The sequence below is a fragment of the uncultured Microbacterium sp. genome, assembly GCF_947489255.1.
Lineage (GTDB): Bacteria > Actinomycetota > Actinomycetes > Actinomycetales > Microbacteriaceae > Microbacterium > Microbacterium phycohabitans.
Genome location: NZ_CANLCY010000005.1, coordinates 1 through 230686, shown reverse-complemented (window position 1 = coordinate 230686; position 230686 = coordinate 1). Strand labels below are relative to the sequence as shown.

Genomic DNA, 230686 nt, shown 5'->3' with positions numbered 1-230686 from the left:
TGACCGATCTCGACTCGCCACCGACCGCCGTCTACCGTGTCGTGGCGGAGTCCGCGCAGGGCGACTCCACCGCCTCGGAGGCCGTGAGTGCCGCGGGCGCGACGGTGACCGTCGACCCCCTGTCGGACTGGCGGCTCACGGCAGGCCACGGCGGTGCCGACCTGATCGCCCCCGAGGGGGCCCGGGCGACCGACGCGACCGCGACGGCGACCTGGCGTGCCGCGGGTGTGCGCACGGCCGTCTTCCGGCTCAGCGAGGCGGACGGGGCCGAGGTCGGTGTGAGTCTCGACGGGTCGACCTGGACCCCGGTGACGACCACGACGCGCCCCGTCGACGGAGCGACCGAGGTCGTGGCATCCGATCTGTCGGGCGAGTACGTCCGCGTCTCGTGGGCGCGGGAAGCGGTGCTGGAACGGGCGACCGTGACGAACGAGACCCCGCGGGTCGCCCTGTTCGATCCGCTGGACGACTTCAGCCGCACGACCGCGCACAGCGGCAGCCTGTCGTTCGACACCGGCAATCCGGGCGCGTTCTCCGGTGACTCGTCCCGGCTGAAGCGCGATGCGGCCGACGGCGACGAATCGGTGACCTGGGCCTACGACGACATCTCGGGCGTCGACCTCGTCGCCTACTACTGGCCCGACCAGCCGGTGATCCCCCTCACCCTGTCGGGTTCGGCCGACGGCCGGCAATGGCGCACGCTTGAGCCGACCGTCGACGGTGGTGACGGCAACTGGAAGCGCTACGTCTACCGGCTGCGCGACCTCCGGGGCGTGAACCAGCTCCGCGTCTCGTGGGACGGTGCGACCGGAGAGGTGTGGACGCCGCAGCTGTCGGAGGTGTCGCTCTTCTCGTCGAACGCCCCCGAGCTCGGTGCGCCGGGTGCCGTCACCGCGCAGGCACCCGTCGACGGGGCCACCGACGTGCGCGCGACGCCCACGTTCCAGTGGGTGCCGGCACAGGATGCCGCCTACTATCGCTTCACCCTCGCGACCGACCCCGACCTGAAGGCCGTCGTCGCTGCGGAGACCGGGCTGAGGGGCTCGTCGTGGCGTCCCGCGATCGATCTGGATGCCGAGACGACCTACTACTGGCGCGTCGAGGCGGTCAACGGTCTGGGCATGTCGTCCTCGCCGACCTGGAGCTTCACCTCGGCGGCGCGCCCGACGAGCGATCTCGTCGTCGACGACTTCGAGTCCTACGCCGATGACACGGCGTTGTCGACGGCATGGGTGCGCAACACCGGTGGCGGAGAGGTCGTCCCCTCGCTCGTCGCGGAGGACGGCGACCACGCGGGACGGTTCACCTACGACCTGGGCTCCCCGGGTTACGCGGGAGTCGTGCGGACCCTGCCGGAGCCGGTCAGCTGGTTCGGCTACGCGGGAGTGGGGCTCACCCTCGACGCCCCCGCCGGGACGACGACGACCGTGCAGTTCGTCGCGGCCGGGGGCTACTGGGAGGCGCAGGTGCCGGTCGAAGAGGCCGGAGCCCACCGGGTCGAACTGCCCTTCGATCGCTTCGCACCGCCGGCGTGGGCGGGGGAGTCCCGTCTCGACCTGTCGTCGGTCACCCAGTTCGCCCTCTACGTCGCGGGAACCGCGCAGGGTGAATTGACCGTCGACGACATCGTCGCCCTCGCCCCCGCCGCCGTGCCCGAGCCCACCCCGGAGCCCGAACCGACGTCCGGCCCGGACCCGTCTCCCAGCGCCACCGCCGCCCCGGAGCCGACGCCGGCCCCCGCCGTCTCGCCGACCCCCGGCATCCCGGTCGCCCCGGGCGCCTCCGGACCGCTCGCGACAACGGGCGCGGCCGCCCCCGTCGGCGCGGCGTTGCTCGGCGGTCTGCTCCTGCTCGCCGGTGTCGTCGGTGTCATCCATCGCCGTCGGCGCACCCGTTCCTGAGTCACACACCCCCGGTGCGGCGGCGATGCCGCCGCCGCACCACCCCGAAGGAGAACCCATGAAAAGGCATGTCATCACCGTCGCGGGCCTGGCCACCGTGGCCGCCCTCGCCCTGTCCGGCTGCTCCGGCGGCGGCGGATCGACCAGCAGCGACGAGAACCCGTCCGGCGAGATCACCGTGCTCACCAACCGCACGGACATCGTCGACACCGTCCTGAAGGACTACGTCACCGAATTCCAGAAGACCTACCCCGATGTGCAGGTCAAATTCGAAGCGCTCACCGATTACGAGGGCGATGTCCGCATCCGCCTCAACTCGCGCGACTACGGCGACGTGCTGCTCATCCCCACCTCGAACGTCACGCGGGACCAGTACCCGCAGTTCTTCGAGCCGCTCGGCGACGAGCAGGAGCTGTCGCAGACGTACCGCTTCACCAACGACGGCGCCTACGACGGCACGGTCTACGGTCTGTCGACGTTCGGCTCCGCCATGGGCTACGTCTTCAACCGCGACGTGTGGACCGCGGCCGGCATCACGACCCCGCCGGCGACGGCGGAGGAATACCTCGCCGACCTGCAGAAGATCAAGGACACGGGCGTCACCCCGTACTACACCAACTACAAGGACGGCTGGCCCCTGTCGTCTCTCGCCGGCAACATCGGCGGCGTCACGGGCGCGTCCGCGCTGAACGACATGACCACCGACGACGCGCCGTGGACCTCGGGGACGGACATCGCCGAGATCGACGGGCTCCTCTACGACACCGTCGCCGCCGGGCTGAGCGAGGCCGACCCGACGACCACGAACTGGGAGGAGTCGAAGACCCTCCTGGCGAACGGGCAGATTGGCTCCATGATCCTCGGGTCGTGGGCGGTGTCGCAGATGCAGGATGCCGCGGAGGCCGCCGGGAAGTCGCGCGACACCATCGGCTTCTGGCCCATGCCGTGGCAGACCGACGGTCAGTTCACCTCGGTCACGGCGACCGACAAGCTGCTCGCCGTGAGCAAGTTCTCGGAGAACAAGCCCGCAGCCAAAGCCTGGGTCGACTGGTTCGAGAACGAGTCCGGCTTCGCCGAGAGCCAGGGCGCGATCAGCCCGCTGAAGGCCGACGACGCTCCCGCGACGCTCTCCGACTTCACCGACCTGGGCGTGCAGTACATCGAGCTCGACCCGCGCCCGCAGGGGAAGGAGAGCCTGATCACCGACATCGCGAACGCGGCGGAGATCACTCTCTTCGGAGAGAAGTACCGGCAGGAGCTCATCGACACCGCCCGCGGCGCACGCGACGGCGACGAGCAGTCGTTCTTCGCCGATCTCAACTCGCGCTGGGGCCAGGCGGTCGCCGACACCCAGTGACGCTCCTGATGCGGGGCGGACGCCCGAGTCCGCCCCGCATCACCCCCTGATGGAAAGGAGCGCGCGATGGCGCTCGCCGAAGGCACCCCCCTCGAAACCGTTCCCGCCCGCCGACGCCTTCGTCGCGCGGGCCCCCGTCGATCCGCTGCGCGCGGCTGGCGGCTCACCCCCTGGCTGTTCCTGATCGTCCCCCTGGGCTTCCTGGTCCTATTCACCTACGTGCCCGTCGCGAACTCCTTCTGGTACAGCGTCACCGACTGGGACGGGCTCGACCCGCAGCAGAACTTCGTCGGCCTCGACAACTACGTGCAGATCTTCACGCGTCCCGAGTACTTCCAGGTGTTCGCGGTGAGCCTGTTCTATCTGGTCGGCGCGATCGCCCAGCTCGGACTGGCGCTGCTGTTCGCCGTGCTGCTCAGTTTCCGCACGCGCTTCAAGAACTTCTTCAAGGGCGTCATCTTCTTCCCGTACCTCATCAACGGGGTCGCGATCGGTCTGATGTTCCTGTTCTTCTTCCGACCCGGCGGGACGCTCGACAGCGTCCTCGCGGCGTTCGGCGTCGTCGACCCGCCGCAGTGGCTCGGCGACCCCTCGATCGTCAACGTGTCGCTCGCGGCGACGTCGGTGTGGCGCTACATGGGATTGAACTTCGTGCTCTTCCTCGGCGCGATCCAGTCGGTGCCCGCGGAGCAGTACGAGGCGGCCGATCTCGACGGCGCGAACTCGTGGCAGAAGTTCCGCTTCATCATCCTCCCCAGCATCCGTCGCATCCTGGGCCTCTCGCTCATCCTCGCGGTGTCGGGCGCCCTCTCGGCCTTCGAGATGCCGTACATCATGACCGGCGGCGCCAACGGCTCCGAGACCTTCGTCATCCAGACCGTCGACACCGCGTTCCGCTACGCGCAGGTGGGTCTGGCCTCGGCGATGGCGGTCGTCCTGCTGGCGATCGTGCTGCTCATCACCGCGGTGCAGCGACGGTTCTTCCCCGACGAGAAAGCGAGCGTGCAATGACCGGCACCCTCACCCCCGCACCCACGCCGACGCGGCCCCCGACGGCCCCCCCGGCGCGACCCCACCGGCGCCGCGCCGATCTCGGATGGATCGCGACGGTGCTGAAATACGCCGCGCTCGTGATCGCGTGCCTGTTCGCGCTGCTGCCGATCGTCACGATCTTCGCGCTGGCGTTCAAGACACCGGAGGAGTACCGCACGACGGGTCCGCTCGATCCGCCGTCGAACTGGTTCAACCTCGACAACTTCGTCATCGCCTTCACGCAGGGCGGGATGCTGACCGGGTTCGTGAACACCGCGATCATCCTCGTGGTCTCGATCACGGGCACGATCCTCATCGGCACGATGACGGCCTACGCGGTGGACCGGTTCCGTTTCCGCGGGCGGGCGCTCGTGACCGGTGTGTTCCTGCTCGCCACCCTCGTGCCCTCGATCACGACCCAGGTCGCGACCTTCCAGGTGATCAGCGCTCTCGACCTGTTCAACACCCGGTGGGCGGCGATCGTGCTCTTCACCGGCACCGACATCATCGCGATCTACATCTTCCTGCAGTTCATGCAGAACATCCCCGTCGCCCTCGACGAGGCCGCGATGATCGACGGAGCCAATCGCTTCACCGTGTACTGGCGCATCATCCTGCCGCTGCTGAAGCCCGCCATCGCGACGGTGGTGATCATCAAGGGCATCGCGGTCTACAACGAGTTCTACATCCCGTTCCTCTATATGCCGTCGAGGGACCTCGGGGTGATCTCGACGTCGCTGTTCCGCTTCATGGGGCCCTTCGGCTCGCAGTGGGAGGTCATCGCCGCCGGCACCATCCTCGTCATCGTCCCCACCCTCCTCGCCTTCCTCTTCCTGCAGCGATTCATCTACAACGGACTGACCTCTGGAGCCACCAAATGACCGACGTCACCACCGCTCGCCCCGCCGCCGCCCGCACCACGGCCCTTCCCGAGGTGTGGAGCCTGCGGGCCCTCGACGGTCCGGTCCCCGCCGCAATCGCCGGGCAGACGGTTCCCGCGGCCGTTCCCGGACTCGTGCACGTCGCTCTCCTCGACGCGGGCCTGATCCTCGACCCCTACCTCGACCGCAACGAGACCACGGTGACGTGGATCGGCCAGAGCGCCTGGGAGTACGCGACCCGCTTCGACTACGCCCCCGATGGCCACGACCGTCACGACCTCGTGTTCGATGGCCTCGACACCTTCGCCGAGGTGGTGCTGAACGGGCGCAGCCTCGGGCGCACGCGCAACCAGCACCGCACGTACCGGTTCTCGGTCGACGACGCCCTCCGCGATGGCGAGAACGAGCTCGTGGTGACGTTCGCGTCGCCTGTTGCCGAGGCCGACCGAGCGAGCCTCGAGATCGGCTACCGCCCGCACACCTACTTCCACCCGTTCAACGCCATCCGCAAGGCCGCCTGCAACTTCGGCTGGGACTGGGGATTGGATGCCGCGTCGTCGGGCATCTGGAAGCCCGCGCGCCTCGAGGCCTGGTCGGGGGCACGGATCGCGGCGACGCGACCGGTCGTCAGCGTCGACGGCTCGGACGGCGTCGTCGCGGTCCACGTCGACATCGAGCGCGCCGACGACGCGGACTACTCCGTCTCGATCTCCCTCGCCGACGGGAGCGAGGCGCGGATCGAGTTCGCGGCGGGGGCGTCCACGGGCGTCGCCGAGCTGCGTGTCGCCGACGTCGCCCTCTGGTGGCCGCGCGGGTTCGGCGAGCAGCCGCTCTACGACCTCGCCGTTTCCCTGGAGCGCGATGGCGACGTCCTGGCGGAGCGTACGCATCGGATCGGCTTCCGCACGATCGACGTCCAGCTCGATCGAGACGAGGAAGGGACCTCCTTCCGCTTCGTCGTCAACGGCGAGCCGGTGTGGATCCGCGGGGCCAACTGGATCCCCGACGACGCTTTCGTCACGCGTGTGACCCGCGAGCGACTCTCGCACCGTCTCGACCAGGCGGAGTTCGCGAACATGAACCTGCTGCGCATCTGGGGCGGCGGCTACTACGAGTCGGATGACTTCTACGACCTCTGCGACGAACGCGGCATCCTCGTCTGGCAGGACTTCCTCTTCGCATGCGCCAGCTACGCCGAGGAGGAGCCGCTGTGGTCGGAGGTGGAGGCCGAGGCCCGTGACAACATCACGCGCATCATGCCGCACCCGAGTCTGGCGCTGTGGAACGGCAACAACGAGAACGTCTGGGGCTACGAGGAGTGGGGCTGGGCGAAGCGTCTGCAGGGGCGGACCTGGGGGCTCGGCTACTACCTCGACCTTCTCCCGCGCCTCGTCGCCGAGCTCGACCCTTCGCGGTCGTACACGCCGGCGAGCCCCTGGTCGGGTGATGCGGACATCTTCGCGAACGATCCCGAGCACGGGTCCGTCCACCTCTGGGAGCACTGGAACCGCGTCGACTACCCGACCTATCGCGACGTTCACGCGCGTTTCGTCGCCGAATTCGGATGGCAGGGGCCGGCGACGTGGTCGACGATCACCCGGGCGATCTCGGATTCTCCGCTCACGCCCGAGTCTCCGGGCATGTTCCACCACCAGAAGGCGATGGACGGCAACGACAAGCTCACCGACGGTCTCGTCGCTCACCTCCCTCTCCCCGACGACACCGAGGACTGGCATTGGGCCATGTCGCTGAACCAGGCGCTGGCGGTGACGGTGGGCATCGAGCACATGCGCTCCGAGTCGCCGCGCTGCATGGGATCGGTCGTGTGGCAGCTCAACGACTGCTGGCCGGTGACCTCGTGGGCAGCCGTCGACGGCTACGGACACGCCAAGCCGCTGCTCTACGCGCTCAAGCACGTCTACGCCGACCGGCTGCTCACGATCCAGCCCCGCGGGGGCGGACTCGCCGCTATCGCGGTCAACGACGCCCCCGCGGGGTGGACGGGACCGCTCCTCGCACGCCGCCTGTCCTTCGACGGGACGGTGCTGGCCGAGGCGCTGCTCGCGACCGACATCGATGCCCGCGGTGCGCGCACGTTCGCGCTCCCCGAGGCGGTGGCCACGCCCGCCGATGCGGCGAGCGAGCTGATCGTGGTGGAGTCGGAGGGCGTACGCGGCTTCTGGTTCTTCGCCGAGCATCGCGACTCCGCGCTCGCCCGCGCAGAGCTCACCACGAGCGCTCGTCGGGTGGCAACCGGGTACGAGGTGACGGTCGAGGCCGGGAATCTCGTGCGCGACCTCGCGCTGCTGGTCGACAAGGTCGATCCGGATGCCGTCGTCGACGACATGCTCGTCACCCTGCTGCCGGGCGAGTCGGTGACCTTCCGGGTGCGGAGTGAGCAGGACGCGAACCCGGAGCGCTTCTGCGCCCCCGACGTCCTCCGCACATCGAACCAGCTCGTCGCCGACTGGAACTGATCGCCGATGGGGAGGGGACCGCCCCTCCCCATCGCCCGAGGGAAGACTCATGCACGCACCCTTCGTCCTCGCCGTCGACATCGGCGGCACCAAACTCGAGACGGCGATCGTCGACGCGGCGGGTCGCATCGTCGTGGGCTCCCGCTCGCGGCGGGCGACCGGCCGCAGCCGTGACCGCGACGAGGTCGTGGCCGCGCTTCGCGACAGCGTCGCCCAGACCCTCCGAGCAGCGCCGGAGGGCGTGGTTGCGGCGGGCATCGGTTCGGCCGGTCCTGTGGACCTGTCGACCGGGACCGTGAGCCCGCACAATCTGCCACTGCTGCGTGGACTGCCTGTCCGCGAGATCGTCGAGGATGCCGCGGGCGTTCTCACGGTGCTCCGGCTCGACGGCACGTGCATCGCAGTGGCGGAGGAGTGGCTGGGCGCGACCCGCGGGAGCCGCGTGTCGATGAGCATGGTCGTGTCGACGGGCGTCGGCGGTGGGGTCATCGCCGACGGCGCGCCTCTCGCGGGGGCATCGGGCAACGCCGGCCATGTCGGACAGATCCACGTGCACACCGGGGAGTCGCGCTGCGCCGTCGAGGACAGCACGCTCGAGGCCGTGGCATCCGGTCCTGCCGCAGTCCGCTGGGCGAGGGAACGCGGGTGGAACGGCACGAGTGGGGAGGACCTCGCGCGCGACGTGCTGCGCGGCGATCCCGTCGCCGAGCGGGCGACACGGCGCTCGGCCCATCTCGTGGGTCAGGCCGTCGCGAGTGTCGCCACGTTGCTCGACCTCGAGGCGGTCGCGATCGGCGGGGGATTCTCCCGTGTGCGCGAGGACTACGTCGACCTCGTGCGACGCTCGGTCGCGGAGAACGTCCTCTTCTCCTACGCCGCGCGCGTGCGCGTCGCCCGATCGGGCCTGGGCGACGAAGGGCCTCTGCTCGGGGCGGCCGCCCTGGCTCTGCGCGTCGGTGACGCGGAGCGCACGTCTGCAGCGCCGTGACCGCTGCTCGCTCGCTTCGCCCGTTCCTCCGACCGCACCGCCCGCGCATCGCGATCGCGGCCCTGGCCTTCATCGTCAAGGACAGTCCGCTGTGGGTCCTGCCCATCGTGACGGCGGAGGTCATCGACGCCCTCATCGCGGACGCCGCGCCGACGGCGCTCCTGCCATGGGCGCTCCTGGCCGCGACGGTCGTCGTCGTCAACGTGACCGCCAATGCCGTCTACGTCCGGGCGTACTTCGCCGCCGTCCGCGGACTCGGCGCAGACCTTCGTCGGAGCCTGACCCAGCGACTGCAGATCCTGTCGCTCAGCTACCACTCGCGCTCAGCGAGCGCGCTCGCGCAGACCAAGCTGGTGCGTGACGTCGAGAACGTCGAGCTCATGCTCCAGCAGAGTTTCGGGCCGGTTCTCACGGCGGTCACGGTCCTCGTCGGCGCCAGCGTGACGATGGGCGTGCGTGCCCCCGCGTTCCTGGTGTTCTTCGCCGTCGCCGTGCCCCTCGCCGTGATGCTCATCCGCTGGCTGCGTTCGCGGACGTCGGCGGCCAACGAACGCTTCCGCCGCGAGGTCGAGCGCTTCTCCACACGCATCAGCGAGATGGGGTCGCTGCTCTCCGTGACGCGGGCCCACGGGCTCGAGGCCGTCGCCGTGGAGCGCGTCACCTCGAGCGCCGAGCACGTGCGGGCGGCGGGCTTCGACCTCGACCGCATCAACGGGCGCTTCGGCGCGATGTCCTGGGCGAGCTTCCAGATCCTCAGCCTCGCGTGTCTGTTCGGGGCGGTACTCGGTGCTCTCACCGGGATCGTCGCGGTGTCGGCGGGCGATGTCATCCTGTTGAGCAGCTACTTCGGGCTGCTCACCGCGACCACCGTCGCCGTCTTCCAGCTCGCTCCTCTGCTCACGCGGGGGCGGGAGTCCATCTCATCGATGCAGGAGCTGCTCACGGCCGACGAGGTCGAGCAGAACGAGGGCAAGCCGGCCCTGTCGAGGGTGTCCGGCGAGATCCGCTTCGACGAGGTGACCTTCGCATACGCCCGGGAGCCCGTCCTCCGCGACGTCGATCTCACGGTCACGGCGGGGGAGACGGTGGCGTTCATCGGCCCGTCGGGGTCGGGCAAGTCGACGCTCCTGCACCTCTCCCTCGGACTCATCAGCCCTGATCGGGGGCGGGTGTCGATCGACGGGCACGATCTCGGCGACATCGACCGGCGGACGTATCGAAGATTCGTGTCCGTCGTACCGCAGGAGCCCGTGCTCTTCGACGCGTCGATCCGCGAGAACGTCGCCTACGGCCTGCCCGATCTCGACGACGACGCGGTCTGGAGTGCACTCGCGGGGGCGAATGCGCAGTCCTTCGTGCGTCAGCTCCCCGAGGGGTTGGACTCCGTCGTCGGCGAGCGCGGGGCGAGCCTTTCCGGCGGGCAGCGGCAGCGGCTCGCCATCGCCCGTGCGCTCGCACGCGATCCTCGCGTTCTGTTGCTCGACGAGGCGACGGCTGCCCTCGACGGCGAGTCCGAGGCGGCCGTGAACGATGCGCTCGCGACCCTCCGCGCCGGTCGGACGACGCTCATCGTCGCCCACCGCCTGTCGACCATCCGGGCCGCCGACCGCATCGTCGTCCTCGACGCCGGCCGCATCATCCAGCAGGGCGATCACGAGGCGCTCGCCGCGACCGAGGGCTACTATCGCACGATGCTGCAGCGCGCGGTGGCGACCTGAGCGTCGACGGCGCCGAGGCCCCCGTGCGCGTGGTCCACGGCATCCGATACGCCCGCGCACAGCGCTTCGGGCCTCCCGTTCCGGAGCCCCTCGGGCCGGACCGGCTCGGCGCCCGAGCGCCTCAGCCCGGCATCGAGGGCTCGGAGGACTGCCTGCATCTCACGGTCTGGGCACCGCTCGGCGCGACGGCCGCACCCGTCCTGGTCTGGATCCACGGCGGCGCCCATGTGAGTGGTGGCGTCGACGACCCCGTCACGGACGGCTCCCGTCTGGCTGCGACGCAGGGGCTGGTCGTCGTGGCGGTGCAGTACCGGCTCGGCGCCCTCGGACACCTCCTCGGTGACGGGACGGAGGAGAGACAGGATGCCGCGAACGCCGCGCTGCACGATCAACTCGCGGCCCTGCGCTGGGTGCAGGCTCACATCGCGGAGTTCGGCGGCGACGCGTCGGCGGTGACCCTCATGGGCCAGTCCGCGGGTGGCGTCGACGTGCTCGCGCACCTCAGCACCTCGGCCGGCGAGGGGCTGTTCCACCGCGCCATCGCGCACAGCTGCACGGCGGAGCGGGCGATGTCCCTCCCGCAGGCGGCACGCATCCGCGACGCGTTCCTCGCCGCCGCCGGCGTCGAGTCGATCCGCGAGGCGGCGGACCTGCCCGTCGCAGCGATCGTCCGGGCGCAGACGCGGGTCATCGATCGGTTCTCGGCGACGGCTCCGATCGACGCGCTGCCCTTCCGGCCCGTCATCGACGGGCGCCTTCTGCACGAGCGCCCACTGGAGGCCCTCGCCGCGGGCGCCGGTGCCGGTCTCCCGCTGTTGATCGGATCCGCGCGTCGTGAGGCCCTTCCGTGGATGTCAGGGGGCGTCGCGGAGGGCGCCGCCCTCGCCGCCCTGCTGGAGAGGATCGCGCCGTCGGCATCGATCGACGAGCTCGCGGCCGCGTACCGCGTCGACCGGGGTCGGCGCCCCGAGCTGCGGGAGCTGCGGGAGGCGGTGCTCTCCGAGGTGATGTACAGGTCGCCCGTCGACAGGGTCGTCGAGGCGCGCAGGGCGGCGCGCGGCACTGCCGAGACCTTCGTCTACGACTTCGACCCCGCCGGGCTCACCGGCGTCGATGCGGGGCACTCCGGCGATCTGCCGATGGTCTTCGGCACGTCGACGGCGTCGACCTCGGCGGGGCTTTCGTCGCGCATGGCCGCGGCGTGGGGCTCGTTCGCACGGGGCGGACGACCGTCGAGCGAGCCGAGCTGGGGCGATGCGGCTGAGGGGGTCTTCCGCTGGGGCGCCCGCCCGCGGATGATCTCCGCAAGTGATCCGGCCTTGCGCGCCGTCCTCACCGCGGCCGGCGCTGCGTGCGACCGGCTCTGACCGCCCGCCGCGTCGTCAGCGGCGGCGCGGGCGGACGCGAGCGGGGACGGGCCCACCGCGCTCGGGAATGCGCACGGCTCAGAACACGTACTCGAAGCACAGCGAGCGCGGCATCGTCTCCACGTACGGCTCGTACACGGGGATCGGCGTGAAGCCCGAGGCGGCGTACATGCGCAGGGACTCGGGTTGCATCCTGCCGCTCTGCAGGATCACGCGGGCCGCGCCTCCGCGATGCGCGAGGTCGACGACCTCGGCGGTGAGCGCGCGTCCCACGCCGCGGCGGCGCGCGGCCTCGACCACGATGAGGCGCTTGAGCTCCCATTCGTCGCCGAGACGTCGCAGCATCACATGCCCGAGCGGGGAGCCGTCGGCATCCACGGCGATCAGGGTCGCCACGATCTGCTCGGGGTGCACGGCCAACGCGGCGGCGCGCTTCGCGGCGACCTCGGGGGTGTCGTCGGCGTCGGCCTCGCGGTACCGCTCGCCGAGATCCTCGTCGAGGATGCCGCGCAGTTCGACGGCACGGGGGTCGTCGACGTCGACGGACTCGAGGTGGAAGGCGCGAACGTGCACCCGTCGAGCCTAGTTCGACCGTGCCACCGCGCCGCCGCTCCGCCATCACCGAGCCGCGCCGCGGCTCCGCCATCACCGAGCCGCGCCGCCGCCCCGCCGCACCGGCCCGCGCCGTCGACCACTCCTCCGCGCACGACCACGCCTTCGCACCCCGACCGCGCCGAGTCCGCCCCGACCGCGCCGGCGCAAGTCCGCGCTGGACCGCCCGCACGGCCCGGCGCAACCCCACGGCGCGTCGCGGCGGGCTCCGGTGCGGCGGGGCAGAATGAGCATGGGGGAGGTGTCGTGCCATGGAGCTCGCGCTGGGGTTGGTGGCGGTGAGTGCCGCCGTTGCGGCGGTCGTGCTCTTCGTCGCGATGCCGCGCATCGGCACCCCCGGTCGGACCACGCTCTTCCTGCGCTTCGCCGCCGTCGCCGGAATCTGCGCCGTCGGATCGAGCGCGATGTACTTCATCTACACGGCAGGCGGTGGCATCCTGAGCCTCGTCCTGGGGGATGTGGCGATGGTCCTCGCTCCCTCGCTCCTGCTCGTCGCGGTGAGCGTTCTCGACGGCCGCAGCGCTCGTCGCACCTCGGTGGCGATCGTGGCCCTGATCCTCGTCGTGGCGATCGTCACCGCGACCGTCCCGCTGCCGGGCTCGCTCGTCGTCAAAGCGCTCGCGCTCGCACTCGCCTGCGGGGCGTGCGCCGTCGCAGCGGTGCGCGCCGACATCGACCCCGTCTCGCCGGTACGGCTGATCGCCCTGACGAATGCCGTGTTCGCGGTCTACTGCGTCGCGCGCGTGGTCGTCGGAGCCGTCGCGGGATGGGACTCCGCGCTGTATCTCGTGGGGTTCTCGTACGCGCCCGCGACGGTTCTCGGCGCGGTCGCGGTCCTCCTGTGCGGGGTCGCCGTCATCCGCCTGCGTTTCGGTCGACACGCGCGGGTCGACGAGGCGGCCTGTCCGAACGGGGCCGTCGTCGTCGTCGGCGATTGGGAACTGGCCGTCGCCGCCTACGGCGCGGATCGCGTGCACGAGCTCGTGGCGCAACTCCGGCAGGCGGCTCGCGACCTCGATCCCCGCGCCGTCGAGGTGCCGCGCGGTTCCGAGCTGAGCATCCCGGATCCGCTACCGGCGGTGGAGGAGTGCCTGCGCAGCGATTACGGCTGGGCGGCGGAAGACGTGATCCTCCTCGTCGACGGCGCCTCCACGGCGGCGATCCGCACGCAGACCGGTCCCGTCCGCCCCCGGCGGTGGTGGGACCTCAGGCGGTCCTGAGTCTCGGCTAGGGTGGGACCGGGTTTCAGCTTTCGAAGGAGAACGCATGGACATCGAAGGAGCCTCCGCCCTCGTCACCGGCGGTGCCTCGGGCCTGGGACTGGCCACCGCGCGACGCCTCGCGGCGGCCGGCGCCCACGTCACCATCGTCGATCTGCCGACGTCGCCGGGCGCGCAGATCGCCGACGAACTGGGCGGCGCGTTCGCCGCCGCCGACGTCACCGACGCGGAACAGATCGCCGCGGCAGCCGCCCGCGCCGCCGATGCCGGCCCCCTGAGGGTGGTCGTGAACTGCGCCGGCATCGCGCCTCCCGCCAAGGTGCTCGACCGCGACGGGTCTCCGTCGTCGCTCGCCGACTTCGAGCGCGTCATCCGCGTCAACCTCATCGGCACGTACAACGTCATCGCCCAGACGTCCGCGGTCATGGCCACGACCGATCCGACCGACGGCGGCGACCGCGGCGTCATCGTCAACACCGCGAGCGTCGCGGCCTTCGACGGGCAGATCGGGCAGCCGGCCTACTCCGCGAGCAAGGGCGGCGTGCACGCGATGACGCTGCCGATCGCGCGAGAGCTCGCGCGCCACGGCATCCGGGTGTGCACCATCGCCCCGGGGATCATGGAGACGCCCATGCTGAAGGGCCTGCCCCAGGCCGCGCAGGATTCGCTCGGCCAGCAGGTGCCCTACCCCTCGCGCCTCGGCGCCCCCGACGAGTACGCGCGTCTCGTGCTCGCGATCGTCGACAACGGCTACCTGAACGGCGAGACGATCCGTCTCGACGGCGCGATCCGGATGGCACCGAAATGACCGACGGCATCCTGCTCCACGTCGAGGGCGGTCTCGCCCGCGTCACCTTCGACCGGCCCGCGTCGCTCAACGCGATGGACTTCCCCATGGCCCGCCGCTGGCGCGAGGTCGCGCACGAGGTCACCGCCGACTCCTCGGTCGCGGCGGTGATCCTGGATGCCAACGGCCCCGCGTTCTGCGCCGGGGGCGACGTGGTCGCGATGTCGACGAGCGGATCCTCCGGCGCGGACGTGACCGCGACCGCCGAGGCGATCCACGACGGCATCCGGACCTTCGCCGAGGCGCCGCTGCCGATGGTCGCCGCCGTCCAAGGGGCGGTCGCGGGAGGCGGGCTCGGCCTCATGCTCACGGCCGACTACGTCGTGGCGAGCGAGAACGCGCGCTTCGTCAGCCGCTACGCCAACATCGGCCTGACCCCCGACCTCGGCGTCTCGACGCTGCTGCCCGCGGCCATCGGCCAGCGTCGTGCCCTCCAGCTCCTGCTGCAGGATCGGATGCTGGATGCCGCGGAGGCCCTCGAGTGGGGCCTCGTCGCCGAGGTCGTGGCATCCACCGACCTGGCGGCGCGGGTCGACGAGATCGCCCGGTTCTGGCTCGACGGCGCGTCCGCGGCGTTCGCCCAGGCCACGCGTCTCGTGCGCGTCGGGGCAGGGCGCACGTTCGCCGAGAACCTCGCCGACGAGGCCGCCACCATCGGCGCGGCCTTCGACACCCCCGAGGCGCGGGCGCGCGTCGCCGCCTTCGCCGCCGCCTCCGCGAAAGGACGCTCATGATCCCCACCACCCCTCCAGCCGCCGCCGGCGCGGCGCCCGGAGCCTCGGGGGGCGCGGGCCCACTCTCCGGCAAGACCATCCTGATGTCGGGCGGGAGCCGCGGGATCGGCCTCGCGATCGCCCTGCGGGCGGCCCGTGACGGGGCGAACATCGCGATGCTCGCCAAGACCGACACCCCGCACCCGAAGCTCGAGGGCACGGTGCACACCGCCGCCGAGGCGATCCGCGAGGCGGGAGGTCGCGCGCTGCCGATCGTCGGCGACGTGCGCGACGAGGCGTCGATCACCGAGGCCGTCCTTCGGACCGTGGGCGAGTTCGGCGGCATCGACATCGTGGTCAACAACGCCAGCGTCATCGACCTCTCGGGCTCGCTCGAGCTCGCGACGAAGAAATACGACCTCATGCAGGACGTCAACGTGCGCGGGACGTTCCTTCTCTCGCGCGCCGCCCTTCCGCAGCTGAAGGATGCCGAGAACCCGCACATCCTCTCGCTCTCGCCGCCGTTGAACGTCACGCCGAAGTGGCTCGGCGCGCACACGGGGTACAGCCTCGCGAAGTTCGGCATGACGATGGCCACGCTGGGGCTGGCGTCGGAGTTCGCGAGCGACGGGATCGCGGCCAACACGCTGTGGCCGCGCACGACGATCGCGACCGCCGCGGTGCAGAACGTCATCGGCGGCGACCGGCTCATGGCGGTCTCGCGCAGGCCCGAGATCTACGCGGATGCGGCCTACGAGGTGCTGACGTCGCCCTCGCGCGAGCTCACGGGCCGGACGCTCATCGTCGAAGACGTGCTGGAAGCCGCGGGTGTGACGGACTTCTCCGGCTACGCCGCGGTGCCCGGAACCCCGGATGCCGCGATGTACCCGGACATCTTCCTGGACTGACGCGGGAGCCGCGCGGCCGTGACGCGCGCCTCGCGCCGGCACCGGGGTGCCTGAGTAGGGGTGCCGGGGCAGGGTTGCCGGGTTGTGGCCGGCGGTGACGCCCCTCGTGCCTCGATAAACGCCGACTCTGTCGAAACACGCCATGCAGCCGCGTGTCTCGGCAGGATCAGCGTTTATCAGCGCCGGGCGCCGGGCGCCGGGGCAGGGGCTCAGATCAAGCCCAGCTCCGCGAAGGCGTTGTGCACGCCGTCGTCGAGGACGGCGGTCGTCACGCGCCCGGCGAGGCGCTGCAGCTCGGGGACGGCATTGCCCATCGCGACCGGCGTCCCGACGACCTCGAACATCTCGACGTCGTTCCAGCTGTCGCCGATGCCGATGGCATCCGCCGCCGACAGCCCGAGCACGGACAGGACCTCGGTGATCGCGGAGCCCTTGGTGACCCCGGCCTGACCGATCTCGCCGTTCGACCCGCCGGGCAGCGGGATGGATCCCGGGATGACGTGGAACCCGTCGCCCAGGGCAGCGGCGGCATGCGCGACGGTGTCGGTCGAGGGGCTGACGAACACGGCCTTCGCGACCGCGTCGCGATCGACCTCCGACACCGGTCGCGGTTCGCGCCACAGCGGCTGCTCGGGCGGCAGCCCCTGCGCCTCGAGCTCGGCCGCGCGCTGCGCGTGGCGCTCGCGCCGGTACTCGGTCATCACCGGCCCCATGCCGTCGCTGGCATACACCCCGCCGTGGGTCTGGAGGAAGTAGTGGATGCCGTGGGCCTCGAAGTAGCGCTCGAGCTCCTCGACGTCTTCTCGCGGCATCGGGCGTTCCACGACCAGCTCGTCGCCGCGCATGGCGTAGGCGCCGCCGTTGGTGATCGCCCCGTCGAAGCCGATCGCGAGCACATCGGGGTGGATGTCGCCGGCGGACCGCCCGGTCGAGAGCCACACGAGGTGCCCGTTCTCGCGCGCGCGGCGGATCGCCGGCCCGGTCGAGTCGGCGATCACCGATCCGTGCTCGAGGATCGTGCCGTCGACGTCGAGGAAGGCGATGCGGGTCATGTGCACTCCAGAGGAGGATCGGCGCGGGCCACGGGGACCCGGGGCGACCCGGTCGGGGGAAGAGATGCGTCGTGGGGCGCGCCGCCGCGGGGGACGCCGCCCTCGTCACCGTATCGCGTTCCCCGGGGGCGGAGCGCCGGGCGGTTCGGCATCCGACGATCGTCGTGTACAGTCTGCGGTGGACATGTGACTGGTCATGCAGGCAGGATCCGAACGCAGCGCGAGAGCGCCGCCTTCGGGTCCTTTTTTGTTGCCCGGGCGGCGTCGGAGTCGACGTCGCGGCACGTGTCCTTCGAACCGAGGAAGGATTTCGATGACCACCCAGGACAGCGCCCGCGCGATCCTCGAGCACGTCGGCGGAGCGGCCAACGTGGCCTCGCTCCACCACTGCTCGACCCGCCTCCGCTTCACGCTCGCCGACGACTCGCAGGCCGATGAGGCCGCCCTCAAGGCCACGCCCGGTGTCATCGGCGTGGTACCGGGAGCGCAGACCCAGGTGATCGTGGGCTCGGGCGTCAACGACTACTTCCGCGAGATCGAGAAGATCCGCACCGGGAGCGGCACCCGTGCCGAGGTGCGCGTCGACGTCGCGAAGCCCAAGCTGACGGTGAAGCGCGCCGGGTCGGTGTTCATGGACTTCGTCGTCGGCGTCTTCACCCCGATCATCCCCGCCGTCGCCGGCGCCGGAATCTTCAAGTCGTTCCTCATCCTCGCCGTCGCGCTCGGCTGGCTGCAGACGACCGACCAGACCTACCAGGTTCTCACCGCGATCCCCGACGCGGTCTTCTTCTTCCTGCCGCTGCTGGTGACCTACACCGCCGCGAAGAAGCTCGACGTCAACATCCCGCTCGCGCTCGGCATCGTCGGCCTGCTGGTGTTCCCGACCTTCGCGGGTCTGCTGACGCAGGAGGGCGGCATCGCCCTGTTCGGTCTGACCGTGCCCGCGATCGCCTACAACGCGCAGGTCTTCCCCCCGATCCTCGCCGTGCTGCTGCTCGCCGTCGTCGAGCGCTTCGCCCGTCGCATCAGCCCCAGCGTGATCAGCACCTTCCTCGTGCCGCTGATCTGCTTCGTCGTCGTGGCGCCCGCGACGATCTTCCTGCTCGGTCCGCTCGGCTTCTTCCTCGGCACCCTGCTGACCGGAGCGATGCTGTGGCTGTACGGCACCCTCGGTTGGATCGCCGTCGCCCTGATGGCCGCCGCACTGCCGTTCATCGTCTCGGTCGGCATGCACAAGGCCTTCATCCCGCCCACTGTGGCCACCATGGCATCCGCCGGTCGGGAGAGCTTCTACCTCGTCGCCTCGCTCGCCCACAACCTCGCCGAGGCGGGCTCGAGCCTCGCCATCGCCGTGCGCACCAAGAACAAGACCCTCCGCGGGACCGCGATCTCGTCGGGCATCTCGGCCTTCTTCGGCATTACCGAGCCGGCGCTGTACGGCGTGACCCTGCAGAACCGTCGCGCGATCGTGTCGGTGGTCATCGGCTCGTTCGTCGGCGGCGCCTACCTCGGCATCGCGGCGATCTCGGCCTTCGCGCTCGTCAGCCCCGGAGCGGCATCCATCTCGATGTTCATCGACATGGCGAATCCGTGGAATCTGCTGCACGCCGTCATCGGCGCGCTCGTCGCCATGGTCGTCTCCTTCGTCGTCTCGCTCGTGATCTGGAAGGATTCCGACTCCGCGACCGTGCGTCTGCTCGATCAGCAGTCGGGTGCGGCGGCTCCGGTCGAGACCGCCGCCGGTGGGGTCCTGGCTCCGATGACCGGTGAGGTCATCTCCCTCGACGCGGTCGACGACCCGGTGTTCTCGGGCCGCATCCTCGGGCCCGGTGTTGCCATTCGTCCCACGGACGGCGAGGTGCGCGCCCCCATCAGCGGCATCGTGTCGAGCCTCCTCCCCTCGCGTCACGCCCTCGGCATCCTGGGCGACGACGGTCTCGAGGTGCTCGTGCACGTGGGCCTGGACACCGTCCGCCTTGAGGGTGCCCCGTTCACCGCGCACGTGACCCAGGGCGACCGGGTCGAGGCGGGCCAGCGCGTGCTGACCGCCGACCTCGCCGCGATCGAAGCGGCGGGTCTCGACATCACGACGCCCGTCGTCGTGCTCAACGGCGACGCGTACGACGTCGCACCCCTCGCCACGGGACGCATCGCCGCCGGCGACGCCCTGCTGGCCACCGACGCGAAGGAGACCGCGAATGGGATTGCCTGACGGATTCCTCTGGGGCGGCGCCCTCGCCGCCAACCAGGCCGAGGGTGCCTGGAACGAAGGGGGCCGCGGCCCCGCCGTCTCGGACGTGGCGAAATACCGTCCGAACGTCGACCCGCGCGAGTATGCGGTACATCACCGGCACACGCTCGAGAGCATCGCCGCGGCCATGGCCGACGACGACATCTCGCTCTACCCGAAGCGTCGCGGCATCGACTTCTACCACCGCTACCGCGAAGACCTCGCGCTGTTCGCGGAGATGGGCTTCACGGTGCTGCGCGTCTCGATCGCCTGGTCGCGCCTCTATCCCACCGGCGAGGAGCTCGACCCCAACGAGGAGGGGGTGGCCTTCTACCTCGACCTCTTCACGGAGATGCGCCGTCTCGGCATCCGTCCGCTGGTGACGCTGTCGCACTACGACCCGCCGCTGGCCCTCGCGCTGAAGAACAACGCGTGGGTCGACCGGGGGACGATCGCCCTGTTCGAGCGGTTCTCGCGCACCTGCTTCGAGCGGTTCGGCCACCTCGTCGACCTGTGGCTGTCGTTCAACGAGATCGACGGGATCATCCGCCACCCCTTCACCTCGGGCGGCATCATCGATGAGACCGTCGAGGGCTCGCTGGAGCAGGCCTGCTACACGGCGCTGCACCACCAGTTCGTGGCCTCGGCGTCGGTGACGAAGATGCTGCACGAGCTGTGGCCCGCCTCGGAGATGGGGTGCATGCTCACCATGCTCACCACGTACCCGAACACCTGTCACCCCGATGACGTCGCGGCCACCCAGGCCAAGGAGCGGATGCTGTACCTCTGCACCGACGTGCAGGCCGGCGGCGCCTACCCCCGGTTGGCGCTGAACGCCCTAGAGGCGAGGGGCGTCGTCATCCCGTTCGAGGATGGCGATGTCGAGCTGCTGCGCGACCACCCCGTCGACTACATCTCGTTCTCCTATTACATGACCCTCACCGAGTCGGTGAGACCGGATGCCGAGCGCACCCCGGGCAACACGGTGCTGGGGGTCAAGAACCCGTTCCTGGCGTCGAGCGAGTGGGGCTGGCAGATCGACCCCGTGGGCCTGCGCATCTCCCTCATCGACCTCTACGACCGGTACGGCAAACCGCTGTTCATCGTCGAGAACGGTCTCGGCATGCGCGACGAGCTCACCGACGAGGGCCGGATCCACGACCCGTACCGCATCGACTACTTCCGGTCGCACTTCGCGGAGATGATCCGCGCCGTGGACGAGGGTGTCGACCTGCGCGGGTACGCGAGCTGGGCGCCGATCGACATCATCAGCGCTTCGTCGTCGCAGATCTCGAAGAGGTACGGTTTCATCCACGTCGACCAGGACGACCTCGGCAACGGCACCGGTGAGCGACGTCGCAAGGACTCGTTCTTCTGGTACCGGAAGGTCATCGCCTCGAACGGGGCCGACCTGGCGTGATCGCCGCCTCGGCGCATCCCCCGGGGTCGACGGAGACACCCATGCAGATCATCAAGAAGGTGCTGAACTCCAGCGTCGTGCTCGTCGAGGACGAGCGCGGCGTGGAGCGCGTCCTGCTCGGCAAGGGCATCGGTTTCGGTGCCAAGCCGGGCGCCACCGTCGCGCCCGAGGACACCGACCGGGTGTTCGTCGCGCTCGACGACGCCGACCAGCGCAACCTCGTGGAGCTGCTCGCGCAGATCCCGGCGGAGTTCGTCGAGTTGACGAGGGCGATCGTGATGGATGCCGAGGGCAGCGGCATCCAGCTCGATCCGCACATCTACCTGACGCTCACCGATCACCTGCACTTCGCGGTGGAACGGTTGCGTCGGGGGCTGCGGGTGACGAATCGCCTCGCCTGGGAGGTGCGCACGGTCTACCCGACGGAGCACGAGGTGGGGCTGCGCGCCCTCGCGCTGCTGCGCGAGCGCACGGGGGCGGCGCTCCCCGACGAGGAGGCGGCGAACATCGCCTTCCATCTCGTCAACTCCGAGGTGGGGAGACCCGCCGTCGACTCGATGCGGGTCGTCGGACTCATCTCCGACATCAGCACCATCGTCACGCACTCCGGGGGAGTGGCCCTGGATGCCGACGACCTGCACACCCGCCGATTCCTCACGCACCTGCAGTTCTTCGCCGAGCGCCTGTTCTCCGACCGGCTCGCGGCGCAGGACGACGACCTGCTGTTCGCGACCATGACGGCCAAGCACCCGCGCGCGGTCGCCACGGCCGAGCGCATCCGCGCGTTCGTGCTCCGCGAGCACCGGGTCGCGATCTCCGACGAGGAGGTCGGCTACCTCGCCCTCCACATCGCTCGCGCTCAATCGAGCTGAACCCCGAAAGGTCCCCCCATGGCACAGCGCACCGCCGTCTTCGGCTCCTCCTCCGGCCTGCACTCCCGTCCCGCCGCCACCCTCGCCAAGGCGGCGACCGCGTCGAAGCACGCGGTCACCCTCGCCGCGGGCGGCACGTCCGTCGACGCCCGTAGCATCCTCGCGCTGCTGCAGCTGGGTGTGAAGACGGGCGACGAGGTGTCGCTGGAGGTGGACGGCCCGGAGGCCGACCGTGTCGCCGACGAACTCCAGGCACTGCTCGAGCAGGATCTCGACGCACCCTGACTCCGACGGCGCGAGGGATCGGTCCGGCGTCTCCCCCCGGCTCCGATCGGTCCCTCGCGCTCCTCTCTCCGCGTCTGCACGAAAGGTCCGCAGCATCATCCGAGCGGCCGGTCCGGCATCCGCACGGGCCGACGCGCCCAGCCGCGTCGCAGCCGCGCGCCGGTACCCTGGAAACCATGACCGATCAGCCCCCCGTGCGCACCACCACGCCCCGGCAGGCGCGCCCCGCGGGGGCGCCTGCCGACACCGCCGTCCGCGAGACGAAGCCGAAAGACGCCGGCGTCCGCCAGGTGCGCCCGAAGACCGAGGGCTGGCAGCAGGCGAAAGACGAGACCGGTCGTCCGCTGCTGCAGTTCGCGAGCCCCAAGCGCGGCAAGCCCCCCGTGCACCTCGCCGACCTCACCCACGACGAGCGCATCGCGAAGCTGAAGGAGCTCGGCCTCCCCGGCTTCCGCGCGAAGCAGCTCGAGAAGCACTACTTCACGCACTACACCTCCGACCCGGCCGCGATGACCGATCTGCCGGCATCCGGTCGCGAGGAACTCGTCGCGGGGATGCTGCCCCCGCTTCTCACCGAGGTGCGCCGGCTCGAGACGGATCGCGGCGACACGATCAAGTTCCTCTGGAAGCTGCACGACGGTGCGCTGGTCGAGTCGGTGCTCATGCGCTACCCCGGCCGCATCACGCTGTGCGTGTCGAGTCAGGCCGGCTGCGGCATGAACTGCCCGTTCTGCGCCACCGGCCAGGCGGGCCTGACCCGCAACATGTCGGCGGCCGAGATCATCGAGCAGATCGTGCGCGCCAACGCCCTCATCGCCGCCGGCGGCCTCGGCGGCAAGAAGAGCTCCGACCACTCGCTGGATCGCGTGTCGAACATCGTCTTCATGGGCATGGGCGAGCCGCTGGCCAACTACGCGCGCGTCATGCAGGCCGTGCGCGTCATGGTCGACAAGGACCACGGCCTCGGAATGAGCGCGCGCGGCATCACCGTGTCGACGGTCGGCCTGGTGCCGGCGATCAAGAAGCTCGCCGACGAGGACATCCCGGTGACCTTCGCCCTCTCGCTGCACGCGCCCGACGACGGACTGCGCGACGAGCTCATCCCGGTGAACTCGAAGTGGAAGGTCGACGAGGCACTGGATGCCGCCCGCTCCTACTTCGACAAGACCGGGCGCCGCGTGTCGATCGAATACGCCCTGATCAAGGACATGAACGACCACGCCTGGCGTGCCGATCTGCTCGCCGACAAGCTCAACGCCCGCGGTCGCGGCTGGGTGCACGTGAACCCCATCCCGCTGAACCCGACCCCGGGCTCGATCTGGACGGCATCCGAGGTGCCCGTGCAGAACGAGTTCGTGCGCCGTCTCAACGACGCCGGCATCCCCACGACCCTCCGCGACACCCGCGGCAAGGAGATCGACGGGGCGTGCGGTCAGCTCGTCGCGACGGAAGAAGACGAGGCGGCCGCCGAGGCGACGCCGGTCGGCTGATCCCGCGCGCGTCGGCGCACGGTCGTCAGCGCGCGACCGCCGTGACCACCAGGTTGTCGACGTAGTGGCCGCTGGCCGGGTCCCATGCCCCGGCGCACGTGACGAGCCGCAACTGCGGCGTCGGAGTGGGAGCGTAGATCGACTCGGTCGGGAAGCTGTCCTTCTCCACCGTCTGCAGCCCCGTGACGACGAAGTTCGCCGTCGAGCCGTCGGCGCGCTCGATCGCCACGGTGTCCCCCGGGGTGAGCCGGGGGAGGTCGATGAACACCGCGGGGCCGGTCGGGGAGTCGACATGGCCCGCGATCACCGCCGGGCCCACCTCGCCCGGCAGTACGCCCTTCTCGTACCAGCCGACGGCGTCGTAATCCTCGGGCGCCTGGATCCACCCGTCCGCTCCCCGGTCGAGGCCGACGAGGTCGGTGTCGACCCCGATGGCCGGGATGGAGATGTGCACCGGCGGCGCCGTGTTCGCCGACGCCGGAGCGACGGGGTCCTGGAACCCCGCCGCGGCACCGATGCCCGGTGCGGTCGTCCCCTGCCCCGCCGCGCCGTCGGCGCCGTCGGCGAGAGCCGGGCAACCGCCCAGCACGTCGCCCGACAACATGGCCGCGGTCAGGGCATTCCACGCCGACCCGTAGTAGGTGGGAGTGGATGCCGCGGTCTCGGCCATGCGTCGGAGGTCGGCGCGGGCGTCATCCGATCGTCCGTCCGCCGCCGACGCCGCGGCACGGGCGGCGTACGCGACGGGGTGCTGGTCGGTGGTGCGAGGTCCCGCCCCGGAATCCAGCTCCGCGGCGAGCACCTCGTCCTTCGGCAGCGCGGAGGAGATGCGTGCGGCCAGAGCCCGGTCGTCGGGGTCGCACGATTCGGCGTAGCGGATCGCCGTGCGCGCTGCGTCGTAGCCGTATCCCGGTTCGCCCCCGCCTCCGGCGGATCCGGCGATCGCCGCCGAGCCGTCCGCGCCGATGGTGGCCCAGTCGGTGGGGAGCGCGTTGGCGTCCAGCAGGGCGGCGGTCGCGGCGCGACTGCCCTCGGCGACCTCCGCCCACCGGGGATCACCCGACGCCCGCTCGAGCACGTCGTACGCGGCCGGTGACGCGTACGACGGGTTGTAGGCGTGGGGGGATGCCGTGGCCCACGGGCCCGGTAGGAGGATGCGCCCGAGCGAGGTCTCGGCCGTCATCTCGTCGAGCACCGCCGTGCCCAGCGCCACGCCCTGCTCGCGCAGGTCGTCGCGGTCGAAGGCGTCTCCGGCCAGCACGAGCGCCCGTGCGGCGTCCAGATCGGCGTCCGAGGCGGGTTGCTCGTCGACGACGCCGCCGTCCTTCCACTGCCACGAGAGGAGCAGGTCGTCGCGCTGGAGATTCGCGGTGGTCCAGTCCCAGATGCTGTCGAACCGCGACGGATCGTCGGCGGCCCCGGCCAGGAGCATGCCGTACGCCTGGCCTTCGCTCACGGTGTCGCCACCCTGGTCGGTGCGCACGACCCGCCCGTCTTCCACGTAGGCGTCGAGGAACGCCGTCGCCGACGCGACCGTGGACTGCTCCTGCGTCGAGGTGTCGGGGTCGACCGACGCGCTGCACGCCGCCACCGTCACGACGACGGCGGCCGACAGTGCGGCCCCGGCGAGGGCGCGGCGCGCGAGGCTCACGCGCCCGCCCGAGCCCGACGACGGATCAGGATGCCGGCCAGCGCGACGAGACCGAGCACGCCTGCGACGCCCGCCGCCGTGCCCGCCGCCGTGCCCGCCGCCGTGACCGAGGCGGCGGCGGTGCCGCCACCGCCGGTGTGGATGCCGCCCACCGGCATGTCGGCGAGCGTCGCGGAGTCGGTGATCGCCTGGGCCGTCAGCGCCCCCTTCGCGTCGTCGAGCACGAACACCGTCGAGACGGACCCCGCGGGCAGGTCGACGGCCGAGGTGGCGACCTCGTCGGCACCGGTCAGCGAGAGGTCCCACGAGCCCGCGGGGACCGCGGCGTAGTCGGTCGCGGAGCCGGCCGGCACGTCGCGGGCGATGACGCGTCCCTCGGTGGTGTCGACGTCGACGCTCGACTCCACCGTGGAGGCCTGCACCACGCGGACGCGCGCCTCGCCCTCCGCGGGGGCGGAGAGGTCGTCCTCGAAGACGGTGGTCGTGAGATCGGCATTGCGGCCGTACGCGGCCACGGTGAGCGGCTCGCCCTCGGCGATGTCGATCGACTGCTGCACGACCGGCTGCGTGCCGTCGGCCGCATCCGAGGGCACCATCGACACGACGTACGTGCCGTCGGCGAGGGGGATGTACGGACTCACAGCGCCGTAGGCGACGTCGTCGAGTTCGTACACGACGGCGCCGCCGGCGAGGGCGGTCAGCTGCACGTCGACGGATTTCGTGTCGGGCGAGAGGTGGGCCACACGGGCCCATCCACCCGGTGCGGCGTCGGCCGCGTGGGCGGCGGGGGCCACCGTCGCGGCGAGGCCGCAGGCGACGAGGGCGGCGGTCGCTCCCGCGGCGATCCGCGTGACGCGGCGGCGGGGGGAGGTCGTGGAGGCGAAGCGGAACATGACGGTCCTTTCGTGGGGGGAGGAGGGGATCACTCGGCGGGGCGCGGGAGCAGGTCGACGGGCTCGTCCGGCGAGAAGGTGATGACGACGCCCGCGTCACCGCGTTCGACCGACACAGGGCGCAGGGGCCCGGTCAGCGATTCGTAGAAGCTCAGCAGGGCGTCGGCTCCGGCGGCATCCGCCCGGGCGTCCTGTCCGGCGTAGGAGCTGACGATGAGCTGCCGGTGCACGCCGGAGGGGTCGCCCTCGAGCTGCGTGATGTCGGCCACATCGATGCGCCCCGAGGCCGAGAGCTGGCCGAGGGTCAGCAGGATGCGTCCGTCGACGACACCCGAGGTCAGCAGATCCTGCTCCTCGGCGGGGACGCCGACGTCGGGGTTCTTCAGCACCTGCTGGCCGGCGACCGATCGCGCGGCGTACAGGCCGTCGTCGGCCGCCTGTGCAAGAGCGGCCTGGTCGGTGTCGACCAGACGCACCTCGACCTTCTGGGCTCCGTCGCCGAACGAGGCGACGACCGCGCTGTTCTCGATCGCCTGACGCACGGTCGGAAATTCGGTGGGGAAGGTGCGCATCGAGTCGGTCGTGATGACGTAGTCGTAGTCGCGCCACCCGTCGGGGGCGAGCTCCTGCACGTCGGAGTCGGTGTCGGCTTTGTAGTACCAGACGACGTTCTCCCGCTCGAAGCCCGCGCGCACGAGGTCGACCCACATCGCGTCGTCGACGAGCATGCGCGAATCGGCGGGGGCGTTCTGCGTAATCCAGGACTCCGCGTCCCGCAGCGGCCGGTCGAGATCGGCGAGCAGGAAGCCGCGCAACTGCGCGGCCCACAGGGGACCCGCGGCGATGACGGCGACGACCAGGCCGGATGCCACGGCGACACCTCCGAGGCGTCGGAGGACGCCGTGCCCGCGCAGCGCTTCGACCGCGACCTGTCCCATCCCGGCCACGACGATCGCGGCGAACGGCAGCAGCATGATCACGTACGGGACGGGGAGGTACCCGCCGCGGAACATGAACGCCGTCAGCGCCAGCAGAGCGATGGCCCACGGGCGCAGACGACGCACGAACAGGCCGGCGACCGCGGCGGCGAGAGCCGTCACGATGAGCACGGCATCCAACTGCCACCACAGACCCACGGTGCGCGACATGAGGCTGTCGGGATCGAACAGCGAGCCGCTCCCCTCGCGCGACGCGAGCTGGAACGCCAGGCCGTCCCAGAGGCTCACGCGACCGGCCGCGGGCATGACCTCGCCCTTGACCGCGGCGAGGGCGACGTAGGTCAAGCCGATCAGCCCCAGGACGGCGGCGGCGACCGACACGGTGTACCGCCGGGTCGTGCGGTCCGCCCCACGCCACATGAACCAGGCGACGAGGGGGAGAGCGAGGAGGTAGGTCTCCTTGGTCAGCACGGCGACGCCGAACGCGGCGGCCGCGCCGATGTAGCCGGCGAGCTGGGCGCGCCGGCTCAGGGCCAGCAGAAGGGCGGCGAGCAGCCACGCGGTGGCGATGTTGTCGAGGTACACCTGGCGGTGGAACTGCACCGCGAGCGGCGACAGCAGGAAGAGGGCGACCGACAGGGATGCCGTGAGGCGTGCGAAGCCGATGCGACGCACCAGGAACCACAGCAGCACCGCGGCGACCGCGCTGGCGACGAGCATCGCCTCGCGAGCGGCGATGACGGCCACGTCGTAGCGGTCCCACGCGTCGGTGAGGCCGGCCCACGCCGCGATCTGGATCCAGCCGAGCGGGGGGTGGTCGTACCAATAGGTGTAGTGCGTGAGTTCGCCGAGGTTGCCGATGCTCCACGCCTGCGCGGCGTAGGTCCCCTCGTCGTCGATGCGCTGGGGCGAGCCGCCGAGGTTCGCGGCGTTGACGAGCAGTCCGAGCAGCAGGGGCGGCAGCAGCCAGAGGGCGTCGCCGAGGCGCGCCCGCCAGGCCGAGGCCCGTCGGCGCGCGTCCGAGGCGGTCCGGTCGTCGCGCGGGGGCGCCGCCGGGGAGCGGTCGAGTGTCGAGGTCATCGGGTCGCCTCCGTCGCGGCGGCGACGAGCACGCGCTCGTCGGTTTCGGGGGTGGTGGCGCCTTCGCGGTGGGCGCCGGTGTGCTCGGTCTTCTCCCAGCTGCCGTCGCCGCGCAGTTGGCGGACCACGGAACGCACGGCGGCCGCGGCGAGGAACACCTGGTAGGGCACGAGTCCGAGGACCAGGCGCACGTAGTCGCGCACGCGAACCTTCTTGCCGTACACGCGACCGAACTCGGTGAGTCCGGCGGCCTCCGCCACCAGGGTGATGACGGTGGGCACCAACGGCAGGAAGGTGATGAGTGCCACCGGTGTGGGCACCTTCACCAGCAGGATGAACGCGAGCGAGATGGGGATGAGCAGGCCGGTCGCCGCCTGCAGGAACGGCATGTTCAGCAGGTACCGGGCGTACATGCGCTGCCGCAGCGTCGGCAGCGCCTTCCACTCGCCCTTGCCGAGCACCTGCAGGAAGCCCTGGTTCCACCGCGTGCGCTGCTTGTACAGCGACTTCAGCGTCGGCGGGGTCTCTTCTCGAGTGACGTACTCGGGGTTGTAGGCGACGACGACCTTCGCGCCGTCGCTGGACAGGCGCACGCCGAGCTCGCAATCCTCGGCCAGGCACTGGTCGTCCCACCCGCGCGACCACTCGAGTCGCTCACGGGTGACGAACACGGTGTTGCCGCCGAGCGGGATGAATTTCGAGCGCGCGTGGAAGTGCAGCCGGGAGCGGAACCAGAAGTAGTACTCGAGCACGTTGCGCAGCGACCACCAGCTCGTCTCGAAGTTCATCAACTGCACGCCGCCCTGCACGACGTCGGCGCCGGTCTCCTGGAACTTCGAGTCGACGACGGTGAGGAGCCCCGGGTGCACCTCGTCTTCGGCGTCGAACACGCCCACGACGTCGCCGGTGGCGACCTGCAGGGCGCGGTTGAGCGCCTTGGGCTTGTTCTTGGGCACGCTGTCGTCGACGACGACTCTGATGAGCTCCGGATGCCGCGCGGCCGCCTGTCGCACGACCAGCTCCGTACCGGGGTCGTCGTGGCCGACGATCGCGATGATCTCGAAGTCGGGGTGGTCCTGCTGCGCCAGACGGTCGAGCGTCTGACCCATGACCTCCTCCTCGTGGCGACCGGGCACCAGCAGGGTGAACCGGTGCCGCGCGGGGAGCGGCGTCGAGCTGAACTGGGTGGCGCGCAGGTCATCGGCGGAACGCCACGCGTGCAGCATCCACCACAGCGTCGTCGTCGCGACGATCGTCAGGGCGAGCGCGAGGACGATGATCCCGCTGTAGCCGAGCCATTCGCCGACCGACCAGTCGGGCAGGAATCCCCCCGTCACGCTGGTTCCGGGCTGGGCGGGGAGGGGGATGTCGGTGGTGCCCGTCGATCCCTGGCCGGGGGCGGGCGCGACGGGCGTGAGGAGCGGCTCGGGAGTGGGATCGGGTGCGGCGGCGATCAGGGCGGCGTGCGGGAACGACAAAAGTCAACCTCCAGCGTCCACGTGGACGGTTCGAGGGCGGTAAGGGGACGTGCGGCGACCGGGGGCGAATCTCCCCGCACGAGTGGTCATCCGGGGCGGGGAGGGGGGATGGTTTGGAGGAATCAGGCTTCTCCCAGCCTGCTCTGCGTTGTTTCCCCGCCATGCCGACGGGGTGCGACGGGGCGTCCGGGGCGCTGCGACCGCCAGACTGGGCGCATGAGCGAGAACGTCGTCGAGGTCGAGAACCTGCGCAAGACCTACCGCGGCGGCGTCGAGGCGCTGCGCGGGGTCTCCTTCGACATCCGCCGCGGAGAGACGTTCGCGGTGCTCGGGCCGAACGGCGCCGGCAAGAGCACCGTCATCGAGATCCTCGAGGGCTACCGCGACCGCACGAGCGGCGAGGTGCGCGTGCTCGGCGTCGATCCGCACCGCGGCGGACTCGACTGGAAGGCGCGGCTCGGCATCGTGCTGCAGAACACCGGCGAGGCGCCCACCGCCACCGTGCGGGAGCTGCTCGCCCACTTCGCCTCGTTCTACCCGCGGCCCCGCGACGTCGACGAGGTCATCGCGTCGGTGGGGCTGACCGAGAAGGCCAAGGTGAGTGTGCGGAAGCTGTCGGGCGGGCAGCGTCGTCGCGTCGACGTGGCACTCGGCATCATCGGTCGCCCTGAGCTGCTGTTCCTCGACGAGCCGACGACGGGCTTCGACCCCGAGGTGCGGCGGCAGTTCTGGGACCTCATCCGCCGTCTGCAGAGCGAGGGCACCTCGATCCTGCTGACCACCCACTACCTCGACGAGGCCTCCGAGCTCGCGGAACGCGCGGCGATCATCGTCGCCGGGGAGGTGGCATCCGTCGGCCGGATCGATGACCTGGGCGGTCCCGGGGCGCGCGTGCCGATCGTGCGGTGGCGCGAGGGCGGCGAGGTGCGCGAGGAGCGCACCCACGAACCCGGGGCGGTGGTGGCAGAGCTCGTCGCGCGCGGAGGCGAGCCCGAGCGTCTCGAGATCGTGCGCCCGAGCCTCGAAGACGTCTACCTGTCGTTCCTCGGCGACGAGGCGCGCCGCACGACCGCGGCCGGGGGCGCGGCATGAGCCGCATCCTGCGTCTGGGCGCCTCGCGCATCGCGTTCGAGGTGCGCTCGTACTTCCGCCAGGGCGACTCGGTGTTCTTCACGTTCCTGTTCCCCGTGATGATCCTGCTCATCTTCGCCGTCGCTTTCGACGCGCAGACCTTCGGTCCTCCGGGCGATGAGGTGGATGCCGCGCAGTTCTACCTCCCCGCGATGCTCGCCGCCGGCGTGCTGCTCTCGGGTCTGCAGAACATGTCGATCGACATCGCGATGGAGCGCAGCGACGGCACCCTCAAGCGCCTCGGCGGAACGCCGCTGAGCCCGGTGTCGTACTTCATCGGCAAGCTCGGCCAGGTGCTGGTGACGGGCTTTCTGCAGTCGGCGCTGCTGATCGTGGTCGCGGCGGTGTTCTTCGGGGTGCCGCTGCCGACCGATCCCGAGCGCTGGCTGACGTTCGCGTGGGTGTTCCTGCTGGGCGTGACGACCTGCGCGATCCTCGGCATCGGCCTGTCTGCGCTGCCGCGCACCGGCCGCAGCGCCACGGGCGTCGTCATCCCGATCGTGCTGCTGCTGCAGTTCATCTCGGGCGTCTACATCAACTTCGCCGCCCTGCCGGAGTGGCTGCAGAACGTCGCGAGCGTCTTCCCGCTCAAGTGGCTCGCGCAGGGGTTCCGCTCGGTGTTCCTGCCCGAGGGCTTCGCCGCCGCCGAACCGTCGGGCTCGTGGGACCACCCGCTCATCCTGCTCGTGACGGGGTTGTGGCTGGTGGTGGGTCTCGCCGTCGTCCGGGTGACGTTCCGGTGGATCCGCAAGGACGCGTGAGGCCGCCTCGCGGGAACCACCCCCCCGGATCGATAAACGCTCTCCGTGTGGAGAAACGCCTTCCCTCCGCGTTTCTCGTCACGGGTGGCGTTTATCGGGGGAGGGGGCGGATGCCGCGGCCCCGATGTCGCAGGCCCGGTCTAGCGTGGATACATGGTCGCTTATCGCTATCTCGGTAACAGTGGATTCAAGATCTCGGAGATCACCCTGGGCAACTGGGTGACCCACGGGTCGCAGGTCGGTGACGACGCCGCGATCAAGACCGTGCACGCCGCCCTCGACGCGGGGATCACGACGTTCGACACCGCCGACACCTACGCCAACACCGCCGCGGAGACCGTGCTCGGCACGGCCCTCGAGGGGCAGCGGCGCGAGTCGCTCGAGATCTTCACCAAGGTCTATTTCCCCACCGGCCCCGGGGGCCCCAACGACACCGGCCTGAGCCGCAAGCACATCATGGACTCGATCAACGGGTCGCTGAAGCGCCTCGGCACCGACTACGTCGATCTCTATCAGGCCCACCGCTTCGACTACGAGACGCCGCTCGAAGAGACCTTCCAGGCCTTCGCCGACGTCGTGCGCCAGGGCAAGGCGCTGTACATCGGCGTCTCGGAGTGGACCGCGGAGCAGCTGCGCGAGGGTCATGCGCTCGCGAAGCAGCTCGGCATCCAGCTCATCTCCAACCAGCCGCAGTACTCGATGCTGTGGCGCGTCATCGAGGGCAAGGTCGTGCCGACGAGCGAGGAGCTCGGCATCTCGCAGATCGTCTGGTCGCCCATGGCGCAGGGCGTGCTGAGCGGCAAGTACCTGCCCGGTCAGCCCGTGCCCGAGGGCTCGCGCGCGACGGACGAGAAGAGCGGCGCGAACTTCATCAAGAGGTTCTTGAACGACGACACCCTCGAGGCCGTCCAGCGTCTGAAGCCCATCGCCGACGAGGCCGGGCTCACGATGCCCCAGCTCGCGATCGCGTGGGTGCTACAGAACCCCAACATCGCCGCGGCCCTGGTCGGCGCGTCGCGACCGGAGCAGCTGCAGGACACCGTCAAGGCGTCGGGGGTGACCCTGGATGCCGATGCCCTCGCGGCCATCGATGAGGCCCTGGGCGACGCGGTGTTCTCCGACCCCGAGAACACCTACGAGGTGTCGCCGAAGCAGCGCCTGGTCTGATCCCCTCCTGTGCGGGGCCCGAGCGAAGCCTCAGGCCCCGCACAGGAGAGAGCAGGGTCGGCGTCGTACTCTCTCCGAATGTCCTTTTCCGCTCACCGGCCTGGCCGTTTCGGCTCCGATGGCCGCATCGAGTTCACGACGGACGAGGAACGCGAGCAGTATCTCGACGACATCCTCGCCGCACAGAACGCGGCGAACCCCGACGCCGACGCGCACGACCACACCTCCGAGCCGTGGGGTGCGCCGCCCGCCGACGACGAGCCGCGCGACCCCTTCGTTGACGACGAGACCCTCCCGATCGACCGCGACGCCACTTCTCCCAACGACGACGCCCCCGTCGAAGACGCCCCCCTCGCCGACGAGCACGACACCGTCGTGATCGACCGCGAGAACCGCACGGATGCCGATGCCCACGCCGAGGCGCACGACGCCCCGGAGCAGGTGCTCGCGGCCCCCGCCGTGGCATCCATCCCGGTGACCGCCGAGCCGCGGCCCCCGCGCCTGCGCCGCTCCGACCCGCGCCGCCCCAAGCTCTCGCTGATCCGGCGCATGGCCGTGCTCGGCGGCGCCGACAACGACGTGCTCGACGAGGTGCCCGAAGAGGTTCCGCGCTTCGTGCAGATGTTCCTCGTTCTCGGGGGCACCGCGCTCGTCTCGGCGCTGTCGATGATGTTCGCCCTGCTCACCGGTGTGCGCGTCAGCATCCTGCTCGCGATCCCCCTCGCGATCGTGTGGGGCCTCATCATCTTCAACCTCGACCGCTTCCTCACCTCGACGATGCGCTCGACCAAGAACGTCTTCCGCCTGCTCGGTCTCGCCTTCCCGCGCGTGATCATGGCGGCGCTCATCGGGATCGTCGTGGCCGAGCCGCTCGTGCTGCAGGTGTTCCAGAACGACATCGCCCGCGAGGTGAACGCGACCAACGTCACCCAGGCGCTGACCGATCAGGATGCCGTGACCAGCGGCCCCGAGAAGCAGGCCCTCGACGCCGCGTCCGCCCAGGTCTCGGCGCTCGAAAACCAGGCCGCGACAGGCATCGTCACGGGCACCTCCTCGACCTCGGCCGAATCCGCCGCCGCCCAGCAGACCGTCGATCAGCTGACGCAGCAGCTCGCCGCCCAGCAGACCGTGATCGACCAGGCGCGCGCGGTGTACCAGTGCGAGCTGACCGGCCAGGGTGCCGGCACCGTGCCCGGCTGCACCGGAGTGGCCGGCGACGGGGCCAGCAGCGACGCGGCGCAGGCGCAGCTCGCCCAGGCGCAGTCGGCCTACGACGCGCTGTCGACGCAGTTGCAGCAGGCGCAGTCCACCCTCGCCGCCGCCAACACCGCCGGCGCCGAGGCCGCGGCATCCTCCGCCGACCAGAACAAGCAGCAGGCCGAAGACCAGCTCCCCGCCGCGCGACAGCAGTACGAGGCGGCCCTCGCCGCCTACAACGCCCGCGCGTCGTCGGTGGCCGACGGCAATGCGGGAGCGGTGGGTCTGCTCAGCCAGATCACGGCCCTCGAGCGCCTGTCGGATCGCGAGCCGGTGCTGCGCTGGGCGCACTATCTCATCGCGGCGCTGTTCTTCATGATCGAGCTGCTCCCGGTGATCGTGAAGGTGCTGACGAGCTTCGGCGGCCCCTCGCTGTACGAGAAGGCCGAGAAGATGCGCGGTCAGATCGCCCTCGACCGGGTCTCGGCGCGCACCTTCCGCAAGCGCGCCGACATCATCGCCGACGAGGCGAACCGGGTACCGGCCACGGTGGCCTGATGGTCGTCCGCAGCGCCGGGCTCCTGCTGTACCGGCTGGAGCCTTCGCCGCAGGTGCTCATCGCGCACATGGGCGGGCCGTTCTGGGCGAAGAAGGACGCCGGGGCGTGGTCGATCCCGAAGGGCGAGTACGACCCAGACACCGAGGACGCCCTGGGTGCCGCTCACCGCGAGTTCCGCGAGGAGCTCGGCGTCGAGCCGCCCGAGACGGAGTGGGCCGAGCTCGGCACCTTCGCGTACAGCAGCGGCAAGAAGATCGTCGTCTTCTGCGGCGACGGCGCCGGGTTCACGGCATTCGCCTTCACGTTCGGCACCTTCGAGATGGAGTGGCCGCCCCGCTCGGGGCGCACGGCGTCGTTCCCCGAGGTCGACCGCGCGGAGTGGATGGACCTGGATGCCGCGCGCGAGGCGCTCGTGAAGGGCCAGCGTCCCGTGATCGACGCGCTCGAGAGGGCGCTGCCGAGCGCCTGACGCCCGCCGGGCGCTCATGCCCATGGTCGAGTGTCCAGGACATGCCGCGTCCGGGTCGTCCCACACGGCGTGTCGTGGACACTCGACCGGAGTCGAGTCGGTGAGGGCCAGGACGCACCGTCCGCGAGACGGGAGGGGGCGGTACGTCCTGGACGACTCCGGGAGGGGTCAGGCCCCGCGGCGCGACGCCGTCACGGGCGCAGCAGCACCTTGCCGACGCGGGGCGAGTCGCTCGCGCGCGCGGCCTCGCGGGCGTCCTCGAGGGCGAAGGTCGCCGCGACGGGGAGGGTCAGGGTGCCGTCGGCGAGGTAGCGCGACAGTTCGCCGAACAGGGCGCCGCGGGTCTCGGCATCCATCGTCTTGCTGACGACGCTGCCCCAGAAGCCCTTGACGGTGGCCTGGCGGAAGATGATGTCGCCGGCCGAGAGCTCGAGCTGGCCCGCGCCCATCGAGCCGAAGATCACGAGCGTGCCGTTCTCGCTCAGCAGCGACAGCACGTCGTTGCTCGCCGAGCCTCCGACCGAGTCGACGCCGGCGACGATGCGTGCGCCGTCGGCGAGGGCGAGAGCGGCGTCGCGCCAGCCTTCGGCGTCGGTCGAGACGACGTTGTCGATGCCCTGCTCGGCGAGTTCGGCGACGGCGCTCCGGCGGCGCACGAGGCCGATCACGTGGATGCCGCGGGCCTTGGCGATCTGCGCGACCATGCGGCCGACGGCGCCGTTGGCGGTGTTCTGCACGATCCAGTCGCCCGGCTGCAGGTCGAGGGAGTGCAGAAGGCTGATGGCACTGAAGGGCATCGACACGAGCTGCGAGGCGACCTCGTCGCTCAGGCCGTCGGCGACGGGGATGAGGCCCGCGGCCTTGGTGACGACCTGTTCGGCCCAGACGCCGAAGGTTCCGCCGGTGGCCACGCGCTGGCCGACGGTGAGGCCCTCGACGCCCTCGCCGAGCTCCTCGACGATGCCGACCGCTTCGGTGCCGGCCCGCGCGGGCAGGTCGGGCTTGAAGCCGTAGGTGCCGCGGATGGTCCATAGGTCGTGGTTGTGGATGGGCGACAGCAGCACGCGCAGACGCACCTCGCCGGGGCCGGGGGTCGGGGTCTCGACCTCTTCGACGCCGAGGACGTCGGCGGGCTCGCCGAACTCGTGGTGGATGACTGCGCGCATGGAATGCCTCCTGTGGTTATTTTGTAACGACCGGTCTAATATAGACCTCGAGCCCGAGGATGCAACCGGGAAGGCCCCGTGTCCGTCGAGGGGTCGGGTGGCTTCGACAGGCTCAGCCACCTCCGGTCTGAGGTGGGGGACGGGGCTTCGACAGGCTCAGCCACCTCCGTTCCGCGACGGAGGACGGTGGCTTCGACGGGCTCAGCCACCTGTCACGGAGGACCCTGAGCCTGTCGAAGGGTCCGGGCGCCACCACGACCAGGAGAGGAAGAGATCATGGGCAGGATGCCGAGCTTCGATCGCTCCGTCGTCGTCGACGCCGCGCGCGACGTCTTCTGGCGCCGCGGATACGCCGAGGCGGGCATCGTCGAGCTCGAGGAGGCGACGGGCCTCACGCGCTCGAGCCTGTACAACGCCTTCGGCAGCAAACGGGGCCTCTTCGATGCCGTGCTCGCCGCATACCTCGACGACGTCGTGCGCACACGGCTGCGCCCCCTGGGCGGCGGCGACCCCGGTGCCCTCGAGGCGTACGTCGACGACATGCGCGCGGCCATCGCGGCCGACGCCCCGCGCGCCCGCCTCGGGTGCCTGCTGCTGAACGCGGGGTCGTCTCCGCTCGCGAGCGACGATGCCGAGGTGCGCACGCTCGTCTCCGACTACGCGGCCGAGATGCGCGCGGCGATCCGCGCGGCCGTCGCCGACCGGCGCCCCGACCTGACCCCGGAGGCCGTCGACGCGCTCGCCGCGGTCTGCGCCTCGCTCGTAGTGGCCGGCCTCACCCTCGCGCGCGCCGATCGCGATGCGGCGCTGGGGACGCTGGCATCCATCCCGGCGACGCTGGAGTCGTGGGGGCGGGGCTGATCGCGCGAGTCGCCGAAAATCGTCGCCGCCGGGCCTCTCGAAGCGACAGATCGTGGCGAGTCGCGCGGAGAGGGTGCGGGCTCAGCCCAGCTTGACCGCGGTGCCGTAGGCGACGACCTCCTGGAAGTTCTGCGCCACCTCGCTCGTGTCGAATCGCATCGCGACGACGGCATCCGCCCCCACCGCCTGAGCGGCCTCGATCAGGCGCTGCTTGGCTTCGTCGCGACTCTCCTGAAGTTGCTGGGTGAGGCCCTGCAGCTCGCCGCCGAAGAGGGACTTGAGACCGGCGCCGAACTGCACGCCGATGTTGCGGGCGCGCACGGTCAGTCCGGTCACTTCGCCGTAGACCTCGACGATCTGACGGCCGGGGACCTCGTTCATGGTGGTCACGAGCATGCGCCCAGTGTGGCAGGGGGTTGCTGTCCGCGCGAGGGGTGATTTCTGCCGCTCTGTGTATACGCAAGAGGCCCAGCGTGCGCAACGTGAGCCATTTTCACGCGCGACTGCATACAATGAGAGGCGACGTGAGGGAGGTGCGACATGCGGGCGAGCGAACGCGCGTACGCGACCCTCCTCGACGAGATCCAGACCGGCGCCCTGGCGCCCGGAACGGTGCTGGGCGAGGTGGAGCAGTCCACGCGCCTGGGTGTCAGCCGCACGCCGCTGCGCGAGGCTCTGCGGCGGCTGGCCTCCGACGGACTCGTCATCCAGGCCTCGCCGCGGGTCACCGTCGTCGCCGGTATCGACGCCGACGACATCCGCGCCCTGTTCGACCTTCGTCGCGCGCTCGAGACGGAGGCCGCCCGCCTGGCCGCGCAGCGCGGCGACCGACGGGTGTTCCTCGCGCTGGCCGCGGAGTTCGAGCGTGTCGACACCGCGGATGCCGACGACTACTACGCACTCATCGCCCGCTTCGATGCCGCGATCGACGCAGCGGTCGACAACTCCTACCTCTCGGCGGCCCTGCGCAGCGTCCGCACGCACCTCGTGCGGGTGCGACGCATGGCGCGCGACAACCCCCTACGGCTCTCGGCCTCGGCGCGAGAGCATGAACTGATCGCGCGAGCGATCGGCAGCGGTGACCCCGAACTCGCCGCCCACGCCACCCACGTGCACCTGCACAACGCCTTCACCACCATCCTCGAAGCCCTCACGGAGGACCCCTCATGACGATCACCCATCACGTGCGCGTGCACCGCAGCGACGAGAACCTCGCCCGCGAGGGGCAACTCGCCTGGGCGCTCGCGCGCGTCGCGGTCGACCCGGTCGCCGTCGACGACGACGTGGTCGACATGATCGTCAACCGCCTCATCGACAACGCCGCTGTCGCCGCGGCATCCCTCACCCGTCAGCCGGTGAGCGCCGCGCGCCAGCAGGCGCTCGACCACGCCGTGTCGATCGGCGGATCCGGAGCCACCGTGTTCGGGTGCGCGCTCGAGCGCCGCTCGAGCCCCGAATGGGCGGCCTGGGCCAACGGCGTCGCCGTGCGCGAGCTCGACTACCACGACACGTTCCTCGCGGCCGACTACTCGCACCCCGGCGACAACATCCCGCCCGTGCTCGCGGTCGCCCAGCACACCGGACGCGACGGCGCCGCCCTCGTGCGCGCGCTCGCGACGGCGTACGAGATCCAGATCGACCTCGTGCGCGCGATCTCGCTGCACAAGCACAAGATCGACCACGTCGCCCACCTCGGCCCGGCCGCGGCCGCCGGCATCGGCACGCTGCTCGACCTCGACCAGGAGACGATCTACCAGGCGATCGGCCAGGCGCTTCACGTCACCACCGCCACGCGCCAGTCGCGCAAGGGCGAGATCTCGACGTGGAAGGCCCACGCCCCCGCCTTCGCCGGGAAGATGGCCATCGAGGCCGTCGACCGCGCGATGCGCGGCGAGACGAGCCCCTCGCCGATCTACGAGGGCGAGGACGGCGTGATCGCCTGGATGCTCGACGGCCCCGACGCCTCCTACGACGTGCCGCTTCCCGGCGAGGGCGAGAGCAAGCGCGGCATCCTCGATTCGTACACGAAGGAGCACTCGGCCGAGTACCAGGCGCAGGCGTGGATCGACCTCGCCCGCCGCCTCGGCACCGAGCGCCCCGACCTGCGCGACCCCGCCAACGTGGCATCCATCGTCCTGCACACGAGCCACCACACGCACTACGTGATCGGGTCGGGGGCGAACGACCCGCAGAAGTACGACCCGACCGCCTCGCGCGAGACGCTCGACCACTCGATCCCGTACATCTTCGCGGTCGCCCTGCAGGACGGCGCGTGGCACCACGTCGACTCCTACACGCCCGGGCGGGCCGGCCGCGAAGACACCGTCGCCCTGTGGCACAAGGTGACGACGGCCGAGGATGCCGAATGGACGCGCCGCTACCACTCCGAGGATCCGAATGAGAAGGCCTTCGGCGGTCGGGTGGTCATCACCCTCACCGACGGCACCGTCGTCGAGGACGAGATCGCCGTCGCCGACGCCCACCCCCTCGGCGCCCGGCCCTTCGCGCGCGAGGACTACATCCGCAAGTTCCGCGTGCTCGCCGAGCCCGTGCTGCTGCCCGAGGAGATCGAGCGTTTCCTCGCGCTCGTGCAGCGCCTGCCCGAGCTGACCCCCGCCGAGGTCATGCAGCTCACGATCGTCGCGAAGCCCGGCGTGCTGGCGCTCGCCCCGGCGCCGAAGGGGCTGTTCTGATGCTGCTCGCGCGCACAACGGCGGGGTGCTCCGCCGACACGCCGGTCCCGGATGCCGCGCGGCGGCGTGTCGCGCGCCCGGCCCGCCGTTGCGCACACGTCGGCGGCGGCGGCACGCCCGACAACCTCGTGCCGCCGGTGCGCGTGTGGCGCCGGTCCAGCCGGGCCCTGTGCACAACTCCGGATTTCCGGAGTCGGCGGGTGCCGGCCAACGCGAGATCCCGCGGGGGCTCGGCCCCGGCCCGGACGATTCGCCGGAGTTGTGCACGCCCGACGGGAGGGAACTGATGCTGTACGCCCAGACCACCCCGCAGCAGAAGCGGCGCGCCCTGCGCGAGAAGCTGGCATCCGGAGAGCTCGTCCGGATGCCGGGGGCCTTCAATCCGCTGTCGGCCCGGCTCATCGAGCGCAAGGGCTTCGACGGCGTCTACATCTCGGGCGCCGTGATCTCGGCCGACCTCGGGCTGCCCGACATCGGGCTGACGACCCTCACCGAGGTCGCGGGCCGGGGCCAGCAGATCGCGCGCATGACGGAGCTGCCCGCGATCATCGACGCCGACACCGGGTTCGGCGAGCCGATGAACGTCGCGCGCACGATCCAGACGTTGGAGGACGCGGGCCTCGCCGGCACCCACATCGAGGACCAGGTCAACCCGAAGCGCTGCGGTCATCTCGACGGCAAGAGCGTCGTGGATGCCGACACGGCGATCAAGCGCATCCGCGCCGCCGTCGACGCCCGGCGCGATCCGGACTTCCTCATCATGGCGCGCACCGACGTGCGCGCCGTCGAGGGGCTGGATGCCGCGATCGACCGCGCCAAAGCCCTGGTCGACGCGGGCGCCGACGCGATCTTCCCCGAGGCGATGCGCGACCTCGGCGAGTTCGAGGCGATGCGCACCGCGCTGGACGTGCCGATCCTGGCGAACATGACCGAGTTCGGGAAGTCGGAGTTGTTCTCGACGCGGCAGCTGAAGGATGCCGGGGTGAACCTCGTCATCTGGCCGGTGTCGCTCCTGCGCCTCGCGATGGGAGCGGCGGGCCGGGGCCTGGACGCCCTGTCATCCGAGGGTCATCTGCGCGACCAGCTCGGCGAGATGCAGCACCGCGCCGACCTGTACGACCTGATCGACTACGAGGGCTACACCCGCTTCGACGCCTCGGTGTTCGACTTCACCGTCGAGCGCTGAGGCGCGAACCGGCTGCCGGCCGCCCACCATGTCCCACTTATGGCGGAGCATGTCCCCCTTACGTCGGTCCTTGTCCCACTTATCGCCAGTGTGGGGGCGCCAAACCGGCCATAAGTGGGACAAGGTCCGCCTCGCGGCCGCCGCCGCCGCACCACCGCCGCCACCGAATCCGGCAGCATGAAGACCGAGCACGACTCAAGGGAGAGACGATGACCGACATCAAGAAGGGTCTCGCCGGCGTCACCGTCGACGAGACCGCCGTCAGCAAGGTGAACCCCGAGACGAACAGCCTGCTCTACCGCGGATACCCCGTGCAGGAGCTCGCCGCGACCCAGCCTTTCGAGGCGGTGGCGTACCTGCTGTGGAACGGGGAGCTTCCGGATGCCGCACAGCTCGCCGCCCTGCGCCGCACCGAGCGCGGGCACCGGGCTCTGAGCGACGACGTCCGCGCCGCGATCGACCTGCTGCCCACGCGCGCCCACCCGATGGACGAGGTGCGTACCGCCGTGAGCGTGATCGGCGCGCGCGAGACGGCGGGCATCTCGAACGTGATGGATGCCGTGGGCACCCCCGAAGAGAATCTCGAGCGGTCCGTCCGCCTGTGGGCGCAACTGCCCGCCGTCGTCGCCTACGGCCAGCGCCGCCGTCGGGGGCAGGAGCTGATCGACCCCCGCGACGACCTCGACTACGCGGCGAACTTCCTGTGGATGACGTTCGGCGAGGAGATCTGCACTCCGGCGGAGGGGGCTGAGCCTGTCGAAGCCGCCGGGGGTGCGGGGGGTCCGGACCCTTCGACAAGCTCAGGGTCCTCGGTTGCGAGCTCAGGGTCCTCGGCCGTTCCCGACCCCGTCGTCGTCGACGCGTTCAACCGGTCGATGATCCTGTACGCGGAGCACTCCTTCAACGCCTCGACCTTCACCGCGCGCGTCATCGCCTCGACCCTCAGCGACCTGTACTCCGCCGTCACGGGCGCGATCGGCGCCCTCAAGGGACCGCTGCACGGCGGGGCGAACGAGGCCGTGCTGCACGTGTTCACCGAGATCGGTTCGGCCGAGAACGTCGGCCCGTGGCTCGACGCGGCGCTCGCCGAGAAGCGCAAGATCATGGGCTTCGGACATCGCGTGTACAAGCGCGGCGACTCCCGCGTGCCCACGATGAAGGCCGCCCTCGACACCCTCGTGGCGCACTACGACCGCCCCGACGTCGCCGCTCTCTACGACGCCCTCGAGTCTCAGTTCGTCGAGCGCAAGGGCATCTACCCCAACCTCGACTACCCCTCCGGCCCGGCGTACGACCTCATGGGCTTCGACACCCTCACCTTCACGCCCCTGTTCGTGGCCGCGCGCGTGACCGGCTGGACGGCGCACGTGCGCGAGCAGCAGGCCTCCAACGCGCTGATCCGTCCGCTGTCCGCCTACGTCGGTCCCGACGAGCGACACGTCGAGGGATACGTGCCGGATGCCGCCGACGTCGAGGCGCAGGAGCGTCCCGAGGAGGCGGCGGGCTGATGTCCGAGCCGCGGATCGTCCTCGTCTCGGGTGCCCGCACGCCCATCGGCTCGTTCGGGGGCGCGCTCGCGGGCGTCGACGCGTACGAGCTCGGCGCCGTCGCCGTGACCGAGGCCCTGGCCCGGGCCGGGGTCGAGAAGGATGCCGTCGACGAGGTCGTCGTGGGATGCATCGCCCAGAACGGTCCCGACGCCTACAACGCCCGCCGCGTCGCGCTCGCCGCGGGGCTTCCCACGCGCGTGCCCGCGTTCACCGTCAACCGTCTGTGCGGCTCGGGCCTGCAGGCGATCTGGTCGGCAGCTCAAGAACTGCGCTGGGGTGGCATCGACGTCGCGGTCGCCGGTGGCGACGAGAGCATGTCGCGCACGCCCTTCCTCGAGTACGGCGCCCGCGGCAACGGCCGCCTCGGCGACCGCACACTCCTCGACGGCACCCTCGCGATCCTCACCGACCCCTTCAGCGGCCGGCACATGGGCACGACGGCCGAGGTGGTGGCATCCCGGTACTCCGTCTCGCGCGAGGAGCAGGACGCCTTCGCCGTCGAGAGCCAGCGTCGGGCCGCGACGGATGCCGCTCGCGCGGCGTTCGCGGAGGAGATCGTGGCCGTGACCACCGGCGGACGGAGGCCCATCGAGGTGTCGGTCGACGAGCACCCGCGCCCCGGAACCACGATGGAGGCGCTGGCGGGCTTGCGGCCGGCCTTCGAGAAGGACGGGTCGGTCACGGCCGGCAACTCCTCGGGCATCAACGACGGTGCCGCCGCGACCGTGCTCATGCGCGAAGACGACGTGCGCGAACGCGGGTTGTCGGGCCTCGCGACCCTGGAGGCCGTGACGACGGCCGGCGTCGACCCCGAGATCATGGGCTACGCCCCGGTCATCGCCCTGCAGCGCCTGTGGGAGCAGACGGGTCTCACCCCCGCCGACGTCGACGTCATCGAGCTGAACGAGGCGTTCGCCGCCCAGGCCGTCGCCGTGATCCGCGACGCGGGTCTCGACCCCGAGAAGGTCAACCCGTACGGCGGCGCGATCGCCCTCGGCCATCCCGTCGGCGCGACCGGGGCGATCCTCACCGTCCGCGCGGCCCTCGACCTGCATCGCCGCGACCTCGAGTACGCGGTCGTGACGATGTGCATCGGCGGCGGTCAGGCCCTCGCGGCGCTGCTGCGGCGGTACTGACCCGGGGCGCGCCCGACCGGTCGCGCCGCCGCGCCGGAGCGTGCCGTCGTGCGGATGTCGGTGGTGACACGCCGTGAGCAAGGGCTGCGGGGCGGTGTGCCGGGTTCGGGGTCCGCGGGACGGTCGAGCCTCGGCGCGCGTCAGGGGTCGAGGGATAGGAAGACGTCGACCTCGTCCTCGGAGTCCAGGGCGAAGCCGACGCGCTCGTAGAGGCGGCGCGCGGGGCTGCCCCGCAGCACGTTCAAGCGCGTCGGGCCGTCGTGCTCTTCGGCGAGGACCTGCGCCAGAACCCCGCCGCCGACGCCGCGACCCTGCAGAGCGGATGCCAGATAGAAGTGCTCGATCCAGCGGGTGGCCCCGTCGGGCCGGACGGTGATCGAACCGGCATCCGCCCCGTCGACGACGATGATGCGCGTCCACTCCGGACGGAAGCCGTCGCGCATCCGCTGCCGCACACGGTGCGCGTCGAAGCGGCCGAGGCGTTCGAGGTCGGCGCGCAGCACCTCGGCGCGCAGCTCGACGAGCCACTCGATGTCGGCGGCGACGGCCGGGCGCAGACGGTACTCCATCCCTCGACCCTAGATCCGCGCGAGTCGCCACGAAGTGTCGCCTCCGAATGTCCCGTGGTGGCAGGACCTGGCGACTCACGCGAAGGCGGGCGCCCGGGATACTGGGCGCATGAGTGTGTTCCTTCTCGGCGGCGGCCGCGATGCCGCCGTCTGCGGACCGTTGCTGGAGACCTTCGTGAGCGAGGCGCGGGAGCGGGCGAACGCGCGTCCCGTGATCGCCCTGCTGCTCGTGCTCGAGGCCGACGACGACGCCTCGGTCGATCGCTTCCGCGGCGTCCTCGAGGCCGCCGGAGCAGCATCCGACGAGATTCGCGTGCACGCGATCGTCGAGGGGGAGAACTTCACGGAGGCCGCGATCGAGGCCGACGGCGTGTTCGTCGGGGGCGGCCTGACCCCGGCGTATCACGCGGCCTTCCGCGTGGTCCGGGAGGCGCTGCGCGAACGGGTGGCCGGGGGGATGCCGTACGCCGGTTTCTCGGCGGGAGCGGCGATCGCGGCCGAGCGTGCGCTCGTGGGGGGCTGGCTGCGCGGTGGCGTCGAGGTCTGCTCCGAGGACGCGAGCGAAGAGCTCGGCGAGCTCGAGGTGCGCCCGGGCCTCGGACTCCTCGACTTCGCCGTCGACGTGCACGCCGCGCAGTGGGGGACGCTCTCGCGCCTGATCGCCGCGGTCGACGCGGGCCTCGTCACCGACGGCGTGGCGATCGATGAGCACACGGCTCTGGTGATCTCGGCGCAGGCGGCCCCGGCGGTGCGGGGCAGCGGGCAGGTGTGGCGCGTGGAGTCCGCGGCATCCGGGGTCCGCGTTCAGGTGCTGCGGGCCTGAGGCTCCGCGTCCCACGCGATCTGCGCGAACGGGAACGGCCCCCACCCGCGAGGGTGAGGGCCGTTCCGGTGTCCGGCGTCAGACCGTGCGGCGGCGCCGCAGGGCGAACGCGAGGCCGCCCGCGACCACGAGGAACCCGCCCGCGAGGGCGAGGCCCCACGGCGCCTCGGCGCCGGTCGTGGCGAGGGACCCGCCGGGCTGCGCACCGGGCTGACCGGGCTGCGTGCCGGGCTGGCCCGGCGCGGGGACCGGCGTCGGCTCGGCGCTGGGCTGACCCGGCTCCGGAGTAACGTCCGACGCGATGACCGCGCGGCCGAGCGGTGCGGGGTCGACCACGCCGGTCGCCTCGAAGTACGAAAGCGTTGCGTCGAGGTCGATCTGCCCGGTGTCGGTGCGAGCGGTCCCCGCCGCGAAGGTCGGGAACCCGTCGCCGCCGTTTGCGAGGAACGAATTCGTCACCACGGTCAACGTGTCGGTGTCGGCGATCGCGCGGCCCTGGTAGGCCATCGACACGACCGAACCGACGCGGGGGTTCGCGGCGTCCTGCGTGTAGGTGTAGGTGAAGCCGTCGGACACGCCCAGCTGCAGCTTCGGTCGGTCGCCCGTGGCCTTCCACTGCTCGTTCAGGATGCCGCGGATCTGCTCACCCGTCAGCGTCACCGTCACCAGGGTGTTGGCGAACGGCTGCACGAGCGCCGCCTCCTTGTAGGTCACCACGCCGTCATCGCCCTTCAGCAGGTCGGCGCGCAGGCCGCCCGGGTTCATCAGCGCGATCTGCGCCTTCGTCCCGGCGTAGGCGGGGTTCTTCGACGTCGCCCAGAGGTACACGTCGGCGACCCAGTTGCCCATCGACGACTCGACGCCGCGGTCGGCTCCCGACGGCGTGCCACCGCGCAGGATGTCGCCGCTGATCTCCCCGACCGGCTTCGCGCCGATGACGTCCGCCTGCGCGACGTACTCCGCGACCTTCGCCGCGATGTCGGCGTCCGGGGCCGCCGCGCCCGCGAGCGGGAACGTGGTCCCCGAGATGGATGCCAGCGAGTCGGTGCGCGTGTCCCAGCTGAGCGACAGCTGACCCATCGCCTTGCCGTACTCCGACGCCTGGATCACGGGGCGGGTGCGGTCGGTGCCGGCCACGGGCAGATCGCACGCGTACGTCTGGTGCGTGTGGGCCGACACGATCGCGTCGATCTCGGGGGAGGCGTTCACCGCGAGGGCGCCGAACCCGGCCTGGTCGGCCGCGATGGCCGCGCAGTCGTTCGACGTCGAGGCTCCCGAGTGGGTCAGCAGCACGATGACGTCGGCGAGGTCACCGGCGGTGATCTCGTCGGCCACGCGGTTCGCGGCCTCGAGCTGGTCGCCGAAGTCCAGGCCCGCGATGCCGGACGGGTCGACCATGGTCGCGGTGTCGGGGGTCACGGTGCCGATGAAGGCCACGCGGACGCCGTCGACGTCCTCGACCGCGTACTCCTGCAGCGCGGGCACCTTCGTGCCCTTCTTGTAGACATTGGCGCCGAGTCCGAACGCGCCCCCGCCGTACTCGGGGAGCACACGGTCGGTCAGGTCGGTGAAGCCGCGGTCGAACTCGTGGTTGCCCACCGCCGAGACGTCCAGACCCGAGGCCGTCAGCGTGTCGATCGTGGGGGAGTCGTCCTGGATGAGCGAGGTGAAGGTCGAGGCGCCGATGTTGTCGCCGGCCGAGACGAACAGCGTATTCGGGTTCTGCGCCTCCTTCGCCTTCACCGCGCCCGCGAGCACCGCGGCGCCGGCCTCGCCCTGCGACCCGGCCTCGAGGCGACCGTGGAAGTCGTTGATGGTGAGGATGTCGATGTTCTTCACGGTCGGGTTCTCCACCGCGAACACGGTGGTCGTTCCCGAGACCTCGTTGCCGACGGCCACGAGCGGGCGACCGGTCGGAGAGTTCGCCGCCGAGATGAACTCCACGCCCTCGGGTCCGAGGTCGCCGGCCTTCGCGAGCAGTTCTCGGTCGGCGGTCTCGTCGCCCGTGAGCTGGGTCTCGACCGAGACCGAGAAGTCGCGGTTGTCGACGTACCCGGCGTAGGTCGCGTTCTTCGGGTCGGTGATGTCGTAGGTCATCACTCCACCCACGCGCTCGAGGCCGATGAAGGCGTAGGTGCGCCCGCCGACCTCGCCGATCGCGAGGTTCTCGGGCTCCGGGCCCTTGTCGTCGCTGCGGCCCTCGAGGTTCGACTCCGAGTGGTTCGAGTTGAAGAAGTCGGGGTTCGCGTCGTGCGTGATGCGCTCGAAGTCGGAGCCCGAATCGAAGACCTGCTCGCCCGCGGTGTTCCACACCGAGAAGCCGCGGCCGCCGAAGGTGTACAGCTCGGCGTAGCAGGAGCCGTCGGCCTCGAGGCCCATGTCGGTCGCGACGTTGAGGCGGCCGAGGTCGGCGTCGCCGAGGGAGCCCGCGAGCGGACTGTCGGCGCACACCGGCGCGAGGCCGCCGGAGCCGAGGTCCTTCACCCGGGCGGTGTCGGTGAAGTCGCCCCACTCGCGGCCGTCGCCCTCGTTGGCGGTGACGAGGTAGGTCTCACCGTTCGCTTCATAGGCCTGTATGCCGTCGGGCATGTACATGCCGAACAGGCCGGGGTAGCTCTTCTCGTTGTAGGTCGGGGCGTCCTTCGGGTCGCGGTCGCTCGCGTCGAGCGTCTCGACGCCGTAGTCCTTGAACCCGAGCGAGCGGATGCCGGTCACTTCCGCCGACGCGAGGTCGACGGTCGCGACGGCGTTCGCCTCCTGCAGGGCGACGTACGCCGTGGAGCCCGCGATCGCGACGTACTCGGGCTCGAGGTTGCGGCTCACACGGTTCGCGGAGAGCGGCGTCGCCCCCTGATCGGGCGCGGCGACGTCGGGGCCGAACACGCGGACGGCGGCGTCGAGCGGCTTGGACCCGCCCTGCTCGAAGGCTCCGAAGCCGGCCGTACGCACGGCATCCTGGGTCGGGGCGGTCTTGGTGCCCGGCAGCGCCACGACACCCACCGAGCCCTCGGGGTCGGTCGTGAAGTCGTCGGCGGGCTCGCCCTCGTTCGCGACGACGGCGAAGGACCCGTCGTCGCTGATGGCCACCATGTCGGGCAGAGCGCCGACCGTGACCTCTCCGAGGATCGTGGGCTGGGCGGCATCCGCGTCGAAGAAGACCAGGCGGCCGGGCGCGGTCTTGTCGGTGCTCTCGAGCGCGATCACGCCGAGGCCGTCGGCGCGCACGGCGAGCGAGTTGGCGACGCCGGTGCCGGAGATCGCGTACAGCTTCGCGGGGGCGGCGGGGTTGCGATTGTCGAGCACGTCGACGGCGCCGGCCTGCGCGTTCACGACGAACAGGCGGCTCTTGTAGGCGTGCACGATCTCGGCGGCGGACTGGTCGAAGACCCCGGTCTCGTAGGTGCCGAGCGGGCGCAGCGACACCGCGCTGTCGGCGGCGATGTCGCGTACGGGGTCGGAGACGAGAGCGGCGGATGCCGCGGTGGCGCTCGACAGAGCGAGAGCGCAGACCGCCGCGGTGGTCGCGGTGAATGCGACGGCGCGGCGGAGGAAGGGCGAAGGCATGGCTGTGTCCTCGGATGCAGGGGGCGCGTGCGTCGCGGGGCGGGCACGGGGATGCCGCGGGGGCGGCGATCGGGCCGAGTCTGCCCGCGGGCGGTATCGCGGCGGTGAACAGAGCACGAACGACCGCGCGCGGTTCTCCTCGGAGGACGAGCAGAGGGCTCCGAGAACACGTCGGAGCCCTCTGCCGGGCCGTGTCAGATCGTTTGCGGCACGGGGCGCGGGAGCGGAAGAGACACTCGGTGGGTCCCTGATTCGATGTCGAGCTCACGATCGTCAGGGAGCCGGATCACCCCGGTCGCACCGGTCGGGACCGTCACGTCGACGGTCAGGACATCGTCCACGACCTTCCACTCGATCGCTGCGCGGCCGTAGGGTGTCTCGTGGGCCGTGCGCGCGAACGTGAGGCCGCCCCCCGGTCGGGGCGCGAAGATGATTCGGCGGTATCCCGCATCGGCGGGAGCGAGGCCGCCGACGGTGCGGTGGATCCAGTCCGCGACCGCGCCCAGCGCGAAGTGATTGAAGGATGTCATCCCGCCCGGGTTCACCGTGCCATCGGGAAGCAGACTGTCCCAGCGCTCCCACGTCGTCGTTCCCCCCGACAGCACGGTGTACATCCACGAGGGGCATTCACGCTCCAGCAGCAGGTCGAATGCCACGTCCACGTGTCCCGAGTTCGTCAGCGCGTCGGTGATGAGGGGCGTGCCGGCGAAACCGGTCGCGATGCGGTTCCCGCCCGCGCGCACGAGCTCGGCCAGGCGTGCCCCCCACCGTCGTCGCTCATCCTCGTCGGCGGCCAGATCGAATTCGATCGCCAACGCATACGCGGTCTGAGCGTCGCTGGTGAGGAGACCGGATGCCGCCACGTACTCGGCGCGGAATGCGGCCTTCACCTCGGCGGCCAGCGTGCTGTAGGCGATCTCGTCCTCCACCTTGCCCAGGACGGCGGCCGTCTTCGACAGGTGCAGGCTCGACCAGGCGAAGTACGCCGTGGCGACGAGGTAGCGATCGGTCGTGGCGTCCGCGGGGTCGTGCGGGGGCGCCGCGGGGTCCAGCCAGTCGCCCAGCTGGAAGCCGGAATTCCACAGACGCGAAGGGCCCGCGAGCCGAGCGATCAGATCCACCCATCGGCGTGCGGAGTCGTACTGGTCGCGGAGGATCTGCTCGTCGCCGAACTGCCGATACAGGGTCCACGGCGTCAGCACCGCGACATCGCCCCACGCCGCTCCGGGCCGGATGGGGGTCCATTCATCTCCCCCCGGAATGACCGGCACGTACCAGGGGACCGTGCCGTTGGGCAGCTGTTCGACCGCCACGTCGCGCAGCCATGAGCGCAGCATGCCGGAGCAGTCGTAGAGATAGGACGCAGCGGGCGCGAAGACCTGGAGATCCCCGGTCCAGCCGAGCCGTTCGTCGCGCTGAGGGCAATCGGTGGGGATGTCGACGAAGTTGTCACGCATCGACCACCGCACGTTCTCGTGCAGGCGGTTCAGCAGAGGATCCGAGGACTCGAACCACCCCGTTCGGGTCATATCGGTGTGGTACACCCGTGCCACGACCGATCCCGGCGCGATGTCACCAGGCCACCCGGTGATCTCCGCGTACCGGAAACCGTGGATGGTGAATCGAGGCTCCCAGGTGAGGGCGGTGCCGTCGGTCACCAGGACATCGGTCGCGGCGGCTCCTCGCAGAGGCCGCGTGTACAACTCCCCGTCCTGGAGCACCTCGGCGTGCCGGAGGGTGATGACACGTCCCGACTCCGCTGCCACCTCGACGCGCAGCCGTCCCGAGATGTTCTGGCCGAAGTCCAGGATCCAGGCTCCGGACGCGGACCGCGTGACCGATCTGGGCTCGAGCTCCTCCGTGCAACGCACCGGCGGGCCCTCGGGAGCGACGAGCGTCGCGTGCTCGACCGGTGTCACGATCACGGGGCTCCACACGGGATCGTGCGCTGCCGCCCACTCCGCGGCATCCGCGCGGGCATCGTAGTACTCGCCTTCGTAGAGGCCGGTGCTGAGGATCGGGCTGGGAGCCGCCTCCCAGGAGTCATCCGTGGCGATGACCGTGCGGCTTCCGTCAACGTGCTCGATCTCGAGCTGCGCGATCAGACCGATGTCGCTGCCGTAGAGGTTGGGGTATCCGCCGTGGAATCCCAGGCGCCCGCGGTACCAGCCGTCGGACAGCCACGCCGCGATCGTGTTCGACCCCTCGGCCAGATGAGCGGTGACATCGTAGGTGTAGTACCGGAGGCGTTCACCGTAGACCGTCCACCCGGGCGAGAGTGCATCGTCGCCCACTCGACGCCCGTTGATCTCGACCTCGTACAGCCCGTGCGCGGTGACGTAGAGCCGAGCGCGGGCGATGGCTCCCCCGATGTCGAGCGACCGGCGCACGCGCGGCGGCCGGCGCAGCGACGCCGCGTCCTCCTCCCACGCCGGGCCGACAGCCGACGCCGTCCAATCGGAGGGATGGAGAAGGCCCGCCTCGACCTCGGCGGGAGGCGACCACTCGGATGCCGAGCCGTCCATTCCGTGGACGCGTACGCGGACCGTCGCCCGGTCGCGCGATCCGAGAGCGGTGAAGGGCCATGACACGAGCACCGATTCCGCTCCGTCGATTCGCCCTGTCTTCTCCCTCCGTAGGTCGGAGCGGAACTCGAGTTCGTACGAGCTCTGACGCCAGCCCGCGGGTGCCGTGGTCTTCCACGACAGTCTCGGCTCGGGGACGCCGATGCCGAGTGCTCCGGGCAGATGTTCGAAGGTGAGGGGGGATACGTCGATGGTCATGCGGGGGTCGTCTCATCCTGCTTCGGGTGGATCATCGGTTTGAGGGTGGAGCGGTCGCGCCCCGGGAGCTGGAGCGCGAGATGTACGTCGGTCAGCGGGTGCGTGCTCGTCACCAGGCGACGCAGGTCGACCCGTCCGCTCGCGGCCAGTGCGATCGCATCCACGTACTGATTCGCGTATCGAAACGTGCCGGTGAGGACGAGTTCGCGCGACTGGATCACATCGAGTGGGAGCGTGACCGTGCCGTCCGGCGCCATGCCCACCAGCACGGCTCGCCCCGCGGGGGCCAGTGCGGTGACCCCCGCGGCGACCGCCGCAGGCGACCCGGAGCATTCCACGAGAGCGGTGAAATCGCCGGGAAGATCCTCGGAGGAGACGTTCACCGTGAGCCCCGCGCCGAGTTCTCGCGCGACGGCGAGGCGTTCGGATGAGACGTCACTGACGACGACGGTCGCTCCCGCGGCCCGCGCGACCTGCAGAGCGAGGAGCCCCACGGGTCCGGCGCCGCTGATCAGCACGCGATCGCCGAGTCCGACCGCCGATTTGCGAACGGCCCACAGAGCCACGGCGAGCGGTTCGATGAGCGCCGCTTCGTCGTCGTCGACGTTCTCCGGCACGTCGTGCGCGAAGTCCGAGGCGATGATCACGTGAGAGGCGAACGCCCCGTCGACGGGGGGTGTCGCGAAGAACCGCACGTCCGGGCAGAGGTTGTACCGTCCACGCCGGCACTGTTCGCACCGGCCGCAGGGCACTCCGGGTTCGATGGCGACCCGCGCACCGACCCGCGCCTCCGGCACGTCGCTCCCGACGGCGACAATCACGCCCGATGCTTCGTGCCCGAGGACGAGGGGGTCCGTGATCCAGGTGGAGCCGATGCGTCCGTCGCGGTACCAATGCACGTCCGACCCGCAGACGCCCACGGAACGCACCTCGACGAGCACCTCGAGGGGGCCGGGCGTCGGCATCGCGCGTCGCTCGACGGTGGTGGCATCGACGCCGGTCATGACGGCCGCACGGAGATGGGTCGGCGCGCTCACCCCTTGACAGCCCCGCTGGCCAGCCCCGCCATGATCCGCTGGTTCAGGACGAGATAGATGGCGAGAATCCCGAAGACGTTGATGCAGATGGCCGCGAACAGCGGGCCGTACTGCGTCGCGCCGAACTGACCGGTGAAGTTCAGCAAGCCCACCTGGACGGTCCGGAGCTGCGACGAGTTGGTGAACGTGAGCGCGATGAGCAGGTCGTTCCAGAAAAAGAAGAACTGCACCAGGCCCACCGTGACGATGGAGTTCCGCGCCATCGGCAGCGCCACGGAGAAGAAGGACCGGAAGATCGACGCGCCGTCGAGCGTCGAGGCCTCGAAGACCTCTCGCGGAATGGCGCGGAAGTACGTTGCCATCATGAACACCGTCAGTGGCAGGCCGGTCGCCGTGTAGGTGATGATGAGCGGCCAGAGCGAGCCGGTCAGCCCGGCTTGGAAATACACGGAGAACAGAGGCAGCAGGATCATCTGCCCGGGCACCATGATTCCGGCGAGGAAGAGGAGGAGGATTCCCGCCCGCCCCTTGAACACCATGACCTCGAGCACGAATCCCGCGGCGACGCCGAGGAAGAGCATCAGGAAGAGCGCGGGGAAGACCGCTGCGACGCTGTTGCCCAGGTATTGACCGATGTTGCCGGTCACCCACGCGTCGGCGTAGTTCTGGAAGTTCAGCGCCCGAGGCAGGGCCCAGGTGGGGGCGTTGAGGAATTCATCCTGGCTCTTGAACGAGTTCATCAGAAGCCAGAGGAGCGGGAGCACCTCGATCGCGACCAGCAGGGCGATGAGGACCGAGCCGGGCAGACACGAAGAGCCGATCGGCGCACCGGCGGGCGTCGACGGGGTCGCGACTCGAGCTCGGGGGTCTTCGGGAGCGTAGCGGTGGACATGGGGATCAGCCCTTCGTGACGTCGCGGCGAGACGACCGGAAGATGAAGACGGTCACGATCAGGCACAGGATGGTCAACAGCAGGGCGATCGATGCGCCGTAGCCGTATTCGCCGTAGCTGAAGGACGTCTGGAACATGTAGAGGGTCAGCGGCGTCGTCGCCGTGCCCGGACCGCCGTTCGTGAGCGCCACGATCGAGTCGAAGACCTTCAGCGTCCCGTTGATGGAGAAGATGATCGATGACAACAGCACCGGCAACGACAGCGGAAGGACGATGCTGCGCACCATCCGCCACCCGGATGCCCCGTCGAGTCGGGCCGACTCCATGATGTCGTCGGGGATGTCCAGCAGCCCGGTGTACAGGAGCACGGCGTAGAACCCCATCGATCGCCAGAGGTCCATGATGACCAGCACGACGATCGCGCTGACGGGGCTGCCGAACCAGTCGATCGAGGGGATGCCGAAGAGGTTCAGCATCGCGTTGACCGGGCCGGTCTGCGGCGCGACTTCGAAGAGCTTCTGGAACATCAGCGCGACCGCCACCGTCGGGATGATGACGGGGAAGAACACGAGAGTCCTCACCACGCTTCCCCGGTTGCGTAGGACGAAGACGTAGAAGAGCGCCAGCAGGTAGCCCAGCAGCACCTGACCCGCGGTGATGATGACGGCATAGAGGAGGGTGAAGCGCAGGGCCTCACCGACACGGGCGTCACTGAAAAGCCGAGTGAGGTTGTCGACGCCCACGAAGGTGAATCCGGAGATCGCGTTCCCTTCGAAGAGGGTGTAGCCGAGCGACCAGACAACCGGGATCAGCATCACCAGGCTGTAGACGAGCAGCGCGGGGCCGAGCAGGAGGGCGATGGCCCGCTTGTCGCCGAGGACGTTGTTCATGGATGTTCCTTCGGGGTGAGACGACGGACGGGGGTCGCCGGAGCGACCCCCGTCCGTGGAGGGTGTCAGCCCAGGTCGTTCTGGACCAGATTCATGAAGTCCTGCGCCGAGATGGCGCCGGTCACCAGCTGAGCCGCGTTCTTCTGGCTCGTCTCCGTGGCCTTGGCGTTGAAGAGCGCCTCGAACCACAGCACGGACTCCTGCGTGGAGGCGATCCTGTCCTGGACGAGCGCGGTCAGATCGTCGACCTGCACATCTCCGTTGACCTTGAAGCCCGAGATGGTGTCCGCCTCGGAGAGCGACTCCGCTCCATAGTTGTTGGCGATGCAGGTCAGCCACTTGCCCGTGTTGTCGTTGTACGCCTTCTGCGACAACGCCATCGGCAGGCCGACGTTCGCCGGCGTCTGGCTCGAGTCGCCCGCACCGCCCGTCACGTCGGGGAACGGCATGAAGCCGATGTTCTCGGAGCCGATCTGATTCGCCGCGGGGTCGGCGAAGTTCGCCAGAGCCCAGCTGCCCATGTAGAAGAAAGCGGCCTTCCCGGTCAGGAACGTGTTGAACGCCGTGTCGTAGTCGATCGATCCGACACCCTGGCCGAACGAGCCCGCCGCGCCGAGGTCGGCGACCGCCTGGGCCGCGGCCACGTACTCGGGGTCGGTGAGCTTGGCCTTGCCGTCGGCGACCTTCTGCAGGGCGTCCGGTCCGAGGTCGCGGAAGAGATAGCCGCTGATGAGGCGCGTGAGGGGCCACCCCTGCTCACCCGAGGCGGAGAAGGGCTGGACACCCGCGCTCTGGAGCTTCGCAGCATCCGCCGTCAGCTCCGTCCACGTGGTGGGCACGTCGATGTCGTTGTCGGCGAGGATCTGCTTGTTGTACCAGATCCCCTCGATGTTGTACTGGTACGGCAGCACGTTGAAGCCGCCGTACAGCTGTTCGATCGTCGAGATGGCTGCCGGCTCGATCTGATCGATGACGCCGAGGTCGGTGAGGGTCTTCTGCAGATCGAGAACCTGGCCGCCCTGCGCGAGTTCTTTGGTGAGCGCGGGTGCGTTGCCCGCAGCGTACTGGGTGGGCAGTGCACTCTGTCCGGCGAGCAGCTGCAGCTTCTGGTCGAGCTGAGTCTGCGGGACGGTCTCGACCTGCAGAGGCTGAGCGTCGTTCTCGGCCTTGCACTGGTCTTCGCTCAGGCTCGTCAGCAGTTCGGGGATCGTGGTGTTCTCCTGATTCACCAGGAATGAGAACGAGGAGCCACCGGCAGAGCCGCCGCCTCCAGCACAGGCCGTCAATGCGAGCAGGCCGGCTGCGCCGGTCGCGATGGCGGCGACAGCGCGCCGCGAGCGCGTGGATGCTGTGGACACTTTTCCTCCTCGAAAATGCGCCTCTCTCATTGAAGCGCTTCAAGAGGATTATGCAGGGCTGCTCGGAGGGCGTCAAGGAAAATTTTGAAACGCTTCAGACCGAGGCGGCGGATATCGCGGAGCGACCCACCGTGCTCTCGCGCACGACGAGCTCCGGGCGGAGGATCGTCGTCACGTGCTCGTGCGTGGCCGGGTCCTCGTCGAGCTCGGCGAGCAGGAGGCGGACACCTTCGCGCCCCATGTCGATCCCCTGCATCTGCACCGACGTCAGGGGGATCATCCCGCCCCAGGCGGCGGAGTTGTGATCGCACCCCATCACCGCGACATCGCCCGGCACCGCGATCCCCTCGGCGCCGAACACCTGGATGAGCGCCATCGCCAAGAGGTCGGTCACCGCGATCACCCCGTCGAGGCGTCCGTCCCGCACCTGTGGCGCGAGTTCCTCGCCCGCCCGGAGGCCGCCGGGGGGGTCCAGGTTCTCGGTCGGAATCTCCTGCAGTGAGACACGGCCGTTCTCCTCGGCGACGGCACGGCGCACACCCCGCCGACGCAGCGCCACGGGTTGGAGATAGTCCCGACCCCCGACGAACGCCAGTCTCGTCCGGCCGATGTCGATGAGGTGCCGGGCTGCGAGGTACCCGACCTCTTCATTGTCGACGAGCACCTGGCAGCAGTCGTGCCGGCCGGTGTCGTAGTTCAGCATAATCGTGGGGCGGCCGTGCGTGCGGATGCGGGCGACGTCGTCGCCGGCGTCTTCCATCGGGGCCAGCAGGATGCCGCCCACGCGGGCGCCGTCGAAGAAGTCGAGATCGGCCCGCTGTTGATCGATGCGATTGTCGCTGTTGGCGACGAGGACGTTCATCGACAGCTCGGTGGCGTAGCGCTGCGCGCCTCGCGCGATGTCGACGAAGAGCGAGTTGCTGATGTCGATCACCACGAGGCCGATACTGCGGGAGCGGCCCGCGGCGAGTTGCTGCGCATTGGTGTTGCGCACGAAGCCGAGCTGGGCGATCGCACCCTGGACGCGCTCCAGCGTGGCCGGCGCGACTTTGTCGGGATGGTTCAGGACGTTGGAGACGGTCCCGATGGCCACGCCCGCTGCGCGGGCGACGTCGGTCATGCTGGGGGTTCGCCTCTGCTGCACCGCGCCCCCTTCGGCTGCCCTCGTCCTGGTTGGATGCTAGCGGATCAGCGGGAAGGGTTGATGCGCTTCAATCCTCCGTCAGCGTGTCTCGACCGTTCGTGGCTGCAGACTCGGGCGGCCTTTCGGGAGGAGGCCCGTCTCGCGAGAAAGGCGGAATCCGGGCGGGGTCGTCGTGGCGGGGGAGCGGGTCTGTCGAGGGGCGTGGGCGTGTCGGCGGCCGGCGCTACCCTTTCGCCATGACCACTGCGAACGGCGCCCACCCCGACGAACCGCACCGCCAGGGCTTGTCGCAGCGCCTGAACTGGCTCCGTGCCGGGGTCCTCGGCGCGAACGACGGCATCGTCTCGACGGCCGCGGTCGTGGTCGGCGTCGCGGGAGCCACGAGCGACACCGGTCCCGTGCTCATCGCGGGCCTGGCGGCCCTCGTCGGAGGGGCGATCTCGATGGCACTGGGGGAGTACGTCTCGGTGTCGAGTCAGCGCGACAGCGAGCACGCGCTCATCCAGAAGGAACGTCGAGAGCTCGCCGACGATCCCGAGGCCGAGCTCGCCGAGTTGGTGGGGCTCTACGAGGCGCAGGGCCTCTCGCGCGAGACCGCGACCCGCGTGGCCGCCGAGCTCACGGCATCCGATGCTCTGAAGGCGCACCTCTCGGTCGAGCTCAACATCGACGCCGACGACGTGGTGAGCCCGTGGGCCGCGGCGTTCGCCTCGGCGGTGGCGTTCACGGTGGGCGCCCTGCTGCCGCTCGCGACGATCCTGCTGGCGCCGGTGGAGATCCGGGTCGCGCTGACGTTCGTCGCCGTGCTCCTCGCGCTCGCCGTCACCGGTTACGTCGCGGCGTACATCGGCGGGGCGCGGCGAGGCCGGGCGGTGTTGCGCACCGTCATCGGCGGGGCGCTCGCGCTCGCGGCGACCTACGCCGTCGGCGCGCTCTTCGGGGTGTCGGCCGGGTAAAGGCCGCGGCTCCCTGCGTGCGAGTGCTGCTCCGCGCGGGTGAACGCTGCTCGTCACGGGTGAACGCTGCTCCTCGGGGACCGGCGGTGCCACGCGCGGCGTGAGCGCCGCCGATAAACGCCGTTCCGGGCGAGAAACGCTGTGCTGCCGCGTTTCCCGAGAGGAATGGCGTTTATCGCGGTGTGGTACTCGTGAGGCCTATCAATTAGTAGGACGTCCAGGTAATCTGGCGAGAGCGACGACGCCGTCGCCTCACGAAGGAGAGCCGCATGGACACCACCCCTGCTCCCGCGCTCGACGCCTCGTCGACCGGCACCCTGAGTTCCGACGAGCGCGCCGCGATCCTCGACGCCGTCCGCGACTTCGCGGCAACCGAGTTCGCCCCGCACACCCTCGAATGGGATGCCGAGAAGCATTTCCCCCGCGACGTGCTGCGCCGCGCGGGGGAGCTGGGTCTCGGCGGCGTCTACGTCAACGACGACGTGGGCGGCGCCGGGCTGTCTCGGGCCGACGCGGTGGCGATCTTCGAGGAGCTCGCCTACGGCGACCCCACCGTCACGGCCTACATCACGATCCACAACATGGTCGCCTGGATGATCGACACCTACGGCACCGCCGCCCAGCGGGAGCGCTGGCTGCCGTCCCTGGTCGCCATGGATGACCTCGGCGCCTACTGCCTCACCGAACCGGGGGCGGGGTCGGATGCCGCCGCCATCGCCACCTCGGCGATCCGCCACGGCGACACGTACGTGCTGACGGGCGTCAAGCAGTTCATCTCGGGCGCGGGAGAGGCGTCGGTCTACGTCGTCATGGCGCGCACGGGCGAGCCGGGTGCGCGTGGCATCAGCGCGTTCCTCGTCCCCGCGGACTCCGCCGGCCTGTCGTTCGGGCCGAACGAGAAGAAGATGGGGTGGAACGCCCAACCCACCCGTCCGGTGATCCTCGACGAGGTGCGCGTGCCGGCCGAGAACCTACTCGGCGGCGAGGGGCGCGGGTTCTCCATCGCGATGACCGCCCTCAACGGCGGGCGCCTGAACATCGCCACGTGCTCCCTCGGGGGCGCGCGGTGGGCGCTGGACCGGGCGATCGCGTACGTGCACGAGCGCTTCACCTTCGGCGAGGCCCTGAGCGAGAAGCAGTCCGTCATCTTCTCCGTGGCCGACATGGCCACCGAGCTCGACGCCGCGCGTCTGCTCGTGCGCGATGCCGCCCAGGCCCTCGATGCCAAGGATCCCGACGCCGCCACCCGCTGCGCGATGGCCAAGCGCTTCGCGACCGACGTCGGCTTCCGCGTCGCCAACGAGGCGCTCCAACTGCACGGCGGTTACGGCTACCTCCAGGACTACGGCATTGAGAAGGTCGTGCGCGATCTGCGCGTGCACCAGATCCTCGAGGGGACGAACGAGATCATGCGGCTCATCGTCGGACGCAACGTCCTCGCGGCCTGACGTGCGGTCTTCTCGGTTCGGGGCGGATTCCGCCGCTTGGGGCGTGAGATTGCCGCCCCGAACGACGACATCCGCCCCGAACCCGCCTGGGGGCGTCGCGCGAAGCGGGCACGCCGACGCGGCATGGCAGGGCTGTCGGCCGACGTCGGGGGTCCGTGCGAGCATTCGAGGGCGGGACCGACCGCTCCGCCCATCACTCGAGACCCCGGGAGGCGCCATGACCGATCAGGATGCCGCGTACGAGACGATCCGCGTCGAGCAGCGGGGCCGTGTCGGGTCGATCACCCTCGACCGCCCCGAGGCGCTCAACGCCCTCAACACGCAGACCATGCGCGACGTCGTCGCCGCGGCCGAGGCGTTCGACGCCGACGAAGGCGTGGGGGCGATCGTGGTCACGGGCAGCGAGAAGGCGTTCGCGGCCGGGGCCGACATCAAGGAGATGGAGCAGAAGTCGGGGCTCGACATGATGCTCACCGATCATTTCGGAGCCTGGGCGCGGTTCGCCGCGGTGCGCACGCCCGTGATCGCCGCGGTGTCGGGCTACGCGCTGGGCGGTGGATGCGAGCTCGCCCTCATGTGCGACGTGATCCTGGCATCCGACCGGGCGAAGTTCGGTCAGCCCGAGGTTCAGCTGGGCGTGATCCCGGGGATGGGCGGGACGCAGCGACTCGTCCGCGCGCTCGGGTACTACAAGGCCGCGGAGCTGGTGCTCACGGGGCGCATGATCGACGCCGCCGAGGCGGAGCGCGCGGGCCTCGTGTCCCGCGTGGTGCCGGCGGCGGAGCTGCTCGACGCGGCCGAGAGCACCGCCCGCACGATCGCCGAGAAGCCGCTGCCGGCGCTCTACGCCGCCAAGGCGGCCCTCGATGTCGCCCTCGAGTCCACGCTCGCCGAGGGCGTGCGCTTCGAGCGGCAGGCGTTCGCCTCGCTGTTCGACACCGCCGACCAGAAGGAGGGGATGGCGGCGTTCCGCGAGAAGCGGTCGCCGTCGTTCACGCACCGATGACCCGCCTCCGCCCGGCCCGTGCAGGCGACGACGTCGCCGGGGTCGTCGGCGTGCCCGCGGGAGACCGTCGGCCGCGCGCGGGCACCGCGTCGCCCCTCGGGGCTCAGAGCGGGTCGGGCACCGGAGCGGGGTCGGCGAAATCGCCGGCGCCCTTGCGGAAGCGCGCGATGATCCGCACGAGCGCCGTCGCGTCGTCGTCGTCGAGCCCGAGGTCGGCGAACACGGCGTTGAGCGCGTCGGTGGCCTCGTCGACCCGCCGTCGTCCCGCGTCGGTGAGCGCGAGCAGTGCGGCGCGCCCGTCGGTGGGGTGCGGCTCGCGCGTCACGTACCCGTCGCGCGCGAGGCGCTCGACCGTGTTGGTGACGCTCGTCGGATGCACCTGCAGGCGCGCGATGGCGCTGGCCATCGGCATCCGTCCCTCCCGCGTGAAGGCGAGCAGCCGCAGCATCTCGAAGCGCGAGAACGACAGGTCGAAGGGCTTCAGCGCCCGGTCGATGGATGCCATGAGCAACTGGTGCGCGCGGATCACCGAGGTGACGACCGTCATGCCGTCGGCCGCGTCGTCCCACCCGTGCGCCAGCCACTGGCGCTTGGCTTCGGCGATCGGGTCGACCGGCAGTCGTCGGGTCATGGGTCCTCCTCGCTTGTCACGGTACCGCTCACGCGGCGCGGCGGCCCCCTCGCCCCGGAGTGACCGGGGGCCCTCACGCGGCGCGGCGGCCCCCTCGCCCCGGGGTGACCGGGGGCTGAGCCTGTCGAAGCCGTCGCGGGTTCCGGTCCCTTCGCCGAACTCGGAGACCTCTGTCTCGGCGCGCCATCGGACGACCTCGTCGAGGCCCGCGTTCCCCCGCCGCGAGGTCGCGGCATCCGACCCCCGAACGAAGGAGCCGCGTCGATGAAGATCGTGGTGCTCATCAAAGAAGTCCCCGACACGTGGGGCGAGCGTCGTCTCGACCTCGAGACGGGGCTCACCGACCGTGCCGCGTCGGCCCCGGTGCTCGACGAGATCGACGAGCGCGCGGTCGAGGCGGCGCTCGCGCACGCCGACGCGCACCCCGGCACCGAGGTCGTGGTCCTCACCATGGCTCCGGCATCGGCCACGGCGACGGTGCGCAAGGCCCTCGCGATGGGCGCGACCTCGGCCGTGCACGTCGTCGACGACGCCCTGCGGGGCGCCGACCTGCTGCTGACCGCCGATGTGCTCGCCGCGGCGATCCGCCGCACGGGCTTCGACCTCGTGATCGCGGGCAACCTCTCCACCGACGGCGGTGGGGGAGTCGTTCCCGCGATGGTGGCCGAGCTCCTCGGCGTGCCGCAGCTCACGGCGCTGTCGAGCCTCGACATCGCCGACGACACGGTGTCGGGCGAGCGCGTGAGCGATGCCGGGACGATGCGGGTGTCGGCATCCCTGCCCGCGGTGGTCTCGGTCACCGAGGCGCTTCCCGAGGGGCGCTTCACGACCTTCAAAGGCATCATGGCCGCGAAGAAAAAGCCCTTCGACACCGTGGATGCCGCCGACCTCGGCGTCGTGGCCGAAGACCCGGCGCAGGCGCGGTACATCATGCTGTCGGTCGCCGAGAGGCCGCCGCGCGCGGCCGGGACGAAGATCGTCGACGAGGGCGACGCCGGCGAGAAGCTTGCGGCCTTCCTCCTCGCCGAGGGGGTGGCGTGATGAGCGTCGCCCTGGTCCTGCTCGAGGTGCTGCCGTCCGGAGCGCTCGCCGCCTCGGCCGCCGGGCTGCTGACGGCGGGGGCCGCGGTGGGGGAGCCGGTGGCGGTGCTCGCCGCTCCGGCTGCGCTGCTCGACGACGCCGCCGCGGAGGCCGCGGAGCTCGGAGCGGTGCGCGTGCTGACCGCCGCGGTCGACCCCGACCTGCTGACGGGCCCCGTCGTCGATGCGCTCGCCGCGGCGGTGGCGGCCGAGAGTCCCGATCTCGTGCTGGTCTCGAACGCGATCGAGTCGCGGGATGCCGCGGCGCGCCTCGCAGTGCGGTTGCGCCTCCCCCTCGCGACCGACATCGTCGGCGTCGGGCGCGACGAGCTCGGCGTCGTGGCCCATCACGCCGCGTTCGGCGGAGCTTTCACGGTCGAGGGAGCACCCACGTTCGGCCCCCTCGTCGCGACCCTGCGCCCCGGGGCGGTCGACGCGCGCCTCGACGCGCGACCGCTCGAGGTGCACGGCCTGCAGGTGACGGCATCCGCGATCCCGTCCGCGCGGGTCGAGGACTTCTCCGAGACCAGGGCCCCCTCGACGCGGCCCGAGCTGCGCGGAGCGGCCGCGGTCGTCGCCGGCGGTCGGGGAGTGGGATCGAAGGAGGACTTCGCCCTCGTCGAGCAGCTCGCCGACGTGCTCGGCGCGGCCGTCGGCGCCTCGCGCGCGGCCGTCGACGCGGGGTACGCCCCGGCGAGCACGCAGGTGGGACAGACCGGGGTCTCGGTGTCGCCGCGGCTGTACGTGGCGCTCGGGATCTCGGGGGCGATCCAGCACCGGGCGGGCATGCAGACGGCGGGCGTGATCGTAGCGGTCGACAAGAACCCCGACGCACCCATCTTCGACATCGCCGACTTCGGTATCGTCGGAGATCTGTTCACCGTCGTCCCGCAACTCATCAGCGCGCTAGAGGCCCACAAGAAGTAGATGGCGTCCACACCCCGCACTCCGCGTCGCGGGCTGCCGCGCGTCCCCGGTGGGGAGCCCTGGCCGCCCGCGGGTTCCGACGCGTCCGGCGACGCGTCCCCTCCGGACGCCGGGGGGAGTTCGCAGAGCGGCGCGCACCTCGCGGATTCCGCCCCGCGGGAAACGAACAACGCGACGAACCCCGAGCTGTCGCCGACGGATGCCGAGGGCTCCCGCCCCGAGCCGGGGTCCGGGGCCACCGTGCGCCGAGGGCTTCCGCGCGAGCCGGGCGGGGAGCCCTGGCCTCCGGCATCCCTCGCTCCGTCCGACGCGGGTGCGACGCCCGTCCCCGCATCGGATCGGGGCGATGCGATCGGATCGGAGGTGCCGTCGCGTGCGGTTCCGGTCCGCGACCCCGCCTCCGACGAGCCCGCGGGCAGCGGCACCGCCTCGCGCCCGGCCGCCGCGCCTGCGGAGACGGATGCCGTGGCCGGCGATGTGCGTCGAGGGCTCCCGCGCGAGCCGGGCGGGGAGCCCTGGCCCCCGGCATCCGGTGCGGGTTCGCGGGCGGCAGCGGAATCGCAGCGGCGTGACGGAGTCGGGGCGGGGGCGCCCACGCCTCCGACGTCGGTGCCCGTTTCCGACCGGGGGTCGGAACAGGACGCTGGCGGCGGGATGCCCCCGCGCCCGCTTACGTCGTCGCGCCCCTCGCGGGGAGTGGCCGGACCGCCCGTTGCGGCGGGAGTGACCGCAGCGTCAGCTGCACCGGGAGCGACCGGCGGGCCCGCTGCGCCCGGAGTGCCGAAAGCCCCGGAGGTGCCCGCAGCCCTCGCGGACGCCGCCCCGCGCCCTCCCCTCACGGTTCGCCGGACCGTCTGGCCCGGGGCCGCAGCGCGACGCGCGCGGGCCGGCGCGACGCCCGGCGCCGGCTCCGCCGCGAAACCCCGACCGGCCGCGGCGAAAACCGCTCCCGCCGCTCTGCGCGACTACTCGCCCGTCCAGCTGCTCGGATCGACGGCCGTTCTCGGCGTCTTCGCGCTCGCCCTGGTCGGCATCGCCGTGCTGCTCGCGCGTTTCGTGCTCGCGATCGGACCCGGGCGCGACTTCCTCGCCGCCTTCCCCGGCGAATACCCCCTTCCCGCGTCCGCGCCCGTCGGATTGCCCGCGTGGCTCAACTGGTCGCACTTCCTCAACAGCTTCTTCCTGCTGCTGATCATCCGCACCGGCTGGCAGGTGCGCCGCGAGAAGAGGCCCTCCGCCTTCTGGTCTCCGCGCACCGACAAGAGGAGGCGCATCAGTCTCACCCTGTGGTTCCACCAGGCGCTCGACATCCTGTGGATCGCGAACGGCGCCGTGTTCGTCGTGCTGCTGTTCGTCACCGGACAGTGGATGCGGATCGTGCCGACGTCGTGGGAGGTCTTCCCGAACGCCCTCTCGGCGGCGCTCCAGTACGCCTCCCTCGACTGGCCCACCGAAAACGGGTGGGTGAACTACAACAGCCTGCAGCAGCTGTCGTACTTCGCCATCACCTTCGTCGCCGCTCCTCTCGCGATCGTCAGCGGTGTGCGCCTGTCGGGGATCTGGCCGAAGGATGCCGAGAAGCTCAACCGGCTGTATCCGGCGGAGTGGGCGCGCAAGGTCCACTTCCCGACGATGCTCTTCTTCGTGGCGTTCATCGTCGTGCACGTGGCCCTCGTGCTCGCCACCGGTGCCCTTCGCAACCTGAACCACATGTACGCCGCCCGCGGGTCGGTCGACCCCGAGGCGTACACGAGCGATCCGACCGGTCTGTTGATCTTCGCGGCATCCCTCGTGGTGATGGCCGCGGCGTGGATCGCCGCGCGGCCCGCGGTGCTCGTGCCGATCGCCCGCCTGTTCGGCGAGGTCAAGCAGCGCTGAACCGCGCGCGGGTCCGGCGGGAGCGCGGAGACCGCCCCCGGTCGCCGAGGAGGCACGCGACCGCGGCCGACCGCATGCGGCCTCGGCGGGAGCCCGCGATCCGGCGACGGCCGCTGCCCTCGGCGGCGGCCTGCGGGGTCGGCGACGACCCGCGGCCTCGCAGACGACCCGCGGTCGAGCGGGCCTCAGGTGCGCGCGCGGAGACCGGCGACGATGAGGTCGAGGCCGAAGGCGAAGTCGCCGCTCGTCGCGTCGGCAGCGGCGAGGTCGGCGCCCGCGCCCCCGGCGGACTCCGGCCGCGCCCCCGCACTGTCGTACTGCAGGCGCTGCTGCTCGTGCCAGACGAAACCGAGCACATAGTGCAGCACGGTCGTGGCGACCCGGCGGGCGGTGGCGGCGTCGGAGCCGGGGGCGGTGACGGCGGCAGACAGGCGTTCGAGCGCGACCGACGAGCCCAGGCCCATCGCGAGCGTGCTCGAGACCACCTCGGCGCCGTCGCGATAGGCGAGCAGTGCGTCGCGCAGGGCATTCGCCTCGCGGGACAGGTCGACGGCGGCGCCGGTTGCCATGCGGCTCACGATCCGATCCGACAGCTCCGCGAGAAGCGACTGCTTGTTCGGGAAATGCCAGTAGAGGGCGCTCGGCTGCACCTCGAGCGCCGTCGCGAGGCGGCGCATCGTGAGGTCGGGGAGGCCGTGATCGTCGAGGATGCGCAGGGCCGCGCGCGCGACGTCGTCGGCGGAATGTCCTCGCGGTGCCATGGGGATGAGTATAGTGAACGCCGTTCAAGTGAACACCGTTCAGGAAGGCCTCCCCATGACCCGTCGCCTCGACGCCACCGACCTCGCCCGCGTCGCCGTCTTCGCCGCTCTCATCGCGGTCCTCGGCCTGCCCGGGAGCTTCCCGGTCTTCGGCGGTGTGCCCATCACCGCCCAGACGCTCGGCGTCATGCTCGCCGGCGCCGTCCTCGGCCCCTGGCTCGGCGCGCTGTCGGTGACGGTGCTGCTCGCCCTGGTCGCGGTGGGTCTCCCCCTGCTCGCCGGGGGACGGGGCGGGTTCGGCGTCTTCCTCGGCCCGACCGCCGGATACGCGCTCGGATGGATCCTCGGCGCGATCGTCATCGGCCTCATCGTCCACGCGGGCGGTCGGCGCCCGGTCGTCTGGCGCACCGTCCTCGCGATGCTCCTTGGAGGCGTCGTGGCGATCTACGCCCTCGGCATCCCGGTGCAGAGCCTGGTCACCCGCCTCCCGCTTGGTGAGACCATCCTCTCCAGCTTCGTCTTCGTGCCCGGCGACCTGCTCAAGGCGGCGGTGGCGACGGTGGTGGTGACCGCCCTCGTGCGGGCCTATCCCCGCGGATTCCGCCGCGAGTGGAACGCGCAGGCCCCCGCGCGGGTCGAGGCCGGAACCACCGCGTGAGCACGATCCGCTGCGACGGGCTGTCGGCCCGCCTCGGCGGTCGCGACGTGCTGCGCGAGGTCACCCTCGACCTCGCCGCCCGAACGATCGCCGTCATCGGTGACAACGGTTCGGGCAAGTCGACCTTCGCGCGGCTCGTCGCGGGCCTCGTGACACGTTCGGCGGGAGACCTGAGCGTGCGGGGCCTCGACCCCGACCGGGATGCCGTCGAGCTTCGCCGCCGCGTCGCCCTGGTGCTCAGCAATCCCGATGCGCAGATCGTCATGCCGGTGGTCGCGGACGACGTCGGTTTCTCGCTACGCTCCGAGCGTCTGCCGAAGGCCGAGCGCGCGGAGCGGGTGGCCCGGGCCCTCTCGCGTTTCGGTCTCGCCGATCTCGCCGATCGACCGGCGCACGATCTGTCCGGAGGGCAGAAGCAGCTGCTGGCGCTGTGCGGGGCCTTCGTGCGCGCTCCCGACCTCGTCGTCGCCGACGAACCCACGGCCTACCTCGACGCCCGCAATGCGCGGCTCGTGGCCGATCACCTCCTGGCCGACACCGGTCACGCCCTCGTCCTCGTGACCCACGACCTCGACCTCGCGCGACGCTGCGACGCCGCCGTGCTGTTCGCCGAGGGTTCCGTGGTCGCCGCGGGTACAGCATCCGGAGTCGTCGACGCCTACGAACGGACGCTCGCGTGCTGAGCCTCTACCGACCCGGCGACGGCTTCCTGCACCGGATGCCGGCGGGCCCCACGATGCTCCTGCTCGCGGTCGTCGCGCTCGGCCTGGCATCGCTGCCGAGCGCCGCGTGGGCGGCCGCCGTCTGCGCCGCAGCGGTCGTCGTCGCCTACGCCGCGTCGGGCCTGGGGATGCGCGAACTGGGCCGGCAGGTCGGGGGTCTGCGCTGGATCCTCGCGATCACCGCGATCGGCCAGCTCGTCTTCCTCGGCCCCGAGCCCGCGCTGGCCAACACCGCCCGCGTCGCGGCCGCGCTGCTCATCGCGGCCCTGCTGCCGCTGACCACCCGCGTCGACGACATGCTCGACGCGCTCGAGCGCGGTCTCCGCCCGCTGCGGAGGATCGGGATGGATGCCGAGCGCGCGGCGCTCCTGCTCGCCGTGACCATCACGACCGTCCCCGTCCTCGCGCGGCTGGCCGCCGAGGTGCGCGAGGCGCAGCGCGCCCGCGGGGTGCGGCCGTCGCTGCGAGCGGGCATCCTTCCCTTCGTCGTGCTCTCGCTGCGGCACGCCGACCAGCTCGGCGAGGCCCTCGCCGCCCGCGGCGTTCGCTGAACGCGGGTCCGTTGCGCTCGCGTGGGTGTTCGGCTGCGCCTCGTCGAGCGGGTCGCTCGCCCTCTTCGCCGCCTCGGCCACACGACTCTTGTGTCGTCTCGGCCGCACAACCTCGGCAGGGGTGACCTTGTCCCACTTATGGCCGGTCGTGGGCCTTGCAAGTGGCCATAAGTGGGACGGGCACCGCAATAAGTGGGACACATGCACGACCGGAGGGGAGGGGGTGACGAAGGGCGGCGGCCGCTGGCGGCGGGGTGCGGGTTCAGGTATCGCCGGGGTCTCGGGGCGGGGTAGCGGTGACCTTGTCCCACTTATGACCGGTCGTGGGCCTTGCAAGTGGCCATAAGTGGGACAAGCACCGCCACAAGTGGGACAAGCACCGCCACAAGTGGGACGAGGGATGAACGACGGGACGTGCTACGCGCCGGCCGCCCGCCCAGCGGCGAAGCCCTCGGCGTACGCCTCATCGGCGCCCTGGCGGAACATGTCGCGGGCGGGATCGCGCACGATCGAGCGCGCGCCGGGCAGGTCGAGGTCGCCCACGAGGTCGGCGCGTCCGCGCACGATCGCGACGGGACGGCGCGAGGCCTTGCCCTTCACCAGATCGGTGGCGGCGGCGATCTCGTCGGCCACGCACGGCAGGGTCACCACGAGGGGGCGGCCCTCGGCATCCACCGTTCCGCGGAGGTCCTCGAACACGTGGATGCCGCCGGCCCCGATCGCGTGATCGGTCTGGCCTTCGCGCCAGGCCCGGCCGAGCGTGTCGGTGATGATCACGCCCACGTGCGCTCCGGTCGCCGTGCGCAGGCCGGTCGCGAGGGCGCGCGCCGAGGCGTCGGGGTCGACGGGGAGCAGCAGCACGGTGCCCTCGGGGGTGTTGCTCGCGTCCACGCCGGCGGCGGCGGAGACGATGCCGAGCGGGTTCTCCACGATGCGCGTCACGTGCCCGGTGGGGGAGGTGCGGGAGGCCACGAGCCGCACGGTTTCGCGCGTGATCGCGTCCTCGCGATCGGCGGCCTCGATGATGCGCCCCTCCGCCTTCGACACGATCTTGCTCGTGACGACGACGATGTCGCCGTCGGCGAGGGGCTGGGCGAGGGCATCCAGGATCACCCCGACGAGGTCGTCTCCCGGGGTGATCTCACGGATGCCGTCGAGGGCCCAGATCTGCAGCACGGTCAGCGGACGAAGCGCACCTCGGTGAGCTCCTCGCCGAGGAAGGGCTCGGTGTGCGACGCGCCGTCGAGCGCGAAGCCGTTGCGCGCGTAGAAGCGGTGCGCGCGCGGGTTGTCGTCGGCGACCCAGAGGTACAGGCCCTCGCCCTCTTCGACGGCGGCGTCGAAGAGCTGCTGGCCGATGCCCGTGCCGTGGTGGGCGTCGAGCAGGTAGATGAAGTACAGCTCGCGCTCGCGCGGGGCGTCGTCGTCGCGCGCGGGGCCCGAGCCTACGAAGCCGACGATCTCGCCGTTCACGAGGGCGGCGTGCATGCGGTATCCGTCGCCCTGGGCGGCCCAGTGGGTCCAGAGCTCCGCCATGCGACGCGGCGAGACGGCCTCGAGGGCCGCCTTGCTGATGAGGTGGTCGTAGGTCTCGTGCCAGCAGGTGGCGTGCACGCGGCCCAGGGCCTCGGCATCCACATCGCGCACCGGACGGACGACGATGTCGGTTCGGGTTTCCGCAGTCATGGCGTGACTCTACGCGCGGCCCGGGCGCAGGTGAAATCGACGGTGAGGGGCGGCCGGATGCGCTAATGGAGGGTTCGTTCGGAGGCGTGTGGCACGATGCCGCCGTGCCGCAACGTCAGCCGCTCACCTCCGTCGAGGCGCGTATCGACGCGGTCGCCCACCGCCTGCTCGCGGGAGCGCCCACGAGGGGTGCGCGGGCGCGCGCGGTCGAGTTCGGTGTGTTCGTGCTCAAGCAGGCGTGGGCGTGCGTGTTCGGCGCCGCGTTCCTGGTCGTGGTGCTCGCGGCGAAGCTCTGGTATCCCGACGACGCCGCGCTCGCGCGCAACGACGCCCTGACGATCGCCGCCGTGCTGATCCAGGTCGCCATGGTGGCGGGGCGCCTCGAGACCCTGCGGGAGCTGCGCGTCGTCGTGCTCTTCCACATCGTCGGCACCGTGATGGAGCTGTTCAAGACCGACGTCGGGTCGTGGATGTACGCCGCCGACGGCATCCTGCGCCTCGGCGGTGTGCCGCTGTACAGCGGCTTCATGTACGCCGCGGTCGGCAGCTACATGGTGCGCGTGTACCGGCTGTTCGACCTCCGCTTCTCGCGCTACCCCCGCCGGTGGCTCACCGCGGTGGTCGCCGCGCTGATCTACGTCAACTTCTTCTCGCATCACTGGATCGTCGATCTGCGCTGGATCCTCCTCCTCGCCGTCGTCGTGCTGTGGGCCCGCACGACGATGCACTTCCGCTTCTTCCGCGGCACGTTCCGGATGCCGCTGCTGCTGGCCTTCTCGGGAGTGGCGCTGTTCATCTGGCTCGCCGAGAACATCGCCACCTACGCGGGGGCGTGGCTGTACCCCTCGCAGGTGGGCGGGTGGCATCCGGTCGATGCGTCGAAGCTGTCGTCGTGGTTCCTGCTCATGATCGTGTCGGTCGTGCTGGTGACGTGGGTGTATCCGCCGCGGGGACCGGATGCCGAGGAGCCCGCGGCGACGGGGTGAGACGGCGTTCTGTGGAGAACCGACAACGAGATCGCCGATCCGTCGTGGACTCGCTACGCTCGCCCCTCGTGAACGTCCTCTGGCGCACGCTTCTCGTGCTCTTCCGTGCCCGCCGTCGCCTCCGCCGCGAGGGACCCATCGACCCCAACACGGTCGCGCGCCTGGGCATCCGCGTGCTGCCGACCGACATCGACCTGCTGCGGCACCTGAACAACGGCCGCTACCTCTCGCTGTTCGATCTGGGCCGGTGGGACCTGCTGACGCGCACCGGTCTGCTCGCGGCGATGACGCGCCAGGGGTGGTACGCCGTGGTCGCGGCCGAGACCATCACCTTCCGCCGCTCGCTCGAGCTGGGGCAGCGGTTCGAGCTCGAGACGCGCCTGATCGGACACGACGACCGGGCTGTCTACCTCGAGCACCGCGCGCTGGTGAAGGGCGAGATCTACGCCCGCGCCATGATCCGGGCCCGCATCCTGCGCCGCACCGGCGGAACCGTTCCGCACGACGAGCTCTTCGCCGCGGTCGGTCGCCCCGAGGGGCTGCCCGACATCGAGTCGTGGGTGCACGACTGGGCCGCGGGTTCCGCGCTGCCCTCGACGAAGCGCCCGGCGCCCAGCGTCTGGAGCTGAGCGCGGGGCGCGACGGAACCCCGGCCCCGCGGCATCCGCCGAAAGGAACGGGGAGTGGATGCCGTGCGCCGCGGCCCGCGCCCCCTCACCCGATCCCGCGCGCAGCGCCGAGGAGCGGGTGGGCGCCGGCTCAGCGACCGAAGCGGGCGTCGAGCCAGGCCACCTGCTTCATGAAGTGGCGATAGCCGCCGCCCTCGTGGCCGTTGTAGCGGTACACCTCGATCTCGGCGTCGGCGGAGGCCAGCGCGTGGAACGACGCGAAGACGCCCGAGGGCAGTACGACATCGTCCATGAGCCCGACCGAGAAGAGTGCGGGGGCGGTGATGCGGCGGGCGAGAACGGCTCCGTCGACGTAGGAGAGGGTGCGCAGCACCGCGTCTTCGGCATCCCTGTGGGTGGAGAGGAATCGCGTGATCTCGGTGAACGGGGCGAGGGGGGTGCGCACGATCGCGTTCGGGAAATCGGCGAGGAACGGCACGTCGGGCAGGAGCGCGGCCACCGCATCCCCTGCCAGGGCCGCGGCGGCGATCGCGAGTCCGCCGCCCTGGCTGCCGCCGGTGACGGCGATGCGCGACGCGTCGACGCCGTCCAGCCGCGAGACCTCGTCGACCAGCCGCACCGCGTCGGTGTAGAGGCGGCGGTAGTAGTAGTCGCGGGGGTCGAGGATGCCCCGGGTCATCACACCCGGGAAGGCGGCGGCCGATCCGTGCGGATCGGGGGTGTCGCCGACGCTCCACGTCGATCCCTGCCCGCGGGTGTCCATGATGACGTGGACGTAGCCCGCCGTCGCCCAGGCGGTCTTCTCGCCGGGCAGTCCCCGGCCGCCGCCGTAACCGATGAACTCGACGACCGCCGGCAGGTCGTCGTCGCCGTGCGGGCGCACGACCCAGCCGCGGATCTCGTCGCCGCCGAAGCCCGTGAACGTCAGGTCCTGCACGCGCAGGGCCCGCACCGGCGAGGCGACATCCGCGAGCCGGAGCGGGCGGGCCGCCGCCCGCGCCTCGGCGAGCGTCTCGTCCCAGAACGCGTCCAGATCGTCGGGCGCGGTGAGCGCCGGACGGTACTCCCGCAGGAGCTCGAGGGGAAGGTCGGTGAAAGTCTGGGCCATGCGGATCTCCGTCGATGTGGGGGCTGCACCGACAGTAGCGAACAGCGCGGCGGTGCCCTCGCGTCTGCGACGCCCCGCGCGGAGCGGATCGGGTGACGGCAGCGTGACCCCGCGCGCACGGCAGTGCCCCGGCCGCACACGACGGCCGGGGCACCGGGGTACCCGGAGGGATCAGCTGGTGAGCAGGCGCAGGCCGTAGGTCTGCAGGATCTCGTTCACCGGCTGGAAGTACGTCGTGCCGCCCGACGTGCAGTCGCCGGAGCCGCCCGAGGTCACGCCCTGGGCCTGGTTGCCGGCGAGCAGCGACCCGCCCGAATCGCCGGGCTCCGCGCACACGGTCGTGCGGATCAGCCCTGAGACCGACCCCTCGGCGTACCGCACGGTGGAGGTGAAGCCCTGGATCTGGCCGCAGTGCCATCCGGTCGTCGACCCCGATCGGCAGACCGTGGCGCCCACGGCGGCCTGGGTCGATCCCTTGACCGCGACCGCGCCGCCGGCGTAGTCCATGACCTGCCCCACGGGCGTGTGCGACGGGGTCGCGACCCAGGCGTAGTCGTTACCCGGGAACGACGAGCCCTGGAACGTGCCGTAGGTCGTGCTGTCGCCGGTCTCACCACAGTGACCGGCGGTGACGAAACCGCCCTGCACGGCGAAACCGACCGAGCAGCGGCTCTGGTTGTTGATGTTGTAGGCCATGCCGCCGCGGATGGTGGCGAAGGTCTGCGGTGCGGCGGCCCCCGTCTCGAGGCGCACGGCGTCGGCCGGAGCGCCCAGGCCGGCGGCGAAGTCGGCGGCGGCCTGCTCGCCTCCCGCCACGACGTCGAGCACGACATCGTTGGCCTCGACATCGATCCACCACGAGGGGATGACGTCGGGAACCGGTGCGGTCTCCAGTCGCGCGGTGATCGCTTCGAGGTCGTCGAGGGAGTGCGCGACCTCGACCGGCACGGCGCCGGCATCGACCGCGGCGGTCGACGCGGCATCCGTCGTCACCGCCGCGTAGACCGTGCGGGTGGTCTCGTCGAGCCAGGCGCCGGCGTACGCGTCACCCGTCGCCGACGCGACGTCATCCGTGGTCTCGGCCGCGTCGGCCTGGAAACGCAGGACATCGGCCGCGCCCTCGACGTCGGTGCCGAGATCGGCGGCCATCGCCTGCAGGAGCTGCGCGTCGACGCCGTCGACGGCGGCATCCGTCGGGGGGACGGGGGTCTGCGCCAGCGCGGGAGCGGTGGCGACGGTGGTCAGGAAGAGGCCGAGGGCGGCAGCGCCGACGACCGTTTTCGATATGCGGTTCACGTGGAGTGACCTTCCATCCAGGGGGGATAAATGGTGGGTACCCACGGCCATGAAAACACGGCGAGGACGAAATGCGAAGGATTTTCCTCGCGTTGCTGTCCTCGGTGCAACAACGCCGATCCGCTCGATCCGCCTCTTGCGCGGCGGGCCGCCGGGATGCAACGCGCGCGATGCCTAGGCTGACGCTCATGAGCACCAACGACCCTCGCGCCACCGGTCCTGCGCTCTCCTCCGACGTCGCCGAGCGTGCCGCGACGCGCATCACCGCCTTCTCGACGCGCCGCGCCTCACCGGCCCGCGGCGATGTCGCCGCCGACGCCGCAGCCGCGGATTTCACCGCCGCCGCCGTCGACGGCGTGCTCCGGCCCGAGAGCCTCACGGCCTCGGCCGCGGCCCTGCACCGCCTGGCCGAGGTCGCGCCCTCGTCGCTCCCGTGGTTCGTGCGCGGTGCCCTCCAGCTGGGCGGCGCGGTCGCGCCCGTGATGCCGACGCCCGCCGTCCCCCTCGCCAAGCGCACCCTGCGCGAGCTGACGGCCGCGCTCGTCGTCGACGCGCGTCCCGAGCGCCTCGCCGCCGGTCTCGCGTCACTCGCGGCGGACGGCGAGAGCCTCGACCTGCGCCTGGTCGGACCCGCCGTGCTCGGCGACACGTCCGCGCGGCGCCGGCTCGACGGCATCCGGGCCCTCGTCGCGCGCGACGACGTCGACCGTGTCTCGTTCCCACTCGCCGACGCGGTGGCGGGTCGCTCGGCCTGGGCCTTCGACGCCGAGGTCGAGCATGCGGCCGAGCGGGTTCTGCCGCTGTTCCTCGACGCGCTCGCGGCCGGGACGCATCTCACCCTCGTCGTGCGCGACCGCGCCGAGCTCGACGCGAGCGTCGCGGTGCTCACGCGCGTGCTCGAGGAACCGCGTCTGGCCGGTGCGCGCGCGGGCATCGCCCTTCCCGTGGGCGTCGCCGAGACCGTCGACGCCGTCCGCGAGCTCGCGGCGTGGGCGCGGCAGCGCGTGCAGGACGGCGGCGAGCGTCTCACCCTGCGCCTGGACGACGCGCCGATCCCGACCACGGATGCCGTGACCTCCGCCCGCCACGGCTGGCCCGCGCCCGCCGTCACGACGCGCGACGACGTCGATGCCGCGCTCGTTCGCGCACTGCGCGAGGCGCTGAGCCCGCGCGCCCTCGACGGTGTGCGCGTCGAGGTCGCCACGGCCGACCCGGAGCGCGCGGCCCTCGCCCTCGCGCTCGGCGACGACGTCGCACTCGTCCTGCCGCGTGGCACCGCGTGGGTCCCCGACATCGCTCCGGTGCGCACGGTGGCTGTCGTGCATCCCGACGACCTCGACGCGGTCGCCGCGGCCCCGGCCGCGCTGTTCGCCGCGACCGTCGCCACGGCGCCCGCCCTCCCCCCGGCGGCGCCGGTGCTCGCGGGCGACACGCCCTCCGACGCCGCCCCGGACCGCGCGGGCGATCCCGACACCGCGGCGCTCGAGACCGCCGCCGTCGCCGCTCGCGCGCGGCGGGCGCTCTCCGCCGCCGACGCGCCCCCGCCCGCGATGCGCACGCCGCAGCGCGACCTCGCGCAGGAGCCCGCGATCCTGCGCGACCCCGCCGACGCCGACGCCGACGACCCGGGGCTCACCCAGGCCGTGCTGGGCATCGCGCGCGAGGCCGCGGCATCCGAGGACACCTCCGCCCTGGGTCCCGACGTGCAGCAGATGCTCTTCGGCGGGCAGGCGTTCGTCGACACCGCGGTGTTCTCGGCGCGCGAGAGTGCGGAGCTCGCCGGGGGAGCCGCGGGCTTCCGGAACACCGCCGACACCGATCCGACCGTCGCCGCCGACCGCGCCTGGGGCCTCGCCGTGCTCGACCGCGTGGGCGGCTCGATCGTGGGCGACGCGACGGCCGCCGCGGGGCGCATCGACGACGAGGCCGGCCTCGACGAGGTCGTGGCGCGCGTGCGCACGGGAGCCGAGGCGTGGGGCGCGTTGGCCGCCGCCGATCGCGCGGGCGTGCTGCTTGCGGCGTCGCGGACTCTCGCGGACCGTCGCGCCGACCTGATCGAGGTGCTCGCATCCGAGGGGGGCGCGCTGCTGTCCGAGGCCGACGCGGAGGTGAGCCAGGCGGTCGACGCCGCCGCGTACTACGCCGCCACCGCCAAGGAGCTCGACCGGGTACCGGGGGCCGTGTTCGTCCCCGATCGCCTCACGGTCGTCGCGCCCCGATGGAACGCGTCGGTGGGACTGTGCGCGGCCGAGACGCTCGCCGCTCTCGTCGCGGGATCGGGCGTTCTGCTCACGCCCTCGCCGCGGGCACGCCGTGCCGGAGCGGTCGTCGCCGAAGCGCTGTGGGCGGCGGGCGTGCCGCGCGATGTGCTCGCGTACGTCGACCTGAACGAAGACGCCTCCGGCCGGGCGCTCATCGCCCACCCGGGCGTCGACCGCGTCCTGCTCGCGGGGGCCCGGACCACCGCCGAGCGTTTCGCCGGGTGGCGCCCCGCGCTGCGCCTGCAGGCGCTGACCGCCGGACGCAACGCCGTGATCGTGGCCCCGTCCGCCGACCTCGACGAGGCCGTGGCCGACATCGTGGCCGGGGCGTTCGCGCGCGCCGGCCAGGCGGCCACCGCGGTGTCGCTCGTCATCCTCGTCGGTGCGGTCGCGCGCTCCGCGCGGTTCACCGAGCAGCTGAAGGATGCCGTGACCTCGCTGCGCGTGGGCCCGGCCGACGACCCGCTGTCCGACGTCGGGCCGCTGGTCGAGGAGCCGACGGGCGAGGTCCGGCGCGCCCTGACCGTGCTCGGCGACGGCGAGCGGTGGCTCATCGAGCCGCGCGAGCTCGACCTCGGCCCCGAGACGGCCGGTCGCTTCTGGTCGCCCGGCGTGCGCACGGGCGTCACCGCCGGGTCGCACCTGACCCGGGCCGCGGTGGCGGCGCCGGTGCTCGGCATCCTGCACGCCCCCACCGTGACGCGGGCGATCGAGCTGCAGAACGCGATCGGCTCGGGCTTCGTCGCCGGGTTGCACACGCGCGACACGGCCGACCTCGACCTGTGGCTCGACACCGTCGAGGCCGCGGTGCTGCGGGTGAACCGACCCTCGACGGGGGCCGTGGTGCAGCGCGAGCCGATCGGCGGGTGGGGCGAGGCGACGGTCGGCGACGGAGCGATGTCGGGCGGACCCAACCGGCTCGTGACGCTCGGTTCGTGGCGTCCTTCGACGGGTGGGGCGTCGTCGTCGACGCTGCACCTCAGGGGGCTCGACAGCCGCATCACGGCGCTCATCGAGGCCGCGCAGCCGACCCTGTCGTACGAGGCGTTCGACTGGCTCCGCCGCGGAGCGCTGTCGGACGCCGTGGCGTGGGACCGGGAGTACGGCCGCGTGCGCGACGTCTCGCGCCTCGGCGTCGAGCGGAACCTCCGCCGCTACCGCCCGGCCGACGTGGCCGTGCGCGCGACGGCCGACGCCCCCTGGCAGGCGGTGCTGCGGGTGCTCGTCGCCGCGGTGCGCTCGGGATCGACCTTCTCGCTCAGCACCCCGGTGGGCCTTCCCGCCGCGGTGCGCCACCTGCTCGGCGAGAGCGAGATCGCGGTCTCGGTCGAGAGCGACGAGGAGTGGCTGCAGCGCCTGGCGGGTGGCATCCCGGATGCCGAGACCCTCGGCGCCGACGCCCCGGTCGTCGCTCCCCGGCCGGGGCGCGTGCGCCTGGTCGGCCCTGCGGCCACGGTCGCAGCGGTGCGCACGGCGGTCGCCCAGACGGTCGGCGCCGACGTGTCGCTGACCCTCTACACCGACGAGGTCACCACCGCGGGGCGGCTCGAGCTGCTGCCGTTCCTGCGCGAGCAGGCGGTGTCGATCGGCGCGTTCCGCTTCGGTCGGGTCGACGGCTGGAGCGCCGAGGTGATCTGAGGCCCGCGGTCCCTCGCCGGGCGAGGTCGCCTGATCGTGACGACGGCACCGGCTGTGGTGCGGTGGGGACGCATGCGCTCGCGCGGACCGTGCGATCTCGGTGGAGCGCCGCGGAGCGCGGGCCACCGGGTTTCGAAAACGTTTAGCGGCAACGCCTCCGGGCGGTAACGTCGGAGGCCGAACGCGAGGAGCACCGATGACCGCTGCCCGACTCACTCTCGACCCCCGATTCCCGATCGGGGCCGTCCGTCGCCGTCTGTTCGGCGGGTTCGTCGAACACCTTGGCCGTCACGTCTACGACGGCATCTACGAACCCGGCCACCCGGAGGCGGATGAGCAGGGCTTCCGCCGTGACGTGCTCGACCTCGTGCGCGAGCTGGGCGTCTCGATGATCAGATACCCCGGCGGCAATTTCGTCTCGGGCTTCCGGTGGGAGGACAGCGTCGGCCCACGCGCGCAGCGCCCGCGCCGCCTCGACCTCGCGTGGCACTCGACCGAGACGAACGAGATCGGCCTCCACGAGTTCGCCGACTGGCTCGACAAGGCCGGCAGCGACCTCATGCTCGCCGTCAACCTCGGCACCCGGGGCGTGCTCGAGGCCCTCGACCTGCTCGAGTACAGCAACGTGCCCGGGGGCACGACCCTGTCGCAGCAGCGCATCGACAACGGCCGCACGGACCCGTTCGGCGTGCAGGTGTGGTGCCTCGGCAACGAGATGGACGGGCCCTGGCAGCTCGGCCACCGCTCGGCCGACGACTACGGCAAGATCGCCTCGCAGACCGCGAAGGGGATGCGTCAGCTCGACCCGTCGATCGAGCTCGTCGTGTGCGGGTCGTCGGGAGCGCAGATGCCGACGTTCGGCGAGTGGGAGCGCGTCGTTCTGGAGCACACCTACGACGACGTCGACATGATCTCGTGTCACGCGTACTACCAGGAGCACGACGGCGACATCGACTCGTTCCTCGCCTCCTCCGTCGACACCGACCGCTTCATCGAGGCCGTCATCGCGACCGCCGACCACGTCGGTGCGGTGCGCGGCAGCGACAAGAGGATCGACATCTCGTTCGACGAGTGGAACGTCTGGTACATGGACCGCGTCGACTCCGTGAAGCCGGCGGCGATCGACGACTGGCCCGTCGCCCCGCGCCTGCTCGAGGACGTCTACTCGGCTCTGGATGCCGTGGTCTTCGGCAGCCTCATGATCTCGCTCCTCAAGCACGCCGACCGCGTGGCATCCGCCTCGCTCGCCCAGCTCGTCAACGTCATCGCGCCGATCATGACCGAGCCCGGTGGACCGTCGTGGCGCCAGACGACGTTCTTCCCCTTCGCGATCACCTCGCGCCTCGCGCAGGGCGACGCCGTGCGTCTGCAGGTCGAGTCGCCGGTGATCGAGACGGAGAAGTTCGGCGCGGTCCCGGCGGTGGACGCCGTCGCCACCCACGATCCCGAGACCGGGGCGACGGCGATCTTCCTCGTGCACCGCGGCCGTGCGGAAGCGATCGAGCTGCGGATCGACGTCGCGGGTCTCGGGGACGTCGAGGTCGCCGAGGCGCACCTGCTCCACGACGACGACCCCTACGCCCGCAACACGCTCGAAAACCCCGATCGCGTGCAGCCGGGGGCACTCGAGACCCGTGTCGTCGACGGCATCCTGTACGTCACGCTGCCGCCCATCGCGTGGGCGGCGGTCTCGCTCGCGCGCGTGACGCGGTCGGGGTGACGGTTCGGGGCGCGATTCCGCCTTCGGGGTAGAAGAATCACGCCCCGAACAGAGAATCGCGCCCCGAATCAGCTGACGCGGTGCCAGGCCGGCTGCGCGCCGCTCTGATGCTCCGACCGCCTGCCGGGGTCACAGGCCGGCGGCAGAGCGCAGAAACGCACGTTCCTCGCGGAACCCATCGAGAGTCCTGCGAGGCACGCGCGTTTCTGCGAGATTCGGCTGGGCCCGGGGCTGGGCGTCAGGCCAGCTGCGCGCGACGCTCGGCGAGCTGGTCGAACGTCGCGAACGACTCGGCGATCGGGCTGCCGGTGAAGTGGCCGACCCAGCCGTCGTCATCGTGGAAGAAGCGCACGCTGACGTAGTGGGGAGCGGTGCCCATGTCGAACCAGTGCGTCGTGTTGGCCGGGACCGAGATGAGGTCTCCCGCCTCGCAGTACACCGCGTGCACCTTGTCGTTCGCGTGCAGGTAGAAGACCCCGGCGCCCTTGGCGAAGTAGCGGTCCTCGTCGTCGTCGTGCTGGTGCTCCGAGAGGAACTTCTGGCGCGAGGGGGTCTTGACCTCGTCGTAGTTCTCCTGCGCGGGGTCGAGGGCGACGACGTCGACGAGCGTGTACCCCTCGCGCTGCTTGACCTCGTCGATCTCGTCGGCGTACAGCGCGAGCACCTCGTCCTGCGACGCCCCGGAGGGCACGTCGCGGATCTCCCAGCGCGAGAAGCGGGCACCCAGCTCGGCCAGCGCCTCGCGGATCTCCGCTTCGTCGGTGGTCTCGAGCACGGGCGTGCTCGGGTCGGTCTCTTTCCAGACGGTCAGGAGCGTCACGGCTCCTCCTCTCGGCGCGATATGAGCGGAATGATCCGATTCTGTCGTCGATCCGGCCCGAGTGCCCACTTGCCGGGCAGGATCAGGGGTTGCGGTGTAACAAAGTGCAACCTCGAATAACCGGACCGTCTCGGGTGCTGCTTGACTTCTCGACGGCCGACCGGCACAGCATCCGGGCGGTTCCTCGCACCCCACTCCTCGACGAAGGGGACCCCGTGTCCGTTCGATCCCACCGCTGGGCGGCGCTCGTCGCGACCGCCGGCATCGCCGCCCTCGCCCTCACCGGCTGCGCGCAGCAGAACACCGCCGCTCCGGCGGCCTCGGCGGCCCCCGTGCAGAAGGTCGAGAACCTTCCCTCGCCGTTCGACGGCGAACCCGTCAAGGTCGCCCTCGTGCAGCAGTCCGGCGCCGGCGACTTCTTCACCGCGTGGACCGCGGGCGCGAAGGCCCAGGCCGCCGCGATCAACATCGACCTCACCGTCTACGACGCCCGCAACGACAACGCGAAGCAGGCGTCCGACCTCGAGCAGGCGATCGCGGCCAAGCCCGACGCGATCATCGTCGACCACGGTCAGACCGACACGATCGAGTCGCACGTGCACGACGCGGTGGATGCCGGCATCCCGGTCATCGTGTACGACCTCGCCCTGAAGGACTCCACCGGGGTCATCGTCACCTCGCAGTCCGACGCGTCGATGGCGCAGGGCGTGCTCGACCAGCTCGTCGCCGACGTGGGCGACGGTGCCAAGGTGGGCCTGGCCAGCACCGACGGCTTCGCGCCCCTCGAGCGCCGCAAGAAGGTGTGGGACGAGGTCGTCGCCGAGCACGGTCTCGACCAGCTGTTCTTCACCGGCAAGGTCACCGAGTCGACCGCGACCGACAACATCCCGCTCATCGATGCAGCCCTCAAGGCGAACCCCGGGATCCAGGCGATCTTCGCCCCCTACGACGAGATCACCAAGGGCGTCGTGCAGGCCGTGCAGCAGAACAACCTGCAGGACAAGGTCAAGGTCTACGGCATCGACATCTCCAACGCCGACATCGAGGTCATGACCGCCGACGGCAGTCCCTGGGTGGCCACGAGCGCGACCGACCCCTCCGCGGTCGGGGCCGGCGTCGTGCGCGCCCTCGCCCTCTCGCTCGCCGGGCAGCTCGACGAGACGAGCGTGCAGTTCCCCGCGATCACGATCACGCGCGACTTCCTGCTCGAGAAGGGCATCACCAATGTCGCCCAGCTCCGCGAGGCCGAGCCCTCGCTGCTGCTGAGCGACACGGTGGTGGCCGACTGGCTCCCCGCGATCTCGGGATGACCTCACCTCTGCACGCCGACGCCGCTCCGGCCGACGACACCTCCGTCGTCCGCCTGAGCGGCGTCGGCGTCCGCTTCGGCAGCAACCAGGTGCTGCGCGACGTGTCGCTCTCGCTCGAACCGGGCAGCATCACGGCGCTGCTGGGCACCAACGGCGCGGGCAAGTCGACGTTGATCGGCGCCGTCTCGGGAGCCAACGCCGCCTACACGGGCGACATCGCCGTGGCAGGTTCCGTGCGGCGCCTCACCACTCCCGCCCGCGCCCGACGGGCCGGCATCGAGACGGTGCACCAGCGCATCGCCGACGGGATCGTGCCCGGGCTCAGCGTCGCCGACAACCTCGCGCTCACCGATCTCGCGACCGGCGGGCACCGGCTCGTCCGGCGGGCGGAGGCGGAACGCATCGCGCGCGCGGCCCTGGGTCGCCTCGGCCTGGAGTGGAGCGACGAGGTGCTGCGCGCGGACGCCGACCGCCTGGGCACGTCCGACGCGCAGCTGCTCGTGCTCGCGCGCGCCCTGCGCTCGACTCCGCGCCTGCTGATCCTCGACGAGCCGACGTCGGCGCTCACCGCCGCCGAGGCGGACCGCCTCTTCGCCGTGCTGCGCGTCCTGCGTGACGAGGGGCTGTCGATCCTGTTCGTCAGTCACCGCTTCGGCGAGATCGAACGTCTCGCCGACCGCATCGTGGTCCTGCGCGACGGCCGCCTCGAGCTCGATGCCCGGCGGCCGTTCGACTGGCACGCGGCGCTCGAGGCCATGCTGGGCGTGCCCACCGAACTCCAGCAGCACATCACCGACCCGCTCCCGGCCGGGCGCGAGGTCCTCGCCATCGACGACGCCGTGCTGCTGCCCGGCGCAGAGGCTCTTACCCTGCGCGTCTCGGGCGGCCAGGTGACCGGCATCCTGGGTCTGCTCGGGGCGGGCAAGACCGAGCTCGCCGAGATCGTCGCCGGGGTGCGCGCGACGGGCGACGCCCGCCTCTCGCTCGACGGCGAGCCCTATCACCCCACCTCTCCCGCCGCTGCGATCGCCGCCGGGGTCGTGCTCGTCCCCGAGGACCGTCAACGCCAGGGCATCCAGCCCGGGTGGTCGATCGCGCGCACCGTGGGGCTCCCCGTCCTGCGCGCCCTCTCCCGCGCCGGCGTCATGGCGACCCGGCGCGAGCACGCCGCCGCCGACGAGGTGATCGACGCGTACGGCGTCGTCGCCCCGTCGTCCGACGCCCGCGTCGACGACCTCTCCGGCGGCAACCAGCAGAAGGTCGTCGTCGGGCGATGGTTGCGCACCGACCCCCGCCTCGCGGTGCTCGACGAACCGTTCCGCGGCGTCGACATCGGGGCTCGGCGCCGCATCGGCGACGCCGTCCGTGCGCGCGCGGCCGCGGGTGCCGCCGTCGTGGTGCTCTCGAGCGACGTCGACGAGGTGCTCGAGGTCGCCGACCGCATCGTCGTCCTCGTCTCGGGCCGCATCGCCTTGGACACCCCCGCCGGCGCGCTCGATCGCGCGCGCATCGTCGCCGCTCTCCTCGACGACTCCGGCCACCGGAAGGAAACCGCATGACCACCGTCTCCTCCCGCAGCTCGGCCCTCGCGCAGCCGCGCGCGGGCCTCGGCTCGCGCGCCGTCGACGCCGTCGCGAAGTGGGGCTTCGTCGCGGTGACGGTGCTCCTCATCGTCTTCTTCGCGCTCACCGAGCCCGCGTTCGCGACGGCCGACAACGTGTTCGGGATGCTGAAGTACATCGCCCCGATCGGCATCGCCGGTCTGGGCGTGACGCTGGCCATGACGGTCGGCGGTCTCGACCTGTCGGTCGGCGCCAACGCCGGCTTCGCCGTGTCGATCGCGGCGTGGACGATGGTGATCGGCAACCAGGTCGGCGGGATCGCCGTCGGTGTCGTGCTGATCTCGGGCGCCCTGATCGGCGCGGTCAACGCGGCCCTGATCGTGTTCGCGCGCATCCCCGACCTGCTGGCGACGCTGGCCACGATGTTCACCGTCGTGGGGCTGAAGCTCATCATCGTCGACGGCAAGTCGATCTCGTCGCAGATGACCCTCGACGACGGCACCACCGCCCCCGGGCGCTTCACCCCCGACTTCCTGTGGTTCGACCGCGGGTCGATCGGCCCGGTGTCGGTGCCCGTCCTGCTGTTCCTCGGACTCACCGTGCTGCTGTGGTTCGTCCTCGATCGCACGCGCTGGGGTCGCGCTCTCGCCGCCGTGGGCTCCAACCCGGAGGCTGCGCGTCTCGCCGGCATCCGCGTGCGCGCCTACCGCGCCGCCGCGTACATCGGCTGCGGCATCCTGGCATCCATCGCCGGTCTCGTCCTGGCCGCCCGTATCGGTCAGGGCGACGTCTCGGCCGGCAACAGCCTGCTGCTGGATGCCGTGGCCGTCTCGCTCGTCGGGGTGTCGGTCCTGGGCATCGGGCGTCCGAACGCGTGGGGAACGGCGCTCGGAGCCGTGCTCATCGCCGTCATGGTCACGGGCTTCTCGATGATGGGCCTGCCGTACTACATCCAGGACTTCGGAAAGGGCGTCGTCCTGCTGGTGGCGCTGCTGTTCAGCTTCACCTTCCGCCGCCGCAAGACCACCATCGTCGCCGGGAGCACGACCGCATCATGACCGACACCCTCCTCACCGATCAGCTGACCGTCGAGACGGTTCCCGCGTACCTCGCTGCGCGCCCGCGGCTGGCGGGCCCGGTGGATCCGGCATCCATCGTGTCGGTCGACGAGGTCGGCGACGGCAACCTCAACCTCGTCTTCATCGTGAAGGATGCCGCCGGCAACGGCGTGGTCGTGAAGCAGTCGCTGCCGCACGTGCGCGTCGATCCCTCGTGGCCGCTCACCCGCGAGCGGGCGGCGCGCGAGGCGGTCGTGCTCGGTGTGCACGAGCGGATCGATCCCGCGCACGTTCCGGCGTTCCACGGCTTCGACGCCGAGAACCTCGCCCTGTCGATCGAAGACCTCAGCGATCACGCCGTGTGGCGCGGCGAGCTGATCGCCGGGCGGCTGCACCCGTACGCGGCGGCGCAGCTCGGGGAGTACGTCGGCGCGGTGGGCTTCGCCACGAGCGTCTTCGGCATCCCGGGGCCCGAGCGCCGTCGCCGCATAGCCGAGGCCACCAACCCCGAGTTGAGCGAGATCACCGAAGACCTCGTCTTCACCGAGCCGTACGTCGACCACGAGCACAACGGCTGGCTCGACGCCAACGCCGACGACGTGCGCGATCTCCGCGCCGACCGGGTCTTCGTTCGCGAGATGGGCCTGGCCAAGCAGCGGTTCCAGGAGAGCACGCAGAGCCTCATGCACGGCGACCTGCACACCGGGTCGGTGTTCGTGCGCGCCGAGGGCGAGTCGGTGCGGGCGTTCGACTCGGAGTTCGGCACCTACGGCCCCACCGGCTTCGATCTCGGCGCCGTGTGGGCGAACCTCGTCATCGCCGCGGCACGGGCGCAGGTGCTCGGGCGTTCCGCCGATGCTGAGACGCTCCTGCGGCTCCCGGTCGAGCTCGTCGACGCGTTCGAGCTCGAGTTCCGTCGCCGCTGGCCCGACCGCGTCGACCCGCGCGTGTACGGCGACGAGGTGCTCGAGCACACGCTCGCGCAGGTGCGTTCGGATGCCGCGGTCTACGCCGCGGCCAAGGCGGTGCGCCGCATCGTCGGGTACTCCAAGGTCGCCGACATCCTGACGTTGCCCGAGCCGGAGCAGGCCGCGGCCGCGCGGCTCGTCCTGCGCGTCGCGTGCACCCTGGGCACCGCGCGTCTCGACGACGCCGACCCGCGCGTGCTCACCGCGCGGACGGTGGAGGTGCGGGGCTGACGCATCGGGCGAGGCGCGGTGTGCGGGTGCACTGCCGCGCTGCTCGCGCGACGGGGCGCGGCGTGCCGGTGCCCTGCCGCGCTGCTCGCGCGACGGCGGTCGCGGCATCCGGCGGTTCCTCGCGATAAACGCTGCCTGTGCCGGGAAACGCGCTGGGTGAGCGTTTCTCAGCACAGCGAGCGTTTATCGGGCCGCTCGGGCAGCACGCCGGGATGGATGCCCGACAGCGCGCCAGGACGAAAGCCCGACAGCACGCCGGGGCGGATGCCGACGCGTCAGCGCGTCGCGACGGCGAAGCGCAGCAGCCACTCGGTGATCTCGAGGTGGCGGCGGGCCGCGGCGACGTCGGCGCCCCACGCGTACATGCCGTGGTTCGCGACGATGAGCGCGGGCACCTCGGGCACCTCGGCGGTGGCCGCGACGTAGACCTCGTCGAAGCGGGCGGCCTCGACGCGCATGTCCTGGTCGTTGGCGATGACCGGGATCGTCACGGTCTCGTCGTGCGCGCGGTGGCCGATGCCCTTCAGCATCTCCATGTCGCGGATCTCGACGCCGCCCGGCCACCGGTGCCCGGCGACGACCGCGTCGAACGCGTGCACGTGGAACACCGCGCCCGCGCCGGTGCGCGCGGCGATGTGGGCGTGCAGCCCCGCTTCCGCAGACGGCGGACGCGGGTCGTCGGAGTCGAGCGCCTCGCCGTCGGCGTCGATCAGCACGACGTCGCGATCGGTGAGCTCCGACTTGTCGAGGCCCGACGCGGTCACGGCCAGCACCAGGGGGTCGCGGTCGAGCACGATCGAGAGGTTGCCGGAGGTGCCGCGCATCCAGCCGTAGCCCGAGAAACGCGAGGCCTCGGCGGCGAGGGCGGCGCCGGCCTCCTGCACCCGGGCGGCGAGGGGGAGCTTCATCGGGCGATCTCGATCTCGTCGAAGGATGCCACGGCATCCGCTCCGAAGTCGGACCCGGCCCACGGCTCCCCGGCGCGGTCCAGCGCGACGACCTGCCAGCCCGCCGCGCGGGCGGCGGCGACCTCGTCGGGGTGGTCGGTGAGGAACAGCGCCCGGTCGGGCGCGACGCCGAGGGCGGAGGCGATGCGGTCGTACGACGCCGCTTCCTTCTTCGGGCCGGCGCTGACGGTGTCGAAGAAGTCCTCGACGAGCACGGTCAGATCACCCTGCGGCGCGTGACGGAACCACGGCACCTGCGACGCGATCGACCCCGAGGAGTACACCGCGAGGCGGATGCCGTCAGCCTGCCAGGCACGCAGGCGCGGCGGGACGTCGTCGAAGAACTGCGAGTGGATCTCGCCCGCGGCGAAGCCCTCGGCCCAGATGATGCCCTGCAGGGTCTTCAGTGGCGTCGACTTGACGTCGGATGCCATGAGCCCGCGCAGCGCTTCGGCGATCTCGGCGTCGGTGGCGTCGGCATCCAGGCCGGTCTCGGCGATCGCGTCGGCGCGGGCACCGCGGACGGTGTCGTCGTCGCGTCCGAGCACCTCGTCGAGGCGCGGTCGGGCGTAGTCGTAGAGGTCGCCGAGGATGAAGCCTTCGGCGCTCGTGGTGCCCTCGATGTCGAGCACGACGACGTCGGCGGAGATGCGGGTCATTGGGGGTCCTCATCGGGGGTGGGGGACACGGGACGGAACGCGATCGTGTCGGGCTGCACGGTGGCGGCCACGGGGGCCGGCTGCTCGGGGGAGCGGCGTCGGACGACGGGGGATGCCGGAACCGGGGCGTCGGCGTCGGCGGCGAAGTGCTCGCCCACTCGCGCGGGCTCGAACGTGCCCCGACTGGTCGCGATGCGCGTCACCAGGCGCGGCGGGGTGACGTCGAAGGCGGGGTACCACGCGTCGGTGACGAGCGGGCTCGCGGTGCGCTGCCCCAGCACCTCGAGCACCTCGCGCGGATCGCGGTCTTCGATGACGATGTCGTCGCCGGTCGGCGCTCCCGGATCGGGGGCCTCGACCATCGCGATGTACGGGATGCCGAAGGCCGCCGCCGCGGCCGCGTGGGCCAGGGTGCCGACCTTGTTGACGACCGAACCGTCGAGGGCGACCCGGTCGGCCGCGGTCACGACCGCGTCGATCGGGCCCGATCCGACCCCGCGCGGAGAGGCGAGGGCGGCGGCGGCCATGCCGTCGGTGATGAGCGTGACCTTCTGGTCGAGTTCGCGCAGCGAGTGGGCGGTCAGGCGCGCACCCTGCAGGTAGGGGCGCGTCTCGGTCGCGATCCACTCGATCTCGCGGCCGGCCTCGCGGGCGGCGGCGACGAGACCGAACAGGTAGGCGTCGGCCCAGCAGTGGGTGAGGATGCGCGGCGACTCGGGCAGCAGCGACAGCGTGGCGCGGCCCAGGCGCAGACTCGCCTCGCGGTAGTCGCGGTCGACGGCGGCGGCGGTCTGCAGTGTGACGTCCACGAGCGCCCCGGTGTCGTCGGCGTCGCGACCGGCGGCGAGGATGCGGGCGACGGCGTCGCGCGGATGCGCGTTCGTGGGCCGCGCGGTGGCGAGCGCCCGGCCGGCGCGGCCCAGGGCGGTGCGCGCCTCGGCGAGGGGGAGCCCCCGCGCCTGCAGAGCGGCCAGTGCCATGCCGGCCGTCGCGGCGTAGAGCGGACCCGAGCTTTGCGTCACCATGTCGCGGATGGCCGTCGCGACCTCGTCGGGGGTCGTGGCATCCACCCATTCGATCCGAGCGGGGAAGATGCGGCGGTCGAGGATGCGGACGACGCCTGCGGCCTCGTCGAGGACGACGGAATTCTCGAGCGTGGCAGACATCGCCGCCATCCTCCCATGTCGCCGGTGTCGCGGTGGTGCGCATGACGTCGTGCGACGGCGGCGGCGACCCGATGCCTCAGGGGAGGACGGGCGAGACGGCCGTGCCCGCAATCCCGGACGCGGTTCCCTCCCCGTCGCCGAGCCGGTATCCGTCGCGTTCGGGAATCAGGGCGCTTACGCGCAGGCGCTCCCGGGGCACGTCGTTGGGCTGATGGAACGCCAGCGACAGTCCCTCTCCTCCGTCGAAGACCATCGCGTGCCCGCCGTCCGAGTCGACGAGGGGGTGACGCTGGTGGGCCCAGGGGCCGAGGATGCGCCCCGACGCGCTTCGGGCGAGACCGACCGAGTACCCGCCGTCGCCGCCGCTGGACCACACCATCGCCAGCCCGTGCTCGTCGCGGAACAGGTAGGGGCCGTCGGTGATGTACGCGCTCGTCTCGTACCCGGTGTCGGTGTTGCGGAACGGGCGCGCCCAGGGGGCGTCGGAGGCGGCGAAGAGCAGGTGCGGCTCGCCCTCGCTCGCGGTGAGGTCCGCCGTCAACCGCTGTGCGTAGATCAGGCCGTCGCCCGCCTGCAGCCACTCGTGGCAGAAGACGAGCCAGGGGTCCCCCACGTCATCGACGTGGAGAGTGCCGTCGAGGCACATCCAGCCGCGCGGTGTGACCGGCCCCTCCGACCACGGCCGGAACGCGCCGTCGGGGCTGTCGGCCGTCAGCACCTGGGTGCCGCGGCCGCCGTCGCCGTCGGCGAAGGTGGCGAACATCCACCAGCGGCCGCGGTACAGATGCACCTCGGGGGCCCAGAACTGCGTGCGCCCCCAGAAGTCCGTCGGCGGGCGGAAGGCCGCGAACGGACCGTCCCAGTGCTCCCCGTCGGTGCTCTCGTAGCGGTCGAAGCCCGAACCGGGGCCGTCCCACGGGTTGGCATCCGTGGTCCCGAAGAGGAGGAGCCTCCCCTCGAAGCGGAGGATGAACGGATCGCGGATGCGGAGCTCGGCGAGGTGCGGCATGTGGAGCGTGCTTTCTTCGGGCGGGGGAGGGGGACCGTCGGTCCCCCTCCCGAGAGGTCAACCCAGACGGGTCAGGCGGATGTCGTCGCACGCACCCGTGGAGGAGCCGCTGTTCTTGTAGCAGTAGACGGTCGCGCTCGTGACGGTGGTGCCGGTGGTGAACGTCACGGTCGCCGGCCCGTAGAGGGCACCGCCGACGCGTTGGAACGTTTCGGCCGCGCCCGTTCCCTTCACCCCGAGGGCGATCTCCTCACCCGAGGCCGCGCGGAGCGAGGCGGTGAGGACGTAGGACGTCCCCGGCGCCAGGCCCGTGATGGTCTGCTGCGCACCCGAGTTCGCGGCTCCGGTCTGCAGTCCGTACGAGCCGGTCGCGGCGGCCGCGGTCGTGACGGTCGCGGCGGTCCCCGATCCCGACGCCGACCACGAGCCGAGCGACCCCTGTTCGAAGCCCGGGTTGGCGATCGGGTTCGCGGGCGAGGTCACCGGCTGGAGGCTGAACGCATCGCAGGACCCCGTGCCGGACCCGCTGTTCTTGTAGCAGTAGATCGTGGCGGATGTCGAGGACGCTCCGGTCGTGAACAGGACGGTGGCGGGGGCCCATGTGGTGGCGGTGGAACGGCTGAAGGTCTCGGTGCCGCCGAAGCCCTTCGCGCCCAGGGCGATCTGCTCTCCGGCGGTGGCGACCTTGGTCGACGCGGTCAGCAGGTAGGTCGTCGACGGCGTGAGTCCCGAGACCGTCTGCTGCACGCCGCTGTTGGCGGCGCCCGTCTTCACCGACGCGGTTCCGTTGACGAAGTCCGACGTGTTCGCCGTCGACGCGGTGCCGCTCCCGCTGATCGTCCACCCCGCGAGGCTGCCGGTGTCGAAGCCGGGGTTGGTGACGAGGTTGTCGACGGGCTGCTCGTAGGCGCCGATGGAGGGGACCGTTCCGATCGCGGTGCCCGCGAAGTCACGGCCGCCGTTGCTCGCGATCGCCACACCGCGAGCCAGCGCAGGAGACGACGGACGGATGCGGAACGACGACGCGCCCGTGGAGGTCTGCGACGCCGTGGGGAGCGGCCCCGTGAGCTGCGGATCCAGCGTGATCGTGCCGGTCGTCGGGGCGGTGGAGTGCGGGTTGCCGTAGAGGAGGTTGTTCGCGTAGACCGACCCGGTGGTCTGCACGTACCCGCCCGTGCCGAAGTTGACGACGAGGTTATTGCGGAACTTGTAGGAACCACTGGCGCTCACGCCGCTGCGGCTTCCGGTGACGTAGGTCGTGCGTCCGGACGGGATGAAGATCGTGTTGTTGTAGATGTCCGGCTGCGCGGTGGCGGAGTTCGTACGGTTCGGGATGCCGCCGGCGAAGTGGATGACGTCCTTGGGCCCTTGCGACGCGGGCTGGAGCGGGCAGGGACCGGTGTTCGTGTCGTCCTCGCTGACGTTGTACCGGATGATCGTGCCGTCGCTCGGAACGGTCGATGTGGGCTCGCCCGGGACGTTGATCGGCGGCATCACGAGGATGAATCCGCCGCGGTTGTTGCGCGAGTAGTTGTACTGGAACGTCGTGTTGTGGTTGCCCCAGTCCACGTCGTAGCCCTGCCCGTCGGCCTCGTTGACGAAGCAGACCGCGGAGTTGTTCTGCACGACGGTGTCGTTGCTGCCCGACATCCAGATGGACGCGGAGGCCCCGTTGCAGTACTGGCCGCTCGGGGGGCACTGCGTGAGCGACTTCGCGCCGCCGTAGGCGGTGTCGTTGCCGTCGATGAGAGCGCCCTGGCCCTTCACGACCAGGATGTCGTCGCCGCCGGAGTAGCGCATCGTGTTCGACTGGATGCGCACGTTCGTGCTCAGGCCGGTGCCCTGACCGTCGCGGTCGGGGGTGACGGCCACGGGGATGCGGTCGACATGGTCGAACGTGTTGTTCGAGATGGTGATGTCGTCCCAGGTGGAGACGGTCGAGGTGTGGTTCGTCTGCACGCCCACGCCCGCGTTCGTGGCGTACCAGCCGCCGGAGTACCCGCTGATGTTGCGGATCGTCATCCCGGTGACTTCGAGGTGGGTCAGAACTCCTCCGGAGGAGTTCTCGGCGAGGATGCCGGACCGGTACGCGGGGGTCGTCGCCGCGTTTCGCAGCTCGAGGTTCGAGATCTCCCACTGCTGCTGATTGACCAGGTGGATCACCGGGCCCACCGCGCCGCCGGCGTCGATGATCGGCTTCGCCCCGGTGCCGTAGGCGCTCATCTGGATCGGGGATGCCGAGCTGCCCGAGCCGGTGGGGGAGAGCTGGCCGGTGCAGGTGGTGTCCGACTTGAACAGCACGCTGTCGCCGGGGCCGAGGACGAGGGCGTTGACGGACGCGACCGCGTTGAAGGGCGACGCCGACGACCCCGTTCCGTTGGTGGAGGCCGAGCAGTCGACGTAGTAGGCGGTCGAGGCGGCCGAGGCGGGGGCGGCGATGACGGGGGCTATCGAGAGGGTGAGGGCTCCGAGCATCGCCAGGGCGATCGCTCGGGGGCGGAGCGGGAGGGAGGACGTCATTGTCTTCTTGCCTTTCTTGTCAGGAGGGGGGTCAGGACTTCACGGCGCCCATGGTCAGGCCCGCGACGACCTGCCGTTGGAGGATCACGAAGACGACGAGCAGGGGTGCGACGCCCAGGAGCGCCGCCGGGAACAGCAGCGAGGGATCGAGGGAGTAGCTGCCGATCAGCGAGTACGCGTTCACCATCACGGTCTTCAGTGCGGGGTTCTGGACGAACACGAGCGGCACGACCAGGTCGTTCCAGACGGTGATCGTGAGGAAGGTCGCGAGGGTGGCGGTGATCGGACGCAGCAGCGGGAAGAGCACGACGAAGAACGTGCGGATCGCGCTCGCGCCGTCGAGGGCCGCCGCCTCTTCGAGCTCGAGGGGGATCTGCCGGAAGAACGACGTGTAGAAGAAGATCGCCACCGGGAGGTTGATCGCCGCGTACGTCAGGATCAGTCCCTGGTAGCTGTTGAGCAGTCCCAGATCGCGCAGCAGCAGGTAGAGCGGCGCGATGAGGACGAAGATCGGCACGGTCGATCCCGCGATGAACAGGCGGTACGTCCACGTCGTCCAGCGGCGGGTGATGCGGGCCAGAGGGTAGGCGGCGAGCGCCCCGAGCAGGATCGTGACCAGGAGCGAGCCGAGCAGGACGACGGTGGAACTCACGACGCCCTGGGCGTAGTTCATCTTCGCGAAGGCGTTGGCGAAGTTCTCGAGCGTGATCCGGGTGGGCAGGCCCAGCGGGTCCGCGATGATGTCTGCGGCGGGTCGCAGCGAGGCGATCACCGTGTAGACGAACGGCGCGACGATGAGGGCGATCGTGATCACGAGGGCCACGTCGCCGATGAGCGCCGAGACGGGTCGCCGGGTCGTTCGACGACGGGCGGAGGAGATGCCGCGGGCGGCGGGGGAGACAGTCATGGTGTTCGGGCCGTTTCCGTGTCAGATGCGATCTTCGCGGCGGCGAAGCAGGGCCTGGGTCGTGCTGGCGATTACGACGACGACCACGAGGAGGAGGGTGGCGATGGTCGCGCCGTAGGCGAAGCTGCCCTGGCCGCCGAAGATCTTGAAGAAGATGAGCATCGTCAGGGTGGTGGTCGATCCGGCCGGACCGCCGTTGGTCATCACGAGGGGCAGCTCGAAGACCTTGAGCGAGCCGATGAGCGACAGCGTGATGTTCACCGTGAGCGCGGGCGCCAGCAGGGGCCACTCCACGGCGGTGAAGCGCTGCCATCCGGAGGCCCCGTCCACGCGCGCCGCGTCGAGCAGATCGGCCGGCAGGTTCATGTAGCCCGCGAGGAAGATGGATGCCGAGTACCCCGCGAACATCCAGATGTTGACCAGCGCGATCGCCCAGAGGGCGGTGTCCGGGTCGCCGAGCCAGACCCGCGTGAGGGAATCGAGTCCGATGGCGCGGAGGAGGCTGTTGATCGACCCGTCGGGCGAGAGCAGCGAGTTCCAGATGAACGCCGCCATCACGGCCGACATGAGCGTGGGGATCAGGATGAGGGTGTTGCCCACGCGGCGCACGCGGGGTCGGTTGTACAGGGCGCGCGCGAGGAGCAGTCCGATGCCGTTCTGGAACACCACGACCACCGCGGCGTAGGCGACCGTGATCGCCAGCGCCCGCAGCACGTCGCCGTCGGAGGCGAGCTTGGCGTAGTTGGCGGCGCCGATGAAGTGGCCCGCGTTGCCGACCTTGCTGTCGGTGAGGCTCAGCGCGATCCCCTGCACGAGGGGATAGGCCACGATCACGAGGTAGACCGCGAGGGCGGGGGCGAGGAAGAGGGCAGCGGTCAGAGGTTTGCGGTGGATCATCGTCGTCTCCGTGGGGGTCGGCAGGACCGGGTGGTTCGGGTTTCACCCGGTCCTGCCGAGGATCGTCAGCCGGTGGGCGCGAGCTTCTTGTCGAGGTTCTGCAGCGTCTGATCGATGTCCTGCTGGCCGAGCCAGAGGGCCTGGACCTCCTGCTGCATGGCCTTCTCGCCGGCGGCGCTGAACCAGGTGTTCGAGGGCAGGATGCGGTAGTCGCCCTTGTCCACGGCATCCACGAAGGCCTTCGTCGCGTCGGTGGACGGGCTCGTCCCCTCGCTGAAGGGCGACACGGCGTTCTCCGCCTCGAGGAACGGGGAGGCGTTGGCGCTGTCTGCCCAGAAGTCGACGTACTTCTCGGCGGCGTCCTTCACCTTCGACGCGGCGTTGATGCTCCACATGGTGCCGACGAACAGGTTGGCGTTGGAGTCGCCCGACGCCTCGGCCGGCCACGGGATGAACGAGTCGTTCAGGCCCGCCTTCTCGAACGCGGACTGGTTCCAGGCGCCCTGCACGTAGAACGCGCTCTTACCCGCCTCGAAGTCGGAGATGCCGGTGCTCCACTCGTCGATGCCGAGCTCGCTGGCGAAGTCGACGTAGCCCTTGGACTGGAGGTCTATCAGCTGCTGAGCCGAGCTCTTCCAGGACGCGAACGAGGCCTTCCCGTCGAGGAACTGCTGATCGAAATCGGGGTTCTGCTTGTAGACGAGCGAGGCGGCGATCGCGTTCAGTGCGGAGGCGCCCGTCCAGCCGCCCTTGTTCGGCAGAGAGAGCGGCGTGATGCCGGCATCCTTCGCCTTCTGCAGGGCTGCGTCGAACTCCGGCCAGGTGGTGGGGATCGCGTCGACGCCGGCCTTCTTCAGCAGGTCGTTGTTGGCGTAGAGGGAGATGCCGATGACCTCCATCGGCAGGGCGTAGGTCGTTCCCTCGTTCTGGATGAAGGGCGTCACCTCCGGGCGGACCCCGGAGGTCCACTCATCCGAGGAGAGGTCTTCGAGGTATCCCGACGATCCCCAGTCCTGGACCTTGGCGGAGTCGGTCATGATGACGTCGGCGGCATTGCCCGCCAGCAGTTCCGGCTGCACGCGCTGCGTGTACTTGTCGTTGGCGGGGACGAACTCGAACTGCAGGTCGATGTCGGGGTTGGCCTTCTCGAACGCGTCGTTGATCTCGCTGATGTTGGCGGGCTCCGCGTCGCCGCCCTTCCATCCGTAGACCTTCAGGACGGTCTTGCCGCCCTCGCCGGTGGCGGTACCGGACGCCGTGCTGCATCCCGCGGTGGTCAGCAGGAGGGTCGCGCCGAGGACGACCGCCACGACGGTCTTGCCGCGACGGAAGGCGGAGGAGGGGTGGATGCCGGAACGAACGGCTCGGGTGTGCTGGTGCATCGCGTGCTCTCCATTGAGAAATGTGACGAGGGTTTGGAGCGCTCCAAACTGGAACGACACTGATCATCACGCCTCCGGCGGTGGGTGTCAAGCGCCGTTACGCCGAGGTGGAGGCGCGAGGGATGAGGCGGTAGGGGACGCTGAGCTGCTCGGGTTGCGCGTCGGCGTTCTGGATCTGCTTCGTGATCAGCCGAATCGCTTCACGCGCCATCCACGTCTTGTCGATGAAGACGGTGGAGAGAGCGGGCGCGGCGTACCGCGAATCCTCGATGTCGTCGACGCCGATGACGGCGACGTCCTCCGGGACCCGGAGGCCGTGTCGGTGCAGGGCGGACAGTGCACCGAGCGCCAGCAGATCGTTCGCGCAGAAGAGCGCGTCGAAGGCGTGACCGGAGGCGACGAGGGCGTCGACGGCGTCGGAACCGTCTCGGCGCGTCCAATCGTCGACGGCGCCGATCGGGCTGGCCTCGCTCAATCCGGCCTCGGCGAGGGCGCGGTGGAAGCCCTCTTCGCGCTCGGACACGACGAACTGGTCGCCCGAGGTCTTCTCGCCGATCATGACGATGCGCGTGCGACCCTGCGCGATCAGATGCCCGGTGGCTATCTCGGCGATGCGCACGGAGTCGATGCCGACGCGGTCCACCGTGGTGAGCCGGGAGCGCTCGCCGAGGAGGACCAGCGGCATGCCCGCACGTCGGCTCTCGATCTCGTCGTCCGAGATGACGGACGGGCTGAAGATCAAGCCGTCGGCGGCGCCGAGGTTCCAGGCGTCCGCCGCCTCCCGTTCCTTGGCGAGGAGGTTGTCCGTCTGCTGAACGAGCAGGCGCATGCCGAGCTCATCGGCGGCGGCCACCGCGGCTCGGGCGATCTCGGCGAAGTACGGCTGCGCGAAATTGGGGATGGCCAGGGCCACCAGTCCCGTACGCCCCGAAACGAGGTTCTGACCGATCGCCTGCGGTCGGTAACCGAGCTTCTCGATCGCGGCATTCACCCGCGTCTTCACTTCTTCGCGGACGTGCGGATGGTTGCGGATGACGTTCGAGACGCTGCTCTTGGACACCCCGGCCTCGGCCGCGACGTGCTCCAGCGTCACGCGTCGCCGCGCGCCCGTCATCCCTTCCCGCCCGCTCGTGTGCACATCTTTGGAGCGTACCAATCGCCTCGCCGTACGCCAGGGGATGACGGGTGCGGGCGGGTGTGCTCCGACGGCCTCGGCGTGCGCCGCTGCCGCGCGTTCTCCCGCCTTCGCGCGCCCCCATGAGACAATGGCCACGGCGTGCTCGGACCGACCTTTCCCCGCACGGCATCCCCGGATGCCGCCGGGTTCGAAGGGCCACCGAGCCCCAGGACAGCGTCCGCCGCACCTTTCCTCCGAGGAGCAGAGATGTCCGCTACCCCCACCGCCGCGCCCACGTCGAACGCGGCCCCCGCGACGGGCGCCGAGCGCGTCCAGCAGCACCGCCGGTACCTCATGTGCCGGCCCGAGCACTTCACGGTGAGCTACAGCATCAATCCGTGGATGGAGCCCTCGCGCCCCACCGACACCGCGCTCGCCGTGCGGCAGTGGCAGGCGCTCCACGACACGTACGTGGCGCTCGGGCACGAGATCGAGCTCATCGACCCGCTCGAGGGCCTGCCCGACATGGTCTACACCGCCAACGGCGGCTTCGTGATCGACGGCATCGCCTACGGCCCGAAGTTCCGTTTCCGCGAGCGGGCCGCCGAGGCCCCCGCGTTCATCGACTGGTTCGCGGCCAACGGCTTCGAGGTCGCCGAGCCGGTCGAGGTCAACGAGGGCGAGGGCGATTTCCTGCTCGTCGGCGACACCATCCTCGCGGGCACCGGTTTCCGCTCGACGGGCGACAGCCACCGCGAGGTCGGCGAGGTGTTCTCGCGCGAGGTCGTGTCGCTGACGCTGACCGACCCGCGGTTCTACCACCTCGACACCGCGATCTCGGTGCTCGACCCGGTCGAGGGCCCGGGTGGTGTCGACAAGGCCAACATCGCCTACCTGCCCACCGCGTTCGACGAGCGCAGCCAGGCGATCCTCCGCGAGCGCTACCCCGATGCCATCCGGGTCTCGGATGCCGACGGCGCGGTGTTCGGACTCAACTCCGCCAGCGATGGCAAGAACGTCATCATCTCGCCGCGCGCGGTGGGGTTCGAGGCGCAGCTGCGCGAGCGCGGCTACACCCCCGTCATGGTCGACCTGTCCGAGCTGCTGCTCGGCGGCGGCGGCATCAAGTGCTGCACGCTCGAACTGCGCGGGAGCGCCCGATGAGCACCGCCGTCGATGACCTCGGCGCGCAGCTGATCGCCGCCGAGGCAGCGCACGTCGCGCACAACTACCACCCGCTGCCGGTCGTCGCCGCGCGCGCTGAGGGCGTGTGGGTCACCGACGTCGAGGGCAAGCGCTACCTCGACCTGCTGTCGGCCTACTCGGCACTGAACTTCGGGCACGGCCACCCCGCGATCCTCGCCGCCGCCCGCGAGCAGCTCGAGCGGCTGACGCTCACCAGCCGCGCGTTCCACAACGACCGGCTGGGGCCCTTCGCCACCGCGCTCGCGCAGCTGTGCGGCAAAGACCTCGTGCTGCCGATGAACACCGGCGCCGAGGCGGTCGAGACCGGCATCAAGGTCGCCCGAGCCTGGGGCTACCGCACGAAGGGCATCGCCCCCGACGCCGCGACCATCATCGTCGCCAACGGCAACTTCCACGGCCGCACCACGACGATCGTCGGTTTCAGCGACGACCCCACCGCGCACGACGACTTCGGTCCCTACGCGCCCGGCTTCGTGCACGTGCCCTACGGAGACGCGGATGCCATCGCCGCGGCGATCGACGAGAACACCGCCGCGGTACTCCTCGAGCCCATCCAGGGTGAGGCGGGCGTCGTCATCCCGCCCGACGGGTTCCTCCGCCGTGTGCGCGAGATCTGCACCGAGAACGACGTGCTGTTCATCGCCGACGAGATCCAGTCGGGTCTCGGTCGCGTGGGCGAGACGTTCGCGTGCGACCGCGAGGGCGTCGTCCCCGACCTGTACCTGCTCGGCAAGGCGCTGGGCGGCGGCATCTTGCCCCTGTCGGCGGTCGTCGCGAACGAGGACGTGCTCGGCGTCATCCGCGCGGGCGAGCACGGGTCGACCTTCGGCGGCAACCCGCTCGCGTGCGCCGTCGGTCTGCGGGTCGTCGAGATGCTGGCATCCGGGGAATTCCAGACCCGCGCGAAGGCGCTGGGCGCGCACCTCGAGCAGAACCTGCAGACGGTGATCGGCCACGGCGTGACCGCGGTGCGCATCGCGGGGCTGTGGGCCGGGGTCGACATCGACCCCGCCGTCGGCACGGGCCGCGAGATCGCCGAGAAGCTCCTCGCGCGCGGAGTGCTCGTCAAAGACACGCACGGTCAGACCATCCGCATCGCCCCGCCCCTCACCATCCGGGCGACCGAGCTGGACTGGGCCGTCGAGCAGCTGAAGCACGTGCTCGCGGCCTGAGAGCCCTCGCCATCGCGGGAGGTGCCGGGAATCGTCGCTTCGGAGTCGGCTCCGGCGACAGATTCTGGCACCTCACGCGTGGGGGTCAGGCGACCGAGACCGTCGTCTCGTCCCAGCCCGTCGCGCCGTCGGGGGCCGGCGGGGCGGTGTCGGAGGTCTGCGTGCTGCCGTCGGCCGAGATCGCGCGGCAGCGCACGGTGTGCGAGCCGGTCGTGGCATCCCACGGGAGACTCCACTGCACCCACGTGTCGGCCGAGATGGCGCTCGCGAGCGTCGCCGGCTGCCAGGGGCCGTCATCGATCTGCACCTCGACGCCGGCGACGCCGACGTGGTTGTGCCACGCGACGCCCGCGATGACCGCGTCGCCCGCGGCCACCTGCGCACCCGCGCGCGGGACGTCGATGCGCGACTGCAGCTTGACCGGTCCGCGCTCCGACCATCCGCGCGGGGTCCAGTACCCCTCGGCGCGGTCGAAGCGCGTGACCTCGAGCTCGCTCACCCACTTGGTCGCCGATACGTAGCCGTAGAGCCCCGGCACGACCATGCGCACGGGGAAGCCGTGCTCGAGGGGGAGCGGTTCGCCGTTCATCCCGATCGCGAGCAGGGCGTCGCGGTCGTCGGTGAGAGCCTCCAGGGGACTGGATGCCGTGAACCCGTCGACCGAGCGCGAGAGCACCATGTCGGCCTCGGCGGTCGGCTTCGCGCGCGCAAGGATGTCGCGGATCGGCACTCCGAGCCACCGAGCGGTGCCGATGAGCGAGCCGCCGACCTCGTTCGACACGCACACCAGTGTGGCGACCGTCTCCTTCTGCGGCAGGGCGACCAGGTCGTCCCAGCGCAGCACCACTTCCTGCTCGACGAGGCCGTGCACACGCAGCGTCCACGTCGCCGGGTCGACCTGGGGCACGACGAGGGCGGTGTCGATGCGGTAGAAGTCCGCCGAGGGCGTGATGACGGGGGAGAGGCCGTCGATGCCGAGGTCGGCGGCATCCGGAACCGTCGTCGTGGTCGCGGGACTCGGCAGGCGCAGGGCGGAGCGGACGGCGCTGATCGCTCGGGCACCGCCACTCAGCGCGACCGACCCGAAGGCGGCGAGGGCCCCGGCCATGACGGCGACGCCCGACAGCGCGAGCACGCCGCGGCGGGTGACGCCTTCGTCCGAGGGGGCGCCGTCGGCGACCGATCGCCGGGGCGGACGCCGCAGGCGCGCGATGAGCAGGGCGCCCACGACCGCTGCTCCCGCCCCCGCGATCAGCGACGGCACCGGCGAGAGCAGCCCCGCATCGGCTCGCGTCATCGACACGACGGCGCCGAGTGCGCCCAGGCCCGCGAGCACCAGGCGGCCCCAAGGCGGACGACGGTTCTCCAGCGCTCCGGCCACCCCGGCGACCACCAGCAGCAGCACCGCGATCCCCACGAGCAGCGCGGCCTTGTCGCCGGTGCCGAAGAGGTCGATGGCGAGATCTTTCGCCCACGCCGGGGCGAGGTCGATCATCGCGCCCCCGATCACGGCGAAGGGGCTCGCCGCGGGGGCCACGAGCGCGGCGGCCAGTTCGCCGAGGCCGGCCCCGAGCACGGTCGCGGCGATCCCCGCGACGACGGCCGGGAGATCGCGGAGGCGCGAAGGAGCGGGAGTCACGTTCGGAGCCTAGAGAGCGTCCGGCCCCGGGGCGCCGCGCGGGGCGGAACTCACAGCCAACCGGCATCCGTCGCTGCGAGAACGTCACGGGTTGCGCCGGGGGGAGCAGGGAACCCGGATGCCGCCGGGCCCGACCGCGGCGACCACCGGTAGCGTTCACCCATGCGCGAGAGCCTGCGGTCCCTCCGGCGCCCGGCCGCGGACGGTGCGCCCGCCTTCGACCTGGCCTACGTGCGGTCCGGGCCGCGCGGGGCGACGCCCGTGGTCGTGATCCCCGGGGGCCCGGGGCTGGCGTCGGTGCTGCCGTACCGGGGCCTGCGGCGGCGAGCGGCCCGCGGGGGGCTCGACCTGATCATGATCGAGCACCGCGGCATCGGGCGCTCCCGCCGAGACCTCCGCGGCCGTCCGCTCCCGCCCGCGGCGATGCGCATCGCCGCCGTGCTCGACGACGTGGCCGCCGTGCTCGACGCGGAGGGCATCGACCGCGCGGTGATCGTCGGCTCGTCGTACGGCAGCTATCTCGCGATGGCGTTCGGGGCCCGGCATCCGGAACGGGTCGCGTCGATGCTGCTCGACTCGGCCCTGCAGTCGGCCCACGATCTCGACATCGAGCGCGCCGCGGTGCGGGGGTTGTTCTGGGATGCCGACGACGACATGGCGCGCGGGGTCCGGCGTCTCGTGGCCGCGGGGGTGTCGGAGCGGATCGTGCTCGACGTCGTCCGCGCCGCCTACGAGCTCGGCGGGACCGACCTCGTCCACCCGCTCGTGCGCCACGAGCCCGGTCTCGCGTGGCGGGCGCTGACCGCCTACGCCACGCGCGATGCCGAGATCGCCGACATCCCGCGCATCTACGAGTTCGACCTCGTGGGCACGATCGCCTTCCGCGAGCTGGGGTACGGCGGCACCCCCGACGGGCACCCGCTCGACCCGGTGCGCACCTACCTGCCCCTCGCCTCGCGCTACCCGCCCTTCGCGGGAGAGCCCTACGACCTGCTCGCCGCCGTGCGCGGTTTCGACTGGCCGCTCGTCGTGCTCTCGGGCGACCGCGACCTGCGCACCCCGCCGGAGATCGCCGAGCGGGTGGTCGCGTCGGCCCCGGATGCCACGCTCGTGCGCCTCCGAAACGGACACAGCGCCCTCGACACCCACCCGATGGCGCTGCTGAACGCCATCCGGCGGCTCGTCCGCGGACAGCAGGCCGCGTTGCCCGGCGACGAGCCGGCGCTCGACCGGCTGCCGTGCACCGGTCTCTCTGCGTCGTTCCCGGCTCTCCTCGTGCAGGTCGCCCGCCTCGACGCCCTGCTGCGCGCCCGCGTGCTGCGTCGTCGCTGATCCGCGGGCGCCGGGAAACGGCGCACCGGTGCGAGATCGCGGCGCGCGGGCCGTGTCAAGGATCTGTCCCGATCGGGTTTCGGCGCACACCGTGGCCGAGTGACCGACGGCGACCATCCCCGCTTCCCCCTCCTCCTCCCTCCCGGTGCGGCCGATCTCGATGACGTTGACGCGGCCCTCGAAGCGGCGGATGCCGTGGCCGGGCTCGGCACCGATGTCGCCGGCACGCTCGCCTGGGCGACGGGCCTGCCCCGGCCGCGATCGCTCGCGGCGACCTGGGAGCTGCTTGCCGCGGTCGCCGCTCGCGACGTCGCCGCGGCGCGTATCCTGGAGCCCCATCTCGACGCTCTCGCGATCCTCGACGAGGCCCGCGAGGCGGGCATCGCCCCCGGCGTCGAGACGAGCGGCTCTTGGGGCGTCTTCGCGGCCGAGGGGCCGGGCGTGCGCCTGGAGGCGCGTCGGGATGCCGACATCTGGACACTCCACGGGACCAAACCCTGGTGCTCGCTCGCCGGCGACCTCGATCACGCGCTCGTCACCGCCTGGGTCGACGACGACCACCGGCGGCTCTTCGCGCTCGATCTGCGCGACCCGGCCGTGTCGGCGCGGTCGGGACCGTGGCACGCGCGCGGCTTGGACCGGGTCGTGAGCGCTCCGATGGACGTCGACGGCGCGGTCGCCGAGCCCGTCGGGGAGCCCGGCTGGTACCTGCGTCGCCCCGGCTTCGCGCACGGCGGTGTCGGAGTCGCGGCGTGCTGGTGGGGCGGGGCGCTGCCCCTGCGCGACGCGCTCGCCGCGGCGGCGGGGTCGGCCGGCGCCGATCAGCTCTCCCGGCTGCACCTGGGCAGGGCCGACACGGCACTGTGGGCCGCGCGGGCCGTGCTCGTCGAGACGGCGGGGGTGTTCGGCGCGGCATCCCCCGACCACCGTGCCGCGCGTCTGCGCGCCGCCCGCGCGCGCAGCGTCGTGGCGGACGCCGTCGAGACGACCCTCGCGGAGGCCGCCCACGCTCTCGGTCCCTCCCCCCTCGCCGCCGACGACGCGCACGCCCAGAGGGTGGCCGACCTGCAGCTGTACGTGCGTCAACATCACGCCGATCGCGCCGTCGCGGAGATCGGCGCGCAGATCCAGCAGGGAGGCGGAGCGTGGTGAGCTTCGACCACCGCGATCCGGGGACCGACGAGGACGTGTGGGCCGCCGTGCTCCGACGCGATCTGCCGGCCCTCGAGCTCGACGTCGACCGCATCGTCGTCGTGGCCGCGCACCCCGACGACGAGACGCTCGGGGCGGCGGGTCTTCTCGCCACGGCCACCGCTCGTGGCATCCCGATCGATCTCGTCGTCGTGACCGACGGCGAGCGGTCGCACCCCGACTCGCCCACGCACAGCCCCGCGACCCTCGGCCTGGTCCGCCGCCGGGAACTGCGCGAGGCGATGTCGATCGTGGGCGTCGAGAACGAGTCGCTGTTCCTCGGACTCCCCGACGGCGGTACCGACGACCACCGCGACGCCATCGCCCGCGCGCTGCAGCGGGCGATCGACCGGGCGCCCGCGGATCGCGTCCTCGTCCTCTCGCCCTGGCGCGGCGACGGGCACCGCGACCACCGCGTCGTCGGCGAGGTCGTCGAGCAGGTCTGCGCGCAGCGCGGCATCCGCTGCCGATCCTTCCCGATCTGGCTCTGGCACTGGGGCGGTCCGGATGACGTGCCCTGGCCGCATGCGGAACGCCTGCGCCTGAACGCCGCGGCCCGGGACGCCAAGGCCCGCGCCCTCGAGGCGCACGTCAGCCAGCTCCTGCCCCTGTCGGCCGCGCCGGGCGACGAGCCCACGGTCCACGCGCGGATGCGCTCGCACTTCGCGCGCGATTCCGAGGTGTTCTTCGCCCCTCGGCCCGCGCCCGGCCCGGTGCCCGGCGTCGTCGCGCCGACGCCGGACTCGGCCTCGGGAACGGATGCCGCGACCGCACCGTCGGGGGAAGAGCCGCCGGCAGCGCCCACCGTGGGGCCGGAGTACTTCGACGACATGTACGCGCGCCACGACGACCCCTGGGGCTTCGACTCGCGCTGGTACGAGGAGCGCAAGCGCGCCGTGCTGCTGGCGGCCCTGCCCCGGAGCCGCTACTGCGCCGCCTTCGAGGCCGGCTGTTCGACGGGGGCGCTGACCGCGCACCTCGCCGAGCGGTGCGACCGGGTGCTCGCCGTCGACCTCGCCCTGGCCGCCCTCGACCGCGCGCGCCGTCGTCTGCGGGGTCGCGAACACGTCGAGCTGCGCCGTGCGATGCTCCCCGACGACTGGCCGGAGGAGACGTTCGACCTCGTGGTGCTGTCGGAGGTCGCGTACTACTGGGGCGCCGGCGACCTCGATCGCGGGCTCACGGCGGCCGTCGCCTCGCTGCGCGCCGACGGGCACCTCGTGGCCTGCCATTGGCGGCATCCCGTCGCCGAGTACCCGCGCGACGGTGACAGCGTCGGTGCAGCCCTCGCCGCCCGGTCCGACCTCGTGCGCCTCGTCCGGCACGAGGAGGAGGACTTCGCGCTCGAGGTGTACGGCCTCTCGGGGGCGCGCTCCGTGGCGGCCGAGGCGGGACTCGTCCCGTGAGGGCGGTCGCGGTGGCCATCCCCGCCCACGACGAGGAGGCGCTGATCGGTCGATGCCTCGCCTCGGTGATGCAGGCCGTGACGCGAGCCCGCGAGCGCGATCCCGCCCTCGCGATCGTGGTCGTCGTCGTGCTCGACGCGTGTCGCGACAGCACCGCTGCGCAGGTGCGGAGGTGGCCCGTGCACGCGGTCGACATCGACGCCCGCCGCGTGGGGACCGCCCGCCGCGTGGGGATCGCGCAAGCGCTGTCGAGCCTGGCGACCCCCGATGACGACACCTGGATCGCGATGACGGATGCCGACACGGTGGTGCCCGGCGACTGGCTCACGCACCAGCTCGATCTGGCGGATGCCGGGATCGACCTCGTGGTCGGCACGGTCCGTCCCGACTTCGCCGACCTCAGCGCGCGGCACGCGGCCTACTGGCGCGCGACGCACCACCGCGGCCGGCCACCCGGCAACGTGCACGGAGCGAACCTCGGCGTGCGCGCGAGCACGTACACCGAGGCGGGCGGCATCCCGGATCTCGCCGCGCACGAGGACGTCGCCCTCGTCGGAGCGATCCGCGCCCTCGGGGCACGCGAGCAGGCCAGCGACGTGCACGAGGTCGAGACTTCCGGTCGCTTCACGGGCCGGACCCCCGCGGGATACGCCGCGTTCCTGCGCCGCGTGCACGCGTGGATCGACGCCCCTCCGCTCGCCGGGTCCGGCGTGTGACCGACGATCCGCGGTTCGTCAACCACCTCGGCTTCGCTCGGATGGCACCGCAGACTGACCGTCCCCCGGATCGAGAGGCACCACCATGAAGGCACTGACCTGGCAAGGCAAGCGCACCGTGAGCGTCGAGGAGGTGCCCGACCCGCAGATCCTCGAGCCCACCGACGCGATCGTGAAGATCACCTCGACCGCGATCTGCGGCTCCGACCTGCACCTGTACGAACTCTTCGGACCGTTCATCGACAAGGGCGACGTGCTCGGGCACGAGCCGATGGGCGTCGTCGTCGAGGTGGGATCGGCCGTGACGAACCTCGCCGTCGGCGACCGCATCGTCGTCCCGTTCAACATCTCGTGCGGCCACTGCTTCATGTGCCGCCGGGGTCTGCAGTCGCAGTGCGAGACGACGCAGGTGCGGGAGTACGGCAGCGGCGCGGCGCTCTTCGGATACACGAAGCTCTACGGGCAGGTCCCTGGTGGTCAGGCCGAATACCTGCGCGTGCCGCTGGCCGACTACAACCACATCCGCGTCGGCGACGACCTGCCCGACGACCGCTACCTCTTCCTCAGCGACATCGTCCCCACCGCCTGGCAGGGCGTGAAGTACGCGAACGTCCCCGAAGGGGGAACCCTGGCGGTGATGGGGTTGGGGCCGGTCGGACAGTTCGCCGCCCGCATCGGCGTGCACCTGGGGTATCGCGTCCTCGCGATCGAGCCCGAGGCCGAGCGCCGAGCGATGGCCGAGCGTCACGGCGTCCTGACCTACGACCTCACCGACAGCGTGGTCGACGAACTCGTCGACCTCACCGAGGGTCGCGGGGCCGACGGAGTCGTGGATGCCGTCGGCATGGAGGCCCACGGCAACGGCGGCGTCAAGCTGGCGCAGAGCGCGGTGGGGCTCCTGCCCGACGCCCTCGCGCAGAAGGTGATGGACAAGGCCGGTCTCGATCGCCTCGCGGCCGTCTACGCCTCGATCGATCTGGTGCGCCGCGGCGGGACCGTTTCGCTCAGCGGGGTGTACGCCGGCGAGGCCGACGTGCTGCCGATGAAGACCATGTTCGACAAGCAGATCGCCTTCCGCATGGGCCAGTGCAACGTCAAGCGCTGGATCGACGACCTTCTTCCTCTGGTCGAAGACGCCGCCGACCCGCTCGGCGTGATGGACCTGGTCACCCACCACGCGCCCCTCGACGACGCGCCGGGCCTCTACGAGACGTTCCAGAAGAAGGAGGACGGCTGCATCAAGGTCGTGCTGCGCCCCGGCACCTGAGGTTCCGACACCGCGCCGGGTGCGGCGCGGTGTCCCCTCGTGCGGAATCGGCAGGCGCCACCCCGTGTGGATGCCGTCGGCACCGGCGTGTCGGCTGCGGACTCCGCACGCCGGCACGCCGCCGCGAGCCGGGTGCCCCGGCTCCGAGGCGTCAGACGCGACCGGCGTGCACGGCCTCGAGGGCCTCGGCATCCGCTTCGCTCATGCCCTCGATCGGCTCGCCGTTCCAGACGATGTCGTCGCCGAGGGCGGCGAGGATCTCTTTGCGGTCGCCGTGCGAGATCTTCGCGCCGTGCACGATCGTCGCGGGGCTCCAGAGCATCGCGGCACCGTCCCACCAGCCCGCGCCCACGTCGCGCACGTGCAGCAGATCGTGCAGCGTCTTCGGCAGGTGCTGGAGCGGTTCGGCGAAGGCGTCGGCGAGCACGGCGAGCGTGATCTGGCGCTCCGTGCCCGGCACGGCGACGACGGGCTCGGCGAGTCGTCCCTCGATCGCGTGGGAGACGTCGTCGGCCTCGAGCAGGATGACGCCGTTCGTGGGCCGCGGGTTGCACTCGATGATCTTGTAGTCGGGGGCGGCGTCGGTGCCGTGGTCGACGAAGTCGAACGAGATCTGGCCGGTGAAGCCCGGGTCGAGGGTGTCGACGAGCTGCTGCGTGTACCGGAGGGTGTCGGTGCTGTCGACGGCGATGAAGGCGATCGCGGTCGAGTGCGCCCACTGCTCGGCGGCCTTGTACGTGGTGTGCGCCTGCACCCGGCCGTCGACGACGACGCTGTACGTGCAGACCATGGGCCCGTCGACGAAGGGCTGCACGAGCCACGGCTGCTCGGGAGTGGGCACGCACTCCTCGACGGGGATCTTGCCCGCGAGCGGACCGGTGTTGGTCAGCAGGCCCACGCCGCCGCGCGAGAACGCCGCGCGGGCGAAGTAGCGCGGGAACGAGGCGATCGCCTCGCGCAGCTCCTCGGGCGAGGTCACCACCACCGTCTCGGGGATGGGCACCCCGGCATCCTGGGCGAGACGCTGGAAGCTCGCCTTGTCGTGCAGGCGCGCGAGGTCGGCGAAGCTGCCGGCGTACAGGCGCACGCGCGCGGGCAGGTCGGCCACGCGGGCGGCGAGGTAGAAGACCTCCTCGAACGTGGGGATGATCACGTCGATGTCGTGCTTCTCGACGTAGTCGCTCACGGCCGCGATGAAGGCGTCGGTCTCGAACCGCGGCGACGGGGTGGCGAGGTGGCCGGCGAGGAAGCGCGAGTGGTTGCCCACCGCGCCGTCGTAGGTGTCGCTCGCGAACACGGTGTGTCCGACGCTGCCGAGCTTGCGGATGAGGTCGAGAGCGAACGTGTTGCGGGAACTGGTGACGAGCACGCGCATGGAGGCACCCCTGGTCGTTGCGGCGGACGTTGGCGTCACTCTATCCACGGGCCGCGACCGGCGTGGGGGAAACCTTCCCGCAACACGGCGCTGAGTAGAGTCGTCGCATGGGTGACCTGTTCGACGGTTACGGCTCCACGCTGGCGCCGCGCAAGACCGCATCCGGCATCCCGGCGTACGACGAGATGTTCGGCATCCCGGCTTCGGCCGGAGACGCCGCCCCCTCTCGTGAGGCGTACCGGGAGCTGTACCAGACGCTCGCGCAGATGACCCAGGAGGAGCTGCGGGGTCGCACCGAGTCGCTGGCGAGTTCGTACCTGGCCCAGGGCGTCACCTTCGACTTCGCGGGCGAGGAGCGCCCCTTCCCCCTGGATGCCGTGCCCCGCGTCATCGCGTATGACGAGTGGTCGCGCATCGAGGCCGGGGTGAAGCAGCGCGTCCGCGCGCTGGAGGCCTTCCTCGACGACGCCTACGGCAACCAGCACTGCGTGCGCGACGGCATCCTTCCCGCGGGTCTCATCTCGTCGTCGCAGTACTTCTACCGTCAGGCCGCCGGCATCCGCAGCGCCAACGGCGTGCGCATCCAGGTGTCGGGCATCGACCTGATCCGCGACGAGCACGGCGAGATGCGCGTGCTCGAAGACAACGTGCGCGTGCCCTCGGGCGTCTCGTACGTCATCTCGAACCGCCGGGTCATGGCGCAGACGCTGCCCGAGCTGTTCGTCTCGATGCGCGTGCGCCCCGTCGGCGACTACCCGAACAAGCTGCTCGCCGCCCTGCGGGCCTCGGCCCCGCCCGGGATCGACGACCCGAACATCGTCGTGCTCACCCCGGGTGTCTACAACTCGGCGTACTTCGAGCACACGCTGCTCGCGCGCCTCATGGGCGTCGAGCTCGTCGAGGGGCGCGACCTGCTGTGCGTGGGCGGCAAGGTCTTCATGCGCACCACGCGCGGACCGCAGCGCGTCGACGTCATCTACCGCCGCGTCGACGACGACTTCCTCGACCCGCTGCAATTCCGCGCCGACTCGATGCTCGGTGCCCCGGGGCTCATGCTCGCCGCGCGCCTGGGCAACGTCACGATCGCCAACGCCGTGGGCAACGGCGTCGCCGACGACAAGCTGCTCTACACGTACGTCCCCGACCTGATCCGGTACTACCTCGCCGAGGAGCCGATCCTGAAGAACGTCGACACCTGGCGGCTCGAAGACCCGGGCGCCCTCGAAGAGGTGCTCGACCGTCTCCCCGAGCTCGTCGTCAAGCCGGTCGACGGCTCCGGCGGCAAGGGGCTCGTCGTGGGTCCCGACGCCTCGCCCGCGGAGCTCGACGCCCTCCGCAAGCGCCTTCTCGCCGACCCGCGCGGCTGGATCGCGCAGCCGGTGGTCATGCTCTCGACCATCCCGACCCTCGTCGAAGACGGGATGCGCCCGCGGCACGCCGACCTGCGTCCCTTCGCGGTCAACGACGGCGACGACATCTGGGTGCTCCCGGGAGGTCTGACCCGTGTGGCGCTTCCCGAGGGACAGCTCGTGGTCAACTCCAGCCAGGGCGGCGGGTCGAAGGACACCTGGATCGTCGGCGGCTCCGCCCCCTCGCACGTCGAGTACGGCCAGGGCAACGGCGTCTCGGGACTCGTCGCCGATCAGGCGGCGGTGACCGAGGCCATTCCGATCATCTACGACGGCCAGCCCGCTCCGGCCACCGCGCCGCGCGACCATCGCCCCGACCGCGACCAGCAGGAACAGCAGCAGCAGGATGCCGGGGTGCAGCACGGCCCGCAGGCGGAGCAGCAGCAGCAGACGCTCGAGCGGGGCCAGTACCCTTCGACGGGCTCAGGGCCCTCGGCCGCAGCGGGAACGGGAGTCGCATCGTGCTGAGCCGCATCGCTGACCCTTCGACGGGCTCAGGGCCCTTCGACAAGCTCAGGGACCGTAGGGAGTGCTCATGCTGAGCCGCATCGCGGAGAGCCTGTTCTGGATCGGGCGCTACATCGAGCGCAGCGACGGCACCGCGCGCATCCTCGACGTGCACCTGCAGCTGCTGCTCGAGGACCCCTGGATCGACGAGGACACCGCGTGCCGGTCGCTGCTGAGCGTCATGGGCTCGGCCTGGCCCGAGAACGTCGACACCGTCCGCCGCGACGACGTGCTGGCCCGCCTGGCGGTCGATCGCATGAACCCGTCGAGCATCGCCTACTCGCTCACCGCCGCCCGCGAGAACGCCCGCCGCGCGCGCGAGATCGTCTCGACCGAACTGTGGGAGATCCTCAACACCACGAACTCGCGGATGCCACGGCGTCTGCAGACCGACAAGGTGCACGAGTTCTTCCAGTGGGTGCGCGAGCGCGCGGCCCTCGCGATCGGCATCGTCGACTCCTCGACCAACCGCGACGAGGCATGGCAGTTCTTCACCCTCGGGCGCAGCATCGAGCGCACCGACATGACCGCGCGCCTGCTCGCGACCCGCTCGCTGACCGAGGTGTCGGGACCGTCGTGGACGACGATCCTGCGCTCGTGCGGCGCTTACGAGGCCTACCTGCGCACGTATCGCGGCATGCCGAGCGCCCGTAACGCGGCGGAGTTCCTCCTGCTCGACCGCCTGTTCCCGCGCTCGATCATCTACTCGATCCAGCGGGCGGAGGACTGCATGAGCGCGATCGACCCGCGCGCCGACCGCGTCGGGCACTCCAACACGGTGCTGCGCGCCCTCGGTCAGATCCGCAACGACCTCGAGTACCGGCCGGTCAGCGAAATCCTCTCGGAGCTGCCCGAGCACATGCAGCGCGTGCAGACGGTCACGCGCGAGGCGTCGGAGGCGATCCGTTCGCGCTTCTTCCCCACGCAGGCGGAGCCGGCCTGGATCGGAGAGATCTCATGACGGATGCCATCACCGCGGCGATCGCGATGACCTCGGGGGGTCGGCGATGAAGCGCCTGCGCATCGAGCACCAGACCGGCTTCGTGTACCCCGGCGACGTCGTCGCCTCCTACAACGAGGCGCGGATGCTGCCGCACTCCACCGACAGTCAGTTCGTGCTGAGCTCCTCGCTCGACATCGAGCCCTCGACCTCGGTCAACCAGTACGTCGACTACTTCGGCACGCGGGTCGCGGCGTTCGACGTCCTGTCTCCGCATGCCGCGCTCACCATCACGGCGCGTTCTCTCGTCGAGGTGCGTCCTCGGCCGATCGAGCACGCCGACATCACGTGGGAGCAGCTCGCCGCCGAGGCCGAGCGCTCGATCTCGACCGTCGAGCAGCTGACGCAGACCCGTCGAACGATGCCGCACCCCGAGGTGGCCGAGCTGGCCCGATCCATCGCCGCGCAGCACGACCGCCCCGGTCCGGCCGCGCACGCCATCGCCGAGGCGATCGGCAACGCCATCGAGTACATGCAGGGCGTCACGGGCGTGACCTCCACGGCGATCGACGCGTGGGAGGCCCGGAAGGGCGTCTGCCAGGACATCGCGCACGTCGCGATCGGGGCATTGCGCGAGGTCGGCATCCCCGCCCGGTACGTCTCGGGCTACCTGCACCCGAAGCCCTCGGCCGAGGTCGGCGAGGCGGTCACGGGCGAGTCGCACGCGTGGGTGGAGTGGTTCGCCGGCGACTGGCAGGGCTTCGACCCCACGAACAACATCGAGATCGGCGACCGTCACGTACTCGTGGGCCGCGGCCGCGACTACAACGACGTCCCCCCGCTGCGGGGCGTCTACGCCGGACCCGGCAAGAGCAACCTCAAGGTGAAGGTGACGATCACGCGCGAGACGTGACTCGGGTCCCGCGTCGCATGCGTGACCCCGTCGAGTGTCCAGGACACGCCGTTCAGGGCGAGTCGCACGCGGCGTTTCTTGGACGCTCGACAGAAGATCGAGCCCGCGCGACGGCGGTTACCCGCTCGACGCCCGCACGACGAGCTCGGGCCGGAAGCGCACCTGGCGCTCGGACGGGTCGAGCTCGCCGTCGAGCTGGCGCAGCAGCAGGTCGACGGCGGTCGACCCGAGTGCCTCGGCGGGCTGCCGCACCGACGTGAGGGGGACGACGGTCGCCGCGGCGAAGTCGATGTCGTCGTAGCCGACGAGCGCGATGTCGTCGGGCACGCGGATGCCGCCGAGCATCGTCAGGGCCTGCAGCAGGCCCACCGCGAGCAGGTCGTTCGCGGCGAACACCGCGTCGGGGCGGTCGGTGCGTTCGCGCAGGCGTTCGCCCGCGGCGCGGCCGGCGAGGACGGTCATGGCATCCGTCTCGATGATCTCGAGCGTGGCGCCCTCGACCTCGGCGACGGCCCGGCGCGCTCCGGCGAGGCGATCGGCCACCTGGCGGGTCGCGAGGGGCCCGGCGACGAACCCGATCCGGCGTCGACCCTGGGCGAGCAGATGGGCGACGGCGAGATGACCGCCCTCGACATCGTCGACCGACACCGTGCACACCTCGGCGTCGGCGGTGTGCTCGTCGACGAGCACGACGGGGATGCCGGCCTGCGCCAGACGCTCGACCACGTCGCCGCCGGCGTCGGCCGGGGTGAGGAGGACCCCGGCGACGCGCTGCTCGCGGAACTGGTCGAGGTAGAGGCGCTCGTGATCGCCGTCGGCGCCGCTGGAACCGAGCAGGACGACGTAGCCGTCGTCGGCCGCGCGAGCCTCGGCGCCGCGGGCGACCGCCGCGAAGAAGGGGTTGCCGACGTCGAGCACGATCAGGGCGATCGAGCGGCTGCGACCGGCGCGCAGCTGGCGGGCGGCGTCGTTGCGCACGTAGCCGAGGCTCTCGATGGCCGCGCGCACCCGCTCGACCGCGGCGGGGGAGACCGTCTCGCGGCCGTTGAGGACGTTCGACACGGTCCCCACCGAGACACCCGCGTGAGCCGCGACGTCTTTGATCTTGACCGCCATGATCCGTTGACGATATCGCACCGTTCGACGCGCTGTGGTATCGTGTGATGAAACGATTCATTCTCGAGGGAGAGAAGACCCCGCCCATGTCCGCACAGACCACGCGCGTCTGCTTCGAACTCCGCGTCCGCCCAGAGATGGTCGAGGAGTATGTCGCGCGGCACACTCCGGTGCGCGCCGAGATGCTCGAAGAGATCCGCGCCGCCGGACGCCGCAACTACTCGTTGTTCCTGGGTGAGGGCGGGCGCCTCATCGGCTACTACGAGACCGACGACGACGCGGCCGCGCAGGCCTACCTCGCCGCCTCTTCCGTCGCCGCCGCGTGGGAGGCCGAGATGGCCCCGTACTTCCTCGGGCTCGAGGGTCGCCCCGACCAGGCCGCGACCGCCCTTACCGAGGTGTTCCACCTCGCCGACCAGCTCGCCGCGGCCCCGTCCCCGGCACCCACCCCCTCCGACCAGTCCGTGGAGGCCGGGACCCCGGCATCCGCCCCGAACGAAAGCACCCGTTCATGACGACGTTGTCCCCCGAGATCCTGTCGACCCTCGAAAAACAGGCGATCGAGCTGCCCTCGTGGGCGTTCGGCAACTCCGGCACGCGCTTCCGCGTGTTCCCCACCGCCGGCACCCCGCGCGACCCCTTCGAGAAGATCGCGGATGCCGCCGAGGTCAACCGTCTCACGGCCCTCGCCCCCACCGTGGCCCTGCACATCCCGTGGGACCTCGTCGACGACTACACGGCCCTCCGCCGCCACGCCGAAGACCTCGGCGTGAAGCTCGGCACGGTGAACTCCAACACCTTCCAGGACGAGGACTACAAGTTCGGAGCCCTCACTCACCACGACGAGCGCATCCGCCGCAAGGCGATCGACCACCACCTCGCGTGCATCGACGTGATGGATGCCACGGGTTCGCGCGACCTCAAGATCTGGCTCGCCGAGGGCTCGAACTACCCCGGGCAGAACGACATGCGCGGCCGCCAGGACCGCCTGCAGGACTCGCTGCAGCAGATCTACGCGCGACTCGGCGACGAGCAGCGTCTGGTGCTGGAGTACAAGTTCTTCGAGCCGTCGTTCTACCACACCGACGTTCCCGACTGGGGGACGTCCTACGCCCAGGTGGCCGCTCTCGGCGACAAGGCGATGGTGTGCCTCGACACCGGCCACCACGCCCCCGGCACGAACATCGAGTTCATCGTCATGCAGCTGCTGCGCCTCGGCAAGCTCGGCTCGTTCGACTTCAACTCGCGCTTCTACGCCGACGACGACCTCATCGTGGGTGCGGCCGACCCGTTCCAGCTGTTCCGCATCCTCGCCGAGGTCGTGCGCGGCGGGGGCCTGAACAACCCCGACGTGGCCTTCATGCTCGACCAGTGCCACAACATCGAGGACAAGATCCCCGGCCAGATCCGCTCGGTGCTGAACGTGCAGGAGATGACGGCGCGTGCGCTCCTCGTCGACCGTCAGGCTCTGGATGCCGCGCAGCGGGCGAACGACGTGCTCGCCGCCAACGCGGTGCTGATGGACGCCTTCTACACCGACGTCCGCCCCGCGCTCGCCGAGTGGCGCGAGTCGCGAGGCCTCCCCGCCGACCCGATGGCCGCGTTCGCGGCATCCGGCTACCTGCCCCGCATTGCCGAGGAGCGCGTCGGCGGCACCCAGGCCGGCTGGGGCGCCTGAGGGCCAGGTTCACCCGTCGAGTGTCCAGAACATGCCGCAAGAGGCCGCCCCGATGCGGCGTGTCTTGGACACTCGGCGAACAGCATCGCGCCGACCTCGAAACCCGACGACTGAGATGAACGGAAGACCATGACCAGCTCCACCGCCGCCGACCTCGTCGCGCGCAGCAATCGCCTCGGTTCCGACCCCAAGGTCACGAACTACGCCGGCGGCAACACCTCTGCCAAGGGCACCGACATCGATCCCGTCACCGGCGAGCCGGTGGAACTGCTGTGGGTCAAGGGATCCGGGGGCGACCTGGGCACCCTGACCGAGAAGGGGCTCGCGGTGCTGCGGCTGGACCGCATGCGCGCCCTCGTCGACGTCTACCCGGGCATCGAGCGGGAGGACGAGATGGTCGCCGCGTTCGACTACTGCCTGCACGGCAAGGGCGGGGCTGCCCCCTCGATCGACACCGCGATGCACGGACTCGTGGATGCCGCGCACGTCGACCACCTGCACCCCGATGCCGGGATCGCGATCGCCACCGCCGCCGACGGCGAGGAGCTGACGGCGAAGATCTTCGGCGACAAGGTGGTGTGGGTGCCGTGGCGTCGTCCCGGGTTCCAGCTGGGTCTGGACATCGCGGCGATCAAGGCGGCGAACCCGCAGGCGATCGGCACGATCCTCGGCGGTCACGGCATCACCGCGTGGGGTGACACGTCGGAGGAGGCTGAGCAGAACAGCCTGTGGATGATCGACACGGCACAGGCGTACATCGACGAGCGCGGTGCGGCCGAGCCGTTCGGCGGGGTCCGCGACGGGTTCGCGGCGCTGCCCGAGGCGGAACGCCGGGCCAAGGCCGCGGCCCTCGCCCCGACGATCCGCGGTCTCGCCTCGACCGACAAGCCGATGGTCGGTCACTTCACCGACGCCGACGTGGTGCTGGACTTCCTGGCATCCGAGAAGGCGCCCGCCCTCGCCGCGCTCGGCACGAGCTGCCCCGACCACTTCCTGCGCACCAAGGTCAAGCCGCTGATCCTCGACCTGCCCGCCGACGCCGCGGTCGAGGCCGCGATCGCGCGCCTGCAGGAGCTGCACGCGGAGTACCGCGCCGATTACCAGGCCTATTACGACGCTCACGCCGACGCCGACAGCCCCGCGATCCGCGGAGCCGACCCGCTCATCGTGCTCGTGCCCGGGGTGGGCATGTTCTCGTACGGCGCGAACAAGCAGACCGCCCGGGTGGCGGGGGAGTTCTACGTCAACGCCATCAACGTCATGCGCGGCGCCGAGGCCCTCTCCACCTACGCCCCGATCTCGGATGCCGAGAAGTTCCGCATCGAGTACTGGGCACTGGAGGAGGCGAAGCTCCAGCGGATGCCGAAGCCCAAGACGCACCAGGGACGCATCGCGTTCGTCACGGGTGCGGCATCCGGAATCGGCAAGGCCATCGCGACCCGCCTCGCCGCGGAAGGTGCGTGCGTCGTCGTCGCCGACCTCGACCTCGCCAAGGCGCAGGCCGTCGCCGCCGAGCTCGGCTCCACCGACGTCGCGATCGGCGTCGCCGCCAACGTCGCGGAGGCTGCGGGCGTGCAGGCCGCGATCGACGCCACCGTCCTCGCCTTCGGCGGCATCGACCTCGTCGTCAACAACGCCGGACTCTCGCTGTCGAAGCCGCTGCTGGAGACCACCGAGAAGGACTGGGACCTGCAGCACGACGTCATGGCCAAGGGGTCGTTCCTCGTCTCGAAGGCCGCGGCCAAGGCTCTCATCGAGCAGAAGATGGGCGGAGACGTCATCTACATCTCGTCGAAGAACTCCGTGTTCGCCGGTCCCAACAACATCGCCTACTCCGCGACGAAGGCCGACCAGGCGCACCAGGTGCGCCTCCTCGCCGTCGAGCTGGGCGAGCACGGCGTGCGGGTCAACGGCATCAACCCCGACGGCGTCGTGCGCGGCTCGGGCATCTTCGCCGCCGGCTGGGGCGCGAACCGCGCCGCGACCTACGGTGTCGACGAGAAGGACCTCGGCCAGTTTTACGCCAACCGCACGATCCTCAAGCGCGAGGTCGTGCCCGAGAACGTCGCCGACGCGGTCTACGTGCTCACCGGGCCCGAGCTCTCGCGCACGACGGGTCTGCATGTGCCCGTCGACTCGGGCGTCGCGGCGGCGTTCCTGCGATGAGTGCCGGCGAGCCGGTCGGGGCGGTGCCGGGCACCGTCCGGGCCGTCGCCGCCGTCGACCTCGGCGCGACGAGCGGTCGCGTGATGATCGGGCGGGTCGGTGACGGCGTGCTCGAGCTCGAGCAGGTCGCGCGCTTCCCGAACGGTCCGGTGCAGCGCGCCGACGGGTGGCACTGGGACATCGAGGCCCTCTGGGGCCACGTGCGCGACGGGCTCGCCGAGGCCCGACGGCGGGAACCGGCGATCGAGAGCGTGGGCATCGATTCGTGGGCGGTGGACTACGGTCTGCTCGGCCCCGACGGCCTGCTCGCCGAGCCCTTCCACTACCGCGACGAGCGGACCGCCCGCGGGGTGGATGCCGTGCATGCGGTCGTTCCGTTCGACGAGCTGCACCGGCGCAACGGTCTGCAATTCCTCCCGTTCAACACGCTCTACCAGTACGCCGCCGATCCGCGTGTCGTCGAGGCCGAGGCGAGCCTGCTGATCCCCGACCTCCTCGCCGAGCGGCTCACCGGCCGTCGCGTCGCCGAGCGCACGAACGCGTCGACGACGGGTCTGCTCGACGTGCGCACGAGGGAGTGGGATCACTCCCTCGCCGAGGCGCTCGGCATCCCCTCGCGCGTTCTCCCGACGCTGGTGGATCCGGGCGAGACGATCGGGCGCGTCGCCGACGAGCACGGCGACCTGCCCGTGATCGCGGTCGGATCGCACGACACGGCGTCGGCCGTCGTCGCGGTGCCGCTGTCGACGCCGAACGCCGCCTACATCTCGTGCGGGACGTGGGGGCTCGTCGGTCTGGAACTCCCCGCCCCGATCGTGACGGATGCCGCCCGCGCGGCGAACTTCACGAACGAGGGCGGGGTCGACGGGCGCGTGCGATTCCTGCACAACGTCACCGGACTGTGGTTGTTGAGCGAGACGGTGCGGGCGTGGTCCGAGGGCGATGGCGAGGCGGTCGACCTGCCGTCGCTCCTCGCCGCGGCGGCCGAGGAGCCGGCGCCCGCGCGTCTGTTCGACGCCGACGACGGCGCTCTCGCCAGCCCCGGCGACATGCCCGCCCGCATCGCCGCCCTGCTCGGGATGCCGTCGCCCGGCGCCGCCGATCGCGCGCGCTTCGCCCGGATCATCGTCGAGAGCATCGCCGACGCCTTCGCCCGCACCGTCCGCACCGCCGGTGACCTGGCCGATCGGGAGATCGACGTCATCCATCTCGTCGGCGGTGGTGCGCTCAACGCCCTGCTGTGTCAGGCGACCGCCGACCGGAGCGGATTGCCGGTGCTGGCCGGGCCCATCGAGGCGACCGCGCTGGGCAACGTGCTCGTCCAGGCACGTGCGCTCGGGTGCTTCGGCGACGGCGTCTCGCTCGAAGACCTGCGTCGGCGCGTCGCCGAGGCCTTTCCCCCGCGGCGGTTCGACCCCCGCACCTGAGCCCCCTTCTCGCTCGTGAGGGCGGGGCGTACTATGTGGTCAGACCACACGAAAGAGAGATCTCTATGGTTCAGCGTCAGCTGCCCAAGGTCGGCGAGCTCCTCGAGCTCATGCAGTTCAAGAAGCCCGAGCTCGACGCGCGCAAGCGTCGCCTCGACGCCGCGCTGACCATCGCCGACCTCCGCACGATCGCGAAGCGCCGCACCCCGAAGGCGGCGTTCGACTACACCGACGGCGCCGCCGAGGGCGAGCTGTCGCTCGACCGTGCCCGTCGCGCGTTCGAAGACGTGGAGTTCCACCCCGACATCCTGCGGCCCGCGGCGAACGTCGACACCTCGTGCGAGATCCTCGGCGGCCCCTCCGCCCTGCCCTTCGGCATCGCGCCCACCGGCTTCACGCGTCTCATGCAGACCGAGGGCGAGACCGCGGGGGCCTCCGCGGCGGCGGCCGCCGGCATCCCGTTCACGCTGTCGACTCTCGGCACCACCTCCATCGAGGGTGTCAAGGCGGCAAACCCCGTGGGGCGCAACTGGTTCCAGCTGTACGTCATGAAGGACCGCAGCATCTCGTACGGCCTGGTCGAGCGCGCGGCCAAGGCCGGGTTCGACACCCTGCAGTTCACCGTCGACACTCCCATCGCCGGCGCCCGCCTGCGCGACAAGCGCAACGGCTTCTCGATCCCGCCGCAGCTGACGGTCGGAACGATCGTCAACGCGATCCCGCGCCCGTGGTGGTGGATCGACTTCCTCACCACCCCCAAGCTCGAGTTCGCCTCGCTCAGCACCACCGGCGGCACCGTCGGCGAGCTGCTGAACGCCGCGATGGACCCGACCATCAGCTACGACGACCTCGACGTCATCCGCGGCATGTGGCCGGGCAAGATCGTCGTCAAGGGCGTGCAGAACGTCGCCGACGCCGCACGCCTGGTCGACCTCGGGGTCGACGGCATCGTGCTCTCCAACCACGGCGGCCGCCAGCTCGACCGTGCACCCATCCCGTTCCATCTGCTGCCGAAGGTCGTGCGCGAGGTCGGCAAGGACGCCACCGTCATGGTCGACACCGGCATCATGAACGGCGCCGACATCGTGGCATCCATCGCCCTCGGCGCGAAGTTCACCCTCATCGGCCGCGCCTACCTCTACGGCCTCATGGCCGGTGGACGTCAGGGCGTCGACCGCACCATCGCGATCCTGCGCAGCGAGATCGAGCGCACCATGACCCTGCTCGGCGTCTCGTCGCTCGACGAGCTCGAGCCCCGCCACGTCACCCAGCTCACTCGGTTGGTGCCGGTGGCCGACCAGGCGGTCGACGCGCGGGTGTGACTCTCGATGCGCCGTCGCCCCGGATGCGCCCGTGCGCTGGGGTGGCGGCCTCGTGGACGACGGTCGCGCTAGGTGGAAAGTACTTGCCAAAATGGAAAGTACGTGGGATGGTCGAAGAGTCGAAAGGATCCATCCCATGGACGTTCCCCCCACTGTCACCGCGGCGGACGCGCGCTCGCTGCTCCACCGCGCCGAGCGTCTCAGTCGGTCCGCGCACGACGCGACGCGCTGGCCGTACATCACCTTCATCGTGGCCCTCGGCGTCGCCACGTCGATGGGCACCTTCGCCATGGCCCTCGCGACCGGCGACGCCTTCGGGCTCGCCTACGTCGGAACCCTGGCCGTGATGTTCGCGCTGATCCTCTTCTTCGTCATCAGCATCCAGGGGCGCTCCGCGTTCGCCCGCAGTCGCCGGTGGACCGTCTACATCGCGAGCTGGTTCGCCTCGTATGCGGTGGCGTTGTCGGTCGTCATCTGGGCTCACGGATCGGTGGTGCTGGCGGGCGCGGCATCGGGTCTCGTCCTGGTCGTCGCGTTCTTCTGCGCGGCGCGTGAGGCGCGATCGTGACCACCGCCGCCCCGCACCCGCGCCACCGCCTCGACGATCTGCTGCAGAACTCCGTGCGATTCTCGATCCTGGCGGCGCTGGACCGCGCGACGACCTTGAGCTTCAAAGAAGTGCGGGATGCCGTCGAGATCACGGACTCGGCGCTGAGCAAGCAGGTCTCGGCCCTCGAGGCGGCGGGATACCTGTCGGTGGGGAAGTCGTTCGCGGGCAAGATGCCGCGCACCTCCTTGACCATGACGAAGGAGGGGCGCGCGGCGTGGCGACGTCACCTCGCGACCCTGCGCGAGATCGCCGGCATCCCGGAGTGACGGCGGGCGCCCGCGCCCGGCTCGCCACGGCTCGCCGTCGGCGGAGGGGACTTCGCGGGATCCGTCAGGCCCGCGCGTCGACGCTCTCCTCCGGCTCTTCGCGGCGCTGCGCGCCCGAACCGAGAGTCGCCGTCGAGGCGAGTCCGAGCACGAGGAAGCCCGCCGCGGTGAACGCGGCCGCGCGGGTGCCGTCGCTGAACGCGGCCCGCGCGTTGATCGCGAGGTCCTGCGTCTCGGGCGAGGCGGCCAGGCCCGCAATCGCCGCCCCCGCGCTGTCGACCACCTGCGACACGACCTGGTCGCGCTGGGCGGCCGGGATGCCGCGATCGTCGAGGGTGGATGCCAGCACCCCCGCCGTGGTCGAGAACAGCACGGTGCCGAGCACCGCGACGCCGAGGGCCGCGCCGAGCTGCCGCGAGGTCGACTGCGTGCCCGACGCCTGCCCGCTGGCGGACGGCGGCACCTCCGCGAGGACGACGCCCGTCAGCTGCGCGGTGGCGAGTCCGACGCCGACCCCGTAGACGAAGAGGAAGGGGACGAGCGGTCCCCACGCGGCATCCGGTCCGATCGTGAACGCCACTCCCGCGACGCCGATGATCTCCGCCAGCAGGCCGCCGCGGACGATCCAGACGGGGGCGACGCGGCCGCTCAGCGCACCGGCGATGCCGCTGGCCACGAACGAGCCGACGGCGAGCGAGAGCAGCAGCAGGCCCGTCTGCAGGGCGTCGAACCCGACGACGAACTGCAGCCAGAGCGGCAGGGCGAGGATGATGCCGAACTCGCCGAGCGAGACGACCGCGGCCGCGATGTTGCCGTTGCGGAACGAGGCGATGCGGAACAGGCCGAAGGCGAGCAGGGTCGACTCCCCGCGACGCTGGCGGCGCACGCCCCACGCGATGAAGGCGACCAGGGCGACGAGGGCCACGGCGAACGCCAGGGGGACCGGAGACAGTCCGAACGACCAGGTCCAGTCGCCGATCGTCGGAGCGGTGTCGAGCGTCCACCAGCCGTAGGTGCGCCCCTCGATGAGCCCGAAGACGAGCGGGGCCATGGTCAGCACCGACAGCAGCGCGCCGACGCCGTCGATGCGTTCGACGCGGTCGCTGCGCGACTCGGCGACGGTGAACAGCACGCCGACGACGATGACGAGCCCGAGCGGGATGTTGATGCCGAACGCCCACCGCCACGAGAATGCCGTCGTGAGCCATCCGCCCAGCAGCGGACCGACGGCCGCCATGCCGCCGATCGTGGAGCCCCACACGGCGAACGCGATGCCCCGTTCGCGGCCGCGGAAGGTGGCGTTGATGATCGACAGCGTCGTGGGCAGGATCATCGCCCCGCCCACGCCCTGGACGAGCCGGGCCAGGATCAGCAGGCCACCGGTCGGCGCGAGGGCGGCCGCGATCGAGGCGGCGCCGAAGATGACGACGCCCAGGAGCATCAGTCGGCGCCGCCCGAAGCGGTCGGCGAGACTGCCGAAGACCAGCAGCAGTGAGGCGAAGACGAGGGTGTAGGCCTCCTGGACCCACTGCACCTCGGTCGAGGAGATCTTCAGCTCCTCCACGATCGAGGGCACGGCGACGTTGACGATCGTCGAGTCGACGATGATCAGCGAGACGGCGATGCTGATGAAGACGAGGCCCGCCCAGCGGCGCCCAGCCATGTTTCCGGTCATGTAGCTAGATTATCTAGCTAGATTATCGAGGGAAAGGGCTTGCGAGCATCCGCCGACTCGCTCTCGCGAAGACCTCCGGCATCCCGTCGGTCGCGCGCCGTCGTACGGTGGGGCTGATCGAACGTCAGGCGCCGTGCCGCGGCCGCGAGGCGATCCGCGCGGGGCGCTCGCTGGACGGGAGCGCGATGGGCGTCGTCCCCGCGATCTCGTCGCTGAAGTCCTCCGGCTCGGGCGCCACGGTCGTGATCGGCCGTGTCTCGTCGATGGTGAGCCGGAACCGCTTCGTCTCGTGGCGGTGAACGCGCCCCGAGGCGAGGGTCCAGGTGATCCCGATGGCGCACGCGATGAGGGCGACGGCGGCGGCGAGGGCGATCGCCACGCGGGGTCCGAACTCGGCGGCCACGGCACCGACGATGGGGGCGCCGACGGGGGTGCCGCCGAGCAGGATCGCCATGTAGAGCGCGAGCACGCGTCCGCGCAGGGCGGGATCGGTGGTGGTCTGCACGTAGCCGTTGGCCGTGGTGAGGGTGGTCACGACGCAGAACCCGGTGAGGACGAGGGTCGCCGCGTAGGTCTCGTACGAGGGGGCGAGCACCGAGAGGAGGGATGCCACGGCGAAGCCGCCCGCGCCGAGGATCACCACGCGCATGCGGGCGCGCTCCCGGCGTGCCGCCAGCAGTGCCCCGGAGAGCGAGCCGATTGCGACGAACGAACTGAGCAGGCCGAAGCCGTCGGCGCCCCGGCCGAATTCCAGAGCCATCGTCGAGGCGAAGATCGGGAAGTTCATGCCGAACGCCCCGAGCAGGAAGACCATGACGAAGATCACCACGAGATCGGGACGGCCGGCGACGTAGCGGAACCCGTCGGCGAGGCGAGCGGGTCCGCCGCGTCGGTGGTGCGTCACGAGCTCGTGCGGGCGCATAATCAGCAGGGCCGAGATCATCGCGAGGAACGTGAACGCGTTGACCAGGAACACCCAGCCGGTGCCGATCGCGACGATCATCACCCCCGCGACGGCGGGACCGATCAGTCGTGCCGTATTGAACGACGCGGCGTTCAGCGCGACGGCGTTCGAGGCGTTCTCCTGCGCGACGACGTCGGAGACGAACGCCTGGCGAGCCGGGTTGTCGAAGGCGGTGACGATGCCGAGCGCGAGCGCGAACGCGAACATCAGCGGGAGCGTCATGACCCCGGTCAGCAACAGGATGCCGAGGGTGACGGCGAGCAGCAGCAGTGCCGTCTGCGTGCACATGATGAGCTTGCGGCGGTCGAACCGGTCGGCCACCCATCCCGTCACCCCCACCAGCAGCAGGGGCGGGGCGAACTGCAGCGCCATGGTGACGCCCATGGCGGCGGCATCGTTGTCGGTGAGCTGCGTGAGCACGACCCAGTTCTGGGCCGTCGCCTGCATCCAGGCTCCGATGTTGGAGACGAGGGCACCGATGAACCAGACGCGGTAGTTGAAGATCGACAGCGACCGGAACATCGACGAGCTCACCTGTCGGCCACCTTCCTCATGATCACCGCGGCACGGGCCAGCGTGTCGCGTTCCTCGGCGGAGAGCTCGGCGAGGGCCTCCTCCACGAAGGCGTCACGGCGTCGGACGGTCTCGTCGACGATCGTGCGCCCGAAGTCGGTGAGGTCGATCGTCACGCGGCGACGATCGACCTCGTCGGGGATGCGGCTGATGTAGCCCGCCTCCTCGAGTAACGACACCGTCCGATTCATCGACGGGGCGGTGACGCGCTCGCGGTCGGCCAGCTGGCCGAGCGTGTGCGCACCATGCACCGTGAGGGCGGCGAGGACGGCGAACTGCCCGTCGCTCATGGTGTCGACGGCCCGCTGCGCCCGGAGGCGACGGGCCAGACGGAACGTGGCCATGCGCAGCTCGGAGGCCGCGGCGCTGAAGTCATGACTCAGGTCGGGAAGGGGGGATTCGTCGACGCGATCATTCATGTTCCTGACCATCAGCGTAGCTCATTAGGCTTGCTAACGGAATGGATGCCGCGCTTCGCGGCCCGAACCCTGCCGGTGCCGGCCGCGCGGCCCGCGCCGCCCCCTACACTCGCCCCATGCCCGAGTTCGTCGATGCCCACGGCATCTCCATCGTCTACGACGTTCATGAAGCGAGCGAGCCGCGGGCCGTCGTGCAGCTGCTGCACGGGGTCGGCGAGCACGCCGGTCGCTACGGTGCGCTCATCGACGCCCTGGTCGCCGACGGGTACACGGTCTACGCCGACGATCACCGCGGCCACGGGCGCACCGGTCTGCGGCAGTGGGGCGGCGATCATCGCCGTCTCGGCCGGCTCGGACCGGGAGGTCACGGGGCCGCTCTCGACGCGGTCTGGACCTTCACGCAGCTCATCCGCGAGGAGCACCCCGATCTGCCGCTGGTGCTGCTCGGCCATTCGTGGGGCTCCTTCCTCGCGCAGATGCTGCTGGATCGGCATCCCGACGCCTATGACGCCGTCGTGCTGAGCGGCTCCGCCCTCCGCTGGCCGGGGGCGTTGAACGCCGGCGACCTCAATGCTCCGTGGAAGCACCAGCGCGGATCGGGGATGGAGTGGCTCTCGAGCGACGAGCAGGTGGGGCGCGACTTCGTCGCCGATCCCCTCACCACCTCGGAGCCCCTCATGAAGCTCTTCGGGCCGATCGAGGCGGCCAAGCTCTTCGGCCGCCCGCGCCGCGATCTCGGCCGCGATGTGCCGATCCTCCTCATGGTCGGTCGCGACGACACGGTGGGGGGTCCGCGCAGCGTCCACCGGCTGGCGGACGCCTACCGCGAGCGATCGGGGCTCACCGACGTGACGACGCTCGTCTATCCGGGTGCCCGGCACGAGATCTTCGCGGAGGCGCAGCAGGCCGAGGTGCGGGCCGATCTGCTCGCATGGCTCGATCACCGGATGCCGACCCGCGCCTGACCCTCGCACGCAGGACCCTGAGCCTGTCGAAGGGTCCGGGCCACGCGGCGTCCGGTGGCTTCGACGAGCTCAGCCACCTGGCTACTCGAGGACCCTGAGCCTGTCGAAGGGGCCGGTCTCTCCGCAGCCGTCCCTCAGCCCGCGGCATCCGTCGCCCGCGCCGCCACCGTCCGCAGCGACCGCAGCACGCGCCGGACCGCCGCGTAGGCGAGGGCGTCGGGGCGGGCGAGGGCGTCGACGTGGCGCACGAGGGGCAGGTCGACGAGCGGGCGCAGAACCAGCCCCGCCCCGGCGAGCGGCAGGGTCGTCGTCCGGGGGAGGACCGCGATCGCCGCTCCCGCGCGCACGACCTCGGCGGTGACCGAGAACTCGTTGATGCGGTGGGCGATGTCGAGCGGTCTGCCGACGTGCGCCGCGAGGTGATCGAGGACGCCCGCCAGGGGGAAGCCGGGATGCACCGACACCCACCGCTCGTGCGCGACATCGATCGCGCGCAGCCTCTCCCGCCGGGCCAGCGGGTGGGTCGCGGGCAGGGCGATGTCGAGCGCCTCGGTCAGCAGTGGTGTCGCCACCACCCGATCGACGGGCCAGGGGGCGTCGTGAGCGAGGCGGTGCGCGATCACGAGGTCGTGGTCGGCGGTGAGCCCCGGGAAGTCGCGATGCGCCACGTCGGCGTCGGCGAGATGGAGGGGAGGGATGCCGTCCAGCTCGCGCAGCAGCGGACCGAACAGCGCGAGCCCCGCACTGTGGAAGGCCGATACCCGCACCGGTCGCTCATCGCTCTCGAGGAAGGCGCCGACCGCCTCACGCGCGGAGGTGAGCGCCTCATCGACGCGTGTTCCGGCGGCGGCGAGCGCCTCTCCCGCCGCGGTGAGGACCAGGGTCCGCCCGCGGCGTACGGTCAGCGGCACGGGAACCCGGGCCTGGAGATGCGCGAGCTGCTGCGACACCGCCGATGCCGAGACGTGCTGCGCCGCGGCGACGGCGGCCACGCTGCCGCGGTCGCCGAGCTCGCGCAGCAGACGGAGGTGAGCGGCATCCATAAGTACGAACTTACGGGATTGTGAAGCAGGAGGTCGTTGTTCTTCCGGGTGCCACCGTCGAGGCTGGGCGCATGACCCGCCGCCCGCCCGAGATCGTCGTCGACGTGCTCCTCATCGCCGTGGCGGCGGTGTGGGGCGCGAGCTTCCTCGCCGCGAAGGAGCTCGCCGCCGAGGTCGGCGTCGCCCCGGCCGTCGCCCTCCGCTTCCTCGTCGCGGCCGCAGCCCTGGGGGTGGTCTGCGTCGCGCGACGGGAACGGATGCCGCGCGGCCGCGGCCTCGCGATCGCCGCGGTGCTGGGCTGCTCGCAGGCGGCGGTGATCGGCCTCGAGACCTGGGGGGTGCACCTCACCTCCGCGACCAATGCGGGTCTGCTCATCAGCCTCGCCCTCGTGTTCACCCCGGTGCTCGAGAGCCTCGCGGCGCGGTCATGGCTCCCTCGGTCGTACTTCGTCGCCGCCGTGGCGGCCGTGGTCGGAGTGGCCCTGCTCGTCTCCGGCGGAGGACTCCGTATGCCGACCCTCGGCGATGCCCTCGTCATCGCGGCCGCCGTGGTGCGCGCCGTCCACGTCACCGCGAGCGCCCGGCTCACGCGCGGACGGGGCGACAGCACCCTCGCGGTCGTGCTCGTGCAGCTGACGGTGTGCGCGATGGCCTCGTCGGCGGTGGCCGGGGCCGACCTCCCCCGCGCGGTGGGCCGGCTCACGGTATCCGGGTGGGGAAGCGTGCTGTTCCTGGGGCTTTTGTGCTCCGTGTTCGCGTTCGTCGTGCAGTTGTGGGCCGTACGCCGCACCTCGGCGACGCGGGCGAGCATCCTGATGGGCACCGAACCGGTGTGGGCGCTCGCCGTGGGCGTGGTCGTCGGCGGGGAAGCGGTGGGGGTCCCCGGGCTCGCCGGAGCCGCGCTCATCGTCGCCGCGTCGTACGCGGGCCAGGCCATCGAGCGGCGTCACCGTCGCGCGCGCGCCGCGGCGCTCGCGCCCCACGCCTCGGTCGCCGAAACCGCACGGCGCTGACATCTCGCCTCGGTGAGCCGTGCGCCGCCGCAGCGCCCGCACTGCCGCACCGCCCGCGCTGTCGCCCCGTCGCGCCGCGCCGCCGCGCACCTGACCTCGGGACCCGCCCCGTCCCGGCCGCGGCGCCGCCGCCGTAGGCTGGAACCATGCACGGCGAGTACAAGGTCCCGGGGGGCAAGCTGGTCGTCGTCGACCTCGAGGAGCGCGAGGGTCGCATCCACGGCTTCCACCTCGCGGGCGACTTCTTCCTCGAGCCCGACGACGCCCTCGACGACATCGACGCGGCCGTCAACGGCCTGCCGGTGGAGTCCGACGTCCCCACGATCGCCGCGGCGATCCGCGCCGCCCTGCCCGAGGGGGCGCAGCTGCTCGGTTTCACGCCCGAGTCCGTCGCGACCGCGATCCGTCGCGCGCTCGTGACCGCCCCCGGCTGGGCCGACTTCGAGTGGGAGGTCGTGCACGACCTCCCGGTCTCGCCGCGCATGAACCTCGCGCTCGACGAGGTGCTCACCGCCCGCGTGGGCGCGGGGCTGCGCAAGCCCACGCTGCGCCTGTGGGAGTGGAACGAGAACGCCGTCGTCATCGGCTCGTTCCAGTCGCTGCGCAACGAGGTCGACCCCGAGGGCGCCGAGAAGCACGGCTTCGACGTCGTGCGCCGCATCTCGGGCGGCGGCGCGATGCTCATGGCCGCGAACTCGATCGTCACCTATTCGCTCTACGTCCCGGCATCCCTCGTCGCGGGCATGACCTTCGCCGACTCCTACGCCTTCCTCGACGACTGGGTGCTGCAGGCGCTGCGCTCGCTCGGCATTGACGCGGTGTACCAGCCGCTCAACGACATCGCCGGCCCCCACGGCAAGATCGGCGGAGCAGCCCAGAAGCGCCTCGCCAACGGCGGGGTCCTCCACCACGCCACCCTCAGCTACGACATGGACGGTCAGGTGCTCACCGAGGTGCTGCGCATCGGCCGCGAAAAGCTCAGCGACAAGGGCACGGTCTCCGCCGCCAAGCGCGTCGATCCGCTGCGCAGCCAGACGGGCCTCGCGCGCGACCAGGTCATCGACCGCTTCATCCAGACCTTCACCACCCTGTACGGGGCGACCGAGGGGCACATCTCCGACGAGGAGTACGCCGAGGCCGAGGCCCTGGTCGAGACGAAGTTCGCCACCGACGCGTGGCTGCAGCGCGTCCCGTGAGTGTCGAGGTCCCGCCCGACGCCCCCGCCCCCGGCCGCGTCGAGATCCACCACGCCGACAACCTCTCCGTGACCCCGCGCTACCCCGACGGGTCGTTCGCCCTCGTCTACCTCGACCCTCCGTTCAACACCGGGCGCACCCGGTCGAAAGCGGTCGAGTCGGCGACGTGGACGCCGGCCGCCGATGAGCCCGAGGATGCCGAGACCCCGGATGCCGCCGGGCCCTCGGCCGCGGCATCCGTCGACGATCCGAACATGCTGACGTTCCCCGAAGAGGAGCCGCCGCCGCCCCCGGTGGTGCAGCGCGGTTTCCACGGTCGCGAATACGCGCGCCTTCGTGGCGACCTGCGCACCTACGACGACCGCTTCGACGATTACTGGGGCTTCCTCGAGCCGCGGCTGATCGAGGCCTGGCGCCTGCTCGCCGACGACGGCACGCTTTACCTGCACCTCGACTATCGCGAAGTGCACTACGCCAAGGTCATGTGCGACGCGCTCTTCGGCCGCGACCACTTCTTGAACGAGCTCATCTGGGCCTACGACTACGGCGCGAAGACCAAGCGCCGCTGGCCCACGAAGCACGAGACGATCCTCGTGTACGTGAAGAATCCGGCGCGGTACTTCTTCGACTCGGATGCCGTCGATCGCGAGCCCTATATGGCCCCGGGCCTGGTGACCGCCGAGAAGGCCGCGCGCGGAAAGATGCCCACCGACGTCTGGTGGCACACGATCGTGCCGACCACGGGGCGCGAGAAGACGGGCTACCCGACGCAGAAGCCCGAGGGCGTGCTGCGGCGGATGGTGCAGGCCTCGAGCCGTCCGGGCGACCGGGTGCTCGACATGTTCGCCGGCAGCGGCACGCTCGGCGCGGTCGCCGCGCCGCTGGGCCGCGACGCGGTGCTCATCGACGACAACGCCGATGCGGTCGCGGTGATGCACAAGCGGCTGGAGCCGTTCGCGGGCTGAGGCGACGCCGGGTTCGCCGATCGGTGGGGCGGGGTGCCGTCGTGCGGAGTCGGGGGCGGACACGCCGTGCGTGACGGGGGTGGCGCGGCGTGTCGCCGGTCGACTCCGCATGACGGTACCTCGACGCACCCTGTCCGGGGGCGGTTGGACCCGTCCATCCTCGATCGGCCTGACCCGGCGCGGCGGGTTCGGGCGCGACCGCCCCGGGTGTCGCCGCCTGCGCCTAGGGTGAAGCCCATGGAATTCGGCATCTTCGTCCCGCAGGGCTGGCGTTTCGACCTCGTGGGGATCGACCCCGCCGAGCACTGGCGGGTGATGAACGCCCTCGCCCAGAGCGCCGACGAGGGCCCGTGGTCCTCGCTCTGGGTCTACGACCACTTCCACACCACCCCGGTGCCCAGCGTCGAAGCCACGCACGAGGCGTGGACGCTGATGGCCGCGTTCGCCGCCGTCACCGACCGCGTGCGCCTGGGCCAGATGTGCACGTGCATGGGCTACCGCAATCCGGCGTACCTCGCCAAGGTCGCCGCGACCGTCGACGCGATCTCCGGCGGTCGCGCCGAGATGGGGATCGGCGGCGGCTGGTACGAGCACGAGTGGAAGGCCTACGGCTACGGCTTCCCGCCCATCGCCGAGCGTCTCGGACGCCTGCGCGAGGGCGTCGAGATCATGCACCAGGCGTGGACCACCGGCGAGGCCACCCTGTCGGGGAAGTACTACGAGGTCGACGGCGCGATCGTGCAGCCGAAGCCGCTGCAGCCCGGTGGCATCCCCCTGTGGATCGCCGGCGGCGGCGAGAAGGTCACGCTCAAGATCGCGGCCAAGTACGCCTCGTACACGAACTTCGGCGGATCGCTCGAGGAGTTCGACCACAAGTCCGAGGTGCTGCGCGGACACTGCGAGGCCCTCGGTCGCGACGCGGGCGAGATCACCCGCTCGACGAACTTCAACACGATCGTGGCCGAGACCGAGGCGGAGGCCGACGAGCGGCTGGCCGCGGTCGTCGCGCGCCTCCGCCCGCACGTGGGTGATGAGCGGGCGGATGCCATCGAGGCCGACTACCGCTCGTCCGACGCCTTCGGCACGCCCGAGCAGATCGTCGAGCGCCTGCGTGAGCGCGCCGCCCACGGTCTCGGCTACGCGATCCACTACTTCCCCGAGGCCGCGTACGACACCTCGGGCATCTCGCTCTTCGAGCGCGAGGTGGTCCGGCACCTCTGACGTCGGCCGCATGGCGCGCGTCGTCAGGATCCGTCGCCTCATCCGCCCGGGAGGCGACGATTCCCGGCGACTCACGCATCCCTCGGCGGGCGGGCCGACAGCACCGCGAAAAACGCCCGCTGCGCCGGGAAACGCTCGTGGGGAGCGTGTCTCGGCGCAGCGAGCGTTTATCGAGGGGGCGGGACGCGTCACGCGTCGCGGCGCGCGCCCTCCGACGGGGTTACCGTGAACACGTTCGGGGTGCGGAAGCTGGATGCCGCGAACGCGGCCAGCACCGCATCGCTCGCCGCCGGGATGAGCCCGACGGGGATCAACGCGATCGCCGCCCCGCCGAAGCCGCCGCCGGTCATGCGCGCGCCGAGCGCACCCGACGCCAGCGTGGTCTCGACTGCGAGGTCGAGTTCGGGAACCGAGATCTCGAAGTCGTCGCGCATCGACGCGTGCGAGGCGACGAGCAGGTCGCCGATCGCTGCGGGACCGTCGGCGTCGAGGGCGGCGACGGTGTCGAGCACGCGCTGATTCTCGGTCACGACGTGGCGGACGCGGCGGAAGGTCACGTCGTCGAGGATCTCGGCGGCGCGCGGCAGGTCGTCGACGGTGAGGTCGCGCAGCGACGGGACGTCGAACGCCGCGGCCCCGCGCTCGCACGCCTCGCGGCGCTCGCGGTAGCCCCCGGTGGAGTGCGCGTGCTCGACGAGCGTGTCGACGACGAGGATCGCGAGCCCCGCGTCGGCGAAGCCGAGGGGTACGGCGCGGGTGTCGAGCGTGCGGCAGTCGAGGAACGTCGCCGCGTCCGCGACCCCGAGCATCGAGGCCATCTGGTCCATGATCCCGGTCGGGGCGCCGACGGCGTCGTTCTCGGCGATGCGGCCGACGCGGGCGAGCGCGACCTTGTCGAGGCCGGCGTTCCAGACGTCGTTGAGGGCGGATGCCACAGCCCCCTCGATCGCGGCCGACGACGACAGCCCGGCGCCCACCGGCACCTCCGAGGCCAGGGCGATGTCGACGCCGCGGGGGGTGGCATCCGGAGCTTCCCGCAGCAGCGCCCACGCCACACCCAGCGGGTAGCCGGCCCAGTCGAGGCCGCCCGCGGCGATGCGGTCGTCGAGGTCGGCGAGGGAGACCTCGACGGCGTCGGGCGCGAAGGTCGAGCGCACGCGGATCACGTCGTCGGAGCGCAGGGCGACGGCCGCGGCGGTGCGCTGCGCGATCGCGAAGGGGAAGACGAAGCCCTCGTTGTAGTCGGTGTGCTCGCCGATGAGGTTGGCGCGGCCGGGTGCCGACCACACCCCCACGGGCTCGGTGGCGAGAAGGGTGCGGGCGTCGTCGACGGCGGTCATGCCGTCACCTCCGGAACGGTGTCGAGGGCGGCGCGCAGGCGCTCGGCCTGCGACTCGGGGGTCACGTCGCCGATCCAGGCGCCCATGGCGGCCTCGGATCCGGCGAGGTACTTCAGCTTGTCGGCGGCGCGACGGGGCGAGGTGATCTGCAGGTTGAGGCGCACGGCATCCCGGCCCCGTCCGACCGGCGCCTGGTGCCACGCGGCGATGTAGGGGGTGGGGGTGTCGTACAGCGCGTCGATGCCGCGCAGCAGTCGCAGGTAGAAGGGCGCGAGCTCGTCGCGCTCGGCGTCGGTCGTCTCGGCGAGGTCGGCCACGTGGCGGTGCGGCAGCACGTGCACCTCGATGGGCCAGCGGGCGGCGAACGGAACGAACGCCGTCCAGTGCTCACCGCGCAGCACGACGCGCTCGCCGGCCTGCTCGAAGTCGAGGATGCGGGCGAACAGATCGGCGGAGGTGCGCGAGATCGTGTCGAGCAGGCGGTGCGTGCGGGGGGTGACGTACGGGTAGGCGTAGATCTGGCCGTGCGGGTGGGGGAGGGTGACGCCGATCTCCTGCCCGCGGTTCTCGAACGGGAACACCTGACGGATGCCGGGCAGCGCCGACAGTGCCGCGGTCCGGTCGGCCCACGCCTCGATGACGGTGCGGGCGCGGGTGCGCGAGAGGGATCCGAACGAGCCCTCGTGCTCGGGGCTGAAGCACACGACCTCGCAGCGGCCGACCGAGGTGCGGGTGCGGCCGAGGCCGAGGTGCTCGAGGTCGTCGTCGCCGCGCGGCGGGTCGACGGCGGCCGGCACGTCGGCGGTCGCCGTGTCGAGGGCGGGGCCGAACGACGGCGACTTGTTCTCGAACACCGCGACGTCGTAGAGCGAGGGGATCTCCGACGGGTTCGTCGGCGTCTGCGGCGACAGCGGATCGAGGTGCGCGGGGGGCAGGAACGCGCGGTTCTGACGATTGGATGCCACGGTGATCCAGTCGCCGGTCAGGATGTCCTGGCGCATGGTCGCCGTCGTGGGGCGCGGGTCGAGCGTGCGGGCGTCGACCGCGCGCTCAGCGCCGAGCGTCGTGTCGGGGTCGTCGAAGTAGATGAGTTCGCGGCCGTCGGCGAGGCGGGTGGGTCGCTTGACGACTCCGGCCCCGAGGGGCACCGCGGTGAGGCTGTCCGTGTTCACGATAACACGCTACATCCGGGGCGTGATATCGTCAACACGGAGGGGGAGCGATGCGCGTATCGATGGCCGACGTGGCCGAGAGGGCCGGAGTTTCGGCGCAGACCGTGTCGCGCGTGGCCAACGGCAGCCCCCGCGTCGATCCCGCCACCCGGGTCCGGGTCGAGAAGGCCATGGCCGACCTCGGGTACCGCATGCATCGCGCTGCACGCGCGTTGCGCACCGGTCAGACCTCCACCATCGGCCTCGTCGTGTCGACCCTCGCCTCCGTCGGCAACTCCCGCATGCTGCAGGCCATCTCCGAAGCCGCCGCAGCCCGTGACTACGCGCTCGCCGTGGTGACGGTGGGGGAGCGCGGCATCTACGACGCCTTCGCCCGATTGCGCTCGCAGGGCGTCGACGGAGCCGTCGTGCTGAACGAGGCGACCGAGCTCGCGCGCGACACCCAGCCGCCCGCCGATCTGCACCTCGTCGTGGTCGACTCCCCGCCCGACGAGCGCTTCTCGATCGTGCAGACCGATCACGCCGGCGGGGCGCGCGCCGCGACGCGATACCTGCTCGAGCTCGGTCACTCCACGGTGCACCACCTCGCCGGGCCCGCGCGCTCGTTCGCCGCCGCGGAGCGCGAGCGCGGCTGGCGCGAGGCGCTCGCCGATGCGGGGGTCGTCGCGCCCGAGCCGGTCCGCGGCGACTGGACTTCGGCATCCGGTCATCTCTCGGTCTCGGAGCTGCTCGAGGCCACGGCGATCTTCGTCGCCAACGACCAGATGGCCCTCGGTGCCCTCCGCGCCCTTGCCGACGCGGGCCGGCGCGTTCCCGACGACGTCTGCGTCGTCGGGTTCGACGACGTCGCGGATGCCGCGGAGTTCCGCCCGCCCCTGACCACGGTGCGCCAGGATTTCGACGCCCTCGGTCGGCGCGCCGTCGCAGCGCTCGTCGGCGCGATCGAGGGCGGGGCGCCGGTCGCCGAGACGGTGCCCGCCACGGTGATCGTGCGCCGGAGCACCGTGGAGGTCTGATGCGCGGCGGGCCGGGTTCTCGGCCGAGTCGCCCCGGGGCGTGGAGTGCGCCTCGGCCAATGCGAACGGCGGCTCTTCGAAGGGCGTGAGCCTCTGTCGTGGAGCCTGTGTTCCGCCGGGCCGGAGTCCCGGGCGCGCGCCGTCAGCGCGGCTCGCGCCACCCGCGCTCGAAGATCCGGAAGCCCGCCTCGATGGTCGCGGCGGCGTCGTCGTGCTCGAAGGCGAGGATCTGCAGCTGCAGCGCCATCCGCGCGTAGACGCGGGTCTCGGCATCCGGCTCGCTCTGGCCGGTCGTCTCGGCGATGGCCGCGGCGAGGGCATCCTCGTGGCGCAGCCACATGCGCGAGGCGTAGTCGCGCAGCGCGGGGGTGTCGGTGATGAGCTGCATGAACTGCCGACGGTGCGCGCCCGTGGGATCGAAGGCGAGGCCGATGAGCTCGCGCCGGTAGAGGTCGCGCAGCGCGTCAGACACCGACGTGCCTTCCGGGCGGTCGCGCACGGCCGCGACGAGCATGTCGCGCTGGGCGTCGTCCTCGTCGAAGACGAGCGCCTCCTTCTGCGGGAAGTGCGCGAAGACGGTCGTGGGTGACACGTCGGCGGCGTCGGCGACCTCGCGGATGCTGACCTCGTCGAAGCCGCGCTCGACGAAGAGCTGCGTCGCGGCGTCGGAGATGGCCTTCCGCGTCGCGGCCTTCTTGCGTTCGCGGCGTCCGAGATCTGCGCTCATGGACACACTCTACCGGCGTCGCTCCATAACTGTATTGACACCAAACCTGGTACGAGTACAGTTACGGCGTGACTACGACTTCCTCCCCCACCTCCCTCCCCGTCCGCGACGGCCGTCGCGCGTGGACCATGCTCATCGTCCTCACGACCCTCACCACCGCGGGCATGACCGTCGTGCTCCCGGTGCTGCCCTTCGTGGTGCTCCGTTACGTCTCGAACCCGACCGACCTCGCCGTCTGGGTCGGCATCCTCGAGACCGTCAACGCCCTCTGCGCGTTCCTCGTCGCCCCGTTCCTCGGTCGCATCTCCGACCGCTTCGGCCGTCGGCCCGTCATCATCGTCGCCGGGTTCGGCGCCGCCCTCGGCTTCCTGCTCTTCGGCATCGGGGGCGCCCTCTGGGTGCTGCTGCTCGGGCGCATCGTGCAGGGGGTGACCGCGGGCGACCTCCCTGCGCTCTTCGCCTACCTCGCCGACATCACCCCGCCCGAGAAACGTGCGCGCCGCTTCGGCGTCCTCGGGGCGACGGCCGGCATCGGCACGATGGTCGGCCCCGCTCTCGGCGGCACGCTCGCCGCGATCGACGTCGACCTGCCGGTGTTCGTCACCGCGGGCCTCGCGCTGACGGTGGCCATCCTGAGCATCTTCCTGCTGCCCGAGAGCCTCGCCCCCGACAAGCGGATCGCCGCCCTCGATCTGCGCGCGGTGCATCCGTTCGCGGTGTTCCGCGGCGTCTTCCGCCGGCCGGAGTTGCGGGGGCTCATGGTCGGCCTGATCCTCGTGGGCCTGCCGTTCGGCTTCTTCGTGAACAACTTCAGCGTGCTCGCCCTCGACGCCATCTCGTGGAGTCCCACCGCGATCGGCCTGCTCACCGCGTGCGTCGGCGTCATCGACATCGCGATCCAGGGCGTCCTGCTCGGGTTCCTCCTGCCGCGCATCGGCGAACGGGGCGTGGTGGTCAGCGGCATCGTGACCCAGGCGATCGGTCTGGTCGCGCTCGCGGGGGTCGCGTCGATCCTCGCGCAACCGTGGCTGTTCGTCGTGGGTGCGCTGACGCTCGCCGCGGGCCAGGGGGCCGCGCAGGCCACCATGGACGGGTTGCTCTCCAACGCCGTCGGCGACGACGAGCAGGGCTGGATCGCGGGAGCCGCGCAGTCGCTCAACGCCGCGGTCGGGACGGTCGCGCCTCTGCTGGCGGGTCTGCTCTACGCCCACGTCGCCCACGCGGCGCCCTACGTCCTGGGCGCGGGGCTCATGGTCGCCGCGGCCGTGGTCATCTCCCGGGCGCGCCTGTCGAGCCCGTCACTGAAGACGAAGGCGGATGCCCTGACGTCGCTGCCGGCCGCGGGGTGAGGCGCCGCGCCGCGTGCCACCCTCCCCGGGTTCGGGGCGCATTCCCCCGTCCGGGGCGCGAGGATGACGCCCCAGGGGAAGGATCGCGCCCCGAACGCGCGAAAGCGCCCGGAAATGCCGAACGCCCGCGGATGCCGGAGCATCCGCGGGCGTCGCCGGGGGAGAAGGCGTTACTTCTTCACGGGGATGGACTGCGACTCCAGGGCGCCGATGGTGGCATCCTGGCCCTTCTGCAGGGCGTCGGCGAGGGTGCCGCTGCCGCTGACCGCGGCCTTGAAGCCGTCGGAGACGTCGGCGTAGGTCTTGGTCATCGTCGGGCCCCACACGAAGTCGGGGGTGACCTCGGTCGCGGCCTTGGCGAAGACGTCGTAGATTTTCTGACCGCCGTAGAACTCCACGCCCTGCGTGAGCGAGGGGAGCTTCAGACCCTCGGTCGTGGCGGGGTAGATGTTGGCCTCTTCGTTCAGCGCGGTCAGCGCCTCCTCCGAGGTGTTCAGCCACAGGGCGAACTTCGTCGCCTCGTAGGGGTGCTCGCTGCCCTTGAGCACGGCGATCGACGATCCGCCCCAGTTGCCCGAGACCGCGTCGCCCGCGTTCCACTGCGGCAGATCGGCCACGGCCCAGCCGCCGGCGGTGTCGGGAGCGCCGCTCGAGATCGAGTTCGCGCCCCAGACGGCGGAGTTCCAGGTCCAGACCTGGCTGGAGTTGTAGGCGTTGTTCCACTCGTCGGTCCACGCGGGGTAGGTCGAGACGAGGTCCTGGTCGATGAGCGACTGCCAGTAGTCGGCGACCTTCTCCGACGCCGGGTCGGTGAGCGAGACGGTCCAGCCGTCCGCGTCGTTGCCGAACCACTGTCCACCGGCCTGCCACACGAAACCGGCGAACTGGTTGATGTCGGACTGCGAGAAGTTCGTGATGTAGCCGCCGAGCGCGCGGATCTTCTTGGCGGCCTCGGTGTACTCGTCCCACGTGGTGGGGATCGCGATGCCGTTCTTTTCGAAGAGATCCTTGCGGTAGAACAGCGCCATCGGGCCGATGTCCTGCGGGATGCCGTAGACGGCCCCGTCTTCGCCGAGGGCGACCTGGTTCCAGGCCCAGCCGACGAACTGGTCCTTCGCGGCGACCACGTCGGAGCAGCCGGCGATGTTCTCGACGCCGTCCTGCACGAGGAAGTTCGGGAGGGCGTCGTACTCGATCTGGCCGAGGTCGGGGGCGTTGCCCGCCGCGATCTGGTTGAAGAAGTTCTGGTAGGTGCCGTTGTTGCCGTTTGGGCCGGTCTGCACCTTGACCTGGATGTCGGGGTTCTCCGTGTTCCACATCTCGACGACCTTCTCGATCCCGGGGATCCACGAGGTGAACTCGAGCGTGACGGGGCCGTCGGCGGGGGCGCAGTCGGCCGCGGCGGCGGCGTCGTCGCCGCTCCCGCTTCCGGCGCAACCGGCGAGGAGCAGAGCCGACAGGGCGACGCCGGATGTCGCCGCGAGGATTCTGTGCTTCATGGGAATGCCTTTCTCTGGGTGCCCGGACGCGCCGTTTGCGTCCGGGGTGGAGGCGGCCGGGGCCGCCGACGGGATCACTTCAGCGCGCCGGTCCCGAGACCGTTGCGCCAGAAGCGCTGGAGGAGCAGGAAGATGACGATGAGGGGGATGACCGACAGCAGTGCGCCGATGAGCACGAGGCCGCGCAGCTCGGGGATCTGGTTGAGCTGGTTGTTCCAGCCGTAGAGGCCGAACACCACGGGGAACAGCTCTTCGCTGCGCAGCATGATGAGCGGCAGGAAGAAGTTGTTCCAGATCGCGACGAACTGGAAGAGGAACATCGTGACCAGCGCGGGGCTCATCAGTCGCAGGCTCACCGTGAAGAACGTGCGGATCTCGCCGGCGCCGTCGAGGCGGCTCGCCTCGAGCAGCTCGTCGGGGACGGAGGATGCCGCGAAGATGCGGGCGAGGTACACCCCGAACGGGCTGACCAGCGAGGGCAGGAACACCGCCCAGAAGGTGTTGGTGAGCTGCACCTGGCTGAAGATGAGGAACAGCGGCAGGGCGAGGGCGGTCGCCGGCACCAGCACGCCGCCGAGTACCACGTCGAATACGAGCTCGCGGCCCGGGAAGCGGTACTTGGCCAGCGCGTAGCCGGCCATGGCGGCCAGCAGCGTGGCCACCGCTCCGCCGAGGCCCGCGTACAGCAGCGAGTTGCCGAGCCAGCGCAGGAAGATCCCGTCGCGGTAGGCGAAGAGGTCGCCGATGTTCGAGAACAGGCGCATGTCGGCGAACCAGAGCGGGTTCGTGGTGAGGATGTCGCCGGTGCTCTTGCTCGAGGCCACGAGCAGCCACCACAGCGGCAGCAGGAAGTACACCGTGAACACGGCCATGACGAGCATCGCCGAGGTGCGTGAGACGAGGGGTTCGCGGATCGCGCCCGAGCGCGGGGCGCCCGCGCGGGTGCCGAGGGGGCGACGGGAGGTGGTGACGGCGCTCATGCGTTGCCCTTCTTCTGCATCCACTTCATGAAGCCGAACGACAGCACGAAGGTGGTCACGGCCAGCACCACGGAGAACGCCGCGGCGAGGTTGGCGTTGGGGATGGATGCCGTGGCGTAGACGGTCATGTTGGGGGTGAACGTGCTCGTCACGGCAGAGCTGAACGAGCGGAACACCTGGGGCTCGGCGAGCAGCTGCAGCGTGCCGATGATCGAGAAGATCGCCGTCATCACGATCGCCGGGCGCACGAGCGGGATCTTGATCGACCACGCGATGCGGAACTGGCCCGCGCCGTCGAGGCGTGCCGCCTCGTAGATCTCGCTGGGGATCGACAACAGCGACGAGTAGATGATCAGCATGTTGTAGCCGACGTAGACCCAGGTGACGACGTTGGCGATCGACCAGAGCACGAGGTCGGCGCCGAGGAAGTCGACGTTCTTGGTCAGGGCCGTGAAGGGCGACAGGTTGGGCGAGAACAGCGAGCCCCACATGATCGCCGCGATGACGCCCGGCACCGCGTAGGGCACGAAGAACGCGAGACGGAAGAAGCGCTTGCCCTTCAGCAGGGGGGAATCCAGCAGCAGCGCGAAGATGAGCGCGAGGCCCAGCATGACGGGCACCTGCACCACGCCGAAGGCGAGCATGCGCAGCATCGACGCCCAGAACGCCTCGTTCTGGAACACCAGGGCGTACTGCGCGAGGCCGCCGAAGACGAGCTCGGCCTTGCCGAAGGTGCCCTCGCGGCGCACCACCAGCAGCGACTGCCCGATCGCGAACACGATCGGCAGCACGTAGAACAGCGCGAACAGCACCGCGAACGGAGCCAGGAGGATGACGATCGCGCTCTTGAACGGCACGCGCGCGCGGCGTGGCCGCGGTGCGTCCGAGCGGTCGGCCCGCGCGGGGGCGGGAGCGGTGGTGGTCACGAGGCCTCCTCGATGATGCGGACGGCACCACCGGCGACCGTGACGGGGCCGTCGACGCTCTCGCCGGTGAGGGCGTCGCGCCCGTGCGCCGCGATCTCGACCGACTCGGTGGTGTGGTTGATGACGAAGGTGAACGCCCGGTCCTCGCCGGCGCGGCGGACGACCTCGACTCCGGGGAGGGCGTCCACGGTACGGATGCCGGCGTCCCGGGCGATCCGCGAGAGCAGGTCGCGGTACGTCTCGGCGGCGGGCAGGGTGGCGAGGTACCAGGCGGACCCCGCCCCCACCGTGCGGCGGGTGCGGGCGGGCAGGCCTGCGGCGGGGCCGTCGACGAAGCGGGCGTCGACCTCCGCGTCGACGGAGCGCAGACGCTCCGACCACACCGAACCGATCGAGCCGTCGTCGAGGGCGACGACCTGGCCGGGGCCGAGCGGCGCGAACTCCTCGGAGACGATCCCGAGCAGGTCGCGGAACGCGCCCGGGTAGCCGCCGAGACGCACGCGGTCGCGCTCGTCGACGATGCCGCTGGCGAAGGTGATCACGGCCGTGCCGCCGTTCTCGACGAAGCGGGCGATCGCCTCGGCGTCGGCGTCGCGCACGAGGTGCAAGGCCGACACGACGACCAGGCGATAGGCCGACAGGTCCGCGGAGGCCGAGACGACGTCGGTCGAGATGCCGGCCGCGGACAGCGCCGCGTGCGCCGCGTGCACCTGGTCGAGGTAACGCAGGTCTTCGCTCGGGCGACCCTCGTTCTCGATCGACCACCAGCTCTCCCAGTCGAAGAGCACGGCGGCGTCCGAGGCCACGCGCGTTCCCGCGATCGGCTGGAGCCGGCGCAGGGTGCGGCCCACCTCGAGGACGCTGCGCCACTGCGCGGTGTCGGTGCCGGCGTGGGGGAGGAGGGCGGAGTGGAACTTCTCGGCACCCTGGGCCGAGGCGCGCCACTGGAAGAAGCAGATGCCGTCGGCGCCGCGGGCGACGTGCGACACGACGTTGCGCAGGAGCTCGCCCTCGCCCTTGGCGAGGTTGTGCGGCTGCCAGTTGACCGCTCCGGTCGAGGTCTCCATCAGCAGCCACGGCGTGCCCGCGGCGATGCCGCGCGTCAGGTCGGCCGCGAACGACAGTTCCGCGAGAGGGTCGGGGAGTCGACGGTCGAGGTAGTGGTCGTTGGAGATGACGTCCATGTCGCCCGCCCACGAGAAGTAGTCGAGCGCGCGGATGTGCGCGGTGACCATGAAGTTCGTCGTGACCGGGGCGGTGCTGCGCGCGCGGATGATCGCGGCCTCGGCGCGGTACAGCTCGAGCTGCTGGTCGGACGAGAAGCGCTGGAAATCGAGCAGCTGGCCGGGGTTGCGCAGCGAGAGGGCGGCCATCGGCGGCAGGATCTGGGCCCAGTCGCTGTAGCGCTGGCTCCAGAACGACGTCCCCCACGCCGCGTTGAGTGCGGCGACCGTGCCGTAGCGCGCGCGCAGCCACTCGCGGAAGGCGGCGGCACTGGCGTCGCAGTAGCACAGGGCGTTGTGGCATCCGAGTTCGTTCGACACGTGCCACATCGCCAGGGCCGGGTGGTCGGCGTAGCGCTCGACGACGCGACGGCTGAGCTCGGCGGCGTGGGCGCGGAAGACCGGCGAGCTCGGGCAGTAGGCCTGGCGCCCGCCGGGGAAGCGGCGCGTGCCGTCCTCGGCCACCGGCAGGATCTCGGGATGCCGCGTGGTCACCCACGGTGCCGGCGACGCCGTCGCGGTGCCGAGGTTCACCCGGATGCCGTGGGCGTGCGCGAGGTCCATGACCTCGTCGAGCTCGTCGAAGCTCCAGACCCCGTGGTCGGGGTTGATCCACGACCAGCCGAAGATGTTGACGGCCACGAGGTCCACGCCCGCTTCGCGCATGAGGCGCATGTCGTCGTCCCATACGGCGCGGTCCCACTGCTCGGGGTTGTAGTCGCAGCCGAACACGAGACCCTCGCGGGTCAGGGCGTCCAGAGCGGAGCCCTCGCGGATCGAGTCGGTCGCTCGATCGCTCTCGCGATCCAGCGGGGCCAGATGGTCGACGGCAAGCATCCGGTGGGCGCTCCTTTGCGGGGTTCTGTGAACGTGCACACACTCGCGATCGTGAAAGACGGGTCGGAATGTGTGAACGTGCACATACTGACACGGCGCTGCGCGGTCGTCAACTCCCCGCTGCCGATAGGCTGACCCTCATGACGCCTCCTCCGCCCGGGCGCCGGCGCAGCACGGTGCATGACGTGGCGAAGGCCGCGGGGGTGTCGCGGGGCACGGTGAGCCGCGTCCTCAACGGCGGCTACGTCTCCGATCACGCGCGCGAGGCCATCCAGTCGGCCATCCGCGAGGTCGGCTACGTCCCCAACAACGCCGCTCGCACGCTCGTGCGTCAGCGCACGCAGGCGGTCGGGTTCATCGTGCACGAGCCGCACTCGCTGTTCCTCGAAGACCCCAACATCGGCGGCATCATGCTCGGGGCGAACACCGCCCTGTCGCAGGCCGACTACCAGATGGTGTGCGTCGTCGTCGACACGGATCGCGACACCGACCGCGTCGCGCGCTACCTCAGCGGCGGCTTCGTCGACGGGGCGGTCATCGTCTCGGCTCGTCATCACGACCCCATCACCGACGTCGTCGAGCGTCTCGGGCTCCCGGTCGCCTACGTCGGCCACCCGCCGGGGATCTCGCGGCCCTGGGTGGGCATCGACAACCTCGGCGCGGCACGGGCGATCACCCGCAAGTTGCGCGAGACCGGCCGTCGCCGCATCGGGATGATCGCCGCCGCCCTCGACCGCGACTCCGGCAGCGACCGTCTCGCCGGGTTCCGCGAGGCCCTCGGCCCCGACTTCGACGAGAGCCTCGTCGAACCCGTGCCGCTATACGCCTTCGCCGACGGCGAGGCGGGAATGCGGCGTCTGCTCGAGCGCGCCCCCGACCTCGACGCCGTCTTCGGAGCGTCGGATGCCGTGGCCGCCGGCGCCGTTCAGGCCCTGCGCGCGGCCGGCCGGCGCGTGCCCGACGACGTCGGCGTCGTGGGCTTCGACGACAGCGCCTGGGCGCTGCGCACGGATCCGCCGCTCAGCACCGTCGACCAGCCCGCGGAGGGGCTGGGTGCGGCCGCCGCCGAGGCCGTGCTGCTTCAGCTGTCGGGCGGGGTCGCCGATGCCGGCGGCATCCTGCTGGACGCTCCGGTGGTCTGGCGCGCCTCGGCGTAGGCCTCTCTCAGACCCGTTCCCCGCTGTGCAAGCGGGCCCCCACGCACCTCGCCGTCACCGCACGCTCAGCTGCCAGGTCGCCGCGCATCCGCCGGGAACGTGCCGCCTCATCGCGCGTCGAGGCGGACGTCAGGGGTGGCGCCCCGACCCGGGGGTGCGCTCAGCCGACCGACCACGGCATGGGCCGGTCGGCGTCACGGGCGCTGTCGTCGGGGATGTGCGGCAGGGCCTCCCCTCCCGCGCGGATGCAGAGCCACCGCAACTCGCCGGGGCTCTCGGGGAGGGCGCGCCACACGCGCCACACCCCCTGGCCGACGCGGACGACGCTGCCGGGACCGACGTCGACCACGTCGTCGTCGAGACCCATCTGCCCGCGCCCCTCGAGGAAGACGTAGAGCTCCTCGACCCGGCCGTGCGTGTGCCAGTAGCCGGCATCCTCACCGGGCAGGAGGGCGTTCGCGGTCATGCCGATGAACTGCATCGCCAGCTCGTGATCGACCACGCGTCGTCCGTCGCGCGAGCGCTCCGGCACGAACCCGCCGAAGTGCTCGCGCCAGGCGTCCATCGCTCCGATGTCGGTGATCTCGTAGTCGCTCATCGTGTCCCTTTCAGTCGCCGGACGGAGACCCGCGCGAGGTGCCAAGAATCGTCGCTTCGAGAACTCCCTAGGCGACGAATTCTGGCACCTCACGCGGGGCTACTCCTCGAGCTGACCGAGCGACGGCGCCGCGACGAAGCGCGCCACGGCCTCGATCGCATGCTCGAGCTCGAGCACGACGATCTCGTTCACGCCGGCGCGGGTCGCCGGTCCCGGCACGTAGAGCGTGTTCTGCGGGACGTTGTTCCAGTAGCGGCCGAGGAAGAAGCCGTTGACGAACGCGAAGCCCTTGCCCCACGACGTCGTGTCGAGGAACAGATCCGCGGGCGCCTCGAGGTCGAACGCCCCGCGCAGGAACGCCCGACCGGCCTTCCCCGTGCCGGAGCCCTCGACGGTGTCGAGGTCGATCGGCGTGGCGGTCCATCCGGTCAGCGGGGCGCCGTTCACCGTCGCCGCGCCGATGAGCCCCTTCGCCTCGCCGAGCCGGTCGGCGTAGTTCACGCGTCCCTGATCCTCGACCAGCACCGTCAGTCGGGCGCCGGCGGGGATCATCAGCGAACGCTCGCGCAGTGCGCGCGAGAGGCGTCCCACGGCGACGCCGTCGACGTGCACCCAGGCGAGGTCGCGCACCTCGTCGAACACCAGTGCCGCGACCCCGGTGAACGACGGCAGGTCGACGTCGTACCGCACGAGGGGGCCGAGGTGGCCCAGTTGCTCGAAGGTGGCGGGGGAATCGGTGGGGGCCGCATCGGCGGGTGCCGGCATCCACTCGCCCTCGCCCGAGAGGGCGACCTCGAACACGGGCGCCTCGGGCCGGGGCGCGGGCACCAGGTCGGGCACGGGCGCGTACTTCGCGATGACCTCGCGGAACGCGTGGAACTTCGCCGTCGGGTGGCCCGACTCGTCGATCGGCGCGTCGTAGTCGTACGAGGTGACGATCGGGTCGAAGCGGCCCTTGTCGTTGGCGCCGTTGGTGGTGCCGAAGTTCGTGCCGCCGTGCACCATGTAGATGTTCACCGAGGCGCCGGCCGCGAGCAGCACGTCGAGATCGTGAGCGGATGCCGCGGGGTCGGTCGTGTGGTGGATGCTGCCCCACCAGTCGAACCAGCCGTCCCAGAACTCGCTGCACATCAGCGGCCCCGTGGTCTGGTGCTCGCGCAGGGTCGCCAGGCGCTCCTCCGAGCGCGATCCGAACGAGCCGGTGAGGTGCAGCTCGGGCAGGCTCCCCGCCTCGAGCATCCAGGGCATGGGCTGGTCGACGGTGGTCAGCGGCACGGTGATGCCGGCCTCCTTGGTCACCCGCACGAGTTCGTGCAGGTACTCCTTGTCGGAGCCGTACGCGCCGTACTCGTTCTCGATCTGCACCAGCACGACGTTGCCGCCGCGGTCGATCTGGCGGGGAGCGACGATCTCGTACACGCGGCGCAGGTACTGCGTCACCGCCTCCACGAACTGCGGCTCCGAGCGACGGATGCCGATCCCGGGCGTCGAGGTGAGCCACACCGGCAGCCCGCCGTTGTGCCATTCCGCGCAGATGTACGGTCCCGGGCGCACGATGGCGTGCAGCCCCTCCGCGGCGATCAGGTCGAGGAATCGACCCAGGTCGTTCCACCCCGTGGCATCCCATTCGCCCTTCACCGGCTCGTGCGCGTTCCACGCGACGTAGGTCTCGATGGTGTTCAGGCCCATCGCCTTGGCCGTGCGGATGCGGTCGGCCCAGTGCTCGGGGTGGATGCGGAAGTAGTGCAGCGTGCCCGAGATGACCTGGTGCGGTCGCCCGTCGAGCAGGAAGTCGGTCTCGCCGATGGTGAAGGTCGTCACGGTGTCTTTCGGGGTCAGTCGGTGAGGCGCGCGGTCAGGCGCACCCAGGCGAGGGCGGGGAGGGTGAAGCGCAGAATGCCGTCCGCACCGGCCTCGATGGCGAGCGGCGCGGGGGCGACGGGCTCGGCGCCCGCGGAGTTGGTGGTGTGGCGGTCGCCGCCCTCGGGGATCGTGACCACGACCGCCTCGACCTCGGCGACCGGCCCCAGGTCGAGCTCGACCGGGGTGGAGGCGTCCAGGTCGCGGTGGGCGAGGAAGACCGAGACGGCGTCACCGTCGACGGTCGCGACGGCGTCGACCGCGTCGACCTCGCCGTGGCGGGCCGTGTCGATGACGGCGCCCTCGATGCGGGGGAGGACGACCCGACCGGATGCCGCCTTCGCGGTGAGGGCGAACGGGTGGAAGGTGCTCTGGCGCCAGGCCGCACCGCCGCCCGGTTCGGTGCGGATCGGGGCGATGACGTTCACGAGCTGCGCGAGGTTTGCCATCGAGACCCGGTCCGACCGGCGGATGAGCGTGATGAGCAGGGAGCCGACGACGACCGCGTCGGTCACGGTGTAGTCGTCCTCGATGAGACGCGGGGCCACGGGCCAGTCGCCGGTGAAGACGCGGGGCTTGTCGACCTCGTTCCAGCGGGTCTGGTTCCAGACGTTCCACTCGTCGACGCTGATGCCGATCGTCCCGCCGTCGGGGGTCGTGGCGCCGACCTCGTCGATGATGTCGACGACGTCGGAGATGTAGCGGTCGAGGGCGGCGGAGCTGGCGAGGAAGCTCGCCGGGTCGGCGGGGTCCTCCTCGTAGTAGGCGTGCACCGAGATGTGGTCGACGAGGCCGGCGGTGTGGCGGAGAACGGTGCGCTCCCACTCGCCGAACGTGGGCATCTCGTGGTTCGAGCTGCCGGCGGCGACGAGCTCCACGTTCGGATCGATGAAGCGCATCATGCGCGCGGTCTCCGCGGCGAGGCGTCCGTACTCGTCGGCGGTCTTGTGGCCGATCTGCCAGGGCCCGTCCATCTCGTTGCCGAGGCACCAGAGGCGGATGCCGAACGGCTCGTCGCGTCCGTTCGCGCGGCGCCGGTCGCTCAGCGCCGTGCCGGAGGGGTGGTTCGTGTACTCGAGCAGGTCGGCGGCCTCGGCGACGCCGCGCGTGCCCAGGTTCACCGCTTCCATGACCTCGAGGCCCGCGGCATCCGCCCACTCGGCGAACTCGTGCAGACCCACCTGGTTCGTCTCGGTGCTGTGCCACGCGGCGTCCAGTCGCACGGGGCGCTCGTCGCGGGGCCCCACGCCGTCTTCCCACCGGTAGCCCGACACGAAGTTCCCGCCCGGATAGCGCACGACCGTGGCGCCGAGCTCGCGCACGAGCTCGAGCACATCGGCGCGGAAGCCCGCGGCGTCGGCGCTGTCGTGCCCGGGGGCGTGGATGCCGTCGTACACGCAACGGCCCATGTGCTCGACGAACGAGCCGAACAGGCGGCGGGGAACCTCGGCTCCGGCCGTGCGGCGGTCGACGGCGATGCGGGTGGGGGAGGTCATTCGGGTTTCTCCTGGTGGGAAGGGGAAGGGGCGGGCCGCATACGACAGATGCGACCCGCCCCGACGAAGGTGTTACTTGTTGACCGAGAAGCCCTGGTCGTTGCCGTACTGCACGAGCTGGTCCTGCCAGGTCGTCAGACCGGCGTTCAGGTCGCTCTTGTTGGCGTAGGCCTGGCCGACGGTGTCGCTGTAGATGCTGTTGGCGTAGACCTGGAAGGGCAGGTAGCTGAAGCCCTTCACCACGTCGCTCGACGCCTGGGTGAGCACCTGGTTGATCTGCTGTCCGCCGAAGTAGTCCGACGCCTTGTCGACGAAGGCGGGGTCGCTCAGCTGCGCGGTCGTGGAGGGGAAGCCACCCGACTCGGCGAAGATCTGCAGGCTCTCCTCGTCGTTGTTCAGCCACTTCAGGAAGCCGGCCGCGAGAGCGGGGTTCTTGCTCTGCTTGGTCACGGCCTGACCGCCGCCGCCGTTCTCAGCGGTCGCGGGCTGTCCGTCGTAGGTCGGGATGGGGGCCACGGCCCACTTGCCCGCGCCGTCTTCGACGGAGCTCTCGAGCACGCCGGGCATCCAGGCGCCGATCACGAGCGACGCGATCGAGCCGTCGCCGAGGCCCTTGAACCACTCGTCGCTCCAGCTGGGGGTGTCGGAGAGCAGGCCGCCCTCGATGAGACGGTTCCAGTTGTCGGCGAACTTCTTCGATCCGTCGTCCTGCAGGTCGATGGTGACGTCGGTGCCGTCGGCCGAGAAGGGCGTGCCGCCGGCCTGCCAGATCATGCTGGTGGTGAAGCCCGAGTCGCCGGTGTCGGCGGTGATGTACTTGGTCGGGTCGGCCGCGTGCAGCTTCTGCGCCGCGGCGTAGTACTCGTCCCACGTGGTGGGCACGGAGATGCCGTACTGGTCGAAGACGCTCTTGTTGTAGAACAGGGCCATGGGGCCCGAGTCCTGCGGGAGGCCGTAGATCTTGCCGTCGAAGTCGACCGAGCCCCACGGGCCCGACGCGTAGTCGCCCTCGAGGTCGCCGAAGCCGTAGGACGACAGGTCGAGCAGCGAGTCGGAGAGCGCGAACTGCGGGAAGGCGTAGTACTCGATCTGCACGACGTCGGGGGCGCCCGAGCCGGCCTTGATGGCGTTCTGGAGCTTGGTGTACTCCTCGGTGTTGGTGCCCGCGTTGACGTAGTTCACCTTGACGTTGGGGTACTTCTTCTCGAACGCGGCGACCTGCGCCTCGGCCGAGGGGGTCCACGACCAGTACGTGATCTCGCCGCCGGCCTCGAGGGCCTTCTCGATGTCGTCGGCCGAGCCGGCGGCTGCGCCGCCGGCGTTGCCGCCGGAGCACGCGGTGAGCGCGCCGACCGACAGAGCGGTGGCGGCTACGGCGAAGACGGTCCGCCGCACGGCGGAGCCCTTGCGCATGAATGTCATCGGATTCCTCTACTTCGTTGTTGTGGATGTGTTGCGGTTGCAGGTGCGACGTCCCGTGACCGGGACGAGGCGGTGTGGGGGGTCAGCGGATCACTGCTTGACGCTGCCCGCGCTCAGGCCCGATTGCCAGAAGCGCTGCAGCACGAGGAACGCGGCGACGATCGGGATGATCGACAGCAGCGCCCCGGTGATCACGAGGTTGTAGATGGGCTGGGCGCCCACGCCGATGGCCTGCGCGTTCCACTGGTTGAGCCCCACGGTGAGCGGGTACCAGGTGGGGTCGCTGAGCATGATCAACGGCAGGAAGTAGTTGTTCCAGGTCGCCACGACCGCGAACAGCAGCACGGTGACGATGCCCGGCGTGAGCAGGCGGATCGAGATGGTGAAGAACGTGCGGAACTCGCCCGCGCCGTCCATGCGCGCGGCTTCGAGCAGCTCGGTGGGGATCGCGTCGGTCGCGTACACCCAGATCAGGTACAGCCCGAAGGGGCTGATGAGCGAGGGGATGATGATCGCCCAGGGGGTGTTGGTGATGCCGAGCTGGCTGAACAGCAGGAAGGTCGGCACCGCGAGCGCCGTTCCGGGCACGGCGATCGCGCCGAGGACGACGGCGAACACCGCCTTGCGGCCGCGGAAGTTGTACTTGGCCAGACCGTACCCGGCGAGGGTCGCGAGCAGCGTCGCCCCGCCCGCTCCGACGACGACGTAGAGCAGGGTGTTGCCGAGCCAGCGGACGAAGATGCCGTCGCGGTAGGTCAGCGTCTGGGCGATGTTGTCGAACAGGGCGAAGCTGTTGCCGGGGCCGAGGCCGAACGTGGTGAAGAGGTCGGGCTGGGTCTTGGTGGCGTTGATGACGAGCCAGAACAGCGGCACGAGCGTGTACAGCAGGTACAGGCCCATGACGATGCTCAGCACGATCGACTTCTTGCTGTGCGTCGGCGAGGTGCGGGCGAAGCGCGCGCGGCTGCGGCCGGAACGGGGCGTGGTCACGGCGACGGTGTCGGTGCGGGGTGCGGTCGCGGTGGTCATCGCGCCTCCTGACGTGAGCCGCGCAGCTGCACGACGTAGGCGATCACCGCGGTGATGACGCCCATGATGATGGCGATCGTGGCGGCGTAGTTGTACTGCTGGCCGGCGAACGAGAGGTTGTAGGCGTACATGTTCGGCGTGAAGAACGTCGAGATCGTGTTCGGCGCCAGCGGCTTGAGGATGTTGGGCTCGTTGAACAGCTGGAAGCTGCCGATGATCGAGAAGATCGTGGCGATGACGATGGCGCCGCGCACCGCGGGGATCTTGATCGAGAAGATCGTGCGCCACGCGCCCGCCCCGTCGATGGATGCCGCTTCGTAGAGCTCGTTCGGAATGGTCTTCAGCGATGAGTAGAAGATCAGCATGTTGTAGCCCACGAACTGCCAGGTGACGATGTTGCCGATCGACAGCAGCATCCACTCGGGCAGGAAGGGCTGCACGAACTGTCCGCCGAGCAGGTCGTTGAGGTTGCGGGTCAGGCCGAACTGGTCGCCGTAGATGTAGCCCCACATGAGCACGGCGACGACGGCCGGCACGGCGTAGGGGAGGAAGATGACGATGCGGTAGAAGCCCGCGGCGTGCAGGCGGGCGCTGTCGATCGCGAGGGCCGCGGCCAGCGCCAGCAGCAGCATGACCGGCACCTGCACCACGAGGAACACCGCCACACGGCCGAAGCCGTCCCAGAACTTGGGGTCGCCGAAGGCGGTGACGTAGTTCTCGAAGCCCACGAAGGCGTTGCCGCCGATGAGCTGGTCGCGGAAGAGGCTCAGGTACACGCTGTACGCCAGCGGAGCCAGGAACACGAGCGCGAAGACGAGGGCGAAGGGGGCGACGAACAGCCAGCCTCTATCGTCGATTCGTGCGCGCCGCTTGCGCCGCGGGGTGCGCAGGGCGGGCGGGGGTGCCGCGGTGGTCGTCATCGTCCAGTGCCTCTTCGTTGGTGCGCATCCCGGCCGGGTCGTCGGGATGTTGACGTAAACATAACCCCCGCGCGCTAAGGTGTCAACGTCAACATCCCGAGGGGGCAGGCATGAGCGAAACGACGACGACGTCGGCCGCGATCCCGACGCGCGAGCGTCGTCGGGAGGTGTCGATGGCCGACGTGGCCGCGGCGGCGGGGGTGTCCGGTCAGACCGTCTCGCGCGTGGCCAACGAACGCGCCAACGTCGACCCCGAGACGCGGCAGCGCGTGCTCGACGCCATGTCGGCGCTGGGCTATCGCCCCAACAGCGCGGCGCGCGCTCTGCGCTCGGGGCGCTTCCGCAGCATCGGCGTGATCATGTTCTCGCTCAGCTCCTACGGCAACACGCGCACCCTCGACGCCCTCGCGTCGATGGCGGCGGCATCCGGATACTCGATCACCCTCATCACCGTGCAGTCGGCCTCGCAGTCCGACGTGTCCGGTGCCTTCCTCCGCCTGCGCGAGCACGCCGTCGACGGCATCGTCATCCTGATCGAGACGCATCGCCTCGGTGAGAACGAGCTGTCGATCCCGTCGGGGCTGCCCGTCGTGGTCGTCGACTCCAGCGCGGACTATCCCTACGCGGTGGTCGACAACGATCAGGCTCAGGGGGCGAGGCTCGCGACGGAGCACCTGCTCGACCTCGGCCACGAGACGGTGTGGCACGTGTCGGGGCCCCCGGAGTCGTTCGCCGCCGAACGTCGTCGCGACGCCTGGCGCACCGCCCTCGAGCAGCGGGGATGCCGGGTGCCCGACGTGCAGATCGGCGACTGGACGGCCGAGTCGGGGCACCGCATCGGCCTCGCGCTGGCGGCGATGCCCGACGTGACGGCCGTCTTCGCGGCCAATGACCAGATGGCGCTCGGCGTCATCCGCGCCCTGCACGAGACGGGGCGCGCCGTGCCCGGTCACGTCAGTGTCGTCGGCTTCGACGACATGCCCGAGTCGGCGAACTTCTGGCCCCCGCTCACGACCGTCCGCCAGCGCTTCGAGCGCGTGGGCGAGGAGGCGATGACCGCCCTCATCGCCGACATCGAGGGCAGTGGCGGCGAGCACGCGCGCACCCTCGTGCCGACCTCGCTGGTCGTGCGGGCGAGCTCCGGCCCTCGTCGCTGAGGGCACCCTCGGGGCGTTGTGCCCGTCGGGGTCGTCCGCTAGGTTGAGTGTTGACGTCAACATGTTGACGTCAACATCACCACCTGCGAGGCCGCACTGTGGCGGCCGGATCGGAATGACGATGAAGTCAGCTCGACTGTTGTCGATGACCTGCGCTGTCGCCCTGGCTGCCGGCGGGGTCGCGGCAACGACCGTCGCTCCCGCGGCGCCCGCTGCGGGGGCCACCACATCCACCGTGCGCATCACCCCCAACCCCGCCTCGGCGGCGGATCCCTTCGAGGGCTGGGGGACGAGCCTGGTGTGGTTCGCCAACGCGACCGGGAACTACCCGGCCGATGTGCGTCAGAAGCTCTTCGACGCCGTGTTCGGCGAAGAGGGCCTGAACCTCAACATCGCGCGCTACAACATCGGCGGCGGCAACGCCTCCGACGTTCCGGCGTACCTGCGACCCGGCGGCGCGGTTCCCGGATTCTGGAACCCCGGCCTGCAGGCGAGCGACGCCCAGGGCGCTATCACGTCGGACTACGCCGACCGCGATCGGTACAAGGCCGCGTGGAACCCCGACGACCCGAACGCCTACGACTTCGACGCCGACTCCGCCCAGCGGTGGTGGATCGATGCGCTCAAGGGCAAGGTCACCCACTGGGAGGCGTTCAGCAACTCGCCTCCGTACTTCCTCACCCAGAGCGGCTACGTCTCGGGCGGGATCAACAACGCCACGAGCGAGCAGCTCGCTCCGGCCGACATGGACAAATTCGCCGGGTACCTCGTGAACGTCGTCGACGAGCTCGAGAAGGCCCACGGCATCCAGTTCGACACGATCGACCCGTTCAACGAGCCGAACACGAACTACTGGCAGACCCAGATCCCCAACGGGGCGACGTGGCCCACTGGCGGACGCCAGGAGGGGGCGCACATCGGTCCGCAGGCCCAGGACGCGATGGTGAAGGCGCTCGCCGCTCGCCTCGCCCAGCCGAGCACCACCACCGACGCCGTCATCTCGGCGATGGACGAGACCAACCCCGGGATCTTCGCGTCGAACTGGAACACCTGGTCGGCGCAGTCGAAGAGCCTCGTCGACCAGCTCAACGTGCACACCTACGGCACCAGCGGTCGCCAGGTCGTGCGCGACATCGCCAAGGCCGCCGACAAGCCGCTGTGGATGAGCGAGGTCGAGGGCAACTGGACCGCCGGCGGCTTCACGACCAACGACATCAACAACGGCATCGGAATGGCCGAGCACATCGTGGGCGACCTCCGCGAGCTCGAGCCGAGCGCGTGGGTGTTCTGGCAGCCGGTCGAAGACCTCTACAACATGCAGAAGGTCGAGAACCTCAACTGGGGCAGCGTCTACATCGACTTCGACTGCAACGCCGAGGGGAAGTCGCTCCGCCGCATCGCCGACGGCGAGGCGGACCCGTCGTGCAAGGTGCTGACGAACGAGAAGTACAACACCGTCCGCAACTTCACGCACTACATCCACCCGGGCGACCGTCTGATGTCGACCGACAACGCGCAGTCGACCGCGGCGGTCGACGCCGACGGTCAGGGTGCGACGATCGTGCACGTCAACTCCGATGCCTCCGAGAAGACCGTGCAGATCGACCTGAGCGACTTCGGGACGATCGCCCCCGGCGCCACGGTCACCCCCGTCGTGACCACCCAGTCGACGGTCGACGAGCCCACCGTCAATGCGCTCAAGGAGGGCGCAAAGGTGGCCGTCGATCCGACGACCCGCACGGCGATCCTCACCGTGCCGGCGAAGTCGGTCACGACGTTCGTCATCGACGGGGTCTCCGGTGTCTCGGCCGATGCTGCGGCGTTCCGCGACGGCCAGACGGTGCAGTTCTCGGGCTTGCAGAGCGGCCTGGCCCTGGATGCGTCCTCGGGCCTCGCGATCCGTGCCGCCGCGACGACGCCCGAGGCTGCGCAGGCGCAGTCGTGGACCGTGCGCACCATCGACGGGGAAGGCACGAACCGCCACCGTTTCACCCTCCAGAACGGAACCGGGAAGTTCCTGGCATCCCGCAACGGAGGCACGGCTCTCGTGGATGCCGACCCGGCCGCGGCCGCGGGCGATCCCGCGACGCAGTGGATGGCGTCGACGACCGACGGCGAGTACTTCTCGTTGTTGAACGTCGCGAGCGAGCGCGTGCTCGACGTCAACCAGGCCAGCACCACCCCCGGCGCGACCGTGGGCCTGTGGACGTCGAACGGCGGCGGAAACCAGCAGTGGAAGATCGCCGGCACCACCGTCGTCGGCACCGACCCGGTGTCCGCGGCCACGGCCGTGAACGTGGCGCCGACCCTTCCCTCGACCGTGACGGTCCGGTACGCCGGTGGCGTCCAGCGCAGCGCCGCGGTGACCTGGCAGCTCGACGGCGTCGACGTCTCGCGTCCGGGGACGGTCACGGTCCGGGGAACGGGCACCGACCTGTTCGGCGGCGCCTTCGAGGCGACGGCGACGGTCGAGGTCGGTCCCTACACCGCAACGCGTCCCGCCTCGATCACCGTCGCCGCCGGGAGCGCCCTGGACGCAGTCCAGAGTCAGGCCGACACCACGGTGCAGGCCGAGCTCTCCCCGTCGGGTGCGGGCTTCTCCCTCCCCGTGGAATGGAACTGGGACGGTGTGGCGGACTCCGCCTTCGCGCAGCCCGGGACCGTCTCGGTGCCCGGTGTCGCAACCGGCCCCGCCGGTGAGCGTCTCGACGCGAAGCTGACCGTCATCGTCACGGAGGCGGGCGAGAACAACGTCGCCCCGCAGAGCGCACCCTCGGCGACCTACACCGAGTCGGGCTACCCCGTCGGCAACACCATCAACGGCATCACCACCGACAAGGGCTGGTCGAACTGGCGCGGCGGTGCGAAGAACACGCAGGACACCCTGAGCTACGTCCTCGCGAAGCGCGAGACCCTCAGCCACGTGTCGGTGCAGTTCTTCAAGGACGGTGGTTCGCTCAGCTGGCCCACGACCCTGCGCGTCGACCGCCGCGTGAGCGGGGGCGACTGGGTGCAGGGCGACGAGGTCGCCGTTCCGACGCCCGCGAACGGTGCGCCGAAGGTCGACGTCCCCGTCACGGGTGCGGCCGACGAGGTGCGGGTGATCCTGAACGCCCGCCCGCAGACGCACATGATCGTCTCGGAGGTCGAGATCTACGCGGCCACGGCCTCGCCCGCCGGCGTCGCCGACCTCGCTCGCCTCACCGTCGGCGACGAGCCCCTGGCGGGCTTCGACCCGAAGGTGTTCGAGTACACCGTCGCCTCGACGGGTTCGGCGTGGCCGCAGCTGCACGCTCTCGCCGTCGATCAGGATGCCGCGGTCGAGATCACCCAGCCCGGTGACGCAGCCGAGACGGCGCGAGCCGCCGGCGGTGTCGGGTCGGTGCGGGTGACGGCGCCCGACGGCACGGAGCAGACCTACACGGTCACGGTCTCGCGCACGGTCGGCGTCGACACGCCCACCCTCGCGGGCGAGCCGCGGGTCGGCTCGACGGTCCGGGCGACCGCCGCGACCGATCCGGCGGATGCCACGCTGTCGTTCGCGTGGTTGCGCGACGGCACGGCGATCGACGGCGCCACGGCGGACTCCTACGCGCTGACCGCCGCAGACGAGGGCCGCGACATCTCGGTCGAGGTCACGGCATCCGCTCCGGGGTACACCGCTGCGTCGGCTCGCTCGGCGGCGATCGTGCCCGAGGCGGCTCCGGTGGATCCGGGCACGGGTACGGGCACCGACCCGGGTACGGGTACGGGCACCGACCCGGGCGCGGGCGCGGGTACCGGCGGCGGGTCGAACGCGGGGGGCGGATCGAACGCGGGGAGCGGGTCGAACGCGGGCTCCGGCTCGTCCGCGGGCTCGGGTACCACGGCGGGCGGCTCGTCCGCGGGCCTCGCGAACACGGGCATGCACGCCGAGGGCCTCGCCGTGACGGGTGCGGGAGCGGTGCTCCTGCTCCTGCTCGGCGGGCTGGTGCTGTGGCGCCGCCGTCGCGGAGCCGGCTCCATCGAGAACTGACCCCCCCCGAACACGCGGCCGCGTCGTTCGCCTCGGAGCGAGCGGCGCGGCCGCGTCATCCGTGCGGGGTCGCACCGCCTTTCGCCGGCGGGGACCGACGTGGTCAGCGCGGAGCGGGCTCCGGGCGGTGCACGCCCCGCGGGCGGTAGTCCAGCGCGTCCGAGCACTCGAGCAGATCAGCGAGGTACCAGACGATCGCGAGCCACATCTCGGTGCCCTGCAGGCTGGGCTCCGCGGCATCCAGACGGAAGGAGAGGCCCGCGTGCGCGTGCCAGCCGGTGAGCGCGTGTCGCAGCAGATCGTCGGCGAGGGTGCGCACCTCGTCGCGGCGGTATCCGGTGGCGCGCGTCAGCCACAGCGGATGCGCGATGTCGAGCACGGTGCAGGCGTCGCGACGGTCGGGGCGCATCCACCGGTCGTCGCGGGCGTGCCGGAGCACCGTGTCGACGACGGCCTCGGGATGCGAGACGTCGAGGCCGACCTGCGCGACGGTGCCGCGCGCGGCGCGGTAGAACCCGTTGACGAGCAGCCGGAGGTCGCCGTCGACGACGGGGCGACCCCACATGCCCGTGCCCGGATCGGCGCGGAGGGCGAGCCACCCGAACAGCGCCTCGGCGAACCCCGGGGGGATGGCATCCCGCCGCCGACCGCTCCAGTGCAGGGCCGTGCCGATCGCGTCGACGTGGTGTCCGGCGCGCCAGGGGTCGGTGTCCCACGGCAGGGAGTCGAGTCGCGCGACCAGGCCCGCGGCATCCGCCTCGACGACGTCGGCGAGCGGGTGGGCGAAGCGGCCGCCCAGGAGGTCGAGGGCGTACCCGGCGCTGAGCACGCCGTACGCCGCGTCGGGGTCGTCCCAGAGCGTGGCCGCGTCGGTCGTGAGGCCCGTGGCCGGGCGCTGGTGCGCCGCGATCAGGTCGATCCATCCGGCGCGATCGTCGCCGCGGGGAGGGGCGTCGTGCAGCAGCGCGGAGAGCTCGACCGCGTCGCACAGTGCGCGCAGCGACGAGGTCGCCCCCGGGTGATCGCGAAAGCCTCCTTCGGCGCCGGCGCGATCGAGGATCGCCGGCAGCTCGTCGCGGGCGCGGTCGGCGAAGCGGGCGAGCTCGGTGCGGAGCGGATCGGCCTCCCGCGCGGGAGGGACGCGCCACCGCAGCATGCGGGCCGGGTTGCCGGCCACGATCGCGCCGGGGGCGACGTCCTTGGTCACCACGGCGCCGGCCGCCAGCACCGCGTGGTCGCCGACCGTGACGCCGTCGAGCACGACGACGTGCGAGCCGATCCACACATCCGACCCGATGCGCACGCCGCGCGAGGTCAGGGGCTGGCGGAACACCTCGGTGCCCGGCTCGAAGGAGTGGTTGAAGCCGATGATCGAGGTGTGTGCGCCGACGCGGACCGCGTCGCCGAGACGCACGTCACCGCGCACGACGGCGTAGGGATTGATCGAGCAGTCCGAGCCGACGCTCACCCTGCCGGTGAGGTAGGCGCCGGTGGCGACGTACGAGCGATCGCCGATCGCGAAGGCCTCGGGATCGATGCCGGCGTGCTCCGAGAGGAAGACGTCGTCGCCGATGCGCCACCCGGGATGCGCGCCCGTGAGCGCGGCCAGGTGCGCACGGGCGCGCTCCCGCTCCTCGGGTGGGGCCTCGGCGGCGAACGTCCACGGCGAGAAGTCGCGCGCCGAGGGCGTGCTCATGATCGCGGGGCCGCCGTCGAGGCGCGCACGTTCAACCGCGGGCTCAGCTGCACGCGATGCACGGGACGGTCCGGCTCGGCGATGCGCCGGGCGAGGAGTTCCACGGCGGCCTCGCCGACGCTCGCCCGGGGCGGGCTCACGGCCGTGAGGGCCGGGGTGAACAGCTGGGCGACCTCGTCGTCGTACGCGATGATCGACAGGTCGTCGGGCACCGAGATCCCGCGGGTCAAGGCGAGGTCGACGAAGGCCATCGCCTCGGGGTCGGAGTGCACGAGCAGGGCGGTGACGCCGGTGGCGAGCGCCGAGTCGAGGGTCGCGTTGACCACGTCGGAGAAGTCGGGGCTCGTGCGATCGGGCAGGGTCTGCTCGAAGTGGTCGGCGGGGGTGAGGGCGAGCTCCTCGCACGCGGTCTGCCATCCCGCCGCGATCTTGCGCGACGTGGGGGAGTGGCGCGAGAGGATCAGCCCCACCTTGCGGTGGCCCAGGGTCGCGAGGTGCCGCGCCGCGAGCAGCGCTCCGAGCGCGTGATCGGTCGTCACCGATTCCATCGGGATGCCGCCCGCCCCGCGCACGGCGTCGCGCTCGACGAGGACGCTCGGCACCGGGCAGTCGGTCAGCCAGCTCATGACGTCGCCCGCGTGGGCGGTGTCGGTGTTGGGAGCGACGATCAGACCGCGCACGTCGCCGTTCGCGACGAGGCGATCGAGCACGGGCCGCTCGTCCTGCAGCTCGTAGGAGGCTCCGCGCAGCAGCATCTTGTAGCCGAGGCGTTGCGCGGCCGTCTCCATGCCGCGCACGACCCCGGGCCAGTAGTACGCGAGGGAGGGGACCAGGACCGCGATCGACCCGGCCTGCGTCTCGTCGGCGGAGGGGTGGGCGCGCGTCGGGGTGCTCTCCCCGGCCACGGCGCCGCCGTGCACTCGCCGCAGGACCCCCTCCTTCTCGAGTTGGGCGAGGTCGCGGCGCAGCGTCACGGTGGCGACCCCGAGGTCTTCGGTGAGCTGCGAGATCCGCACGGCGCCGTCGCTGTGCAGAGCGCTCAGGATGTGGGCGCGGCGTTCCGCGGCCAGGGGCTGATGCCCGGTGGTGTCGGTCATGGGAGGTCCTCGATCGGTGTGTCCAGTTCTACCGTGAGCCGGAGCTGAGTGCGGGATGCGAGGGGCAGGGCGAGGCGCGTGAGTCGTTCGCCCCACACCTCGGCGAGCATCGGATCGTCGAGGTCGCGCGCCCGCGCGGTCGCCGCGACGTCGCTCGGCCAGCGCAGACGCACCGGGCGGGCTCCGTCGATCGGCCAGACCCGCGCGCCGTCGGGCTCGAGGTGCACGGTGCCGGCGACGATCAGGTGCAGCACGGTGTCGGAGTCGGTGGAGGCGCCGCCGGCGAAGCTCCACGTGTCGAGGATCTCGACGAGGCTCTCTCCCCGGTCGAGCGTCGCGCGCCGCCGCCACGAGGCCAGCCCCGCTCCGGGGTATGCGCCCGCGAGGTCGACGGAGAACGACCTGCGCTCCTCGGCGATCTCGGCCGCGGCGCCGCGCGCGGCGGCATCCCTCCCCGCCGGTTGCGTGCGCCCGCGCACGACGGGCAGGTTGTGCCATGCGCTCTGCATGGTCCAGATGTCGTAGCGGTCCGGGCCGAAGGTGGCCGCGGTGTAGGTGGGACGACCGGCGTCGACGATCACCGGCACGCCGTCGACGGCGACAAGGAACGAGCCGACGTCGTTGTGGTTGTGGTGCTCGGCGTTGTGGCCGCCCTTCGCGACCAGCGCGAGGCCGACGGCGGATCCCTCCTCGCCGCGCGCCAGCAGCACCTCGGTCGAGGGCAGCCACACGTCGCGCGGGAGGGGAGGGGAGGCGGGGGATGCCGTCACCCAGGCGGGATCGGTGAGACCGCGCAGCAGGCGGCCCAGGCCCTCGCGCTCGGTCGCGGCCGGTGATCCCGGATGCCGGTGGCTCGCGGCCAGGGCGGCGGCGTGGTCGTCGCCGTAGCGCCGGGCGGCGCGGTGCAGGGCGTGCCAGGGCTGATCGGCGGGCGGGCGGGCCTGGCCGTCGGCGTGGTTGACGAACCAGTCGCCGCCCAGGTGCGAGCGGTGGGGGAAGGCCACGGTCTCGCGCAGCGAGGCGATGCCCGTCGCATCGACGGCTCCGGCGGTCGCGTGGGCGAGCACGTCGAGCGCCTCGAGCGCCCGGCACGCGCCGTTCCACCAGTACGCGTAGCCCTCGTCGATCGCGCCGTCGGCGGGCAGGGCTGCGACGTACCGATCGAGCCCTTCGACCGCGAGGCCCACGACCCGGTCGCGCTCCTCGGCGTCGGCGGGGGCGTCGAGCAGGCGCAGGGCCGCGACGATGACGTTGCCGTGGATCCAGGGGTTCCAGTTGTGCACGTCGCCGTCGAGACCGATCCAGTGCCAATCGCGTCGCCGCTGGAAGGGGTCGAAGACGCGCACGCGCGCCTCGTGACGGATCCGGGCGCGGACGCCGGGGGCGCGGGAGTCGAGGGCGGACCCGAGCAGGTGGTCGATCCAGGCGAGCTGGGCCACCGCCTCGCCCGCGCCGAGGTCGACGAACGGGTCGGTCACGGTCGCGAGCACCGCCCCGTGCACGCGTCGGGTGTCGTCGTGAGCGGGCCAGCACCACGAGCTCTGTTCGCACAGCAGCACCACTCCGTCGACGACCTCGTCGACCCACCCCTCGTCGAGGGTGGCGGCGGCGGCGACGGCGGCGCGGCTGAGACGCCGCTGTCGTTCGAAGGCGGCGGCCTCCCACGCTGTGCGATCGCCGTCGCGGTGCACGCGGGCGGCGTCGGTGGCTCGGGGCTGAGGCCAGGGGATGGTCCGTTCGGTCGTCGCGCGGGCGAGGATCTCGTCGATACCGACCCCGTCGGCCGTTCCGCCGGCGCGGTCCCACACCGAGCGATCGGACGCCGGGGCGACCGGGAGCGCTCGATCCGGTGGGCGCACCTCAGCGCCGTCGACGATCGCGGCGAGGGGGCCGCGGAACGCGGGGGTGGGGAACGGCATCGGTCTCCTTCGGGCGGGGTGCGTCGCTGAAACGATCATAAACGATCATTAGAGTTCAGAAAGGATGTTGTGGTGTTGTTTTCTGATTGATACGCTCGCCAACGTTCACCTCGTGACCCCGGTGGACGGACGGCCTTCGAAGGAGAACCCGTGGCGACTTCCGCTCTTCCCCGCCTCGCCGGTGGGCAGCGCAGCGACTGGCTCGCCGTCGCCGATGCGCTGCTGGACGCGGCGATGCGGCAGGCGAGCGACGGTCACGGGCGCATCGTCTTCCCGGGCGCCGCGGGCGGGTACGGCGCCGCCGTCGACGGTCTCGAGGGCTTCGCCCGGGTCTTCCTCCTCGCCGGTTTCCGCATCGCCGGAGCGCGCGGGCAGGGTGTCGACGAGCTGATCGCCTTCTTCGCCGAAGGAGTGCGGACGGGGGTCGACCCCGATGCGGCCGACCGCTGGGTGCGGATCGACGAGCACGCTCAGGCCAAGGTCGAGGCGGCATCCCTCGCCCTCGCCCTGGATCTGACGCGGGAGTGGATCTGGGACGCCCTCGACGCACGCACGCGGGATCGGGTCATCGCCTACCTCGCCCCCGTCGTGGGCGACGACACCTACCCGCAGACGAACTGGGTGTGGTTCCGCATCGTCGTGCAGACGTTCCTGCGCTCGGTCGGCGGCCCGTGGTCGGCGGCCGACATCACCGCCGATCTCGCCCGCCACGATTCCTTCGTGCGCGAGGACGGCTGGCTGTCGGACGGCGACGAGCGCGCCTTCGACCACTACGTCGGCTGGGCCCTGCACGTCTACCCCGTGCTCTGGCCCCGCATGACGGGGGCGGCCGAGCTGGCCGACGAGCGTCGCGCCGTCGACGTCGCGCGGCTGGACCGCTTCCTCCTCGACGCCGTGCACCTCGTCGGCGGTGACGGCTCGCCCCTCCTGCAGGGGCGCAGCCTCATCTACCGCTTCGCCGCCGCGGCGCCCTTTTGGGCCGGTGCCATCGCCGGTGTCCCCTCGACCGGTGCGGGACGCCTGCGTCACGCGGCCGGCGCGATCGTCGATCACTTCGTCACCCGGGGCGCGCCCGACGGCGACCGCGTGCTCACGCTCGGATGGCACCACGAGTGGCCGGCCCTCGCTCAGTCGTACTCGGGTCCCGGCTCGCCCTACTGGGCGGTCAAAGGCCTCATGGGCATCCTGCTGCCCGCCGACCACGACGTCTGGGCCGCCCCCGACGAGCCCCTGCCGATCACGGAGGCCGACGACCTGCGCGCCGTCGCCGCGGCCGGCTGGATCGTGTCGGGAACGCGCGCCGACGGCATCGTGCGCGTCGTGAACCACGGCACCGACAAGGCCCGTCCCGGCGCCCGGACGGCCGACTCCCCGCTGTACGCCCGCATCGGCTACTCCACCGCGACGGCGCCGCTGCTCGACGACCTCGCCTGGAGCGATCCGCTCGAGCAGGCCGTCGCCCTGGTCGACGCCGCGGGCCGTGCCACGCACCGCACGGCGCTCGAGCCGCTCGGCGCGATCGTGCGCGAGGGCGTCGGCATCGCCGCATCGGCATCCGACGTGCACCTCGTCGACATCGCCCCCACCACGCACCGGCACGGTGCCGGCCTCGCGGGCGCGGCGCAGTCCCTCGGACGGATGACGGTGACCTCCCTCGTCCGCGGCGCCTGGGAGGTGCGCATCGCGCGGCTCGACCACGTCGCCCCGGGCGTCGACCTCGACGCGCTGCGCGTGCGGATGGGAGGGTGGCCGCTCGCGGGAGCCGAGCCCGCGCACGCCACCTCGACGGGTTCGGCCGAAGCACGGGTGGACGGCCGGGTGTCCGGCATCCGGGCCCTCACTCCCGAGGCCACCTCGCGCGTGACGATCCGCCGCGGGGCCAGCCCCCTCGGCGACATGGCCGCCATCCCCGTCCTGACCTGGGATGCCGTGGTCGGCGTGCCCTTCGCCGCGCTCGTCACCCTGACGGGTGACGCGACCGCCGAAGCGGGGGAGCCGCTGTTCGCGGTCGAGGGCGCGGGCGAGGACACCGTCGTCGAGGTGACCTGGCCCGACGGCCGGCGCACGCGCACCCCTCTCACAGACTCCGGAGCCCCGCGCGGGGCGCACCGGCACTCTCGGGCCCGAAGCGGTGCCCGGCACGCAATCGCAAAGGAGCAGCACGCATGAAGCGCAAGATCGTCGTCGCGACCGGGGTGGGCATCGTCGCCGCCCTGTCGCTGACCGCCTGCAGCGGCGGATCGTCGGAGGCCCCCGCCCAGAGCGGCCCCGTCACGCTGTCGATGTCGGGGTGGAGCCTCAGCACCACGCCGGAGTTCCAGGCCCTCGCCGACAAGTTCCACGAGGAGAACCCCGACATCACCGTCGAGGTCAAGGAGTACGACTCCGCCAACTACGACACCCTGATGACGGCCGACCTCGCCGCCGGTTCGGGCCCCGACATCATCACGCAGAAGAACCTCAAGACCTTCATCACCTACCAGGCCGGCGGTCAGCTCGCCGACGTCTCCGACGTCGAGCTGCCCGGCGACATCGGCGGCGCTCAGGCGTTCGAGGTCGACGGCGCCACGTGGGCCGTGCCCTACCGCCAGGACTCGTGGGTGCTGTTCTACAACAAGGACCTCTTCACCCAGGCGGGCGTCGCCGAACCCGACGGGTCGTGGACGTGGGACGACTACGAGAAGGCCGCCGAGCAGCTGACCTCGAAGCTCGGCGCCGCCGGTTCCGCGGCCCTGGGCACCTACCAGCACAGCTGGCAGTCGACGGTGCAGGGCTTCGCGAACGCGCAGTCGCCCGACGTCGACATCCTGGCCGGCGACTACGGGTACCTGAAGCCGTACTACGAGCGATCCCTGGCCCTGCAGTCCGGCGGAGACCAGGTGGAGTACAACACCGTCACCGCCAACAAGCTCACCTACCAGGCCGAGTTCGGCAAGCAGCAGGCCGCGATGATGCCCATGGGCACCTGGTACGTCGCGACCCTCATCGCCCAGCAGGCCAAGGGCGAAGCCGACGCCTTCTCGTGGGGCTTCGCGCCCATTCCGCAGTACGACTCCTCGACCACGGGCGAGTCGAACACCCCCGTCACCTTCGGCGACCCCACGGGCTTCGCGATCAACAAGGCGGCGGATGCCACGAAGCTCGCCGCCGCGAAGAAGTTCCTGGCCTTCGCCGCCGGCGAAGACGGTGCGCAGGTGCTCGCGGGCCTCGGGATCACCCCGGCGCTGACGAGCTCCGCCGTCGCCGACACCTACTTCGCGGTCGCGGGTGCGCCCACCGACGAGCTGTCGACCTTCGCCTGGTCGACGCACGAGACGAAGCCGGAGAACCCCACCTCGGCGAAGACCGCCGCCGTGCAGAACATCCTGCTCGACCTGCACACGGCCGTGATGTCGGGATCGACTTCGATCGACGACGCCATCGCCACCGCGGAGAACCGCGTCAAGAGCGAGGTCGGCGTCGGCTGACCCCGTAGGTCGGTGACCGGCCCGGGTCCTACCGGGCCGGTCGCCCCTCACGATCTGGAGACAGACACCATGGCGACCATCGCCGACACGCGCCCCCGGGCGTCGAAGACGGACCCCCGCCCGCCGCGGCGTCGCTCCCGTCTGACGCTGCGCAGCACCCTCATCGGGTGGAGCTTCATCCTCCCCAACTTCCTCGGCTTCGCGGCCTTGACGCTCGTCCCCGTCGTCGTGCTGTTCTACATGTCGATGACGAACTGGAACGTCTTCGGCTCGTCGGCGTTCGTGGGCATCGCGAACTTCCAGCGCCTCATCGGCGACGGCAGCTTCCGCATCGCCCTGCTGAACACGCTCTACTACGCGGCGCTGCACATCCCGCTGACCATGATCGTGGCCCTCGGGCTCGCGCTGCTGCTGAACAACAAGCTGCGCGGGGTGGCCTTCTTCCGCACCGCCGCATTCTTCCCCTACATCACCTCGATCGTTGCGATCGCAGTGGTGTGGAACCTCCTGTTCAGCCCGGAGTACGGGCCGATCAACGAGATCCTGCGCTTCTTCGGGCTGCAGAACCCGCCCGGGTGGCTCACCTCGTCGGAGTGGGCGATGCCGGCCGTGGTCATCATCAGCACCTGGCGCGACATGGGGTACTACATGATCCTGTTCCTCGCGGGGCTGCAGACCGTGCCCCGCGAGCTGCACGAAGCGGCCCGCGTCGACGGGGCGAACGTCTGGCAGCGCTTCGTGAACGTGACCCTGCCGTGCCTGCGTCCGACCACGTTCTTCGTGACCGTGATGCTCACGATCAACTCGTTCAAGATCTTCGACCTCATCCTCGTCATGACGCAGGGCGGCCCCGGACAGTCGACGCTCGTGCTGTCGCAGTTCATCTACCAGAAGGGCTTCCAGGAGAACCAGTTCGGCTACGCCTCCGCGGCATCCATTGTGCTGTTCCTCCTGTGCATCGTCGTGACGCTCGTGCAGTTCTTCATCAACAAGAAGCGGGACGCCTGATGACCGACCTCCTCGTCCCCGACGCCACCCGCACCCTCGTCACCGCGGGGGCCAAGCCGCCGCGCCGTCGCCCGGTCGCCGGCTCCCACCCCGCCCGCCGCATCGGCCGCATCGTCGGCTACGCGGTGATGATCGTCGCGGCCGCGGCCCTGCTGCTGCCCTTCTTCTGGATGATCATGAGCTCGCTCAAGACGCCGAACGACGTCTTCAGCGCCCCCGTGAAGTGGTTCCCCGAGACGTGGGTGTGGAGCAACTACGTCGACATCTGGACGCAGTCCGGCATGCTCACGTGGATCCGCAACACCCTCCTGCTCGCGGTCGTCGTGACCTTCCTGCAGGTGCTGACCGGTTCGTTCGCGGCGTACGGCTTCTCGCGGATGCGCTTCCCCGGCCGCGACGTGCTGTTCCTCGTCTACATCGGCACGATCGCCGTGCCGTGGCAGTCGTACATGATCCCGCAGTTCATCCTGCTGTCGAACCTGAAGGTGTCGAACACCCTGTGGGCGATCATCCTCATCCAGGCCTTCGGCGCGTTCGGGGTCTTCCTGATGAAGCAGTACTACGACACCATCCCCGAGGACCTGTCCGAGGCCGCCCGCCTCGACGGACTCAGCGAGTACGGCATCTGGGCGCGCATCATGCTGCCCCTGTCGGTCCCCGCGATCGCGAGCCTCACCCTGCTGACGTTCGTGAACACCTGGAACGACTACCTCGGTCCGCTCATCTACCTGCGCAACCCCGACCTGTGGACGATCCAGCTGGGCCTGCAGAGCTTCGTCAGCACGCTGTACGACGCCAACTACGCGCTGCTGTTCGCGGGTCTGACGATGTCGGTGGTCCCCATCGCGATCGTGTTCCTCTTCGGTCAGAAGTACTTCGTCGAGGGCATCGCCACGAGCGGGATGAAGGGCTGATCATGCGACGCATCTCCCACGACACCTACGCGAGCGTGTTCTCCACGGTCTACCTCGGGCTCATGGTGAACGTGCTGCTGCTCGTCGGCTGCGCTCCGCTGCTGTTCCTGCTCCTGACCACCGATCCGGCGCTGTCGTGGCCGCTGCTGCTGATCGCCCTCCCGCTGTGCGCCCCCGCACTCGCCGGAGCCCTCACGGCGTTCCGCGCCCACGGGCTGGGGGAGTCCCGCGTCGTCCGCGCCTTCTGGGCGGGGTGGCGCCGCACCGCCGCCAAGGCGCTCCTGATCGGCGCGATCGTCGCCCTCGCCCTCGCGATCGTCCTGGTCGACGTGCGCGCCGTGTCGGCGGCATCCTGGTCGGTCGTCGTGGTGCCGCTGTGCGCGACGGTGGCGCTGCTCGTCGTGGCCACGGCGCCGATCGCCCTGACCGCACTGGCCGAGGCCCCCGGCACGCCCCTGCGCGTGCTGCTGTCGACGGCCGCCGTGCTCGCGGTGCGCCGCTGGTACCTCAGCGCGGTCACCCTGCTCGTGCTCGCGGGCCAGGCCGTGCTGTTCACCACCTCTCCCGCCCTGGCCCTCGGGCTGACCGCCGCGCCCGCGCTCTACCTGGTGTGGGCCAACGCCCGCTTCAGCCTCCGCCCCGTGCTCCCGGCCGACGCGACCGTCGCCGCCGTCTGAAACGAAGGACCTCCCCGCATGACCACTTCTCCCCCCGCCGCCGGGGTGGGCACCGCCCGCGCCGACACCGCCCGCGTCGACACCGACCGCGCCCTCGCGCAGGTGTTCGACACCGTCCGCGCGAACATCGACGCCTTCGGCATCCGCTACCCCGACGACACCACGCGCGACAACCGCTATCCGCTGCGGCCGGCCCTCGCCGGCTTCGCCGAGGGCGAGAACCGCGGCTGGACGACGAGCTTCTGGCCCGGGATGCAGTGGATCGCGTACGAACTCACGGGAGATGCCGTCTACCGGGATGCCGCCCTCGCGCACGCCGCCGACTTCGGTCGCCGGGTGCGGGAGGAGCGCGACCTCGACACGCACGACCTGGGCTTCCTCTACACGCTGTCGTGCGTGGCGCCCTGGCGCCTCCTCGGCGACGAGGACGCCCGCGCGAGCGCGCTCGCCGCGGCCGACCACCTCATGGCGCGCTATCTGCCCTCGGCGGGGATCATCCAGGCCTGGGGCGACCTCGCCGATCCCGCGCAGCGCGGGCGCACGATCATCGACAGCCTCATGAACATGCCGCTGCTGACCTGGGCGGCCGAGCAGACGGGCGACTCCCGCTACAGCGACGTCGTGGCACGGCACACGGCCGAGCTGCGCCGGCACATCCTGCGTCCCGACGGGTCGACGTTCCACACCTTCTACTGGGATGCCGAGACCGGTGAGCCCCTGCGCGGCGCCACCGAGCAGGGCGCGTTCGACGACTCCTGCTGGGCGCGCGGTCAGGCCTGGGGCATCTACGGGTTCGCGATGAACCACCGCGCGACCGGCGACGCCTCGCTCCTGGACGCCTCGCGCACGTGCGCCGAGTACTTCCTGGCGCACCTCCCGGCCGACGACGTGCCGTTCTGGGACCTCGTCTACGGCGACGACGCCGACGCGCCGCGCGACAGCTCCTCGGGCGCGATCGCCGTGTGCGGGCTCTACGAACTCGCCGAGGTCGACGCCGAGGGGGCCGAGCGCTGGCGCGCCGCGGCCGATCGGATCCTGGCATCCCTCATCGCGCGGTACACCCCCGCGCGGGCCGAGGATGCCGACACGGTGCTGCTGCACAGCGTCTACGACCTGCCGAAGAACGTCGGCGTCGACGAGGGCACCCTCTGGGGCGACTACTTCTACCTCGAGGCCCTTGCCCGCGCCACGCGCCCCGGATGGCGGCCGGTGTGGTGAGGCTCGCGCGCGTCGGCGACCGCTCGGTCGCGGTGCTGGCCGGACCCTCGGGCGATCACGCGCTCGACCTCGGCCCGCGCCCGCTGCCCGACCTGTTCGCCGAGCTCGACGGCATCCGTTCCCTCGTGCAGCGGACGGATGCCGAGACCCTGCCGCCCTTGGACCCCGCGATGCTGCAGGCGCCGGTGGTGCCGCGGACGATGCTCTGCCTCGGCTACAACTACCGCGGGCACGTGCCCGACGGCGTCGACCCCACCGCCGACGACCCCGCCACCCCCGACGTCTTCGCGAAGACGCCGAACACGTTCGCCGGGCCGAACGACCCCGTGGTGGTCCCCGCCGTGGCCGACGACGTCGACTACGAGGGCGAGATCGCGGTGGTCATCGGGCGCCGTGCGCACGCGGTCCCGATCGAGGAGGCCATGTCGTACGTGGCGGGCTACACGCTGCTCAACGACGTCTCCGATCGGTCATGGCAGCGCACGCAGAGCCAGTGGACGCTCGGCAAGTGCTTCGACGGCTTCGCGCCGCTGGGGCCGTGGGTGGTCACCGCCGACGAGGTCGACCCGCAGGATCTGCTCGTCGAGGTCGTCCGCGACGGCGAGGTCACGGTCTCGCAGTCGACGGCGACGACCATTTTCCCGGTCGCCGTCGTCATCCACCACCTCTCGCAGGTCGTCACCCTCGAACCCGGCGACGTCGTGTCGACGGGCACCCCGCAGAAGCTCGCCGCGGCCCAGGCCGCGCACCGCCCCGTACGCGCGGGGGATGCCGTGACCGTGCGCGTCGGCGGGATCGGCGAGCTCACGACCACCTTCATCGCACCCCCGGGAGAGCACGCATGATCCTCGACACCTTCCGCCTCGACGGCCGCGTCGCCGTCGTCACCGGCTCCAGCCGCGGTCTCGGTCAGGGCGCGGCCCTCGCGCTCGCCGAGGCCGGCGCCGACCTCGTGCTCATCGACCGGGGCGACGCCACGCGCACCGCCGAGCTCGTCCGCGGGCTCGGGCGCCGCGTGCACACGATCGGCCGCGACTTCGTCTCCGCGTCGCGCGACGACCTCGCCGGCGCGATCGACGAAGCCGTCGAGGCGATGGGCCGCATCGACGTCCTCGTCAACAACGCCGGAACCATCCGCCGCGCCCCCGCCGCCGATCACAGCGCCCAGGACTGGGACGACGTGCTCGCGGTCAACCTCGACGCGGTGTTCCACCTCTCCCAGGCCGCCGGTCGCCGCATGATCGACCAGGGGTGGGGACGCATCGTCAACGTCGCCTCGATGCTGTCGTTCCAGGGCGGCATCCTCGTGCCCGGCTACGCGGCGTCCAAGCACGCTGTCGCGGGGCTGACCAAGGCCCTCGCCAACGAGTGGGCTTCCTCGGGGGTGACCGTCAACGCGATCGCGCCGGGATACATGGCCACCGACAACACGGCCCCGATCCGCGCCGACGCCGACCGCGAGGCGTCGATCCTTGCCCGCATCCCCGCCGCCCGCTGGGGCACGCCCGCCGACCTCCAGGGCGCCTTCGTGTTCCTCGCGTCCGATGCCGCCGCCTACGTCACCGGCGCCGTCATCCCCGTCGACGGCGGATGGCTCGTGCGCTGACAAGCGCCGTCCCCGACCCGTTCCCCTTCCCTCCCGGCCCCGCCGGATCGATCCCAGGAGACCCGCATGACCGCGTCCATCCCCCAGCGTTACGCCACCCACCCCGAGCAGATCCCGGGCATGACCACCGCCGAGCTGCGCGATCGCTTCCTCATCGACGACGTCTTCGTCGCCGGCGAGGTGCGGCTGACCTACACGCACCACGACCGCATCGTGCTCGGCGGTGCCGTTCCGGCGGGCACGGAGCTCGCCCTCACGGGGTACCCCGAGATCCGCAGCGAGTACTTTCTCGAGCACCGCGAGGTCGGCATCGTCAACGTCGGTGCGGCGGGCACCGTCACCGCCGACGGCGAGGTGTTCGAGCTCGTCACCGGCGCGTGCCTGTACCTCGGCCGGGGCGTTCGCGACGTGGTCTTCGCCGACGCCGGCGCCGACGCCGACGCCACGACGGGCGAGGGGGCGCGGTTCTACCTGTTCTCGGCACCCGCTCACACGACCTACCCGTCGGCTCTCGTCTCGCCCGGCGAGGGGACGGTGCGCGAACTCGGCGACCAGGTCACGAGCAACCGCCGCACCCTCAACCAGTACATCCACGAGAACGGCGTGAAGAGCTGCCAGATCGTGATGGGGGTGACGCAGCTGCATCCCGGGTCGATGTGGAACACCATGCCCGCCCACACGCACGACCGCCGCACCGAGTGCTACCTGTACTTCGACCTCCCCGACGACGCCCGCGTCGTGCACCTGATGGGCGAGCGCGATGAGACGCGGCACCTGATCGTGGCGAGCGAGCAGGCCGTCATCTCGCCGAGCTGGTCGCTGCACTCGGGCGTGGGCACCGCGGCCTACTCGTTCGTGTGGGCGATGGCGGGCGAGAACCAGGCCTTCGACGACATGGATGCCGCCCCCATCACCGACCTGCGCTGATGGCTGCCGTGACGCCCGACGACCTCCCCCGTGCGGTCGCCGACGCCTCGTCTCGGGCCTCCGCGGGGGTGCTCCTCGCCGTCGGCGAGACCATGGCGATGCTCGCGCCGTCCGACGGGGGAGGGGTCGTGGATGCCGCGACCTTCCTCGTCGACGCCGGCGGCGCCGAGTCGAACGTCGCCGCGCACGCGGCCGCGTGCGGCATGACCGCCCGCTGGTTCAGCCGGCTCGGGGCCGACGCCCTCGGCGACCGCGTGCTGCGGCAGGTCGCCGCGCGCGGTGTCGAGGTGGCCGGGGTCGTCCGCGACCCCGGGCGACCCACCGGGCTCTACGTCAAAGACCCCGGACGCGGCGTGCGCTACTACCGCGCCGGGTCGGCGGCATCCGCCCTCTCGGTGACGGATGCCGCGACGGTCCCCCTCGACGGCGTTGACGTGCTGCACGTGTCGGGGATCACCGCGGTGCTCTCCCCCTCCGCTCGCGCGTTCCTCGTCGCGCTCATGACGCGGGCGCGAGCGCTCGGCGTCACGGTGAGCTTCGACGTCAACCACCGCCCGGCCCTGTGGTCGGCGGTGGACGCGGGTCCGGTGCTGGCGGAGCTCGCCACCGCGGCGGACATCGTCTTCGTCGGACGCGACGAGGCCGAGACCCTGTGGGCGACGCCCCTCGACGCCGACGTGCGCGCCCTCCTGCCCGCGGTGAGCGAGCTCGTCGTCAAGGACGGCGATGTCGGGGCCACCGTCTTCACCGGTAATGGGCGCACCTTCGTCCCCGCCCTGCGCGTGGAGGTGCTCGACGCCGTCGGCGCGGGCGACGCGTTCGCCGGGGGATACCTCGCGGCCCGCGCTCGCGGGCTCGCCGCCTCCGCCCGCCTCTCGGCCGGGCACGAACGCGCCGCCCTCACGCTCCGTACCTACGGCGACTCGATCCACGACGCCCCCACCCTCGGCGCTCCCACCCTCGGCGCTCCCACCCTCGGCGCTCCCACCCTCGGCGCTCCCACCCTCGACGCCCCCACCCTCGACAGGACTCCCGCATGACCCCTCCCGACGACACCGTCGCCTTCTTCGACCGGGCCTTCGCCGACGCGCCGCTCATGGCGATCCTGCGCGGGATGGGCCGGGACCGCTCGCTCGAGCTCGCGACCACGGCGTGGGATCTCGGCATCCGGTCCGTCGAGGTTCCTCTGCAGACCCCGACCGACGAGGATGCCCTGCGCGCCGTGGCCTCCGCGGCGACGGAGCGCGGGCTGTCGGTGTGCGCCGGCACGATCGTCGACCCCGCACAGGTGCCGGTCGCCGTCGCGGCCGGAGCCCGCTACCTGGTGTCGCCCGGCCTCGACCCCGCCGTAGTCACGGCGGCCCGGGAGCACGGCATCCCGATCCTCCCCGGCGTCGCCACCCCCAGCGAGGTGCAACGGGCGACGGCGCTCGGACTGCGGTGGCTCAAGGCGTTCCCGGCGACGTGGCTCACACCCGCGTGGTTCCGCGTCATCCGCGGGCCGTTCCCCGACGTGCGATTCGTGGCGACCGGGGGTCTCGACGCCGACAACGCCGCCGTCTTCCTCGACGCGGGCGTGCGCGTCGCGGCCGTGGGCTCCGCCCTCGAAGACGCCGCGCAGCTGCCGCGACTGGCGCACCTGCTCTCGCGCCCCCGACCCGTCTCCGCGTGAGGTGCCGGGAATCGTCGCCCACCGGTAGCGGCAAGCGACGATCCCTGGCACTTCGCGCACATCCGTGCAAGCCCGACCCGCGGGGGCGTCGGCGGGAGAAGATCGATACGTCCGAATCGACCCCCACCGAGGAGACCCATGCACGTCAACGCCTACGCGGCGTCGTCCGCGACCTCACCCCTTGAGCCCACGACCATCGAGCGCCGCGAGGTCGGCCCGAAGGACGTCCTGATCGACATCGCCTACGCCGGCATCTGCCACTCCGACATCCACACCATCCGCGGCGAGTGGGGCGACGTGCCCTACCCCTTGACCGTGGGCCACGAGATCGTCGGCACGGTCGCCGAGGTCGGCTCCGAGGTGACCGGCCACAAGGTCGGCGACCGCGTCGGCGTCGGCTGCATGGTCAACTCGTGCCGCGAGTGCGAGAACTGCCTGGCCGGCGAGGAGCAGTACTGCCTCAAGGGCAACATCGGAACCTACGGCGCGAAGGACGTCGACGGCACGATCACCCAGGGCGGCTACAGCGAGAAGATCGTCGTCGACGAGGACTTCGTGCTTCGCGTTCCCGAGTCCATCCCGTACGAGAAGGCCGCGCCCCTGCTCTGCGCGGGCATCACGACCTACTCGCCGCTGAACCACTGGAACGCCGGCCCCGGCAAGAAGGTCGCCGTCGTCGGCCTCGGCGGACTCGGCCACATGGCCGTCAAGATCGCCCACGCCATGGGCGCCGAGGTCACCGTGCTGTCGCAGACGCTCAGCAAGAAGGACGACGGCCTGAAGATGGGCGCCGACCATTACTACGCCACGAAGGACGACGAGACCTTCTCGTCGCTGAAGAACACGTTCGACCTCATCGTCAACACCGTCAGCGCGCCGCTGGAGCTCAAGAAGTACCTGGGCCTGCTCGCTCGCAACGGCACGATGGTCAACGTCGGCGCCCCGCCGGAGCCGCTGCCCATCGAGGTCTTCACGCTGTTCGCCAACCGCCGCTCGTTCGCGGGCTCGGGCATCGGCGGCATCCGCGAGACCCAGGAGATGCTCGACTTCTGCGCCGAGCACGGCATCGCGCCCGAGACCGAGCTCATCTCGGCCGATCAGATCAACGAGGCCTACGAGCGCGTGCTGAAGAGCGACGTGCGCTACCGCTTCGTCATCGACGCGAAGACCTTCGCCCCCGCCTGACCCCGTCTCCGGCTCCGGATGCCACGGCCCCGACGTTCTGCGGAGCGTCGGGGCCGCGGCATCCCGCTGCTTCGCCCTTTCGCTGATAAACGCTCTCCCTGTTCAGAAACGCGGCGTCGCCGCGTGTCTCGCGCGGATCGGCGTTTATCGATGCGGTGGCCGGGACCGCGGTGTGCACGCCCGCCGCAGTTGCGCCGAGGCGGCGCCCTGCTGCCTTGTCGCCACGGCCTTGCCGCCGATAAACGCTCTCCCTGGCCAGGAACGCGGCGTCGCCGTGCTTGCACGGATCGGCGTTTATCGGCACCCACCGGCCGGCTGGAGCCCGGACGCGCGCGAGCGGCGCCGCCCCGCGCGCGAGCGGCACCGCCCGCCCGGCCGGAGCCCGCACGCGCGAGAGCGGCACCCACCGACCGCCCGCAGCCCGGACGCGCGAAAGCGGCGCCGCCCCGCGGGACGGCGCCGCTTCGACGACGGGGTTACGCCTGACCGAGGGCGGCCGAGACGACGGCCCGCGCCTCCTCCTGCACCTCGCGCAGGTGGTCCTCGCCGCGGAGCGACTCGGCGTACAGCTTGTAGACGTCCTCGGTGCCGGAGGGGCGGGCGGCGAACCAGGCCGACTCCGTCTGCACCTTCAGGCCGCCGATCGCCGCACCGTTGCCCGGCGCGTGCGACAGCTTCGCCGTGATGGGCTCTCCGGCGAGCTCGGTGGCCGAGACGGCATCCGGAGACAGCTTCGACAGCGCCGACTTCTGCGCGGGCGTCGCGGGGGCGTCCACGCGCTGGTAGGCCGAGGCGCCGAACTCGGCCTCGAGCTCGGCGTAGCGCTGCGACGGCGTCTTGCCGGTGACGGCGAGGATCTCGGCCGCGAGAAGGCAGAGCAGGATGCCGTCTTTGTCGGTGGTCCAGACCGTTCCGTCCTTGCGCAGGAACGACGCCCCGGCCGATTCCTCGCCGCCGAAGGCGACGGAGCCGTCGAGCAGGCCCGGCACGAACCACTTGAAGCCCACGGGCACCTCGAGCAGCGTCTTGCCGAGGGAGGCGGCGACCTTGTCGATGATCATCGACGACACCAGCGTCTTGCCGACCGCGGCATCCGTCGGCCAGCCCTCGCGGTGCGAGAAGAGGTAGTCGATCGCGACGGCCAGGTAGTGGTTGGGGTTCATCAGCCCGGCGTCGGGCGTGACGATTCCGTGCCGGTCGGCGTCGGCGTCGTTGCCCGTGAGGATGTCGTACTCGTCGCGCGCGGCGACCAGCGACGCCATCGCGGAGGGGGAGGAGGGGTCCATGCGGATCTTCTCGTCCCAGTCGAGCGTCATGAACTTCCACGTCGGGTCGACCTCGGGGTTCACCACGGTGAGGTCGAGGCCGTAGACCTCGGCGATCAGCGCCCAGTACTCCACCGAGGCTCCGCCGAGCGGGTCGGCGCCGATGCGCACGCCGGCGCTCTTGATCGCGTCGACGTCGATGATGGATGCCAGATCCCGCACGTACGCGTCGCGGAAGTCGTACTGGCCCAGGGTGTCGAGGTCGATGTCGGCATGACGGGTGCGGTGCACGCCCTCGAGGCCGGCCGTGATGAGCGCGTTCGCGCGGTCGGCGATCCACCCCGTGGCGTCAGTGTCGGCCGGGCCGCCGTGCGGGGGGTTGTACTTGAAGCCGCCGTCGCGCGGGGGGTTGTGCGAGGGGGTGACGACGATGCCGTCGGCGCGACCGGGGTCGTCGGCGGCCAGGTCGCGGTTGTAGGTGAGGATCGCGTGGCTCAGCGCCGGGGTCGGCACCCACGCGTCGCGGGAGTCGACGCGCACGTCGACGCCGTTCGCGACGAGCACCTCGATGGCGCTGCGCTCGGCCGGGAGCGACAGTCCGTGCGTGTCGCGTCCGAGGAACAGGGGCCCGGTGATGCCCTGCGCCGCGCGATAGTCGACGATCGCCTGGGTGGTCGCGAGGATGTGGTCCTCGTTGAAGCTGGTGCTCAGCGACGATCCCCGGTGGCCGCTCGTGCCGAAGGCGACGCGCTGCTCGGGCACCGTGGCATCCGGCTTGCGGTCGTAATACGCGGCGATCAGTTCGTCGATGTCGATGAGATCGGATGCCTCGGCGGGCTGTCCTGCGCGACTGCTCATGCGCCCAGTCTGCCCGCTCCCTCCGACATGCGCACACGCTGTTGCGCATTCTCGGCGAATCCGTCGCCGGGCGGTGGCCCCCGACCGCCCCGGAGGGGGTCCGTGCGTCGCCGGTCTAGGCTGTACGCCGTGCTGCCCGACACAGAGACCGTGCCCGCCCGCCGTACCTACAGCTACCTGGGGCCGGCCGGGACCTTCACCGAGGCGGCCCTCGCCCAGGTGCCCGAGGCGCGCGATCAGATCTGGCGTCCGGTCCGCAACGTCGGCGAGGCGCTAGCGGATGTCGTCGAAGGTCGATCGGATGCCGCGATGATCGCGATCGAGAACTCCGTCGACGGTGGGGTCTCCACGGCGCAGGACGCGCTGGCCACGGTCCCGGGACTACGCATCGTGGGCGAGTACCTCGTGCCCGTGAACTTCGTGCTCGTCGGCCGCCCCGGCGCGACCCTCGCGGATGTCTCGCTCATCGCCGCGCACCCCGTCGCCTACGGGCAGTGTCTCGGCTGGTTGAGCCGGAACGTCCCCGCGCACGCCCATCTGCCCGCCGAGAGCAACGTCGCGAGCGCGCTGGGCGTGCTCGACGGCACGAGCGCCGCGGACGCCGCGATCGCCGCCCCCGGCATCGTCGCGCACCACGACCTCACGGTCCTGGCCGAGAACATCGGCGACAACCCCAACGCGGTGACCCGCTTCGTGCTCGTCAGCCGCACCGTGGCGCCCGCGCCTCCGACCGGCGCCGACAAGACCTCCCTGATCGTCGAGCTCCCCGAGGACCACCCGGGCGCCCTGCTGGAGCTGCTCGAGCAGTTCGCCACGCGTGGGATCAACCTGAGCCTGTTGGCATCCCGGCCCATCGGCGACGCCCTCGGTCGCTACCGCTTCGTCATCGACGCCGACGGTCACGTGCTCGACGAGCGCATGGCCGACGCCCTGCTCGGCCTTCGTCGTTTCAGCCCGAAGGTCATCTTCCTCGGGTCCTACGCCCGGGCCGACCGCGCGATCGTGCGCTATCCGCCCCGCTACGGCGACGATGTCTTCGTCGAGGCGCGCGACTGGCTCCGCGGCCTGCTCAGCGGCGAACCCGAGGCCTGAGCCTCGTTCCTTCCTGTTGCGGGCGGTGAGCCCGAGGCTGGCCGTTGCGCCAGGCCGTCGTCGAGGACGCCGAAGGCCGAGTGGTGCTCGTCTGAGCTCTCACCCCCGCGGAGGGCGGTACGCCGTTCGAGGTCGTCACTTTGTTGCCGGGGTGAATCCCTGGGATAGAGGGGTGAGTTCGTCTCGCGGCGACCTTCCACTCCTGTCACAGTATCGCATGTTGAATGCAAACATGCGCACATAAAGATTGGACAGTAGTGAACTCTCTTCTCATTCGCGGCGCTTCGACGGCGACCGCCGCCATCGATGACCTCGCGACCTCGGCTCACACCGCCATTAGTGAAGGATGTCGGCGAGATCGCGTCGTGTGGGTCATCGTCGTCATCGCGCTCGCGATCATCGCGGCGGTAGGCCTCGCTGTGGCGTGGTGGCTTGCGTGCCGTGCGATCGGAAAATATCCGGTCATCAGTGTGCCCGCCTGGGGGTCTGCTGGCTCCTACCGCGCCTGGTGCTCGTGATCGACCCTCGCGGCCCGGAGGATCGGGGCCCGCTGACCCTGGCTCCGATCCTCCGGGTGAGGGAGATCAGCAAACGGTACGGGCGCCGCGTCGTTCTCGACGGTTTCTGCCTCGACATCGCTGCCGGTGAGATCCACGGACTGCTCGGGCCGAACGGATCCGGAAAGTCCACGGCGCTTCACGTGATAGCGGGGCTCATCGCACCCGACAGCGGGGGCGTGCGCATCAAGGAGGTGGAGGTGGGCGAGAAGCGATCTCGTCGGCACCTCGGATTCGCGCCGGATGACCTCCCCCTGCCGACGACACTCACGGGCCGGGAATATCTGGAGTTCCACGCGGCGATGCGTCAGACCGACGACCGACGGCGCCGGGACTTGCTGGTTCACGCACTGGATATGGAGACCGCGTTGGACCGGGCGGTCGGTGAGTATTCACATGGCATGAAGAGGAAGATCCAGTTGATCGCTGCGGTCTGCCACGGGCCGGAGCTCGTCATCCTGGACGAGCCCTTCCGTGGCCTCGATCCGGATGCCGGCCTGGTCTTGCGCCATCTGGTGCGCGAGATCGCGAGGAGCGGGCGGGCCGTCCTCATCGCCACTCACGACATGCTTCGAGCCGAACGGGACTGCGACACGGTATCCATCCTTCACGCCGGAGCCACTGTCGCCCAAGGAGTACCAGCCCGACTCATGGCGGACACGAAGGCGGATTCGCTGGAGATCGTCTTCATGGAACGCACGGGTCTGACCGCGGAGAGCGCGCAGCGCATCGAGAAGGTTCGTCTGGCATACGCCGACACGGACCGGATCAGGAACGGAGAGAGAGAAGGATGATGAACGTGCCGCTACGACTCGTTGTGCACGGAATGATGGGGCTCGTGCTCGGTGCGGCTTGCGTGCTGATCGGGATCGTCACTACCGTCGCGCTTGCGGTGGCGACGGACGGACGCGCGGGCATTCCGGGGGTGTTCGAGGCCTGGATGGAGCCGTACCAAGGCTCACCGTCTCTCGCGTTCGTCCCCGACATGCTGGGTCTTGGGGGCTCGGTCGTTCTTGTCGCGGTTGCGTACGTGACGATCGCCTTGGCCATCGGCAGAGCGACGTCACGCAGAGGTCGCTGACATGTCGAGAGCGACGAAGATCGCGCTTGTAGCCTGGAAGATGTGGGCGCGGGAGATGTGCCGAGCCCTACGGGTTCCCCCATCGTTCGCTGCGGTCATTGGACTGCTCACCGTCGTGGCCGCCTTTTTCTTTGGTTGTGTGCTTGCATCGGTGACGGTGTCGCGTCTTGGTGCGGACCTGCCGGCTGATCTGGCCCCCATCATTGCCCGCGCATCGCTTGCGGGGGTCTGGATCACATCGGGCCTCATCGCCACGATCTTCGCTGTGACATCACCGCCCCGAACGATGCTGCACGCACTGCTGGATCTGCTCCCCGTCGGGAGACGCGCAGCAGCGGTCGGACAGCTTGCGCCGATGGTCACCGTCGCCACCGCCTTCTGCGTCGCACTCTCGCTGCCGACGCTGGCCGTCTTTGCACGGATCTTTGCAGGCGCCACCCTTGTGCGCGGTGTGCTCGCCGTCGTGGCGTGTATCGGGGTGACACAGATCCTGTGTGTGGCGCTCTTCCTCACGCTCTCGTGGATGCTGCGCCGCGGGACCCGCTTCGCCGGCGGGATAGCGGACACCCTCGCCGCGTTCGTCGTCATGGCGGGGATTCTCGCCACCGCCTCGGGTGATGTCATCACCGCTGACATCTCTACGTCGGCCCCGCTCGACGTGCTGCCCCATCGGATTCTCGCCGCGGGGGTCGTCGCGCAACTCCCGCTCGCCACCGCGGCGATGGCCGCGGGGTGGGTAGTGATCCTCGTTGTGCTTGTTCTGGTGGCCGTGAGCGTGCGCCCTGCGGCGAGCGAACAGCGTGCGCCGCTGCTCTTACGAGGATGGGCACCACCCCACGGGCGGATGCTGCCGATGATCTGGTTCGAGCTCGTCACCGCCGTCCGCTCGCTGTCTTTCCTGACGACGGTTACTGGCGGGGTGGGTCTCGTTCTCGGTGCGACCGTGCTTCTGCAGGCGCCCGTCACGGCTGACTTGGCGCGCGCGCTCGCATCGATGGCCCCCACTGTCCCCTTCGCGTTGGGCGTCTATGCAGTCGGACGCACGTTGCCCGTCACCTGGATATCCGCTCACGCGGCACCAGAGCGCAATGGGCATGCGATCGCGGTTGCAGTGGCTGCCGCCGTGGTCGGCATCGCGGTCTCAACGATCCTCGTCGTTCCGCTCGTGCTCACCGGGGTGCTGACCGTCACGGACCTCCCTGCACTGGGGGCGCGAGCAGTGCAGGCCGGCGCGCTTGCGCTTCTTGCCGGTGCGTTGATCCCGGCGAGCCAGGAGCAGTCGGTTTCGACCACGGCAGCAGCCTTCCTCTTCGGAGTCCTGCTCCTAGGTTCGAGTGTCAGCCTGAACGTCGCGGCGACTTTCTGGGGGGATACCTTCGTCCCATGGATGGCGCTCGCCGGGGCTGCGATCGCTTGTGCTCTGTACATGCAGACGTGCGCCCGGCATCCCATCGCGGACCGCGCGAATGGCTGAGCCGCGGGGGCACCTGGTAAAGGGCGTCGAGGAGACGGCCTCAGAGTGTCTGGTCGCCCCGCTGGGGCTCAGCGTTCGAAAAGACGCCGACGACGCCCGGCGCCAGCTCAGTGCCCTCGGTTTGGCAGACGAGGCGCCGGAACGGTGGTGTCCTTGGGAGAGGCGCGCACGCGTCCTCCCTCCTCACATCGGGCGGGTGGCGGCCACCATTGTGGTTCTGATGCTTCGCGGGACGCTCCTACTCTGGGGTGGCGGGAGTGGTGCGGCGGTGGGCGGCGCGCTGATCGGCTCAGCAACCATTGCCGCGATGGGAGTAGTGGCCATCGTTATCGGGCTATCGATCATCGTTCATGAGACTGCGCATGGGGTTGTGCTTCGAGCCCTCGCGCCGTCAGAAAGCGCAATACTGATCGTCGAAGGGTGCAACGCAGCGCTGCTGAGACGAGCCCTCCCTGGCTACCGTGAACTCCTGGTGGTGTGCGCGGGTCCGTGCGCACCAGCCATCCTCGCGCTCGCGCTGGTGCCGCTCGGAGCGTGTTCGTGGCTGATCCCAGCGGTCGGGGCGGTTGTGGCATTAGGCCATCTGGCCACTCTGGCCATCCCCATCGGAGACGGCGCCAATCTCCGCGCGGCACTGGGGCGTTGAATCACCGCCGCCGATCTCAGGCCGCCACAGCAGCCGGCGCCGCGATGAGCTCGAGCGTCTGCACGCGTCCCTCGAAGCCCTCGCCGTCGTACGCGCCCGCGACGGGCGACACCATGATCTCGTCGACCCCGTGCTGGGCGGCGAAGGCGGCGAGCCGGCCCTGCACGTCGGCGCCGGTTCCGACGAACCACTTCTGGCGCGTCGACGCCATGATCGACTCGGCCATCGCATCGAACGGGTCGGCCTTCGCCTGCTCGACCGTCTCGAGAGGCACGAGCGGCTTGTTCGTGCGCAGCCGCGCCATCATGCGCAGCTGCGGGATGGCGCGCTCCTCGGCCTCCTCGGTCGTCGGGGCGGCCACGACGTTCGCGGTGACGAACGTGCGGGGACCCTCTCCGGTCTCGTTCGGCACGAACTGGTCGCGGTACAGGTGCAGCGCCCGGTCGAGCCCCTCGCCGGCGAAGTGATTCGCGAACACGTACGGCAGACCGAACGAAGCCGCGAGCTGCGCCGAGTAATCGCTCGATCCGAGCAGCCACACCTGCGGCATCCCGGATGCCGCCGGCGTCGCCTTCACCTGGTACTCGGTGCCCGAGGTGAATCGCACCGTCGCGCCCTCGGGCGAGGTGAGCGCCATGATGTCGGTCACGTGGTCGGGGAAGCGCGAGACGTCGCTCGTGGTGCCCGAACGATTCAGCAGCTGGGTGATGACCGGGTCGCTGCCCGGCGCGCGGCCGATGCCGAGGTCGATGCGGCCGGGGGCGAGCGCCTCGAGAGCGGCGAACTGTTCGGCGACGATCAGCGGTGAGTGGTTGGGCAGCATGACGCCACCCGATCCCACGCGGATGCGGCTCGTGCGTGCCGCGGCGGCGGCGATGAGCACGGGGGGAGTCGTGGATGCCACGGACGGCATGTTGTGGTGCTCGGCGAACCAGTAGCGGCGGTAGCCGAGGCGGTCGGCGACCTCGACCAGGTCGAGGGCGGCGCTCACCGCCTGTGCACTGGTCTGCCCGTGGCGCACGGGCACGAGGTCGAGAACGGAGAGGGAGGGGATCGCGTCGTTCACCCCGGAGGCAACGCGCCGGGCAGAGAGCGTATTCCCCTCACGCGGGGGCGCAACCCCCCTGACCGTCGATCGGCGAGGTTCTTATCGTGCCGCGCATGAGCGAAGAAGCGACCGCATGCGCACCGTGATGACCGTCGACGACGCGACGTTCTCGCTCGCGCCCGGGCAGGACATCGTCGAACTCGAAGACAGCATCGAGGCTGCCGTGCACGACGGCGGTCGTTTCGTGCGCTTCGTCGTGGTGGGCGAGCGGGACGTGAGCGTGATGTTCACCCCGCACACCCGGGTCGTGTCGTGGACCGAGGAGAACGGTGACGCGACGCTCGACGAACAGGCCCCGTCGATCGACTGGGACGGCGTCTGAGGCCCGCGGCATCCGTCCTCAGCTTTCTCCCAGGAAGAAATCCGTGACGGATCCCCTCCGGCGCGCGTCTCACCTATGACATCGCGGAACACACGGTTCCGGAAACGACGGAAGGAAGCGAACATGGCTGAGAACACCACCACCGCCACCCCCACGCCCGCCACGAAGGACGGCGGCTCGACCGTCATCGTCGACGCCGTCGTCGCCAAGGTCGCCGGCATCGCCGCGGCCGAGGTTCCCGGCGTCCACGCCCTCGGTGGCGGCGCCGCCCGCGTGATCGGCAACATCCGCCAGGCCGTCGGCGCGAAGGACCACGCCCAGGGCGTGAGCGTCGAGGTCGGCGAGACCGAGGTCGCCGCCGACATCTCGATCCAGGTCGACTACCCCGAGCAGCTGCAGCGCGTGGCCTCGAACGTGCGCTCGGCCGTGCACCAGGCCATCACCGAGCTCGTGGGCATGAAGGTCGCCGAGATCAACGTGACCGTGGTCGACGTCTTCATCCCGGGCGACGACGACGAGGACGACGCCGACGAGCAGCGCGTCAACTGACATCCGTCGACAAGGGGCGTCACCGCGAGGTGGCGCCCCTTTCGCGTGGGCGGTGGGCCTTCCGCCACGCAATGCTCGCGCATAGGTTGGAGGGCGACGTGGATTCAAGGGGGATGAATGCGCTGGATCAGTCCGGTCGTGGCGGGTGCGACCATCGTTGGAGCGGGGTTCCTGGGTTTCGCCCCGACCTCCGTGGGGTTGAGCAACGGGGTCGGCGACCTGCAGTGCCGACCCCTGCTGTCCTCCGTGTCGGGGGCCAGTCTCGTCGGCGACCGCGCGGACGATCAGTCCGATGTGACCGAGCGCTGGCTCGAGAGCGTCGGCTACATCGATGAGGGAGAGAACCCGAGCGTCGAGCTGGCGGCGCGGGCAGACGCGACGGCGCAGGGGCTCTGCGGCGAGGCGCGGCAGTCTCGGATGACGTGGATCGGTCTGGTCGCGGTGTTCGGCACCGGCCTGACCCTGCTGGCGGCACGACGACGAGCCGCGCTGCCCGAGGGCGACGGTGCGCGCGATTCGGCGGGTGCGCAACGATGAGCTCGACGGACGTCTCCGCTCTCATTCCGCGATTCAAGCGCGCGGCCATCGACGCCTACATGCGCACCAGCCCGTCCGGATGGGAGATCAACGGCGACTCCTACGAGATCGACTCGTCGAGCGCGCACTACACGGTCACCCGGCCCGGGCCGGACGGGGAGGGCGGCGGAGACTGGTCGAGCGACAACTTCATCGCCGACATCTTCGTCGGCGGCGGCAAGGACGAGGAATTCGGCGCGGCGTTCGACAGCATCCGTTCCCGCATCGACGAGGCCATCGCCCCCTGGCTCCACCTCCCCGATCCCGGCACGATCGAGGGCGAGGTGGCCTCCGCGGTGGCCGTCACGCGGAAGCTGTCGGGTGCCGCGGCGGCGTCCGAGGGCGCTCAGGTCGGTGCCGGACTCATCGCCGGCAACATCGCGCTCGTCATGGAGAACAGCGACGCCATGTCGGGCGCCGCCATCGCCGCGTTCAAATCCCGCTTCGTCTCGCAGCTGGGACCCGTCATCGGCGGGCTGCACGGGCTCTCGGTCGTCCTCGGGGCCGCGCTCGCCGCGGAGCAGAAACTCTGGGAGTCCGCACGGGAGAACGTGCGACAGATCGTCCAGGCGGGCGTGGATGCGTCGGAGGAGCTCGCGGCATCCGGCGCCACCGAAGGGTACGAGATCGCGCTGAAGGTGGCGGGCTGGGCGGCGCAGGGCGCCAAGCTGTTCGTGCCGGGCGCGGGTGCGGTGTTCGAGGTGGTGGGCCTGGGCATCCAGGTCGTCCAGGGTTCGAGCGAGCAGGACCCCGAGAAGGAGACGATCACCGGAGCGGATGCCGCCGCCGTGCTGTCCACGTTCGAAGAGGCGCTGCGCGCACTCAACGAGGGCATCGCGCACGAGGAGACCCTGCTCGACGAGAACCTCTCGAACAACCTCACCGCGGTGCAGTCCCAGCAGTCGTCGTACGACCTGTCGGCGCCCCTCGTCCAGGATGATCCTGCGAGTTCCTCCGATGTCATCATCATCGAGCCCTCCCTCGTCATCGAGATCAGCTCGACGTACCTGCCCACGATCTCGGCGGAGCTCTCCGGCTCGGCGACCGCGCTCCTGAGCGCCTCGATGAGCTGCGTAGCGCGCGACGGCGCGTTGGGTATCGGCGCGAGCGGACCTTCCGGCGCCTGGGGCGCGTTGCGCACCCTGCTCTACGACCTCCTGCGCAATCTCGCCTGGGATGTGACGACCGGGGCGCAGAACCTCGACCTCGTGCTGCAGGACATGCAGAGCAACGAGCAGCGTGTGGTCGACGAGATGGCGCAGTTCCTCGCGCGTTTCGACGCGGGCAATCCGGTCGATCCCTGGCGCTGAGTCGGCTCAGCCCCCGTGCCGCACGTGCGCGTAGGCGTCGAGCGCGCGCTTGCGCGTCTCGCCCAGGTCGACCATGGGCTCGGGCGGGTTCTCGTCCAGGTACTCCGGAGCCCACTCGCGCACGTACTCGTCGTGCGCGTCGAACTTCTTGCGCTGCGTCTCCGGATTGAACACGCGGAAGTACGGAGCGGCATCCGCGCCGGACCCCGCGACCCACTGCCAGTTGAAGGGGTTGCTCGCGGCATCCGCGTCGACCAGGCAGTCCCAGAACCACTGCTCGCCGTGCCGCCAGTCGATCAGCAGGTTCTTGATGAGGAAGGATGCCGTGATCATGCGCACGCGATTGTGCATGACGCCGGTCTTCCACAGCTGTCGCATCCCCGCGTCCACGACGGCGACCCCGGTCTCGCCCTTCTGCCACGTCTCGAGGTGCGAGCGGTTCAGCTTCGGCCAGGGGAAGTCGTCGAAATTGCGCCGCCAGTTCACGGTGGCGATGTCGGGCGAGTGGTACGTCACGTGCCACGCGAACTCGCGCCACACGATCTCGGAGAGGAAGCCGCTGGCGCTCTGCGCGTGCTGCCCCGACCCCTTGTGCTCGAGGGTGTCGTGCCACACCTGGTACGGGCTGAGCTCTCCCCAGCGCAGACGCGGCGACAGGTTCGAGGTGGCGCCTCCGGCGAATTCGTCACGGTATTTCGAGTAGTCGCCGAGGTCGTCGTCGAGGAACTCCCTCAGACGCGCCTTCGCAGCCGGCTCACCCGGCTCCCACATCTCGCGCAGTCCGCCGGCCCAGTCGGGCTTCGTCGGCAACAGGCCCCACGACGACAGGTCGTCGGAGTCGATGGATGCCGACACCCCCGGCACCTTGCGGGCCTCGGGCAGGGGCGGGCGCGGCGCGGGAAGCTTCTGCACCGCGCGCGAGAACGGGCTGTAGACGCCGTAGGGCTTGTCGGACTGCGTGCGCACGGTCCACGGCTCGTACAGCAGGTTCGCCGCGAACGACGCCACGGTCACGCCGTCGTCGCGCAGTTTCTCCTTGATGCCGGCGTCGATCTCGCGCTCGGCCCCGCCGTAGCGGCGGTTCCAGAACACGGCGCCGGCGCCGACCTCGTCGACCAGCGCCGGGAGCACCTTCGCCGCCGCGCCCCGCCGCAGCACGAGCGTTGAGCCGCGTTCGCTCAGGCGCTCGCCGAGGGATGCCAGCGATCCGTGCAGCCACCACCGCGCCGCCCCGCCGATCTCGCGCACGCCGTCGGATTCCTCGTCGAGCACGTACAGCGCCACGATCGGCTCGTCGCGGTCGAGCGCGGCGCGCAGCGCGGGGTTGTCGGTCAGGCGGAGGTCGTCACGGAACCACACGATCGAAGGCGTTGCCATTCCCCGACGCTATCCACCACGGCATCCGCCCCTCCGGGCTTGACACCCGCTCACGGCCGCTCCCGGTCGGCCGCACCGGCCGCGCCGTCGCCGAGATCGCCCATCCCTGCCGAGAGCACCCGAGACTCGACGTCGAAGCAAGGGATCTCGGCCGACTTATGTCATCTCGCCGGATGCCGGATGCCGCGTTCGCCGTCGGAACGCCGCGCGTCAGAGCGACGACGTGTCGTGCCCCTTCGGCAGCGCCACGATGAGACCGCCCGCGACGATGCGCGTGTAGATGCGCGTCGCCTCGCCGAACTCGTCGCCGTCGAGCTCGATCGGCTGCGCGGGGGCGGTCGCGAGCTCGATGCCCGTGCCCCGGAGATAGCGCACCGAGGAGTCCTTGCGGCGCTCGAGCACGCGGCGGCCGGCGCGGAACTTGCGCAGCACCGAGTTGTCCCACACGATGCTCCGCCACACGCCCAGCCAGCCCCACACCCCGGTCGGCTGGAGCACCGCCACGTCGAGGCGGCCATCGGCGATCGAGGCGTCGGGGATCAGGGCCACGCCGCCCTGGAGGGCGCCGCAGTTCGCGAAGAGCACGCTGTGCACCTTCGCCGAGTGCAGGCGGTGACCGTTCAGCTGGTACATCACACGGAACGGCTTCGCGCCCACGAGGGAGCGGGCGGCGCCGTCGACGTAGGCGACCCAACCGACCTGCTTCTTCAGGTCGTCGCGGGTGTTCTGGATCATCGCGGCATCCAGCCCTATCCCGGCCATGACCGAGAACCCGTGTTCCTCGACCCCGCCGTCGGCGCGGCGGATACGGGCCAGCCCGGTGTCGATCGATCGGATGTCGCCCTCGAAGGTCGCGCGGATCATCGCGTCGGTGTCGGCGAGCGGGAGGTTCAGGTTGCGCGCGAGGAGGTTGCCCGTTCCGCTCGGCACGATCGTGAGCGGGACGCCCGTGGAGGTGAGCGCCTCGGCCACGGCGCGTACGGTGCCGTCGCCGCCGGCCACGAGCACGGCATCCACCTTCTCGTCGAGTGCGGCGCGGGTGGCGTCGTCGCCGAGGTCGTCGACGGTCGTCTCGTAGAAGAGGGGCTCGGCCCAGCCGGCCGCGGCCGCGAGCTCGGCCACGCGGGCGCGCAGGGTCTCCGGATCCACCTTGGTCGGGTTGTAGACGAGGGCGGCGCGCTTGGCCTCGGCGCGTTCGGCGTCCATGGAAGCCTCGGAGCCCTCGGCATCCACGCGCTGCGCCTTGCCGGGCAGGTCGGCCGACGAATCCGGGTCGATATCCTCGGGCTGATGGATGACGTCGTCGGGCTCCGCCGCGTCTTTGGGGTGGGGTGCGTCCTTGCGGGGGTGGTCGTCGGTGTCGTCGGCGAGCCGCGCGGACTCGAAGTGCTCGCTCGACCCGTCTGCGGCGGCGGCGTCGGCTTTCACCTCGGCGGGCGCGTCGGAGGGGACGTTCTCGGGGGACTCCGCGTCGTCACGCGGCTCGTCAGGGGCGGCCATGGCTCCACCATAGGACCGCGGGGGTCGCCCGACCGGGCCGGACGGGTGGGCTTGACGACCGGATGCCGCAAGACCATGCCTCGCGCGGACACGCCCGGGTTCCGCGCCGGAGCGCGGCCCGCGCGGGGCGGAAGGAGCGGTCGGGAGCGACCGTAGGATGGACGCGTGATCGACCTGACTCTGCTGCGTGAAGATCCCGAGCTCGTGAAGCGCTCCCAGATCGCTCGCGGGGAGTCGCCGGATTCGGTGGACGAGGCCCTCGCCGCCGACCGCGACCGCCGCGCCGCCATCACCGCCTTCGAAGAGCTGCGCGCCGCGCAGAACGCGCACGGCAAGCGCGTCGCGCAGGCCCCGAAAGACGAGAAGGCCGCTCTCGTCGCCGAGGCCAAGCAGCTCAGCGAGCAGGTCAAGGCCGCGCAGCACGCCGTGACCGCCGCCGAAGAGGCCGCCGAGGCCGCGCTGTCGAAGATCGAGAACATCGTGCTCGAGGGCGTGCCCGCGGGCGGTGAAGACGACTTCGTCACGCTCCGGACCCACGGCGAGGTCCCCTCCTACGACTTCGCGCCCCGCGATCACCTCGAGATCGGCGAGCTGCTCGGCGCGATCGACATGGAGCGCGGCACGAAGGTCTCGGGCAGCCGCTTCTATTTCCTCACCGGCATCGGCGCGCGCCTCGAGCTCGCGCTCATGACCCTCGCCCTCGACCGGGCGCTGCAGGCCGGCTTCACGCCCATGATCCCGCCGACGCTCGTGCGGCCCGAGGTCATGCGCGGCACCGGCTTCCTCGGCCAGCACGCCGACGAGGTGTACCACCTGCCCAAGGAGGACCTCTACCTCGTGGGCACGAGCGAGGTCCCCCTCGCCGGGTACCACATGGACGAGATCCTCGACCTCGAGCGCGGGGCGAAGCGCTACGCCGGGTGGTCCACGTGCTACCGCAGCGAGGCCGGCTCCTACGGCAAAGACACCCGTGGCATCATCCGCGTGCACCAGTTCAACAAGCTCGAGATGTTCGTCTACACCGACCCCGCGGATGCCGAGGCCGAGCACGACCGTCTGGTCGCCATGCAGGAGGGCATGCTGCAGGACCTCGGGCTGGCCTACCGCGTGATCGACGTCGCCGCGGGCGACCTCGGGTCGAGCGCCGCGCGCAAGTTCGACATCGAGGCCTGGGTCCCGACGCAGGACGCGTACCGCGAGCTCACGAGCACCTCGAACTGCACGACGTACCAGGCGCGGCGCCTCGACACCCGCTTCCGTCCCGCCGACGGCGGCAGGACGCAGCCGGTCGCGACCCTCAACGGCACCCTCGCCACCACCCGCTGGATCGTCGCGCTGCTCGAGACGCATCAGCGCGAAGACGGCTCGGTCACCGTGCCCGAGGTCCTCCGGCCCTACCTGGGCGGCCTCGAGGTCATGGAGCCGATCGCATGACCGACGAGGCCGCACTCCCCGCCACCGGCGCCGTCGAGAGCGCCCCGAAGCAGGAGGCGGCCGACATCGTCGCCGACCTGGCCGACGACGCCCGTGTCGAGCGCATGCTCATCGCGCTCGACATCGACGGCACCGTCCTGCTCGAAGACGACACGCTCAGCCCCGGTGTGGTCGACGCCGTCGCCCACGCGCAATCGGTCGGTCACGAGGTCATGCTCGCCACCGGTCGCAGCTGGGACAGCACCCACACGATCATGGAGCGCCTCGGCATCCGTCCCGAGTACGCAGTGTGCTCGAACGGCGCGATCGTGATGCGACGCGACGGCGATGGGGGCGACTACCGGCGCGCGCACGTCGAGACCTTCGACCCCTCCGAAGTGCTGACGCTGCTCGGCGAGCACCTGGCGGGTGCACACTTCCTCGTCGAGCTTCCCGACGGCAAGCGACTGTTCACCGACTACCTCGATGACTGGAATCTCGAGGGCGCCAACGAGGTGACCTTCGCGGAGCTGTCGGGTCAACCGGTGTGCCGCGTCGTCGTGGTGGCTCCCGAACAGACCGATCAGGACTTCCTGGAGCTGGTCGAGCGGATCGGACTGACTCAGGTGTCGTACGCGATCGGCTGGACAGCGTGGCTCGACATCGCCCCGAAGGGTGTCGACAAGTCCACGGCGCTCGAGCTCGTGCGCGGCTGGCTCGGCATCGCTCCCGAGCGCGTGCTGGTGATGGGCGACGGCCGCAACGACATCGAGATGATGCAGTGGGCGGTCCGCAACGGCGGTCGCGCGATCGCGATGCACCAGGGTCCGCCCGAGGTGCACGCCGCCGCGGGCGAGGTGGGGCTGTCGGTCACCGAGGGCGGCGTCGCCGCGATCCTCCGCGCGCTCTGACCCGCCGGTTCCGTCAGGAACCCCACGCCTCCCGCGCCGCCGCGCGCAGCGATCGGGCGTCCGCCCGATCCAACGCCCGGCAACCCCGCTGAGAGGCCGCCCGAGCGGCATCCCGGAACTCGTGCGCGTGAGCGGGAGCGGATGCCGCAAGCGAGGCGAGACACTTCTGCAGGCGCACCTGCACCTCCACGTCGGCTGCGCCGTCGCGCGCGAGCGGGCGGAAGGCGTCGTCGATGAGATCGCTCAGTCGCGTCGGGGTGACGAAGACGTGCTCGTGCACGACCTCGTCGTCGGGTCGCGTCGACAGGCCTCTCGTGAAGACCCGCTGCAGGGCGGCGATCACCTCGATCGCGGTCCCGGGGTCGTTCGTGGCCGCCGACAGGGCGCGACTGCCGATCTCGGTGAGGGCGATGACGCCGAACCGCGGATCCTGCTCGAACGTGCGGTGGTGCTCGATGCGGAACGCCCGGCGGATGCCGGCGCGCACGTCGTCGTCCGCGTCTCCCACGACCGCGGCCAGCGGCATCCGCGCATCGGCGATGCGACCGGCGGTCGCGCGCACGTGGATCTCGACCTCGTGCTGGGTCGCGATCCGGTCGAGCCCGGCCACGTCGACATGTGTGACGTATCCGACCTCGTCGGCGTGGACGGCCACAGCATCCGGGGGGACGGTGATGCCGCGTCGGGCGCCGAGGGTCGGTGCTTCCGCGTGCAGTTTGAGGGAGGTGGTGGCCGCCTTCTCCACGCGGTCGATCACGTCGGCCATGCGCCCGAAGGTGGCGAGGTGCGAGATCCAGCGCAGCAGCGTGAAGACGACGATGACGATGACGACGAGCGTCGCGACGAACAGGATGGTCCGCCCCTGGCGGCCGTAGTACCCCGTGGAGAGGGCGACGATCCCGACGAGCGAGAAGGCGAAGGCGCCGACGAACGTCGAGACGGCGTTCTGCGACGTGGGGTCGGCGATCAGCAGCTGCGTCGAGCGCGGGGTGGCGGTGGTGGTCGCCGACGAGAACGCGGTGACCATCGCGGTCACCGAGAAGGTGCTGGCCGTCAGCATCGCCGTGGCGATGATCTGCAGCAGCGAGTCCACCGCGCCGTCGGCGAGGTCGAAGCTGAACGAGAAGGGCAGAAGCGGGCCGACGAACCGGGCGGCCAGGGCCACGGCGATCGCGATCAGCGTGAACAGGGCCGCCCGCACCCACACCTGCCGCCCGAGGCGGAGGAAGAAGGATGCCAGGGTGCTGCGCGTCGAGGGGGCCATCTCGCCGACGATAGTCAGCCCGTTTCCCCTCCGCCCGGGGCTGGACGCGCCCTCGCGGACTCGTCGGTAGACTCGGGTCGTCCAGGAGGGTTGTCCGAGCGGCCGATGGACCTGGTCTTGAAAACCAGTGGGCAGCAATGTCCCGTGGGTTCGAATCCCACACCCTCCGCAACGAAGAACGGCGGGCCCCGCAGGGGTCCGCCGTTCTTCGTCATGACCGGCTGAGCGGGAGTCGAACGACGTTGGGCCCACGCCGCCGGAGGCTCCGCGCGTCGCGGAGCAGCGCGTGGAGGGGCGGTGGGGAGAATCCCACACCCTCCGCAACGAAGAACGGCGGGCCCCGCAGGGGTCCGCCGTTCTTCGTCATGACCGGCTGAGCGGGAGTCGAATGACGTCGGGCCCACGCTGAACGGGTGAAACGCCAGGTCTTCACGGCATTCACAGCCGCGGATCCCTAGTATTGCCACGACTTCCGGCTGCCGCGCCGGGGTCGACGTGCTGCCGGGCCGGTGGCATCCGTCGTGAAAGGACCCGAGTGAGCAAGACGAACACCCCGCGCGGTCAGAGGACCGTCGCCCGCCACGGGCGGCTCACCTCGCCCGGGCCGCTCGGCCAGCTGTTCCGCGGTCTCGCCATCGTGCTCGCCGTGCTCCTCGTCTCGGGTGGAACGGTGCTGGCGTACGCGGCGGTCGACCTGACCCGCAGCTTCACCGCCGACGCCGTCGAACTGAAGAACCAGCCGGCTGTTCCGCCCGACCTCGGAGAGCTCAAGGGCGGCGTGAACATGCTGCTCATCGGCACCGACGAGTGCGAGCCCGACTTCGCGCAGCTCTTCGGCGACCGGTGCACCGGAGCCGACTCGGAGGGCAGCCTCAACGACGTCAACATGCTCGTGCACATCTCCGATGCGCCGCGCCGCGTGACCGTCATCTCGTTCCCGCGCGACCTCATGGTGCCGATCCCCTCCTGCACCGACAAGGACGGCGTCGAGCACTCGGCGATGAGCAAGCAGCAGATCAACAGCGCTTACTCCTACGGCGGACTCTCGTGCGTCGTGCAGACGATCTCCGAGCTCAGCGGTCTCGAGATCCCCTTCGCGGCGAAGGTCAGCTTCGGCGGCGTCATCAACATCACGGATGCCATCGGCGGCGTCGACGTCTGCATCGCCAACGGCATCAAGGACCCCTACTCGGGCATCGACTGGCCCGCCGGAATGCGCACCGTGGTCGGTCTCGACGCCCTGCAGTTCCTGCGCACCCGTCACGGCGTCGGCGACGGCGGCGACCTCGGCCGCATCTCGAACCAGCAGCAGTACATGTCGCGCCTGGCGAACAAGCTCAAGAGCCAGGAAGTGCTCTCGAACCCGGCGACGCTGTACAAGCTGGCCTCGACCGCGCTGCGCAACGTCGATCCGTCGACGTCTCTGACCAACCCGCTGACGCTCGTGCAGATCGCCTCCGCGGTCAAGGACGTCCCCTTCAGCGAGATCGTCTTCATCCAGTACCCGACCTACACCGACCCGTACGACGCGAACCGCGTGGTCCCCGACAGCGAAGACGCCGACACCCTGTGGGCGGCCCTGGCCGCGAACCAGCCCCTGCAGCTGTCGGGCAACCTCAGCGACGGCAACGGCGTGATCGCGGAGGAGAACGCCACGCAGGCGCCGACCGACGCCGCGACTCAGGCGCCGTCCGACGCCCCGACCGCGAGCGCCGACCCGACCCCGACCCCCGGATCGACCTCCGGCACGGTCGTGCTCCCCGAGGGCATCGCGGGCCAGACCGCCGCACAGGCGACCTGCTCGAACGGCAACGTGCGTCAGTGACGCCCGGCCCCGCCGCCCGGCATCCGGACTTCGGTTTCGGATGCCGGGCGGCATCCGGTTAGTATTGACCGGTGTGCTCGCGCCGCAAGGCTCGATCACCTGGAGACGTCGCATAGTCAGGCCTAGTGCACCACCCTGCTAAGGTGGAGTCCCCGTAAGGGGACCGAGGGTTCAAATCCCTCCGTCTCCGCAGAAAAAGCCCCGGTTCGCCGGGGCTTTTCTCGTTCCCGGATGCCGTCGGCCGCGCCGACCGCCGGGTCCTACCCGCGCCGCAGCTCCATGGCGCTGAGTCCCGGCATCCCGAGCCAGGAACGACCGTCCGGGGCATCGACGACCGTGAGAAGCACCGCGTCGCAGGATCGGCACCGCACGACGGCGCCCATCGCGGAGGCGTAGACGGCGGCCGTGGCGAGCAGACCGCGGAGTCCGCAGTGCGTGCAGCGCACCTCGGAGCCGGTGGCATCCCACCCCAGAAGGTCGTCGAGGCGCCCGGCCAGGGCGTTGCCGTCGAGAAGGGCCATCACGAACCTCCGAACCTCTCCGTGCGGATGCGGGCGGGGTCGTGGCCTGCGTCGATGAGCCAGCCCGCGACGGCCTCGACGAACGGGGTGGGTCCGCACACGTAGACGCGGGGATTGTTCTGCGGCGGCGCCACCGCGGCAGCGAGGCGTTCCGGGGTGAGTCGGCCCGGCGGCACCTGCGCCCCGGGCGGCGCCTGGCGCGTGTAGACCATGTCGAGGGTGAGCCGCTCGCCCGCGAGGGCGTCGAGCTCGTCCGAGAAGAACACGTCGTCGGGGGAGCGGACCGAGTACAGCAACCGGAAGTCCGCCTCATCGCCGCTCGCCGCGTGAGCGGATGCCATCGCGAACAACGGCACCACCCCCGACCCTCCCGCGATGAGCTGCACCGGCGAGGGGTCGCCCGACGGCATCCACACGAAGAACGCCCCGAGCGGGCCGTGCACCTCGATCTGATCGCCGACGCGGAGGTCGTGCACGAGGAAGGGCGAGACCTCGCCGTCGGGCACTTCGTCGACGGCGAGCGTGATCCGCGGGCCCTCTCCCGACGACGCGATCGAGTACGACCTGCTCGCCTGATACCCGTCGGGCGCGGTCAGGCGCACGTCGAGGTGCGAGCCCGCGTCGTTGCCCGGCCAGGTCGGGACCTCGAGCTCGATCCGGCGAGCCGTCGAGGTTTCGGGCCGCGTGTCGGCGACGGTCGCGACGTGCCAGGATGCCGTGCGCCGGCTCACCCGTAGCGTTCCTCACGCCACGGGTCGCCGTGCAGGTGGTAGCCGTTCTGCTCCCAGAACCCGGGCTTGTCGGTCGGCATCGTGATGAGGCCCTGCACCCACTTCGCGCTCTTCCAGAAGTACAGGTGCGGAACGAGCAGGCGGGCGGGGCCGCCGTGTTCGGGCGTGAGGGGCGCTCCATCGGCCTCGAACGCGATCCAGCTCCTGCCGCCGAGGAGGTCGTCGAGGGCGACATTGGTCGTGTACCCGCCGAACGAGTGCACCATCACGTAGCGGTGGGCGGTGTCGACCTCGGCGAAGATCCGGTCGAGCGAGACGCCGCGCCACGGCATGTCGAGCTTGGTCCAGTGCGTGACGCAGTGGATGTCGACGGTGATGTCCTCCATGCCGAGGGCCTGCAGCTCGCCACGGGTCCAGCGGTGCGCGCCGTTCTCGGTGCCGACGGCGAACTCCCACTCGTCGTCGGCGATACGGGGAGTCGGCCCGGCCGACAGCACGGGCCAGTCGCCCACGAGCGTCTGGCCCGGAGGGAGGCGGGGATCGCGCTCCCGACGGCGGCCGCCGAAGCCTCGAGTGATGAATGACATGCGCTTCCCCCTGCCGATCCCGTGAGCATCACCCTAATGAGAGCCGACGCGTGTCGACAGGGGCAGGTGCCCGCCGCCCGTCATCGTGGGCACCCGCTAGTGTCGTCCCGCGGCGTGCACGCGTCGCATCCCTCACCCCCGGGAGATACGCACATGTCGGTCGGTCTGCTCGCCGTCGTCGATGACATCCTCAGCGCGGCGATGCGCGCGAGCGCGAAAACGGCCGGAGTCGTGATCGACGACGCGGCGGTGACGCCGCAGTACGTCCAGGGGCTCACTCCCGCCCGGGAGCTGCCCGTGGTGTGGAAGATCGCGCTCGGCAGCATCATCAACAAGTACGTGATCATCATCCCGATCGCGCTGCTGTTGACCGCCTTCGCGCCGTGGGTGCTGCCCTACCTGCTCATCATCGGCGGCTGCTTCCTCTGCTTCGAGGGTGCCGAGAAGGTGCTCGAGTGGTTCGGGGCGGGCCACGGCGAGCACGAATCCGACGAACCCCGCGACGAGAAGAAGCTCGTCCTCGGCGCGGTGCGCACCGACCTCATCCTCAGCACCGAGATCATGCTCATCGCCCTCTCCAGCCTCGACCCGGGCTTGAGCATCTGGATGACACTGGCCGCTCTTCTCGTGATAGGTCTGGCCATGACGCTCGTCGTCTACGGCGCCGTCGCGCTCCTGGTGAAGGTGGACGACATCGGGCTGCGGCTGATGAAGAGCCCCTCGCGTGCGGTTCGGCGCTTCGGGGTGCGGGTCGTGGCATCCATGCCCGCCGTCTTCCGCGTCATCAGCGTCATCGGCACCGTCGCGATGCTCTGGGTCGGCGGTCACCTCGTGCTGCAGAACCTTGAGGAGACGTTCTGGGCCGGCCCGTACGAGCTCGTCCACCTCGTCACGCACGCGATCGAGGCGGCGGGGCCGGTGATCGTGTGGATCGTGGAGACGGCGATGTCAGCGATCTTCGGGCTGGTGCTCGGCCTGATCATCGTCGGGATCGTCACGGGCGTCCAGCGCGTCGCACGCCGCGGTGAGCCGGCCGCGCACTGAGGCCAAGGCGTCACCGGTGCTCCGGCCCACGGCCGGACGCGAGGTCGCGCCCGCACCACGCGATGTCGCCGAGCACACCCGCCGCGGCGTATGACGTGGTGCGTTCGATCGGACGCCCCGTCCGCGGGGTGCGGGTCAGTCGAGCCGCGAGTGCTCGCCCAGACGGTGCCACGCGCGGTTGTGGTACACCAGTGCGGCTCCCGGCTCGCCCGGCTCGAGGTCGCGTTCGACATCGACCTGCAGGGCCTGAGCGGCGATGACGGTGGAGCCGCCGGCATCCATGCGGCTGACGATCTTGCAGCGCAGCCACGCCCGCACGCCGTGGTACACCGGCTCGCCCGTCGCCAGGCGCGACCAGGTCGAGGTGTCGGCGAAGCGATCGAGTCCGCTCGTGGCTCCGGCGCGGGCGAGGCCGATGTCTTCGGCGTCGAGCAGGTGCACCACGATCGTGTCGGCGGCGATGATCGTCGGCGTCGCCGATGACAGGGCCGACACCGAGAAGATCAGCAGCGGCGGGTCGGCGCTGACCGACGACACGCTCGACGCGGTGAGGGCGACGGGGCCGTTCTCGCCGTAGGCGGTGATGACCGCGATGCCGCCGGGGTGGCCGCGGAACGCGCGCTTGAAGTCGTCCGCCGAGACCGAGGTGCCGATGGCGGGCGTGCTCTCCGGGGTGCTGTGCGGAAGCGAAGTCATACCTACGACGGTAGGCGTTCGCGGGTGAACCGGCGCCGTCCGGCGCAACACGGGGAAACGCTCCTCTTCGAGAGGAACCTCCCGTCCTGGCATTTGTGAGGCTTCACATTTACCGATCCGTGATGTCAGAGGGCCTGATTCTACTTGACAGCGCCCTCAGTGTGAGCGCTAACATTCCCACACGGCTCACCCGAGGGGCTGCATCACATGAACCGGCATCGGAGCCGGCGAAACGAGGAGGTTTCATCATGAAGGCGAAGAAGATCATCACGGGGATCGCGCTGGTCGGAGCGATCGCGTTCACGGCGACCGGTTGCGCCGGTGGCGGCGGCAGCGCGGGTGGCGGCGGCGACGGCGTCATCACCGTCGGCTTCGCGCAGACCGGGTCGGAGAGCGGCTGGCGCAGCGCCAACACGGAGTCGATGAAGGAGGCGTTCAGCGAGGCCAACGGCTTCAACCTGATCTTCAACGCGGCCGACAACAAGCCGGAGGCGCAGATCGCCGCCGTGCGCAGCTTCATCAACCAGGGCGTCGACGCCATCGTGCTCGCCCCCATCGTCACCGACGGCTGGGACGACGTGCTGAAGGAGGCGAAGGATGCCAACATCCCCGTCATCCTCGAAGACCGCACCGTCTCGGCATCCGAGGATCTGTACGCGAGCTGGATCGGCCTCGACTTCGAGAAGGAGGGCGAGACCGCCGGCAAGTGGGTCGCCGACAACTTCGGATCGACCCCCACCAACATGGTCGTTCTCGAGGGGACGACCGGTTCGTCGGCGGCGACCGACCGGGCCACCGGCTTCGACTCGGCCATCAAGGGCACCGACATCACGGTCCTCGACTCGCAGACCGGCAACTTCACCCGCGCCGACGGCAAGACGGTCATGGAAGGCTTCCTGCAGAAGTACGGCTCGCAGATCAACCTGCTCTTCGCGCACAACGACGACATGGGTCTCGGTGCCCTCGAAGCCATCAAGGCCGCGGGCATGAAGCCCGGCACCGACATCAAGATCGTCACCATCGACGCGGTGAAGGACGGCATGACCGCCCTCTCCAACGGCGAGTTCAACTACATCGTCGAGTGCAACCCGCTGCTGGGGGAGAAGACCGCCGAGGTCGTGAAGAAGGTCGTCGCGGGGGAGTCCGTCGACAAGAGCTACATCGTCGAGGACCAGGCGTTCGACCAGGAGCAGGCCAAGAAGGTTCTCGACAGCCGCCCCTACTGATCGCGGCTCCGTTGCTGCCGACTCCCCTCGGCGGCACGGATCCCTCGCTGCAGATCCCTCCCCGCGTGCGGGGCCGGTCACACGGCCCCGCACGCTCCACCGCTCTTCAGAAAGCGATCGAGCATGACAAGCGAACGTGCCGCCGTCGTGGCCATGCGCGGCATCAGCATCCGATTCCCCGGGGTGAAGGCGCTCGACGGCGTCGACTTCACCCTCTATCCGGGAGAGGTGCACTCCCTCATGGGGGAGAACGGCGCCGGGAAGTCCACCCTCATCAAGGCCCTCACCGGTGTCTACGGCATCGACGAGGGATCCATCCGGGTCGACGGAGACGAGCGTCAATTCCGCTCGACCGCCGACGCCCAAGCCGCGGGCATCGCGACCGTCTACCAGGAGGTCAACCTCTGCCAGAACCTCACCGTGGGTGAGAACGTGATGCTCGGCGAGGAGGTGCGCCGGGCCGGAGTCGTCGACTGGCGGGCGACGCACACCGCCGCAGCGACCCACCTGGCCGAGCTCGGGGTGCACATCGACACCCGCTCGATCCTGGCCAGTCACTCCATCGCGGTTCAGCAGCTGGTCGCCATCAGCCGCGCGATGGTGGTCGACACCAAGGTGCTCGTGCTCGACGAGCCCACCTCCAGCCTCGACCGGGGCGAGGTCGAGCAACTGTTCGGCGTGATCCGCGACCTCCGCGACAAGGGCGTCGCGATCCTCTTCGTCTCGCACTTCCTCGACCAGATCTACGAGATCTCCGACCGCCTCACGGTGCTGCGCAACGGCACGCTCGTGGGGGAGTACCCCGTGAGCGAGCTCGGTCGCGAGCAACTCGTCGCCAAGATGATCGGCCGCGAGCTCGGAGAGCTGGATGCCATCTCGGCCAGCGCCGAACGATCGATCGACCGCTCGGGCGTCCCCGTGCTCCGCGCGAGCGGCCTCGGACGCAAGAACGCGCTCGAGCCCGTCGACCTCGACGTGTTCGGGGGCGAGATCGTCGGACTCGCGGGCCTGCTGGGATCCGGCCGTACGGAGCTCGCCCGCCTCCTCGCCGGCGCGGATCGCGCCGACGAGGGCACGATCGAGGTCGCGGGGACGCCGGCGCGCACCGGCTCGCCTCGGCACGCCCTCGACCGGGGCATCGCGTTCTCGTCGGAGGACCGACGCGCCGAGGGGATCGTGGGCGACCTCACGGTGGCCGAGAACATCATCCTCGGCGTCCAGGCCCGGCGCGGGCCGCTGCGCCGCATGAAGGCGGCCGAGAAGCAGGCGCTCGTCGACGAGTACATCACCGCCCTCGGCGTGCGGCCGGCCAACCCCGACGCGCTCATCCGCAACCTCTCCGGCGGCAACCAGCAGAAGGTGCTGCTGGCCCGCTGGCTGGCCACGGCCCCGGAGCTGCTGGTGCTCGACGAACCGACCCGCGGTATCGACGTCGGCGCCAAGGCCGACATCCAGCGCAAGGTCGCCGAGCTCGCCGAGAAGGGTCTCGCCGTCGTCTTCATCTCCTCCGAGCTCGAGGAGGTGCTGCGCATCGCGCAGCGCGTGGCCGTTCTGCGTGACCGTCGTAAGATCGGCGAGCTCGCCACCCTCGACGTCGACCTCGACGGCCTGGTGGCCTACATCGCCGACGGGCAGCCCGAGGGCGCCCCCGTCACCGTCCCCGAGACACCGTCGTCCGATCGGGAGAAGATCGCATGAAGAGATTCCTCACTCACCGCCTCGTCTGGCCGATCGCGGCGCTGATCGCCCTCATCGCGATCAACACGATCTCGCGGCCGTCCTTCCTCAGCGTCACCGTGCAGAACGGTCAGTTCTACGGCTCGCTCATCGACATCCTGCGCAACAGCGCGCCCCTGATGCTCGTCGCCCTCGGCATGACGCTGGTCATCGCCACCCGGGGCATCGACCTCTCGGTGGGCGCGATCATGGCGGTCTCCGGAGCGGTGGCGCTGACGATCATCGAGGCCGCCCCCGACTCCGGCAACCTCGGCGTCGTCTTCACCGCGATCGCCGCCGCCGTCGGCGTCGCCTTGCTGCTCGGCGTCTGGAACGGCTTCCTCGTGTCGGTGCTCGGCATCCAACCGATCATCGCCACCCTCGTGCTGATGCTCGCGGGCCGCGGCGTCGCCCTGCTCATCACGGGCGGGTTCATCACGACGATCAACAGCGACCCCTACAAGTTCATCGCGGGCGGGTACGTGCTGGGGCTGCCCTTCGCGTTCTTCGTGGCCCTCGCGGCGGTGGTCGTGGTGGGCGTGCTCGAACGGCGCACGGCGCTGGGCATGCTCACCGAGGCGGTGGGCATCAATCCCGAGGCCAGCCGCCTCGCGGGCGTGCGCTCGCGCGGCATCATCTGGGGCGCCTACATCGCCAGCGGCGCGCTCGCCGGGATGGCCGGCATCCTCTACAGCTCGAACATCATGGCCGCCGATGCGAACGCGGCCGGCCTCTACATCGAATTGGATGCCATCCTCGCCGTCGTCCTGGGCGGTACCTCGCTCGCGGGCGGCAAGTTCAGCATCGCGGGCACGGTCGTCGGCGTCTTCACCATCCAGACGCTCAAGAGCACGATCACCTTCCTGGGCGTGCCGCCCGCGGTCAGTCCGGTGTTCATGGCCGCGGCCGTGCTGGTGGTCGTACTGCTGCAGTCGCGACGCTTCCGCGCGTTCTTCCACACGGCCGGCCGCAGCGCCGTCCGCCCCCTGTCCCGTCGTCCCGATGCGAAGGTGCTGTCCTGATGGCCACTCTCACCGAAGAGCGCCGCGCGGCCACCGTGCCCGTGAGCCCCTACCGCCGTTTCCTCAGCCGCCACGTCTCGTGGGTGCCGGTGTTCGCGGCCGTCGTCATCCTCGTCGTCATGATCGCCGGGGCGATGTGGTGGTTCCCCAACTTCCAGCTGCCCCGCATCCTGTCGTCGATCCTCCTCGACAACGCCTATCTGCTCGTGCTCGCCGTGGGCATGACCTTCGTCATCCTGACCGGTGGCATCGACCTCTCGGTCGGCGCGGTCATGGCGTTCACCGGCATCCTGTGCGCGAAGATGCTGTCCGACGGGGTCCCGGTCGCCGTGGCCCTGCCCGCGATGGTCCTCATCGGCGCGGCGATCGGCCTGCTCATCGGGGTGCTCGTGCAGTTCTTCGACGTCCAGCCGTTCATCGCCTCGTTGATCGGCATGTTCCTCGCGCGCGGGCTGGCGTTCGTCGTGAGCCTCGAGTCGATCAAGGTCGACAACGAGGGATTGCTGTGGCTGCAGTCCACGCGCTTCTCGTTCGCGGGCTGGTACATCACGCCGACCGGGGTGATCGCGCTGCTCACCGTCGCGATCGCGGCCTTCGTGCTGCGCTACACGCGCTTCGGGCGGACCGTCTACGCGGTCGGCGGCAACGAGCAGTCGGCTCGGCTGATGGGGCTCCCGGTCGTGCGCGCCAAGCTGTCGGTCTACGTGATCAGCGGGGTGTGCGCCGGTCTCGCCGGCATCGTGCTGACCGCTTATTCGGGTGCGGGGTACCCCCTGAACGGCGTGGGGACGGAGCTCGACACCATCGCCGCGGTGGTCATCGGCGGCACGCTCCTCACGGGTGGCAGCGGCTTCGTCATCGGCTCGATGATCGGCGTGTTCGTCTACGGCCTCATCCGCACGATCATCTCGTTCTCCGGTGCCGAGCAGTCGTGGACGCGCATCACCGTCGGCGCGCTGCTGCTGCTGTTCGTCGTCGTCCAGCGCGTGATCGTCTCGCGCTCGGCGCTGCGGCGGTGACACGCTCTCGACGCGTTCGCACTCCCGCCCGGGCGCGGGCATGATGGAGCCCATGTCCGCCGTCGCTCCGCCCCTCCTCGAGGTGCGCGGAGCGACGGTGCGTTTCGGGGTCGAGAGCGCCCTCGCCGACGTCGACTTCCGCCTGCGGGCGGGCGAGGTGCACTCGCTCATGGGCGAGAACGGCGCCGGCAAGTCGACGCTGATCAAGGCGATCACCGGGGCCCTGCGACTGGACGACGGCGAGATCCTGCTCGACGGGCAGCGGATGCGCTTCTCCTCGCCCGCCGACGCGCAGGCGCGCGGGATCTCGACGGTGTACCAGGAGATCGACCTGCTGCCCAACCTCACCGTCGCCGAGAACATCTCGCTCGGGCGCGAGCCCCGCCGCTTCGGCGTGATCGACCACCGCGAGATGCGCGTGCGCGCCGAGAGGGCGCTCGAGGCGCTGGGCGTCGAGGTCGATCCCGCGTCGGTCCTCTCCTCTCATCCGCTGGCCGTGCAGCAACTCGTCGCCATCGCGCGCGCCGTGTCGACCGAGGTCAAGGTGCTCGTGCTCGACGAGCCCACCTCGAGCCTGGATGCCGACGAGGTCGCCGAGCTGTTCCGCGTCATCCGCGACCTCAAGGCGCAGGGGATCGCGATCGTCTTCGTCTCGCACTTCCTCGACCAGGTCTACGAGATCTGCGACCGGGTGACGGTGCTGCGCGGGGGGCGCCTGGTCGGCGAGTACGGGACGCGCGAGCTGCTGCGCATCGACCTCGTCGAGAAGATGCTCGGCGCCGCCGCCGACGCCCTCGCCCCGCTCGGGCAGCGCCTCGTGGAGCCCGCGGAGGGGCCGAGCGTCTTGAGCGCGCGGGGACTGGCATCCGGAACGCGTCTGCGCGAGGCCGACCTCGACATCGGCGAGGGGGAGGTGATCGGCGTCGCGGGGCTCCTCGGGTCGGGGCGCACCGAACTGGCGCGATCGATCACGGGCGTGGACCGTCCCGATGCCGGCGAGGTCGCGATCGACGGCGATCTCGTGCGCCTGGACACCCCCCGCGAGGCGATCCGCCGCCGCGTGGCCTACTCGTCGGAGAACAGACGCACGGAGGGCATCATCGGCGACCTCAGCGTGCTCGACAACATCACCCTCGCGCTGCAGGCGCAGCGGGGGATCTTCCATCGCCTGAGCACGGCCCGTCGGCGGGAGCTGGCGGTCAGCTGGGTCGAGGCGCTGCACATCCGTCCCGCCGACATCGATCGCCCCGTCTCGACGCTCTCGGGCGGCAACCAGCAGAAGGTCCTGCTCGCGCGGCTGCTCGCGCTCTCGCCGCGACTCATCGTGCTCGACGAGCCCACTCGCGGCATCGACGTGGGAGCCAAAGCCGAGATCCAGCGGCTGGTCGGCGAGCTCAGCGACAACGGCCTGTCGATCGTCTACATCTCGGCCGAACTCGACGAGGTGCTGCGGGTGGCCCACCTCGTCGCCGTCATGCGCGACGGGGTCCTCGCCCAGATCGTGCCGGCGACCGGCCTCACCTCCGATGCGCTGCTCGCCCTCGTCGCGGGCCACACCACCCCGGAAGGCGGCGGCGGTGGCTGACGACAAGGCCTCCCGCACCGCGAACATCTTCGACGTCGCCCGGCTCGCCGGGGTCTCGCACCAGACGGTGTCGCGCGTGCTCAACGACATGCCGAACGTGCGGCCGGCGACCAGGGCGCGCGTCGAGCAGGCCATCGCCCAACTGCGCTACAGTCCCTCACCCGCCGCCCGGGCCCTCGTCACCCGGCGGACGCGGACCATCGGGCTCGTCACCCCGGGAACGGTCGACTACGGGCCCTCGTCGATCGCGATGAACTTCAACTTCGCCGCCCGCGCCGCCCGCTACAACGTGGATGCCATCAGCTCCGCCCAGACCGATGTCGCCGAGGTGCGGATCGCGATCGACGGTCTGCTGAAGCAGCGGGTGGATGCCATCGTGCTCATCGTCATCGACGCCGAGGTGCTCGCCGCCGTGCAGGCCCTCGAACTCGACGTGCCCGTCGTCGCCGCGGCGGCGACCCCGCGACCCCACCCCCGGCTGGTGGCGATCGACCAGTATCGCGGCGCGCGCGCGGCCGTGCGGCACCTGCTGGAGTCGGGGTACACGACGGTGCGTCACATCGCGGGACCCGCGCGCAACCCCGACGCGATCGAACGACTGCGGGGGTGGCGTGAGGAGATCGCCTCCGCCCGGGCGCAGTCGACCCCGCCTCTGCACGGCGACTGGACGGCCGCAAGCGGCTATCGCATCGCCTCCGAGACCGACCTCGCCCCGGGTGAGGGGATCTTCGTCGCGAACGACCAGATGTCGATCGGCGTTCTGTCGGCGCTGCGGGAGCGCGGGCTGCGCGTACCCGACGACATCGGCGTGGTCGGGTTCGACGATATCCCCGAGGCGTCTTTCGTGTACCCCTCGCTCACGACGGTGCGGCAGGATTTCGCCGCCCTCGGCGAGATCCTCATGCAGAAGGTCCTGCTGATGGTCGAGGAGCCCGACACCGTCAGCGAGAGCACGCCTCTGCCGACCCGTCTCGTGGTGCGGGACTCCGCCCCGAGCCGTCCCTGACGGCCCTCGCCATCGCCGGCCCGCGGGCGAATTTCGGCGGAGATGTTGACGTCAACAGGAGTGTGAGCGCTAACATTCTGGCATCCGTCATCGACGACGGTGCATGCAATGTCGCATTCACGAGAGGACTCCCAGCCCCGTGCTCACGCTCCATAGGACGGCTTCCCCACGCCGTCGCCACTCCTGGACGCTCGCCGTCCCGGTTGTCGCCGCGCTCGTCGCGGCACCGATCGCCGTCCCCTCGATCGCCCTCGCGGCCGTCCCGTCCTCGGGGCTGGTGGTCTCCTACTCCCTCGACGAGACGTCCGGCACCGTGGCGCACGACACGTCCGGCAACGGTCGTGACGCTGCCTACGTCGGCGACCCGACCCTGAGCGGCGCCGACGGCGTGCGCCTCGACGGCGCCGACGACTACGTGCGCCTTCCCAACGACATCCTCAAGGGGCTCACCTCGGTCACGGTCAGCACCGACGTGATCGTGCGCCCCGAGCAGTCCGGCAGCTACTTCATCTGGGGCCTCGGAAACACCACGTCCTGGTACGGCAACGGCTACCTCTTCGCCACGGGCAACCCGGCGCGCACCGGCATCGCGAGCGGCAACTGGTCGACCGAGCAGGAGACCCGCGGGTCGAGCAACCTCGAGCGCGGCGTCTGGAAGACCCTGACCTACACGCTCGACGCCGACAGCAAGACCTCGCGCCTGTACCTCGACGGAACCCAGATCGCCGAGAACACCAACACGACCATCACCCCCGGTTCGATCGGCGGCGGCACGACCACGGCGAACTACCTCGGACGATCGAACTACACACCCGACAAGCGCCTGGCCGGGAGCCTTCGCGACTTCCGCGTGTACGACCACGCGCTGTCCGCCGACGAGGTCAAGGGGCTCGTGAAGACGCCCGAAGACACCGCGTCCGCCCAGGCGGCGCTCGACGCGCTCACGGTGACCAACATCGACGACGTGCGCGGCAACCTGACGCTGCCCGCCTCCTCGCAGGGTCTCGACGTCACCTGGTCGTCGGCCGACACCGACGTCATCACCGACGACGGCGACGTCACGCGGCCGGATGCCGATACGACCGTCGCGCTCACGGCATCCGTCACGAAGGGTGCCGTGACCCTCAAGAGAACGTTCTCGGCTGCCGTCCGCAAGTCCGCCGACATCGGGCCGTTCGCGGGGTACACGTTCGCCTACTTCACGGGCAACTCCGTCGCCGGGGAGAACATCTACTTCGCGGCCAGCAACGGCAACAACGCCCTGTCGTGGACCGAGCTGAACAACGGACAGGCCAAGCTCACCTCGACGTACGGGGAGAAGGGTCTGCGCGACCCGTTCCTCATCCGCTCTCCCGAGGGCGACACGTTCTACCTCATCGCGACCGACCTCTCGATCGGCCGCAACGGGGACTGGGATCGCGCGCAGCGACAGGGTTCGAAGTACATCGAGGTGTGGGAGTCGCACGACCTGATCACGTGGAGCGACCAGCGTCACGTGAAGGTCTCGCCCGACACCGCGGGCAACACCTGGGCCCCCGAGGCCTACTGGGACGACTCGCTCGGCGAGTACGTCGTGTTCTGGGCGTCGAAGATCTACCCGACCGACGACCCCGACCACACCTCGAACGTGGCCAACAGCATGCTGTACGCCACCACGCGCGACTTCGTCACCTTCAGTGACACGAAGGTCTGGCAGGGCGGCACGTCGCGCATCGACTCGACCGTGATCAAGGCGAACGGCGTCTACCAGCGCTTCACGAAGGACGAGGGCGGCGTCACGGGCTGTACCGACATCATCCAGGAGAGCTCGCCCGTGCTGACCGCACCGCTGGACAAGTGGTCACCCGTCACCACGTGCATCGGTAAGAACGCCGGCACCGGAGCGGTCGAGGGGCCGAGCATCTTCACGTCCAACCCGGGCGACGTCAACGGCGACAAGTACTACCTGTTCGTCGACGAGTACGGCGGCCGTGGGTACATCCCGCTCGCGACGTCCGACATCGCCCACCCCGACTGGAAGGTGCCGGCGAGCTACCGCCTTCCCGCCAGCCCGCGCCACGGCACGGTCATGCCCGTCACGGCCGGCGAACTGGCCGCCCTGCGCGCGAACCTGCCGCAGCCTCTCGAGGCGAACGACCAGGGGCAGCTGCTCAGCTACGACTTCACCGACGGTTCGGGCAGCACGCTGCACGACCGCTCGGGTGCGGGTCGTGACGCGCAGATCACGGGCAATGCCGCGTGGAGCAATGGCGCGCTGACGCTCGACGGCGTCGACGACTACATCGACCTCCCCGACAACGTGCTCGCGGGCGTGAACGATTTCACCGTCACCGCACAGGTGCGGGTGGACGCGGCGCAGCGCAATCCGTACTTCCTGTACGGCCTCGGCAACACCGGCGGGAACGGAGCCGGCAACGGCTACCTGTTCGCCACCGGCAACAGCGTGTATCGGGCCGCTCTGTCCACCGGCAACTGGAGCGGGGAGCAGGAGGCCACGTCCACCGCGGCTCTCCCGCGCGACCGCTGGGTCACGCTGGCCTACACGCTGAGCGGGTCGACGGCACGGTTGTACCTCGATGGTCAGCAGGTCGCGGTGAACACCAACGTCACCGTCCGACCCGGCGACATCGGCGGCGGCAGCACGCTGGCCAACTACATCGGCAAATCGGTCTACACGAACGACAACCTGCTGAAGGGACAGTTGCGCGAGTTCTCGCTGTACGACCGCGCGTTGTCGGCATCAGAGGTTGCGGCGCAGACCCCTACGCCCACGCCCACGCCCACGCCCACGCCTACGCCTACGCCGACGGCCACGCCCACGCCGACGGCCACGCCCACGCCGACCGCGACGCCGACGGCCACGCCGACGGCCACGCCGACCGCGACGCCGACCGCGACGCCGACGGCCACGCCCACGCCGACCGCGACGCCCACGGCCACGCCTAGTGCTACGCCGACGGCTACGCCGGACGGGACACCGGGTCCGTCGGCATCCGCCACGAGCACCCCGGATGCCAGCCCCTCGGTGTCCGTCTCGACCACCACGGTCGAGCGCGGGGGGATCGTGCGCGTGACCGTCACGGGTCTCGCCGCGGGTGAGCAGGTCACCGCGGAGCTGCGCAGCGACCCGATCCGCATCGCCGGCATCCCCGCCGCCGACGCGGCCGGCCGCGTCACGTTCGACGTGCAGATCCCCGGCGATCTCGCCGCGGGCAGCCACACGATCGTGGTCTTCGGGGCCGACGGCTCGGTGATCCGCAGCGTGCCGATCACCGTGGTCGCCGCGGGGCAGCTCGCCGCGACGGGCGCGCAGGCGCCCCTGGGTGCGGGTCTGCTCGCCGCGTTCCTGCTGGTCGCCGGTGGGGTGGTGTGGGCGATGCGTCGCCCGCGCCGCACCGACGCCTGATCCGCTGAACGAGAAGGGACCCGGATGCCGTGGCATCCGGGTCCCTTTCTCCGTCTTCGCCGGTGCGCGAGTCGCCAGAATCTGTCGCTTCCGGCCCTCCGGTGGCGACGAATCCTGGCGACTCGCGCGCGTCTGCCGCGATCAGCCGAGCAGCGGCACCGCCCCCACGAGCACGCCGACGGCGAGCATCACGAGGGAGACGACGGTCGCGCGCCACAGCACCTTCTTGTGGTGGTCGCCGAGGTTGACGCCCGCGAGCGAGACGAGCAGCAGGATCGCCGGAACCAGCGGGCTCTGCAGGTGCACGGGCTGACCGGTGATCGAGGCGCGGGCCATCTCGACCGGCGCGATGCCGTAGTTCGCGGCGCTCTCGGCGAGCACCGGGAGGATGCCGAAGTAGAACGCGTCGTTCGACATGAAGAACGTGAACGGGATCGACAGCACACCCGTGATGACGGCGAGGAACGGGCCCATCGACGAGGGGATCACCTGGGTGATCCAGTCGGCCATCGCGGTGACCATGCCCGTGCCGTTGAGCACGCCCACCAGCACGCCGGCGGCGAGGACCATCGACACGACACCGACGATGCTCGGTGCGTGCGCGACGATCTCGTCGGCCTGACCGCGCAGCTTCGGGAAGTTGACGATGAGGGCGATCGCCGCGCCGACCATGAACACGAACGCGAGCGGGAAGAGGTCCATCACCAGCAGCACCATGACCGCGACGGTCAGTGCGAGGTTGAACCAGATGAGCTTCGGGCGCAGCGTTGCGCGGTTGGGGTCGAGCATCGTGTCGGCCATCGCGGTGTCGGCGGCCTCGACGAGCTGCGGCGCGGCGACGCCGCCCTGCCCACCGCGCACGGTGACGATGTTGCCCGTGCGCAGCGACGCGAGGGCGCCGGGCTTGTGCTCCGCGCCGCGGAAGATCTTCGGTGCGCCCAGGCGGCCGAAGCCCCCGGGGCCGTCGATCTTGGAGGTGTCGACCGAGCCCGCGAGACGCTTGCGCTCGCTGAGACCGAGGAACCACGCGAACGCGAGGGCGACGACCAGGCCCGCGAGCAGCGAGGGCAGCATCGGCACGAACACGTCCGTGGGCTGCAGGCCCAGTGCGGTCGCCGCGCGGACGGTCGGGCCGCCCCACGGGACGATGTTCAGCGTGCCGTTCATCAGGCCCGCGACACAGGTGAGCACGACGGGGCTCATGCCCAGACGCAGGTAGAGCGGCAGCATCGCCGAGGTGGTGATGATGAAGGTGGTCGAGCCGTCGCCGTCGAGCGAGACGGCGCCGGCGAGGATCGCCGTGCCGAGCACGATCTTCGCCGGGTCGTCGCCCAGGAAGCGCGTGATCACGCGGATGAGCGGATCGAAGAGGCCGACGTCGATCATGATGCCGAAGTACATGATCGCGAACAGCAGCAGGGCGGCGGTGGGTGCCATCTTGCCGATCGCGTCGATCACCATGTCGCCGAGACCGAAACCGGCGCCGGCGATCAGGCCGAACACGGTCGGCACGATGATGAGGGCGACCATCGGGGTCATCCGGCGCGTCATGATCAGCGCCATGAAGGACAGCACCATGAGGAAGCCGAGGGCGACGAGCACGCCGTCGGCGGGTGTGTAGGCCACCGCGTACTCTTCGGCCTCAGCCGCAAGGATCAGGGGGGTCATCGCGACTCCTTCGTCGTGGACATCGGCGCCTGGTGCGCCAGCGATCTGCCGACCGTACGGACACCGGACCCTCGAGCGCGCGTTTGCTCGCATTGAGCGCCCTTATGCGCGTACCGTGTCTTCTGCGCATTTCGCGCACGACGACGTCGCCGACCGGGAGGTGCGCATGCGGTTCGCCACCCGGATGCTCGTGGTGCAGGTCGCGACCCAACTCGTCGTCGTCGCGGTGTGCACGGCCGTCTTCGCGTGGCTCGGCGTGCAGCAGCTCAAGGCCGAGGCCGATTCGTCGGCCCTGAACATCGCACGCTCGGTCGCCGAGGCCCCCGACGTGCGCTCGCTCGTGACCGCGTTCTCCGCCGACCCCGGAACCCCCGACGCCGCCGCGCTCCGCGAGGGAGCGCTGCAGCACTACGCCGCCGACGTGACGAGCCGCACGCAAGGGCTCTTCGTCGTCATCACCGATGACCACGGCATCCGCCTCGCCCATCCCGACCCCGATCGACTGGGCCAGGTGGTGAGCACGAGCTTCGCCGACGCCCTGGCCGGTCGGGAGGTGGTGACCTGGGAGACCGGGACGTTGGGCGAATCGGCGCGCGCGAAGGTGCCGATCTACCCTCCGGGCGGGGGCTCGCCGGTGGGCGAGGTGAGCGTCGGATTCGAACGGGCCAGCGTCTTCGACGATCTCCCGGCGCTGATCGCGGGCATCGCCGTCGCGGTCGCGCTCGCCGTGGCCATCGGCGCGATCGTGGCCCTGCTCATGCGGCGACGGCTCGAGCGCCTCACCCTGGGCGTGCAGCCCGAGGAGCTCGCCGCTCTCGTGCAGACCCAGACGGCCGTGCTCGAGGGGGCGGACGAGGGGGTTCTCGCACTGGACGAGGCGGGGATCGTGCGGGTGTGCACGGCCACCGCCGAGCGGCTCCTCGGCGTGACCGGCGCCGTCGGCCGGCCCCTCGGCGCCCTCGGTCTCGCGCCCGCCGTCGCCGCGGCGCTGTCGGGGCCCGGGGCGTCCGCCGGTCTGCCGCTGGGCGACCGCGTCGTCTTCATCGACGTGCGGCCCGTGCGCCGCGGGGCACGCGCCCTCGGCCGCGTGGCCGTGCTGCGCGACCGGACCGACGTGATGGCCCTGTCGGGCCGCCTCGACAGCGTGCGCGCCATGGGCGATGCCCTGCGCGTCCAGCGACACGAGAACGCGAACCGCCTGCACGCGGCCGTGGGACTGCTCGATGCGGGCCGCGTCGAAGAGGCGCGCGGATTCCTCGCCGACCTCGTCGACCGGGGCTCGGTCGACTGGGCCGTGCCGGGGATCGAGCTCGTGGGCGACGCGATGCTGCAGTCGTTCCTCGGCGCCAAGGCGCTCGCTGCCCGCGAGCGGGGCGTGGCACTGCGCGTGGCCGACGACACCTTCTCGCGGGAGCCCATCGATGACGTCGAAGACGTCGTGGCGGTGCTCGGCAACCTCATCGACAACGCCGTGACGGCCGCCGCGGCGGCTCCCGCGCCCCGCTCGGTCGAGGTGAGCGTTCTCGACGATCGCGACGCCGTGGTGATGACGGTGTCCGACAGCGGGGGTGGGATCGCCGACGTCGACGAGATCTTCGCGCAGCGGGAGCGAGGCGCCGACACCGACACCGACCGGGTGCACGGTCTCGGCATCGGCCTGCCGCTGTCGCGCGAGTTCGCCCGGCGCCGCGGCGGAGAAGTGTGGGTCGTCGACGCGGGCGGTGCGGGGCACGGGGCGGTGGTGGCGGCACGCCTGCCCGATGTGCGCCGACGCGGAGACGACGTGATGAGAGGGGAGGACGGCGCGTGAGCGGCATCCGGGTTCTGGTGGTCGACGACGATTTCCGCGTGGCGGGGCTCCATCGCGAGGCGGTCGCCGCGCGCGCCGGGTTCGTCGCCCTCGAGCCGGCGCGCACGGTCGGTGAGGCGCGCGCCGCGATCGCAGCCCACGCCCCCGACCTCGTGCTGGCCGACGTCTACCTCCCCGACGGCGACGGGATCGACCTGGTGCGCTCGATCGACGCCGACGCGTTCGTGCTGTCGGCGGCGACGGATGCCGCGACCGTGCGCCGCGCGTTCTCAGCCGGGGCCCTCGCGTACCTCGTCAAGCCGTTCGACACCCGCGTTCTGGCCGAACGCCTCGAACGCTACGCCCGGTACCGCAACCTGCTGAGCAGCGTCCGGCCCCTCTCGCAGGACGACATCGACCGCGCGGCCGCCCTGATGCGGGGGGAGCGCGAGGGGGCATCGCTCGCGCGCTCGGCGACCGAGCAGACGGTGCTGGCGGCGCTGGCCGGAGAGGAAGCCTCGGCCTCGGAGGTGGCGGAGCGCATCGGGGTCTCGCGCGCCACGGCGCAGCGTCACCTCACCGCGCTCGCGGAGCGGGGGCTCGTTCAGGTGAGTCTGCGCTACGGCTCCACGGGGCGCCCCGAGCATCGGTTCCGCGCCGGCGGGTGAGGCCGGGGGCGAAGGGGAGGGGGCTGAGCCTGTCGAAGCCGCCGGGCGTCGCGGGGGTTCCGGTCCCTTCGAAGGGCTCAGGAACCTGGGGCCGCCGGGCGTCGCGGGGGTCCGACGGGCTCAGGCCTCCAGCACCGCCCACCCCCGCGGGCCCAGCTCGACCCGGCCGTCGGCGAGCGTCCCGTCGCCGGTGACGACCGCGCGGGCGTCGGCGGCCGGAAGCGTCACCGACTCGTCGCCGATGTTCAGCGCCACCACGACCGCGTCGTCAGCGGTCGCCGTCCGCAGCACGATCGCCGTGTTGGCGAGCTCGACCACGTCGGTGTGCGCACGCCACAGCCACGGCTTGCGGCGCCGCAGGGCGATCAGCGCCCGGTGCGCCTCGAGGATGCGCGCGTCGCTCTCGGCGTCGGCGGGTGACGCGGGGAACTCCGGTCGCACGGCGTCGTCGCCGCCGAGGCGCTCCTCCTTGACCGCGGTCCACCCGAACTCGTCGCCCGCGTAGACGGACGGCGTCCCGGCGACGGTGAACAGCACCGCGAGCGCCTGCGGCACGAGGTCGATCCCCACCGCCGAGGCGATGCGCGTGACGTCGTGGTTGCCCACGAAGGTCTGGGGGACGAACACCCGCAGCAGCTCGTCGTGCCGCTCGATGGCGTGGCCGAGCTCGAACAGATTGCCGTCGGCGATGCCGTGCCAGATGCCCTGCCACAGCTCGTACTGCGTCAGGGAGTCCATGCTCGACTCCTGCACGATCTGTGCCGCCTCCCCGTGGATGACCTCGCCGAGGAACCACGCCTCGGGGAAGCGCTCCCGCACCCGCGGCAGCACCTCGGCCCAGAAGGCCGGCGGAACGGCGTACGCGGCATCCAATCGCCATCCGTCCACGCCCCGTTCGAGCCAGTGGCACAGGATCTCGACGACGAGGTCGGCCACGGCGGGCGAGGAGTGGTCGAGGGCGACGAGTGCGTCATGCCCCTCGAACACGTCCGCTTCGAAACGGCCGTCGATCCACCGACCGCGGAAGAGCTGCGGCCCGTCCTCCCTCTGATCGCGGAAGGCCGGGTGCCCGCGCCCCACATGGTTGAAGACGCCGTCGAGCAGGATCCGGATGCCGCGCTCCCGCACCGCGGCGACGAGACGGTCGAAATCGGCGTCATCCCCGAGCCGGGGGTCGATGCGGAAGTGGTCGACGGTGTCGTATCCGTGCGTCTCGGCCGCGAAGACCGGTCCGAGGAGCAGCCCGTTCAGCCCGAGCTCGATGACGTGGTCGAGCCACGGTTCGAGACGGTCCAGACGGTGCTCGGGCTCGGCATCCGGGTCGACGCCGTCGCGGATCGGCGCACCGACGAACCCCAGCGGGTAGAGGTGCCACCACAGGACGTGTTCGGGCCAATCGGGCATGTTCCCGACGCTATCGAGGTCTCGCGGATCGCGGGACGGGGTTGCGGCGCCGGCCGTCGGGCCGGGCGCTCACGGACGGGAGCGCTCAGGCGCGCGCGCGAGCGTCGGTCGGGGCGAAGGCCAGCAGGTCGAGCGCGTGCGACCGCGCCGCGTCGACGGCCGCGGCGACCGCGCCGATCGAGACGATGTCGGCCCCGAGGGGGGATGCCACGATCTCGGGCGCCGGCAGATCCAGGGCGCGGGGGAGTGCGGCTCGGGCCGCCGCGATGATCGGTTCGGCACCCGCGGCGATCGCGCCCGAGACGACGACCCTCCGCACGTCGAAGAGGCTGCCCAGGGTCGCGGCGACGATGGAGAGGGCGCCGCCCACCTCCTGCGCTATCGCGAGCGCCCCGGCGTCGCCCGCTCGGGCCAGGTCGAGGACGGTCTTGGCGTCGAGCGCCGCGGGGTCGGCGCTCGCGAGAGCCGATCCGGGCGGGAGTCGTCCGGAGGCGATGGCGGCGCGGGCCGCGTCGACGCATCGCGGAGCCAGGCCTTCGGCGCCGCCGACACCCGTGACCCGATCGAAGGCGACGGTCTCGCCGGCGCCGCCGTGGGCCCCGCGCAGCAGCCGGCCGTCGACCCAGATCCCCGCTCCGAACCGCTCGCCGGCGAGCAGGGCGATGAAATCGTCGACGCCGACAGCGGCGCCGCGCGCCCGCTCGGCGACGGCCGCGAGAGACGCGTCGTTCTCGACGCGCACCACCGGCGCCCAGTCCGCGAACGTGTCGACGAAGCCCGGGTTCATGCGCTCCCAGAACCGGTCGTGGTGGAGGGGGGAACGGCCCGACCGATCGACCGGCGCGGGGACGCCCACGCAGAGCGCGGCGATGTCGGACCGATCGCGGTGCGCGCGCGTGAGGGTGGCGTCGACCGTCGCCTCGGCGGCACGTCGACGCCGGTCCGGGGAGTCGCGCTCGGGGTCGACCGCGAGACGCGAGGTCGCGAGCGTGTGTCCGCGCAGATCGGCGACGGTGGCGGTGACGTGCCCACGGCCGGCGTCGACGCCGACCACCACCGCCGCATCGGGGCGGAACGCGAAACGGCGCGCGGGGCGCCCCTTCGAGTACTCGCCGACGCTGCGGGCGTTCGGCATCTCGGCGAGGAGTCCGCGCGCGACGAGTTCGTCGAGCACGTCGATGGTCGTGGATCGTGTGAGGCCGACGGCTCCCATCACGTCGCTCGCGGTGAACGCGTCCGCGTCCCAGGCGTGGGCGAGGACGCCCTCGAGGCTGCGTCGGCGCAACGTGGCCGCCGCCGGGATGGCATCCGTCATTCGGTCTTGACCCCTCTCGCCTCCGATGCAATACTGCCCTCACGAAGTTGATTTGGCGAGTAAATTTACTCGGCGACACAACAAATTCGCAGTGCAGCGAGGAGGACGCAGGTGTCGACGAAGACGAGAGCGGGGCGGCGATGGCTCGCCGTGACCGCGGTGGGGGTGCTGGGTGCGGGTCTGCTCGCCGGGTGCTCCGCCGACGGGCGCGAGACCATCCGCTTCACCTTCAGCAAGCGCGAGGCGCTGTCGTTCATGAACGACGTCGTCGCGCAGTACAACGCCTCGCAGGACAAGGTGCGCGTGGAGATGGACAGCTCCGGCGTCGACGTCGTCTCGGCGAGCTTCGTCCGCGGCAACCCGCCCGACATCATGCTCGCCAACTACAACTACGAGGTCGCCCGGTTCGTGCAGCGCTGCGCGCTCAGTGATCTCAGCGGCACCGCCGCCGCCGCGAGCGTGCGCGAAGACCTCCAGCCGCTCATGGACCAGTACGGCTCGTGCGAGGGGCGCACCAGTGCCCTTCCGTACTCGGTGATGGCGGCATCCGTCATCTACAACACGCAGATCTTCGACGAACTGGGGCTCTCGGTCCCCACCACGTGGGACGAGCTGCTGCAGGTGTCCGACACGCTCAAGCAGAACGGCATCACCCCGTTCTACGGCACGTTCAAAGACGACTGGACCGTCGCCCAGGGGTGGTACGACTACTCGGTCGGCGGCTCGCTCGATGTGATCGACTTCTTCGACGGCCTCGCCGCCGAGGGCGATGAGGTCGGGGCCGACTCGTCGGTGTCGTTCGCGAAAGACTTCACCGAGCCGATGGACCGCATGCTCCAGCTCGCGCAGGACTACACCAACGCGGATGCCGAGAGCCGCGCCTACGGTGACGGCAACCTCGCGTTCGCCCAGGGCGAGGCTGCGATGTACCTGCAGGGTCCCTGGGCGCTCGGCGAGATCGCGAAGACGTCGCCCGATCTGCCCGTCGGCACCTTCCCGCTGCCGATGACCGACGATCCCGACGACCTCAAGGTGCGGGTCAACATGGACCTCGCCGCGATCATCCCCGAGGCCTCCCGCCACCAGGATGCCGCGCGCGACTTCCTCGAGTACCTGTATCAGCCCGAGATCATCGAGGCGTACAACGAGTCGCAGCTCGGCTTCGCGCCCACGAAGGACGCGCCGTCGCCCAGCGACCCGCGGGTGGCCGGGATGATCCCGTACTACGACGAGGGGCGCATCTACCAGGGTGCCTCGGTGCTCGTGCCCAAGGCCATCCCCACCTTCAACTACGCCCAGGCGATGATCTTCGGCGCCTCGCCCGAGGCCACCCTGCGCACCATGGACGAGGACTGGTCGCGCTTGGCGTTCCGCCAGCCCCCGGCCTCGACGAACGATGCCGCTGGCGAGGAGGCCGCGCGATGACCACCACCACGACGATCGTCACGGGGGGCAAGGCGACCGCTCGTCGCAGCACGCGCCGCGTCGAGCCGATCTACTACCTCTTCCTGCTGCCGACCCTCGCGCTGTTCACGCTCGCGATCACGGTCCCGGGCCTCATCGGCATCTTCTTCAGCTTCACCGACTCGATCGGTCTGGGGGAGTGGAATTTCACCGGGCTGACGAACTACATCGCGATCTTCAGCGACCCGGCGATCCTGCAGGCCTACCTGTTCACCTTCGGGTTCTCGGTGGCGACGGTCATCGTCGTGAACATCGCCGCGTTCCTGCTGGCGGTCGGGCTCACCGCGCAGATCCGCTTCAAGAAGGCGCTGCGTACGGTCTTCGTCATCCCGATGGTGATCTCGGGCATCATCATCGCCTACGTCTTCAACTTCCTGTTCAGCAACTCCGTCCCGCAGGCCGGGGCCTCGCTCGGCATCCCGTGGCTGGAGATGAGCCTGCTCGCCAACCCCGATCTCGCGTGGGTCGCGATCGTCATCGTCACCGCGTGGCAGGCGATCCCGGGGACTCTGCTGATCTACATCGCGGGACTGCTCGCGGTCCCGGGCGACGTGTACGAGGCCGCCGGTCTCGACGGGGCGAGCAAGACCCAGCAGCTGCTGCGCATCACGCTGCCGCTCGTGGCCGGATACGTCGTCATCAACGTCATCCTGGGCTTCAAGGGCTTCTTGAACGCCTACGACATCATCGTCGGGCTGACCGGGGGAGGGCCCGGCACCGCGACCCGCAGCGTCGCGATGTCGATCATCCTCGGCTTCAACGGCGGCGACTACGCCTACCAGATGGCCAACGCCGCGCTCTTCTTCGTCGTCGCCGTCGTCATCTCGCTCCTGCAGCTCTCGCTGACCCGGGGAAGGAACACCCTGTCATGACCGCCCTCAACCAGCCCGCCCTCGCCTTCGAGCAGGCCGAGCTCACCGTCCCCGAGCGCCTGGGTGCCGAGCCCCCGCGTCGTCGTTTCCGCCGCGTCGGCGCGGAGCGCGTCAACTGGTCGACGACGACCATCCTGATCCTTTGCACCCTGACCGTCCTGCTGCCGCTGTACGTCACGGTCTCGATGGCGCTGAAGAGCGGCACGCAGGTCGTCGACGGCAACGCCTTCTCGTTCCCGTCACCGATCAGCTTCGACGGGTTCGTCCAGGCGTGGACGTTGACGAAATTCCCGGTGGGGCTCGCGATCTCGCTGCTGGTGACCGCGGGCACGGTCGTGGCCACGATCATCCTCGCCGCCTTCGCCTCGTACGCGATCGCCCGCAACTGGGACCGCAAGCTGTTCCGTTACTCGTTCTTCTACCTGCTCGCGGCGATGTTCATCCCGTTCCCCGTCGTGGCGCTGCCGCAGATCCAGCTCACCGGCCGGGTCGGGCTCGACAACCCCGTGGGCGTGATCATCCTCGCCACGATGTTCCAGCTGAGCTTCAGCGTGCTGCTGTTCACCGCGTTCCTGCGCTCGATCCCGCTCGAGCTGGAAGAGAGCGCGCGCATCGACGGTGCGACCACGTGGCAGACGTTCTGGCGGCTGATCTTCCCGCTGCTCGCCCCGATGAGCGCCACCGTCGGCATCTTCGCGTTCCTCTACGCGTGGAACGACTTCATGATGCCCTCGCTCATCATCAGCGATCCGGCGCTTCAGACCCTCCCGGTGCGCCAGAACCTCTTCCAGACGCAGTTCAGCAACAACTACAACGTCGCCTTCGCCTCGTACCTCATGGCCATGGCCCCCGCGATCGTCGCCTACCTCTTCACCCAGCGATGGGTCATGGCGGGCGTCACGCAGGGCGCCGTCAAGGGCTGACCGACCATCCCCTCGAAAGGAACACCGTGACCACCGCCGCACCCACCGCCGCCCCCGCAGCGCGCACCCGCGAGCTCTCCGACGCCCCCGACTGGTGGCGCCAGGCCGTGGTGTACCAGGTCTATCCGCGCAGCTTCGCCGACACCGATGGCGACGGATTGGGCGACATCCCCGGTATCACCTCGCGCGTTCCGTACCTGGCGGAATTGGGGGTGGATGCCGTCTGGCTCAGTCCCTTCTACCCCTCGGCCCTCGCCGACGGAGGCTATGACGTCGCCGACTACCGCGACGTCGACCCGCGGCTGGGGACTCTGGCCGACATGGACGAGCTCATCGCGCAGCTGCACGCCCACGGCATCCGGGTGGTGGTGGACATCGTGCCGAACCACACCTCGAACGACCACGCCTGGTTCCAGGAGGCGCTCGCCGCCGGCCGCGGCTCCGCCGCGCGTGACCGCTACATCTTCCGCGAGGGGACCGGGCCCGACGGTGCGGAGCCGCCGACGGACTGGGAGTCGGTGTTCGGCGGATCCGCGTGGGAGCGCGTCGACGACGGCCAGTGGTACTTCCACAACTTCGACGTCTCGCAGCCCGATTTGAACTGGGCGAACCCCGAGGTGCGCGCCGACTTCGTGAAGACCCTGCGCTTCTGGAGCGACCGAGGCGTCGACGGGTTCCGCATCGACGTCGCGCACATGCTGACCAAGGACCTCAGCGAGCCCCTTCCCTCGCGGGCGGAGCTCGAGGCGATGCCGATCGACGGCACCCACCCGCTGCTCGACCGCGACGACGTGCACGAGGTCTACGCCGAGTGGCGCGCGGTGTTCAACTCGTACGACCCGCCTCGCACCGCGGTGGCCGAAGCCTGGGTGCACCCCTCGCGCGTGCCGCTGTACGCGAGCGCCGAGAGCCTCGGTCAGTCGTTCAACTTCGACCTTCTCGAGGCCGACTTCGACGCGGGACAGTTCCGCCGCATCGTCGCCGACAACCTCTCCCTGGCCGCGCGGTCGGGCTCGTCGACGACGTGGGTGCTGTCGAACCACGACGTCGTGCGCCACGCCACGCGCTACGGCCTGCCCGACGCCGAGCGCGATGCCGACGGCCGCCCGACGCTCAAGCACGGCAACGAATGGCTGCTCTCCGGCGGTCGCACGCCGGCCCTCGACGCCGAGCGCGGCGAGCGTCGCGCGCGTGCGGCGGCGCTGTTCGTGCTCGGGCTGCCGGGATCGGCGTACCTGTACCAGGGCGAGGAGCTGGGCCTGCACGAGGTCGCCGACATCCCCGACGACCGGCGGCAGGACCCCACGTTCTTCCGCAGCCCCGGTGTCGATCTCGGACGCGACGGATGCCGGGTGCCGCTGCCGTGGACGGCGTCGGGCGCGGCGTTCGGGTTCGGCGAGGGCGGAGCGCATCTGCCGCAGCCGGAGTGGTTCGGTGCCTCTGCCGTCGATGTGCAGGACGGGGACCCCGCCTCGACCCTGTCGCTGTACCGTCGCGCCCTGGCGCTTCGCCACGAGCTGCAGACCGACGAGCAGCTCTCCTGGGTCGACACCCCCGGCGACGACGTCGTGGCGTTCGAGCGCCCCAACGGGTGGACCGTCGTCACGAACTTCGGCACCGAGCCCGCCCCGCTTCCCGCGGGCGAGGTCGTGGTCTCGAGCCTCCCAGTCGAGGGGGGCACGCTGCCGGGTGAGACGACGGTCTGGATGCGACGCGCCTGACTCGCGCGGAAGCCCCGGCGCCCTCGGGTGCCGGGGCTTCCGCACATCCGTCGTGGACGCCCCGGCACACGGCATCCGCTCGCCGCACTCGCCGACCGTCCGGAACACCCGGACGGATTCCGAACGGCCCCGGGTGTTCTGGACACTCGACGCCGCCTGGCGGCCGCGTGTGCCGGGCGCGACTCAGGGGCGACGGATCGAGTCGCGGATCACCACCGGCATCTCGACGAGGTGCTGCCCCTCGGGCGGGCCGCCCGGGGCGAGCAGGAGTTCGACGGCGCGGCGACCCATGTCCTCGTGAGGGAGGCCGATCGTCGTCAGGCCCGGACGCAGGTACGCGGCGAGCTCGTCGTTGTCGAACGACACCAGCGAGACGTCCTCGGGTACGCGCAGGCCGGCATCCCCCAGCGCCTGGAGGGCGCCGAACGCCAGCCGGTCGTTGAGGCACACGATGGCCCGCGGGCGCATCCCCCCAGCGAGCAGGCGCGCCGTGAACTCGTAGCCGGGCGCGGGCTCCCACAGCCAGATCGACTCCTCGTGCAGGAAGGTCGCGCCCGCGTCGGCCATGGCCGCGGAGATCCCGCGCACGCGCGCCGCCACCGTGGCCGAGCGGAACAGATCGCGCTCGGCATCCGCGTCGTATCCGAGGAGCAGGATGCCGTCGCGGATCCCCGCCGCCAGGAGCAGCTCGATCGCCCGTCGCCCTCCCGTCTCCTCGTCGGGCAGCACGCTGCAGCGGTGCAGCTCGTTCGTGGCGTTGAGCATGACGGTGCGCAGCCCCGTGGGCAGGCGCGGCACGAAGGTCTCGCGCGCGCGCATCGAGGCGAAGATGATGCCGTCGACCTGCCGGTCGAGCAGGGCCGAGACCGCCTCGGCCTCGCGCTCGGGCTCGCCCCCGGTCTCGGCCACCAGCACGACCTGGCCGGCGGCCTCCGCCGCGCCGAGCGCGCCCTTGATGAGGCCGCTCGCGAAGCGGGTGGTGGCGACGAGGTCCGACACGAAACCGACGGTGTGCGAGGTGTCGGTGCGCAGCGCCCGGGCCGACATGTTGGGGCGATAGCCGAGCTCGGCGGCGGCGGCGTGAACCCGCTCGTGCGCATCCTGCGAGAGACGGGTGTCGGGGCGACCGTTCAAGATCATGGAGGCCGCCGCGGGCGACAGTCCCGCTCGCCGGGCGACGTCGGCCAGTGTGACCCTCTTGCCCATCGGTGCTCCCGTTCTGCGGCATCGGCGCCGCGGTCACGATCTTCGCAGTGATCTTGACAGCGCTCCGCGCGTCTGCGTAAATGATCGTGCTAAATCCTTTCAGCACAGGTTAGCGCACCAGCAGTCCGCCGCCGGCACAGCCCGAGCGCCGGCACGCAGCACAGACGAAGGAGTCGACATGAACACCCGCATCCCGCGCCGGCGTCGAGGGGCATCCCTCGCCCTGCTCGCCATCGCCGGCCTCGCCGGCGCTGCCCTCACCGGGTGCGCGCCCGGCAGCGCGGCACCGACCGCGCAGAACGACGTCGAGGTGAGCACCGAGCTCACGAGCGACCCCGTCGAGCTCACCATCGCCGACGAGACGGGCTTCCCGGTCACCGACAAGCTGACCGAGGAGTTCACCAAGCAGCACCCAAACGTCACCTTCACGATCAACCGCGACACGTTCCAGAACCTCACCGCGAACGCCCCCAAGCTGCTCGCCAGCTCCACCCCGCCCGACCTCATCCGCCTCCCCACCCTCGGCGACACCGTGCGCGACGGTCTCGTGGCCAACCTCGACCCCTACTTCGACGCCTACGGGTGGGACGCCTGGCCCGCCTCGCAGCTCGCCCCGCTGCGCATGAACGACGAGGGCGTCCGCGGGTCCGGCTCGCTGTACCAGCTGGGCCTGGGCTACAGCATCACCGGCATCTACATGAACACCACGCTCGCCGACCAGCTGGGCATCGACGCCCCGCCGCAGACGCTCGCCGAGCTCGAGCAAGACATGGCGAAGGCCAAGGCCGCCGGCATCCTGCCGATCATGGCCGGCGACAAAGACGGCGTGGTCAACTTCGTGGTCCAGGCCGCGATGAACCAGTACGTCGACAAGGACCAGTTCCTGTCGTGGATGTTCAACGAGCCGGGTGCGCGCTACGACGAGTCCGGCAACGTGCAGGGTGCCGAGCTCGTGCGCACATGGGCGGATGCCGGGTACTTCCCGTCCGACATCAACGCGATCGACTACTTCACCTTCACCAGCCGCTTCTCGGCGGGCGAGGGCCTGTTCACCTTCAACGGCAACTGGGAGGCCGCGAACTACCAGAAGGCGCTCGGATCGAACGTCGAGTTCTTCCTCGTCCCGCCGGCCGAGGCCGGGGCCGATCACGTCGCCATGGGCGCGGCGAACTCGTTCTCGGTCGCGGCCAAGTCGCCGCACATCAACGAGGTCGCGTACTTCCTGAACTGGGTGCACACCGACCCGACCGCGCGTCAGATCATCGTCGACGTCACGGGCGCATCTCCCGGCGGCGACCCGGCGCAGGAGCTGCCCACGGTCGAGGCCGGCTCGCTCATCGAGAACGCGCTGAAGATGTCGGCGCAGATCGGCGCCGAGAACGGCCAGGTCGACTTCATGGCCAACACCACCGCCGGCATCTACGCCGGCTCGATCATCCCCGAGTCGCAGCTGCTGGTGACCAGTCAGATCACCGGCCAGGAGTTCGTCGACCGCGTGCAGAAGTTCTACGAGAGCGAGGTCGGGGAGTAATGACCGACCGTGCGGTCGCCGTCGCGGCGGCCCCTCGACCAGACGCCGCCGACCCGGCGACGGCGACCGCACCCGTTCGCCGGGCCGCTGCACGCGCAGTGGCCCGGCGGGCGACCCTCGCCGGATGGCTGCTGCTCGTCCCCGCCCTCGGCTTCTACATCGGGTTCGTGATCTGGCCCCTGATCCAGGGCGTGCAGTACTCGTTCTACGACTGGAACGGCATCGGCGTGGCCCGCTGGGTGGGCGTCGAGAACTACCTCACGGTGTTCACCGACCCCGACCTGCTCGGCGCGATCCGCAACGCCTTCGTCCTCATCGCCTTCTTCACGTTCATCCCCGTCGGCCTCGGCCTCGTGCTGTCGACCCTGATCCGCGGCATCCGCTACAAGGCGTTCGCGGCGACGGCCCAGACGGTGCTGTTCCTGCCACAGATCATCCCCCTCGCCGCCGCGGGCATCGCGTGGTCGTGGATGTACGCGCAGACCGGCGCGGTCAACCAGATCCTCGGCTGGGTCGGCCTCGGCTGGATCACCCGCCCGTGGCTCGCCGACTACGGCACGGCTCTGCCGGCCGTCGGCCTGATCGGGTCGTGGGTGCTCACGGGCCTGTGCACCGTGCTGCTGCTCACCGGCCTCGGCAAGATCGACGTGTCGCTCTACGAGGCGATCCGCCTCGACGGCGCCGGGTGGTGGCGCGAGTTCTTCACCATCACGCTCCCGGGCCTGCGGCAGGAGATCGCGGTGCTCGTCACCGTCACGGTCATCGCCGCGCTGTCGAGCTTCGACATCATCTACACCTCGACCCAGGGCGGCCCCGGCCGCGCGACCCTCGTGCCGGGCCTGTCGATCTTCCGCATCGGCTTCACCCAGAGCGACGTGGGCCTGGCCTCCGCCTTCGGCATCGTGCTCATGGTGCTGGTGCTGATCGTGGTGCTCCCCATCCAACGCCTCTCGAGAGCGAGCGACTCGTGATCGCCAGCCGTACCGAGCGCCTGCTCGGCATCATCCTGCTCAGCGTCGCCGCGATCGTGACGCTCTTGCCCCTGATCAGCATGTTCTCGGCGGCGCTGCAGCCCGCCGACCGCAACCCCACCGGCCTCACCTGGCCGACCGATCCCCAGTGGGGCAATTTCGCCACCGCCTTCGAGACCGGTCACGTGTGGCAGCTCATGGGCTCGAGCCTCGTGATCGTGCTGGGCGTCGTGCCCCTGAGCCTGGTCGCCGCCACCCTCGCGGGCTTCGCGCTGGGCTCCCTGCAGGTGCGTTTCGGCCGCGGCATCCTGGTGTTCTTCGTGCTGGGGCTCACGATCCCCTTCGAGGCCCTCATCATCCCGCTGTACTACCAGGCGCAGTCGATGGGCACCGTGAACACCCCGTGGGCCGTGATCTTCCCCCTCATCGGCCTCTACATGCCCTTCGGCGTCTTCTGGATGCGCGCGCACTTCATCAACGTCCCCCGCGAGCTGTCCGAGGCCGCGCGAGTCGACGGGGCGTCGCTGTGGCGCGAGTTCCGCAGCATCCAGCTGCCGCTGGCCGCCCCTGCGCTGTCGGCCCTGGCGATCCTGCTGTTCATCTGGACGTGGAACCAGTTCCTTCTCCCGGTGGTGCTCATCGCCGACCCGCTCCAGCGCACGGTCGCGGGCGCGCTGACCTTCTTCCAGGGGCAGTACTCGCTCAGCATCCCCCTGCTGAACGCGGGGGCGCTCATCATCATCACGCCCGCGGTGCTGCTGTTCCTCGTGTTCCAGCGGCAGTTCATCCGCGCCCTCGTGCAGGGCGCCGTCAAGGGCTGACCGCGCCCTCTCGCCACCTTCGAAACGGATCTCATGACGTTCACGCTGCCCGACCACTGGGTCTGGGATTTCTGGCTCGCCCGCGACGGCGACACCCACCACATGATGTTCCTCCAGGCGCCGACGAGCCTGGGCGACCCCGACCTGCGTCATCGCAACGCGAGCGTGGGCTACGCCACGAGCGACGATCTGCGCTCGTGGACCGTGCACGGCACCGTGCTGGAGCCCTCGGGCGGCGACGCTCCGGATGCCACGGCCACCTGGACCGGCAGCATCGTCGGGGCGGATGCCGATTGGCGCATGTTCTACACCGGATCGCGGTTCCTGCGCGACGGCGAGATCACGAACGTCGAGACGGTGCTGGCCGCGACCTCGACCGACCTCGCGACCTGGACGAAGGATCCCGACGTCGTCGTGGCGGCCGATGCGCGCTGGTACGAGACGCTCGACGCGGGCACCTGGCACGAGGAGGCGTGGCGCGATCCGTGGGTCTTCGCCGATCCCGACGGCGACGGGTGGCACATGCTCGTCACGGCCCGCGCCCGGGACGGTCGCGAGCGCGACCGCGGGGTCATCGGTCACGCGTGGTCCCGCGACCTGCACCACTGGGAGGTCCGCCCGCCGCGCAGCACGCCGGGCGCCGGGTTCGCACACCTCGAGGTGCCGCAGGTGGTGCAGATCGAGGGTCGGTGGGCCCTGGTCTTCTCGTGCGACGCCACGCATCTCGCGGGTGAGCGCGCGGGTCGGGGCGGAGGGATCTGGGCCGTCGCCCTCGACGACCCGCGGGGTCCGTACCCCGTGGAGCGGGCGACGCTGGTCGCCGACGAGCGCCTGTATAGCGGCCGCGTCGTCGCCGACGACGCCGACGGGCGGGCCGTGATGCTGGCCTTCGAGAACGTCACGACCGACGGAGCTTTCGTCGGCACCCTGTCCGACCCGCTCCCGTTGCGCTGGGACGGCGACCGCCTCGTCGTCGCGGAGGTCGTTCGATGACCGCGGTGCACGGCCTTGTCGCCCCGGGGTTCGAGGCGGTGGGCGACGCCTTCGCCGCCGCGTTCGAGGGGCTGCCCGAGATGGGCGGCGCCCTCGCCGTCCGCGTCGACGGCCGCTCCGTCGTCGACGTCTGGGGCGGCACCGCCGACAGCCGCGACGGCCGGCCCTGGGAGAGGGACACCCCCTCGGTGGTCTTCTCGTGCACGAAGGGGCTCATGTCGATCCTCGCGGCGCGCCTCGTCGAAGACGGACTGCTCGACCTGGATCGACCTCTCGCCGAGCTCTGGCCCGAGTTCGGGGTGCACGGCAAGGACCGGGTGAGCGTCGGAGACGCCCTCGCCCACCGGGCGGGCGTCTCGGCGCCGAGGGTCGACGTCACGCGCGAGCAGCTCCTCGATTTCGAGGCCATGACACGCATCGTCGCCGAGCAGGAACCGCTCTGGGAGCCCGGCGCCGGTTGGGCGTACCACGCTCTCACGCACGGATGGCTGTCGGGCGAGATCGTGCGCCGGGCCGGCGGCGTCGCACCGGGTGACGCGTTCGCGGCGATGGCCGAGGTCGTGGGCGGTGGAGCCTGGCTCGGGATACCGACCGAGGTCGCGGCATCCGCGGCTCACCTGCGGGTGGGGCCGACGCTCGCCGCCCTCGTCGCGCGCCAGGCCGCGGAGCGTGCTCCCGGGGTCGCCGGCTGGCTGGACCGGGCGATGACCCTCGGCGGGGTGCTGCCGGCCACGCTGGTCACCGACGACGACGGCTTCAACGCCGACGACGTGCGCGCGGCGGTCATCCCCGGCGCCGGAGCCGTCGCCACCGCACGGGCGGTCGCGGCGATGTGGTCGGCCACGGTCGCCGAGACCGACGGCATCCGTCTGCTCGACGACGACACCCTCGACCTCGTCACGCGCGAGCGGACGGCGGGCGCCCCGGTCTTCGCCGCCCCGGCCCCCTGGCCGCACTGGGCGGCGGGGTTCCAGCTCGACTCGGAGGCACGCCGGTACCTCGGTCCCACGAGCTTCGGCCACGACGGCGCGGGCGGTCAGGTCGCCTTCGCCGATCGCGCGGCCCGGGTGGGCTTCGCGTTCGTGACGAACTGGATGGAGGCCGACGACCCCCGCGCCACCCGCATCGTCGACGCCCTCCGCTCCCTGGTCTGACCCCCCGCCCCCACCGCGTGAGTCGCCAAGAATCGTCGCTTCCGGGCACCCCGGAGCGACGATTCTTGGCGACTCACGCGGGCGTGGCGACCCGTTCCCACACGCCGTCGCGCTGCTCGATCGCGCCGGCCGCGGCGAAGGCCTCCAGCCACCCGCCCATCGGCCACGATCCCCACCGCTCGTGGAAGGCGGCGCCGTTGCGCAGGATGTCGTCGAGGTGCTGCCACGGGGGAGAGGACACCGGATGCCACTGATGGAAGGCATCCGCCCCGCCGACCCAGCGCATCTCGACCCCGGCGGCGCGCGCCGTCCACGCGAGATCGGTGTCCTCCGCGCCGTAGCCCTGGTAGCCCGCGTGGAAGCCGCCGAGCGTGCTCCACGTCGCGGGGGTCACGGCGAACGACAGCGACCAGAACAGGTCGTACTCCGCGTTGGTGGCCGCCCGTGTCACGCCCGGGGCGAGAGCGGGCCGGGCGCGATGCGGGCGCACGAGGAAAGGCAGGTCCGCCGCCGTTTCGGGGCGTTGCACGCTCGAGAGGTACGTGACCGCTCCGCACAGGATCGCGGCGGGGTGAGCGAGGGCCGCGGCGCGATAGGACTCCAGCAACCCGGCCCCCGGAAGGCAGTCGACGTCGAGGAACACCAGCAGGTCCGCGCCGGCGGCGATGGCCGCGGCGGCGGCCCGATTGCGTCCCTCGCCCACGCGCATGCCGTGGGGCCCCGGCGGGACGTGCAACGTGAGGGTGCCGGCATCCGGGATGCCGTCCGGCGGCGTCGCGTCGAGCCACGCCTCCACCCGCACGAGGTCGGATGCGACCTCGCCGAGCACGCGACGCTGGCGCGCGAGGTGCTCCGCGCGCGCCCGCGATGCGACCGTGATCACCGCGGTCTTCACGACAGCACCGCCTCGACGGCGGCCGCCATGCGCCCGGCGCCTCCGGCCACCTGCCAGCGCGACCAGTCCGGTTCGTCGTCGGCGGCGGCTTCGACGAGGGCCGTGAGGTCGTCGGCCGAAACCGTCGTATCGGCCCGCCGGGCCAGGCCCCAGCGCTCGAGGGCGTCGGCGGTGTGGGCCTGCTCGTCGAACGGGCGCTCCTGCGCGACGACCACCGCGCGCGCCTGGGCGCTCGCGAGGTCGGCGACGCTGTTCTGTCCGGCGGCGCTGACCACCACCGTGCTGCGCGAGAGCAGCGGCCACGGGTCGTCCACGCGCGAGGCGGCGTCGTGACCGATGGCCGTGACGTCCCACCCGCGCTCGCGCAGGCGTGCGGCCGCCTCCTCCCGCACCGCGTCATCGAGCACGCGACCGAGCACGAGCACAGACCTCTCGTCGCGCGGGCCGTCCGTGGCGCGTCCGTCGTAGCGCGAGATGCCGCCCGTCCACACCACCCGGTCGGCGTGCGCCGTCAGACCCGCGGTGGGCACGGCCCCGTGCGCCCAGGGCGCGACGATGCGGTCGGCGAGCCCGTAGGCGAGAGCGTGCGGGGCATCGGTGCGCGCGCCGGGTTGGGTCACCGCGATGGTGCGCAGCCCCAGCAGGCGCGCGAACGCGACCACCTCGGCACTCACGTCGACGACGAAGGCATCGAGGTTCCGGTCGACGGATGCCGTGGCGATCGCCGCCAGTCGGGACCGGTGACCGGGGTGTCCGTGCGGAGCCCAGTGCAGGTGACCGCGCACGGTCGGGTCGGCGTCGCGCGGGTCGCGCCGGGAGCCGTCGGCGCTCTCGAACTCATCCGCGTCCGGAGGCAGCTCGATCCACTCCACCGCGGCGGGCAGCGTCGAGGGGCGCGGCATCGACGAGAACGCCACGACGGGCACTCGCACGTGAGGCTGCACCGCCAGGAAGCGAGCGACGTGGCCGTAGCCGTGGTGGTGGACGTACCAGCCGATCACCACGCCACCGCCGGTGCGCGCCGCACCGAGACCGGTTGGGCGGTGTGGGCGAGGACGCGCTCCACCTCGCGGTAGCGCTGGGCCAGCGAGTGCTGCCGCACGGCCGCGCGGCGGGTCCAGACACGGGTCAGCGGCTCGCGCGCTCCGTGCGCGGCCAGCTCCGCGGCGGCTTTCGCGAGGGCGACGATATCGCCCGGTACGACGGTCGCCGATCCCGGCATCCCGTTGAGCACCTCCGAGACACCGCCGATGTCGAACGCGGCGACGGGAGTGCCCGTGGCCAGCGCCTCGGCGATGACGAGCCCGAACGGCTCCTCCCACATCGGCGTCACCAGCGCGACGGCCGACGACCCCACGAGCCGGCACAGATCGGGCTGGCGCAGCGGGCCGACGTAGCGGGCGTGGACGCCGAGGCGCGGCACGATCTCCTGCTCGAAGTAGTCCACGTCGCCGATCCGGCCGGCCAGCACGATGTGCGCCCCCGCCTCGCGCGCCGCTTCGATCGCGAGATGCGGGGCCTTCTCGGGCACGACGCGCCCCGACCACACCCACGACGTGCCGCCCGACCCGCGCGTCCACTGGTCGGTGTCGATGCCGTTGGGGAAGACGAACGCGTCCACACCCTCGATCGACCACGCGCGCGCCGTGGCCTGACTCACCGCGACGAAGCGGTGCGGGCTGTCGCGCACGTCCGCGGCCGCCTCGAGCATCGGCTCCAGGGGAGGGGTGTGCAGCGTCGTCACGACCGGGATGCCGGCCTCCCGGCTCCACCGGATGGGCGCCGGATGCAGGCTGTGGTTGTCGACCACGTCGTACAGGTGGCGGTCCGCGATCAAGCGCTCGAGGGCCGCGTCGTACGCGGCGTCGACCGCAGCGGCGTACCCCGCGGGGTACTCGGTGTCGGACGACTCCTCGGGGCGCGTCCACTCCGGGGTCGGCAGCCGGAACTCGGGCACGTCGCCGAGGAAGTCCGAACCGTCCGCGGCGCACAGCGTCACCTCGTGACCACGTTCCCGCAGCCACCGCACGCGATCCCAGACGCAGGCCTCCAGGCCGCCGGCGTGCGGCTGGCGCAGGGCGTAGCGCGAGGGGGCCACCACCAGCACCCGCAGGGTCGTCCCGGTCCGCATCACGCCGCCTCCTCCGTCGCCGTCGCGCGTCGGTAGAGCGCGAGATGCGCGGCGCGCACGGCATCCCGTTCGGCGAGGCGGTCGGAGAGGCGGCGTTCGACTTCAGCCGTCCGCCGTGGCGATCCGGGGGTCGACCACGCCGCGTCCGTGGCATCCACGATCGCCCGGGCGAGCGACACGGGTTCGCCGACGTCGAAGCTGTGGAAGTCGCCCGGGTGCTGGGCGGCGATGTGCCCCACGCGCGTGCCGATCACCGGTACGGCGAGGTCGTAGCAGAGCTCCGCCCATCCCGACTGGGTGCCGTGCCGGTAGGGCAGCAGGCACGCGTCGAGGTCGGCGAGCCAACGGGCCAGGGCGTCGTCGTCGAGGCGCTCCCCGCGCTCGACGGTGACGCCCTCGGCGTCGCGGGCGAGCAAATCGATGGATGCCGCAGCCTCGGCATCCCGGACGTTCTCGTTCATCCGCACCACGGCCTCGACACGCGCCCCCTGGGCCCGCAGATCGGCCACGGCGCGAACGAGCGTCGCCGTCGTGCCCACCCCGTCGATGTTGGGGCGCAGATCGCGCAGGTGCACGCCGATGCGGGTCGCATCGTGGGCCACCCCGGATGGGCGCTCCGCATCGCCGAGCAGCGTCGGGTGGGCGATCACGGTGGGATGCCGCCGGGCGAACGCGAAGACCTCGTCGGCGGCCGTGCCGGTGAGGGTGATGAGTTCGTCGGCCGCTTCGGCCAGAACCGCGAGCGACGCGCGGTGCGCCTCCTGCGACAGCAGCTGCGGGTTCTCGAGGTCGTGCACCGTGTAGACGAGGGGGCGGTTCAGCGCGCGCAGCGCGGCGACGGTCTCGGAGAGCTCCTCCGGCGTATACGACTCGATGCCGAAATGCACGTGGACCAGGTCGAAATCCGCGGCGTTGTCACGCAGCCACTCCGGAAGGAGGATCTGCGGCGGCCACCAGCGACCGGCGGGGGCTCCCGGCGGAGGCGGATCGGCGAGCAGGGTGACGTGCGTGGGATCCGCGACGGCGGTGACGTACGGATGTCCCGAGGGGACGGCGGCGACTCTAACCGGGGGGACGGTGCTGGCGACGATCTTCTCTTCCTCCTCGTGCAGGCGTGCGTGACGGTGCGTGTACCGCATCGCCAGGCACATCGCAATGCAACGGGGCGGTTGGGACGACGATGACACCGACGGATACGTTCACATCATGGGCGGCGAGACGACGCGGGTGCAGAGCCTTGCGGACCACGGCGAAGCGGTGATAGCGCGCCGCGCCCACTACGCCGCCTTCTACGGAGACGCTCCGCTGCCCGCCGGTTACGGCCTGATCGTCGGCAACTGCCAGGCCGAGTCGCTTCGCCTGGTCGTCTCCTCCGACGTCCTCCCTGCGGTGCGGATGCCGGCGGTGCACGAGCTGTCGGCCGCCGACGCCGTGAGGGTGCACGAGCTGCTGCGGGGCGCGTCTTTCCTGGTCAGCCAGCCGGTCCGCGACGACTACCGGGGCCTTCCCCTCGGCACCGCGCAGCTCCGGGCGTCGCTGCCGCCGTCCGCCCGCGTCGTCACGGTTCCGGCGGTGCGCTTCGCGGGCCTGCACCCCTTCCAGGCGGTGCTGCGCCTGCCCGAATTCCCCGAGGATCCGCCGCTGGTGGCGTACCACGACGTCCGGACGGTCGCCGAGGCGGCGCGCCTCGACGTCCCCGCCGCCCTCGGTCCGGCCGCGGTGCACGAGATCGCGGACGGCTCGCGCGCCGAACTGCGACGCCGTGAGGCGCGCGGGCTCGACGTCACGGCATCCGATCTGTTCGATGCCGTCGTGGAAGACCTTGCCCGCACGGTCAACCACCCCGGCAACGCGCTGTTCCTTCCGCTCGGCGAGCGGATCGTCGCCGCCCTCGGCGCGCCGGGCGGTGCCGTCGATCCGGGGCGTCCGATCCTCGCGTCGGTGCGGGCGCCGCTCGAGGAGTGGGTGGTCGATGCCTGGAACCTGGATGCCGCGCCCCGCCCCGACTGGATCGTCGCCGGAGAGATCCTCCCGGCCGAGACCGTGCGCGAAGCCCACCTCGCCTATTACCGCGAGCGTCCCGCGCTCCTGGCCGCGGTCGTCGACCGCATGGCGCCGCTGCTCGCCACCTGGGCGGCCGCCGCATGAGTCTCCCGAACGCGGATGCCGCATCCCCGGTGCTCCTCGTCTACCCCGGCCCGCACGGGGTCGCGGTGTACGCCCGCGACATCGCCGCCGAGGTGGTCCGCCTGCGCCCCGGGACCCGCATCGTCACCCCCGACGCACTCGCCGCGCTGGCCGCGGGAACACCGGTGCACGCCCACGTGACCGACCGCCTGTGGGGCGCCTCTCCCGAGGAGGCGACGCGCACCATCGTGGCCCTGGGCGCCCGGCATCCGCTCACCGTCACGCTGCACGACGTGCCCCAGGCGTCCGACGGCGAACGCAACCGCCCGCGTCGTCGTGCCTTCTACCGCGCGGTCACCGAGGCGGCACGCGCTGTCGCGGTCAACAGCGCGCACGAACGCGAGCTGCTCCGCGAGGAAGACGTCTGGGATGGGGCCGTCGCCGTCGTGCCGCTCCCGGTCGACGAGGAGCCCGCCCCCGTTTCCGCCTCCTCCGATGGCGCCGTCGGCGTGCTCGGCTACTTCTACCCCGGCAAAGGGCACGACGAAGCGCTCGCCGCCGCGGTCGCCGCGGGGATTCCGCGACTCGCGGTGCTCGGCCGCGCCTCGGAGGGCCACGCCGCCGACCTCGAGTCCTTCGTCCGCCGAGCGGATGCCGCCGGAGTCGCCGTCGAGGTCACCGGCTGGCTCGACGACGCCGACATGGCCGCGCGCGTGTCTCGCGTCGCGGTGCCCGTGATCGCGCACCGCCATGTGTCGGCGTCGGGCTCGCTGACCTCGTGGATCGGATGGGGCCGCCGCCCGGTGGCCGTGCGCAACCGTTACGTCGACGAGATGGCGAGCCTGCGCCCCGGCACCCTCACCGTCGTCGAGCCCGAGGCGCTCGCCGGGGCCATCGCGCACGCCCGCGCTGACGCGTCGTCGACGTGGCACGGTGTCGCCCCCTTGCCGTTCGGCCGCGCCGACGCCGCACGTGCCTACCTGCGGTGGTGGGGAGGGCGCGCGTCATGACCGCCGACATCCCGGAGATCTCGGAGGACTGGAACGACCGGATGCCCTGGGTGCCGGGGAACCGGTGGGACCTGGTGTCGCACCGCGAGCCGGAGCCGCCGCGGGTCACCGTGATCGTCACTCACTATGCGCAGCCCCGGGAGCTGGCGCGTACGCTCGCCGCCCTCGCGCGTCAGGACCACCCGGCGGACCGTCTCGAGATCGTCGTCGCCGACGACGGTTCTCCCGAGCCGCCCGTGGTTCCCGACGGCGTCCGTCTCGTCCGTCAGGACGACCGCGGCTTCCGCGCGGCGGCGGCGCGCAACCTGGGGGCGTCGGTCGCCACCGGCGACGTGCTCTGCTTCCTCGACGCCGACACGACGCCTGAGCCCGAGTACGTGCGCACGCTCACCCGTCTGCCGGCACTGCTGCCCGAGGCGGTCACGGTCGGACGCCGCCGCCACGCCCATCTCGCCGACGTGCCGGTCGATGCGCCGATCGCCGAGGCGGCACCGACGGTGGAGGTGACCGAGCCCGCCTGGTTGCGAGAGGCCTACGCCGACAGCGGCGACCTCCTCCGCGCCGACGACCGTTCCTACCGCTACGTCATCAGCGCGGTCCTCGCCTGCTCCCGCGCGTTCTTCGACGAGGTCGGCGGCTTCGACGAGGCGTTCTCCGCTTACGGGGGAGAGGACTGGGAATGGGCGCACCGCGCCTGGCAGGCCGGCGCGGTGTTCGCCCACGTCCCGGATGCCGTCGCCTGGCACGACGGACCCGACTGGGCCGGGCGCGACGACCGCGATCGTGCGGCGGAGGGCAATCGCCAGAGCCTCCAGCTCGCGCACCTGATTCCCGTCGAGGGATCCGCCGGCCGCGGCCTGCTCCCGCGCACGCCCGACCTCGAGGTGCGCGTTCCGGGCGACCTGACCGCGCCGGCCGCTTTCGTCTGCGTCGACTCACTCCTCGCGGCCTTCCCGCGGGCGACGGTGACGATGGATGCCATCCCGGCCGGCAGCGCGCTCGCGCACGACCCGCGCGTCCGGGAGGATCGGACCCCGCTCGACGCGCGCGTCACTCTGGAGCTCGATGTCCCGCTCGTCGTCGTGGACCGGGCGGATCTCGACACGGCGTTGGCGGTGCTGAGTGGAAGCGAGGTGGGCTCCGTTGTGCTGACGACGACGGAGGGCGTGACCGTGGGACGAGCGCACAGCAGACGCGCGCATCGACGCTCCGCACGATGGGGGAACGACCTCGGACTCGCCCGACGAACCGTTTCCGTGGCCGGCGTGCACATCCTCCGGCAGCAGCCGCACGTGGAGGCCTGGGTCGGAGGCTGGGGGAGCCCCGCACGCTTCGTCTGACCGCGACCGGAACACGTCCGCGCCGACTGCGCCCCACACGCGACACGCCCGGGCTGTCGCCTCGATTCGACGGGGGTGCGGTTCGGGCGTAACTTATTACTTGTTCGCCCCACAGGGGAGAGCGGAGCGGCCGAAAGGCCCCGCAGCCCCTCATGCAGCGAACCACCCCCAACACCTGGTCTTGAGAGTTTCGACTCTCTGGTCTACAGTTGGGGTTCTGCCGTTCGGCACACATCCTGAAACCAGCTTCTCGAAGCTGTTTCGTCGTGTCCGGAAGGCGTGAAGGTAGTGAACTGCCTCACGGGTAGGTCGAGATGACTGTTTCTGTGGGTGCGTCCGTTCCTTGAGAACTCAAC

General features: G+C 71.1%; 192 protein-coding genes and 2 tRNA genes (1 of these 194 cut by a window edge). 122 read left to right on the top strand and 72 right to left on the bottom strand.

Annotation, left to right across the window (positions count from 1 at the left end; genetic code table 11):
• The 8 genes from Q0818_RS14370 to Q0818_RS14335 form a co-directional block, all read left to right on the top strand.
• Positions 1–1901, top strand: the 3' portion of a protein-coding gene (locus Q0818_RS14370) for a cellulase family glycosylhydrolase (protein ID WP_298876306.1). It extends 1297 nt beyond the left edge of the window; the window shows 1901 of its 3198 coding nt (coding positions 1298–3198); its start codon lies beyond the left edge, outside the window; it ends in the stop codon at positions 1899–1901.
• A 58-nt stretch (positions 1902–1959) separates the two neighbouring features.
• A complete protein-coding gene (locus tag Q0818_RS14365; protein WP_298876303.1) occupies positions 1960–3258 on the top strand; it encodes an extracellular solute-binding protein in 1299 nt (432 codons plus the stop codon).
• Positions 3259–3324: 66 nt separating this feature from the next.
• Positions 3325–4269 (top strand): carbohydrate ABC transporter permease, encoded by a 945-nt coding sequence (locus Q0818_RS14360; protein ID WP_298876300.1) that lies wholly within the window; start codon positions 3325–3327, stop codon positions 4267–4269.
• Entirely contained in the window at positions 4266–5171 is a 906-nt protein-coding gene (locus tag Q0818_RS14355; protein ID WP_298876297.1) for a carbohydrate ABC transporter permease, read from the top strand. The genes Q0818_RS14360 and Q0818_RS14355 overlap by 4 nt, the downstream gene beginning before the upstream one ends.
• Positions 5168–7648, top strand: a complete 2481-nt coding sequence (locus Q0818_RS14350; protein WP_298876295.1) for a glycoside hydrolase family 2 TIM barrel-domain containing protein — start codon at positions 5168–5170, stop codon at positions 7646–7648. The genes Q0818_RS14355 and Q0818_RS14350 overlap by 4 nt, the downstream gene beginning before the upstream one ends.
• Before the next feature lie 49 nt (positions 7649–7697).
• Positions 7698–8636: an ROK family protein gene (locus Q0818_RS14345; protein WP_298876292.1), complete on the top strand. Its 939-nt coding sequence runs from the start codon at positions 7698–7700 to the stop codon at positions 8634–8636.
• Entirely contained in the window at positions 8633–10354 is a 1722-nt protein-coding gene (locus Q0818_RS14340; protein WP_298876289.1) for an ABC transporter ATP-binding protein, read from the top strand. Before Q0818_RS14345 ends, Q0818_RS14340 begins: the two co-directional genes overlap by 4 nt.
• A 23-nt stretch (positions 10355–10377) precedes the next feature.
• The gene (locus tag Q0818_RS14335; RefSeq protein WP_298876287.1) at positions 10378–11721 is read left to right on the top strand and encodes a carboxylesterase family protein; all 1344 of its coding nucleotides are present in this window, start codon (positions 10378–10380) and stop codon (positions 11719–11721) included.
• Between the two features lie 78 nt (positions 11722–11799).
• Here Q0818_RS14335 and Q0818_RS14330 read toward each other — a convergent pair whose 3' ends face one another.
• Entirely contained in the window at positions 11800–12294 is a 495-nt protein-coding gene (locus Q0818_RS14330) for a GNAT family N-acetyltransferase (RefSeq protein ID WP_298876285.1), read from the bottom strand.
• A 290-nt stretch (positions 12295–12584) separates the two neighbouring features.
• Between Q0818_RS14330 and Q0818_RS14325 the strand changes: the two genes are divergently transcribed.
• Genes Q0818_RS14325 through Q0818_RS14310 form a run of 4 tightly spaced genes read left to right on the top strand, consistent with a single transcriptional unit; the run spans position 12585 to position 16021 of the window.
• On the top strand, positions 12585–13553 hold the full coding sequence (locus Q0818_RS14325) for a hypothetical protein (protein WP_298876283.1): 969 nt from the start codon (positions 12585–12587) through the stop codon (positions 13551–13553).
• Between the two features lie 46 nt (positions 13554–13599).
• The gene (locus tag Q0818_RS14320; RefSeq protein ID WP_298876280.1) at positions 13600–14361 is read left to right on the top strand and encodes an SDR family NAD(P)-dependent oxidoreductase; all 762 of its coding nucleotides are present in this window, start codon (positions 13600–13602) and stop codon (positions 14359–14361) included.
• Entirely contained in the window at positions 14358–15134 is a 777-nt protein-coding gene (locus Q0818_RS14315; protein ID WP_298876277.1) for an enoyl-CoA hydratase/isomerase family protein, read from the top strand. The genes Q0818_RS14320 and Q0818_RS14315 overlap by 4 nt, the downstream gene beginning before the upstream one ends.
• Complete coding sequence (locus tag Q0818_RS14310; RefSeq protein ID WP_298876274.1) at positions 15131–16021, top strand: NAD(P)-dependent oxidoreductase; 891 nt, start codon at positions 15131–15133, stop codon at positions 16019–16021. The genes Q0818_RS14315 and Q0818_RS14310 overlap by 4 nt, the downstream gene beginning before the upstream one ends.
• Positions 16022–16230: 209 nt before the next feature.
• On the opposite strand, the gene Q0818_RS14305 is transcribed toward Q0818_RS14310, so the two are convergent.
• Positions 16231–17073: a Cof-type HAD-IIB family hydrolase gene (locus tag Q0818_RS14305; protein WP_298876271.1), complete on the bottom strand. Its 843-nt coding sequence runs from the start codon at positions 17071–17073 to the stop codon at positions 16231–16233.
• 313 nt (positions 17074–17386) lie between these two features.
• Between Q0818_RS14305 and Q0818_RS14300 the strand changes: the two genes are divergently transcribed.
• From Q0818_RS14300 to rlmN, 5 genes are all read left to right on the top strand, one after another.
• Entirely contained in the window at positions 17387–19285 is a 1899-nt protein-coding gene (locus Q0818_RS14300) for a beta-glucoside-specific PTS transporter subunit IIABC (RefSeq protein WP_298876268.1), read from the top strand.
• The gene (locus Q0818_RS14295; protein ID WP_298876266.1) at positions 19272–20723 is read left to right on the top strand and encodes a family 1 glycosylhydrolase; all 1452 of its coding nucleotides are present in this window, start codon (positions 19272–19274) and stop codon (positions 20721–20723) included. The genes Q0818_RS14300 and Q0818_RS14295 overlap by 14 nt, the downstream gene beginning before the upstream one ends.
• A gap of 41 nt (positions 20724–20764) precedes the next feature.
• Positions 20765–21595 (top strand): PRD domain-containing protein, encoded by an 831-nt coding sequence (locus Q0818_RS14290; RefSeq protein WP_298876263.1) that lies wholly within the window; start codon positions 20765–20767, stop codon positions 21593–21595.
• Positions 21596–21613: 18 nt separating this feature from the next.
• On the top strand, positions 21614–21880 hold the full coding sequence (locus tag Q0818_RS14285) for an HPr family phosphocarrier protein (RefSeq protein ID WP_298876260.1): 267 nt from the start codon (positions 21614–21616) through the stop codon (positions 21878–21880).
• 176 nt (positions 21881–22056) lie between these two features.
• Complete coding sequence (rlmN, locus tag Q0818_RS14280; RefSeq protein WP_298876257.1) at positions 22057–23370, top strand: 23S rRNA (adenine(2503)-C(2))-methyltransferase RlmN; 1314 nt, start codon at positions 22057–22059, stop codon at positions 23368–23370.
• 25 nt (positions 23371–23395) lie between these two features.
• Here rlmN and Q0818_RS14275 read toward each other — a convergent pair whose 3' ends face one another.
• From Q0818_RS14275 to Q0818_RS14260, 4 genes are read right to left on the bottom strand one after another with little or no spacing between them, the layout of a single operon-like run.
• Positions 23396–25021 carry a class F sortase gene (locus tag Q0818_RS14275; RefSeq protein WP_298876254.1) on the bottom strand — a complete coding sequence of 542 codons (1626 nt, stop codon included), beginning with the start codon at positions 25019–25021 and terminating at the stop codon, positions 23396–23398.
• Complete coding sequence (locus Q0818_RS14270; RefSeq protein WP_298876252.1) at positions 25018–25914, bottom strand: DUF4397 domain-containing protein; 897 nt, start codon at positions 25912–25914, stop codon at positions 25018–25020. The genes Q0818_RS14275 and Q0818_RS14270 overlap by 4 nt, the downstream gene beginning before the upstream one ends.
• 29 nt (positions 25915–25943) lie before the next feature.
• Positions 25944–27932, bottom strand: coding sequence for a glycosyltransferase family 39 protein (locus Q0818_RS14265; RefSeq protein ID WP_298876250.1), 1989 nt, complete (start codon positions 27930–27932; stop codon positions 25944–25946).
• Positions 27929–29410 carry a glycosyltransferase family 2 protein gene (locus tag Q0818_RS14260; protein ID WP_298876247.1) on the bottom strand — a complete coding sequence of 494 codons (1482 nt, stop codon included), beginning with the start codon at positions 29408–29410 and terminating at the stop codon, positions 27929–27931. Before Q0818_RS14260 ends, Q0818_RS14265 begins: the two co-directional genes overlap by 4 nt.
• Before the next feature lie 216 nt (positions 29411–29626).
• Here Q0818_RS14260 and Q0818_RS14255 point away from each other — a divergent pair, with 216 nt between their 5' ends.
• The 5 genes from Q0818_RS14255 to Q0818_RS14235 all read left to right on the top strand — a co-directional run bounded on the left by Q0818_RS14255 (position 29627) and on the right by Q0818_RS14235 (position 34694).
• Positions 29627–30502, top strand: coding sequence for an ABC transporter ATP-binding protein (locus tag Q0818_RS14255; protein WP_298876244.1), 876 nt, complete (start codon positions 29627–29629; stop codon positions 30500–30502).
• A complete protein-coding gene (locus tag Q0818_RS14250; protein WP_298876241.1) occupies positions 30499–31302 on the top strand; it encodes an ABC transporter permease in 804 nt (267 codons plus the stop codon). The genes Q0818_RS14255 and Q0818_RS14250 overlap by 4 nt, the downstream gene beginning before the upstream one ends.
• Positions 31303–31455: 153 nt before the next feature.
• The gene (locus Q0818_RS14245) at positions 31456–32469 is read left to right on the top strand and encodes an aldo/keto reductase family protein (protein ID WP_298876239.1); all 1014 of its coding nucleotides are present in this window, start codon (positions 31456–31458) and stop codon (positions 32467–32469) included.
• Positions 32470–32547: 78 nt separating this feature from the next.
• Positions 32548–34224 (top strand): DUF4407 domain-containing protein, encoded by a 1677-nt coding sequence (locus Q0818_RS14240; RefSeq protein ID WP_298876237.1) that lies wholly within the window; start codon positions 32548–32550, stop codon positions 34222–34224.
• On the top strand, positions 34224–34694 hold the full coding sequence (locus tag Q0818_RS14235; protein ID WP_298876235.1) for an NUDIX domain-containing protein: 471 nt from the start codon (positions 34224–34226) through the stop codon (positions 34692–34694). Before Q0818_RS14240 ends, Q0818_RS14235 begins: the two co-directional genes overlap by 1 nt.
• Before the next feature lie 191 nt (positions 34695–34885).
• On the opposite strand, the gene Q0818_RS14230 is transcribed toward Q0818_RS14235, so the two are convergent.
• On the bottom strand, positions 34886–35860 hold the full coding sequence (locus tag Q0818_RS14230; protein WP_298876233.1) for a zinc-binding dehydrogenase: 975 nt from the start codon (positions 35858–35860) through the stop codon (positions 34886–34888).
• Between the two features lie 285 nt (positions 35861–36145).
• Here Q0818_RS14230 and Q0818_RS14225 point away from each other — a divergent pair, with 285 nt between their 5' ends.
• On the top strand, positions 36146–36721 hold the full coding sequence (locus tag Q0818_RS14225) for a TetR/AcrR family transcriptional regulator (RefSeq protein ID WP_298876231.1): 576 nt from the start codon (positions 36146–36148) through the stop codon (positions 36719–36721).
• An 81-nt stretch (positions 36722–36802) separates the two neighbouring features.
• Here the strand turns inward: Q0818_RS14225 and Q0818_RS14220 are convergent, their stop codons facing one another.
• Positions 36803–37117 carry a YbjQ family protein gene (locus Q0818_RS14220; protein ID WP_298876228.1) on the bottom strand — a complete coding sequence of 105 codons (315 nt, stop codon included), beginning with the start codon at positions 37115–37117 and terminating at the stop codon, positions 36803–36805.
• Between the two features lie 144 nt (positions 37118–37261).
• On the opposite strand from Q0818_RS14220, the gene Q0818_RS14215 reads away from it, so the two are divergent.
• From Q0818_RS14215 to Q0818_RS14195, 5 genes are all read left to right on the top strand, one after another.
• Positions 37262–37891, top strand: a complete 630-nt coding sequence (locus Q0818_RS14215; protein WP_298876225.1) for a GntR family transcriptional regulator — start codon at positions 37262–37264, stop codon at positions 37889–37891.
• The gene (locus Q0818_RS14210) at positions 37888–39414 is read left to right on the top strand and encodes an MmgE/PrpD family protein (RefSeq protein ID WP_298876223.1); all 1527 of its coding nucleotides are present in this window, start codon (positions 37888–37890) and stop codon (positions 39412–39414) included. The genes Q0818_RS14215 and Q0818_RS14210 overlap by 4 nt, the downstream gene beginning before the upstream one ends.
• A gap of 286 nt (positions 39415–39700) precedes the next feature.
• On the top strand, positions 39701–40600 hold the full coding sequence (prpB, locus tag Q0818_RS14205) for a methylisocitrate lyase (protein WP_298876221.1): 900 nt from the start codon (positions 39701–39703) through the stop codon (positions 40598–40600).
• 209 nt (positions 40601–40809) lie between these two features.
• Positions 40810–42108 carry a citrate synthase/methylcitrate synthase gene (locus Q0818_RS14200; RefSeq protein WP_298876219.1) on the top strand — a complete coding sequence of 433 codons (1299 nt, stop codon included), beginning with the start codon at positions 40810–40812 and terminating at the stop codon, positions 42106–42108.
• Entirely contained in the window at positions 42108–43286 is a 1179-nt protein-coding gene (locus tag Q0818_RS14195; protein ID WP_298876217.1) for a thiolase family protein, read from the top strand. Before Q0818_RS14200 ends, Q0818_RS14195 begins: the two co-directional genes overlap by 1 nt.
• 140 nt (positions 43287–43426) lie before the next feature.
• Here the strand turns inward: Q0818_RS14195 and Q0818_RS14190 are convergent, their stop codons facing one another.
• Complete coding sequence (locus Q0818_RS14190) at positions 43427–43855, bottom strand: GNAT family N-acetyltransferase (protein WP_298876214.1); 429 nt, start codon at positions 43853–43855, stop codon at positions 43427–43429.
• Positions 43856–43964: 109 nt separating this feature from the next.
• Here Q0818_RS14190 and Q0818_RS14185 point away from each other — a divergent pair, with 109 nt between their 5' ends.
• Positions 43965–44678 (top strand): Type 1 glutamine amidotransferase-like domain-containing protein, encoded by a 714-nt coding sequence (locus Q0818_RS14185; protein WP_298876211.1) that lies wholly within the window; start codon positions 43965–43967, stop codon positions 44676–44678.
• Between the two features lie 78 nt (positions 44679–44756).
• On the opposite strand, the gene Q0818_RS14180 is transcribed toward Q0818_RS14185, so the two are convergent.
• The 7 genes from Q0818_RS14180 to Q0818_RS14150 form a co-directional block, all read right to left on the bottom strand.
• Complete coding sequence (locus Q0818_RS14180; RefSeq protein ID WP_298876209.1) at positions 44757–48242, bottom strand: choice-of-anchor I family protein; 3486 nt, start codon at positions 48240–48242, stop codon at positions 44757–44759.
• A gap of 194 nt (positions 48243–48436) precedes the next feature.
• Complete coding sequence (locus Q0818_RS14175; protein ID WP_298876206.1) at positions 48437–51025, bottom strand: alpha-L-rhamnosidase; 2589 nt, start codon at positions 51023–51025, stop codon at positions 48437–48439.
• Complete coding sequence (locus tag Q0818_RS14170) at positions 51022–52062, bottom strand: NAD(P)-dependent alcohol dehydrogenase (RefSeq protein ID WP_298876204.1); 1041 nt, start codon at positions 52060–52062, stop codon at positions 51022–51024. The genes Q0818_RS14175 and Q0818_RS14170 overlap by 4 nt, the downstream gene beginning before the upstream one ends.
• The gene (locus Q0818_RS14165; RefSeq protein ID WP_298876201.1) at positions 52059–52802 is read right to left on the bottom strand and encodes a carbohydrate ABC transporter permease; all 744 of its coding nucleotides are present in this window, start codon (positions 52800–52802) and stop codon (positions 52059–52061) included. Before Q0818_RS14165 ends, Q0818_RS14170 begins: the two co-directional genes overlap by 4 nt.
• A 157-nt stretch (positions 52803–52959) precedes the next feature.
• Positions 52960–53844, bottom strand: coding sequence for a carbohydrate ABC transporter permease (locus tag Q0818_RS14160; protein WP_298876198.1), 885 nt, complete (start codon positions 53842–53844; stop codon positions 52960–52962).
• A 65-nt stretch (positions 53845–53909) separates the two neighbouring features.
• Positions 53910–55202, bottom strand: coding sequence for an extracellular solute-binding protein (locus Q0818_RS14155; protein ID WP_298876195.1), 1293 nt, complete (start codon positions 55200–55202; stop codon positions 53910–53912).
• Positions 55203–55296: 94 nt separating this feature from the next.
• Positions 55297–56322 carry a LacI family DNA-binding transcriptional regulator gene (locus Q0818_RS14150; RefSeq protein ID WP_298876193.1) on the bottom strand — a complete coding sequence of 342 codons (1026 nt, stop codon included), beginning with the start codon at positions 56320–56322 and terminating at the stop codon, positions 55297–55299.
• Between the two features lie 260 nt (positions 56323–56582).
• Between Q0818_RS14150 and Q0818_RS14145 the strand changes: the two genes are divergently transcribed.
• From Q0818_RS14145 to Q0818_RS14135, 3 genes are all read left to right on the top strand, one after another.
• A complete protein-coding gene (locus tag Q0818_RS14145) occupies positions 56583–57302 on the top strand; it encodes a VIT family protein (RefSeq protein ID WP_298876191.1) in 720 nt (239 codons plus the stop codon).
• A 269-nt stretch (positions 57303–57571) separates the two neighbouring features.
• Positions 57572–58750: an acyl-CoA dehydrogenase family protein gene (locus Q0818_RS14140; RefSeq protein WP_298876189.1), complete on the top strand. Its 1179-nt coding sequence runs from the start codon at positions 57572–57574 to the stop codon at positions 58748–58750.
• 217 nt (positions 58751–58967) lie between these two features.
• The gene (locus Q0818_RS14135; protein ID WP_298876188.1) at positions 58968–59756 is read left to right on the top strand and encodes an enoyl-CoA hydratase-related protein; all 789 of its coding nucleotides are present in this window, start codon (positions 58968–58970) and stop codon (positions 59754–59756) included.
• 103 nt (positions 59757–59859) lie between these two features.
• Here Q0818_RS14135 and Q0818_RS14130 read toward each other — a convergent pair whose 3' ends face one another.
• On the bottom strand, positions 59860–60387 hold the full coding sequence (locus tag Q0818_RS14130) for a MarR family transcriptional regulator (protein WP_298876185.1): 528 nt from the start codon (positions 60385–60387) through the stop codon (positions 59860–59862).
• A 264-nt stretch (positions 60388–60651) separates the two neighbouring features.
• Between Q0818_RS14130 and Q0818_RS14125 the strand changes: the two genes are divergently transcribed.
• From Q0818_RS14125 to Q0818_RS14115, 3 genes are all read left to right on the top strand, one after another.
• Positions 60652–61428, top strand: a complete 777-nt coding sequence (locus tag Q0818_RS14125; RefSeq protein WP_298876183.1) for an electron transfer flavoprotein subunit beta/FixA family protein — start codon at positions 60652–60654, stop codon at positions 61426–61428.
• The gene (locus tag Q0818_RS14120; protein WP_298876180.1) at positions 61428–62393 is read left to right on the top strand and encodes an electron transfer flavoprotein subunit alpha/FixB family protein; all 966 of its coding nucleotides are present in this window, start codon (positions 61428–61430) and stop codon (positions 62391–62393) included. Before Q0818_RS14125 ends, Q0818_RS14120 begins: the two co-directional genes overlap by 1 nt.
• Positions 62394–63188: 795 nt before the next feature.
• Entirely contained in the window at positions 63189–64271 is a 1083-nt protein-coding gene (locus Q0818_RS14115) for a cytochrome b/b6 domain-containing protein (protein WP_298876177.1), read from the top strand.
• Between the two features lie 185 nt (positions 64272–64456).
• On the opposite strand, the gene Q0818_RS14110 is transcribed toward Q0818_RS14115, so the two are convergent.
• The gene (locus tag Q0818_RS14110; protein WP_298876175.1) at positions 64457–65032 is read right to left on the bottom strand and encodes a TetR/AcrR family transcriptional regulator C-terminal domain-containing protein; all 576 of its coding nucleotides are present in this window, start codon (positions 65030–65032) and stop codon (positions 64457–64459) included.
• A 55-nt stretch (positions 65033–65087) separates the two neighbouring features.
• Between Q0818_RS14110 and Q0818_RS14105 the strand changes: the two genes are divergently transcribed.
• From Q0818_RS14105 to Q0818_RS14095, 3 genes are read left to right on the top strand one after another with little or no spacing between them, the layout of a single operon-like run.
• On the top strand, positions 65088–65690 hold the full coding sequence (locus tag Q0818_RS14105) for a biotin transporter BioY (protein WP_298876172.1): 603 nt from the start codon (positions 65088–65090) through the stop codon (positions 65688–65690).
• On the top strand, positions 65687–66373 hold the full coding sequence (locus Q0818_RS14100) for an ABC transporter ATP-binding protein (RefSeq protein WP_298876169.1): 687 nt from the start codon (positions 65687–65689) through the stop codon (positions 66371–66373). Before Q0818_RS14105 ends, Q0818_RS14100 begins: the two co-directional genes overlap by 4 nt.
• Entirely contained in the window at positions 66367–66963 is a 597-nt protein-coding gene (locus Q0818_RS14095) for an energy-coupling factor transporter transmembrane component T (protein WP_298876167.1), read from the top strand. Before Q0818_RS14100 ends, Q0818_RS14095 begins: the two co-directional genes overlap by 7 nt.
• 417 nt (positions 66964–67380) lie before the next feature.
• On the opposite strand, the gene cofE is transcribed toward Q0818_RS14095, so the two are convergent.
• Positions 67381–68139, bottom strand: a complete 759-nt coding sequence (gene cofE / locus Q0818_RS14090) for a coenzyme F420-0:L-glutamate ligase (RefSeq protein WP_298876164.1) — start codon at positions 68137–68139, stop codon at positions 67381–67383.
• 2 nt (positions 68140–68141) lie between these two features.
• Positions 68142–68648: a GNAT family N-acetyltransferase gene (locus Q0818_RS14085; protein ID WP_298876161.1), complete on the bottom strand. Its 507-nt coding sequence runs from the start codon at positions 68646–68648 to the stop codon at positions 68142–68144.
• Between the two features lie 65 nt (positions 68649–68713).
• Here Q0818_RS14085 and Q0818_RS14080 point away from each other — a divergent pair, with 65 nt between their 5' ends.
• Together Q0818_RS14080 and Q0818_RS14075 are read left to right on the top strand one after the other, a co-directional pair.
• A complete protein-coding gene (locus Q0818_RS14080) occupies positions 68714–69634 on the top strand; it encodes a DUF817 domain-containing protein (RefSeq protein WP_298876159.1) in 921 nt (306 codons plus the stop codon).
• Positions 69635–69702: 68 nt separating this feature from the next.
• The gene (locus Q0818_RS14075; protein ID WP_298876156.1) at positions 69703–70263 is read left to right on the top strand and encodes an acyl-CoA thioesterase; all 561 of its coding nucleotides are present in this window, start codon (positions 69703–69705) and stop codon (positions 70261–70263) included.
• A gap of 130 nt (positions 70264–70393) precedes the next feature.
• Here Q0818_RS14075 and Q0818_RS14070 read toward each other — a convergent pair whose 3' ends face one another.
• Both Q0818_RS14070 and Q0818_RS14065 read right to left on the bottom strand, forming a co-directional pair.
• Complete coding sequence (locus tag Q0818_RS14070; protein ID WP_298876153.1) at positions 70394–71371, bottom strand: acetylxylan esterase; 978 nt, start codon at positions 71369–71371, stop codon at positions 70394–70396.
• Positions 71372–71542: 171 nt separating this feature from the next.
• Positions 71543–72667, bottom strand: coding sequence for a trypsin-like serine protease (locus Q0818_RS14065; RefSeq protein ID WP_298876150.1), 1125 nt, complete (start codon positions 72665–72667; stop codon positions 71543–71545).
• Between the two features lie 188 nt (positions 72668–72855).
• On the opposite strand from Q0818_RS14065, the gene Q0818_RS14060 reads away from it, so the two are divergent.
• Both Q0818_RS14060 and Q0818_RS14055 read left to right on the top strand, forming a co-directional pair.
• Positions 72856–76566: an aldehyde dehydrogenase family protein gene (locus Q0818_RS14060; RefSeq protein WP_298876148.1), complete on the top strand. Its 3711-nt coding sequence runs from the start codon at positions 72856–72858 to the stop codon at positions 76564–76566.
• Positions 76567–76762: 196 nt separating this feature from the next.
• Positions 76763–78286, top strand: coding sequence for an alpha-N-arabinofuranosidase (locus Q0818_RS14055; protein ID WP_298876145.1), 1524 nt, complete (start codon positions 76763–76765; stop codon positions 78284–78286).
• Between the two features lie 238 nt (positions 78287–78524).
• On the opposite strand, the gene Q0818_RS14050 is transcribed toward Q0818_RS14055, so the two are convergent.
• On the bottom strand, positions 78525–79106 hold the full coding sequence (locus tag Q0818_RS14050; RefSeq protein WP_298876142.1) for a cupin: 582 nt from the start codon (positions 79104–79106) through the stop codon (positions 78525–78527).
• Between the two features lie 215 nt (positions 79107–79321).
• Between Q0818_RS14050 and Q0818_RS14045 the strand changes: the two genes are divergently transcribed.
• From Q0818_RS14045 to mtnK, 4 genes are read left to right on the top strand one after another with little or no spacing between them, the layout of a single operon-like run.
• A complete protein-coding gene (locus Q0818_RS14045) occupies positions 79322–80416 on the top strand; it encodes a substrate-binding domain-containing protein (protein ID WP_298876140.1) in 1095 nt (364 codons plus the stop codon).
• Complete coding sequence (locus Q0818_RS14040; RefSeq protein ID WP_298876137.1) at positions 80413–81975, top strand: sugar ABC transporter ATP-binding protein; 1563 nt, start codon at positions 80413–80415, stop codon at positions 81973–81975. The genes Q0818_RS14045 and Q0818_RS14040 overlap by 4 nt, the downstream gene beginning before the upstream one ends.
• Positions 81972–83036, top strand: coding sequence for an ABC transporter permease (locus tag Q0818_RS14035; RefSeq protein WP_298876134.1), 1065 nt, complete (start codon positions 81972–81974; stop codon positions 83034–83036). The genes Q0818_RS14040 and Q0818_RS14035 overlap by 4 nt, the downstream gene beginning before the upstream one ends.
• Complete coding sequence (gene mtnK / locus Q0818_RS14030) at positions 83033–84235, top strand: S-methyl-5-thioribose kinase (protein ID WP_298876131.1); 1203 nt, start codon at positions 83033–83035, stop codon at positions 84233–84235. Before Q0818_RS14035 ends, mtnK begins: the two co-directional genes overlap by 4 nt.
• 275 nt (positions 84236–84510) lie before the next feature.
• Here the strand turns inward: mtnK and mtnB are convergent, their stop codons facing one another.
• The 9 genes from mtnB to Q0818_RS13985 form a co-directional block, all read right to left on the bottom strand.
• A complete protein-coding gene (gene mtnB / locus Q0818_RS14025) occupies positions 84511–85143 on the bottom strand; it encodes a methylthioribulose 1-phosphate dehydratase (RefSeq protein ID WP_298876128.1) in 633 nt (210 codons plus the stop codon).
• Entirely contained in the window at positions 85140–85841 is a 702-nt protein-coding gene (gene mtnC, locus Q0818_RS14020; RefSeq protein WP_298876126.1) for an acireductone synthase, read from the bottom strand. The genes mtnB and mtnC overlap by 4 nt, the downstream gene beginning before the upstream one ends.
• Positions 85838–87007: a hypothetical protein gene (locus Q0818_RS14015; RefSeq protein WP_298876124.1), complete on the bottom strand. Its 1170-nt coding sequence runs from the start codon at positions 87005–87007 to the stop codon at positions 85838–85840. Before Q0818_RS14015 ends, mtnC begins: the two co-directional genes overlap by 4 nt.
• A 76-nt stretch (positions 87008–87083) precedes the next feature.
• The gene (locus Q0818_RS14010) at positions 87084–88016 is read right to left on the bottom strand and encodes a glycoside hydrolase family 43 protein (protein ID WP_298876122.1); all 933 of its coding nucleotides are present in this window, start codon (positions 88014–88016) and stop codon (positions 87084–87086) included.
• 57 nt (positions 88017–88073) lie between these two features.
• A complete protein-coding gene (locus tag Q0818_RS14005; RefSeq protein ID WP_298876119.1) occupies positions 88074–90536 on the bottom strand; it encodes a carbohydrate binding domain-containing protein in 2463 nt (820 codons plus the stop codon).
• A gap of 31 nt (positions 90537–90567) precedes the next feature.
• Complete coding sequence (locus Q0818_RS14000) at positions 90568–91443, bottom strand: carbohydrate ABC transporter permease (protein ID WP_298876116.1); 876 nt, start codon at positions 91441–91443, stop codon at positions 90568–90570.
• A 21-nt stretch (positions 91444–91464) separates the two neighbouring features.
• Complete coding sequence (locus Q0818_RS13995; RefSeq protein ID WP_298876113.1) at positions 91465–92340, bottom strand: carbohydrate ABC transporter permease; 876 nt, start codon at positions 92338–92340, stop codon at positions 91465–91467.
• Between the two features lie 65 nt (positions 92341–92405).
• A complete protein-coding gene (locus Q0818_RS13990) occupies positions 92406–93722 on the bottom strand; it encodes an extracellular solute-binding protein (RefSeq protein WP_298876111.1) in 1317 nt (438 codons plus the stop codon).
• Between the two features lie 97 nt (positions 93723–93819).
• Positions 93820–94815: a LacI family DNA-binding transcriptional regulator gene (locus Q0818_RS13985; RefSeq protein WP_298876109.1), complete on the bottom strand. Its 996-nt coding sequence runs from the start codon at positions 94813–94815 to the stop codon at positions 93820–93822.
• 291 nt (positions 94816–95106) lie between these two features.
• Between Q0818_RS13985 and ddaH the strand changes: the two genes are divergently transcribed.
• Positions 95107–96003, top strand: coding sequence for a dimethylargininase (gene ddaH, locus Q0818_RS13980; RefSeq protein ID WP_298876107.1), 897 nt, complete (start codon positions 95107–95109; stop codon positions 96001–96003).
• On the top strand, positions 96000–97217 hold the full coding sequence (rocD, locus tag Q0818_RS13975) for an ornithine--oxo-acid transaminase (RefSeq protein WP_298876105.1): 1218 nt from the start codon (positions 96000–96002) through the stop codon (positions 97215–97217). Before ddaH ends, rocD begins: the two co-directional genes overlap by 4 nt.
• Positions 97218–97302: 85 nt before the next feature.
• Here the strand turns inward: rocD and Q0818_RS13970 are convergent, their stop codons facing one another.
• A complete protein-coding gene (locus tag Q0818_RS13970) occupies positions 97303–98856 on the bottom strand; it encodes a molybdopterin-dependent oxidoreductase (protein WP_298876103.1) in 1554 nt (517 codons plus the stop codon).
• Between the two features lie 162 nt (positions 98857–99018).
• Here Q0818_RS13970 and Q0818_RS13965 point away from each other — a divergent pair, with 162 nt between their 5' ends.
• The 5 genes from Q0818_RS13965 (at position 99019) to Q0818_RS13945 (ending at position 104768) form a co-directional block, all read left to right on the top strand.
• Positions 99019–100188, top strand: a complete 1170-nt coding sequence (locus Q0818_RS13965) for an alpha/beta fold hydrolase (protein WP_298876100.1) — start codon at positions 99019–99021, stop codon at positions 100186–100188.
• Between the two features lie 99 nt (positions 100189–100287).
• Positions 100288–101340 carry an acyl-CoA dehydrogenase gene (locus Q0818_RS13960; RefSeq protein WP_298876096.1) on the top strand — a complete coding sequence of 351 codons (1053 nt, stop codon included), beginning with the start codon at positions 100288–100290 and terminating at the stop codon, positions 101338–101340.
• Positions 101334–102785 carry a PIG-L family deacetylase gene (locus Q0818_RS13955; RefSeq protein WP_298876094.1) on the top strand — a complete coding sequence of 484 codons (1452 nt, stop codon included), beginning with the start codon at positions 101334–101336 and terminating at the stop codon, positions 102783–102785. The genes Q0818_RS13960 and Q0818_RS13955 overlap by 7 nt, the downstream gene beginning before the upstream one ends.
• Before the next feature lie 11 nt (positions 102786–102796).
• A complete protein-coding gene (locus Q0818_RS13950; RefSeq protein WP_298876091.1) occupies positions 102797–103501 on the top strand; it encodes a glycosyltransferase family 2 protein in 705 nt (234 codons plus the stop codon).
• A gap of 85 nt (positions 103502–103586) precedes the next feature.
• Positions 103587–104768, top strand: coding sequence for a zinc-dependent alcohol dehydrogenase (locus Q0818_RS13945; protein ID WP_298876088.1), 1182 nt, complete (start codon positions 103587–103589; stop codon positions 104766–104768).
• 151 nt (positions 104769–104919) lie between these two features.
• Here the strand turns inward: Q0818_RS13945 and Q0818_RS13940 are convergent, their stop codons facing one another.
• The gene (locus Q0818_RS13940; RefSeq protein WP_298876085.1) at positions 104920–106143 is read right to left on the bottom strand and encodes a carbamoyl-phosphate synthase large subunit; all 1224 of its coding nucleotides are present in this window, start codon (positions 106141–106143) and stop codon (positions 104920–104922) included.
• Positions 106144–106250: 107 nt separating this feature from the next.
• On the opposite strand from Q0818_RS13940, the gene Q0818_RS13935 reads away from it, so the two are divergent.
• From Q0818_RS13935 to Q0818_RS13925, 3 genes are all read left to right on the top strand, one after another.
• Positions 106251–108020, top strand: a complete 1770-nt coding sequence (locus Q0818_RS13935; RefSeq protein WP_298876082.1) for a circularly permuted type 2 ATP-grasp protein — start codon at positions 106251–106253, stop codon at positions 108018–108020.
• Between the two features lie 67 nt (positions 108021–108087).
• A complete protein-coding gene (locus Q0818_RS13930) occupies positions 108088–109020 on the top strand; it encodes an alpha-E domain-containing protein (protein WP_298876079.1) in 933 nt (310 codons plus the stop codon).
• Between the two features lie 46 nt (positions 109021–109066).
• Positions 109067–109912, top strand: coding sequence for a transglutaminase family protein (locus Q0818_RS13925; RefSeq protein WP_298876076.1), 846 nt, complete (start codon positions 109067–109069; stop codon positions 109910–109912).
• 117 nt (positions 109913–110029) lie between these two features.
• Here Q0818_RS13925 and Q0818_RS13920 read toward each other — a convergent pair whose 3' ends face one another.
• The gene (locus Q0818_RS13920; protein ID WP_298876073.1) at positions 110030–111028 is read right to left on the bottom strand and encodes a LacI family DNA-binding transcriptional regulator; all 999 of its coding nucleotides are present in this window, start codon (positions 111026–111028) and stop codon (positions 110030–110032) included.
• An 86-nt stretch (positions 111029–111114) separates the two neighbouring features.
• Here Q0818_RS13920 and Q0818_RS13915 point away from each other — a divergent pair, with 86 nt between their 5' ends.
• The 7 genes from Q0818_RS13915 (at position 111115) to Q0818_RS13885 (ending at position 118497) form a co-directional block, all read left to right on the top strand.
• Positions 111115–111543, top strand: coding sequence for an L-rhamnose mutarotase (locus tag Q0818_RS13915; protein ID WP_298876070.1), 429 nt, complete (start codon positions 111115–111117; stop codon positions 111541–111543).
• Entirely contained in the window at positions 111540–112706 is a 1167-nt protein-coding gene (gene rhaI / locus Q0818_RS13910; RefSeq protein WP_298876067.1) for an L-rhamnose isomerase, read from the top strand. Before Q0818_RS13915 ends, rhaI begins: the two co-directional genes overlap by 4 nt.
• 129 nt (positions 112707–112835) lie before the next feature.
• Positions 112836–114872, top strand: a complete 2037-nt coding sequence (locus Q0818_RS13905; RefSeq protein ID WP_298876064.1) for a bifunctional aldolase/short-chain dehydrogenase — start codon at positions 112836–112838, stop codon at positions 114870–114872.
• Positions 114869–116299 carry a rhamnulokinase family protein gene (locus tag Q0818_RS13900; RefSeq protein WP_298876060.1) on the top strand — a complete coding sequence of 477 codons (1431 nt, stop codon included), beginning with the start codon at positions 114869–114871 and terminating at the stop codon, positions 116297–116299. Before Q0818_RS13905 ends, Q0818_RS13900 begins: the two co-directional genes overlap by 4 nt.
• A gap of 65 nt (positions 116300–116364) precedes the next feature.
• Positions 116365–117621: an alpha-hydroxy acid oxidase gene (locus Q0818_RS13895; protein WP_298876057.1), complete on the top strand. Its 1257-nt coding sequence runs from the start codon at positions 116365–116367 to the stop codon at positions 117619–117621.
• Between the two features lie 136 nt (positions 117622–117757).
• The gene (locus Q0818_RS13890) at positions 117758–118189 is read left to right on the top strand and encodes a chemotaxis protein CheY (protein WP_298876054.1); all 432 of its coding nucleotides are present in this window, start codon (positions 117758–117760) and stop codon (positions 118187–118189) included.
• Positions 118186–118497 carry a transcriptional regulator gene (locus Q0818_RS13885; protein ID WP_298876051.1) on the top strand — a complete coding sequence of 104 codons (312 nt, stop codon included), beginning with the start codon at positions 118186–118188 and terminating at the stop codon, positions 118495–118497. The genes Q0818_RS13890 and Q0818_RS13885 overlap by 4 nt, the downstream gene beginning before the upstream one ends.
• 64 nt (positions 118498–118561) lie before the next feature.
• Here Q0818_RS13885 and Q0818_RS13880 read toward each other — a convergent pair whose 3' ends face one another.
• The 3 genes from Q0818_RS13880 to Q0818_RS13870 all read right to left on the bottom strand — a co-directional run bounded on the left by Q0818_RS13880 (position 118562) and on the right by Q0818_RS13870 (position 122128).
• Positions 118562–120172, bottom strand: coding sequence for a DHA2 family efflux MFS transporter permease subunit (locus Q0818_RS13880; protein ID WP_298876048.1), 1611 nt, complete (start codon positions 120170–120172; stop codon positions 118562–118564).
• Between the two features lie 124 nt (positions 120173–120296).
• Positions 120297–121658, bottom strand: a complete 1362-nt coding sequence (locus Q0818_RS13875; RefSeq protein ID WP_298877090.1) for an MFS transporter — start codon at positions 121656–121658, stop codon at positions 120297–120299.
• Positions 121659–121666: 8 nt separating this feature from the next.
• Positions 121667–122128 carry a MarR family transcriptional regulator gene (locus tag Q0818_RS13870; RefSeq protein ID WP_298876045.1) on the bottom strand — a complete coding sequence of 154 codons (462 nt, stop codon included), beginning with the start codon at positions 122126–122128 and terminating at the stop codon, positions 121667–121669.
• Between the two features lie 116 nt (positions 122129–122244).
• Here Q0818_RS13870 and Q0818_RS13865 point away from each other — a divergent pair, with 116 nt between their 5' ends.
• The gene (locus Q0818_RS13865; RefSeq protein ID WP_298876043.1) at positions 122245–123093 is read left to right on the top strand and encodes an alpha/beta fold hydrolase; all 849 of its coding nucleotides are present in this window, start codon (positions 122245–122247) and stop codon (positions 123091–123093) included.
• Positions 123094–123227: 134 nt separating this feature from the next.
• Here Q0818_RS13865 and Q0818_RS13860 read toward each other — a convergent pair whose 3' ends face one another.
• Positions 123228–124136 (bottom strand): LysR family transcriptional regulator, encoded by a 909-nt coding sequence (locus tag Q0818_RS13860; protein WP_298876041.1) that lies wholly within the window; start codon positions 124134–124136, stop codon positions 123228–123230.
• 71 nt (positions 124137–124207) lie between these two features.
• Between Q0818_RS13860 and Q0818_RS13855 the strand changes: the two genes are divergently transcribed.
• The 4 genes from Q0818_RS13855 to Q0818_RS13840 all read left to right on the top strand — a co-directional run bounded on the left by Q0818_RS13855 (position 124208) and on the right by Q0818_RS13840 (position 128531).
• Complete coding sequence (locus Q0818_RS13855) at positions 124208–125149, top strand: DMT family transporter (protein WP_298876038.1); 942 nt, start codon at positions 124208–124210, stop codon at positions 125147–125149.
• A gap of 146 nt (positions 125150–125295) precedes the next feature.
• Complete coding sequence (locus tag Q0818_RS13850) at positions 125296–126345, top strand: biotin/lipoate A/B protein ligase family protein (RefSeq protein WP_298876035.1); 1050 nt, start codon at positions 125296–125298, stop codon at positions 126343–126345.
• The gene (locus Q0818_RS13845; protein WP_298876032.1) at positions 126342–127310 is read left to right on the top strand and encodes a site-specific DNA-methyltransferase; all 969 of its coding nucleotides are present in this window, start codon (positions 126342–126344) and stop codon (positions 127308–127310) included. Before Q0818_RS13850 ends, Q0818_RS13845 begins: the two co-directional genes overlap by 4 nt.
• A 237-nt stretch (positions 127311–127547) precedes the next feature.
• Positions 127548–128531 (top strand): LLM class F420-dependent oxidoreductase, encoded by a 984-nt coding sequence (locus tag Q0818_RS13840; RefSeq protein ID WP_298876029.1) that lies wholly within the window; start codon positions 127548–127550, stop codon positions 128529–128531.
• Between the two features lie 188 nt (positions 128532–128719).
• Here the strand turns inward: Q0818_RS13840 and galK are convergent, their stop codons facing one another.
• Both galK and galT read right to left on the bottom strand, forming a co-directional pair.
• Positions 128720–129871 (bottom strand): galactokinase, encoded by a 1152-nt coding sequence (gene galK / locus Q0818_RS13835; protein WP_298876026.1) that lies wholly within the window; start codon positions 129869–129871, stop codon positions 128720–128722.
• Complete coding sequence (gene galT, locus Q0818_RS13830; RefSeq protein WP_298876023.1) at positions 129868–131043, bottom strand: galactose-1-phosphate uridylyltransferase; 1176 nt, start codon at positions 131041–131043, stop codon at positions 129868–129870. Before galT ends, galK begins: the two co-directional genes overlap by 4 nt.
• Before the next feature lie 50 nt (positions 131044–131093).
• On the opposite strand from galT, the gene Q0818_RS13825 reads away from it, so the two are divergent.
• Positions 131094–132059: a LacI family DNA-binding transcriptional regulator gene (locus Q0818_RS13825; RefSeq protein ID WP_298876020.1), complete on the top strand. Its 966-nt coding sequence runs from the start codon at positions 131094–131096 to the stop codon at positions 132057–132059.
• A 142-nt stretch (positions 132060–132201) separates the two neighbouring features.
• Here the strand turns inward: Q0818_RS13825 and Q0818_RS13820 are convergent, their stop codons facing one another.
• The gene (locus tag Q0818_RS13820) at positions 132202–132786 is read right to left on the bottom strand and encodes a TetR/AcrR family transcriptional regulator (RefSeq protein ID WP_298876018.1); all 585 of its coding nucleotides are present in this window, start codon (positions 132784–132786) and stop codon (positions 132202–132204) included.
• Between the two features lie 68 nt (positions 132787–132854).
• Here Q0818_RS13820 and Q0818_RS13815 point away from each other — a divergent pair, with 68 nt between their 5' ends.
• A complete protein-coding gene (locus Q0818_RS13815; protein WP_298876015.1) occupies positions 132855–134135 on the top strand; it encodes an MFS transporter in 1281 nt (426 codons plus the stop codon).
• A gap of 170 nt (positions 134136–134305) precedes the next feature.
• On the opposite strand, the gene Q0818_RS13810 is transcribed toward Q0818_RS13815, so the two are convergent.
• The 4 genes from Q0818_RS13810 to Q0818_RS13795 form a co-directional block, all read right to left on the bottom strand.
• Positions 134306–135634, bottom strand: coding sequence for an extracellular solute-binding protein (locus tag Q0818_RS13810; protein WP_298876012.1), 1329 nt, complete (start codon positions 135632–135634; stop codon positions 134306–134308).
• A 74-nt stretch (positions 135635–135708) separates the two neighbouring features.
• Positions 135709–136614 (bottom strand): carbohydrate ABC transporter permease, encoded by a 906-nt coding sequence (locus Q0818_RS13805; RefSeq protein WP_298876009.1) that lies wholly within the window; start codon positions 136612–136614, stop codon positions 135709–135711.
• On the bottom strand, positions 136611–137540 hold the full coding sequence (locus tag Q0818_RS13800; RefSeq protein ID WP_298876007.1) for a carbohydrate ABC transporter permease: 930 nt from the start codon (positions 137538–137540) through the stop codon (positions 136611–136613). Before Q0818_RS13800 ends, Q0818_RS13805 begins: the two co-directional genes overlap by 4 nt.
• Positions 137537–139600, bottom strand: coding sequence for a beta-galactosidase (locus Q0818_RS13795; protein WP_298876005.1), 2064 nt, complete (start codon positions 139598–139600; stop codon positions 137537–137539). The genes Q0818_RS13800 and Q0818_RS13795 overlap by 4 nt, the downstream gene beginning before the upstream one ends.
• A 140-nt stretch (positions 139601–139740) precedes the next feature.
• Here Q0818_RS13795 and Q0818_RS13790 point away from each other — a divergent pair, with 140 nt between their 5' ends.
• Positions 139741–140757, top strand: coding sequence for a LacI family DNA-binding transcriptional regulator (locus Q0818_RS13790; RefSeq protein ID WP_298876003.1), 1017 nt, complete (start codon positions 139741–139743; stop codon positions 140755–140757).
• A gap of 160 nt (positions 140758–140917) precedes the next feature.
• On the opposite strand, the gene Q0818_RS13785 is transcribed toward Q0818_RS13790, so the two are convergent.
• The 6 genes from Q0818_RS13785 to Q0818_RS13760 all read right to left on the bottom strand — a co-directional run bounded on the left by Q0818_RS13785 (position 140918) and on the right by Q0818_RS13760 (position 148082).
• Positions 140918–141355 (bottom strand): cupin domain-containing protein, encoded by a 438-nt coding sequence (locus Q0818_RS13785; protein WP_298876000.1) that lies wholly within the window; start codon positions 141353–141355, stop codon positions 140918–140920.
• Between the two features lie 99 nt (positions 141356–141454).
• Positions 141455–143176, bottom strand: coding sequence for a beta-galactosidase family protein (locus tag Q0818_RS13780; protein WP_298875998.1), 1722 nt, complete (start codon positions 143174–143176; stop codon positions 141455–141457).
• A gap of 14 nt (positions 143177–143190) precedes the next feature.
• On the bottom strand, positions 143191–144711 hold the full coding sequence (locus Q0818_RS13775; protein ID WP_298875996.1) for an alpha-L-arabinofuranosidase C-terminal domain-containing protein: 1521 nt from the start codon (positions 144709–144711) through the stop codon (positions 143191–143193).
• Positions 144712–144783: 72 nt separating this feature from the next.
• The gene (locus Q0818_RS13770) at positions 144784–146133 is read right to left on the bottom strand and encodes a sugar ABC transporter substrate-binding protein (protein WP_298875993.1); all 1350 of its coding nucleotides are present in this window, start codon (positions 146131–146133) and stop codon (positions 144784–144786) included.
• A gap of 90 nt (positions 146134–146223) precedes the next feature.
• Complete coding sequence (locus Q0818_RS13765; protein WP_298875990.1) at positions 146224–147162, bottom strand: carbohydrate ABC transporter permease; 939 nt, start codon at positions 147160–147162, stop codon at positions 146224–146226.
• Positions 147159–148082, bottom strand: a complete 924-nt coding sequence (locus tag Q0818_RS13760; protein ID WP_298875988.1) for a carbohydrate ABC transporter permease — start codon at positions 148080–148082, stop codon at positions 147159–147161. The genes Q0818_RS13765 and Q0818_RS13760 overlap by 4 nt, the downstream gene beginning before the upstream one ends.
• A 110-nt stretch (positions 148083–148192) precedes the next feature.
• Between Q0818_RS13760 and Q0818_RS13755 the strand changes: the two genes are divergently transcribed.
• Together Q0818_RS13755 and Q0818_RS13750 are read left to right on the top strand one after the other, a co-directional pair.
• Positions 148193–149239 (top strand): LacI family DNA-binding transcriptional regulator, encoded by a 1047-nt coding sequence (locus Q0818_RS13755; protein WP_298875985.1) that lies wholly within the window; start codon positions 148193–148195, stop codon positions 149237–149239.
• A 145-nt stretch (positions 149240–149384) separates the two neighbouring features.
• Positions 149385–153254 (top strand): RICIN domain-containing protein, encoded by a 3870-nt coding sequence (locus Q0818_RS13750; protein WP_298875982.1) that lies wholly within the window; start codon positions 149385–149387, stop codon positions 153252–153254.
• Between the two features lie 103 nt (positions 153255–153357).
• Here Q0818_RS13750 and Q0818_RS13745 read toward each other — a convergent pair whose 3' ends face one another.
• The 3 genes from Q0818_RS13745 to Q0818_RS13735 are packed head-to-tail and all read right to left on the bottom strand — an operon-like array spanning position 153358 to position 157966.
• Complete coding sequence (locus Q0818_RS13745; RefSeq protein ID WP_298875979.1) at positions 153358–154950, bottom strand: acyltransferase; 1593 nt, start codon at positions 154948–154950, stop codon at positions 153358–153360.
• Complete coding sequence (locus Q0818_RS13740; RefSeq protein ID WP_298875977.1) at positions 154947–156047, bottom strand: substrate-binding domain-containing protein; 1101 nt, start codon at positions 156045–156047, stop codon at positions 154947–154949. The genes Q0818_RS13745 and Q0818_RS13740 overlap by 4 nt, the downstream gene beginning before the upstream one ends.
• The gene (locus Q0818_RS13735) at positions 156044–157966 is read right to left on the bottom strand and encodes a heparinase II/III family protein (protein ID WP_298875975.1); all 1923 of its coding nucleotides are present in this window, start codon (positions 157964–157966) and stop codon (positions 156044–156046) included. Before Q0818_RS13735 ends, Q0818_RS13740 begins: the two co-directional genes overlap by 4 nt.
• A gap of 150 nt (positions 157967–158116) precedes the next feature.
• Between Q0818_RS13735 and Q0818_RS13730 the strand changes: the two genes are divergently transcribed.
• From Q0818_RS13730 to Q0818_RS13675, 12 genes are all read left to right on the top strand, one after another.
• Positions 158117–160135, top strand: a complete 2019-nt coding sequence (locus Q0818_RS13730) for a DUF2264 domain-containing protein (protein WP_298875973.1) — start codon at positions 158117–158119, stop codon at positions 160133–160135.
• Positions 160132–161433, top strand: a complete 1302-nt coding sequence (locus Q0818_RS13725; protein ID WP_298875971.1) for an extracellular solute-binding protein — start codon at positions 160132–160134, stop codon at positions 161431–161433. Before Q0818_RS13730 ends, Q0818_RS13725 begins: the two co-directional genes overlap by 4 nt.
• 69 nt (positions 161434–161502) lie before the next feature.
• Positions 161503–162441, top strand: a complete 939-nt coding sequence (locus tag Q0818_RS13720; RefSeq protein ID WP_298875969.1) for a carbohydrate ABC transporter permease — start codon at positions 161503–161505, stop codon at positions 162439–162441.
• Positions 162441–163355: a carbohydrate ABC transporter permease gene (locus tag Q0818_RS13715; protein ID WP_298875968.1), complete on the top strand. Its 915-nt coding sequence runs from the start codon at positions 162441–162443 to the stop codon at positions 163353–163355. The genes Q0818_RS13720 and Q0818_RS13715 overlap by 1 nt, the downstream gene beginning before the upstream one ends.
• Positions 163356–163357: 2 nt before the next feature.
• Positions 163358–164032 (top strand): DUF624 domain-containing protein, encoded by a 675-nt coding sequence (locus Q0818_RS13710; protein ID WP_298875966.1) that lies wholly within the window; start codon positions 163358–163360, stop codon positions 164030–164032.
• Positions 164033–164050: 18 nt separating this feature from the next.
• A complete protein-coding gene (locus tag Q0818_RS13705) occupies positions 164051–165250 on the top strand; it encodes a glycoside hydrolase family 88 protein (RefSeq protein ID WP_298875963.1) in 1200 nt (399 codons plus the stop codon).
• Positions 165244–166095: a fumarylacetoacetate hydrolase family protein gene (locus Q0818_RS13700; RefSeq protein WP_298875961.1), complete on the top strand. Its 852-nt coding sequence runs from the start codon at positions 165244–165246 to the stop codon at positions 166093–166095. Before Q0818_RS13705 ends, Q0818_RS13700 begins: the two co-directional genes overlap by 7 nt.
• The gene (gene kduD, locus Q0818_RS13695) at positions 166092–166856 is read left to right on the top strand and encodes a 2-dehydro-3-deoxy-D-gluconate 5-dehydrogenase KduD (RefSeq protein WP_298875959.1); all 765 of its coding nucleotides are present in this window, start codon (positions 166092–166094) and stop codon (positions 166854–166856) included. The genes Q0818_RS13700 and kduD overlap by 4 nt, the downstream gene beginning before the upstream one ends.
• A gap of 66 nt (positions 166857–166922) precedes the next feature.
• Positions 166923–167783, top strand: a complete 861-nt coding sequence (gene kduI / locus Q0818_RS13690; RefSeq protein ID WP_298875955.1) for a 5-dehydro-4-deoxy-D-glucuronate isomerase — start codon at positions 166923–166925, stop codon at positions 167781–167783.
• Positions 167783–168823, top strand: a complete 1041-nt coding sequence (locus tag Q0818_RS13685; protein WP_298875952.1) for a sugar kinase — start codon at positions 167783–167785, stop codon at positions 168821–168823. The genes kduI and Q0818_RS13685 overlap by 1 nt, the downstream gene beginning before the upstream one ends.
• Positions 168820–169455: a bifunctional 4-hydroxy-2-oxoglutarate aldolase/2-dehydro-3-deoxy-phosphogluconate aldolase gene (locus tag Q0818_RS13680; protein ID WP_298875949.1), complete on the top strand. Its 636-nt coding sequence runs from the start codon at positions 168820–168822 to the stop codon at positions 169453–169455. Before Q0818_RS13685 ends, Q0818_RS13680 begins: the two co-directional genes overlap by 4 nt.
• A 138-nt stretch (positions 169456–169593) precedes the next feature.
• A complete protein-coding gene (locus Q0818_RS13675; protein WP_298875946.1) occupies positions 169594–170640 on the top strand; it encodes an NAD(P)-dependent alcohol dehydrogenase in 1047 nt (348 codons plus the stop codon).
• A 476-nt stretch (positions 170641–171116) separates the two neighbouring features.
• On the opposite strand, the gene pgm is transcribed toward Q0818_RS13675, so the two are convergent.
• Entirely contained in the window at positions 171117–172763 is a 1647-nt protein-coding gene (gene pgm / locus Q0818_RS13670) for a phosphoglucomutase (alpha-D-glucose-1,6-bisphosphate-dependent) (RefSeq protein WP_298875943.1), read from the bottom strand.
• A 129-nt stretch (positions 172764–172892) separates the two neighbouring features.
• Between pgm and pheA the strand changes: the two genes are divergently transcribed.
• The 6 genes from pheA to Q0818_RS13640 all read left to right on the top strand — a co-directional run bounded on the left by pheA (position 172893) and on the right by Q0818_RS13640 (position 177613).
• The gene (gene pheA / locus Q0818_RS13665; protein WP_298875940.1) at positions 172893–173855 is read left to right on the top strand and encodes a prephenate dehydratase; all 963 of its coding nucleotides are present in this window, start codon (positions 172893–172895) and stop codon (positions 173853–173855) included.
• 257 nt (positions 173856–174112) lie between these two features.
• The gene (locus tag Q0818_RS13660) at positions 174113–174373 is read left to right on the top strand and encodes a hypothetical protein (protein ID WP_298875937.1); all 261 of its coding nucleotides are present in this window, start codon (positions 174113–174115) and stop codon (positions 174371–174373) included.
• A gap of 56 nt (positions 174374–174429) precedes the next feature.
• Entirely contained in the window at positions 174430–175206 is a 777-nt protein-coding gene (locus Q0818_RS13655) for an ABC transporter ATP-binding protein (RefSeq protein ID WP_298875934.1), read from the top strand.
• Entirely contained in the window at positions 175203–175493 is a 291-nt protein-coding gene (locus Q0818_RS13650) for a hypothetical protein (RefSeq protein ID WP_298875931.1), read from the top strand. Before Q0818_RS13655 ends, Q0818_RS13650 begins: the two co-directional genes overlap by 4 nt.
• 115 nt (positions 175494–175608) lie before the next feature.
• Positions 175609–176967 (top strand): hypothetical protein, encoded by a 1359-nt coding sequence (locus Q0818_RS13645; RefSeq protein ID WP_298875928.1) that lies wholly within the window; start codon positions 175609–175611, stop codon positions 176965–176967.
• Entirely contained in the window at positions 176960–177613 is a 654-nt protein-coding gene (locus tag Q0818_RS13640; protein ID WP_298875925.1) for a hypothetical protein, read from the top strand. Before Q0818_RS13645 ends, Q0818_RS13640 begins: the two co-directional genes overlap by 8 nt.
• Before the next feature lie 16 nt (positions 177614–177629).
• Here Q0818_RS13640 and Q0818_RS13635 read toward each other — a convergent pair whose 3' ends face one another.
• The gene (locus tag Q0818_RS13635) at positions 177630–178679 is read right to left on the bottom strand and encodes an LLM class flavin-dependent oxidoreductase (RefSeq protein WP_298875920.1); all 1050 of its coding nucleotides are present in this window, start codon (positions 178677–178679) and stop codon (positions 177630–177632) included.
• A gap of 115 nt (positions 178680–178794) precedes the next feature.
• On the opposite strand from Q0818_RS13635, the gene Q0818_RS13630 reads away from it, so the two are divergent.
• The 4 genes from Q0818_RS13630 (at position 178795) to Q0818_RS13615 (ending at position 181478) form a co-directional block, all read left to right on the top strand.
• Positions 178795–179043, top strand: coding sequence for a hypothetical protein (locus Q0818_RS13630; protein WP_298875917.1), 249 nt, complete (start codon positions 178795–178797; stop codon positions 179041–179043).
• A 123-nt stretch (positions 179044–179166) separates the two neighbouring features.
• Complete coding sequence (locus Q0818_RS13625) at positions 179167–179592, top strand: Asp23/Gls24 family envelope stress response protein (protein ID WP_298875912.1); 426 nt, start codon at positions 179167–179169, stop codon at positions 179590–179592.
• Between the two features lie 117 nt (positions 179593–179709).
• On the top strand, positions 179710–180129 hold the full coding sequence (locus tag Q0818_RS13620; RefSeq protein ID WP_264632209.1) for a hypothetical protein: 420 nt from the start codon (positions 179710–179712) through the stop codon (positions 180127–180129).
• Positions 180126–181478 carry a hypothetical protein gene (locus Q0818_RS13615; protein ID WP_298875908.1) on the top strand — a complete coding sequence of 451 codons (1353 nt, stop codon included), beginning with the start codon at positions 180126–180128 and terminating at the stop codon, positions 181476–181478. Before Q0818_RS13620 ends, Q0818_RS13615 begins: the two co-directional genes overlap by 4 nt.
• A gap of 6 nt (positions 181479–181484) precedes the next feature.
• Here the strand turns inward: Q0818_RS13615 and Q0818_RS13610 are convergent, their stop codons facing one another.
• On the bottom strand, positions 181485–182855 hold the full coding sequence (locus Q0818_RS13610; RefSeq protein ID WP_298875905.1) for a deoxyribodipyrimidine photo-lyase: 1371 nt from the start codon (positions 182853–182855) through the stop codon (positions 181485–181487).
• Between the two features lie 210 nt (positions 182856–183065).
• Positions 183066–184355 carry a diacylglycerol kinase family protein gene (locus tag Q0818_RS13605; protein WP_298875902.1) on the bottom strand — a complete coding sequence of 430 codons (1290 nt, stop codon included), beginning with the start codon at positions 184353–184355 and terminating at the stop codon, positions 183066–183068.
• 165 nt (positions 184356–184520) lie between these two features.
• On the opposite strand from Q0818_RS13605, the gene serS reads away from it, so the two are divergent.
• Together serS and Q0818_RS13595 are read left to right on the top strand one after the other, a co-directional pair.
• The gene (gene serS, locus Q0818_RS13600) at positions 184521–185789 is read left to right on the top strand and encodes a serine--tRNA ligase (RefSeq protein ID WP_298875899.1); all 1269 of its coding nucleotides are present in this window, start codon (positions 184521–184523) and stop codon (positions 185787–185789) included.
• Positions 185786–186679 (top strand): HAD family hydrolase, encoded by an 894-nt coding sequence (locus tag Q0818_RS13595; RefSeq protein WP_298875896.1) that lies wholly within the window; start codon positions 185786–185788, stop codon positions 186677–186679. The genes serS and Q0818_RS13595 overlap by 4 nt, the downstream gene beginning before the upstream one ends.
• A 13-nt stretch (positions 186680–186692) precedes the next feature.
• On the opposite strand, the gene Q0818_RS13590 is transcribed toward Q0818_RS13595, so the two are convergent.
• The gene (locus Q0818_RS13590; RefSeq protein WP_298875893.1) at positions 186693–187943 is read right to left on the bottom strand and encodes a DUF2254 domain-containing protein; all 1251 of its coding nucleotides are present in this window, start codon (positions 187941–187943) and stop codon (positions 186693–186695) included.
• 84 nt (positions 187944–188027) lie between these two features.
• Here Q0818_RS13590 and Q0818_RS13585 point away from each other — a divergent pair.
• The 3 genes from Q0818_RS13585 to Q0818_RS13575 all read left to right on the top strand — a co-directional run bounded on the left by Q0818_RS13585 (position 188028) and on the right by Q0818_RS13575 (position 189958).
• A tRNA-Ser gene (locus Q0818_RS13585) sits at positions 188028–188112 on the top strand.
• A gap of 366 nt (positions 188113–188478) precedes the next feature.
• A complete protein-coding gene (locus Q0818_RS13580) occupies positions 188479–189768 on the top strand; it encodes an LCP family protein (RefSeq protein WP_298875890.1) in 1290 nt (429 codons plus the stop codon).
• 101 nt (positions 189769–189869) lie between these two features.
• Positions 189870–189958: transfer RNA gene (locus tag Q0818_RS13575), tRNA-Ser, on the top strand.
• A gap of 70 nt (positions 189959–190028) precedes the next feature.
• Here Q0818_RS13575 and Q0818_RS13570 read toward each other — a convergent pair.
• From Q0818_RS13570 to Q0818_RS13560, 3 genes are read right to left on the bottom strand one after another with little or no spacing between them, the layout of a single operon-like run.
• Positions 190029–190289 (bottom strand): DUF6510 family protein, encoded by a 261-nt coding sequence (locus Q0818_RS13570; protein WP_298875887.1) that lies wholly within the window; start codon positions 190287–190289, stop codon positions 190029–190031.
• The gene (locus tag Q0818_RS13565) at positions 190289–191020 is read right to left on the bottom strand and encodes a ferredoxin reductase (protein WP_298875885.1); all 732 of its coding nucleotides are present in this window, start codon (positions 191018–191020) and stop codon (positions 190289–190291) included. Before Q0818_RS13565 ends, Q0818_RS13570 begins: the two co-directional genes overlap by 1 nt.
• A complete protein-coding gene (locus Q0818_RS13560) occupies positions 191017–191607 on the bottom strand; it encodes a molybdopterin-dependent oxidoreductase (protein WP_298875883.1) in 591 nt (196 codons plus the stop codon). Before Q0818_RS13560 ends, Q0818_RS13565 begins: the two co-directional genes overlap by 4 nt.
• Positions 191608–191760: 153 nt before the next feature.
• Here Q0818_RS13560 and Q0818_RS13555 point away from each other — a divergent pair, with 153 nt between their 5' ends.
• Positions 191761–192651 carry a DUF808 domain-containing protein gene (locus Q0818_RS13555; protein WP_298875880.1) on the top strand — a complete coding sequence of 297 codons (891 nt, stop codon included), beginning with the start codon at positions 191761–191763 and terminating at the stop codon, positions 192649–192651.
• A 135-nt stretch (positions 192652–192786) separates the two neighbouring features.
• Here Q0818_RS13555 and Q0818_RS13550 read toward each other — a convergent pair whose 3' ends face one another.
• Positions 192787–193347 carry a flavin reductase family protein gene (locus tag Q0818_RS13550; protein ID WP_298875877.1) on the bottom strand — a complete coding sequence of 187 codons (561 nt, stop codon included), beginning with the start codon at positions 193345–193347 and terminating at the stop codon, positions 192787–192789.
• A 248-nt stretch (positions 193348–193595) separates the two neighbouring features.
• Here Q0818_RS13550 and Q0818_RS13545 point away from each other — a divergent pair, with 248 nt between their 5' ends.
• The 7 genes from Q0818_RS13545 to Q0818_RS13515 all read left to right on the top strand — a co-directional run bounded on the left by Q0818_RS13545 (position 193596) and on the right by Q0818_RS13515 (position 204327).
• Complete coding sequence (locus Q0818_RS13545; protein WP_298875874.1) at positions 193596–194573, top strand: ABC transporter substrate-binding protein; 978 nt, start codon at positions 193596–193598, stop codon at positions 194571–194573.
• Between the two features lie 123 nt (positions 194574–194696).
• Complete coding sequence (locus Q0818_RS13540) at positions 194697–196271, top strand: sugar ABC transporter ATP-binding protein (RefSeq protein WP_298875871.1); 1575 nt, start codon at positions 194697–194699, stop codon at positions 196269–196271.
• Positions 196268–197311: an ABC transporter permease gene (locus Q0818_RS13535; protein WP_298875868.1), complete on the top strand. Its 1044-nt coding sequence runs from the start codon at positions 196268–196270 to the stop codon at positions 197309–197311. Before Q0818_RS13540 ends, Q0818_RS13535 begins: the two co-directional genes overlap by 4 nt.
• Positions 197311–198330 carry a sugar ABC transporter permease YjfF gene (locus tag Q0818_RS13530; RefSeq protein WP_298875866.1) on the top strand — a complete coding sequence of 340 codons (1020 nt, stop codon included), beginning with the start codon at positions 197311–197313 and terminating at the stop codon, positions 198328–198330. Before Q0818_RS13535 ends, Q0818_RS13530 begins: the two co-directional genes overlap by 1 nt.
• A 52-nt stretch (positions 198331–198382) precedes the next feature.
• Positions 198383–199915, top strand: coding sequence for a sugar ABC transporter ATP-binding protein (locus tag Q0818_RS13525; protein WP_298875862.1), 1533 nt, complete (start codon positions 198383–198385; stop codon positions 199913–199915).
• Complete coding sequence (locus tag Q0818_RS13520; protein ID WP_298875859.1) at positions 199908–200921, top strand: LacI family DNA-binding transcriptional regulator; 1014 nt, start codon at positions 199908–199910, stop codon at positions 200919–200921. The genes Q0818_RS13525 and Q0818_RS13520 overlap by 8 nt, the downstream gene beginning before the upstream one ends.
• Positions 200922–201060: 139 nt before the next feature.
• Positions 201061–204327 (top strand): LamG-like jellyroll fold domain-containing protein, encoded by a 3267-nt coding sequence (locus Q0818_RS13515; protein ID WP_298875857.1) that lies wholly within the window; start codon positions 201061–201063, stop codon positions 204325–204327.
• Between the two features lie 141 nt (positions 204328–204468).
• Here the strand turns inward: Q0818_RS13515 and Q0818_RS13510 are convergent, their stop codons facing one another.
• Positions 204469–205995: a CitMHS family transporter gene (locus Q0818_RS13510; RefSeq protein WP_298875854.1), complete on the bottom strand. Its 1527-nt coding sequence runs from the start codon at positions 205993–205995 to the stop codon at positions 204469–204471.
• 115 nt (positions 205996–206110) lie between these two features.
• On the opposite strand from Q0818_RS13510, the gene Q0818_RS13505 reads away from it, so the two are divergent.
• Together Q0818_RS13505 and Q0818_RS13500 are read left to right on the top strand one after the other, a co-directional pair.
• Positions 206111–207805, top strand: coding sequence for a sensor histidine kinase (locus Q0818_RS13505; RefSeq protein WP_366943177.1), 1695 nt, complete (start codon positions 206111–206113; stop codon positions 207803–207805).
• Positions 207802–208452, top strand: coding sequence for a response regulator (locus Q0818_RS13500; RefSeq protein ID WP_298875852.1), 651 nt, complete (start codon positions 207802–207804; stop codon positions 208450–208452). Before Q0818_RS13505 ends, Q0818_RS13500 begins: the two co-directional genes overlap by 4 nt.
• Positions 208453–208572: 120 nt before the next feature.
• On the opposite strand, the gene Q0818_RS13495 is transcribed toward Q0818_RS13500, so the two are convergent.
• Entirely contained in the window at positions 208573–209856 is a 1284-nt protein-coding gene (locus tag Q0818_RS13495; RefSeq protein ID WP_298875849.1) for an alpha-amylase family glycosyl hydrolase, read from the bottom strand.
• A gap of 85 nt (positions 209857–209941) precedes the next feature.
• Positions 209942–211171 (bottom strand): ROK family protein, encoded by a 1230-nt coding sequence (locus tag Q0818_RS13490; protein ID WP_298875846.1) that lies wholly within the window; start codon positions 211169–211171, stop codon positions 209942–209944.
• Positions 211172–211282: 111 nt separating this feature from the next.
• On the opposite strand from Q0818_RS13490, the gene Q0818_RS13485 reads away from it, so the two are divergent.
• The 4 genes from Q0818_RS13485 to Q0818_RS13470 are packed head-to-tail and all read left to right on the top strand — an operon-like array spanning position 211283 to position 216151.
• On the top strand, positions 211283–212596 hold the full coding sequence (locus Q0818_RS13485; RefSeq protein ID WP_298875843.1) for an extracellular solute-binding protein: 1314 nt from the start codon (positions 211283–211285) through the stop codon (positions 212594–212596).
• Entirely contained in the window at positions 212593–213507 is a 915-nt protein-coding gene (locus tag Q0818_RS13480) for a carbohydrate ABC transporter permease (protein WP_298875840.1), read from the top strand. The genes Q0818_RS13485 and Q0818_RS13480 overlap by 4 nt, the downstream gene beginning before the upstream one ends.
• Positions 213504–214430, top strand: coding sequence for a carbohydrate ABC transporter permease (locus Q0818_RS13475; protein ID WP_298875837.1), 927 nt, complete (start codon positions 213504–213506; stop codon positions 214428–214430). Before Q0818_RS13480 ends, Q0818_RS13475 begins: the two co-directional genes overlap by 4 nt.
• A 26-nt stretch (positions 214431–214456) precedes the next feature.
• The gene (locus Q0818_RS13470; RefSeq protein WP_298875834.1) at positions 214457–216151 is read left to right on the top strand and encodes a glycoside hydrolase family 13 protein; all 1695 of its coding nucleotides are present in this window, start codon (positions 214457–214459) and stop codon (positions 216149–216151) included.
• Positions 216152–216334: 183 nt separating this feature from the next.
• Here Q0818_RS13470 and Q0818_RS13465 read toward each other — a convergent pair whose 3' ends face one another.
• Positions 216335–217357 (bottom strand): LacI family DNA-binding transcriptional regulator, encoded by a 1023-nt coding sequence (locus Q0818_RS13465; RefSeq protein WP_298875832.1) that lies wholly within the window; start codon positions 217355–217357, stop codon positions 216335–216337.
• Positions 217358–217535: 178 nt separating this feature from the next.
• On the opposite strand from Q0818_RS13465, the gene Q0818_RS13460 reads away from it, so the two are divergent.
• From Q0818_RS13460 to Q0818_RS13440, 5 genes are read left to right on the top strand one after another with little or no spacing between them, the layout of a single operon-like run.
• Positions 217536–218888, top strand: a complete 1353-nt coding sequence (locus Q0818_RS13460; RefSeq protein ID WP_298875829.1) for an extracellular solute-binding protein — start codon at positions 217536–217538, stop codon at positions 218886–218888.
• Positions 218888–219859, top strand: a complete 972-nt coding sequence (locus Q0818_RS13455) for a carbohydrate ABC transporter permease (RefSeq protein ID WP_298875826.1) — start codon at positions 218888–218890, stop codon at positions 219857–219859. Before Q0818_RS13460 ends, Q0818_RS13455 begins: the two co-directional genes overlap by 1 nt.
• Positions 219856–220680, top strand: coding sequence for a carbohydrate ABC transporter permease (locus tag Q0818_RS13450; protein WP_298875823.1), 825 nt, complete (start codon positions 219856–219858; stop codon positions 220678–220680). Before Q0818_RS13455 ends, Q0818_RS13450 begins: the two co-directional genes overlap by 4 nt.
• A 33-nt stretch (positions 220681–220713) precedes the next feature.
• A complete protein-coding gene (locus Q0818_RS13445) occupies positions 220714–221673 on the top strand; it encodes a glycoside hydrolase family 68 protein (protein WP_298875820.1) in 960 nt (319 codons plus the stop codon).
• Positions 221670–222827 carry a serine hydrolase domain-containing protein gene (locus Q0818_RS13440; protein WP_298875817.1) on the top strand — a complete coding sequence of 386 codons (1158 nt, stop codon included), beginning with the start codon at positions 221670–221672 and terminating at the stop codon, positions 222825–222827. The genes Q0818_RS13445 and Q0818_RS13440 overlap by 4 nt, the downstream gene beginning before the upstream one ends.
• Before the next feature lie 73 nt (positions 222828–222900).
• Here Q0818_RS13440 and Q0818_RS13435 read toward each other — a convergent pair whose 3' ends face one another.
• The 4 genes from Q0818_RS13435 to Q0818_RS13420 are packed head-to-tail and all read right to left on the bottom strand — an operon-like array spanning position 222901 to position 226992.
• Entirely contained in the window at positions 222901–223722 is an 822-nt protein-coding gene (locus tag Q0818_RS13435; RefSeq protein WP_298875814.1) for a galactosyltransferase-related protein, read from the bottom strand.
• A complete protein-coding gene (locus Q0818_RS13430; RefSeq protein WP_298875811.1) occupies positions 223719–224723 on the bottom strand; it encodes a hypothetical protein in 1005 nt (334 codons plus the stop codon). The genes Q0818_RS13435 and Q0818_RS13430 overlap by 4 nt, the downstream gene beginning before the upstream one ends.
• Entirely contained in the window at positions 224720–225853 is a 1134-nt protein-coding gene (locus Q0818_RS13425; RefSeq protein ID WP_298877085.1) for a glycosyltransferase, read from the bottom strand. The genes Q0818_RS13430 and Q0818_RS13425 overlap by 4 nt, the downstream gene beginning before the upstream one ends.
• Complete coding sequence (locus Q0818_RS13420) at positions 225853–226992, bottom strand: glycosyltransferase (RefSeq protein ID WP_298875809.1); 1140 nt, start codon at positions 226990–226992, stop codon at positions 225853–225855. Before Q0818_RS13420 ends, Q0818_RS13425 begins: the two co-directional genes overlap by 1 nt.
• Before the next feature lie 67 nt (positions 226993–227059).
• Here Q0818_RS13420 and Q0818_RS13415 point away from each other — a divergent pair, with 67 nt between their 5' ends.
• From Q0818_RS13415 to Q0818_RS13405, 3 genes are read left to right on the top strand one after another with little or no spacing between them, the layout of a single operon-like run.
• The gene (locus Q0818_RS13415) at positions 227060–228001 is read left to right on the top strand and encodes a WcbI family polysaccharide biosynthesis putative acetyltransferase (RefSeq protein ID WP_298875806.1); all 942 of its coding nucleotides are present in this window, start codon (positions 227060–227062) and stop codon (positions 227999–228001) included.
• Complete coding sequence (locus Q0818_RS13410) at positions 227998–228990, top strand: hypothetical protein (protein WP_298875803.1); 993 nt, start codon at positions 227998–228000, stop codon at positions 228988–228990. The genes Q0818_RS13415 and Q0818_RS13410 overlap by 4 nt, the downstream gene beginning before the upstream one ends.
• Positions 228987–230330, top strand: a complete 1344-nt coding sequence (locus Q0818_RS13405) for a glycosyltransferase (RefSeq protein WP_298875800.1) — start codon at positions 228987–228989, stop codon at positions 230328–230330. Before Q0818_RS13410 ends, Q0818_RS13405 begins: the two co-directional genes overlap by 4 nt.
• Positions 230331–230686: the final 356 nt, after the last annotated feature.

Bases quoted from the DNA above. Each gene is read 5' to 3' on its own strand.
- Q0818_RS14365 (WP_298876303.1), top strand. From the start codon at position 1,960: ATGAAAAGGCATGTCATCACCGTCGCGGGCCTGGCCACCGTGGCCGCC.
- Q0818_RS14360 (WP_298876300.1), top strand. From the start codon at position 3,325: ATGGCGCTCGCCGAAGGCACCCCCCTCGAAACCGTTCCCGCCCGCCGA.
- Q0818_RS14355 (WP_298876297.1), top strand. From the start codon at position 4,266: ATGACCGGCACCCTCACCCCCGCACCCACGCCGACGCGGCCCCCGACG.
- Q0818_RS14350 (WP_298876295.1), top strand. From the start codon at position 5,168: ATGACCGACGTCACCACCGCTCGCCCCGCCGCCGCCCGCACCACGGCC.
- Q0818_RS14345 (WP_298876292.1), top strand. From the start codon at position 7,698: ATGCACGCACCCTTCGTCCTCGCCGTCGACATCGGCGGCACCAAACTC.
- Q0818_RS14325 (WP_298876283.1), top strand. From the start codon at position 12,585: ATGGAGCTCGCGCTGGGGTTGGTGGCGGTGAGTGCCGCCGTTGCGGCG.
- Q0818_RS14320 (WP_298876280.1), top strand. From the start codon at position 13,600: ATGGACATCGAAGGAGCCTCCGCCCTCGTCACCGGCGGTGCCTCGGGC.
- Q0818_RS14315 (WP_298876277.1), top strand. From the start codon at position 14,358: ATGACCGACGGCATCCTGCTCCACGTCGAGGGCGGTCTCGCCCGCGTC.
- Q0818_RS14310 (WP_298876274.1), top strand. From the start codon at position 15,131: ATGATCCCCACCACCCCTCCAGCCGCCGCCGGCGCGGCGCCCGGAGCC.
- Q0818_RS14305 (WP_298876271.1), bottom strand. From the start codon at position 17,073: ATGACCCGCATCGCCTTCCTCGACGTCGACGGCACGATCCTCGAGCAC.
- Q0818_RS14300 (WP_298876268.1), top strand. From the start codon at position 17,387: ATGACCACCCAGGACAGCGCCCGCGCGATCCTCGAGCACGTCGGCGGA.
- Q0818_RS14295 (WP_298876266.1), top strand. From the start codon at position 19,272: ATGGGATTGCCTGACGGATTCCTCTGGGGCGGCGCCCTCGCCGCCAAC.
- Q0818_RS14290 (WP_298876263.1), top strand. From the start codon at position 20,765: ATGCAGATCATCAAGAAGGTGCTGAACTCCAGCGTCGTGCTCGTCGAG.
- Q0818_RS14285 (WP_298876260.1), top strand. From the start codon at position 21,614: ATGGCACAGCGCACCGCCGTCTTCGGCTCCTCCTCCGGCCTGCACTCC.
- rlmN (WP_298876257.1), top strand. From the start codon at position 22,057: ATGACCGATCAGCCCCCCGTGCGCACCACCACGCCCCGGCAGGCGCGC.
- Q0818_RS14270 (WP_298876252.1), bottom strand. From the start codon at position 25,914: ATGTTCCGCTTCGCCTCCACGACCTCCCCCCGCCGCCGCGTCACGCGG.
- Q0818_RS14265 (WP_298876250.1), bottom strand. From the start codon at position 27,932: ATGACCTCGACACTCGACCGCTCCCCGGCGGCGCCCCCGCGCGACGAC.
- Q0818_RS14255 (WP_298876244.1), top strand. From the start codon at position 29,627: ATGAGCGAGAACGTCGTCGAGGTCGAGAACCTGCGCAAGACCTACCGC.
- Q0818_RS14250 (WP_298876241.1), top strand. From the start codon at position 30,499: ATGAGCCGCATCCTGCGTCTGGGCGCCTCGCGCATCGCGTTCGAGGTG.
- Q0818_RS14245 (WP_298876239.1), top strand. From the start codon at position 31,456: ATGGTCGCTTATCGCTATCTCGGTAACAGTGGATTCAAGATCTCGGAG.
- Q0818_RS14240 (WP_298876237.1), top strand. From the start codon at position 32,548: ATGTCCTTTTCCGCTCACCGGCCTGGCCGTTTCGGCTCCGATGGCCGC.
- Q0818_RS14235 (WP_298876235.1), top strand. From the start codon at position 34,224: ATGGTCGTCCGCAGCGCCGGGCTCCTGCTGTACCGGCTGGAGCCTTCG.
- Q0818_RS14230 (WP_298876233.1), bottom strand. From the start codon at position 35,860: ATGCGCGCAGTCATCCACCACGAGTTCGGCGAGCCCGCCGACGTCCTC.
- Q0818_RS14225 (WP_298876231.1), top strand. From the start codon at position 36,146: ATGCCGAGCTTCGATCGCTCCGTCGTCGTCGACGCCGCGCGCGACGTC.
- Q0818_RS14220 (WP_298876228.1), bottom strand. From the start codon at position 37,117: ATGCTCGTGACCACCATGAACGAGGTCCCCGGCCGTCAGATCGTCGAG.
- Q0818_RS14215 (WP_298876225.1), top strand. From the start codon at position 37,262: ATGCGGGCGAGCGAACGCGCGTACGCGACCCTCCTCGACGAGATCCAG.
- Q0818_RS14210 (WP_298876223.1), top strand. From the start codon at position 37,888: ATGACGATCACCCATCACGTGCGCGTGCACCGCAGCGACGAGAACCTC.
- prpB (WP_298876221.1), top strand. From the start codon at position 39,701: ATGCTGTACGCCCAGACCACCCCGCAGCAGAAGCGGCGCGCCCTGCGC.
- Q0818_RS14200 (WP_298876219.1), top strand. From the start codon at position 40,810: ATGACCGACATCAAGAAGGGTCTCGCCGGCGTCACCGTCGACGAGACC.
- Q0818_RS14195 (WP_298876217.1), top strand. From the start codon at position 42,108: ATGTCCGAGCCGCGGATCGTCCTCGTCTCGGGTGCCCGCACGCCCATC.
- Q0818_RS14190 (WP_298876214.1), bottom strand. From the start codon at position 43,855: ATGGAGTACCGTCTGCGCCCGGCCGTCGCCGCCGACATCGAGTGGCTC.
- Q0818_RS14185 (WP_298876211.1), top strand. From the start codon at position 43,965: ATGAGTGTGTTCCTTCTCGGCGGCGGCCGCGATGCCGCCGTCTGCGGA.
- Q0818_RS14180 (WP_298876209.1), bottom strand. From the start codon at position 48,242: ATGCCTTCGCCCTTCCTCCGCCGCGCCGTCGCATTCACCGCGACCACC.
- Q0818_RS14175 (WP_298876206.1), bottom strand. From the start codon at position 51,025: ATGACCATCGACGTATCCCCCCTCACCTTCGAACATCTGCCCGGAGCA.
- Q0818_RS14165 (WP_298876201.1), bottom strand. From the start codon at position 52,802: ATGAACTCGTTCAAGAGCCAGGATGAATTCCTCAACGCCCCCACCTGG.
- Q0818_RS14160 (WP_298876198.1), bottom strand. From the start codon at position 53,844: ATGAACAACGTCCTCGGCGACAAGCGGGCCATCGCCCTCCTGCTCGGC.
- Q0818_RS14150 (WP_298876193.1), bottom strand. From the start codon at position 56,322: ATGACCGACGTCGCCCGCGCAGCGGGCGTGGCCATCGGGACCGTCTCC.
- Q0818_RS14145 (WP_298876191.1), top strand. From the start codon at position 56,583: ATGACCACTGCGAACGGCGCCCACCCCGACGAACCGCACCGCCAGGGC.
- Q0818_RS14140 (WP_298876189.1), top strand. From the start codon at position 57,572: ATGGACACCACCCCTGCTCCCGCGCTCGACGCCTCGTCGACCGGCACC.
- Q0818_RS14135 (WP_298876188.1), top strand. From the start codon at position 58,968: ATGACCGATCAGGATGCCGCGTACGAGACGATCCGCGTCGAGCAGCGG.
- Q0818_RS14130 (WP_298876185.1), bottom strand. From the start codon at position 60,387: ATGACCCGACGACTGCCGGTCGACCCGATCGCCGAAGCCAAGCGCCAG.
- Q0818_RS14125 (WP_298876183.1), top strand. From the start codon at position 60,652: ATGAAGATCGTGGTGCTCATCAAAGAAGTCCCCGACACGTGGGGCGAG.
- Q0818_RS14120 (WP_298876180.1), top strand. From the start codon at position 61,428: ATGAGCGTCGCCCTGGTCCTGCTCGAGGTGCTGCCGTCCGGAGCGCTC.
- Q0818_RS14110 (WP_298876175.1), bottom strand. From the start codon at position 65,032: ATGGCACCGCGAGGACATTCCGCCGACGACGTCGCGCGCGCGGCCCTG.
- Q0818_RS14105 (WP_298876172.1), top strand. From the start codon at position 65,088: ATGACCCGTCGCCTCGACGCCACCGACCTCGCCCGCGTCGCCGTCTTC.
- Q0818_RS14085 (WP_298876161.1), bottom strand. From the start codon at position 68,648: ATGACTGCGGAAACCCGAACCGACATCGTCGTCCGTCCGGTGCGCGAT.
- Q0818_RS14080 (WP_298876159.1), top strand. From the start codon at position 68,714: ATGGAGGGTTCGTTCGGAGGCGTGTGGCACGATGCCGCCGTGCCGCAA.
- Q0818_RS14070 (WP_298876153.1), bottom strand. From the start codon at position 71,371: ATGGCCCAGACTTTCACCGACCTTCCCCTCGAGCTCCTGCGGGAGTAC.
- Q0818_RS14060 (WP_298876148.1), top strand. From the start codon at position 72,856: ATGAGCACCAACGACCCTCGCGCCACCGGTCCTGCGCTCTCCTCCGAC.
- Q0818_RS14055 (WP_298876145.1), top strand. From the start codon at position 76,763: ATGACCGCTGCCCGACTCACTCTCGACCCCCGATTCCCGATCGGGGCC.
- Q0818_RS14040 (WP_298876137.1), top strand. From the start codon at position 80,413: ATGACCTCACCTCTGCACGCCGACGCCGCTCCGGCCGACGACACCTCC.
- Q0818_RS14035 (WP_298876134.1), top strand. From the start codon at position 81,972: ATGACCACCGTCTCCTCCCGCAGCTCGGCCCTCGCGCAGCCGCGCGCG.
- mtnK (WP_298876131.1), top strand. From the start codon at position 83,033: ATGACCGACACCCTCCTCACCGATCAGCTGACCGTCGAGACGGTTCCC.
- mtnB (WP_298876128.1), bottom strand. From the start codon at position 85,143: ATGAAGCTCCCCCTCGCCGCCCGGGTGCAGGAGGCCGGCGCCGCCCTC.
- mtnC (WP_298876126.1), bottom strand. From the start codon at position 85,841: ATGACCCGCATCTCCGCCGACGTCGTCGTGCTCGACATCGAGGGCACC.
- Q0818_RS14015 (WP_298876124.1), bottom strand. From the start codon at position 87,007: ATGTCTGCCACGCTCGAGAATTCCGTCGTCCTCGACGAGGCCGCAGGC.
- Q0818_RS14010 (WP_298876122.1), bottom strand. From the start codon at position 88,016: ATGCCGCACCTCGCCGAGCTCCGCATCCGCGATCCGTTCATCCTCCGC.
- Q0818_RS14005 (WP_298876119.1), bottom strand. From the start codon at position 90,536: ATGACGTCCTCCCTCCCGCTCCGCCCCCGAGCGATCGCCCTGGCGATG.
- Q0818_RS14000 (WP_298876116.1), bottom strand. From the start codon at position 91,443: ATGACTGTCTCCCCCGCCGCCCGCGGCATCTCCTCCGCCCGTCGTCGA.
- Q0818_RS13995 (WP_298876113.1), bottom strand. From the start codon at position 92,340: ATGATCCACCGCAAACCTCTGACCGCTGCCCTCTTCCTCGCCCCCGCC.
- Q0818_RS13990 (WP_298876111.1), bottom strand. From the start codon at position 93,722: ATGCACCAGCACACCCGAGCCGTTCGTTCCGGCATCCACCCCTCCTCC.
- ddaH (WP_298876107.1), top strand. From the start codon at position 95,107: ATGTCCGCTACCCCCACCGCCGCGCCCACGTCGAACGCGGCCCCCGCG.
- rocD (WP_298876105.1), top strand. From the start codon at position 96,000: ATGAGCACCGCCGTCGATGACCTCGGCGCGCAGCTGATCGCCGCCGAG.
- Q0818_RS13965 (WP_298876100.1), top strand. From the start codon at position 99,019: ATGCGCGAGAGCCTGCGGTCCCTCCGGCGCCCGGCCGCGGACGGTGCG.
- Q0818_RS13945 (WP_298876088.1), top strand. From the start codon at position 103,587: ATGAAGGCACTGACCTGGCAAGGCAAGCGCACCGTGAGCGTCGAGGAG.
- Q0818_RS13940 (WP_298876085.1), bottom strand. From the start codon at position 106,143: ATGCGCGTGCTCGTCACCAGTTCCCGCAACACGTTCGCTCTCGACCTC.
- Q0818_RS13935 (WP_298876082.1), top strand. From the start codon at position 106,251: ATGGGTGACCTGTTCGACGGTTACGGCTCCACGCTGGCGCCGCGCAAG.
- Q0818_RS13930 (WP_298876079.1), top strand. From the start codon at position 108,088: ATGCTGAGCCGCATCGCGGAGAGCCTGTTCTGGATCGGGCGCTACATC.
- Q0818_RS13925 (WP_298876076.1), top strand. From the start codon at position 109,067: ATGAAGCGCCTGCGCATCGAGCACCAGACCGGCTTCGTGTACCCCGGC.
- Q0818_RS13920 (WP_298876073.1), bottom strand. From the start codon at position 111,028: ATGGCGGTCAAGATCAAAGACGTCGCGGCTCACGCGGGTGTCTCGGTG.
- Q0818_RS13915 (WP_298876070.1), top strand. From the start codon at position 111,115: ATGTCCGCACAGACCACGCGCGTCTGCTTCGAACTCCGCGTCCGCCCA.
- rhaI (WP_298876067.1), top strand. From the start codon at position 111,540: ATGACGACGTTGTCCCCCGAGATCCTGTCGACCCTCGAAAAACAGGCG.
- Q0818_RS13905 (WP_298876064.1), top strand. From the start codon at position 112,836: ATGACCAGCTCCACCGCCGCCGACCTCGTCGCGCGCAGCAATCGCCTC.
- Q0818_RS13900 (WP_298876060.1), top strand. From the start codon at position 114,869: ATGAGTGCCGGCGAGCCGGTCGGGGCGGTGCCGGGCACCGTCCGGGCC.
- Q0818_RS13895 (WP_298876057.1), top strand. From the start codon at position 116,365: ATGGTTCAGCGTCAGCTGCCCAAGGTCGGCGAGCTCCTCGAGCTCATG.
- Q0818_RS13890 (WP_298876054.1), top strand. From the start codon at position 117,758: ATGGACGTTCCCCCCACTGTCACCGCGGCGGACGCGCGCTCGCTGCTC.
- Q0818_RS13880 (WP_298876048.1), bottom strand. From the start codon at position 120,172: ATGACCGGAAACATGGCTGGGCGCCGCTGGGCGGGCCTCGTCTTCATC.
- Q0818_RS13875 (WP_298877090.1), bottom strand. From the start codon at position 121,658: ATGTTCCGGTCGCTGTCGATCTTCAACTACCGCGTCTGGTTCATCGGT.
- Q0818_RS13870 (WP_298876045.1), bottom strand. From the start codon at position 122,128: ATGAATGATCGCGTCGACGAATCCCCCCTTCCCGACCTGAGTCATGAC.
- Q0818_RS13865 (WP_298876043.1), top strand. From the start codon at position 122,245: ATGCCCGAGTTCGTCGATGCCCACGGCATCTCCATCGTCTACGACGTT.
- Q0818_RS13860 (WP_298876041.1), bottom strand. From the start codon at position 124,136: ATGGATGCCGCTCACCTCCGTCTGCTGCGCGAGCTCGGCGACCGCGGC.
- Q0818_RS13855 (WP_298876038.1), top strand. From the start codon at position 124,208: ATGACCCGCCGCCCGCCCGAGATCGTCGTCGACGTGCTCCTCATCGCC.
- Q0818_RS13850 (WP_298876035.1), top strand. From the start codon at position 125,296: ATGCACGGCGAGTACAAGGTCCCGGGGGGCAAGCTGGTCGTCGTCGAC.
- Q0818_RS13840 (WP_298876029.1), top strand. From the start codon at position 127,548: ATGGAATTCGGCATCTTCGTCCCGCAGGGCTGGCGTTTCGACCTCGTG.
- galK (WP_298876026.1), bottom strand. From the start codon at position 129,871: ATGACCGCCGTCGACGACGCCCGCACCCTTCTCGCCACCGAGCCCGTG.
- Q0818_RS13825 (WP_298876020.1), top strand. From the start codon at position 131,094: ATGCGCGTATCGATGGCCGACGTGGCCGAGAGGGCCGGAGTTTCGGCG.
- Q0818_RS13820 (WP_298876018.1), bottom strand. From the start codon at position 132,786: ATGAGCGCAGATCTCGGACGCCGCGAACGCAAGAAGGCCGCGACGCGG.
- Q0818_RS13810 (WP_298876012.1), bottom strand. From the start codon at position 135,634: ATGAAGCACAGAATCCTCGCGGCGACATCCGGCGTCGCCCTGTCGGCT.
- Q0818_RS13805 (WP_298876009.1), bottom strand. From the start codon at position 136,614: ATGAGCGCCGTCACCACCTCCCGTCGCCCCCTCGGCACCCGCGCGGGC.
- Q0818_RS13795 (WP_298876005.1), bottom strand. From the start codon at position 139,600: ATGCTTGCCGTCGACCATCTGGCCCCGCTGGATCGCGAGAGCGATCGA.
- Q0818_RS13790 (WP_298876003.1), top strand. From the start codon at position 139,741: ATGACGCCTCCTCCGCCCGGGCGCCGGCGCAGCACGGTGCATGACGTG.
- Q0818_RS13785 (WP_298876000.1), bottom strand. From the start codon at position 141,355: ATGAGCGACTACGAGATCACCGACATCGGAGCGATGGACGCCTGGCGC.
- Q0818_RS13775 (WP_298875996.1), bottom strand. From the start codon at position 144,711: ATGACCTCCCCCACCCGCATCGCCGTCGACCGCCGCACGGCCGGAGCC.
- Q0818_RS13770 (WP_298875993.1), bottom strand. From the start codon at position 146,133: ATGACATTCATGCGCAAGGGCTCCGCCGTGCGGCGGACCGTCTTCGCC.
- Q0818_RS13765 (WP_298875990.1), bottom strand. From the start codon at position 147,162: ATGACCACCGCGACCGCACCCCGCACCGACACCGTCGCCGTGACCACG.
- Q0818_RS13760 (WP_298875988.1), bottom strand. From the start codon at position 148,082: ATGACGACCACCGCGGCACCCCCGCCCGCCCTGCGCACCCCGCGGCGC.
- Q0818_RS13755 (WP_298875985.1), top strand. From the start codon at position 148,193: ATGAGCGAAACGACGACGACGTCGGCCGCGATCCCGACGCGCGAGCGT.
- Q0818_RS13750 (WP_298875982.1), top strand. From the start codon at position 149,385: ATGACCTGCGCTGTCGCCCTGGCTGCCGGCGGGGTCGCGGCAACGACC.
- Q0818_RS13745 (WP_298875979.1), bottom strand. From the start codon at position 154,950: ATGAGCACGCCCTCGGCGCGCGACTTCTCGCCGTGGACGTTCGCCGCC.
- Q0818_RS13740 (WP_298875977.1), bottom strand. From the start codon at position 156,047: ATGACCGACACCACCGGGCATCAGCCCCTGGCCGCGGAACGCCGCGCC.
- Q0818_RS13735 (WP_298875975.1), bottom strand. From the start codon at position 157,966: ATGCCGTTCCCCACCCCCGCGTTCCGCGGCCCCCTCGCCGCGATCGTC.
- Q0818_RS13725 (WP_298875971.1), top strand. From the start codon at position 160,132: ATGAAGCGCAAGATCGTCGTCGCGACCGGGGTGGGCATCGTCGCCGCC.
- Q0818_RS13720 (WP_298875969.1), top strand. From the start codon at position 161,503: ATGGCGACCATCGCCGACACGCGCCCCCGGGCGTCGAAGACGGACCCC.
- Q0818_RS13715 (WP_298875968.1), top strand. From the start codon at position 162,441: ATGACCGACCTCCTCGTCCCCGACGCCACCCGCACCCTCGTCACCGCG.
- Q0818_RS13710 (WP_298875966.1), top strand. From the start codon at position 163,358: ATGCGACGCATCTCCCACGACACCTACGCGAGCGTGTTCTCCACGGTC.
- Q0818_RS13705 (WP_298875963.1), top strand. From the start codon at position 164,051: ATGACCACTTCTCCCCCCGCCGCCGGGGTGGGCACCGCCCGCGCCGAC.
- kduD (WP_298875959.1), top strand. From the start codon at position 166,092: ATGATCCTCGACACCTTCCGCCTCGACGGCCGCGTCGCCGTCGTCACC.
- kduI (WP_298875955.1), top strand. From the start codon at position 166,923: ATGACCGCGTCCATCCCCCAGCGTTACGCCACCCACCCCGAGCAGATC.
- Q0818_RS13685 (WP_298875952.1), top strand. From the start codon at position 167,783: ATGGCTGCCGTGACGCCCGACGACCTCCCCCGTGCGGTCGCCGACGCC.
- Q0818_RS13680 (WP_298875949.1), top strand. From the start codon at position 168,820: ATGACCCCTCCCGACGACACCGTCGCCTTCTTCGACCGGGCCTTCGCC.
- Q0818_RS13675 (WP_298875946.1), top strand. From the start codon at position 169,594: ATGCACGTCAACGCCTACGCGGCGTCGTCCGCGACCTCACCCCTTGAG.
- pgm (WP_298875943.1), bottom strand. From the start codon at position 172,763: ATGAGCAGTCGCGCAGGACAGCCCGCCGAGGCATCCGATCTCATCGAC.
- Q0818_RS13650 (WP_298875931.1), top strand. From the start codon at position 175,203: ATGATGAACGTGCCGCTACGACTCGTTGTGCACGGAATGATGGGGCTC.
- Q0818_RS13640 (WP_298875925.1), top strand. From the start codon at position 176,960: ATGGCTGAGCCGCGGGGGCACCTGGTAAAGGGCGTCGAGGAGACGGCC.
- Q0818_RS13630 (WP_298875917.1), top strand. From the start codon at position 178,795: ATGCGCACCGTGATGACCGTCGACGACGCGACGTTCTCGCTCGCGCCC.
- Q0818_RS13625 (WP_298875912.1), top strand. From the start codon at position 179,167: ATGGCTGAGAACACCACCACCGCCACCCCCACGCCCGCCACGAAGGAC.
- Q0818_RS13620 (WP_264632209.1), top strand. From the start codon at position 179,710: ATGCGCTGGATCAGTCCGGTCGTGGCGGGTGCGACCATCGTTGGAGCG.
- Q0818_RS13615 (WP_298875908.1), top strand. From the start codon at position 180,126: ATGAGCTCGACGGACGTCTCCGCTCTCATTCCGCGATTCAAGCGCGCG.
- Q0818_RS13610 (WP_298875905.1), bottom strand. From the start codon at position 182,855: ATGGCAACGCCTTCGATCGTGTGGTTCCGTGACGACCTCCGCCTGACC.
- Q0818_RS13605 (WP_298875902.1), bottom strand. From the start codon at position 184,355: ATGGCCGCCCCTGACGAGCCGCGTGACGACGCGGAGTCCCCCGAGAAC.
- Q0818_RS13595 (WP_298875896.1), top strand. From the start codon at position 185,786: ATGACCGACGAGGCCGCACTCCCCGCCACCGGCGCCGTCGAGAGCGCC.
- Q0818_RS13590 (WP_298875893.1), bottom strand. From the start codon at position 187,943: ATGGCCCCCTCGACGCGCAGCACCCTGGCATCCTTCTTCCTCCGCCTC.
- Q0818_RS13570 (WP_298875887.1), bottom strand. From the start codon at position 190,289: ATGGCCCTTCTCGACGGCAACGCCCTGGCCGGGCGCCTCGACGACCTT.
- Q0818_RS13560 (WP_298875883.1), bottom strand. From the start codon at position 191,607: ATGTCATTCATCACTCGAGGCTTCGGCGGCCGCCGTCGGGAGCGCGAT.
- Q0818_RS13555 (WP_298875880.1), top strand. From the start codon at position 191,761: ATGTCGGTCGGTCTGCTCGCCGTCGTCGATGACATCCTCAGCGCGGCG.
- Q0818_RS13550 (WP_298875877.1), bottom strand. From the start codon at position 193,347: ATGACTTCGCTTCCGCACAGCACCCCGGAGAGCACGCCCGCCATCGGC.
- Q0818_RS13545 (WP_298875874.1), top strand. From the start codon at position 193,596: ATGAAGGCGAAGAAGATCATCACGGGGATCGCGCTGGTCGGAGCGATC.
- Q0818_RS13540 (WP_298875871.1), top strand. From the start codon at position 194,697: ATGACAAGCGAACGTGCCGCCGTCGTGGCCATGCGCGGCATCAGCATC.
- Q0818_RS13535 (WP_298875868.1), top strand. From the start codon at position 196,268: ATGAAGAGATTCCTCACTCACCGCCTCGTCTGGCCGATCGCGGCGCTG.
- Q0818_RS13530 (WP_298875866.1), top strand. From the start codon at position 197,311: ATGGCCACTCTCACCGAAGAGCGCCGCGCGGCCACCGTGCCCGTGAGC.
- Q0818_RS13525 (WP_298875862.1), top strand. From the start codon at position 198,383: ATGTCCGCCGTCGCTCCGCCCCTCCTCGAGGTGCGCGGAGCGACGGTG.
- Q0818_RS13510 (WP_298875854.1), bottom strand. From the start codon at position 205,995: ATGACCCCCCTGATCCTTGCGGCTGAGGCCGAAGAGTACGCGGTGGCC.
- Q0818_RS13495 (WP_298875849.1), bottom strand. From the start codon at position 209,856: ATGCCCGATTGGCCCGAACACGTCCTGTGGTGGCACCTCTACCCGCTG.
- Q0818_RS13490 (WP_298875846.1), bottom strand. From the start codon at position 211,171: ATGACGGATGCCATCCCGGCGGCGGCCACGTTGCGCCGACGCAGCCTC.
- Q0818_RS13480 (WP_298875840.1), top strand. From the start codon at position 212,593: ATGACCACCACCACGACGATCGTCACGGGGGGCAAGGCGACCGCTCGT.
- Q0818_RS13475 (WP_298875837.1), top strand. From the start codon at position 213,504: ATGACCGCCCTCAACCAGCCCGCCCTCGCCTTCGAGCAGGCCGAGCTC.
- Q0818_RS13465 (WP_298875832.1), bottom strand. From the start codon at position 217,357: ATGGGCAAGAGGGTCACACTGGCCGACGTCGCCCGGCGAGCGGGACTG.
- Q0818_RS13460 (WP_298875829.1), top strand. From the start codon at position 217,536: ATGAACACCCGCATCCCGCGCCGGCGTCGAGGGGCATCCCTCGCCCTG.
- Q0818_RS13455 (WP_298875826.1), top strand. From the start codon at position 218,888: ATGACCGACCGTGCGGTCGCCGTCGCGGCGGCCCCTCGACCAGACGCC.
- Q0818_RS13445 (WP_298875820.1), top strand. From the start codon at position 220,714: ATGACGTTCACGCTGCCCGACCACTGGGTCTGGGATTTCTGGCTCGCC.
- Q0818_RS13440 (WP_298875817.1), top strand. From the start codon at position 221,670: ATGACCGCGGTGCACGGCCTTGTCGCCCCGGGGTTCGAGGCGGTGGGC.
- Q0818_RS13425 (WP_298877085.1), bottom strand. From the start codon at position 225,853: ATGCGGACCGGGACGACCCTGCGGGTGCTGGTGGTGGCCCCCTCGCGC.
- Q0818_RS13420 (WP_298875809.1), bottom strand. From the start codon at position 226,992: ATGCGGTACACGCACCGTCACGCACGCCTGCACGAGGAGGAAGAGAAG.
- Q0818_RS13415 (WP_298875806.1), top strand. From the start codon at position 227,060: ATGGGCGGCGAGACGACGCGGGTGCAGAGCCTTGCGGACCACGGCGAA.
- Q0818_RS13410 (WP_298875803.1), top strand. From the start codon at position 227,998: ATGAGTCTCCCGAACGCGGATGCCGCATCCCCGGTGCTCCTCGTCTAC.
- Q0818_RS13405 (WP_298875800.1), top strand. From the start codon at position 228,987: ATGACCGCCGACATCCCGGAGATCTCGGAGGACTGGAACGACCGGATG.